Raw genomic sequence first — 226,437 nt, 5'->3', positions numbered from 1 at the left:
AAGACATTTGGCATCGCTGATTTTTATGCCTCATACGAAGAGCTAGCCGCCCGCCCAGATATTGATGTAATTTATATTGGCACTCTTCCCTCTAACCGACTTGAAGTTGCGCTCATTGCAATTAATGCAGGTAAACACGTATTAATTGAAAAACCAATTACGATGGACGTTAGTGAAGCAGCGCAGATTTATGCTGCTGCTAAAGCGAAGAAGGTCTTGGCAGTGGAGGCGATGTGGACTCGCTTCCTGCCGCATATGGATATCGCACGACAGCTGGTGGCAGATGGCGCCATTGGCGATGTTGAATTAGTTGTTTCTAGTTTCTGCCAAGCAAACTTGGGAGTTGCCCGGCTTTACACACTCGGTGGCGGTAACCCAATCATTGATATGGGCATCTACCCCATTGCTCTATCGCAAGAATTTCTAGGTGAGCCCAGTGAGATTCATGGTTTTGGAAAGCTGCACCACAATGAAATAGATGAAGAGACTCATGCCTTTATGAGATTTGAAAGTGGGGCCCGCTCTAACTTTGTGCTCTCAGCTCGAACCTCGATGCCCATTACCGCCGCTATCTCTGGCCCCAAGGGCAGCATCTCTTTTGGGCCGCCATGGTTTTCATCAACATCGGTAACGCTGCATGGCAATGGGCTCAATGAGCCGCTTGCGACCTGGAGTGATGAATCGGGCTTGGTCGAACACCTTGGGCTGATCCATCAGGTCAATGCATTTGCTCAATATGTGGAAGCAGGACTTCTAGAGGCCCCGCTCTATACGCACCGAGAGTCACTTGCCAATATCAAGACTGCCCTCACCATTGGCTCGCAGATAGGTACCCGATTTAAATAAGGGGCTCCCGAGGTCTTCAATTTTGGGCGCCCACGCGGTAACTTAGAGCCAGCAGGTTCTAGTGAAAAACCATTACTGAGAGGCCCCACATGAGCACACCTATTCCAATTATTGATACTCATATTCACCTTTGGGATTTTAAACATCCAGAGCTCAAGTGGGTTTGGCTTAGTCCGGACTTTATTCATCCGATTATTGGAAATATCGATGCCATTAAGTCCGAAGCATTCGTACTTAATGATCTTTGGTCAGAGGCTCGCTTTGCAGGTATCGAAGCATTCGTTCACGTACAAGCAGCAATTGGTTCGCCAAACCCAGTCACTGAAACTCGATGGTTGACGGAAATGGCAAAAACTGGTCCAGTGCCGATGCGAATCGTCGCCGACTGCCCACTTGGAGCACCAGAGGCGGCCCAGCAACTAGATGAACATGCCGAATCTCCGCTCTATGCCGGTATCCGAGATTTCAATGCAGAGCCCATGTTGGCAAGTGGTGAAATCAATCCCGCATATGAGGCATCACTGAAGAAACTCACCAAGCAAAATGTTGTCTTTGATCTTGACTGCGGCTGGCCGAATATGGGCGCAGCCGTAGAGCTGGCCAAGCGTCACCCAGATTTGAAGATTGTTCTGGAGCACATTGGATTCCCACGTGCGCGTGATGATGAGTACTTTGCCAACTGGTCAAAGGCAGTACGCGAATTAGCAAAAGCTCCCAATGTGACCATGAAGATTTCTGGTATGCCAATGACGGACCCACGTTTTAGCAAGGAATCACTGCGTAAATGGGCTGAAGTGTGCTTGGAAGCATTTGGTCCAAATCGTTGTGTGCTTGGCTCTAACTGGCCAGTGGATCGTCTCTACAGCTCATACGACATCATTATGGGCTTTACGCGCGATTACATCTCAACATTTAGCGCTTCAGAGCAAGAAGCAATCTGCCGTACTAATGCAAAGCGCCTATATAACTTCTAATTCAATTCACTTGCGCGTTAGTCACCCATAGTTGAAGTGGTTTACGGACAGCAAGTAGTTCCGGAAATGTTGGTTGTGGGTCAAGGATTGAAAGCTTAGGCATCCGCTCCAGCAATTGACGCATGGCGATTCGGGCTTCAAGACGGGAAAGGGGGGCCCCAATACAGAAATGGATACCATGGCCGAAACTGATGTTACCGGCATCTGCTCGAGTGATATCAAATACTTCAGGGTTGGAAAAGCGTGCCGGATCATAGTTTGCAGCGCCAATCATAAAATGAACATAATCACCAGCTTTAATAGTTTCGCCAAGAATTTCGATATCTTCACTCGCAACTCGAGATTGTTTTAAAATCGAGGATTCATAGCGCAAAGTCTCTTCCACCGCTGCATCCATTAATTCAGGATTACTGCGCAATAAAGCCAATTGCTCAGGGTGATTGACTAGCGTCATCACCATATTGCCAATTAATCCTTCAGTTGTTTCAAAACCAGCAAAGAATAGGTTGATTGTTAGACCAACTATTTCTTTATCCGTTAATCCATCTTCGGCACCTTGTGAATTAATGATTCTGCTTAAGAGTCCATCATTGGGTGTTTTACGAACCTGCTCGAAGAAGCCCATGAGATATTCCTCGGCTTCTCGTGCTACCTCTTCGGCATATGCTGCTTGTTCATGAGTAATTCGAGCAGAGGCGGTAAATCCAGCCACACCATCTGACCAGCGTTTGAGATCCCATTGTTTCTCAAGTGGGATTCCAAGTAGCTCGCAAATAACCATGGCTGGTAGTTGGAATGAGAATTCATCAACTAAATTAAAGGTCTCTTTCTTCATCGCCTCATCAAGTAAATTGGAGACGATAGCTTCAATTTTAGGCTCAAGTGCGTTGATGCTACGAGGTGTAAAGGATTTACTAATTAAGCGGCGTAAACGAGTGTGTTCTGGTGGATCTTGAAACACCACCTAATTGCTCAAGTTAGTAAGTATGTGTGGCATTTTTGCTAATTCATCTGCGGTGAAATGAGAACTCGCTTTGAGCATGCGCTGTTTCTGAGTGAAAACATCTAAATGAAGCCCATCTTCTACTTCTTGAAAAGGACTCACAATCCAGGCGCGTGCTTTTTCACTCCAAAAAATTGGGCTGGACTCTAGGATTTCTCGATATATGGGATATGGATTTTGAAAATACTCAGTCGATAAAAACTTCTCATCTGCACGGCTGTGAATTGTCTGCACCAGCAACCTCCCCATCATGCCAACTTAAAGCAGCAATTTATATGCGAATGGAGATACCTTATCTCTATATTCGTAAGATAGGAAGGGTATAGTCAATGTGTGAGCTTGCTTCTCGCCATTGCAGCAGCACTCGCCTTTGCAGTTGGAATCTTTCTAACTAGGGGCGTTGCGCTCAACATCTCGATTTATAAAGCAATAGGCCCACTATTTGTTCTCAACGCTCTCTTTGTATTTCCATTAATCCCATTTGGGCCACGTTGGATTCTTTGGTCTGGATCAGTTCCTTATCTACATATTGTGGGAGCTATAGGCAGTGGCGTGGTGGCTGGAATTATCTTCAGAATGGTCTCTCGGAGTTCGGCATCTGTGATGTCTGTCGGGCAAGCTCTCACGCCGGCGGTGGTACTGCTTGCTGGACCAATTGCACTGGGAGCCAGCATTATTCCGATACAGGTTCTGCTGGTAGTTGTATTGGTATTTGCGACAATATTTCCACTACGCAAGAGTCTGGCTGGAGTTAGTTCATTTACAGCAATTTTTCTCATGATTGTCATTGGCGTATTAAGTGGCCTTGTGACTGTGGCTGTTGTCCTTCTAGATAGGGCCGGAGTGGGCACAACTGAAACTTTTATTGTTCGCCAATTGCTCGCTGGTTTTATTTTCATGGCCATCTTCCCGCCTATAGGGCTGCATTGGCGAGATTTCCTGCAACTAGTAAGGCGATCATTTTTTATGAGCATGGGATGGCTTGCCTCTATTTATGCGATCCGCGAAGGCTCGCCCGTAGTTGCTCAGTCGGTGATGGCGACTATTCCACTGTGGGTAATTCTGATTGAGGTAATCGTTTATCGAACTCGTCCTTCACGCCCAGTGGTCTTTAGCGCCATTGCGATTGCCATCGGTATCTATGCCTTAGCCCTGACCTCCTAATGTCAACTTTCACTCTAGGAAATCTATTGCCGCCAGCCCACACCTTCCAATACTGTTTTGATTCTGCAGTTCTACCGAAGTTCGACTTTCAATTAAGGGGAAAAGATGTCTCATAAAGGAAAACTCGCGGTAGTTACCGGCGCAGCTTCTGGAATTGGTCAAGCAACTGCCATCAGGTTGCGTGATGAAGGCATGCGAGTCATTGCCGTGGATATGAATAAGGATGCGTTGGAGAAGGTCACGGGCGTTGAGCACCTTGTTGCCGATCTCTCCAAGAGCGAGGACCGCGATAAGTTAGTAGCAGCCGCACAAGGTGCACATGCCCTAGTTAATGCCGCTGGGCTCATTCGCTTGAAACCAATTCTTGAATTCACCGTTCAAGATATTCGCGATATCTATGCAGTTAACGTAGAGGCTGTCTGGGACCTGACAAGCCGGATCGGGCGCACGATGACAACAGGTGCGAGCATTGTTAACTTAAGTTCAGTCTCTGCCAAGCTGGCGACAACTCCAGAAACTGCTGTTTATGCCTCCTCTAAGACGGCGGTGCTTTCGATTACGCGCTCATTCGCTTATGCATTTGGATCAAAAGGTGTGCGCGTCAATGCGATTTGCCCAGGCATTGTTGATACTCCGATGCAAGACAAAGTTTTAGAAAGACTTGCCGAAATTCGTGGAATCCCCGTTGAAGACATCACGTCAAAGCGCTTAACTTCAGTGCCTCTAGGTCGGGCATCAGAGCCATATGAAACAGCTGGCTTTATTTTCTTTCTCATCTCGGATGAGGGCTCCTACTTCACAGGACAAGCTCTCAGCCAAGATGGTGGAATCGTTATGTAGTTTTCCCGCAACAAACAACCAACCGAAAGGAATGAGAGATGGGCGAAATATTGGGATTTTTTCACGGCGGAATTACTGTTAAGGATTTGCAAAAATCCCTGAAGTTTTATCACGACGGACTTGGGCTTAAGGTGAAGTTTGAAAAGCTCCTCAATGGTCCTTACTTAAGAACGGTCCTGAATCTAAAATTTGATGCGATAAACGTTGCCTTTCTTGAAGTTCCTGGTGGCGGATTTATCGAGCTACTGGATTATCAAGGTATTGAAAAACTGTCAGCGGCATCGCGTCCCTGCGATTTTGGTGGCGGGCACATTAGCTTCTACGTTTCAAAAATTGATGAAATTGCAGAAAAGATGTTCAAAATGGGATACATCGCACGTAGCGAAAGTTGCGTTGACATCACTGAAGGACCAAATGCTGGCGGGCGTTCTTTGTATCTGCTAGATCCAGATGGTTACCCAATCGAATTGTTTATGCGTCCCGCCGACGCATAAGCTCAATTTGTAATAACACCGAATCCCAGGCTTTTTTAGTCTAGGTGCCAGACTTCTTTAAACTCAAGCAGGTTTCCCTGGTTATCGGTCAAATTAACGATGACATCTTTAAACCATTCTGCCCAGCGAGCATTTGCCTCACTCTTGCCAAGCTTTTCGAAAGCTGTCTTCACATCAGGCTCAACTTCAAAATACCCAATAACGTGAACTCCGCGACGAAAAAGACTGTAATTTTTAAAGCCGGCATCCTTAATCGCTGTTACCAACTCAGGCCAGATTTCATCATGACGCTTCTTGTACTCGGCCTCTTGACCTTCGAATATTTCGAACATAAAACACATTCTTGCCATTATTCGACTCCTAAACGAGATAGTAATGAAAACCTAGGTGGGAATTATTCAAATGTCAACAATTATTTGTGCTTTATTCCTCAGTTCATGTGAACTAGATGAATGAAAAGGGCAATAATCAAGAGTATTGAAAATAGCAAGAGCCCTCATCGCGAGCGTGAAATTAAGACGTTACCCACCATCGAAACTGTGTGATGAAGGGGCTTGAGGATGAAATATGACTGTGAAAAAGCAAAAAGGACTTGGAATTAACCAAGTCCTAATTACTACCAAACCCGAAGTGCATAATCATTATTGCACACAACTTGAGAGCTGCAATCGAAAGCAAAAGGGACCTGGTGATTAACCAAGTCCCGATTACTACCAAACATGCGTGGCTAAAGTATTACATAGATGTACGGTTACCCGCAGTAACTAGATCTAAAGAAGAGTAGCCCTAAAAGCTGAAGGAGAAACTCACCTAAAGAGTTGGTGTTGTGTAAAGAACTTTTCCGCCCACCTTTATCTCGGTGTCAACCAAGTACTTTTTAACGGCCACTAAATTGATTTCAAGACCGATTCCCGGGCGATCAGGAATAGTAATCATTCCATCGCTTTCGACTTCAATTTTATCTACAGTCAATTCAACGCAAAGTGACTTAGGTTCCATCGGATACTCGGTAATCCAAGAATCTTTAAGCCCTGCGAAGGGCTGTAATGAGGCTGAAAGTGCTGAGTGTGAGGTGAAGGTGTGATTTACAAATTGAACCCCTCGTGCCTTTGCATATTGAGCAACACGGTAGGCATCGCCAATTCCACCAATATATCCAGTGTCGATTTGAACGAACCCAACTCCACCGTGGTCGATCAAATGCTCTGCTTGGAATGGATTATGCGCACCTTCTCCACCAGCTAACTTAACCTTGGGTGTGCGCTTTGCTAATTCGCCATATGAAGCTAACGCAGCAGCGTCAAAAGGTTCTTCATACCAAAGAACACGTGCATCAGAAAGCGCCTGCAATCTTGCGGCAGCGGCTTCCACATCCTCGTGGAAGATAGTTCCAGCATCGATCATCAGGTGTGCATCAGCCCCAATGCCCTCTCGCGCAGCATGAATATGGTCTGCATCATCTTGCACACTTCCACGTCCAAAAGGGCCCCACCCAAATTTAATTGCACTAAATCCAGCTTTTCTAATCTCACTTGCCTTCTTCAACGTTTCTTCTGCGGTATCTCCGAATAGAACAGAAGCGTATGGAAGTTTACGAGTGGCTTCTTTATAGCCAAGCAATCTATAGATGGGCTCTTGCCTTACCTGACCAAGCAAATCCCACAGTGCAATCTCAATTCCAGAAAGCGTTAAATCACTTTGAATGATGGCATAGAAGGAATTAGCTCGTACTTTACGAGAAATTGCATAAATATCTTCCGGTGAATTCAGTGGTTCGCCCAAAACTGAGTCAATTACTGGATGGCAGGCGCTATGTGACATAGGAGCAATCCAGCTTGCAATCGAAGTAAGTGGTGACGCCTCAGCCTCTCCCCATCCAACATAGCCATCTGCAGTAACGCGCACTAAAAGCGCATCTTGGCTACCATCACCGATATCTAGCACCTCTGGCATGCGCAAATAAAAGAGATCTACGGAATCGATTTTCATCAGTCGTCCTATACGCCCGACCAGTGGTCGACCTGAGGTGGGCTTACCAAGTTTCCGCCGATAGCTGCTCGCCATTGGATAAATGCATCGCTCTGACGAAATCCCACGGTGTGGTCTTCCAGGGTCTGCCAGTGAATAAGCAATGTGTAAGTATTTGCTCGCTCAATTCCCTTGTGCATTTCGAAATCGATGAAGCCTTTCGACTTGGACAAGATTTCCGAAACTGCCCCCTTTACTGCAGTTTCAAATTTCAAATGGCTATCAGGTAAAACTTCCATAAAGGCGATTTCAAGAATCATGGCTGAATTATATAGGGGCCAAGGAATTGGAAAAGGCCCCGATCTCTCGAGGCCCTCCCATGCAAAGCTGATACAACTCTTTTGACCATTACCAATAGGTCGAGTTGAAACATCTAAGACTGTGGTGGAGACGACGGGGTTTGAACCCGCTCCAATAGTTTGGTAAACGATTAGGCTGCCAATTACAACACGCCCCCATCACTGGAGCGAAGTTACGCAAGTGAGCAGTACTCCAAATTAGAACCGAAACTACCTGTTGATAAATCAATTCTGTGGAAAGCAAAAGGGACCTGGCTATTAACCAGGTCCCGATTACTACCAAACTATTGTGTGCCAAGTATCTCACATAACTTGAGAGTTGAAGTGGAAAGCAAAAGGGACTTGGTGATTAACCAAGTCCCGATTACTACCAAACCGTCGTGGAGAAAGTATTGCATAGATGCACGGTTACTCGCAGTAACTAGATCTAAAGAAGAGTCACCTCATCATCTGGATTAAGCAATCACTTTGAAACTTTTTCCGGAATTGGTGGATGTATAGATATCTGACCCCACAGTTACCAGCATTAACTGATCGCTAGCGCTGAGAATCCCAGGAGCGCCTTTAAATGTGCTGAGCTTTATCCAAGTTTTACCAGAATTTGTTGACTTGTAGAGCGAGTTTCCGCCCAGAGCGTATAGACCCGAATCTCGCCATTCGATCTGGGTGAATTTGAGGCTATTCTTAATTTTAGTTGTTGATTTAAATGCATTCTTGGTAATTAGCAATTCAGAATTCTTAAGTGCTATAGCTACTCCTGGCAGCTCGGGTGAAACTGCAATATCTGCAAAGGTACTCGTCCCTAAAGATTTCCATGTCTTTCCAGAATCTGATGAATACAGTAAATTCCCACTCTGTGAATCTGTGCCATAGAGCTCACTGCCGGCACCTTCTAAAGAGTGGAAATCAACTTTCCCAACCAAAGAGATGGCTTTCCAACTTAATCCTCCATCCATAGATTTAACGAGGCCAATTGGGTTTGGTGCTTTAGATCCTTGAGCAGGGTGTCCGCTTGCAAATAGTACCTTTCCTAAGGGTGTCAGCCCCATCACATCAATTTTATCTTTTCCTACTAACTTCATCTCATTGTTGCCAACTAGCTCATAAAGCCCCTCATGAGTTAAAACAAGTATCTTGCTTTCTACAACTTTCACATGATGTATATGTGAGACGGAATCAAGAGTTGCAGCGCTTGCTCCGTCACTCAAACCCAAGAACGCAACGATGGCAAGGGTTAGAAATCTGACTCTTATGCTCTTTATGGCTAACGTCCTCATTTTTTCCTCATCTCTATTGCTTCTATTTCCGACTAAACCCTGCCCGCAAATGGCATCATTCCGGGCATACTGTAAATATCTGAATACCTAAGTCCTTTTTTGGTTGATCTGGCCTCCCACATCATTCCGCCACCTGCATAAATACTCATATGGTGAATGGTGCTTTGTGTTCCTTTGTAGGAATAAAATATTAAGTCACCCGGTTCCATTTCTGCTATTGGAATCTGCTTGGTGTAGGTATAAAACAACCCTGAGTTAAGGCGATCCCAGATTGGCCAACCCAGCCCAGCAGATTTATAGGCAGCGTAAACCAGCCCTGAGCAATCAAATGCGTTTGGTCCTTCATCGCCCCAAACATATGGTTTCTTTGCCAACACTTGTCGTTTAGCAAATTCAACAGCCTTCAGCCTCTGATCGACGGTGGTTCTTGAATTTGCTACCCCTGTGGGACCGCCACCACGCCAGACTTTTGCCTGATTAGGAACCTTGCCAGCTTCGATCGATCTGGCCTCTTCCAAGAGCGCCAACTGACGCCTCTGCTCAAGGGTCAGTCGTACCTTTCTAGCGGAAGCAAGCTCCTTTTGTAATTTATCTTGGACCGCTTGCAGTTTATCAACTTCTGCTTGCTGAGCATCTCGAATGGCATCAGCTTCCTTCTTCGCTACCGCAACTTTTTCAGTAACCTTTACTTGACGTTCCTTTGCAATGACCGCGATTGCTTTAGCTTGCTTGGCGATTTCTTCAGCCGCCTTGAATCGTTCAAGTGCGACCTTATTTTTTGATCCTAAATTATCAAGTAAGGAGATAGTGTCAATTGCATCTTGCGGACCATTGGCGCTTAAAAGATTTTCAATTCCGCCCATATTGCTTCCCGAGATATAAGCCGCTACCGCCAATTTACCAATATCACGATGAGTTTGAAAAACCTCTGCTTCAGCTGCCTCCATCACCTTGGTCGCAACGTTAAGTTCTCTGACGGCAATCGCCAGCTCATTTATCGCCGATACATATTTTTTGTTGGCCTCAGCTGCAAGGATTGCAAGTTTCTTGAGGTTGCCTAATGCTGATGAGAGTTTTTTTGCAGAAATTGCAGCACTCTTCTTCTTTTCCTCTTCAATTTTCTTAGCCGCTTCAATCTGAGCAATCGTAGGCTTATGTTTGGTGGCAAAAGCTGGTGGCAATATCGAAACCGAAAAGAAGACAATGACGAGAGTAGTTAGCCCTCTAATTAGCTTAAACTTAGTCATAGTCGCCTAGCCCCTACAAATGGTTTTCTGCCAAACATTTTCGTTAATTTGACTACTTCGACTTTTTTTCCTGGTCGGGGTGCTTGCACCATTTTTCCGCCACCCATATATATGGAGACATGGCTAATTGGTTTGCCAAAGAAAAGTAAATCACCGGGCTTCAACGAACCGTAAGAAATCGACTTTCCATACCTCACTTGCACTCGAGAAGAGTGAGGTAGTGACACCCCGGCTGCTTGATAAGCGCGCATCGTGAGCCCGGAACAGTCCCAGCGAGTTGGCCCGGCAGCTGCCCACACATAGATGTCACCGATCTGTTTGAGTGCAAATTTCAGCGCAGTGGAACCTCTTGAATTGTCACCGACGTAACTAGTCGCATATTTCTGTGAATCTTTAAATATCTTATTTTCTCTTGCAGCTTCTTGACTAAGCAGCCGCTCTCGATCTTCCTTTTTTAATGAGTTAAGGATTCGAGTTGCCTTCGCAAGGGCGGCTTTGGCTGCAGAAACCTCTCTACTTAGTTTGATATTTTCGGACTTGAGCAGATTCACTCGGTCGGCTATTACAAGCTGTGAGGATTGAACTTTCTGCTTCGTTAGCATGTACTTGCGAATTTCATTGGCATATCGGGTACCAACCACATTTAACATGGAAGCATCGGAGAGATATTGCGAAGGATCGGTGCTGAGTAGCAACTCGAGTCCCGTTCCAAATCCTGAGCCTTGATAATTTTGAAGAGCGATACGGCCAAGAACTTTTTTCGCCTCTTCCAGGTCAGATTTGATGAGAGATTCCTGCTCTTTTAAACTTGTCGTTTCTCTTTCGAGTGAAGCAATTTTTATGGTTGCTTCATTTGCTGCTTCGTATTTATCCGCAGCCAGAGTGCGCAATCTATCTACCTCCCGTTGCGCACCTGAAACCGAGGGAGCTGCCCACGCAAAGGAAGGTTCAAATAGAAAGAAAACTACTAAAAAAGCAGCGATGAAGCGCTTCATGCTCAGCCTCCAAAACTTCGCTTACTTCGAGACTTCCATCAGTAGCTTTTGCATTAATGAGATCTCCCCCGATTGCGCGGCTCGGATCTCCTTCGACAGTGCTCTCGCTTCTGAATTCTTTGAACCACTCAGCATTGACAACATAGTGAGCGCACCTTGGTGGTGCTCAATCATGGCTTTAAGGAAGGCGGTATCGAACTTTGGACCCCGCAACTTTTTCAATTCAGCAACTTGACTCTCAGAAAGCATTCCGTCCATGCCCATGCCATGTCCCATGTCATGCCCCATCTTTAGGGGCGCTTTCTTTGCCGCAAGCCAATACTTCATCTGGTTAATCTCTTTTTTCTGATCAGAGATAATTCCTGAGGCAAGAGCTTTTACTTTGGTATTCGAAGAGCGCGCAAGGGCCGATGTGGACATGTCAATCGCTTGCTGATGATGAGGAATCATGCCTTGAGCAAACATGATCTCATTCGCGCCCAGACTTTTCAGACTACTGGCATGTGAACCAGCTGTTGCAGGCTGGGTAAAGAAGGGAAGGGAAATAACGGCAATCAGTAATACGGTTTTCTTAAACATTTGGAATCCTTTGCTCGATTTGATAAGACACTGTCTATTTAATCGAGAAAGGATTAGATGCGGATGACTCCCAATTGAGGACGAGAAAGAGCTAGCTGGAAGACCTGCGGTCGATAAATAGCAGATGATTCTCGAACTGAGTTCACAAAACGAGTCAATCTAGACCTCGGGGCTCTAACATCTAAAAACTTTCTACCAAGTAAAAGCACTACGATGAAAAGTGCCACACATCCAGAATCAACTAATCGCTCACTACTATTTGATGAGACATTGAGTGGATTGCTTGCAACAGTTGATCCGGACACAGCATCAGAGTGATGGTGTTGCGTAGAAACTGGATTACTGGACATGGCATTGCACTGATGGGCAATCACTAACCCAGTTGAAAATATAGCTAGAAAAATTGCAAAGAGCAGGGCTAAGTGCTGATTGCTTTTAGTTGCCGAGTGCATGGCAAAACTTTACCAGTTTCGACTATTTTGTCGGCCTTCTGAGAAGGACTCGCTAATAAATTGTGACTAAAAATACACAACTACCTTCAGTCATTGCCAGAATCATCCTCTAAGCCAGAGTAAAAAAGAAAGAGCCCCGATTTCTCGAGGCTCTCCCATGCACAGCTATTGCAATTCTCTTGACCATTACCAATAGACCGAACTGCAGTAACTAAGACTGTGGTGGAGACGACGGGGTTCGAACCCTCTCCGATTGTTTGGTAAACGAACAGGCTGCCAATTACAACACGCCCCCATCACGAGCGTGAAGTTAGGACGTTACCCACTATCGAAACTGTGTGATGAAGAGGCCTGTGGATGAAAGATGAATGTGCTAAAGCAAAGGGGACTTGGATATAAACCAAGTCCCGATTACTACCAAACATGCGTAGTGGAAGTATTGCACATAACTTAAGAGTTGGAATAGAAAGCAAAAAGGACTTGGAATTGACCAAGTCCTAATTACTACCAAACAACCGTACTCGAATTATGTCACAAAAGTGAAGTTACTCGCAGTAACTATTATGTGAAGAAGAGTCGCCCTATAAGCCGGACCCGAGATTGCCCAGTTGAACATTGCTACCGAACATTTTGACAGAGAGCCCCTTACTGCTGAGTGAAACTGATTTAACTTTAAGCCCCTTAGGTGGCGTCAGGCTTCTTTGGTTCTTGCTTTTAATTTGAGTTTGAAGATCGGCCGGTAATGATGAAGCAGGGATTTGATTGCCAAGGATTGAAACGCTCTGAAGTTCAAAATAAAGCTGGCTATTTGAGTACTTTGGAATTAGGAGCGCTGTGCTCATTCTACCTGCTCCTGCAGACACTTGTAAAGTATTCCCCACAATTTGTGCATCATTGAATTCGGATGATTTTGTAATTGTCGATGCAGGAATAGTAGCCGTTACTTCCAAAGAGCCAACTAGGGTTGGTTTTGCTTTACTGATATTTGATGCGGAGATGTCTAGCGAAGTCTTTGTGCCGCTCCCTTTAAGAGCAAAACTCTTGATGTTTATGTCTGCAGATTTAATTGAATCAGAAGTCAGATTGCTTGGTACATCTGCCAATGGAACAGAGGCGCTAATACCTGAAGCATTGGGCATCTCTCGCTCAACCTTTGAAGTAATCTGCGATGAAATGTATTGTTGAACTCCCAATACTCCACCCAAAAGAATAAATGCTGTTGCAGAAATTGCAATAGTTTTAATTTTCATTCGCGGAACCTATCGGCTCAAATTCTTTAAATCGGTAACCACTGGTGTGAATACCCTGTGAATTTAGAAAAGAAGAGTCGCCCTATAAGCCGGAGAAATAGAAAGGGCCTCGATTTCTCGAGGCCTTCCCACACATATCTGGCAAGCAACTTCTTTACTACCCGATTGTTGCTACACCCTTTGAGATCTTCATAGGAAGGCGGGTAAGCCCTGTCGTTGCTGGTCCTAACACCAAATCACCGTCAGGTTCGAATTCAGAGCCGTGGGCATTACAAACCCATCCACTCTCATTTCGCGTGACAGTTACTCCTTGATGTGGGCATAAAAGATTAAGGGCAATGTATTGAGAGGTGCCAGTACGAGCGATCGCTACTGGCACCCCCTTTACGGAACCAATTCTTGTTGCCCCACCAACTTTTGCTAATGCCGGCACTGCATTGAGGTTTACCGATATGCGACCACCAGGAAGCTTCTTCACCGCCGCATTTGCTGCAGCGGGGATCTCACTTCCACCTAAAGCGACAACAGCGCAAACACCTGCAATCAAAGAACGACGCGAGATTGGTTCCATCTTTAGTCCTCACTTCAACTTGCTGTACAGAGTGACATCAGCTGTTCCAAAGGCCAATCCATCTGGCAATGAACCAGCTGGTAGACCTAAGACTGATGCGATGGTTGCAGCTACTCCTGGCGCAAGAACCAATGTGGTACCTGTGTAGGCAGTTGTACGCTGCTTTGCCTTCTTATCGTTTGTGATCTTTGGCTTAGCAGTTGACGCATTAGTGATTGTTAAAATATCTACGATCGCATCTCCTGCCTGTGGAACTGTGGCTGAAACGACTCCCGTGGCTAGATCAATAACTGGATTTTTGAGTGTGAGGTACTGGTTGTTTTCTGTGTTGAAGAAAATAATGTTGCTTCCAACATGTTGAACACCAGCCTTATTTGCAGTTATTGGAATATGAAAAACAACCTGGCTGGTTGCCGCACTCAGATTGTCACCAACAACAGCAGATGTTGCTCCACCTTGAACATAAAGAATTACACCTGCTGCTTCAAGAGTTGATGCAACTCCTGCAGCGGTCTTCATGTGTGTCATGCTTGCACCTGGTTTTACCGTATCAGCAAAGGCAACATTCGAGCTTAAAACTAGACCAATCACGGTCGCAATACTTACAAGTACTTTACGCATTCAATTTCTCCTTATTTCAATTTCTTAAGAAGTAGTTTCATGGATGTTATTTCTTTACTTTGTGCAGAATTGATGGCTTTAGCAAGCGCCTTAGCCTCCGCATTTTTGGAATCAGAAATGAGATCAACCATTTCAAGTGCCCCCTGATGATGCTTGATCATCAGTTGCAGGAATGTCCGATCGAACTGGGTTCCAGTTAGACGTTTCAGTGAAGCAAGTTCCTTCGTAGTTAACATTCCAGACATCTGCATATCGTGATCCATCGTCATTGAAGAATCTGTCGCTTTCAGCCAATACGCCAATTGTGACTTTTCAGTGCCTTGAAGGCTCTTTATCTGGTTAGAGAGTTTCAAAATTGCCTGGTTGCGACTCTTCTTAAGAGCGGTTTCCGACATAGAAATCGCTTGCTCATGATGCGGAATCATCATCTGGGCAAACATGATTTCATTCATGCCTAGATTTTGTAATGACTTTGCATGCGTCGAAGCATTAGCGCCATTTGGAATCAGAATGACCCCAACAGCCAACAATAAAATACTGATTTTTTTCAGCATAAAAACTCCTTTTCTCGTAATTAATTTCTGGACGAGAGAAGAATTAGATGCGAATTATCCCCAACTGAAGATGATTTAAATTGAGATAACCCAGATTTTTGGACAGAAATAGGGGTGCCTGATATCTCGGTAGAGAAAATTGCTTCGCCGTGAGCGTTGATCTAATCGCACGTGAGAAGCGAAGCAAAAGCAAAACGATGAATCCAACCACAACACATATTTCACTGCTGAGCGTGCTTCCCACAGAAAGAAGTGTTTCTTGAGAATTCGAAACAGCACTGGTGATTACTTGAGGTGAATGACTATGTGTGTGCCCTGCGTGACTACTCACTGCCTCAGATTGGCTCGTCGGTTGCACCGTCGATGCAACATGGCAGTCAGGTGCTGCAGCAGCTCCTGAACTAAAAAGAAGAAAAAGGGCAGTAAGTGGCACGGCTAGCCATCGCACCTTCACAGCCCTAATAAACACCCCCAAATATTAGAGGTCACCCAAGGGAAATTCCATTTGAAATATTACGTGTTTCGAGCTGAGACTAAATTTACTCAGCGAACTCTAAATATGGTGAAGATTCGCCGCATAAGTGAGTTTAGGGAACTAGTCTGAATTTCCTGCCAGCATCCAACGACGTATAGATATCTGAGACCACAGTTACCAGCATCATCTGATCACTGGCACTCAGAATGCCAGGAGCGCCCCTAAATGTGTTCAGTTTCTTCCAAGTTTTACCTGTATTTGTTGATTTAAAGAGCGAACTGCCACTCAATACATAAAGTCCTGATTTACGCCATTCGACTTGAGTAATTTTGAGATTACTTTTGATCTTTGTCGATGATTTGAAAGAATTAGCGGTGAGCAGTAAGTCTGAATCCTTAATCGCAATAGCCATTCCTGACATTTCAGGTGAAACAGCAATATCTGTATAGATGTTTGTTCCTAAAGTTCGCCATGTCAGACCAGAATCTGCTGAGTACATTAATTTTCCAGTTTGTGAATCTGCACCGTAAAGATCGGTTTTGGCGCCTTATAGCAAGTGGAAATCAACTTTTCCGACCAAAGAGACTGCTTTCCAGGTTAAGCCACCATCAATGGATCTAACAAGGCCAATTGGATTAGGCATATTGGAACCTTGCGCAGGGTGTCCGCTAGCAATCAAAGCTTTATCCAAAGTTGTAAATCCCATTACATCAAACTTATCTTTTCCAACTAACTTCATTTCATTCTTACCAACTAATTCAAAGAGGCCCTCGTGAGTTAAGACAAGCACGTTTTTTTCAATGACTTTGACATGGTGGATGTGTGAGACTGAGTCAAGAGTTTGGGCGTATGCGATATTGCTGAACCCAAATACACCCACAAGTGTGAGAACTAGAAATCCAATAGTAATTCTTCTAAAACTAAGCATACTTAAGTCTTTCTTATCCAATTCGATTGAGCATTTTTTTCATTTGCTCAATCTCGGCAGTTTGAACAGAGACAATTTCTTTTCCAAAGTTTTGAATTTCTGAGCGATTCGAATCCTTAATCATCGTAACCATGTGGAGAGCACCTTCATGATGGGTGATCATGCCCCTCAGCCAGTAGTTATCAAATTTTGAGCCACTAAGAGAGTTAAGGGTATCCAGTTCAGATTCGGTGAGCATTCCACCCATTCCATCACCCATGGAGTGGTTCATTCCGTGATTCATACCGTGGCCCATCATTGAACTATCGCCCGCATCTGCAAGCCAATTTTTCATTTGAATAATCTCAGCGGCTTGTCCATTTCTAATTTTCTTAGCCAATTCAATAAGTTCGGTGTCTTTGGAACGAGAGATGGCCAGATCAGAAATATCAACGGCTTGTTGGTGATGAGGAATCATCATTTCAAAGAACATTGCATCTGAACCAAGCAAACTGGAGTTCGTTGAGTTGTTTTCTCCATCCATGGCTGAGTGGTTCATCCCAAACAAACCTGAAGAGCTATTTTGAGTGCCCATTAAGAAAATAGTGACGCCAATGAGTACTGCTATGACCCCTGATAAAATTCCAGTTTTCTTGTCGATATTGATTTGCATGACCACCATCTATCTCTACTCAAACATACTCGTAAATTCTGAGGGTTTCCTGTCACAAGCGAAGTTGTTTGTAGTCAGAAATCTGCCCACAAAACTGCCCATATTTGCCCATCGTTTCCCCATAAAAACATACAAATCTGCGACAGGTTATGTAACAACTTGTACAAACAAAATGCAGAAAGGTGAGCGCAGTTTTAACCTGCGCCCCCCTAATTGGAAGAAGAGTCGCCCTATAAGCCGGATCCTGTAGTTCTTTCGAACCGATCACCATCCATCTAGATCTGCAATTGCTTGCAGATTCAAGCAACCTACCCGATAGCTTGCGCGAGCAACGCACTATCTTCTTGGTCTTGCTTCAGGTGGGGTTTACATAGCTACATGTATCACTACATGCACTGGTGGTCTCTTACACCGCCGTTTCACCCTTACCAATATTGCTATTGGCGGTTTACTTTCTGTTGCACTTTCCCGCGGATTGCTCCGGGTGGGCGTTACCCACCACCTTGCTCTGTGAAGTCCGGACTTTCCTCGGTCCAGTCTAGAAATTAATCTAGAGCTGCAACGCGGTGATCCGGGCGACTCTTCGTTGGCTAATGGTACGGGAGTTTAATTACCGCTTGCTACGTAATCTTTCAGGGCCTGGCGCTCGGATTCGAGTTCATTCACATGATTTTTAACCACATCGCCAATAGAAACTATAGAAATCAAGGCTCCTTCGCCATCAACAACTGGAACGTGACGTATCCGCAGCTCGGTCATCATCTGCATTAGTTCTGCAACGGTGGAATCTGCGGTGCAGGTGTGGACATCGACGGTCATGATGTCGCGAACATGCATCCCAATTAGTTGGTCGAGTTTGCCCGGCATCGCTCGGACAACGTCTCGCTCGGACACAATTCCATCAATTTTCTTGCCATCACTAGAGACAACTAGGGCCCCGACATGGTGTGAGTTTAATGAGCTCACCAAATCATGGATGCTGGCACTAGCTGAAATAGTTTCAACGCGCTTTCCTGAGATTATGCTGCCAATCTTCATAGGCCACTCCTTAACTCTTGAGTGGCTCCATACTGCTCTCTTGCCAGCAAGAAGCAATAGGGCGGGTTGGTTAAATCTTCTCTTTTCCTGAACCACCACGGGTGGCATAGAGGCTAGTAATCGCGGTAACCGTAAGCGTAGTAATGATGACCGCCAAACTTAGCTCGAGTGAAATCTCAGGCACGTGAACCCCGATGCTGTGTAGGGCGTGGAGGACCATCTTGACTCCGATAAATGCCAAGATAAATGAGAGCCCGCGAGATAAGTGAATCAGTCGATCCATGAGGCCTTGGAGTAAGAAGTAGAGCTGGCGCAAACCCATCAGCGCAAAGATATTTGCGGTTATGACTACGTAGCTGCTGGTCGTCAGACCAAGAATGGCCGGAATGGAATCGAGTGCAAAGATTAAATCTGTGATGCCAAGGGCCACAAGTGCGATGGCAAAGTTACTGAAACCTCGTTTGCGCATAAATACGACAAGCTTTGACTCTTCTTCTTCCACATTCTCTTTCTCATTTACCAACTTATAGGCGGTGAAGATCAGGAATGCGCCAAAGAAGAAGAAGACCCAGGTGAACCTGGAGACAAGTGCTACGCCAAGGAAGATAAGGATGACGCGCAGGACAATCGCAATCAGAATTCCGTAAAGCAGGACGAGTTGTTGCGACTCTTTCTTGATCTTAAGTGTGGCGAGCAGGATGATAAAGACGAAGAGATTATCAACTGATAGCGAATACTCGGTGAGCCAACCAGCGATGAACTCTTTGCGATATTCAGCCGGAGCCCACTGCGGCAAGAAGTAACCAAATGCAATGGCGGCAACAACGTAAAAGAGGGTCCAACTTAAGGCTTCGCGCGGAGTTGTCTCTTTATTTCTGCGCACGATTGCCAGGATTAAATCGGCAACTATGACTGCGCCAAGTACCGCAACAGTTACTAGCCATTCTGTAGATGAAATCAACGTAGGTGCCCTCTTTCATTGACGGATCGCACAGCGCGCAGGCCATCAGATGGCCAGATAGAGATAGAGGATATCGAACATGGCGCCGCATCGACGTGGAAGACGGCTTCGGCTGGTGCTCCTATGGCCAATCTCACCGCAGTCTTGATGACTCCGTTATGTGTCACAACAATTATCTTCTTCCCTGGATACTCGGCCACCAACTTCTCGAGCGCTTCTTCAATGCGCACTGTTGCTTGGTCCCATGACTCTCCCCCACCGGGTGCATAGGCAGTTGAGTTAAGCCATGCCTGATAGGCATCGGGCTCTTGCTCTTTTACCTCTTCAATTGATTTCCCATCCCATGATCCAAATGAGAGTTCAAACCAGGCTTCATCAAAGATGATTTCAAGTCCGGTGGTGCGCGCGATTGCTTCAGCTGTCTGTCGCGTGCGATTAAGTGGTGAAGCTATAAGAACTTCGGCACCCAACTTCACAGCCTCTTCTGCAACAAGCTCTGCTTGATCAAGCCCATCTTGCATTAGTTCTGGATCAAGTGCTCCAGTTCCGGAGAATTTACGGGTGGGTGTGAGAACTGTTTCCCCGTGGCGCACAAAATAGATAAAGGTAGGAATCTCGGCGCTGCGCAAGCGATCTGTCAGGTAATTCTGTTGAATGACGGCAGCTGGTTTATGGGCACTGCCACCATCGAGTGCCTTATTGGCAAGGCGATCGGCATGTGAATTATCATCACGGGGAATCCAAGAATAGGTGACAAGTGATGGCGTGTGAGCATCGCGGCATTGCTTAGCTAAATCGCGCATATCAGCATGCTTAATCTGCCAACGGCCAGACATCTGCTCAACAACTAACTTAGAGTCCATCGCAACTTCCACCGTTGCCTCTTTATCCAATTGATGGATATGAGCAAGCCCAGCGAGCAGGCCGTTGTATTCGGCAACGTTATTAGTTGCCACCCCTATAACATCAAAGAGTTCGGCGACGATCTTGCCGTTTTCAGTAACCACTGCGCCATAGCCAGCAGGACCTGGGTTTCCCCGAGAGCCGCCATCGGCGGTTAACTTAAAGTGACGTGCCATTAGTGATCACGCACCAATATGCACCGACATTCTTCACATCTAATAACTTCATCATCTGCCAACCCGGTGATTCTTTGCAGCTCATGTGCATTAAGGGTTAAGTGGCAACCCTTGCATTGATTTCCAGCAAGTGCTGCCGCACCTATGCCACCATCTGCTCCACGAATTTTTTCATAGAGCGCCAGGAATTCAGCGCTGACTGATTGTGTGGTTGCCGCACGATCTGTGGCAATTCCTTCAAGTTCGGTGTTAATTGCAGCCATAGCGTTTTCTTTGCGGATATTTAAATCAGCAATGATTGCCGCAAGCTCTGCTTCCTCTGCCGTTAAAGCCGCAATGCGCTCTTTGAGTCCATCTACTCGCAACATGATTTCAAGCTCAACTTCTTCTAACTCAGATCTGCGAGCGCCTAAGGTGACAAGCTCATGTTGGGTCTGCTCAAGTTCTTTTGGGGTTCCGGTTCCGGATGCCAGTCGGGTCTCATCACGAGTAATGCGAGTAACGATCTGCTCAACATCACCTTCAGCACGTAGTAGCTCGCGCTTGACATCACTGAGTTCGGTTTCGGCGGCAATACGTAAGTCGCGCACATTATTCGCCTTGATGGTGCTCGAAGTTATCTCAGCTAGTTCGGGCAGGGTCGCTGCCTTGTTCTTTAAGGTGGCGCTGTGAAGGTCAAAATTTTGAATATCGAGGATGGAACGCTGGTCGCTAGCGCTAGCTTTCACGGCGTTCTCCTCTAGAAAAGTGGCGGTGCAATATGTAATTCTTAGCCGAACCTTACTTTACCCAGTGCGCCAGCGGCTACTTAACGCTGAAGGAGTAGCTGCCTTTGACTGGATGACCATCTACTGAGACCACACGGTAGGTAACCAAGTACGTGCCCTTCTTCAGGGTGCCCACGATCTTCGTCGTTGCTCGCACACCACTGACAATCGTTGGTGACTTATCAACGCGCTTTCCCCGTGAATCAGTAACTTTTAAAACATTGATTTTCTCTTTATCTAGCGTTAATAAAGTTTCGCCAAATTCAATCCACACAGATTTAGGTGACTGCGTCAGAATGGCGCTTTTCACGGGGTTTGTCCGTGCTATCTCGGCATGGGCGATTGCACTTGGCGCTGCGATATGAGAGATAACAAGGATCAAGGCCAGAAGTAAGAATGTGCTGGCAGACATCAAAGTGTCTAGAAATTTACTAGCTTTTATCCGATGTCCACGCATAATGTCATAGTACCTGCGAATCTAGACCTACCCACATCAGCAGGCATCTGGGAGAATTTCCATATGGCACGGCGTATCCCTGTAGATGTGAAGAATTACTACGACAATGCACCTTCACCTCATCGCCAGACGATGTTAGAGATGCGCGAGCGAATTCTGCAGATTATTCCTGAGGCCCAAGAGGTTGTCAGTTATGCCATGCCAGCCTTTAGAGTTGATGGCGAGGTTGTTGCAGGCCTACTGGCCAATAAGAAGCATGTCGGGTACTACCCATTTAGTGGATCTATCTTGAAGTTATTTCCAGAGGAGCTAGCAAAATTCACCACAACAAAGAGCGCGATTCACGTCCCAGTAGATAAACCTCTGACAAAGACCTTGCTTGCTAAGTTGATTAAGGCAAGGATTGCGCTATGAAAAAGTTATTGGCTACGACGATTTCAGCCGCCTTCCTTTTATCAGCATTTGCCCTACCTGCCACAGCCGCTGTGAAGGCCGGTGCAACGTGCTCGAAAGCAGGAACTACGAATACAAGTGCTGGTAAGAAGTTCACTTGTGTTAAATCAGGTAAGAAGCTGGTGTGGAATAAAGGGGTAGTCATAATTTCCTCAACGCCGACACAGGCACCCACCCCTAATCAATCTGGCGCGCCTGAGGAGCTTCCTGTGGTTTCGCTAGCTTCTGATTTCATTTCTGCATCTGAATGTAAATTAAATAAGGCAGGAAATAACCCAGATCTTTACACTGGATTTCCTAGAGAGCGAAAATATATTCCAGCAACCGGTGATCGAAAGTCCATCGTATTATTTGTTGATTTCCCAGATCTACCTGCAGATCAACGTGCAATTTCCGTATGGAAGCAGACTCAAGTGCCGTGGGCGGAAAAGGCTCTTGCTGCAATGAGTTACGGGAGATATAAACTCAAATACGAGTTGCAAGAAAAGTTTTATCGTATTTCAACTCCTTATGGCGCATACATAAAAAGTGAAGCCGGAAATGCGCCAGGTTCAATTCCTGCTCAAGCCCTAGAGACAAATAAACTACTCACTGATGCAATAGTCGCGGCTGACCCTGATATAGATTTCTCGAAATACGATTTTGTTAATGTAGTAACTCCCACATTTAAACCGAAAACTGAGGGTGGAGCATCTGGTGGGCAAGGTTTTAGTGCTGATGGAAGAACTTCGTTTCTGGCCACACTCGGTCCAATTGATGAATATTTAGATGACTCAACTAAGAAAAATTGGTTGCTTCATGAAACGGGCCATCTGCTTGGACTCAACCATATTTATGCCGGTGCAAGAGGGCCTGCGGGTTGGGATGTCATGGGCAATGTTTTCGGAATGGATGATTTCCTTGGATTCAACAAATACTTCCTAGGTTGGATCGAGGAAAACCAGGTTAATTGCATAAGCGCCAGCTCTAGCAAGGAGTCAATTCATCTCTTAACACCCGTGGGCACCACTTCCACAGGAACAAAGATTGCGATGATTAAAATTAGTCAATCTAACGGTGTGGTCGTAGAGCTACGAAGAAAAACTGAGCTCGATAATCTGTCAGAGGCGAATTCCGGTGTAATTGTCTACACGTTAGATACCAGTATTCCCGATAACCAGGGTGCTATAAACATTGTCTCCAACCCGACGAAATTTGGAAGCGATACAAGAAAAAATAGAGTGCTTCTTGGATCTATGGGCGTCGGAGAATCGACAATCACAAACGGATTCAAAATCAAGGTGATAAAGAGTGTTACAGCTGGCGCTTACGTATCAATTAGCAAGGCAAATTGAAGTAATGAAGAAAATTGGAATCTGGGCTCTAGCATTATTATGCCTTACTGCATTTCTTAATGCTCCAGCCAGTGCTGCTGTGAAGGCAGGTGCTGCTTGCTCAAAGGCAGGTTTAGTCAATACAAGTGCTGGTAAGAAGTTCACTTGTATTAAGTCAGGTAAGAAGTTGGTGTGGAATAAAGGGGTTGCTGTAGCAAAGCCGGCTGTTATTGCATCGCCTACTCCTTCTGTAACACCAGAGCCAGTTGTTGAGAAGCTGCCGGCTCTTCCTACCTCTTTCAGTGATTTGGAGGAGAACTTGGCAGGTATTCCATATGCCACTTGGCAGCAAATACAGAAGAATTTAACACTCTATAAATCAACGGATCTGAAGATTTCTTTCCTCTTTGGTCCGAATACTCCTGAGAGATATCCAAATCAATGGACAATCGATGCGGTCACTTTAGGTTCGCGAGTTATGGGCGGCCAAAAACAACCTGCAGAGGTGAAATTTGTTGAGTTTAATAAGCAAGATGTTTCCTGGGCCAGAACTGAAGCTAGTAAGTATGTAAGCCCATTTAATTTGGGAATTAACTACGCAGATCAGGCATCTGACAAATGTTCCGGTATAGATTGCGACGGTTCAGTGACAAACTTAACCACCGAAATTGCAATCGTGCTTGCAAGTGTCGCAACTCCTGTTACAAGATTCAATGTCCAAAAATTTAATGGCCAAAATGATTTGCACGAGTACACCCACGCCGTTCAACAAATGATTTTTAAGGGAAAGACAAGGACTCATCCAAATATGCAAATGCCTTGTTGGTACTCGGAAGGGCAACCGCAGGCAGTCTCAATCCCAACGCTTGCCAAGAGCGATGAGGACTACGTAAAAATTCGAAGGGGCTGGATTACTGACAATAAGTGGGTTCTCAAAGACTATGAACCCGAGACGATTCAAACATTTTTGAAAGAGAATATGCAGGCGCCTTGCCCCTCTAAAACATATTCAATGCTCTTTAGTCTTGGATACATCGTCATGGATGCCTTGGTTGCAGTTGGTGGTGTAGATAAAACTTTCGAAGTGCAAATTGAGCGGGCTGACGGTCTGACATTTGAAGAATCGTTCAAAAAGGCTTACGGAATCAGTTGGGATGAAGCATCCGTAGTGCTATCAAGGGTCGCATCGAAGGTGTACAAGGAAAATAAAAAATAATAAAACGTGGGCGGCGAGGGTTTCGAACCCCCGACATCCTCGGTGTAAACGAGGCGCTCTACCACTGAGCTAGCCACCCGGCTAATACTGCTTGCGAATACTACTTTAAATATACGAAAGTAGGAAAATCGTGCGTAAGAAGTGCGAGATTAGAGAGCTGCAATAGCAGTTTTGTAATCGCCATTGTTGCGAGCATCGCCTAGGCCTTGAACTACTGACCAGCGCACAATGCCTACTTTATCAATGATGAATGTTCCACGCAGTGCGCATCCAATATCTTCATTGAAGATCCCATAGGCCTTAGCTGCTGCGCCATGTGGCCAAAAGTCAGCCAAAACTGGGAATGTGTAACCCTCTTGTGCCGCAAAGATCTTCTGAGTGTGCATGGAATCGCACGAGACGGCAAGGACTTGCACGTTATCGTTTTCAAACGCTGAAATGTCATCGCGGATGGCGCAGAGTTCACCGGTGCAGGTGCCGGTAAATGAGAATGGAATAAAGACAAGAACTACATTCTTCTTACCCTTAAATGATGAGAGGGAAACCTTGCTGCCGCTCTGATCTTTTAGCTCAAAATCTGGGGCTACATCACCGATTGCAATTGTCATTGCGCGAATCTATCGCTTGCCCGCTTTTCGTGCCACTAGACGAGTTGCGGTCCAATCAGCTGCCACCGCTAAGGATGAAGTTTGGCTGAGTCCACATGTGGGCGCTGCATCTTGAATATCACTTGGCTCCACATGGCCAGTGCGACCAACCTTTGGAGTGAGCACCCAGATGGAACCGGTTTCAGAAAGATACGCCATGGCATCCATTAATTCATCTACGAGATCGCCATCATCTTCACGAAACCATAAGAGAACGGCATCAATGACTTCATTGGTGGAACCTTCAAGAAATTTGGTTCCAGTAATTTTCATGATCTCGCTGCGGAGAGCGGCATCACAATCTGCCCCATATCCCACCTCGAGGACGAGCTCTCCTTGAGCAAACCCCATGCGCATTGCCACGGGATAAGTCCACCGAATGTGACGAATATTTACAAGGGTTTCACCTGTACTTACCCTTCTTTTTTTGTGCTTGCACCCATTTTGGGCGAGAATACGGCCATGACTGAATTCGATGGATTCCCAGATCAGATAATCGATCAACTTGTAGATACGGATCCAGGTGAAACGGCAGAGTGGCAGGCCTCCTTCGACGCCGCCCTCACAGCAGCAGGTCCAGTCCGCGCCCGTTATTTGATGCTCTCCCTGCTTCGCCGGGCGCAAGAGAAGAACATCGGAATTTCCCAACTTCGCACCACTGATTACATCAACACAATCTCCCCAGAACACGAGCCAGAATTTCCTGGCGATGAAGTAATGGAACGTCGTATTCGCAGATTTAATCGCTGGAATGCAGCGATGGTGGTGCACCGCGCGCAGCGTCCAGGTGTGGGCGTCGGCGGACACATCTCTACCTACGCTTCATCTGCTTCCCTCTATGAAGTTGGTTTTAACCACTTCTTCCGCGGACAAGATCATCCTGGTGGCGGAGATCAAATCTTCTTCCAAGGTCACGCCAGTCCTGGAATGTATGCACGAGCATTTCTCGAAGGACGTTTTACTGAAAATCAACTCGATGGATTTCGCCAAGAACTCTCACACCAAGGCGGCGGATTATCTTCCTACCCACACCCACGTTTAATGCCAGAGTTTTGGCAATTCCCAACGGTGTCTATGGGTATTGGTCCGATTAATGCAATTTATCAAGCACGCTATAACCGCTACTTACATAACCGTGGCTTTAAAGATACAAGTGATCAAAATGTTTGGGCATTTTTAGGCGACGGTGAAATGGATGAGGTCGACACCATTGGCGCAATCGGTCTGGCCTCTCGCGAGAAGCTCGATAACCTCACCTTTGTTGTGAACTGTAACTTGCAGCGCCTCGATGGTCCGGTGCGCGGTAATGGCAAGATTATTCAAGAGCTGGAATCAATGTTCGGTGGCGCCGGTTGGAATGTGGTCAAAGTTGTCTGGGGCCGCGAATGGGATCCACTACTGGCACAAGATCGTGAAGGCGCTCTCGTTAATTTGATGAACACCACCCTCGATGGAGATTTCCAAACATTTAAGGCCGAAAGTGGCGCATTTGTTCGCGAACACTTCTTTGGTCGCGATCCACGCACTGCCGCAATGATCGCAGGTTGGTCTGATGATCAAGTCTGGGGACTCAAGCGCGGTGGCCACGACTATCGCAAACTCTTTGCCGCATACACCGCTGCGGTGCAGAAAAATGGAAAGCCAACCGTCATCCTGGCCAAGACCATTAAGGGCTGGACTCTTGGTTCGCACTTCGAAGGACGTAACTCCACTCACCAAATGAAGAAGATGACGCTGGAAGACATTATCGAATTCCGCGATCGCCTTAATATTCCGCTGACTGATGACAAGTTAGATAAATACACACCTTCTTACTACCGCCCACCAGCTGATTCACCTGAGATGAAATATCTGGAAGAGCGTCGCCGAGAATTAGGTGGATCAATTCCACGTCGTCGCAAAGTTTCAAAGCCTTTGCCACAGCCGGCAGATGAAGTCTATGAATCTGTGCGCCGTGGTTCAGGTCAGCAAGAGATTGCCACAACGATGGCATTTGTTCGTATGCTCAAAGACTTGGTCAAAGATCCAGGACTTGGCAGCCGCATCGTCCCGATCATCCCTGATGAGGCTCGCACATTTGGTCTTGATTCATTGTTCCCAACGCTAAAGATCTACTCCCCTCATGGTCAGCAATACATGGCGGTGGACCGCGAACTCATGCTCTCTTATAAGGAATCAACTACTGGCGTGATTTTGCACGAAGGAATTAACGAAGCGGGATCAGTTGCATCCTTTACCGCAGTTGGCTCTTCCTACTCCACACATGATGAACCAATGATTCCGATCTACATCTTCTACTCCATGTTTGGATTCCAGCGCACTGGAGATGCCTTCTGGGCCGCCTCTGACCAGTTAGTACGTGGATTCGTCATGGGCGCAACAGCCGGGCGCACCACCTTGAACGGTGAAGGCCTGCAACATGAAGATGGACATTCGCATCTGCTGGCTGCAACTAACCCAGCAGTGGTTGCATACGATCCTGCCTTTGCTTACGAAGTAGGCCATATCTTTAAAGATGGCCTGCGCCGGATGTATGGCGAGAACAGTGAAAATATTTATTACTACATGACTGTCTATAACGAGCCATACCTGCAACCAGAAGAGCCGGCAAACCTTGATCTTGAAGGTTTGCTCAAGGGAATTTATCTCTATGCACCTGCCTCAAAGCAGCGCAAGAAGAATGCTCAAATTCTGGCATCTGGTGTGGGAGTCAACTGGGCCATTAAGGCACAGAAGTTACTCGCCGAAGATTGGGGCGTTGCAGCCTCGGTCTGGTCTGTGACTTCCTGGAATGAACTTCGTCGTGATGGGCTAGAAGTAGATCGCCATAACATGCTCAATCCAAGTGATAAGAAGAGTGCCTACGTCCATGACAAGCTTGCTGGAACACCAGGGCCGGTTATTGCCGTCTCTGACTTCATGCGCGCGGTGCAGGACCAGATTTCACCATGGGTACCAAATCAATTCCACTCACTTGGTACCGATGGCTTTGGTCTTTCCGATACACGCGGTGCACTTCGTCGCCACTTTAAGGTCGATGCCGAATCAATTACGGTGGCAACACTTGCCGAGCTTGCTAAGGCAGGGGAAGTAAAAGAATCTGTTGTGCAAGAAGCTATCGATAAATACCGAATCTTTGATGTGCACGCTGCAGATGCCGGCAACACCGAAGGTTCTGGCTGAGCTAGCTCTCTCTGGCGCTCTCTTGTTTGAGAGCGCTTGTAAAGAAGATAGTTGCCAGCATCATTGCTGTTGGAATCATCATGGCAAGTGCGATTGATCCTGTGAACTGAATGGTCCAGGCAACAATCCATTTCACGGCAAAGGTAAGAACAGTATTTGTCACACCAAACTGACCCACCACCACAGCACTCGGTAACTTAGAACGACGATTTGCTGCAGCAAAAAAAGACGGTGCCACAAATGATGAGCCAAGGCCTGCCATTGCATAGCCAAGGATGAACAATGAGTAGGACCACCACGTCAGATTTGCCGGCAAATGCGTTGCCACAATAATGCAGCCACCAAAACCGATTCCGGCAAAGATAACTCCACGTTTGGCCCAAATCTGAATCGGTGCAAAATTAAGCAACCGAGCAATGAGGAGTCTGCCCACAATCATGGCGGCTGTGAAAACAATAAATGGCGCCGTACTCAGGCCCGCCGAGATATCTAGCCGCTCCTTGGGAAAGATTGTCCCCCAGTCACCGAGTGCAAATTCTAAATAGATCACACACGCCATACCAAGGCTGACTGGCCAATCAATTTCAAAAGAGGTAAAAATGTCTTTAATTGTGTAGTCATGATCAGTGCTTGTATTAGGTTCAAGCAGCACCGCTTTAAGTCGAATCACTATTGAAAGCATGATCACAGTAAGAAGAACAGAAAGGATGGTGATGTGGGTCGTAAGCGCCACCCGGCCTACTAATAGCCCGGAGAGGATTGATGTGGCAAGTGATCCCGCACTCCAGTAACCGGCTCCACTGGTGATTACATTGAGTTTTCCCCGTTCAAGGAGGTGAAAGCCATGTGAATTCAGGCAGACATGAACCGCAGTAATTCCGAAACCAAATGAAACATTAAAGAATAGAAAAGGCAGAGATGAGTTCACCTGTACCAATAAAGCTAGAGATGAAAACAGTAAAAGAATTGAAGTAATCGTGACCCGAAAGGCTCCGAATTTGTGGATGATATGCCCAACGGTGAGAAGTCCAAGAAATGCACCAATTCCACCTGTGCTCACAATCGAACCGAAAGCCCCATTATCTAATTGCAGATTGGCCTTTACCTCTGGAAAACGCGGGAGCCAGGCCATAATGCCAAAACCAAAACAAGCAAAGAGAGCATGAAGGAGTTTCTTCTCTTTGCTGTGGTCAATCACTGATGACATCAGAAAAGCGCGTTTGCTAATTGTGCTCGAGCTTTAATCACTCGTGGATCAGCAGGATCAACTAAAGCAAATAGTTCAAGGAGGCGATCTTTGACCATCTTCTGCTCATCCCCATCGAGGATCTGCACTAACCGCAACAACCTTTCAAAGCCTGGCTCAAGATATCCACTCATCACTTCCACATCGGCACACTGCATCTGAATAGAAATATCATCTGGGTTCTTCACCGCCGACTCCATGACTTGATGAGCATCAATGCCTTCGGTGCGAAGCAGAAGTTGCACTTGCGCAAGCCCAAGCTTTGCAAAATTATCGTTCGGTTTACGAGCAAGTAGTTTCTTGTATGCCGCTTCGGCGCTTTCATAATCTCCCTTATCAAGGGCGGCTAGCGCTTCATCTTCTTCTGGCTCCGAACTTTCTGCTGGCTCTTCACCGATTCCTTGCTTTGCGGCAATGGTGAGAATTTTGTTCATCACTTCCCGAAGTTGGGTTTCAGTCAGTGCTTGCTCAAGGAAAGGGATTGCTTGGCCTGCGATAAAGACAACGCCATAGGGAATCGTGCGCGCTTGCAGGGCTTGGGCAACAGGTGCCTGGGTGTCGATATCAACTGTTGCTAGCGCCCACTTTCCATTATCTGCCGCTTCCAGATTTGCCAGTGATCGAAGCACGGTGACAGATTCGGCAGAACGATTCGACCAACAGATGATTACTACTGGTTTCGTATTTGATAGTGGAAGTATCTCTGACTGCAGATTCTCAGTAGTGACAACTATTCCCGGCATCGCAATAGAAGTATCTGGCGCTGGTTTACCCAGTGAACTTAAATCTACTGCCTGAGAAAAATTAGGTGGCAAGCTCATTACTGAATCATGCCATCAACTCGTACATTGACGCCAGAATCGCGCCGGAAGGGCAAAACATCTGCAATATAAGCCTTTGCCGCAAATTCCAGTCCCACATCATGTCCTGCTTTTTCACTTAAGTACCAACGGTGCTCCAGCGTCTCATGAAAAAATTGAGCAAGTTCAATTCTTCCCTCGTGCTCTGGTGGAATCAAGTTAACTGTCGGTCTAAAAACTTCATCAAGCCATCTCTTGGCTGAATCTGCAACTGGCGGCTTAGGAGATTTTTCACGGCCTCGAAAGCGATCAAATGAGGCAAGTAGTCTTTTTGCTTGCAGCTCTTCTGTTTCTAGCCCAATTAGCTCGCGTAATCGATTCTTGTGATAACCGGCGGCGACAAGTTTGGGTTGAAAGACTAAGCGTCCTGCATCTTCGCCTTCTTCCATAGAAACTGAGACTTCTTCTACTGCAAAACCGAGGTCATGTAGCTGACGCATGGCACGTTCAACTGCGTGGCGATCAGTGGGATCAAGTACCTGGCGATCTTTTAGTGCAGACCACAGCCGGTGATACCGGTTGATAAGTGCGGTACTTGCGCGGATTGGGTCCATGCCCGGATAGAGAACACCCGATAGTTGTAGATCTTCTAACTCTGCCGCAACGTTAAAGTGGGCAATCTCTAAATCATGTTCGCGCTGTCCAGCCGTTAAAGTTTTTTGAAACTCACCCGTTTCCGCATCGACTAGATAGGCGGCATAGGCTTCAGCATCTCTGCGAAATAAAGTATTGGAAAGTGAACAATCGCCCCACCAGAAACCAAGCAGGTGCAGGCGCACCAGCAACAGCGCCAGTGCATTGGCCATCAGCGTTACTTCTTCACCAGTAACGTTCTTATCACTGAGTACAACGCGGTAGGGCAATGAGTACGGCAAGAACCTAGTGACGAGGGCGCAGGGAAGTTCTTCACCGTTGTTATCGGTGCGACCCTCAATGACGGCAATCGATTGAACGCTAGGAGAATTCAGATGTGTAAGCTCTCGCAAAATCTTGTATTCGCGGTTTGCAAACTCTGCCACCGTCTCTTTGACGGCATAGACCTCGGATTCGGGGTCATCGGTAGAGCGCACCAAGCGCACTACGTGGCGGGAGATGCCTCGTTTTTCGGCCAGCATCGGATCTTCTGGCCACTGCTCCAGTGGCAGGTTCCACGAAAGTCCAGTGACGGCAGCAATCTCTTCACCCAGTCCCGTTATTCGAAGCGCCATGGGAGTTATTCTCTCTTACGCTTTACAATAAAGCATGGCAATTTCAGAGCGAATGAAGCGAAAAGTCAAAGATTCACCAACTTCACAAGATTTTGGTGCAGCTGGAGCGCCGGTGGACCGCGCTCATCCATTTTATTTCGGATTTGTCGCAACAGTAGGTGCCTTAAGTGCATTTGTTTTAATGCGGGCACTTGCAAGTGCAAGTCAGGTATTTGTACTTATCATCGTTGCCCTCTTCTTAGCCATGGGTCTAAACCCAGCAGTTGAGGCTATTCGCAAGCGCGGCCTCTCACGTATTTCAGCCGTTGCCATAATCTTTGTATCGGTGCTAATCGCAGTCGTTCTTTTTGGCGCACTTATTGTTCCTCCGCTTATTTCGCAAGGCACGAACCTGATTGAGATAGCGCCATCACTGCTTAGCCAATTAAAAGATAACCCAGCAATCGCAAATATCAATGAAAACTACGGGATCATCGATACCCTAGAAAAAAGATTGAGCTCGGTCACTTCCGATGGCACGCTCTTGTTCTCTGCCTTCGGTGGAGTCGTTGGCGTTGGAAAGACTGTTCTTTCTGGCACCTTTACTGCACTGACAATTTTGGTGCTTACGCTTTACTTCATCACATCACTTAATCAGATGACTGGGCTCGGCCTTAAACTAGTTCCGGCCAGTCGTCGCCCGCGGGTGGCACTGCTCACCGATGCAATTATCGCTCGCGTGGGAGCATTTGTTGGAAGTCAGGTTTTAATCTCTTCCTTGGCTGCGATCTTTTTAACGATATTCGGAGTAATCCTGGGTCTTCCTTCGCCTGTGGCAATCGGAATCATTATCTTTGTCTGCGGGCTGGTGCCACTTATTGGACACTTCATCGGAGCTGCAATCTTCACCGTACTTGCCCTCACACAATCAGTGACAATAGGTATTGCAGCCTTCCTCGGATACATCATTTACGTGCAGATTGAGAATTACATTCTCACTCCTAAAATCATGAAGCGGACCCTGAACCTGCCAGGTGCGGTAACAATCATCGCCGCCCTCATTGGTACATCACTTCTTGGACTTGTTGGCGGGCTACTTGCAGTACCAATTGCCGCTTCCATAATCTTAATTCTGGAAGAAGTAGTTATCCCTCGCGCAGAAAAGTCTTAAATCTCAGTAGGTAGGGGTAATCGCTGCGGGGCAATGACCGCAACGATTTCACTTAAGACTCTATGCACAAATGGTTCACCTACCCATAGGTGTTTAGCGCCATCAACAGCGATCAGCTTGGTTTGCGGGATCACGCTAAAGCGCCTTCGTGCTTGCCCTGGCTTTAAGTAATCATCATGCTCGGGAATCAGTGCAACTACTGGTCTGCCATCAGCAGCCCAAAATTCAAGATCGCTATCCACAATCTCGAGCAAGGTGGGGCTCAGCAGTATCAAGCCCTTCACGCGCACATCACGGGCATGGCTAATTGCAATACTGGTTCCAAATGACCACCCAATAACCCATAACTCTTTGATGCCAAGAGTGTCAAAGCAGTATGCAATCATCGCTTCCACATCGTATTTTTCTGCGCGTCCATTGTCATAACTACCCGTGCTTGTCCCAGCTTCACTACTTGTTCCACGAGTGTTAAAGCGCACGACTGTAACTCCAGCCATTGTAGGTAATCGGTTAGCAGCCTTTTTATAGATGTGGCTATCCATCATTCCGCCACCCGTTGGGTTGGGGTGGCAACATAAAATTGCAGTTGTTGGATTAGAAATCGGAGTAGCAACTTCTCCTACAAGTGTTTGGCCATCAGCGGTAAGCACAGTAAATGGCGTGCGCGTTGCGGCAAGCACGGTGCTGGGGCGGATTGGCTCGGACATTGGTGTGAGTCTACTTCGACTTAGTAACGGGGCGCATTGCGCGTGCGTTCAGTGCGCGGGCCACGATTATTTCGCTTACTCCAGCAGGCATTATGCCAATGCCTGCGATTATCTTCTTCGCCATCTAGCCAGGCAACGGTATGTGGCGTTGCCATCGGGATCAGTTGATCACAACCAGGGCAGCGATATGGTTTATTTGCAGATGAACCGGTTAATTTACGAACAGTCCATAAACCATTTTCATCTTCTTCGAAACTTTGATTGGAAGGATTAATCTCACGGTCTTCATCGTTATTCTTCGGCCGACGATTCTTCGGGTAGTTCTTACGTGGGCTCATGGCTTCATTTTCTCGCACTTTGCCCCACAAAGTGAGAAGATGACACTATGAGCAAGGTCATCAGCGTTTCCCAGCTCCATAAGAAATATGGCCAGACGCAGGCAGTCGATGGGCTTGACCTTGAAATCGAACAGGGCGAAATCTTCGCACTTCTTGGGCCTAATGGCGCTGGCAAGACCACGACGGTGGAGATACTCGAGGGATTTCGTGATCGCGATTCCGGTGATGTGAAAGTTCTCGGTTTTGACCCAGCAACTAAAGGCAGCGCCGGACAAGGATGGCGTGATCGCATCGGCATTGTTCTTCAATCAACTCAAGATGCCGGCGACTTAACTGTCTATGAGTCCGTCTCGCACTTTGCCACTTATTACAAGAATCCGAAAGATGCCCGCGAGGTAATTGAATTAGTGGGACTCACAGAGAAATCTGATGCTTTAGGTCGCACACTTTCTGGTGGGCAGCGACGTCGCCTAGATGTCGCACTGGGAATTATTGGTAGTCCGGAACTAATCTTTTTAGATGAGCCCACTACAGGTTTTGATCCGGAAGCGCGTAGAGCATTCTGGAATTTGATTCGCACCTTGCGCGATGAAGGCGCCACCATCGTTCTTACCACTCACTACCTTGATGAAGCAGAAGCACTGGCAGATCGGGTGGCAGTCATTATCAAGGGACGGATTGTTGAAATCGCACCACCTGCAGAACTTGGCGGGCGCGCAACATCACTTGCCACTATTTCCTGGCGAGATGGTGCACAAGTGCGCAGTGAGAAGAGTGCCAACCCCACTGAACGCGTCACGGAGCTAGCGGCCCAATTTGGTGGAGAAATTCCAGAGCTGAGCATTAAGCGAGCATCACTAGAAGATATCTACCTGGAAATGATTGGTGGTCACGATGAATAAGCCCACCGCGCTCTCCATTGGTATGCAGCGAGGCAAGTTAGAGATTAAACAATTTATGCGACAGCGTGAATCAGTTGTCTTCACCATGTTATTCCCACTCATCTTGCTTGCCATCTTTGGATCAGTATTTTCTAACACGATCGCCGACGGTGTTACCTTTAGTCAATATTTTGTGGCGGGAATGATTGCATCAGGACTTGTTAATACGGGTTTTCAGCAACTAGCAATCATGATTCCGATGGAGCGCGACTTTGGAACGCTCAAGCGACTACGTGGAACTCCGATGCCAGCAAGTAGTTACTTCCTTGGAAAAGCCATCCTTGTCACTGTCAGCATGCTGGTGCAAGTAGCGCTCTTATTGGCTGCTGGCGTTGCCTTCTTTGGCGTTAACCTGCCGCAGAGCGCTGATAAATGGTTGCTCTTAGCTGCTCTACTAATTCTTGGCAGTGCATGTTCAACGGTGCTGGGAATTGCATTCTCCAATGTTCCTAAATCTGGCCGTGGTGCATCTGCCGTCGTCTCCCCCGTTGTAATAGTTCTGCAATTCTTCAGTGGCGTCTTCTTTGTCTTTACCGATCTGCCGCAGTGGATGCAGCAAGTTGCCGCAATCTTTCCACTCAAATGGATGACCCAAGGCGCCCGTTCAGTCTTCTTACCTGACTCATTTGCTACGCGTGAAGTTGCCGGCAATTGGGAAACTGGGCGCACCTTTGCCATTATTACCGCATGGCTCGTACTGGGATTAATCTGGGCAATTCGCAGTTTCAAGTGGGAGCGCGACTGAAAAAGTCAGCACTTGTACTTGCGCTCTGCCTTGCCTTTGCCGCAACCAGTGCCGACGCTGCAACTAAGAAGCCAACACCAACGCCGACAGCCAAGGCGAGTGTGAAGGCTTCACCAAAGGCCACTGCTAAGCCAACTACAAAGCCAAAGCCCACAGCTAAAGCAACAGCAACACCCAAAGCGACGGTAACGACATCTACGACAACTGCTAAACCCACCGTCTCGGCTAAACCAAAGCCAAAACCAAAACCCAAGCCAAAGCCTCGAAAGAAGATAAGGCTTACTCCGTCACCGAAACCAAAGTGGCCACCGGTGGACTTTGAGTTTGAATCAGGAATCTATGCCAAGGTGCCGACAAGCAAAGAGTTGGTGAGCGTTATCTCGGCAAAGACCAATCTGGCTTCCCAAGTGAAGGCATGCAGCGAATTTGTTTGTGGCGCAGTCCAGGTTGCCGCCGAAACTGGATGCGTGTGGTGGGAAGTTAATTCTCAGGTCCTATCTAAAGAGGGCGTCATACTTGGTGACTTGCGCACAATATCAACGCCTAGCGCAGTTAAAGAGATTAAGACCATTCTCTTAATCTCACCAGAACCCATTGAAACTCTTGAATACATCAGCAATATTGAAGTGATTTGCCATCAAGATCCACGACCTGAAGGAGCATCGGCTGCTACATATACAAAGGTGGTCGAGTAAATGCTCGGTGGCGTCAACAATCAGCTCTTTTTAATGAGTCTTGCCGGATTTCCGGTTGTCTTATTCCTCATTTTCATTTTAAAGTGGACCTCGGCTAAAGGTAAGTCGCTAGTCGAACGCAGCCCATCGATTGGTTCAGAAGATGAATACGGAACTCTCGTTGCGGTCGCAGAGCCAAATAATCACATTGAAGGCGAAATACTGCGTCAGAAATTAATCGCAGTTGGAATTAAGGCGACACTTGCGCAGACAAAGCAAGGTCCTCGGTTGTTTGTATTTCCGAAGGAAGAGAGCGCTGCCAGGGCGCACTTGAAAAGCTTTAACTAGCGATTTGCTCCAGGAACCCAGAGCTGATCGCCAATCTCTTTATTTGCATGGCGAGCAAGAACGAAGAGTAAATCCGAACAACGGTTGAGGTACTTGGCGGTGAGTGGATTTACTCCCCCACCGAATGCGTGGATAGCAGCCCAGGTGCAACGCTCTGCGCGACGCACCACTGTGCGGGCGACATGAAGGTGAGCCGCAGCAGATGTTCCAGAAGGCAATACAAATGAGCGCAACGCTTCCAGATCTGCGTTGTATTTATCAATCTGTTCTTCTAGGTAGACAATTTGAGATTCAAGCACGCGAAGTGGTTCAAATGCAGGTGCGTCAACGACAGGTGTGCAGAGGTCTGCTCCCACATCGAACATATCATTTTGGATTCGCACCAATAGCGCGCGAACATCATCGGCTAATTCATCAGTTGCGAGCACAACACCGATTGTGGAGTTTGCTTCATCAACAGTTGCATATGCTTCTAGGCGAGGGTCATTTTTTGATGTGCGGCTCATATCTCCAAGGGATGTAGTTCCGTCATCGCCGGTCTTTGTGTAAATACGCGTTAAATTAACCATGTGCCTAGCCTATAAGTAGACTTCGGATATGGCATCTTCGTCCCACGACCGCTTCCGGATCACCGGTGGCAGCCGCCTGGTCGGTGAAGTATCGGTCACAGGAGCCAAGAATTCCGTCCTTAAACTGATGGCTGCTTCGCTTTTAGCCGTTGGAAAATCGACCATCCGCAATGTTCCAGATATTGCCGATGTGGAGATCATGTCTGATTTGCTCACACGTCTTGGTTGCACCGTTGTTCACACCGCCGACACTGTCACGATTGATGTTCCAGCTACTCCATTGCATCGCGCAGATTATGACCTCGTGCGCAAGATGCGAGCATCAATTAACGTGCTCGGCCCACTTGTTGCGCGAGTTGGAAGAGCAGAAGTTGCACTTCCTGGCGGGGATGCAATTGGCTCACGCGGCCTTGATTTTCATATTAAAGGTCTTGAATCACTTGGCGCCAAAGCACATGTCCAACATGGCTACATAGTTGCCGAGGCTCCGAATGGACTTTCAGGCACCTCTATAGATTTAGATTTCCCATCAGTGGGTGCAACCGAGAACCTCATGACCGCAGCCGTTCTAGCAAATGGTGTGACAACTATTGATAACGCCGCCCGCGAACCTGACCTTGTCGATCTCGGTGAATTCCTGATTGGCATGGGGGCAAAAATTGATGGGCTTGGTTCGCCAACAATTACTATCACTGGCGTTAAAGAACTCAAGCCAACTGACCACACCACGATTACCGATCGCATCATCGCTGGAACGTGGGCCTTTGCCGCCGCAATGACGCAAGGTGATATCACTATTCATGGTGGTCGCGCCGATCATATGGAAGTTATGCTTGAAAAGCTCACAACAGCCGGGGCAATCATCACCTCAACTAAAGATGGATTTCGCGTGCAGATGAATCAACGACCACAAGCAATTGACGTGGCAACCCTGCCCTACCCAGGATTTGCAACAGATCTCCTGCCATTTATTATCGGAATGAACGCAATTGCAGATGGCCATTCAATTGTCACTGAAAATGTCTTTGAATCCCGCTTTATGTTCGTCAACGAACTAGTGCGATTAGGTGCTCAAATCACCGTAGATGGCCACCACGCCTCTATCGATGGTATCCCACAGCTATCTGGCGCCCCAGTTGAAGCAACCGATATCCGCGCAGGTGCAGGCCTTGTATTGGCAGCGTTGGTTTCAGAAGGTGAAACAACAGTCGATGGCGCTTTCCACATTGATCGTGGATATCCTAACTTTGCTGAGCAGTTGGTGAGCTTGGGTGCGAAAGTTACTCGCGAATAGTTCTTTAGTTAACGCTCTCAGTAAGAATCGAAACTCGATCATTTGAAACAGATAAGAAGCCGCCACTCACAGTGAATTCCTGTGTTGTTCCATCGGTGCCCTTAATGCTGACAGCTCCATCGACTAGTACGCCAAACAAAGGTGAGTGACCTGGAAGAACTCCAAGGTCTCCTTCTGTGGTGCGAGCAGAGACAAATGTTGCCTCACCTGACCACACCTTCTGTGTTGGCGATACTAGTGCGACGTTAAGAGCCATTATTTTTCCCTTACTTAGTTCTTCGCAAGTTCAGCAGCTTTGCGCTCAACATCATCGAGGCCACCGCACATGAAGAATGCTTGTTCTGGAACATGGTCGTACTTTCCATCAGCAAGTGCTTCGAATGCAGAGATTGTCTCTGTGAGTGGAACGAATGAACCGTCAAGACCGGTAAAGACCTTTGCCACGAATGTGTTCTGTGACAAGAAGCGCTGGATGCGACGGGCGCGTCCTACGAGAACTCGGTCATCTTCGGAGAGTTCATCGATACCCAAGATAGCGATGATGTCCTGAAGATCCTTATAGCGCTGCAAGATCTGCTTAATGCGGTTAGCAACACGGAAGTGATGCTCACCGATATAGCGCGGATCAAGGATACGAGATGATGAATCGAGTGGATCCACAGCTGGGTAGATACCAAGCTCTGAAATCGGACGAGACAACACTGTTGTTGCATCTAAGTGCGCGAATGTTGTGTGTGGAGCTGGGTCAGTAATGTCATCTGCAGGAACATAAATTGCCTGCATCGATGTAATTGAGTGACCACGTGTTGAAGTGATTCGCTCCTGGAGCTGACCCATTTCATCGGCCAAAGTTGGCTGATAGCCCACTGCAGATGGCATACGTCCGAGAAGTGTTGATACTTCAGAACCTGCCTGCGTAAAGCGGAAGATGTTATCGATGAAGAGCAGAACATCCTGCTTCTGAACATCGCGGAAGTACTCAGCCATTGTAAGAGCAGAGAGTGCAACACGTAGACGCGTGCCAGGTGGCTCATCCATCTGACCGAAGACCAAGGCTGTCTTATTGATAACGCCCGTCTCAGTCATTTCTAGGAACAAGTCGTTACCTTCACGAGTACGCTCACCAACACCGGCGAATACTGATACACCACCGAAGTTTTCTGCTACGCGATAAATCATTTCCTGGATAAGAACTGTCTTACCCACACCGGCGCCACCGAAGAGACCGATCTTTCCACCCTTTACATACGGTGTGAGAAGGTCAATAACTTTGATACCAGTTTCAAACATCTCAGTCTTTGACTCGAGCTGATCAAATGCTGGTGCGTTACGGTGGATTGACCAACGCTCCTTGATATCAAGTGATGACGTTGGAACGTCAAGTGATTCACCGAGAGTGTTGAAAACGTGGCCCTTTGTGACATCGCCAACTGGGACAGAGATTGCAGAACCAGTGTCTGTTACTTCAGCACCGCGCACCATTCCATCCGTTGGTTGCATTGAGATAGCGCGCACGAGGTTATCTCCAATGTGCTGCGCTACTTCGAGGGTCAAGGTACGAGTAGTGCCACTCATGGTGGTCTCTACGTGAAGCGCGTTGAAGATCGAAGGCATCGAATCTGCGGGGAATTCAATATCCACCACCGGTCCAATAACTCGGGCTACGCGGCCTTTACCTGTTGCTGACATTATTCGCTCCCTGCACTAGCTGAGGCCAACGCATCTGCGCCGCCGACGATTTCACTGATTTCTTGGGTAATTTCTGCTTGACGGGCAGCGTTCGCAAGTCGGGTAAGTGACTTGATGAGATCCTCAGCATTGTCAGTTGCTGATTTCATAGCGCGACGACGTGCAGCATGTTCAGAGGCTGCCGATTGCAACATCGCGTTAAAGATACGGGCTTGGATATAGCGCGGAAGAAGTGCGTTAAGAACTTCTCCGGCATTGGGTTCAAATTCATACATTGGAAGCAACCCTGTTGGAACCGCCTCTGATGACTCAACAACTTCCAACGGAATCATGCGCTTGGCAGTTGCTTCCTGGGTCAACATAGATCTGAACTGGGTGAAGATGATGTGAATTTCATCGACCCCAAGATTTGTCTCAGTCGAGTCTGCAAGAAAAGCATCAAGCAGCGCGTCCGCTACTTCACGTGCATTTTCATAGGTTGGGTTATCAGAAAATCCGGTCCACGTTCCAGCCATCTCGCGGTTACGGAACTTGTAGTAGTTCACAGCCTTGCGACCGACCAGGAAGTTAGAGACTTGCAGACCACGCTCACGAAGCAGGGCTGCCAGTTTTTCGCCTTCCTTAATTGCATTCGTTGAATATGCACCAGCCATTCCACGGTCGGCCGAGATGATCAAAATCGCTGCTCGTCGTGGATTTTCGTGTGCTGTCGTCAATGGGTGATTTGTGGAAGAAAATGAAGCAACTGCAGATACCGCACGTGTGAGTTCGTTTGCATACGGAGTCGATGCTGTTACACGTTGCTGCGCCTTAACGATACGAGAAGCAGAGATTAACTCCATTGCTTTCGTAATCTTTTTGGTCGCTTTAACGGAACGCATCCGTCTGCGATATATGCGAAGTTGAGCACCCATGAGTTACTTCTTCACCGCCGGTGGGACGTGCTTTGTGATTGCTTCTGCAGCTTCGCCCTCAAGCGCCTTTGCCGCAGCTTCATTCAGTGCTGGAGCTACTGATGACTTAAATTGCTTCTTGAAATCAGCAACTGCAGAGACCATCTTGGCGACAGTGTCATCTTCGAGCTGCTTAGTCTCAGAGATCACGGTAAAGATATCTTTACGTTCGCGGCCAATGAAGTCGAGTAGTTCGCCTTCAAAGCGACGGATATCAGCAACAGCAACATCATCTAGCGCACCGGAAGTTCCGGCCCAGATTGAAACAATCTGACGCTCGAGTGAATATGGTGAGTACTGACCCTGCTTAAGTAGTTCCACCATACGTGCACCGCGCTCAAGCTGAGCCTTTGATGCCGCATCAAGATCTGAACCGAAAGCAGCGAATGCTTCTAACTCACGGAACTGAGCGAGGTCAAGACGTAGACGACCAGCGATCTTCTTCATCGCCTTAGTCTGAGCTGAACCACCCACGCGAGAAACTGAGATACCTACGTTAATCGCTGGGCGTACACCTGCGTTAAAGAGATCTGTTTCAAGGAAGCACTGTCCGTCAGTAATCGAAATTACGTTTGTCGGAATAAACGCGGAAACGTCATTTCCCTTAGTTTCAATGATTGGCAGACCAGTCATTGAGCCGCCACCGAGTTCATCGGAAAGCTTTGCGCAACGTTCTAGCAAACGTGAGTGTAAGTAGAAAACATCGCCTGGGTAAGCTTCGCGGCCTGGTGGGCGACGAAGTAGAAGTGAGACTGAACGATAAGCCTCAGCTTGCTTTGAAAGATCATCAAAAACAATCAGAACGTGCTCACCTTTATACATCCAGTGCTGACCAATTGCAGAACCGGTATATGGCGCGAGGTACTTAAAGCCTGCTGGGTCTGATGCGGGAGATGCCACGATTGTTGTGTATTCCATCGCGCCAGCTTCTTCGAGTGCGCCCTTAACGGATGCAATCGTTGAACCCTTCTGACCGATAGCGACGTAGATGCATTTAACCTGCTTCTTCTTATCGCCAGTCAGCCAGTTTTCGCGCTGGTTAATAATTGTGTCGATGGCAACTGCAGTCTTTCCAGTCTGACGGTCACCAATGATGAGCTGACGCTGTCCACGACCGATTGCTGTCATCGCATCGATTGCCTTAATACCTGTGGCCATTGGCTCCTTAACAGGTTGGCGCTGTACAACAGATGGTGCCTGAAGTTCTAGCGCACGACGGGCATCAGGAGTGATCTCACCTTTGCCATCGATTGGTCGACCGAGTGGGTCAACAACGCGACCGAGGAATCCATCACCGACAGGAACAGAGAGAACTTCACCTGTACGACGTACCGAGGTTCCTTCTTCAATGCCTGCGTAATCGCCCAAGATAACAACACCGATTTCGCGCACATCGAGGTTAAGTGCGAGTCCTAGTGTTCCGTTCTCGAACTGAAGTAGTTCGTTTGCCATTGTTGAAGGAAGACCTTCAACACGGGCGATTCCATCGCCTGCCTGGCTTACTGTTCCGACTTCGTCACGAGCCGCGGTGCCTGGATCGTATGACTTAACGAAGTTCGCTAAGGCATCCCGAATTTCATTCGGTTGGATCTTGAGCTCTGCCATGAGTTTCCCCTTTATTCCTATTTATTTCCAGCAAGTGCACGTCCTGCACTTGCAAGTCGATGTGAAACGCTTCCATCTACAAGTTCATCTGCAAACTTCACTGAGACTCCACCAAGAATTGATGGCTCCACCTCAATGTTGACGCGGATTGGTTGCCCAACCTGCTTTTCAATCGCCGTTGCCAGGCGTGATTTCTGTGCTTCTGTTATCTGTGTTGCTACCCGAATCACTGCAATCAAACGATTGCGACGATTTGCCAGGCCAAAGAGATAGTCAGCAAATGCTGCTTCAATACTGCGACCGCGAAGACTTGATACCAGCGCAACTGCTAACTTCACAGTTGATGCTGATGCTTTCTTGCCAAGTATTTCAGTGACAAGAGCTGACTTTGCTTGCACTGTTCCGGCACCTACTAGCGCCTTGCGCAGTTCGAAGTTATCGACCACGAGTTCAGATGTCTCAAAGAGCTCATCTTCTACGCGATCGAGTTCATTGCTTACATTTGCAGCTGATGCTTCTGCTTCAATCGCCAGCTGCTCAAGTACATGCACTAGGTCTCCTGCAGCTGACCAACGAAGTGTTGATACATCTGTGAGTATTTCTAGCGCTGGCGCTGAGAGTGATTTTGCAAAGAGATCTTTCACGAGTGCACCCTTTGAGGCGGCATCGCGAGCAGGGTCTGCAAAGGCACGGCGAATTGAAGTGTTTTTAGCCAGAACGTCGGCGGCAAAGAAAAGTTGAGAAGAGAGCTCAGATGAAGTGGCAGCACTTGCGCCTTTAACGGCAGCATCAAGTGCGGCGCGTGCAACCACGAGTGATTGACGGCTACTTCCTCCGAGGTGAATTCTCATTTTTCCTTACTTACTCTTCTCGAGGTCTTCGATAAAGCGATCCACGATCCGTGATTGACGGGCCTGGTCATCTAGCGCTTCCCCGACAATCTTTGATGCGAGCTCGACTGCAAGTGCGCCCACTTCATTACGAAGTGATGTCACTGCTTGCTGACGTTCTGCCTCAATAGATGCATGTGCTGCTGCTGTGATGCGAGCCGCTTCCTCTTGCGCCTTTGTGCGAAGCTCTTCGATAATCGCTGCGCCTTGAACGCGCGCCTCTTCCCGAAGTCGTGATGCTTCACCTTGCGCAGATGAAAGTTGTTCGTTGTATTGAACGAGAGCGCGCTGTGCTTCTTCCTGCGCTTTTTCGGCTCGCTCTAAACCGCCTTGAATTGCTTCGGTGCGGTCAGTAAATGCCTTTTCAAACTTTGGCACTACCGCCTTGCGAAGCACTAGGAATAGCAGGGTGAAGGCAATTGCACCAACGATTAATTCAGCGGTGTGCGGAATTAATGGGTTGAGTGGTTCTCCCCCGGCAAGCAAATTAATTGAGCGCATTAGTCTTCCTAATCCTTCTTAGTTATTAGAGAACGAATGCGAGTACGAGACCGAAGAGTGCGAGTGCTTCAGCAAGTGCGAATCCGAGGAACGCGATTGGCTGGAGAACGCTACGTGCTTCTGGCTGACGAGCTACGCCGTTGATATAAGCAGCGAAGATCATTCCTGTTGCAATTGCTGGACCAATTGCTGATAGGCCAAAACCGACCAGGTTGAGTGTGCCTGTCATTTTTTCTTACCTTTCGTTTGGTTATTCATTAGGTGGTGCGTTTAGTGCTCGTCGGCAAGGGCGCCGGCGATGTAGAGAGCTGTAAGCAGGGTGAAGATATATGCCTGAAGGCATTGCACCATAAATTCGAAGAATGTAAGGGCAATACCGAATGCAAATGAGAATGGGCTAAACAACTTCATGATCAGATGTGAATCATGCAACATGTAGTCACCACCCATAATGAATACGAGCAAGAGCAAGTGGCCCGCGAACATATTTGCAAAGAGACGAAGTGAGAGCGTCAATGGACGCACGAGGAAGAATGTGGCAATTTCAATTGGTGTCAGCAAGATGTAAACCGGCTTAGGAACACCTGGCATAAAGGCAATCTCTTTCAGGTATGCGCCCAGACCCTTTTTGCGAATTCCAACGTAGTGAAAGACTCCGAATGAGAAGATTGCAAGCACGTATGGGAAGGCAACGTGAGACATTGCTGGGAATTGCAAGAATGGAACGATTCCAAAGATGTTGTTGGTGAGTACAAAGGTAAAGAGGGTGAATAGGTATGGCACAAAGCGCATGAATTCATGGCCGATAACATCGCGAGCAAGATCATTACGGACAAAGGCGTAGATGCTTTCACCAGCAAATTGCAGCTTCGAAGGAACTACTGCCGCTTTGCGGGCAGAGAGAATGAAGAAAACTGAAACGAGAATTACGGAGAGAAAAACAAGTAGAACGGGCTTAGTCAGCCAAGGAATTGATTCAGTAAGTGGAGGAAGGTTGAAGTCGTTAGTGCTTGGTGGGACGAATCCATCACCAGCTGCGTATAAGTTAACAAACGCGCGCACACACACTCCTTGAAACTCTAAAAGGGTTGTAACCATTCGCTGGGGAAGCGGTAAAGCAGGCTTACCTTATGGGCAAAACCGGCTCCCTGTGAAATCCAAAGCCTGGGGATTTATATGCTTCGGCTCACTTACTCGCGGCCGAATCGCAGCCAGATGAGGTAAAGCGCCCCTCCGGCTCCCACCAAAAGACCCACAAGGGTCAGGTAAGTGGTCTCAAGAAAATGGTCTGCCGCCCAGCCAGCTCCCCCCCAGAAAAGAAGCCCTGATATGAGATAGCCGAAGATTGACCAGAGAGCGTTCTCGTCTCGGCGGTTAGCTGGTTCGTTGGTCATGGGGTAATGGTAGATGAGTTTTCAACTTCAAATAACTGGCGATTTCTCCGCCTAGCCAGGCGAAGGTCAGGGCGATAGCAGTGACGCCAAAGCTGGTTCGGTCGATACTGGAACGATCAGTGTAGGTAGTCAGCGCCCATAAAAAAGCTCCGAGAAGTAAGAACTTGGCAAAGTAGGAGAACATCGCCAGTGCCATGGTGCTCATGGGATCAAGATTGCGTGAAATTTTGGAAACGAAGATATGCACTAAGAAATAAATCAGCACGACTGCTTGCGCAAGGAGTGCTCCGTAAAATCCGGAAAGTCCTTGAATAATAGTGAAGACCACAATTGCAATCAGACCAACAAGCAACGTTGGAACGAGGGCGCCTCGCAGTAGCTGCGCTTCATTACTTTTTTGCTTGCTCATATTTACGCCCTCCGCTTCTTGTGAAGTAAATCGCAAATGCCAGCATGAGGCCAGCAACGAGTGCTGAGACCCAGAGCGGTTCAAATGCTGAAACCACAACAGGAAGTGCAATAGTCGCGGTCCACACATACATAATCAGCGCAGTGCGCAAATGTGAATTTCCAGCACGCAATAATCGGTGATGAATATGCTCTTTATCTGAACTAAATGGAGATTGACCTGCACGTAATCTGCGGATGATGGCCGAAAATAGGTCAATAAGTGGAATAGCAAGGACTGCAAAGGGAAGAGCGAGTGGAAGCAGTGTGGGCCCTAACTTCTCGGCAGAGATTGCATTGGGATCAATCTGTCCGGTTAATGTGATTGCAGAAGCGGCAAGTAATAAGCCAAGGAACATCGAGCCGGAATCGCCCATAAAAATCTTGGCTGGATGAGCATTATGTGGCAGAAATCCAATACAGACACCAATAATCACTGCGGTAATCAGAGATGGTGCACCTGCGCGATTAAAGCCATAGACAACGGCGAGCAGGTAGGCGAAGGCAAAGAAAGCGGCCCCTGAAATTGCCACGATGCCAGCTGCCAAACCATCTAGCCCATCAATAAAGTTGACTGCATTAATTGTTACCAGGACTATCAAGACAGTCACTAATTGACCAATGCTGGGTGGCAAAGTGATAACGCCATTAATTGGTAACCACAAAACTTGAATACCGAAGAGGAGCAATATTCCTGCAGCAAGTGCTTGGCCTGCTAATTTGGTGAGGGCATCGAGTTCAAAGCGATCATCAACTAATCCAATTGCAACCAATAGCGTGGCGGCCAGGAATATTCCAACTGTTTCACGACCGAAAGATTTTCCAACAAGTGATAAATGATTGACTATGGCAAAGGTGAGCGCCATGGCTATCCACATCGCAAGGCCGCCCCAACGTGGAGTTGGAGTTGTGTGAATATCGCGAGTACGAATATGAGCAACGGCGCCGACCTTAATTGCCAAGGTGCGCACAAATGGAGTGATTACATAGCACAGCGCTGCCGCTAAGAGCAGGGTTACTAAGTACTCACGCATTGCAGTGGGTTACTTACGCCTCGTAGATAGGAAAGCGTGCGGTAAGAGCGTGGACTTCAGATTTAATCGCAGCATGTGCCGATGCATCATCTGTCTTAATGGCGCGAGCAATCAGAGATGCGATTGTCTTCATCTCCCCTGTTCCCATTCCCTGCGTTGTAGTTGCTGGTGTTCCCACGCGAATACCTGATGTGACTGATGGTGCTTCTGGATCATAAGGAATTGAGTTCTTATTAAGAACTATGCCGGCTGCGCCACAACGCTCGTCAGCTACTTTTCCATTAACCCCGGTTGAGCGAATGTCAATGAGCGCCAAGTGGGTCTGGGTTCCACCAGAAACTGCGCGCATGCCTTCTGCTTCAAGGGCTTTGGCCAATGACTGGGCGTTGACGATGACATCTTTTGCATACTTTTGATAGGCCGGAGTTGCACACTCTGCAAGTGCGATCGCTTTGCCTGCAACTGCCGACATGATTGGTCCACCCTGCATGCCAGGAAAGACTGCCTTATCAATTGCTGCTGCGTGCTCTGCCTTGGATAAAATCATTCCACCACGTGGGCCGCGCAGTACTTTGTGAGTAGTAAATGAAACTACATCTGCATATGGCACAGGTGAAGGAATCGCTTTACCGGCAACGAGTCCAATGAAGTGAGCAGCATCTACCCACATGATCGCACCGACTTCATCGCAGATTGCGCGTACTTTCTCAAAGTCAATCAACGATGGGTAAGCCGTTGCACCTGAACAAATCATCTTCGGCTTATTGGCAATAGCTAAGTCGCGCAGCTCGTCGTAATCAATAAGTTCATTGTCTTGGCGCACACCGTAAGAAACGATGTTGAACCATTTACCGGAAAAGTTAACTTTGGATCCGTGGGTCAGGTGACCACCATGTGGAAGTGACATCGCAAGGACGGTATCTCCTGGCTTAGTAAATGCTTGATAGACCGCGATATTTGCACTCGCACCTGAATGGGGTTGCACATTTGCATGCTCTGCACCAAAGAGAGACTGTGCGCGCTCGATCGCAATATTCTCGGCCTTATCAACTTCTTCACACCCACCGTAGTAACGCTTGCCCGGATAACCTTCCGCATATTTATTCGATAGCGTTGAACCGAGGGCTGCGAGTACCGCGCGTGATGTGAAGTTCTCGGAGGCAATCAGTTGCAGATTGGTCTGTTGACGCTTGAGTTCCGAGAGCAACACCGCAGCAATATCAGGGTCTTGCTTGGAAAGAAGTGTGAAATCTGGGCCATAGAAGGTTTCGGACATGGGTGTCAGCCTAATAGTTCTTGGTAGGTAGTGACTATTCAGAAACGCTCGGGGCGATTTTTCTCACTTGGGCAGCCGAAATAGCGCCTTCGCGCAGGATGTGAAGTCCGCCATTTCTCTGTTCAATCACAGTTGTGGGCTGGCCTGATTTCAGCACCCCGTTATCAAATACGGTTGCAACATCCCAGCTCTTGATTGCACTGCGATCAACTGCGAGCATCGGTGCATCTCCTGCCGGTGAAGCACTAGCTGCGGCAAGTGGACCTGACTCTTTAAGCAGAGCGCGCAGGAAACGTGATTTTGGAACTCTGATGCTAATTAAATCAAGTGAGTTGTCATCACCAAGATCCCAATTAAGTCCTCGGTTAGGTGCCAGATTAAGTGAGAGTAAGCCCGGCCAGAATTCATCCATCAATTTCTGTGCATCGCCCGGCACATCTCGCGTAATGCCTTGCACCGTCTGGGCTGAATGACAGAGAACTTGGGCGGATATTCCTAGCTCATCACCACGCAAGACATGCATCGCACGCACTGCAAAATGAGAGAAGGCATCCGCTAGAAAAATGTAGCCATGCTCGGCTGGCACCACGATGACGTAACCATCGCGAATAGATTTAAGAGCCTTTGCCACATGGTTCTTTGCTTCACCTTTTTTAAGGTCGACCCGAGGAGCCATCGTTATCTCCTCACCGCGGTGGTAAAACGCGGACGTCCAGTTAAATCCTGATGCAGAAGAATATCTTGGAAATCAATATTTAGTACAGCAGCAATTTCATCACCCTGTGATTCATGATGTTCAATTGCAAGGAATCCTCCAGGCTTAAGCAACCGCGCGCTAGCTGCGATAAAAAGCCTTGGCGCTTTCATTCCATCTGCCCCACCAAAGAGGGCTATTGCAGGTTCGTGCTCGCGCACATCAGCTGGCAACTCTTGTCCGTCAGCAATATATGGCGGATTTGCGATGACCACATCGCATTTCACGCCATCGAGTGCAGTCGATACATCTGATTCAACTATGCGCACTTTTTCATCAATAAAAGAGATGTTCTCTTTCAGCCAGTAAATTGCTTCTGCACTCTTCTCTACTGCAATCACATGAGTATTGGGCGCTTCGGTAGCAATTGCTAGCGCAAGGGCGCCAGAACCCGCACCGAGATCAACAACGCTAACAGCGCCACTTAGCTTTTCAATATGGGTAAGAACTGATTCAACGAGTAACTCACTCTCAGGCCGTGGCACTAGAACGCCAGGACCGACTTTGATCTCTAGATGTCTAAAGTAAGCAACACCAGTGAGATATTGCAGAGGTTCGTTGGCACATCTGCGATCAAGTAGCTTCCAGAAAGTCTCTTCCACAATTGAAATATCTCCAATTGCAGTCAGTGCATTTTCAACTGTGAGTGGGTTATGTAGATCCATGCGAGTTAAGCCAAGTGTGTGTGCAAGGAGATGTTCTGCTTCGACCTCAGCAAAGCCTGCAGCTGATAACTGCTCCTTACCGCTTCGTAAGAATTCTTTGAAGGTAAGTTCCATTGTTTTCGCCAGGCTTTATCGTTAGTTAGTAGCGGAGAGCTTTGCTGCTCTGTCAGCATCGAGGAGTGCTTGCACAACCTCATCTAGCTCACCGTTAAGGACAGCATCTAAGTTATTTGCTTTGTAATTCACGCGGTGATCACTCAGGCGGTTCTCTGGGTAGTTATATGTGCGAATTCGCTCAGAACGATCAACTGTGCGCACCTGGCTTTTGCGCTCGGCCATTGCAGCAGCTTCAGCCTTCTCTTGCGCATCGGCCAAAAGGCGAGCACGCAAGATGCGAAGGGCTGATTCTTTATTCTGTAGTTGAGATTTCTCGTTCTGACACGAAACGACAATGCCAGTGGGAACGTGAGTAAGTCGCACCGCAGAGTCAGTGGTGTTTACCGACTGTCCTCCGGGACCGGATGAGCGATAGACATCTACGCGCACATCATTCATATTCAGCTCAACATCAACTTCTTCTGCTTCCGGCAAGACAAGTACGCCGGCAGCTGAGGTGTGGATACGTCCTTGGCTCTCAGTCTCTGGCACCCGTTGCACGCGATGTACTCCGCCTTCAAATTTAAGTCGTGCATACGGTGTTGTTCCAGGCTCTGGCGTTCCTTTTGATTTCACCGCCATCGAAATATCTTTATAGCCACCGAGTTCTGATTCATTCATATCTAGAATTTCAATTTTCCAACCACGCTTTTCGGCATAGCGCTGATACATACGTACTAAATCGCCAGCAAAGAGCGCCGATTCATCTCCGCCAGCGCCAGCTTTGACTTCAATAATGACATCGCGGTCATCGTTAGGATCGCGCGGCAATAACAACTCTTCTAACTTCTGCGCCGCCGCCTCAACAGTTTCCTGCATCGCCGGAATTTCAGAGGCGAAAGATGCATCATCTTCGGCCATCTCTTTTGCTGCCTCTAAATCATCTGCGGCAGATTTCCACGCATTAAATCCAGCAACGACTGGACCAAGTTGGGCATAGCGACGACCTAATTTACGGGCGTTACCTTGATCTTCATGGATGGATGGGTCGGCCATCTTTGTTTCAAGTTCTTGATATTCACGCACCATCTCATGTGCTGATGCAAAACGATCGTTAGCCATATGACCTCATCCTTTCTCGCTCGTAATTCTGAATAACTCTTTTTGTTTCTTTGGAGAAATAAAAAGACCGCGCCGCAACCTTTCGGCTGCGATGCGGTCTCTTTGGAAAGCTAGTTAGCTGCTTTTTTACCGAAACGCTCTTCGAACTTAGCGACGCGTCCACCGGTGTCAAGGATGCGCTGCTTACCTGTGTAGAACGGGTGGCAGACTGAGCAAACTTCAACGTAGATAGATCCACTTGCAACTGTTGAGCGGGTGACAAACTTTTCACCGCAACCACAGGTTACTTGGGTCTCTTTATATTCTGGGTGAATATCTTTCTTCATCTTCTTTTCCTTTTCTATGGCTGGGTCCGTGATTAACGGTGAACCAGTTCATCGCCATGGGGTGGCAATAGGGGTCAATCTTCTCTTAAAAGCAGTAATCCACAAAATCCACGCGGGAAAGTGAGCTTACTTACTGTCGTCCGGTCCTGATGTTGTCTTCTGAATCTGCATCAAGAATTCAACGTTGGACTTTGTGCCCTTCATCTTCTCGAGCAAGAGTTCAAGTGCTGCCTGTGGTTCAAGTGCGTGCAGAACACGACGTAGTTTCCAGACAATGTTGAGCTCTTCAGTTCCCATAAGGATTTCTTCCTTACGTGTACCTGATGCAACAACGTTAACTGCTGGGAAGATTCGCTTATCGGCCATTCTGCGATCAAGGATGAGTTCCATGTTTCCGGTTCCCTTGAACTCTTCGAAGATCACTTCATCCATACGAGATCCGGTATCAACTAGAGCTGTTGCAAGAATGGTCAGCGATCCACCATCTTCAATATTACGAGCTGCACCGAAGAACTTCTTTGGTGGATAGAGCGCTGCTGAATCAACACCACCGGAAAGAATTCGGCCAGATGCTGGAGCTGCGATGTTATAGGCGCGACCAAGACGTGTGATTGAGTCAAGAAGTACTACGACATCGTGACCCATTTCAACCAGACGCTTCGCACGCTCGATTGCAAGCTCGGCAATTGTTGTGTGGTCATCAGCTGGGCGGTCGAAAGTCGAAGCAATAACTTCACCCTTCACGCTGCGCTGCATATCGGTGACTTCTTCTGGGCGTTCATCAACGAGCACAACCATGAGGTGACACTCAGGGTTGTTTGTTGTAATCGCGTTAGCAATTGCCTGCAAGACCATGGTCTTACCCGCTTTAGGAGGCGAAACAATAAGTCCGCGCTGACCTTTTCCAATCGGAGCGATCAAGTCAATCACGCGAGTGGTAAGAATATTTGGCTCTGTCTCAAGGCGAAGACGCTCTTGTGGGTAGAGCGGAACAAGCTTGCCGAATTCAACTCGGTTGCGAGCTTCTTCATATGGTGCGCCATTGATTGTTTCAAGAGTGATGAGTGGGTTGTACTTTTGACGAGTTTCACCTTCGCGTGCTTGGCGAACCTGTCCGGTGACAACATCACCTTTACGAAGACCGTACTTACGTACTTGTCCCTGTGAAACATAAACATCATTTGGCCCTGGCAGGTATCCACCGGTACGAATAAATGAGTAGTTATCCATAATGTCGACGAGTCCGCCTACTGGAACCAAAACATCATCTTCACCAACTACTGGCTCACGCTCTTCCCGGTTTCCACGGTCGCGATTGCGGTCGCGTCCACGGTTACGGTCGCGTCCACGGTTACGGCCACCACGGTCTTCGCGCTCACCTGAATTACGGTCCTGAGGTGCGCTGTTATCTGATGAATCTTCATCGTCATCATCATCTGAGTTATTTGAATTATCGGAATTCTTATTCTCGCGGTTGCCCTTCTTTGCATTGCGAGCTTCCCGGCGTGCTTCGCGCTCAGCCTTAGCTGCCTCGCGGTTTGACGCCTGGAGATCTGCGATTGCTGTTACGAGTGCATCCTTTTTTAGCTTGGCAGCGTTATCAATACCGAGTTGAGACGCAACTTCCTTTAATTTAGGAAGGGTCATCGCTGAGAGCTCTGGGCTGCTGGAACGAATTGGTTCTGTTGTTGTCATGTATTTCTTTTCAGTTTGGGGCTTACCTACATAAGTGAAACCCAGGGTTAATTTCTTTAGCTTCTTGGATTTATCAATTCTTACTCTGCCCTTACTTACCGGGTCGAACTGATGGTAAAACTATAGCAGGCTGGCTCCACGAGGAGCAATTTCCAGAGATTTACCTTCAAATGCAGCGCCTCCAGCACGGCGCAGCTGTTCACTCTCTTCCTGGTCGCCAGCATGTAAAGCCATCACTGTCGGACCCGCACCAGAGATAAAGGCTGCAACTCCGGCAGCTCGTAACTTTGACATCAGTGCAAATGAGGCTGGCATGGCATCACTTCGATATGACTGATGCAAGAAATCCTCTGTTGCCGAGAACAATAGATCTGGACGAATAGTCAGCGCGTGCATGAGTAGCGCCGTGTTGGTGCTGTTGCGTTGGGCATCTGCAAATGGAATTGATGAAGGCAAGAGTGTGCGGGCTTTCTTAGTTGCAAGAGTTGTACTAGGGATGAATGCCATGGCACGAATACGAAGATCTACCGGAATCTGAATTGCGTGCGCTACTTCTTTTCCATTCACAACGTCTTTCCAGGCAACAGTTGCGCCACCATAGAGAGCGGCTGCCACATTATCCGGATGGCCTTCCATCTCGCTTGCAAGGTTAAGAAGTGCCTCATCGCTCATTTTATCTGTGCCAGTGAGCACGAGCGCTCTTGCTAAAACAAGCCCGCCGATAATTGCAGATGCTGAGGAACCAAGTCCGCGACCATGAGGAATGACATTGAGTGCACGAACTGCAACGCCTTTTGGTCTTCCACCTAAGAAATCAAAACCTTTATAGATTGCTTTCACAAGTAAGTTCTTATCTGTGCGCGGAACGTCGTCAGCGCCTTCGCCAGTGACATCAATATCAAGGCCTGGTTCATCAAGAACCTGCGCGACATAACGATCGTGCATAGCAAAGGCTAAGGCGATGGAATCAAATCCCGGACCCACGTTGGCAGAAGTTGCCGGAACCTGTACCTGAATCGGATTCGCTTTAAAAGTTGGTTTAGCCATGAGTTACTTCTTTACCAAGCCGAGCGCTTTTGCGGCAGCATCAGCGTTTACCGGAACTACTACAGGATCTGATGCGCCCTCAAGGGCCCACGGAATATCTTTAAGACCGTTACCTGTGCAGGTAATAACAATTGTTTTATCTTTCGGCAGCTTTCCTGCGTTCTTATACTTGATAAGTCCAGCAAGGCCAGCTGCCGAAGATGGCTCGCAGAAGATTCCTTCGCGCGCTGCTAGCAAGTGATAGGCAGCGAGAATTTCTTCATCTGTGACCGAATCAATAAGCCCACCTGATTCATCGCGGGCAGCGATTGCTTGATCCCATGACGCAGGGTTACCAATTCTGATTGCAGTGGCAATTGTCTCTGGCTTTGCTACCGGAGTTCCGGTCACAAGAGGCGCCGCCCCTGCTGCTTGAAATCCCCACATCTGTGGCAATCTCGATGAAATCTTGTCGTTGCGATATTCGTTATAGCCCTTCCAATATGCAGTGATATTTCCGGCATTACCGACTGGCATTGTGTGAATATCTGGCGCATCACCCAACATATCGACTACTTCAAAAGCGGCTGTCTTTTGTCCTTCGATGCGATAGGGATTAACGGAGTTCACTAGCGATACTGGATAGTGCTCGGAAAGATCGCGCGCTAAAACCAAGCAATCATCAAAGTTTCCATCGACTTGTAACAACTTTGCACCATGCACAACAGCTTGTGCCAGTTTTCCGAGTGCAATCTTGCCTTCGGGAATTAGAACTGCCGGAACCATGCCAGCTTTGACGGCGTAGGCAGCGGCTGCGGCAGATGTATTTCCAGTTGATGCACAAATAACAGCTTTAGCTCCCTCTTCGGCAGCCTTCGATATCGCCATTGTCATTCCGCGATCTTTAAATGAACCGGTTGGATTAATGCCTTCAAACTTTACCCAGACGTTATTGCCGAGCATTTCCGAGAGCACGCAGGCATAGATAAGTGGTGTTCCACCCTCGCGCAAAGTAAAAATTGGAGTCTTAGCAGTGACTGGCAGGCGATGGCGATATTCCTCAATCACTCCGCGCCACTGGTGGGCGCCAGATTTCTTAGCGAAGATTCCCATTAGGAGATCGCTCCCTCTACCCGAATCACACTTGAAATCTTTGTCACCATTGGCATCTTCTTTAAGGCTTCAACAGTTGCTTTGAGTTCACCTTCTGTTGCTCTATGAGTAACGACAATGAGTTCAGCATCATCGTTGCGGCCATTTTGATCGACAGTTTGAATCGATACCCCTTGGTCGGCAAAGACCTTTGCGATTGCAGCTAGAACACCTGGTTTATCGGCAACTTCTAGGCGAATGAGGAACTTTGTCTTAGTTGTTTCAATCGGAGCTATATTGCGATCTGCATAATCAGTTTCGCGTTGCCCAATTGAATTCAGGGCAATATGGCGCGACACAGCAACGATATCTCCCAAGATTGCTGATGCTGTTGGTTGTCCACCTGCACCGCGGCCATAGAACATGAGAGGTCCAGCAGATTCTGCCTCGATAAAGACTGCGTTAAAGGCATCGCGCACTGATGCAAGCGGGTGACTCTTATCAATCATGACAGGGTGAACACGCACGGAGATTTCATCTGCCGGTGTGAGCTCTGCAATGGCAAGTAACTTAATAACGTGATTCATTGATTTTGCAATCGAGACATCTTCCAGAGTGATATGTGAGATGCCCTCGCGATAAACATCATCGACAGTGACGCGAGTGTGGAAGGCAAGTCCAGATAAAATTGCCGCCTTTGCAGCCGCATCGAATCCCTCAATATCTGCTGTGGGATCTGCTTCGGCATAACCAAGTGCCTGTGCCTCTTTTAGGGCATCAGCAAATTCGCGATTATCTTCATGCATCTTTGTAAGAATGTAATTTGTTGTGCCGTTAACAATTCCCATCAGGCGGGTAACAAAGTCACCGGCTAAAGAATCGCGGAGTGGTCGAATAATTGGAATCGCACCAGCCACCGATGCCTCGTAGTAGATGTCTTCACCTTTCGCATAAGCGGCAGTAAAGAGGTCTGCGCCATGGCTGGCAAGAAGTGCTTTATTGGCTGTCACAATTGATTTGCGATTATTGATTGCCAACATGGCAAGTTCACGGGCAGGCTCAATGCCACCCATGACTTCAACTATGAGATCAATTTCAGGATCGTTAACAATAGAAAATGGATCGGTTGTAAAGAGCGCTGGATCTAAACCTGGATAAGGCTTAAGTGTGCGCACCGCGATACGAGTAAGTTCAATCTTTACCCCAGCACGAGTTGAGAGTTCGGCAGTATCTTCCAGGAGAAGACGCGCTACTTGGCTGCCCACAACACCGCAGCCGAGCATGCCGACGCGAACGGGTTTATCTGCTGGGCTCATCTGCCTATTCTTTCACATCGAGAGCAAGCAGATCTGCCTCATTTTCTCGACGAACAATTACGCGTGCTTTTCCATCTTTTACAGCAACAACTGGTGGTCTAGGCACATGATTGTAATTACTCGCCATGCTGCGCCCATATGCACCTGTTGCCGGGGTAGCAATGAGATCTCCTGGGGCAATATCTGAAGGAAGTTGGATATTGGCAATAATGATGTCGCCAGTTTCGCAATGCTTTCCAACAAGCCTTGATAAGACATGTGGCGCAGCTGATGCACGTTGGGCAATAACAGCGGTGTATTCGGCATCGTAAAGTGCGGTACGTGCATTTTCACTCATGCCACCATCGACTGAAACATATTTACGCACTGTGCCACCCTCTAGTTCAACATCTTTGACAGTGCCAACTTCATAGAGTGTAAACATTGTTGGGCCCACAATATTTCGACCCGGTTCCAGCGAGATCACGGGAATATCAAGTGAATACTTGGCACATGCCGCTCGCACCGCAGCACCAATCGCGGGCAATACATCTGATGGTTCAACCGTTACTTCACCATCTATATAAGCGATTCCGAATCCGCCGCCTAAATCAAGTTCGGGAAGTTGTGCGCCATATGAGTCGCGATACTTACCCATGAAGGCAAGAAGTCGGTCGGTTGCTATCTCGTGCGCCTCTACTCCAAATATCTGTGAACCGATATGGCAATGCACACCACGCAGCTCTAGCTCTGGATGTTCTGCGACAGCTTGCACTGCCTGCCATGCCGCCCCTGATGCAATCGAGAAACCAAACTTCACATCTTCATGAGCGGTAGAAATCTTTTCGTGAGTGTGGGCTTCGATGCCAGGTGTGAGCCGAAGCATGACCCCTTGGCGCACGCCGTGCTTGCGAGCAGCCGCTGCCACGCGCTCAATTTCAAAGAGTGAATCCATCACAATTGTCTTAACTCCAATAGAAACTGCGCGGTCGATTTCCGCAACAGATTTATTGTTGCCATGTACTTCAATCTTTGCTGGATTGATTCCGCCAGCGAGGGCAACTGCGAGTTCCCCGCCAGTGCAGACATCGATACCAATTCCGATTTCACTGATCCATTGCGCAACAGCAGTACAGATAAATGACTTTGCTGCGTAGTAGATAGTTCCGGCCTGTGGCCCAAATTCACTTTGCAGGCCGTTATGCCAGGCAAGTGCGCGGGCACGATACGCACCTTCATCGAGGAAGAATGTTGGTGTGCCGAATTCTTTTGCTAATTGCGCCGCTGAAATTCCAGCAAGAGACAGTGTTCCACCAGATAAGGATGCGTTCTGCGACCACATGTGTGTACTCATTACTTACATCCTTTCCGGTGCTGATACACCTAGGAGATCAAGACCATTTGCAAGTACCTGCATTGTCGCAGCACAGAGCGCTGCTCGCGCAGAATGAATAGGTGCGATTGCTTCATCGCCCAGCGGAAGCACGCGGCAATCGGCATAGAAGCCGTGATAAACGCCGGCTAACTCTTCGAGATAACGCGCAACCCGATGTGGCTCACGGAATTCTGCAGCGCTAGCAACGATGCGTGGGAAATCTGAGAGGGCGCCAAGAAGCTCATTTTCGCGATCGTGTGTGAGTTGCGATGGATCAAAGGAAGCAAGGTCAGATTTAATGCCAAGTTCGGCAGTATTACGCAATACCGCAGCAATTCTTGCATGTGCGTACTGCACGTAATAAACAGGATTCTCATTAGTGTTTCGGCGCAGCACATCGATATCCATCACCATCGGCGTATCTACCGGATAACGAATGAGTGTGTATCTCGCCGCATCAACGCCCACTTTCTCCACAAGTTCTTCGAGCGTGATGATGGTGCCGGCGCGCTTAGAAAGCTTTACCTCTTGCCCACCTTCCATAATTTTTACCAGCTGACCAATAAGAACATCAATGTTGTATTCGGGGTTATCCCCTGCGCATGCAGCGGTGGCTTTCAAGCGTTGGATATATCCGTGATGGTCTGCGCCCAGCATATAAATACAGATATCAAATCCGCGTTCTCGCTTGTTGATGTAATAAGCAGTATCAGATGCAAAGTATGTGAGCTCACCATCTGCCTTAATAATGACGCGGTCTTTATCATCGCCGAAATCTGTCGTGCGAAGCCACACTGCGCCATCTACTTCAAAGACATGTCCTTGCGAGCGCAATTTATCAACGCCATGTTCAACGGCGCCAGATTCGTGTAATGAACGTTCTGAGAACCAGACATCAAATGAAGTGTGAAAAGTTTCTAAAACTTGCTGTTGTTGGGCTAACTGCACCTGATAAGCAGCTTCCCGAAACTCTTCTGATGAAGTTATGCCAGGATTGGCAGCAACGACTTCCTTCGCCAGATCTCCAATGTATTGCCCCTGATATCCATCGTCTGGAATCGGATTTCCTTGGGCTGCGGCTTGCACAGATTGGCCAAATAAATCCATCTGGCGTCCGCGGTCATTGATATAAAACTCGCGCGTGACATCTGCCCCGGCCGCACTTAATACTCGACCTAGTGCATCACCGACTGCTGCCCATCTGGTGTGACCGAGGTGCAGTGGCCCGGTTGGGTTAGCGCTAATAAACTCAAGGTTAATTCTCACTCCCTGCAGGACAGAGCCGCGGCCGTACTTGCTGCCAGCGCTAAGAATTGTGCGAACAAGTTCAGCCTGGCTTGCGCGGTCAAGAGTGATATTGATGAAGCCAGGTCCAGCGATATCAACTTTGACTACACCTGCAATCGATGTGATCGCTGCCTGCAAAATTGTGGCAATCTCACGCGGGTTCTTGCCGGCTGCCTTTGCTAACTGCAGCGCGATTGATGTGGCGTAATCGCCGTGATCACGATTCTTTGGGCGCTCCAGTGTGATGACAGCCGGAACCTCGCCGGAGATTTCTCCTCGGGCAAATGATGCGGCTATGACCGCCTGGATATCGAGGGCAAGTTGGTCGGCAAGTGAGGCTGCTGAAGTATTTTCATTGCGCGACATTGTGCAAGGTTACCGGTTGCACGCTTAGGCTCGTCGTTATTTGGTGACAAGGGCCAGTTGCCCGTAACCTTCTCCCATATCGCGATGAGAAATCTTTGCGATACGCGGGAGTGGTGAAATGGCAGACACGCAAGTCTTAGGAACTTGTGCTTCGGCGTGCGGGTTCAAGTCCCGCCTCCCGCACCAGATCTATCAGGAGTATCAGGATTAGCCATGGCTAAACAATCACCGGCAAAAATCAAAAAGTTACGCGGTGAAGCCATGCGCGCGGCCGCTGCAAGAAAAGCGGCTCGAGCTGTAAGCCAGAACGAGAATGTGCGCGGTGAAGCAGATCTCGATGCCTATGCCGAAGTCGATGGGCCATGGCGAGAAATCGGGTTAGCAGCTCCAGCACGACGAGCACTCATTGATGAAGGTCTCTATAAATTAAGTGACCTAAGAAAAGTCTCGCTCGATCTGGTCAAGGACTTACATGGCATGGGACCCAATGCAATTCGGATACTCATCTCAGAGATGAAGAAGAAAGACCTCTCCTTTAGAAAATAAGTCCCCTGCAAAGGAGTTGCAAGGGGTTTGCAAAGAGCAGATACTCGCAACTTTGCATTTGATTTCTTCCGAGTTAATATTCTGGCAGTTCACGAGTTCTACGTATTAGCCCCGGCTTAGTAGACGGCAACCCTCCACCGCGGTGGGGTGCTCCGGGTGACGAACTGGTCAGAATAATCATCTGACATCTACTGCGATGGAGATAACTATGTCTAACAATTGGTCATTTGAAACTCTGCAGATTCATGCAGGGCAAACAGCAGATCCAACAACAGGTGCGCGCGCACTTCCGCTTTATCAAACTACGGCCTATCAGTTCCGCGACACCACACATGCGGCAAACCTTTTTGGACTCGCTGAACTAGGAAATATTTACACCCGCATCATGAATCCAACTCAAGATGCAGTGGAGCAAAGACTTGCCGCACTTGAAGGTGGTGTAGCAGCACTGCTACTCGCATCAGGTTCTGCTGCAACTACATTTGCAGTTCTTAACGTTGCCGAAGCCGGAGACCACATCGTCTCTAGCCCAAGCTTGTATGGCGGAACGTATAACCTCTTCCACTACACGCTTCCAAAGTTTGGTATCGAAGTAACTTTCGTTGATGATCCAAATAATCCAGAGTCATGGAAGAAGGCGGTAAAGCCAAATACCAAGGCATTCTTTGGTGAGACGATTGCCAACCCTAAGAATGAAATTCTCGATATTAAAACGATTGCCGATATCGCTCACTCAGTTGGGGTTCCACTGATTGTTGATAATACGGTTGCAACTCCATACCTCATTAAGCCAATTGAATTTGGTGCAGATGTAGTGGTGCACTCAGCGACTAAGTTCCTATCTGGTCACGGAAATGCAGTTGTTGGCGCAATCATTGATGCTGGAAAGTTTGACTACGCACAACATCAAGATCGCTTCCCTGGCTTTAATAAGCCAGATCCAAGTTATCACGGCTTGGTGTTCTCTCAAGCACTCGGTGTAGGTTCAGCATTTGGTGCAAACCTTTCATACATCTTCAAGATACGTCTTCAGTTGCTACGCGATGTAGGAGCTGCAGTATCACCATTTAATGCATGGTTACTCGCGCAAGGACTTGAAACTCTTTCACTGCGCATGGAACGCCATCTTGAAAATGCTCAGGCTGTTGCAACATGGCTTGAAGCACACCCAGATGTTGAGAAAGTTCACTATGCAAGCCTGGCATCCTCACCATGGCATGCACTTGCTAAGAAGTACACACCAAAGGGATCAGGTGCGGTGCTTTCATTCGAACTCAAAGCCGGAATTGAAGCTGGCAAGAAGTTCGTTGAGTCACTAGAACTCTTTAGCCATGTTGCCAATATTGGTGATGTGCGTTCACTTGTTATCCATCCTGCAACAACCACACACTCTCAGCTCTCACCGCAAGAGCAGTTGGAAGCAGGAGTAACTCCAGGACTTGTACGTCTAAGCCTTGGACTTGAAAACATTGTTGATATCAAGGCTGACCTTGAAGCTGGGTTTAAAGCGACAAAGGGTTAGGAACTAGATTAAAAAACTGTAAGCAAGAAGCAGGCCGCCGCATACGATTCCGATCGCTGCGGCGGTCTTGCTTTGTAGCCACATTTTGCCGGGCTGCGTGAATGAAATGAGAAGTAGTGCAAGTCCTGGTCCGAATAAAACGAAGCTCTTAAGAAGATTGCCATCAGCCCCAGTTTGATATCGCAGATTGATGAGGCCAATAGCGAGGGCGGCATAAGCGCCCATTCGGAAATTATTTACTCGTGCAATGTTCATGCCTTGATAGTAATGCAGGTTGTGCTGGGAAAGCAGAAGGGCGCCGGTTTCCCGACGCCCTTCCCTAATTAGTATGAGTAATTAGTGATCTGCTGGCATGCCTTCAGCATGTGACTTCATGCGAGCGATCTTCAAGATTGTTAGACCGAATACGCACTTCGCAAGAACGTCTGCGATTGTGTATCCAACCTGAACAGTTACGAATGATGATGCTGAAGCATCACCAACGATGTTGAAGATGTACGCGATTGGGTAAACACCCCATGTTGCGATGAGAAGCAGACGTAGACGTCCAACTGTCTCAGCAACGCCAGCTGGCTGGCGATCGAGTGACTTACCAAGCTCTACGAATAGTACGTAGAGGATGTAGATGAATGGGATTGTTGAAAGAACACCGTAAAGAACCTGTGTGTTCTGGTCTGATGAAATTTCACCTGGGTAACCAAGTGCGATCATCGCAGCTGAAGCTGGTACAAGGCGAGTGATAAGTGACTTTGAAAGTTCCTTAGCAAGTGCCAATACAGCAATAACTTCAACTAGAAGTAGTGGAACAGTTAGAAGCCAGTCAACGTAGCGGTATGCCTCGTTGAATGCGCCCTGCTCACCTGAAACGTTAACCATCATGCCTTCTGATGACTCGCCAAATGAGTTGAAGATACGCCAGTAGTGGTAGCCAGCAATGAATGTAACCATTGATGACATTACAAGAGCGTTACGGTACTTAGGAAGTACGCGTGACTGTGATACGAGGGTATAGATTGTGCATGCGATCATTGAGATCAAACCGAATGAAAATACGTTATAAACGAGGTTCCATTGGTTGCTGTCGAGTGTTACTGACATGTATTAAGCCTCCGTGAGTGCTTATCTATGCAGACCGGGCGGTCCGCACGTTCGGGATATGGCAATTGGAATCCTCGAGGAACCCCAGCGACCACCGACAGACAATATTGTGCGCCAAACCGGGCGAATACGCACCCCTTATGTGCAAGTGTTTTGCATTTTTTTAAGGCTTCTGAGCGTGATTTAGTAAAATAAATCCATAATTTACCGCTCACCCTCCCAGCTAGCCCTGCATTACTGGTGGGTAAGTAGATTGCCGATAAAAGCCCTAGGCTTCCTACTATGAGTGCCGATCCCGAAGTCCGGCCTCCCAAACTGCGCGGTTGGTTTCACCTCGGTGCCACCCCGGTAGTCATCATCGCTTCACTCGTTCTCTTTATTCTCAGCCGTGAATCCTTGCGGTTTGCTGTCGCGCTCTACTCCATTACGGCAATCATGCTCTTTAGCGTTTCGGCTGTGTATCACCGCGTGCCCTGGGTGCCTAGGAAGAAGAAGATATGGCGCCGCTGGGATCATGCCAATATCAATTTACTGATTGCTGGTTCTTACACGCCCTTTGCCGTTGCTCTTCTTGGCGCCCGCGATAGAAATATTTTGCTGGCAGTGATTTGGATTGGCGCAATATTTGGCGTGGCCATCCGCGTTTTTTGGGTGGGCGCACCGCGTTGGCTCTATGTTGCCAACTACTTAGTACTCGGATGGGTTGCCATCATCTATACCCCCCAGCTTTATCGCGAGGGTGGTTTATGGGTGTTAATTCCTATTCTTATCGGGGGACTTCTCTACTCCATCGGGGCGATTTTTTACGCCTTGAAATTGCCGGGGCGCAACGCCAAGTACTTTGGTTTCCACGAGCTTTTTCACATCTTTGTGCTTGCGGCATGGATTTCGCAGTACCTAGCGGTCTCTTTCGCCATTTACCGAAAGTAGCGCAATGCCCTAATCTAGGTCTCTCACGGGGCGTAGAGCCTGGTGATAAATATCCGATTCGATACCGCGAATGAGAGTTCTCACAATGGCAGAGAAGAATTTCCGCAACTGGGTGGGTTTCCGTGAAGAAACCGATCGTGAACCTATTGCCAACCCGGTTGATCGCATTCGTGATCTTGAGTCTCAATTAGCTGATCTACGTTCACGTCGCGACATCACTGGTCTTACTAGGGAAGAGTTTGAAATCCTTGCCACCGAAACAGCAATGGCGATGATCAAATCAGCGCAAGCTCGCGAGGCAAAGGCACTTTCCACTGCCGACCGTGTCATTTCTGAATCATCACGTACCGCTAAAGATGTTCTTGAGGGTGCTGAGAACAAGGCACGAAGCGTCCTGGCTGGAGCTGAAACTCGAGGGCGTAAATATATTTCCGTAGCTGAACTTGAGGCAGCCGAACTGATTCGTGAGGCAAGTCGTGAGGCAGATCTAGTTATGGAGAGTAAACGCCGCGAAGCTGCTGCACTTGCCACAGCTGCGCGTCGTGAAGCCGAGAGAGTAATCGGTGAAGCATCTGAGAACGTCAATGAGTATCGAGCATGGCTTGCCGAGATCATCACAGATACTGAACGTCTCTATCGCTCGCAAACTCAAGCGTTATCTGCTGCCGAGAGTGCAATCGCACAATCTCGTGACCGATTAGATTCTGCCTTTGCTCGCTTAAGTAAGATGAGCGATGTAGTTGCTAGTGCAATAAATGAAGATGGAACTATTAAAAGTTCTGCTCCTATTGCCGTGGAGAGTAAGCGCACACGCGCGGCTATTAGCGCACCTAAACGTACTAAAAAATCTGCTGCAAAGCGCCCTGTTAAGAAATCTGCTACTAAGCGCAAGTAATTGATATGGCTGCCAATCGCGGTATCCAATACATCCCTGCAATCGATGGGCTTCGTGCACTGGCAGTAATTGCGGTGATGCTTTATCACCTGGGCTTTAATTGGATTCCGGGTGGATTTCTCGGTGTTGATCTCTTCTTTGTCATCTCTGGATATGTAATAACGCGCTTGCTCCTTGATTCTATTGAGCAGAGCGGTGGTCTTGATCTACGCGGCTTTTACCTTGCGCGAGCTCGGCGATTGCTGCCAGCCCTTATCTTTACCGTCACCACGACAACGATTGCAATTGGTATTTGGGCGCCCGATACCATCAAGCGACTTCTCACAGATATGCCATTTTCACTCACAGGCACTATGAATTGGTGGCTGGTAGCGCGTCACCAAGATTATTTCGAAAGTATCGGCAGGCCGCCTCTTCTTCAGCACACATGGTCACTTGCAGTTGAGGCACAGTTTTATCTTCTTTGGCCGCTCATCCTCTACTTTATTCTTAAGCGATTAGGTAAAAGTCGGATACCAATTGCCGCACTTGTTATTGCCGCAGCCTCCGGTATCACGCTGCTTCTTGTTTCATTCTCACTCGATGCCTCAAATGCCTCGAAAGTCAGCCATGTGTACTTCGGAACGGATACGCACAGCATTGGATTGTTCTTAGGTGCAGCACTTGCCGTGAGTTGGATTCCACAGAATTTCACGATCAATGTCAGTAAGAAGGCTCAGGACTTCATCGACGGAATTGGTGTCTTTGGTTTTATTGGAATCATCGCAACTTTTTTACTCATTGATGAATCCAAACCGACTTTATATAAAATTGCCTTCCCGCTTGCTGGACTCTTCGGAGCCTCAATAATTATGTCTGTCGTTCATCCGGCATCTCGCTTCGCACCGATTCTGCAAAATCCTATTCTGGTGTGGATTGGTCAACGTTCATATGCGATGTATTTATGGCATTGGATAATTTTCCAAGTTACTCGCCCAAGCGTTGATCTAGCTGGTCAGATGTGGGCGCTTTATGCACTTCGTATTCTTATTGTCTTTGCGCTAGCTGATATTTCTTTGCGATATGTGGAACAGCCAATTCGTCGAGGAGCTCTCAAACTTTGGCTTAAAGGACTTAAATACAGAACTAGAAAAGAACGCTCGCGACAAACACGTACCTTTGCAGCTGTTTTCGTTGTTGTACTTGCACTTGCTACTGTTGTCAGCGTTCGCGCAGTCTCTATAGGCAATGAACAACGCGCTGCGATTGAGAAAGCTCTCACCGCTCCAGAAATTTCAATCAGTGCCCCGGCATCAGATGGGCTCTGGGTGACAGGTGATTCGGTCATCTTGGGAATTCGCTCCTCACTTGGTGCGCAAAAGCCAATATCGGTGATGAATGCCCGAATTGGACGACAGGCGCCTGAACTATTAGAGGTCATGCAAAGTGATAAGGCTCAAGTGGGCAATTCACCGGTGATTTTTAACCTAGGCAACAACGGAGTATTAAATCGTGATGATGTGCAGGCAATATTCGAGCTTGTGAAAGACCAGCCGCAAGTGATTGTGGTCAATACTGCAGTATCAAGACCTTGGCGAGATGGGAACAATGCATTAGTTGCCGAGGTTGCCCAACAATATTCCACAGTCACGCTAATTGATTGGAATTCAATTTCTATGGGCCATCCCGAATACTTTGCACCCGATGGAATTCACTTAGTGCCGACAGGTGTTGCAGTCTATGTTGGAGAAATTCTCAAGTATTTGAAATGAAAAAACCCCGACCAATTATGGTCGGGGTTTTTCCAATAACTTTTATTCGAACTGACCGGCAAAGCCGAATGGAACTGCAACTCCGAGTGAACCATCTGGGTAGACAGCTGATACGCGGAATGAAGTTGAACCTTCAGTTGCAGTCTTAGCAAACTCTGCAGCAAATGTTGTTGCAGAAACTTCTGATACGACTTTCCACTCACCGAGGTTTGCACGAGTCTCTACTGAGTAACCCTTTACTTCTCCAGCTGGTGCCTTCCAAGTAATGACCATGACAGACTTTGAACTGTCCTTCCAGTTTCCAATGAAGCGTGATGGTGCCTCACCTGTTGTGTTAGCAGGATCTGTTACAACTGGAGTTTCCTCAGGTGCTGCAGATTCTGTTACAGCCGGAGTTTCCTCAGGTGCTGCAGATTCTGTTGCTGCAGGTGTTTCAGTTGCCATCTCATCGCCATCTTTATCTGAATTAGAAATAACGAATGCACCAACTAGGAGAATTCCAAGTAGAACTGCAAAGAGGGCCTTTGATGACGACTTGCTACTCGAACTCGTTGCTGGCTTTGAAGCAGCCGCTGGCTTAGCACTTGCTGCTGAAGTACGCGGCGCAGCAGGTGATGGGGTTGTTGAAACATTTACACGGGATCCACCAATTGATGGAACTGGCGGGATGACAACCTGTGATGCAATCTTCTTACGCGCTGCAGACTTCTTTACCGTCTTCTTCGCGGTTGACTTCTTGGCGGTTGACTTCTTGGCAACCTTCTTCGCAGTCTTCTTCTTTACAACAGCCTTCTTGACCGCTCTCTTAGGCGCACTCTTCTTCGCTGCGCTCTTTTTAGCAGGAGACTTCTTTGCTGTCTTCTTAGCCGTTGACTTCTTCGGAGCAGCTTTCTTCGCTGCTGACTTCTTCTTTACTGCCACTGTAATCTCCTAGATGGTTGTCGTTCAAAGACGATGGGTATGGGCCAAGTTTAACCCAGGCTTTCAAGCAATGTGATCACATGTGGTGCAATGGCTCGAAGCGATTTTCCCCGATGACTGATTGCATCCTTGGCTTCTGCGCTCATTTGTGCACTCGACTCTGTGAAACCATGCGGTGAGAAAATGGGGTCATATCCGAATCCAAATTCACCCACTGGTGCACGCAAAATTGAGCCGTGGAACTCTGCCTCTTCAGAGTGGCTTCTGCCATCAGGCAGATAGAGGGCTGCAACACAGGTGAAGTGCGCTCCTCTTTCCTCATCCGGAACATCTCGCATTTGTTCTAGAACTTTTCTCGTATTCGCCGCATCATCACCATGAGAACCTGCCCACCGCGCAGAGTAAATTCCTGGCTCACCATTTAAGTGATCAACACAGAGTCCACTGTCATCGGCAATTGCAGGTAGCCCCGTTGCCATCGACATTTCTCGCGCCTTCTTCAGCGCATTTTCCTCGAAAGTTACGCCGTCTTCAATGACATCGGCAAGATCAGGAAATTGATCAAGGCCGACGAGGTTGATTGCCCCAGGTGCAACAGCTTCAAGAATTCTGCGAAACTCTTCAATCTTTCCTTTGTTACGAGTGGCAAGTAATAACGTGTGTGGCATTTAGCGAGCGAGTGCTTGTTTCTGCAATTTGGTTAGTTCGGCGCACCCAGCTACAGCAAGATTGAGTAACGAATCAAGCAGTGCACGATCAAATGGTGCCCCTTCTGCAGTGCCCTGGACTTCGATAAATCTTCCATCACCGGCGCACACAACATTCATATCTGTTTCTGCCCGCACATCTTCTTCATAGCAGATATCAAGCATCGGAACGCCATCGACAATTCCAACGCTGACTGCAGCTACTGAGTCCGCAAGTGGTTTTGCACTTGCCTTTACGTGACCTTCTTTTTGAGCCCAGGCAATTGCATCTGCCAGTGCAACATATGCACCAGTGATTGCAGCTGTGCGAGTTCCGCCATCGGCTTGCAGCACATCACAATCGATAACGATTGTGTTTTCGCCAAGCTCTTTCATATCAACAATTCCACGCAATGAGCGGCCGACCAAGCGCGAAATCTCTTGTGTGCGACCCCCTAGCTTTCCTTTCACGCTCTCACGATCAGAGCGCGTATGCGTAGCTCTAGGCAGCATTGAATACTCAGAGGTGACCCATCCGTTACCTGAATCTTTTAACCAGCGAGGAACACCCGGAGTGAAAGATGCAACGCAGAGCACGCGAGTCTTTCCGAATTCAACAAGTACTGAACCTTCGGCGTGATCCAACCAGCCACGAGTTATCTTGATATCGCGGAGTTGATCTACTGTGCGTCCATCGTTGCGTGCCATTACATTCCTCGTTCTCTATTAGTTCTGCGGATAAAGCTAGAATTAAAGTTTATTGCTCACAAATCTTGGTGCTGCACCGAACCAACTTCTGGCCCTAGGAAGCGTCGTGCAAGTAATTCAAATGCTTGAGCATCTCCTGTGGCTAGGAACTTATGAGTGGATGGGCTCTCAGAACCGCCCCGAAGCAAATTATTCTCAACCAATACTCGGTATAGATCCTTTGCAGTTTCTTCGGCACTTGAAACGAGGGAGACATCGTTACCCATAACATATGAAATGACGCCGGTAAGAAGTGGGTAGTGGGTGCAACCTAAGACTAATGTGTCGATATCGGCATCAATCATTGGCTTGAGATACTCACGAGCAATTTTTGTGATTGCTTCTCCAGAGGTTTCACCGCGCTCTACAAACTCCACAAAGAGCGGGCAAGCAATGGATTCAATTCTTAATTGCGGAGCAGCGGCAAAGGCATCGAGATATGCCCTTGATTCAATTGTTGCTCGAGTTCCAATAACTCCAACTCGACCTGATCGTGTTGCAGCAACAGCTCGACGAACAGCCGGTTGAATTACCTCAATAACCGGTATCGAATATCGCTCTCTTGCATCGCGCAACATGGCAGCACTTGCGGTATTGCATGCAATAACTAGGGCTTTGACTCCTTGTTCGACGAGAAAATCTAGAGTTTCGAGAGCGAAGTCGCGAACTTCTGCCAGGGGCCTTGGACCATATGGTCCGCGCGCTGTGTCACCTATATATAGAGTGGATTCATTGGGTAATTGATCAAGAATTGCTCTAGCAACCGTTAAACCGCCAACACCAGAATCGAAGATACCGATTGGCGCAGAACTCATGGGATGAGTCTAACGGCGAGAACGGATTAAGCCCAAAGAGTGCCGTCGAGTCCCTCGGTTGCGGCTTCGACCTGTGAGCCGTAAATGCCGGTCGATAAGTATTTCCAGCCAGCATCGCAGACGATAAATGCAATATCGGCATCACGCTTTGCAGCGATTGCTTCTTGGCCCATGGCAATAGCTGCATGCAATATCGCACCCGTTGAAATACCAGCAAAAATTCCTTCGACTTCCAAGAGTTCGCGAACGCGCCTCACGGAATCTTCGGCGCCTACCGAGAATCGTCGAGTGAGAATTGATGCATCATAAAGCTCAGGGACAAAGCCTTCATCAATATTGCGAAGTCCATAAACCAATTCACCATATCGAGGTTCGGCCGCAATAATTTGCACGTCAGGGTTCTTCTCGCGCAAGTAACGCCCTGCTCCCATAAGTGTTCCCGTTGTTCCAAGGCCGGCAACAAAGTGTGTAATAGTTGGTAAATCTCTAAACAGTTCAGGTCCGGTGCCGTTGTAGTGCGCCGCGGTATTTGCAGGGTTTCCATACTGATAGAGAAAAACGTAATCGGGATTCTTTGCCGCAATTTCTTTCGCAACGCGCACAGCTTCATTAGAACCACCAGCTGCTGGTGAAGAAATGATTTCAGAGCCCCACATCTCCAGTAACTGCCTGCGTTCTGGGCTGGTGTTCTCTGGCATCACGCAAATCAATTTATATCCACGAACTTTGGCAGCCATTGCAAGTGAGATTCCCGTGTTGCCACTTGTTGGTTCCAGGATTGTTGCGCCGGGTTTTAAGAGACCATCACGTTCTGCAGCTTCAATCATTGATATAGCTGTGCGATCTTTAATTGAACCAGTCGGGTTTCGGTCTTCCATCTTTGCCCACAAACGAACATTTGGGGCCGGTGAAAGGCGAGGTAAACCGATAAGAGGTGTGTTTCCTACCGATGATTCGAGTGAGTCATATCGTGCCAAATTTAGCCACCAGCGACAGCAGGCAAAATTGTGATGGAGTCTCCATCCTTAACCGGAGCCTCGAGCCCACCTAAGAAACGTACATCTTCATCATTGATATAAATATTGATGAAGCGACGTAGTGCGCCATCTTCTAGTAGTCGCTCACCCATTCCTGCAAAGTTTGCATCAAGGTCGCTAATGATGAGAGCAAGGGTTACACCTTGAGCCTCTACTGTTTTCTGATCTTTTGTATAGGGGCGCAATATCGTTGGGATGCGAACTTCAATAGCCATGGCGTAATTATGTCGAAAAATCGGCGCTATCTCTAATCGAGATTTCCTACTCGAGAATGGTGACTGGCTCTTCGGTCACTACCCCATCAATGATGCGATATGAACGGAATTCTGGAGTTGTTGCAATCTCTTTGCGGGTAGAAACCAAGACGTAGTGTGCACCCGGTTCTCCGGCGTAGGCGATATCGGTTCGAGAGGGATAAGCCTCTGTCTCTGTATGCGAATGATAGATAACAACAATCTCTTCATCATTATCATCGACCTCGCGGTAAAGTGCTAAAAGATCTTTTGGATCAAACTCATAAAAAGTAGGCGAATGTGCTGCATTGATCATTGGCTTATGCCGAAGAGCTTTATCTGACCCAATTGGCCCCAAGATCACGCCACAGCATTCATCTGGATATTCAACGCGTGATTGTTCAAGAATCGCATCGACTAATGTGCGAGAGATTTCTAGAGTCATGTGTGTATCTTACAAGAAGTCATCTTAAGAATTCTCAGGTTGCGATTTCGAATCTGCATCATCAATCAGGGCTGAGAGAAGGCTTTCTTGTAACCAACCTAGCCAGGTGTAGACAGCATAGACACCTCGAAGCGGATCATCGGGTGCGAGAATTTCAAGATGTTCATTGGAATTACTCTCCACCTTAAGGCGCACACCCAGTGCCAATCGAATATCGTTTATCGCGCCAAGCCAGGCATTGGCATTGTCGTGATCTAAATCAATAGTGCCATCCTCTGATGATTTTAAATGTATGCGCATCACAACTGCATGTGCCTGCTTCTTGGCGCGAAGAGTTGATTCGGTATATCTGCGAAATTCAGATGAATCGACAGAATCGGCATATGCATTAGGCAAGAGACGGTGCAGCACGTCATCTTCGGGTGGAGAATCATGGGATGTAATTCCAACCATTGCAGCCAGTGGATCATCATTTCCATGGTCTGTACGCTCTGCTAAAAGTTCAATTATTTGTTCACACAAATTCAGGAGCACTTCTTTCTCACTGTCAGCAAATTGTGCAACGTATGAATGATCCCCGTGGCGCTTAAAACCTTCCGTAGCGGTCACAGCTGATCACCGCGTTGCAATGTGGCCCACAATCCGTATTCATGTAGGCGCGCGACATCATGTTCCATCTCTTCTCGACTTCCTGTGGAAACAATAGCTTTGCCCTCATTATGAACTTGTAGCATCAACTCAGTGGCGCGAGCTTTGGAATAGTTGAAAAGTTCCATAAACACATAGGTGACATAGGTCTGCAAGTTAACTGGGTCATCCCAAACAATGGTGACCCATGGCGTATCACTAGAAAAGATTGCACGAATCTCTTCCTCGACCTTATCCGCTGTTTTCACCATCATCGGATTATGATATTGAATGTTTGACTTGTTAAGGCAGCCCAGTTTGCGTCTTCACTCACAGTGGTTCGTAAGGTATACACGCCACGATTTTGTGGTGCGACCGTGATGACAAAGTTACCTTGAGCATCAGTGAGTACAGTTTCAGTAATAGATTGCCACTCTTTCCCGATTAGTTTCTCTAGGGTCACCATGGCATCAGCGCTGCGAGGAAGCACATTGCCACTAATCTGGAATTGTGTTCCAGACTTAGCAGTCGTTGGGGCCCTGAGATTTAACTGTCTACTGATGGTGATTGGGATCTCAACTGAAAGACCTTCACTCCTATCCCACGTTGCATCTGAATAAACACGGATTGACGTTGATTTGCCGAGAATCAATGACTTTTCAAAGTTGCCTTCTGCGTTTGTGATTGCATTTGCCAAGGTGCGCCAAGTGCTTTCACCCACAGACTTTCCTTCGACTCGGACAGCAAGATTGGCAATAGGCGACTTATCTTTAATGCTCAATTGTCCAGTAATTGTGAATGGCGTTCCATAGCTCATCTCACTCTTATCAACTGATGTCACAACGTTGACTTGATCTGGAGCGATTGATTTTGCAACTGTTCGAATAGCTTCCATGGCGAGTGGCTCTTCCATGCCAAATGTCCACGCTGTTATTCCACCTATGCGGTATTTGGTAACAAGTGCAGCTCGAAGCGCCCAACTGCGATTGTCTTGATACCACGCTGTGCGCGATGCTGTGCAAGTTGTCGCGAGCCCGCCGGCCGTGGTTCCGTTATAAACTTTTTGATAAGTAAAAGTGACCTCACCAAACTGCTCGTTATAGGTTGGTATTGCCCCATAAGTAGCTGCAAGTGATTGCGCATCACGCATCACGAATGTTGCAGCTTTCGCTCCCACCTTTACTGAATTAGCAACGTTTGCTGGGCATACTCCCGAAACAGCCGTTACCCAGTCTCGCCCATAGCCAGGGACACCCACAAACACCTTCGATGCAGGCATGATTGAGATGGCATATTGCAATGTCCGTTCAACCCACGTAATTGGTCCCTGTGGACCAACTCTTGCTGGCGAATAGTCGTACGTCATGATGCGCAATTTGTCGATTGAATCCGCGATTGCAGCCCAGGCGTATACGTAATAACCCTTCTGCTTATCTGCAGGATTTAACACATAAGGCGTAGTTACCGAGAGAAGTTTCTCTTCCGCATGCAGTGCAACGCTTAACTCTTTGACAAATGCGGTCCATAGCGGAGCAGTGGCCTTCCAGGTTGTGTTTTTATCAACAAATGCGAATCCTTCAAAATCAAGATCAATTCCATCGTAGTTATTGACACGCACTAGACTCATAATTGCATTGACTACTTGCGTGCGTGATGTCGGACTCTTAAGTAATCCTGCGAGGACTCCTTCACTGGTTCCGTCGGTAATCGTAGGAATAATCTGGAGATTGGCATTGCGAAGTGCGGTCAGGGGCACCGAAATCGGCACGCTTGGATTTGCCGGTGCGTAAAGGTCGGTAATTTGGGGAGTCTTAGTCTTCCCGTTGTATTTAAGTGTGTACCAGAATGGCATTACCTCTTTAATCAGATCTACATTGTTGAGCACATCTGGAAGCGCTGTTTTCATTGAGTAATAAGGGATCCATCCGGTAAGAATCTTGCGTGGCACATTCTCTTCGGCGTGTGTAGAAGGCAGAAAAGGGGTGCTGGCAAGAAGTGAGAATAAAAGAGTAAATGTGAGACTAACGCGCGAAAACTTCATCATGCCGATTTTCCAAATATAGATTTAAAGCGAGTCATCAATCGCCCACCGTATTCACGGTCGACCGACCAGATGTTCAAAAGCAGAGCTGCCAGTGAAATTATCTTCAGCAACATAGGAATTGGGCTGATTATAAAGAAGAAGGAAAAAAAAGAACCCACAGCGCTGACAAAGGCCATCAAAGCGCGACGCAGAATCTTTGCCACCAGATTGCTAGTCAGCGATTGCGCTATTCGGCTGGAGAGGAGAATTGAAATAGGTGCACTGAATAAAACTACGGAAACTAAGACAGAGACAAGTAGGACAAGTGATTCCATATCTACCTCCCCCATGTTGAATCAGTTGCTGCAAAGAGTGCCATATCTATCTGCCCGCGATCCTCGCGGGTGACTTTCTTGCGCATGATTCCTTCTTTTTCATAGCCTGCGCTAATTAACAACTTCTGAGATGCGTGGTTATCAACATCAACCAGTGCTTCAATCCGCTTGAATCCAATTTCATGTAATCCAAGTTCGGTAATCATTTGTGTGGCGGTAGTGCCAATTCCCTTACTACGCTGAGTGGAATCAATCCAGTAACCAATCTCAGCTGTGTGGTTTCGAATATTGACCGAATGAAGTGAGATCTCTCCAGCAAATTTCTTATCAGCACCATTTCCGTAATCAATAATAAATAACATTTCGCGGCGCTCTGCAAAAGCGAATGGGACATTGCGCACAAATTCGATTGCGTGATCAATCGTGTAGTTCGAAGGCACTGTCGTAAATGCTGGAATGAGCGGGTCCTGGCAGGCCTTAAAAATCGCATCAACATCTTCCTCAGTGCTTGGACGAAGGGTAATCAGTCCATGCGAAAGAGTTGGTATCTGCGCCGGCCACCAAATCATTACTCAATCTTATGGCAGAGGTAAGTTAATCAGGGGACGAACGCTTGAAGTGTTAGCCAATCAATTCAGAATCGCGGTGACGACTCTGGTCGTGGGTGCAACTTAAATTAGATGGCAGTGCTGCACAGCTATCGCAGAGCAAAATCAACTGATGACAAGATGCTGTGTTGCAGTTTCGAAAATCCTTGGTTGGAGCTTTGCACTTATCGCATTCTCCGATGACTTTTGCCTTATCTGAAAAATCCATAGAGATGCGATCATCAAAAATATAGAGCGAACCTTCCCAAGAAGCCTCATCGCCGAAGCGATCGCCATACTTCACAATGCCACCATCTATTTGATAGACCTCGTTAAATCCTCGGTTTTTCATGACAACAGAGAGAATTTCGCATCGGATGCCACCAGTACAGTAAGTAACAACCGGCTTATCTTTTAAATGATCGTATTTTCCGCTTTCAATTTCCTTGACGAAGTCGCGGGAAGACTCAACATCTGGAACAACTGCATTTTTGAACTTGCCAATTTTTGCTTCATACGCATTTCTTCCATCAAAGAAGACAACTTCATCGCCGCGCTCTTTGACAAGTTCTTCTACTTGTTCTGGGCGAAGATGAACTCCGCCGCCAATGACACCATTTTCGTCAACTTTTATTTCATCGGGGTTCCCAAAAGCCACGAGTTCATCCTTGACGACCACCCGAAGCCGAGGGAACTCATTTCCAGTTCCATCTGACCACTTAAAAGTGATGTTTTTGAAACCTTGATAGCGACGGGTTTCGCGCACATACTTCTTCACATCGGCCATCTCACCGCCAACAGTTCCATTAATTCCATGTGGAGAAATCAAGATGCGACCTTTGAGATTTAAGGATTCGCAGAGTTGTTTCTGCCATAGACGCATCGCCTCGGGATCTGCAACAGGGGTGAAGCCGTAATACAGAACCACTTTGTTGAGCTTCGGTGCGTGCTTATTCACGACCATATTCTAGACCGCTTGCGGGGCTCATCGATTTTCGCTCTGACGTAAGCATCCACGCCACAAAAAGAATGGCTAAGTTGCAGGTAGTTGAAAGTTCAACTACATTTGGCTCATCACAAAGGAGCACCAATGCCAGCAGTAACCGTTAGCGATATAACAATTCTTCCTCGCATCACCGATGCTTCACATCTGCGTGCGCGAGGCATCAAGAGCATTACAACTGCGCCGCAAGGATTTGAGGGCGAAGGTTTTCCTGTTCGACGTGCATTTGCCGGTGTTGATCTTGCGGAGTTAGATCCCTTCATTCATTTAGATCAAATGGGAGAAGTTGAATACGCGCCAGGTGAACCAAAAGGTACTCCGTGGCATCCACACCGTGGTTTTGAAACTGTCACATACATTATTGACGGCATCTTCGATCATAAAGATTCCAATGGTGGTGGTGGCTCGATTACAGATGGCGACACACAATGGATGACAGCTGGTGGTGGAATTCTTCACATCGAAACTCCACCAGAACATTTAGTGGTCTCTGGCGGTTTATTTCATGGCTTCCAACTCTGGGTAAATCTTCCTGCTGTGAAGAAGTGGTCGCCTCCTGCATACCAAGATGTGCGAGCAAAAGATGTCGCACTTCTAACATCAACTGATGGGGCATCACTTATTCGAATTATTGCTGGTGAACTCGATGGTCACGTTGGGCCAGGATCAACCCAGACTCCGATTACTCTCATTCACGCAACCGTTGCACCTGGTGCCGAACTTAGACTTCCTTGGCGCAAGGATTACAACGCACTTGTTTACTCAATGTCAGGTCAGGGTTTTGTCGGAGATGAACAGCGTCCAATTTCAATGGGTCAACTCACCGTCTTCGGTGAAGGTGATTGCATTGTTGTCCGCGCTGCAAACCAGCAAGAGTCGCGTTCTCCAAACTTGGAGCTCTTCATTCTTGGCGGGCAACCGATTAAAGAACCTGTTGCCTGGATGGGTCCCTTTGTGATGAATACAAAGAGTGAAGTTCTGCAAGCGTTTGAAGATTTCCAGAAGGGCCTACTTGGCTCAATTCCAGCGATCTACAAGGACGATGCCAAGCGTCCTGTTAACCGCACCAAGATTTTGGATGTGCACAACGCACCAACTGACCTACAAGAAAGCTAGTTCTTATAGCGCTTTCAGTGCTGAGACAACTTTAGTCAGCGATGCTTTGGCATCACCGAAAAGAAGCATTGTCTTTGGGTCATAGAGAAGTTCATTTTCGATGCCAGCAAATCCTGGGCGCATAGAGCGCTTCAGGAAGATGATGTTGGCAGCGTGATTCACTTCCAAGATAGGCATTCCGTAGATTGGGCAACCTGGAGTTGTTTGTGCTGCAGGATTCACAACGTCATTTGCTCCAATAACAATGGCGACATCTGTCTGACCAAATGTTGGATTGACTTCATCCATTTCAGCTAACTGATCATAAGGAACATTTGCTTCAGCAAGAAGTACGTTCATATGTCCTGGCATACGACCAGCTACCGGGTGAATTCCATATGCAACATCAATGCCTTTTGAAAGCATAAGGTCGGCAAGCTCGCGCACCGTGTGTTGCGCCTGCGCAACGGCAAGTCCGAAGCCAGGAACAATAACTACGCGACGCGCATAATTAAGAAGAATTGCCACGTCATCAGGAGATCCTGAGCGCACTGGACGCTCTTCTGCTGTGCCAGTTGCTGCCTGTGGTTTTGCAGTAAATGCACCGAAGAGAGTTCCAAAGAGTGAGCGTCCCATCGCCTCTGCCATCAAGCGAGTCAGAATTGTTCCTGAAGCACCGACAAGAGTTCCAGCAATAATCAAAAGTGTTGATGAGAGCACATAACCACTTGCTGCAACAGTCAAACCTGTGAATGCGTTGAGCAGTGAGATCACGATAGGAACATCTGCACCACCCACTGGGAGTACAAAGAGCACACCAAAGAGCAATGAGATCACTGCAAGAACCAGTAGTGGAGTTGTGCCAAGGGCAATTACAACCCAGACGCTGACCCCAAGTACTGCAGCGAGTGTGGCAGCGATAACAAATCTCCCACCGGGAAATACCACTGGGCGCGTAGTCATAAGTTCTTGTAGCTTCATAAATGTAATGATCGAACCGCTGAAAGATACGCAGCCAACCACAACGGTAAAGACAGTGAAGATTACTTCAGCTGTCGTTGCGCTATCGCCAAGATTTAAGTACTCCACGATTGCAACAAGTGCTGCAGCGCCACCGCCCACACCATTAAAGAGTGCGACAAGCTGTGGCATCTGTGTCATCTCAACTTTGCGAGCTGCAGGTACTCCAATAATCAGGCCCACTGCGATTGCACCCAAGATCCAACCCAAGTTATGAATTGGCAGTGAATGTGTCTCTGCACCGTCTCCGCTCGGAGTGACATAGAGAAAGACTGAAAGAGTTGCGACTGTTGCACCAAAGGCACCAATTAAGTTACCGCGGCGTGCAGTCTTTGGATGCGAGAGTCCTTTAAGTGCCAAGATAAATGCCACACCGGCAGCGAGACCTACCAAGCTATAGAGAGTGCTACTCACTTCTGGTCTCCCTTCTTGGGCTTGAACATCTCAAGCATGCGATCGGTAACTACAAAGCCACCAACCATATTGATTGTTGCTAAAACAATTGCGGCCAGTGAGAGTCCCAGCTCTAGGTTATTCTCACTGTGATCTGCAACGATGATTGCACCAACAAGGATGACGCCGTGAATTGCGTTAGCACCAGACATCAGGGGCGTGTGTAGCGTTGATGAAACCTTTGAAACAACTTCAAACCCCACGAATACTGCAAGGGTGAAGATTGAGATAACGGCAATTGCATCCATTAGTTGCTGCCTCCTTTTTCACTAGCTCCAGGTGTGTGCTTGGCACCTGCATGTGTAAGTGCGGCCTTATCAATAATTTCATCTGTGAAGTCAATATTTAGCGCCACCTTCTCGCCATCCTTTGCAGCAGTTGTCATCAAGGTAAGTAGGTTGACCACGTTACGTGAATACAGACTTGAAGCATGGAACGGCAACTGGCTCGGCACATCTTTACCGCCCCAAATCTGAACACCCTTGGCGGTAGTGACAATCTCTCCCGGCTTTGAACCTTCAGCATTTCCACCAGTTTCGGCAGCGAGATCAACGATGATTGTTCCTGCCTCCATCGCATCAATCATGGCTGCAGTCATCAAACGCGGTGCTGCTCGTCCTGGAACTGCAGCAGTTGTAATAACAAGATGCGATTTGGCAATGTATGGAGTCAAGAGTTCGCGTTGCTTTGCTGCACGCTCTTCCGTCATTTCACGTGCATAACCACCAGCACCTTCAAGTGCCTCAAGTTCCAAATCAATAAATGTTGCGCCCATTGATTTCACTTCATCAGCAGAAGATGGGCGAACATCGTAGGCAGATACAACGGCGCCAAGTCGGCGAGCGGTTGCAATTGCCTGTAGTCCTGCCACGCCAGCACCCAGAACAAGTACTTGCGCGGGAGTAACAGTTCCCGCGGCGGTCATGAGCATTGGGAAAAAGCGCGGAGAAAGTTCTGCGCCAACGAGTGCAGCTCGATAACCAGCACAGAGTGCTTGAGATGTCAGCGCATCCATTGACTGTGCACGTGAAATACGTGGGACTAGTTCAAGTGAGAAAGCTGTGACACCCGCTGTGACCGCTGCATCGATTGAATCTATGGCCGATACTGGAGATAAGAAAGAGATTGTGACTGCGCCCTTTTTTAAGGACGATATCTGTGCTGGAGTAAGTGAAGTAACGCAGAGAACAACGTCGGCATCACCTATGACATTGCCGCTTTTGATTGTTGCCCCTGCTGCTATGAACAGCTCATCTGTAGCTTGAGCATGAACACCCGCTCCAGATTCAATGACAACTTCATAACCTAATTTGGTCAATTTGTTGATGATGTCTGGGACTAGCGCTACGCGCTTCTCGCCATCTCTAATTTCTCTCGGGACTGCAACTCTCATGGGGAAAAGATACATGCATGCCCCAGCATCGGCTATGCCAAATGGTTAGAATTCTAAGCTAATTGCCGTTGATTTCATCACGAGTTAAGTGATAAAGCAATGCCTGGATGGTTGTGCGACGATGAAATGCTTCACGCCAGATTACCGACTTTGGCCCATCAATAACTGATGCCTGAACTTCTTCTCCTCGATGAGCTGGGAGACAATGCATAAAAATTGAGTCTTTTTCTGTCAACAACATTAACTTTTCTGTAATTGCAAATGGTGTAAGTGCTTTTGTTTTTTCAGCACGTTCAGCTTCTGGATCGCCCATTGACATCCACACATCTGTATAGAGAACAGACGCACCACTCGCTGCTGATTCAGGATCGTTTGTTACCTCAATCGTGGCCCCGCTCTTTGCCGCAATCTCTTTAGCTTTTGTGACGACCGCTGCATCCGGTGCCCACTTGCCACCCGGTGTCGCCGCCACAACGTGCGCACCCATAATGGCACCCATGATTAACCATGCGTGGGTCATATTGTTTCCATCGCCAAGATAGACAAATTTTCTACCTTTGATGTCAGTCCCAAAGTTTTCACGAATTGTCACCCAATCAGCGAGCAATTGTGTTGGGTGATCATCATCGCTCAAGCCGTTAATGACAGGAATGCTGGCATGTGCACCAAGTTCATCGATATCTGCTTGTGCAAAGGTTCGAACTATCAGCGCATCGCAATATCCACTAATAATCTTGGCGGTATCCGCAATTGTTTCCCCGCGGCCAAGTTGTAGTTCATCACCGCGAATAAAGATTGGTGTCCCGCCCAAATGAGCCACGGCCGTTTCAGATGCCAGACGAGTACGTGTGGAGGGCTTAGTCATATAGATGGCAACGCTCTTGTTGCTCAGTGCTGTCTGGGAACGAAGTGGGTTCTGCGCGAAATCTGCAGCGGTGTCGAGGAGTAAATCGACATCAGCGCGCGATAAATGCTCGGTACGCAGTAAGTCTTTCATCGGCAAAATTCTACCGGAAGCCGAGATGGCTATGTGGCTAGTTTTTGTTAGATACTACGCGCATGCCACTTTTCGGTCGCGGTACTCCTTCGCTTGAGAGCGATACAGACACCCTCACGCGCCCAGTTGAACAAGAAGATGATGGTGGCCATGATCGATTTGCACATTACATAAAGAAAGAAAAAATTGTTGAATCAGCAATGACCGGCAAATCTGTGAGAGCGCTATGCGGGAAGAAATGGGTTCCTTCTCGCGATCCGCAGAAATATCCTGTCTGTCCAATCTGCAAAGAAATTTTTGAAGGTCTAAAACCTGGCTCCGAAGATGGAGACAAGTAACTTGGTCTTAATGTGAAGACTTGGGATACTAAGAACATGAGAAAAGTTCCAAAGGGGTATATATGCCTCCTAATTGGGATATCGATTGTGATTGTTTCAGTAAGCACTGCCCAAGCTCAAAATAAGTCAGATCTAAAAGTTATGAAGGATTGTGAAGCCATCAATGAAACTTACGATAATGCTTCTTTTTTTCTCTATTTGAAGGCGCCATTAAGTAAAAACAGAGATTTAGCCAGGGTAGAGATTGACAAAGAACAGTTGACGCCAGGGCAAGTATTAATTGACTGCGACAAAATTGATATGAAAACTTGGAAAGCCATGAAAAAAGATTATATCTCTGCAATTAAAAGCGCTAATACTGAATTAAAAAGTATTGTAACTAAGTACAAATTTCTACCCACAGTAACTTTGACTTGTGAAATGAAAGGAAAAATCACAAAAGTAGAATCCACAAGTCCGAAATGCCCAAAGGGATACAAGGAACTTTACAAACAATAATCAATTACTAATTGAAGTATTCTTCCTGGATACATTCGTGCCAAACTTGCCGAGCTGGTGGAGGTGCCGGGAATCGAACCCGGGTCCTTCAGAATTAAAACAGGGCTTCTACGGGCGTAGTGCGTTTATCGTTTTCTCAGTTCTGAATCTCTTACACACAAGTATTCAACGAACTCATTTGCGAAACTGTTCTCTCGAGATATTCGCAACGCTATCTCGATGAAGAGCTCTCTAGCGACGCCAGGTTCCGGGACGAGAGCGCGCCCGGGCTGACGGATTCGGAACTAGCTTATGCAGCTAGGGCGAAATCACTGCGACTGTTGTCTGCAGTTATTTTTGCACAGGTTTCATGGTTTACGAGATCATCCCGGCTTCCTCGGCCCGCTTCCCCTGCCTCAACAACTAAAGTCGAGACCGTTCACCCCCAAGTTGAAATGGGGAATTACGTGGAAAACGTAATTCACACTATGTAGTTGTATTTCCTATTTTTTCGACAATTCACCCGTTGATTTCCGTGAGGAAAGATTTTGTGTGAATGAGTTATTTGGCGAGGTATGGAGCGGCATTCTTGTCTGCCAAACTCGATCGAGCCAAACGGTATGAGATAAGTATAGAGAAGGTTACGACTTCCTCAAAATGCCCGCTTGGGGGCATTGATTAACTGTCTTTGCCAGATTGGCGGCGGGAAAGTTCGCGATTTACCTCGCGCGTAGCTTGCTGTTCCATCAGAGTTGATCGCTTGTCATGAGCCTTCTTGCCCTTTGCAATAGCAACTTCAACCTTGGCTTTTCCATCCTTAAAGTAGAGCTGCAATGGCACCAGTGTGATTCCTGAGTCTTTGGTGCGGGCGGCAATCTTGCGAATTTCAATCTTATTAACGAGCAGCTTTCGCTTGCGACGCGGGGTGTGATTAGTCCACGTACCTTCTGTGTATTCAGGAATGTGAACACCATGTAGCCAGAGTTCGCCATTTTCAATCATGGCAAAACCATCAATGAGTGAGGCACGCCCAGCACGAAGTGATTTCACTTCAGTACCTGTAAGCACAATCCCGCACTCATAGACATCTTCTATTGCAAAGTCGTGACGAGCCTTTTTGTTCTGTGCAATCAGCTTTCGTCCGAGCTCTTTGACCATAAAATTACACCTTGAGGTATCGGCGCAGTGTTACTACAGATGCAATAGTTGAGACCACGAGGCCTGTGAGAAGTAGCCAACCAGAAGCTAGCGCCACTTCTCCCCATCCAAAGAACTTAGTAAAGGTAAGTAACGGAGCGACTTTAGTTTCGACGACATACTTAAGTGCGGCGAGCAATCCACTGGCAAGCATCCATCCAATAAATGCCGCGAAAACACCTTCCAGTAAGAATGGAAGTTGAATTGACCACGAGGAAGCACCTACAAGTCGCATCACACCAGTTTCACGACGACGATTAAATGCCGCAATTCGAAGAGTGTTGCTAATCAGCAACGCTGCAGTGAGCACTGAAAGAAGGCCGACAATCAGCGCACCATTGCGCAGTACGGCAAGGAGTTGGAAGAACTTCTCGAGAATGCTGCGCTGATCTTGCACTACATCAACACCAGGTCGACCGCTAAATGCACTGACGACGACATCGAATTGCGTTGGGTCTTTTAACTTAACGCGGAAGGATTCTGGTAATTGATCGGCAGTAACGTTCTGCGCAATTGCCGAACTCTTAAAACGCTCTTTAAAGCGAGCAAAGGCTTCAGTTTGTGATTCATAGAAGACGCTCTGTACAACTGGCAGAGCCTCTAAATCTGATTTGATTGATGTGCGCTGTTCGGGAGTAACAACTCCACCGCTACATGACGGTGACTCCGAGAGTGATCCGCAGAGAAATACAGATACTTCAATCTTGTCATACCAATAATCTTTCATCGCATTTACTTGTGAATTTGAGAGTAAGCCAATGCCGAGAAGAGAAAGTGAAATTGCGACGGTGACGATAACGGCAAATGTCATTGTGAGGTTACGTCGAAGTCCTATTCGAACTTCACTGAAGAGAAATCCTGCGCGCATTGTTTTCCCCTTATCCTGTGTATCCGTAGACGCCGCGAATTTGATCGCGAATAACATGGCCACCATCAAGTTCAATGACTCGCTTGCGCATCTGATCAACAATTCCAGAATCGTGGGTAGCCATCAATACAGTGGTGCCTTCACGATTAATGCGGTCGAGTAACTTCATAATTCCCACAGAGAGTGCCGGGTCTAGGTTTCCAGTTGGCTCATCCGCGATGATGATTGCAGGGCGTGTGACATAAGCACGAGCAATCGCAACTCGCTGTTGCTCTCCACCTGAGATTTCAGAAGGTAAGCGATCACCCTTATCTTCCAGGCCAACAAGTTCAAGCATCTCCGGAACTTCGCGATTAATCTCCTTCTGCGAATAGCCGAGCACGTGTAATGAGAATGCAATGTTCTCTGAAATCGTTTTATTGGGAAGCAGTCTAAAATCCTGAAAAACAGTGCCTAGTTGGCGACGAAGCTCAGGCACTTTATGGTTTGCAAGAGTTCCTAAATCTTTGCCCGCAACGTGTATGACGCCAGATGTTGGGCGCTCTTCGCGCAGAATCAAACGCAAGAATGTTGATTTACCAGAACCTGACATACCTACCAAGAAAACAAATTCACCTTTGGTAATTTCGAGCGTGACATTCTCGAGGGCAGGACGTTCCTGACCCGAGTAAATCTTGGTGACATTCTCAAACTTAATCACTATCTGCTCCTTATATAGGCGCATGGTGATGCGCTCGTGAGACCTAGGCCTAGTTTAGTTAGGCAAGCTGGGAATTTAGGGTTGATTCGTGGTTTTTATGGGAATTCACAGAGGAAATAAGAATCACATTACGCGTGAATCAGCTGGTTATTGCCGAGAATTATTGTGACGCGCTACGGCGCCAGCGAATTCCCGCTTCGATGAAATCATCAATTTCTCCATTTAACACCGCTGAAGTATTTCCCGTTTCATGGTTATTACGGAGATCTTTCACCATTTGATACGGCGCTAATACATAGGAACGCATCTGGTTTCCCCATGAGCCCGAATTATCGCCCTTGAGCGCATTTATCTTCGCCTGCTCTTCCTGGCGACGACGTTCCAATAACTTTGATTGTAAAACAGCCATCGCCGTTGCTTTATTTTGGATCTGTGAGCGTTCGTTCTGACATGACACAACAATCCCGGTCGGAACGTGGGTCAAGCGCACAGCAGAGTCTGTTGTATTGACTCCCTGTCCGCCCGGACCAGATGAGCGATAGACATCTACGCGCACTTCTTTCTCATCAATTTCAATGTGATCACTCTGTTCAACGACAGGAACAATTTCCACGCCAGCAAATGATGTATGTCTACGTGATTGAGAGTCGAAAGGAGAAATTCTCACTAAGCGATGTGTTCCCTGCTCTACTGAAAGCGTGCCATATGCATACGGGGCGCTGACTCTAAATGTTGTCGATTTAATCCCCGCTTCTTCAGCAAAGGAAGTTTCTAACACGTCAACTTTAAATTCGTGACGTTCGCAATAACGTAAATACATACGCATCAACATCTCAGCCCAGTCGGCAGCTTCTACGCCACCTGCTTCAGAACGAATAGTTATCAGCGCATCACGTGCGTCGTACTCGCCGTTAAGTAACGTCGTTACTTCTAATTCACTAATTGCTTTCTTTGCTGAATCCAATTCACCTTCGGCATCCGTAAGGGCTGATCCATCCGGTTCACCCGCTGCTAATTCAAAGAGAAGCGGAAGCTCATCAACCCGACGGCGCAACCCAGTAAGTCTTGAAATTGTTGATTGCACGCGAGATAGCTTGCTCGTAACTGCTTGAGCTTTATCAGGGTCATCCCATAAATTCGGAACGCCTGCAGCTGCTTCAAGTTCGACCACTTCGGCTTCAAGCTTCGGCAGGTCCAAGACTTTTTCAATAGAAGTCAGGGTCGCACTCGTCTCATTTATTTCGAGGATGTAGTCGCGAGCCATGGGTTAAGGATAGCGAGAACTTCCTCAAAGTATTCTTCTAGCCCACCTCACCTTGAAGAATAGGGCTGGAATAATTGAAAATTTCCTAACCAAGGTTTAAGCCATAGTAATTTGTCGTTATTTTTCGCTCCGCAAAAATCCCAACTCGAGAAAAGATATCAACTGTTTCAACTCCAATAAACGGAAGTACAAATGGAAGGGTGACCCTGGCTGAGGAATGAATTCCAATTTCATAACCATCACACTGAAAGTCTAGGACTTGGATTTTGCTTAAGTTTTTTCGTGAGGTTGCACCTCCCAGAGTGCTCCAGTCACGTAATGCGCCAAGTGAATCTGATCTGCCTTTCTCGCAATCAATTGGGATTCCTGGATCCTTTTCTCCATTTAGAAAGAGATTGGCTGCAAATCGATTAACGTTGTACTCACGTGCGTAGTATTTTTCTAAATCCAAATTTCTTACGCCCCGCTGTGTCGCAGCCTCCGTGGCTTGGGTAAGTGCACGTTTAGCTATATAAACCGACGAGATATCAGTGAGCACAATCAGAGTGATTAGGACCAACATAAAGAGTGCCAAAATTAAGAGTGAGATTGACCCTCGTTCATCTTGTAACTTTTTTCTGAGCTTGGCAGAGAAACTACATTGCAAAAGACTGAAAGATGAAGTCATGCCCATGGAGACACATATTCAATGGCTGCGACTTGGGTCTGACTCTTGCCTGAAGAATTCATAGTGAGTTGGACTAAAACTCGATTATTGGGTGTTATGCAGGGCCGTGAATCGCAGGCGATTCTCAGCTCGATTGATGTCTTAGGAGAATTTGGATCATAGCCAAGTAACCATGCGCCCTGTGCCACCACTTGATCTGCCACATAGAAGGCGGTTTCATCATCTTTACTGCTTACAAATGCACGCGCCGATTCTCGCGCTAGGGTTCTTAGGGAATCTTGTGCATCACTTGAATGTGAAAACTGAGCCATGAAGATAAAGAGTGGAATGAATAACGGTATGGCAAGGAGACTAAATTCCACCGAGGCACTTCCTCGATCGGAGGAGAATAATCGTCTCCTCAAAGGAGCTACTGCTCTTTGAAATTTTTTCGAAATCTTTTGTTGAACCACCATATTTATCTCTGATTTTCTACAATAGCTACTCCAGTTACATCTATCTCCTTCTTAGATCCCATGATTTTTTCTAGTCCCGGCATTATGTGTGGCAGAAAACCTTTTTTGTGACTGATGAGTAAATCGAGATTTTGATGTGGATCCGGGGAGTCAATATGTAAAAAAGTATCAGTCTCATCAAAATTACCCGAAATCGCTCTTGTTGAAGCGCCGTCCTGGGCACTGATTTTCGTCATATTTCTCCCATGAATTGTAATCGTGATTTGTGAAGCCACTAGAAAAAGCGTGAGTAAAGGAATCAAGACCAGTGCGCTCTCGATATTTCCCTTCTCGCTTAAAATAAGAGTTGTGAAGCGTGAGATTTTCATTTAGCGAATGCCGTTCATCGCATCAAGAGAATTCTTTAGAATTGCAGATAGGCGAGGTGCTGCAATAGTCCATATCGCTGTTACTAATCCGGTTGTCATTAGCACGACAAGTACCCACCCCGGAACATCTCCGCGATCATCGTTAAGGACTCGGTAAAATCGTGTTCTCTTGAATTCAGCTACTTTCAAGGATAAATAGCTGCTTACGTGGAGGGTATGGTTTTGAATTACTTCTTCTATTCTGTTCATGGGCTTTCCTTTTCTTTGGTTGTGAGGTGATATTTGGCACCAGGAGAAATTTTGCAGTTCATCATTAACCTTGTGCAAACAGATTCAGATTAGATAGAGATGGCCATAGTGCGAATAAAATCGAAATCGGTAGAATGAGAAAAACAACGGGAATCATCATTGAAATTTCAGACTTGCCTGCTGCGCTAAGAATGCGATTACGTTGAAAATTTTGAGCCTCTCGTGCATGACTATGTAGCACTTCTATCAGTGGTGCACCGCGACTAATTGCAATCACTACGGCGTCGATAAATCTGCGCACAGCAACTGATTGCACCCGGCGACCCATGTGATCTAGGGCGTGCTGAAAAGGTAAGCCACTCTTCACTTCAACTACGACAATCCTCAGTTCGCTCACAAGTGGACCGCTCCCTCGCTTGGTAATTCTTTCCAATGAGCTGAGTGGGGTCTCTCCGGCAGATAGAGCCAAGGTCATCATTTCGATAACACTTGGAAAATCTGAATCAATGCTTATTCGGTGTTCTGTGATTTGATTGATTAAAGACTTCTCGAAATAGAGCAAAACTAAAGCTACGACACCAATAAGGCATGCCGCAATAAAGGCTAACGAATGATCTTGAAAGAGCAGAATAAGTACTAATGGAAATAGAATTAGAGAAGTTACTAGCAATTGCTTTAAGCGAAAGTTTTCGTAATGAGTTTGATCTGGGTGGCCTAATTCAATTAGTTTATTCTTGACACTTGTCCTATCACCAACTTTATGCACAGTTGTGAGAGCAAACTTTTCCCAAGAGAAATCCTCATTAATCAGAATTAGAGCAGGAATCAAAAAGAGAATTGCAACTACGGTCGTTGTGCTCATAATTTGCCCGAAAAGACTCTCGACGGCTTCGGTAATTGCCCGAGCTTATTCATCCATAGATAAGCCACGCAGGTCATGATCAAGCCAGAGATTAGTACGGCAATTCCAGAGGTTGTAGAAAAAGAGGCAGCGGTCGCAGGTTGTGTCGATAGGAGTAATAAGAGAATCCAGGGAGCACCTGCAGATAAGTGTGCCGAATTCTTTATCCAATTCTGCTTCACCAAGATTTCTCTTCTAAGCGTCAAGTCTTCTCGAATAAAGTTGCTCAGCAATCTCAAAATGTTGATGAGTTCGGCGCCACCCAGGGTCTTGGAAATCAAGAGCGCTTCGATTACTTGATCGGTACTTGGCTCTCCGAGATGGGATTTGACCCGTTCCAGGGATCCCATGAAATCTCCAGTTCTATAAACATCTTCCCGAAAGTCCTCAAAATAGGGACGAGTTGCTACCGGGCCTCGAAGTGAGAGTCCTACCAGCGATTCATTGAGTGATAAGCCCGACTGCAGTCCAGAAATCAAGTGATCAATTATTTCTGGGCATGCGGATTGAATTTCGCTTGAACGTTTGCTCTCACTCTTGCGTTGGGCTAGTACTACAAAGATTCCTACGAAGAGTGAGAATGCGGCTGCAATGACTAAAGAGCGTGAAAAGAGAAAGACCAGAGAAAGAGATAAGAGCATGAATATCGTCGTTTTCATTACTTGGGAATTCTTGCTCACGGTTATTGGCACCTAATGACTCCCAACCCTTTTTCGTAACTTGTCCCATTCCATCGCCAGACATTTTCTATCTCTGCTCTATCGTTTTCATACCGCCCAGTTACATGTGCTATTTCCACGATCCGCCGGGTGCCATCTCCTGCAATTGAGACCTGAATGACTAAATCGATTGCGGATGCAACTGTGGGTGCAATAAATTTGTGGGAGATATTTTCACCTGCAAGTAGCGGGAGTGTTTGAAGCTTGGTGATCGCGTCTCGCGCTGAATTTGCGTGAAGAGTCCCCATTCCTGGCAACCCAGAATTAAGTGCTATCAAAAGGTCTAAGGCTTCAGCCTCACGAACTTCACCAACAATAATTCTTGATGGACGCATTCTTAAAGCTTCTTTAATCAGTGTGCGCAAAGGAATTGAGCCTTCTCCTTGTAAGTTTGCTCCCCGAGCCTGCATTTGCACTAAATCTGGGACGTTCGGTTTGAGCTCAAATACTTCTTCAATTGTGATTACGCGTTGAGACAACGGAATTGCACTTGCGAGAGCATTTAGGAGAGTTGTCTTGCCTGCCTGCGTGCCACCGCTCACCAAAATGTTTAAGCCAAACTTCACAGCACTCGATAATTGAGCAGCAATCTCTTCTGACATCAAACCGATACGTGCTAAATCTTCCAAGTTCAAGTGTCGTAGTAAATGTTTGCGGATGTTCACTGCCCAGTGTTCAGCTGTTATTTCCGGAATAACCACATGCAGCCGACTCCCGTCTGGCAACTGCGCATCTACAAACGGTTGAGATAGGTCCAGCCTCCGCCCGCTCCAAAGGAGGGTCCTATCAACTAGTTCGCGAACGGAGTCTGATGTCAGAACTAAATTAGTGAGATGGCTTTTGCCTGCCCTGGCGATAAAAATTCTCTCAGGGGAATTAATCCAGATTTCTTCTACTGTTGGGTCTCTGATGAACTCGGCGATTGGACCGAATACAACATCTGGATCCATGTTTTCCATGTGGGCAAATTAGGTGAGCGGCGACAAGTTCTGCGGAGGCCAAATCGCTAGTGTGGATAAATAAGACTCTTAATAACCCTTCGTTACCAATCGTAACTCTTGGTTATCAAGCCGATTGAGTATCTCAAGAGAACTCTCTCCGCGATTTACTGTGAGAACAGAGTAGTGAGAACCGAATCCCTCAAACATCCAAGAGCGAAGGACTCGCTCGGCAAGTGAGGTTGCTATTTCAGAAGATCCTTTAAGAATAAGGGTAAATTCAAGCTGGCCAAGGCGTGCACACAAATCTTCTGATCGAATTGACGCTTTCAGAATTTCAGCAAATGAAAGAATTGCAACCTCATACTGTGAATTTTCAGACTCAACCCCACTTTCCGTGATTTGAATTCCAGCTACATTCTTGGAAATCAAAAATCTAATAAGACTGAGCTCAGACTTGTTGCGTTCAGCAGTTCCTAACTCTCTTCTCAAATTCTCGTAAAAATATGGAGGGGCAGCTAGGTGAGTGAGCGAATCTCGTATTCCATCGTGTGAAAAAGTCATCGAGTGATTGCTACAGACCGGTGCTGCGCTGATAAAGTGAGGGCTATGGCAACGAAACCTGAGCGGAATAAATCATCACAAAAGAGTTTCACGTTAGGAAATACTGCCAACCTCTCCCCTAAGCGTTCAACAGTGGCAGCACTCCTCTATATCGAGGCAAGTCTCGTACTCGCCCTAGGTGTGTGGCTAGTTGTGCTTGGTTTTACTCACGAGAAGAAAGAGCTACCGCCACTGATTGGAGTGGTTGTCTTTGCAGTTCTTGGGGCTATTGGACTCTTCGCATCAGCTCGCGGATATGTAAACGGAAAGAGTTTCGGAAGATCTCCCACTATCTTGGCCAACTTAATTGCAGTGGGAGTGGCCTACTATCAAATACAAGGACAGTTCTATATCGGTGCGGTAGTTATTCTGGCACTTGCACTTCCAACGCTTTACTTCGCTTTTATGATTGCCAAAGAAGAAGGTTAAGAGCTAATTACCAAGGAACTATCTGGTTGTCTTCCCAAAGCACTCCGGTAATTTTTTGAGCATCTGTTGAACCGGCTGAATCAAATGCTCTTGTCGCTAACCAAACTGCAGTAGCAGCACCTTCTTCTGCAGAACGTGGCGCATCCGCACCACCCATATCCGTTCGTGAATGATTAGGACAGATTGCATCAACAAGAAATCCGCGAGCGCCAAGTCCGGTCTCATGTGCAAGGTTTCGCACCAATGCGTTCACACCAGCTTTACTGATTCGATACGGCGCAAGCCCTCCGGCATTTCCAGGACCAGACATGCGACCTAAACAAGCAGAGAAGATAATGACGCGGCCGTTTCGGGCATCTGCCATGGCCGGAGCTATTCCATTTACAAGTTGAAAGACAGAGTCAAGATTAATTGCCATCACTCTGCGCCACTCAGCATCATTTGTCTTAAGAGTCTTCGACATTTTCTCACTCATCACTCCGTGAGCAAGAATAAGAAGTTGCGGAGTAGGCAGAGATTGATTGATTGAATCAATGACTTTGCGTACAAGATGAGGTTGTTCGAGATCGCAGGTAAATGTGGAGATGTTGATCTGGCTGCCATCTGAAGCTGCGCGGATTGATTGCGCCGCCGATGTTAATCGCTCTGAATCTTTGGCAATTAGCGCCAGATCAAAACCTCGAAGCGCCAGAGCTTTGGCGCTCTCAAAACCCAAGCCACGGCTGCCACCAGTGATGATGGCTAGGGGGCGCGTATCTGCTGCGTGCATGGGGCAACTGTCTCAAAAAATGGATACTGCCGCCTCTCGGGAGCGTGAGGAAACTGTGCTCAATCTCGCGCTGGTTGTGCGGGAAATGCCATTTATTTGCGGTGCGTGGAGCCGATAGTCTTAGCCACGTTCAGTTACAGGATTTATATCTAGTTTGTAAGTAATAGATATGTACGCAAGGACGCAAGGGAGCGCTCAGTGTCGCAATCAGGACAAGACTTTGGAGCAAATGATTGGCTCGTTGAAGAAATGTTTGAGCGATACCAAGCTGATCCATCGTCTGTACCAAGTGAGTGGATTGCACACTTCCAAAATAATCCGCAGATAGCTGACAAACCAAAGGCCGGAACACCACCAACACCAAAGCCAGTTACTCCCCCAAATATTTCTGTTCAAGGTTCAGCGCAACCAACTCCGGCTGCACCAGTAGCGCCGGTTGCAGCTCCAGTTGTCGCACAGCCAACTCCCGTGGCTTCGGCTCCTGCAACGCAACCAATCGTTCGCACTCTTTCGACGACTCCCGCAACACCAGCAGATCCGATTGCTAAACCAATTCCAACTTTAGTAACACCAAGTGCTTCGACGCTCGAACCAATTCGCGGAGTATCTGCTCGCGTTGTCCAGAGCATGGAAGCATCGCTAACCGTTCCAACAGCTACATCTGTTCGCGCAATTCCGGCAAAACTCATGATTGATAATCGAATTGTCATTAACAATCACTTAAAGCGTGGCCGTGGTGGAAAAGTTTCGTTTACTCACATCATTGCCTACGCGATGATTAAAGCGCTGCGCGCGATGCCAGAGATGAATGCTTTCTACGGTGAACTCGAAGGAAAGCCAGCACTTGGTAAACCAGAACATATCAATTTGGGAATCGCGATTGATTTAGCAAAGCCCGATGGAACACGTCAATTACTAGTTCCATCAATTAAAGGTTGCGAGGAACTTGAATTCGGGCAGTTCTGGTCGGCCTATGAAGCGATTGTGAAGAAGGCTCGCGCCGGAACTCTCACCGTTGAAGATTACGCCGGAACAACCGTTTCGCTGACTAACCCAGGAACCATTGGAACAGTTCATTCTGTTCCACGTTTAGTGCAGGGACAAGGACTGATCCTGGGTGTAGGAGCGATGGATTACCCAGCAGAGTTCCAAGGAGCAAGTGCGGAAACCCTTGCTCGTCTTGCAATAAGCAAGGTGATAACACTGACAAGTACATATGATCACCGCGTTATTCAAGGTGCACAATCTGGTGATTTCTTGCGCCGTATCAACGAATATCTTCTTGGCGCAGATGATTTCTATGACGAAATCTTTACCGCACTTCGTATTCCTTATGAGCCAATCCGCTGGGCATCTGATTTTGCCGTAACCAAAGATGAAGAGATTGATAAGACTGCGCGCGTTCAGCAGCTGATTCACGCTTATCGCACCTGGGGACATCTCATGGCCGATATTGATCCGCTTGTTTATATCCAGCGAAATCATCCGGACCTCGATGTGCGCACGCATGGACTCACACTCTGGGATCTTGATCGTGAATTTGCAACCGGTGGATTTGGCGGAAAGAAGTTCCTGCCGCTACGTAAGATTCTTGGAATTCTCCGCGATGCATACTGTCGCTCAATCGGACTTGAGTACATGCACATTTCAAACCCGGCAGAGCGTCAGTGGTTCCAGCAACATGTCGAAGGTGTTTCTGAAGTTCCAGATCGCGTAGAGCAACTTCGAATATTACGTAAACTCAATAGCGCTGAAGCATTTGAATCTTTCTTACAGACAAAGTTCGTAGGGCAAAAGCGATTCTCACTTGAGGGTGGAGAATCTGTTATTCCACTGACAGATGCGATTGTTTCTGCAGCGGCAGAGCGTGGACTAGATGAAGTATGTATCGGCATGCCACACCGTGGACGCCTGAATATGCTGGCAAATATTGCGGGTAAGTCTGTCGGTCAAATTTTCCAGGAATTCCAAGGGCACTATGCCGAGAACCAAGTACATGGTTCAGGAGATGTGAAGTACCACTTAGGTACGGAAGGAATCTTCACAACAGAATCTGGTGCAAAGACCAAGATTTATTTAGCTGCAAACCCATCACACCTGGAAGCGGTTAACCCAGTACTCGAGGGAATTGTTCGCGCTAAGCAAGATCGCTTAAATACAAAGGGTGCTTACACAGTCTTGCCAATACTGCTCCATGGTGATGCATCATTTGCTGGTCAAGGTATCAACGCTGAAACACTTCAGCTATCGCAACTTCCGGGCTATCGCACGGGTGGAACTATTCATATCGTTGTTAACAACCAAGTTGGATTTACTACCTCGCCTCATGCTTCACGTACATCTCGTTATTCAACAGATGTTGCTAAGTTAATCGAAGCACCGGTTCTTCACGTTAATGGTGATGATCCCGAGGCTTGTGTGCGTGTTGCACGTATGGCATTTGAATATCGCCAAGCATTTAATAAAGATATTGTCATTGACATGGTCTGTTACCGCAGACGTGGTCACAACGAAGGTGATGAGCCAAGCTTTACACAGCCGTTGATGTACAAGCTCATAGATGCCAAGCGCACCACACGTACTTTATATACCGAAGCTCTCGTTGGTCGTGGAGATATCACTCCAGAAGAGGCAGATGAAATTGCTCGCGATTACCAGGTCCAACTCGAAGAGGTCTTTGCATCCGTTGCTAACTATGAAGAACATAGCGATCCAAACTTCGTAGTCCCTATTGTTCCCAATGCAGAAGATGTACCAACCTTTATCTCTGAGCAGCTAGTTCGCGAAATTGCAGCAACCCAAACTGCGGTACCAGAAGGATTCCATATCCATCCAAAACTGCTGCCACAGCTTCAAAAGCGGGCAGAGTCCATCAACGATGGAACTATCGACTGGTCTACGGGTGAAATGCTCGCCTTCGGTTCACTTCTTAAAGAAGGTCACCCAGTTCGGTTAGCGGGACAAGATTCACGTCGCGGAACATTCTCAAATCGTCACGCTGTCATTATTGATAAAGAAAATGGCAGTGAGTGGACCCCACTACGTTCACTAATTTCAGATGCTAATCAGTTCTTTGTTGTTGATTCATTGCTCAGTGAATATGCAGCAATGGGATTTGAATACGGATACTCCGTTGTTCGCGAAGATGCTCTTGTCCTGTGGGAAGGCCAGTTCGGAGACTTCGCAAATGGTGCGCAGACAATCATCGATGAGTTCATCTCATCAGCACTTCAAAAGTGGGGTGAGCGTTCATCTGTAGTGCTCTTACTTCCACACGGATATGAAGGCCAAGGCCCGGATCACTCATCTGCTCGTATCGAGCGATTCCTGGCACTTTGTGCCGAGAAGAATATGACTGTGGCCCAACCATCAACTCCTGCCTCTTACTTCCACCTTCTGCGTTTTCACGCAGCGAATCCAAAGCGTCGGCCAATGGTTGTCTTCACACCAAAGTCGATGTTACGTCTGAAGGCAGCTGCCTCATCTATCAGTGACTTCACATCGGGAACTTTCTTGCCAGTCATCGGCGATCCAACCGTTAATAATGCTTCTCGTATAATTTTCTGTTCCGGAAAGATTTATCACGACCTCGTTGCAGAGCGCAATCGCTTAAATGACAGCAGCACTGCAATAGTTCGAGTTGAGCGTTTATATCCATTCCCCGTTGCCCAGATGGAAGTTGAAGCGAAGAAGCATCCAAATGCTAACTTGCTCTGGGTGCAAGATGAGCCTGCAAATCAAGGTGCCTGGCCACATGTTGCCTTAAGCACGACTGAATCAATTGGCGGAACTGGTGTTGATTCACGAGTATTGCGTCGCATCTCTCGTCGCGCAGCGGCATCTCCTGCAACCGGAAGTCATCACCTGCACGAAGATGAAGCAAAGGCTTTACTAGATGAGGCATTTACACGATGACTTACTCAGTTGATTTAACCGGTCAAGAGTTTGTGATGTTTAGTACTGATTGGTGTGGATATTGCAAGAGACTGAAGAGCCAACTTGGTGAAGTAGGAATTACTTTTCGAGAAATTAATGTCGAGCAAGAGCCAGACTCAGCCGATTTTGTGGAGCAAGTTAACAGTGGCAATCGAGTTGTTCCTACCTTGCTCTTCTCTGATGGAAGTTCGTTAACAAATCCATCAGTGATTGCGGTTAAGGAGAAGTTGGCTTCACTTTCTTAACCCTGAATTCAACTCGTGCCTTTACGTAATGTATTGGTAGCCAGCCCCACGTGCGTGAATCTGTTCCTTCTGGGTTATCACTAAGAACATAGATCATCGGAAGTTCGCACTCCGGCTCTCGCACATCTGCAATACGTTTCACATAATAAATTCCGGGTTGTTCTTCTCTTTCAATGACTACGACATCTGCCACAGCGATTGTGCTCAGCAGGCGAAGGCGATGCAGTAGCTTTCTAAGATGATTGTGGGCCAGTGAATAATCTGCCCATCGCGCCATCAGCCAGTCACCGTCGTTATAAGTCGGGACCATCGAGTTTCCCTCAACCCGAACGCTCGCATACTTAGCCATAGTGGTCATCTTAGGATGCACCGACTTAAGCAATGGAGTACCCTGCCGCTTATGAGAAACTTTCTTACACCTAAAGTCACTGTTCACGCACACTGCGATCTTCCATGTGGCGTTTACGATCCAGCACAAGCAAAGATTGAGGCTCTCTCAGTAAAAGCTTGCATGGAGAAGTACGCAGCAAATACAGATGCAGATTTCCGTTCACGTTCTGTTGCAATTAAAGAAGAGCGTTCACACCAAGTTAAAGAGCACCTCTGGGTTCTCTGGACTGATTACTTCAAGGCTCCACATTTCGAGGCCTACCCACAGTTGCACTCACTCTTTAATGATGCAACAAAGCTTGCAGGTGCTGCAGGAACTAAGGGAACTCAGGATGTAAAGGTTGCAGATCAACTCATTGCAAAAATTGATGAGATTGCTGAAATCTTCTGGGCAACTAAGAAGGCCTAAACGCTGACTTAAATTTCACTCATTAATGAGTGATTGAGCGGCAGTTCGAGCGAGGAAAGATAATCGCTCAACTGTCGCTCTTTTTATTTGCGCTTGCGCTAAATGTCGCTCGCCATCATAAACATCGCAGGTAAAGGTGAGTTGGCGGCCATCAATTTCAATGAGACGTGAATTAGCACGGATCTCAGCACCAGCAGTTGCAGAGCCAACAATTTCAAGAGCTGAATGTGTCAGAAATGTTGTTTCACCGGAGTCAAGATATTCCGAGAGTGATGCCACACACGCATTCTCCATCAGAGTTAAGTAATGAGATGGCGCAACAACTGGAAGATCAGAGACACCCATAGTTACGCAGGTATCTCCGGGGCGAACTGTCATCACAGAGAAGCCAACCGCTCCCAGGACTTCATCCGCCGATTTCATGCTTCGAAGGCTAGTCCTCGTCGTCGATGAAGTGTTGGATGTGCGTCTGTTCGATTTGAATCTCGCGGTGTTCGATATTTCCGAACTCATCGACCTCAATAGAAATTTCAGTCATGCTGAACTGGGTGACCACTTCGGTCGCACCTGCGTAGTTACCCATCTGCTCGCGAATTTGGCGATGAATATTCTGGCGAAGTTCCTCCGGGGCTTGCTCATTACACGAACGCTTTAAAACATCGGCAAGCATCTGGTGCATGAGACGCTCATGTTCAATTTCAGCCGTGCAGGGAGCGCAGTGAGTTAAGTGGGAGTTAATTTGCGCCGCTTGCGGCACGGTCTCTAATTCATCTTCGATGATGAAAATCACGGAAGAGAGAACTTCACTACATTGAATCTCGATGAAACTCATTTGCTGCCCCCCTTCTTACTAGAAGGCTTATCTGAAGACTCTGTTGAATAGCCAAGTTCCTTTGCATAGTCGGTGAGTTTCTCACGTAGCTGTTTGCGACCTCTGTGCAAACGTGACATGACTGTGCCTGCAGGTGCTCCCACAATCTCTGCTATCTCTTTATAGGAAAAACCTTCAACGTCGGCTAAATAGACAACCATGCGAAACTCTTCCGGAATCTCTTGTAGTGCACGTTTGATATCGCTATCAGGTAAGGATTCAAGAGCAACAGTTTCAGCAGATTTCCCTTGATCACTTGTATGACTTTGGGCTTTAGCCACTTGCCAGTCTTCAAGTTCATTATCAGCAATCAGTGGTTGGCGTTGTCCTTTGCGATAGGAGTTGATAAATGTAGTTGTCAGTACTCGGTAGAGCCAGGCACGTAGATTGGTACCTTCTTCAAATTGATGAAAAGAGGTGAAAGCCTTGAGGTATGTGTCTTGCACTAAATCGCGCGCATCTTCTGGATTTTTTGTATAACGAAGTGCTGCTGCATAGAGCTGATTTGTGAACACCAAAGCATCGCGCTCAAACCGAGTAGTGCGATCGGCGGCGCTTTCTAGAACTAAATCCTTCGATGTCATTGATGCAAGGTTATATTAGAAAAGGGTTTCGGGCTCGCCAAGCTCGATGGGAACAATCAATTCCGCTCCGTTGTTAGCAACCAGGTTTACGCGAGGCGAAATAGGTTGTGCAATCAGCCCCGCATCCGGCTCGTCTACCTCCATCAACTTAAGCAGCCGGTTGATATCTCGTGCCTCTGTATCAAGCCAACCTTGCCAGCGCTTACGCGGCATAAATACCGGCATCCGGCTATGAATCGTTGCCAACTCTCCCACTGCTTCCCGGGTAATAATCGCTGCGCTCTGAATCACCACACCTTTCTCGCTCTGCCAAGAACTCCAAATTCCTGCGATAGAAAGTTGTTCACCGCTTGTGTGTGAAATATAGAAAGGCTGTTTCGGCGAATATTTGCCAAGTGAAGTTGCCCATTCGTAGTAGCCACTTGCAGGAATAAGACACCGTGAAGTTCTAAATGCATGTCTAAATGTTGGCTTCTCGTGGATCGATTCACTCCGTGCATTAATTGCATGTGATTGAGAAGCACGTGCATCAGCTAAATTCTTCTGCCACGGGGCGATGATTCCCCAAGATGCAGAATCGAGGATTCGTGAATCGGATTCACTTCGCACAATATAAATCTCATTGGTCGGCGCAATATTCCAATTCAACGGCAATGATTGATCGAGTGTGGAGCCTGCTAAATCAAAGCTCTCGACTAACTCTTCTGCGCCCAGTGATTGCGCATATCTTCCACACATACTGATAATTCTAACTTTGTTACAGGTTTTCTCCGTCTCCTCGCGCCCTACGCACGCGTTAGACTCTGCATATGCACGAACTCTGGCCCGCACCTTTTCGCGGACGAAAGCCGATTTCATCTCAGGTAACCATCCCTGGATCAAAATCGGTGACTAATCGCGCGCTGATTCTTGCTGCCCAGGCAACCTCGCCCTCAATTATTCGCAAGCCACTGATCTCACGTGATTCAGAGTTAATGTCTGCCGGTCTTGTTTCACTCGGTGTCGGTATTCATGATCAAGGTGACAATCAGAGCTGGCGAATTACACCAGCACCTCTTAAGGGCCCGGCACTAATTGATGTGGGAAACGCCGGAACAGTGATGCGGTTCTTACCTCCGCTTGCCGCACTTGCACAAGGTGAAATCAGTTTTGATGGAGATTCACGTTCGTATGAAAGACCTATTGGACCAGTCATTAAGGCTTTAGAAGAACTTGGAATTGAGATAGACCATCAAGGTCGATACTCCCTACCGATGGTGATTAAGGGAACTGGTGTCATCCCTGGCGGAAAATTAACAATCGATGCAAGTAAGTCGAGCCAATTTTTGTCAGCGCTCTTACTTGTAGGACCAAGTATGAAAAAAGGAATTACTGTTACTCACAATGGAAGTTCACTTCCCTCAATGCCACATATTGATATGACGGTTCAGATGCTCCGCGATTTTGGTGCCGAAGTTGAAGTTGATAAAGCAAGCCAAAGCTGGAGTGTGAAGGCTGGATATCTCACAGGGCAAGATTTAGTCATTGAGCCAGATCTTTCTAACGCAGCACCATTCTTATCTATTGCGATGGTCTGCGGTGGCAGTATCACGATTGCAGATTGGCCAAAGGAAACTACACAACCTGGAGATCATTTGCGCGAGATATTTACAAAGATGGGTGCACGGGTTGAATTAGACGCTAGTGGGTTAACTCTGACTGGCGGTGATTCAATTCATGGAATCGATATAGATCTCCATGATGTTGGTGAACTCACTCCATCTATCGCAGCCCTGGCCGCCCTTGCAGATTCACCTTCTCATCTGCGCGGTATCGGTCACCTTCGTCTGCACGAAACTGATCGTTTGGCAGCACTGACGCGAGAAATCAACGCACTCGGTGGAAGCGTTGTAGAAGAAGAGACTGCACTACACATCACCCCAGCCCCACTTCATGGTGGAACATTTCACACATATGACGATCATCGATTAGCAACGGCTGGCGCTGTCATTGGCCTTGTTACACCCGATGTCATGATTGAAAATGTCGCCACAACACGTAAGACGCTGCCCGATTTCCCAGGGCTCTGGAAGAGTTTGGTTCTATGAGTCCTCGCGAATACGACGAATCCGACGCTCGCATTCGGCCATCTCGCACTACTCGCAGGCGTACAAAAGATCGACCTTCTCATTCAGATTCAATCACAGCATTTGTCACCACAGTTGATCGTGGTCGCACCACCTGCGTAACTGATGAAGGTGTAATCATCACAGCCATGAAAGCTCGCGAGCTTGGACCTAAATCAGTTGTAGTGGGCGATCTCGTTGAAATCGTTGGAGATGTCACTGGTAGTGAAGGCTCACTTGCACGAATAGTTGTTGTTAATGAACGTACAAATTCTCTTAGCAGAACGGTAGATGATGTCGCACGTGTTGAGCGCACGATTGTTGCAAATATCGATCAGCTACTGATTGTGGTTGCATCAGCAAATCCTGAACCACGTCGCGGGCTCATTGATAGATTCCTTGTCAGCGCTTTCCACGAATCTATTAAGCCCATTATTATTGTGACGAAAGTTGATGTCTCGCCAGTTCCTGAATTCATTCAAGAGTACAAGGCGCTGGGCGTTGACATTATTACAACATCTTCAAAGACCGAGTCTCGCACACAAGATATTGCAGCTATTTTGGATATTCTCGATGACAAGATTTCGGTTCTTGTTGGACATTCTGGCGTTGGAAAATCCACACTTATCAATGACTTGGTTCCCAATTCAGATCGAATGACTGGCGATGTTAATGATGTCACTGGGCGCGGCCGCCACACCTCATCAAGTGCGATTGCACTACCTCTTGAAAATGGTGGCTGGATTATTGATACTCCTGGTATTCGCGCCTTTGGACTATCTCATCTAAATAAAGATCGCATTATTGAATCCTTCCCAGATATTTATCAAGTGACGCAAACCTGCATGCCTAACTGCTCACACCATGAAATTTCCTGTTCGCTTAATCCTTGGATTGAATCCGACCCTTCGTTACAGGTCGAGCGTTTAAGGAGAGTCAGCAGTCTTCGCTCGTTGCTTGAAGTCAAGCTCGCCGAGGACGAGGGTTAGACTGGGCATATGAGCACTCATTACGGTGAAGATTTAGCACTTGCACACCGTTTAGCAGATGCTGCAGATGCCATCACACTGGCTCGATATCAAGCACTTGATTTAACAATTACAACTAAACCGGATAACACTCCGGTCACCGATGCCGATAAATCTGCAGAATCTGCAATTCGCGCGATGCTTGATAGAGATCGGCCGGATGATGGAATTGTCGGTGAAGAGTTTGGAACCCAAGGGTTAGAAAGAGATCGTTACTGGGTTATTGATCCCATCGATGGCACAAAGAATTTCATGCGTGGTGTGCCCACATGGGCAACACTCATCGCATTGATGGAAAAACAGGAAGATGGAAGTGAAGTCGTCGTAGCAGGAGTAGTCAGTGCACCTGCACTCTTTCGCCGTTGGTATGCAACTGTCGGCGGTGGAGCCTTCGTCATTGTTAATGGCCAAACGCCAAAAAAAATCTCGGTTTCAAAAGTTGCAAAGATTGAAGATGCCTCAATTTCCTACTCAGACTTAATCGGGTGGGGAAATCGGTTAGAGAATTTCCAACACTTACTACAAAGTGCTTGGCGCACCAGAGCCCATGGTGATTTCTGGTCGCATATGTTGGTGGCAGAAGGTGCAGTAGATATTGCTGCTGAGCCATCACTAGCGCTATGGGATATGGCAGCACTCGACATTATTGTTCGTGAAGCTGGTGGGCAATTTAGCAATCTCGATGGAAAAAATGGTTCTCACGGTGGTAATGGGCTTTCCACAAATTCAGCCCTACACGACTATGCAGTTCAATCTCTTCGCCTGAAGAACGCATAAGGTAGTAGCAAGATGAGCCAGAAAATGTCAGATTCAGATAGCTCGCTCCAGAAGAACGCTCTGGTAGCGCAAACTTTCGCTATCAGTGGGATGACGTGTTCTTCATGTGTCAACACCATTGAGAGCAAACTCAATGAGCTGCCTGGAGTATCTGCCTCCGTTAATTTCGCTTCAGAGACAGTGCACGTTCTTGGACCATCTGATTTATCACCGGATGAAATCATCAGACAAGTGAAATCTGCTGGTTATTCGGCAACTCTGCTCACAGATAACTCTGACCCTGCTCTACATCGCAAAGGCGCCGCCCGAGCTCTCTTCTTCGCAACACTATTGGCTATTCCTGCGGTAGCAATTTCGATGGTGATGAGCTGGCACCAACCGATCAATGATTGGCTTATTTCACTTTTTGAAGATTACGGGATTGCGCAACCTCCACACGCCGATCATCTCTTCGTATCTTGGCTAGTTCTTGCTATTACTACCCCGCTCATTGTCTTTGTTGCCTGGCCTATTCATAGAGCAGCTATTCGCAACATCATTCATCCCACGATGGATACTTTGATTTCACTTGGATCAATGAGTGCATATGCGTGGTCAATCTATGCAACGTATACGAATGAGGGCGATGTCTATACCGAAGTTGCTGCCGGCGTTCTCTTCTTTGTCATTCTCGGGCGTTATCTTGAATCACGCGCTAAGCGCAACGCCAGCAGCGCCCTCTCTTCCCTCTTGGCACTCAGTGCGAAAGAAGTTTCTGTTGTACGCGCTGGAGTTGAAGTTCTCATTCCGATATCTCATCTGGTCATAGGCGATGAATTTGTGGTCAAGCCAGGTGGGCGTATCGCAACAGATGGAATAATCATTTCAGGACAAAGTTCGGTTGATAATTCACTCATTACTGGCGAATCTGCCCCAGTTGAAGTTTCACCAGGATCTCGCGTCATTGGTTCTGCGATGAATAACAACGGACGAATTATCGTTCGCGCTACCCGCATTGGTAGCGATACCGAATTAGCACGCATCACTGCAATGGTTGTCACTGCGCAAGGAAGTAAAGCGCCAATTCAAAAACTCGCAGATAAGATTGCATCAATCTTCGTTCCGGTCGTTACCGCCCTTTCACTAGCAACATTTGGATATTGGTATTTCATCGCAGACAAATCCCTCTCGTTCTCAATATCCACGGCAATCACGGTCCTGGTGATTGCTTGCCCATGCGCACTCGGATTAGCCACTCCTGTTGCCCTCTTAGTGGCATCGGGCCGCGGAGCGCTGCGAGGCATCGTTATTCGCAACCCACAAGCACTTGAGATATCTCAAAGCATTGATGTGGCAGTGCTAGATAAGACTGGAACTCTCACCGATGGTTCCATGCATATTCGCGAGGTAGTTATTCCAGTATCAGCACAGAAAGTTCTGGGAAGTGAGTTTGCCGGCTTATTAACTGAAGGCAAAATTCTCTCAACTGCCTTAACCCTGGAAAGCCAGAGCGATCATCCCACTGCGCAAGCAATCACCGCTTACGCACTTGCACATCATGCAACACAGTTACCCGTTACCGAATTTACCCAAACACCTGGAGCCGGTGTTGCTGCTCGCGTTAATGTTGGTCCGAAGTCACCAGTTGTACTGATTGGTTCGCCAGCTTCAATTGCACATAGCTGTGTTGAATTTGATAGCCAGATTTCTGAGGCAATATCGCGTGCTGAGAGTAATTCGCAGGCAGTCTCAGTACTTGCATGGGATGGCGTTGCACTTGCTGTCTTTGCATCAGGAGATCAGATTAAGCGCGATTCGGCCACAACTATTGCAGCACTTGAATCGCGTGGAATTACAACGTGGTTACTCACAGGAGATAACGCTGAAAGTGCAGCATCGGTTGCCCAGCAAGTGGGAATTAGTACTGATCGAGTGCTCGCCCAGGTGCTGCCGGAAGATAAGTTGGCAAAGGTTTCATCACTACAAAGCGCTGGTCACCGAGTGTTGATGATTGGTGATGGCGTTAACGATGCCGCAGCTTTGGCTGCTGCTGATCTCAGTATTGCCATGGGTACCGGAACCGACGTTGCAATTTCCACCGCTGACATTACGGTGATGCGACCAGCACTGATGGGTGTCATTGATGCCCTTGATTTATCAAAGCGCACACTTTCAACCATCAAAGGAAACCTCACTTGGGCATTTGCCTATAACGTGATTGGGATTCCAATTGCCGCAGTTGGTTTTGCTTCACCTATGTATGCAGCAGCAGCTATGGCTATCAGCAGCCTATTTGTCGTTACGCACTCACTGAGAATTAGATAACAAGCACAAAACTCAGATACTTCGTCTATCAGTTACTTCATTGGTAGCGGGGGCAGGATTTGAACCTACGACCTCTGGGTTATGAGCCCAGCGAGCTACCGAGCTGCTCCACCCCGCGTCGGAAGCGCAATCATAAGCGCAACTACAACACATCACCAAATCGGTGATGTGCGTAGGTGTAATTGACTACTTGCGCGATTGTGCAGCGAGAGCAGCAGCGATAGCTGATTTAAGTCGATCTTGTGCGCGACCATAAGCCGAGAAGTCGCCCTTCGCAAGTGCGGCTTGTCCATCTGCAATTGCTTGCTTAGCACTTTGTAGCGCACTTGCAAGATCAGCAGAACTGTTGCTCGTTGTTGGATTTGCTGTTGATGAAGAAGTTCCAGAGTTTCCACCGAATACTTGATCCAGTGCACCCTTGAGCGAACTATCAAAACCAATCACATCTCCAAATGAGACCAACACTTTCTGAAGTAGTGGGTATGCAGCCGAGTTAGCAGTCGCTAACACATAGACCGGTTGCACGTAGAGCAGGCCATTTCCAACTGGAAGTGTGAGCAAATTACCAAGCACAACATCAGATCCACCTTGTCGCAGAAGTGAGAGTGCATTTGCAACTTCTGGCTTGGCTTCGAAGTTCGATGCAACTTGAGATGGTCCTGCGATCGCTGTACTGCGCGGTAATTGCAGGACAGTAATTTTTCCATAATCCGGACCCGCTGTTGAATTCACGGCAGCAAATGCAGAAAGGTTTTCACGTCCACCTCGTGGCACAAATGGAGTTGTTAGCGAGTATGCCGGTGTCTTTGAACCTGGCATCTGCACAGTCATGTAGTACGGCGGCTGCGCACCAGCATTTGCTCCAAAAGTAGAGGGATCGCGCGGCACACGCCAGAAATCTTGTCCACCGTAGAAGGCAGCTGCGTTATTCACATGATACGAACTTAGGATGTCGCGTTGAACACGGAACATATCTTCTGGGTAGCGAACATGCTCCAGTAGCCCCTTAGACATGGTGCTCTTTGCCTTTACTGTATTTGGAAATGCCTTCATCCAGGTCTTAAGGACAGGGTCTTTCTCATCCCACTCATAGAGCGTGACGCTTCCGTTGTAGGCATCGACAGTTGCTTTGACAGAGTTTCGAATGTAGTTCACCTTCGTATTTGTCTGAGCAGTAATTGAAGTTGAATTTGCTGTCAGCGCATCAGCAGTTGCTGTGGAAAGTGATGTGGTTTGAGCATATGGATAGCCAGCACTTGTTGTGTAACCATCGATAATCCACATAACTTTGCCATCGACAATGGATGGATATGGATCTCCGTCGAGAGTAAGCCATGGAGCAACCTTCGCTACGCGCTCACGAGGTGAACGGTTGTAGAGAATCTTGGAATCAGCATTAATGAGGTTAGAAAGCAAGATGCGTTGCTCTTGATACTTGATTGCAAAGAGCAACTTATTAATGGTGCTACCAACGGCAACACCACCGGTTCCTGTGTATGTGTAATTCTTCTGACCATTTGCAGAACTATCATCTGGATAGTCGAATTCAACTGGAGATTCAGTCTTCTTTCCACCAATAATTGAGTAGTCAGGAACATTCTCACCAAAGTAGATACGGGGCTGGAACTCGCCTAAGCCTTTAGTTGGAGGCAGATCGCCGACTGCAAAACTTGGCTTTCCATCTGCATCCACGGTATTTGCATAGGCTGCGACATAACCGAAGCCGTGTGTGTAGACCAAGTGATCATTAATCCAATTTCGACTTGGGTTACCTTCGATATTAAGTTCGCGAACAGCTACAACAGCATCACGAGAAACTCCATCGATTGTGTATCGATCAATATCTAGTGACTGTGGGAATGTGTAATAAGGCTTAATCTGCTGAAGCTGGCGGAAGGTTGCAGAAATTACATTGGGATCCATCAATCGGATGTTGGCAATTGTCGCCGCATCCTTGGCAAGTTGCCCGGCGCTGGTAGAAAGCGTTGCGTTGTAATCTTGAATCTCAACTCCGTCGAGATCATAAGCTGCGCGGGTAGCTTCAATATTGCGCTCAATAAAGGGAGCTTCCTTAGATGATTCAGATGGCTTTACTTGAAATTGCTGAATCGCCGCTGGATACAGACCAGCGATGAGAACTGAAGAGATAACAAGCAGCGCCGTACCTGCTGCTGGCAATAGCCATGAGCGACGAACGATATTTGCAAAGAAGAGGAGTGAGCAGACCACAGCGATAGCGGACAGGATTGCTTTCGCGGGTAGCAAAGCATTTACATCTGCGAACTTAAGTCCGGTGATGAGGGTGCTCTCTTTAAGTGCGAGGGCAAAGCGATCAAACCAGTAAGCAACAGCTTTGAGTAGAACAATGAGTCCGAGCAGGATAGAAATCTGAACTCTAGCTGCAACAGTTGTTCGATCAGTTTGCACAGCGGTGCGAATTCCGCCATACATGTAATGAACGAATGCACTCGCAAGTGCTGCCAAGATAAGGGTTGAAATTCCCCAACCAATCAAGGCCTGGAAAATTGGGAGTTTAAAAGCAAAGAAGGAGATATCAAGATTGAACTGAGGATCCTTAACGCCAAATTCAGTTGAGTTTCTAAAGAGTAACCACTGGCGCCAGAACGCCATTCCGGAAGATCCGGCAAAATAAATAAGGACCAGACAGATTCCGGCAAAGACTAAGAGCCGAATCGGTTCAATCTGTGCGCGTAAACGCTCGAGGCCGTTGACTTCAATACTTGCTGGGACATAGAGCGGACGAGTTCTATATGCAATAAAGATATTGAGTGAGATTACGAAGGAGGTAATTAACCCGATCAGAAAAAAGAGCTGAATCTTTGTGACAAGAACTGTTGTCCATACGGATGTGAAATCTACAGATTTAAACCAGAGCCAGTCGATATAGAAGCTGCTGAAGTAAAGAGTCGCAGCTGCTAGTGCAACCAATATTCCAGCAGTAATGACGAGCGGGCTACGATTTCTATTCATGCCGATAGATTAGTGCACCCCTGGACCCCTCGAAAATCGGAATTTCCCCCACCTTTAAGCGCCAGATAGGCCTCTTCTAGCGTTGAGACGGCAATCACTTTCAATCCATCTACCTCACCCGAGATCTCATCGCAGTTATCCCGGGAGATGAAAAGTAGCTCTACGCCAGCTGCGCGGGCCGCCACAATCTTCTCTTGAACGCCACCAATTGCCCCCACCGCACCTGACTTTGAGATTGTTCCGGTGGCTGCAATCTTTCTTCCTTGCAAAAGATTCTCAGGTGCTAGTAGTTCTACTAGACCAAGTGAAAAAATCAGTCCTCCACTTGGCCCACCAGTATTTTTCAAGGAAACTTTCAGGGATGCATCGGTAAGCCCGGCAAGGTTGAGCTCTGGATACTTTTTTGCAAAGAGTTTCTTCGTTGCCACTATGGCCGAATTTTGCGATTGCTTCATCTCTTTCGCACCTTCGGCTAATTCAGCCTTGTCATCAGTTGCTTTGGGATAGATAACCGAACGCGGGGTGACAACACATGTCGGCTTAATCCAACAGAGAAGAACTTGAAATCCCAGCACCAGCGTTTGGGGGTTAGTGACCCAGATAGATAGAAGAAACATCTGACCATCGACGGGATAAGTTTTTACTGAATTAACTTTGAGCATCTTTGGAAAGAGTGGATTTCCTTCGCCAGGATTAATCAAAACAAAATTTACCGGGAGAACGAGGGGGGCGATAAGAAATAGCGAGATTAAGATTCTGGTGATCCTAGAAGTTCGCCTATAACCTGTTCTAGCAAGCGCACGCGGCACTCGAAGAAGTGGAATTCGAGGAATGTGCATAAATTACGTGCTAGTTATCTCGATGTTCTGGGACTTGTTCCTCTGGCACCTGGACTTGAGGCACCTGGGTTACCGGTGCCTGAGTTTCGGTGCGAAAAGAGTCTTGAAAACGCTGGAAGTTTCCTACTGATCGCGTTGTTTCGGATTCGAATTTTCCTTTAAATTTTGAGATCCACAGGACGTAGCCAATTCCGCCGATGAGAGCGCTTATCGGTACTACCCACCAAATCAAGGCGGCAAAAGTGCTACTGCCCGCGACTATTGCAGAGCTATTGCCGAAGAGATCCATAGAAAAGAGCCTACCCTTTCTGGGAAGAAAGTGCTGACCCTCATGGTTGCAGCAGATGTAGATGTATTAGATTTTCATACTGCTCAAACCGATGCATCTGAATAGACTCGAACCAGAAGACAGCGCGGCGCGGAAAGAGAAAAGAGGGTTACACATGTCACCTTTTGGATTTACTCCAGATGATGGAGATGAAGAAGGTAAGAAGCCGGAAGATTTTTCCGCGATGATGCGCCAAATGCAGGAACAAATTCAGAAACAATTTGAACAGATGGGAATAAATCCAGCAGGTTTTATCAATCCTTTTGCCGCCTTTGCTGGTGGTAGCACAGATGCACTTCCCAAGAACGTCGTGCGAGATACGGCAAAGAAATTTGTGCAAGTGCAAGGGTCAGAACCAATCGGCACTAAAGATGTCAGTGTGGTTGCTAGCGCCTTTGAAATTTCTGATCTCTGGCTTAATGAAGCAACGCATTTTCCAGCTACCCAATCCTCTTCTTCCCCACGCGCCGTGAGCCGACTCGATTGGGTGGATCTCACACTCGATGGCTGGCACCAGACAATGGAGCCACTTGCTACTGGACTCTCCACTGCAATCTCAGGGCTACTAGATGATGCATCGGGAAGTTCAGAGGAGATGGCCAACTCCATGGGCGCCATCACTGGTCTCTTGCGCACATTTATTGGTTCCATGATCGCCACCCAGTTGGGCCAAGCCATTGGCTCAATCTCGGCATCGGCCACAGGTGTGCACGATGTGGGGCTGCCCTTACTTACCCCGGCGCACCCAGTACTAATCCCAGAAAATATTGAAAAGTGGAGCACCGATCTTGAGATCCCAAAGAGTGAGGTCTATATCTTTCACGCACTTCGGGAAGCTTCGGTAGCAAGATTATTTGAACATAATCCTTGGATCGTTTCCTACATTCGCAGCGCCATTGTTGATTATGGTCGCGGAATTCATATCGATATGGATGCAATTCAACGTCAAGCCGAAGATGCAATGCAGAACTTTGATCCTTCCCAGATGAATCCGGAATCTGGCGAGAATTCATTCTCGATTGCGCTCAATAAAGGGATCTTTACACCGGAGGAAACACCAGCACAACGTGCCGCTCTTTCTAAACTAGAAACAGTACTTGCACTTGTCGATGGTTGGGCAGATGAAGTCACCACACAAGCAGCCGGTGATCGTTTGCCAGCACTTGCCCAACTTCGCGAAATCTATCGGCGCCAACGTGCAACGAGTGCACCATCACAACAACTCTTCTCGTCACTTCTTGGATTGCAGGTAACTCCTCGACTTGCACGGGAAGCGAGCGCCTTCTGGCAGAAGATTCGCGAAGTCAAAGATATTGCAGCTCGCGATCAGATCTGGAGTGGCATTTTGCCAAGTGCCCAGGAGTTACTTGATCCTGAAAAATTCATGAAATCTGCCCAGATTCCAGATGACCTCAGCGGCCTGCTCTAAATAGCCCTAAAAGAAAAGCGAAGTCCCCGGGCGCACATTTTAATATCTGCCTTCCCCTTGCAGATATCAAACGGTTATCCGAGGACTTCGTATGCGCAAAGTACGAGAGTTTTTTGCTGGAATCAAATGTAAATCGCGAAGACACAAGAAAAATTTCTTGTCAAATATTCTGAATTCCTCTTGATTGAAATCTTTTTCTATTACATTTCCTCAATGACAACTTCAGGCTTTCCGGGTGAATTTGAAGAAGAGACTCTGCCGGGGCTCGGCGAAGGCGAAATCATCGTCATTCGCTCTGCTCGGCGGAAGAAAAGTATCTCTGCCTATCGACAGGGTGGGAGAATTGTCATCTCTATTCCAGCGCGTCTAAGCAAAGCTGACGAACGAGTGATCGTGCCGGAGATGATTGCCAAGATTCGCAGCCAAGAGCAGTCCCAGACCCCTGGTGAGGCAGATCTGGCTCGGCGTATCGATGAATTACTGACCGAGTTGGCTCCAGAAATTACTATCCGCCCCATTTGCGTTACATGGAGGCCGATGCGCGAGCGTTGGGGCTCATGCACCAGCGTTGATCGCACCATCAGAATCTCAGACCGTTTGAAGCTCGCTCCAGAATACGCCCGGGATTATGTGCTCTTCCATGAAGCCATCCACCTTCAATTCTTCGACCACGGCGAAGGATTTACCGAGGTTTTATCCCGTTTTGAGGACTCTGAGCTGGCAACTGCCTATCTAGATGGCTATGAGGCGGCCGAACGCGCCCTGCTGGCCCCGGCAGAACTCTCGAAACTGACCTAATTCCTTTGATAATCCTGGAAATAAAGATGTAAGGGAATCTACGCGTGATTTCCCCGATTTTGAGCGTGGCGCAGAGTACTGTTTTGACCAGTACGCATGGCGCCTAGCTCATGGGTCGAACGGAGGCAAAAATGGCAGAGGTAGAGACATACAAGGGTGACGCTTACTGCGTTAAGTGCAAAGCAAAGCGTGATTTCGAAGGAACAGTAAAGATCTCCGAGTCTGGTCGTCGCATGGCACAGGGTATTTGCCCTGTGTGTGGCACCAAGGTAAATCGCATTCTCGGCAAGAAGCCAGAATAAGTCACCACATATTCGTAGAAATAACCCTCGCTCACTGAGCGGGGGTTATTTTTTTACGCGCAGTACTCCCCTGCACTCATAGGGTGAGAAAACACTCGCCTTGCACACAGCGGCGCTGGCGCTGGCAAGTTCAGTCCAAGGTAAGTGCGCATCCTTTGCCACATGAGAGAACTCAAACGCGGAGTTGCGCTAAGTCAGAGCACTACACCCGGCCAATACTTCCTAGGAACGCTTAAACGAGTCATTCGGATCTCCACCCCGGAAGAGAAAGTGATTGCCCTCGCGCTGGCACTCGGAAAGTCTGAGAAAGAAATCCTACAAACACCTAACGTACTAGATGCAACGGTGAGCACGCTCTTAGCTCAACTCGAAGAAGAAGAATTAATCAACCACGAGCAAGGTGTGCTCAGAGTTTCCCAACGTTTTGTCTCCAAATTAGATAACCGAGTGAAGAAAAATAGTAGACCCGCATTTGATGCTGGAGTCCAACAACTACAACGCAGGTGCGCACCTGAGTTAAACCAAACAAATTGGATTACCGGTGTCATCGATGGTGGCGTTGAAATGTTAAGTTCCCGGCAAAATTATCTCTGCGAAATTTCGGGAAACAATCGAGTTGCCACACTTCTCTACTCGCTTCTACTTGCAAGCGGACTTTCGCAAGTGCGCTTCACACCAGCATCGCGTGGGGCATATCCACTCATCAGTGATATCGATATGGCACTTTCAACGTTCCGGCAATCAGATACTGGAACGGCCTTTAAGAGCCATTGCGAGATGATGAGAAGAGAACTTGCACTATTTCCCCTTGATCGCCATGAGAATTATCTAGATGAGGTATCAACTCCTGATTTACGTATTCATTGCGGTGATATCAACCCCGAAACTCTTTCACTCTGGATGAGCTCTGGCGAAAAATTTCTCATCATTCCTTCTCCACGCGCAGACAGTGCGCTGATTGGTCCCTTGGTAATTCCGGGTGTGAGTCCCTGCCTGCGTTGCTATGAGCTTTCATCCAGGGAACAACGTGGTGTGATAGATCTCCTTGATTTCACACCAAATGTTGCAAAGGAATACCCACAAATTGCTGCTCACTTTATTGCGGCGATGGCGGCTTCATTGATTGTGCAATTTTGTGATGCCATCACTGTTGCTAATCAGAGAGATACGGCGGCAGACTTCTCAGCGCTGCTCGGAATAGCTATTTCAATTGACTATCAATTACTTGCCTACCCACAGGTGGTGGCGATCCCTCGCCACCCACTCTGTGGGTGTGCCTTTTAAGTTAAGCCAATTACCCGACTTACGCTAGCGCTTGCTCGTTCTGAACAATGCGAGCAGCTGCAATCACCTGACGTGGCGGTCTACCGGCACGACGCTTACGTTCAATGATCACGCCATCTTCGATGAGCTGTCCGCCCCACACTCCACATGGTTCTTGGCGTGAGAGCGCACCATCGAGACACTTGTTACGCACTGGACATGTGCCACAGAGCGCCTTCGCCTCTGCAATTCCCTGATCTGTCTCTGAGTAGAAGAGTTCAGGGTCAGCTTGATGGCATGGCAGGGTGAAAGCCTTGGCGTTGTCGTATGTGAATGTCACATCGTTAAGGCCAATCTTTTCGCCGGTCTCTGCCCAGCCTGGTACCTGTAGTTCGCTGAAGAGAACGCTCATCGTCCTCACCCCCTGTTATCTCTCTCTAGTTAGTCTTGCTCTTGTTATCTCTTTTTGATTTCTTCTTTGATTTGGGTAATAAAAAAGGACCTCCAAATCCATCGAGTGGATTTGAGGCCCTTGTGGGACTGTTCGGTTTTATCCGATTAGTACTCCAGTAGCCTCATCCACTGCATAAAAGTTGGCGTAAAACGCTGACTTTGTAGCTGTGGGCCAAACTGTTCGCTTATGTGAACGCTTGGTTGCAGAAGCTGTTGAATGTGTGAAGGCAGCAGAAGGTGCAGCAGCGCATGCGCCTGCTGTGATGATTGAAGTCATGACATTTGCCATTTTCAATCCCCTTCCCTGTTTTCGAACTCTAAGGGTACAAGATGGTCATTGATTCGTGCAAGGCAATTAAATAAGGCCTGATTCACGCAGGAATTGGCTTGGATTGCCTCGATAGGAGATATGCAGATCTGCCTTGGCGCGGGTGATTCCCACATAAAAGAGCCTACGTTCCTCTTCGATAACGGCCTCACCTGAACTATTAGTCAGCGGTAATTGGCCATCTGATGCGCCAATTAAAAATACCCGCTCCCATTCCAGACCTTTAGCTGCATGCAGCGTTGCCAGTGTGACAACCGGCATGGTCGGTGGATTGTTCTGTTGCACCCGGTCTTCTACTTCGCGCAGATATGTGCGCAAAGTTTTCGGAGTGAAATTATCATCGTCATCTAGTTCACGCGCTAAATGCAGCAGCGCTGCAATCCCATCAATTGCTTCCCCTGTTAAATAAGGCTGGGCAAGGGAGCGTAGTTCATCAATCCATCCTTGGCCTTCAGCCGGAATAACCGATGCTTGCCGCACTTGCTTGAGAAAATCACGCACTTCGCGGCGTTCAAAGAATCTTTCTGTGTTTCGCACTTGATATGGAATCTTCTGCGCCAGCATTGCTTTCTCTGCACCTTTAAGTTGTGCATTAGTTCTAGCCAAGATCGCAACCTCTTGTGGCTGAGTGCCATTTACCAAGAGAGCATTGATTTCAGCCATGACTCCGCCAATCTCTGCCGGTTCATCGCCATAGCCGGTGACAATTGGTTTAGAGCCATGGCTATTAACAGCAACAAGTTCCTGGCCCATAGTTCCGTGACGCAAGAGTGCATTGGCAGCAAAGGTGATTTCCGGGGTGGAGCGGTATCCAGTTGTTAAACGGATAACTTCGGCTTCCGGAAAGCGTTGGGTAAATGTATTAAGGAATACCGGGGTGGCACCAGCAAATGAATAAATAGTTTGGGCGGGATCACCAACGACACAGATATCGGTGCGCGTTCCAAGCCAAGCATTAATCAGTCGCTGTTGAATGGGAGAAATATCTTGGTACTCATCGATAGTGAAATACCGATATTGGTCTTGCACTCGCTCGCGCACATCGCGCTCTTCTTCTAACATCGCAGAACATAAGAGAAGTACATCTTCGAAATCAATGGCGAGCTCTTGCTTTTTAATTGATTCATAGGCGGTATAGACCTGAACCATCTGCTCTGGCGTAACACGAGGCTTCTGCATTCGCTTACTTACTTCATTGATGTAATCAGTGGGTCCGACTTGAGAGACCTTCGCCCATTCAATCTCAGCGGCAATATCTCGCATCAATTCGCGGTTGGTAGCACGCAGCGAGCCACTTAGCCCCGCGCGATTAATTGCTTCGGTAAGAAAGCCAGTCTTGGTTGTCATCAGATCTGGTGTGCGACCACCGAATACTGAGGGCCAAAAGTAGAGCAGCTGCTTAAGGGCAGCAGAGTGAATCGTGCGAGCGGCAACGGCCGGCACGCCAAGTGTGCGAAGTCGGGCTCGCATTTCACCAGCAGCTTTTGCCGTAAATGTCAGCGCCAATACTTTCTGCGGATCCATCGTGCCAATCGCTGCTGCATAGGCAATGCGATGTGTGATTGCGCGAGTTTTTCCGGTGCCAGCACCTGCAATGACGCAGAGGGGACCACGTGTAGCAAGTGCTACCGCCCTTTGATCAGGATCAAGGGCTGCAAGTATTGAGTCTTCTATCGCCATGTCTGGCCGCCGGGTGCGCTCTCACCCAACCAGCGTTCAATCATCTTGCGGGCAACTGAAATTGATGGTGGGAGCAAGAGCGAACCATCTTTAGCCGCAGCCAATAATTGCGCGCGGGTAAACCATTTCACTTCTGTGATTTCTTGCCCATCACCTTGTGCGCGCTCTGGATTATCTGTCACTGCTTCAAATGCAATCATGATGCTGGCCGGAAATGGCCACGGTTGTGATCCTAAGTAGTTCAACTCTGTTACAACAACTGCTGACTCTTCTAAAACTTCGCGCGCAACGCACTGTTCAAATGTTTCTCCGGGTTCAAGAAAACCAGCAAAGGTAGAGAATCGACCTTCTGGCCAGATTGGTTGATGTCCAAGCAAAATGCGATCATCACGATCTTTGACAAGCACAATCACTGCAGAATCGGTGCGTGGGTGATGTTGGCTGCCATCTGCATCGCACGTGCGCGCTGCTCCACCAAGATCCACTCGAGTTGCGCCACCACATCTCGGACAACGTGGATGTGCACGATGCCAATTACTTAACCCCATGGCATGTAATGAAATTTCTAACTCTTGCTCACTCAGCAGTGAGCCAATCTCACGAACAGTGGAGAATCCGACTTCTTTGACTTCATCATCGATTGTGCCGACCCACTCGGTATCCCATGCAAAGAAAGGCGCCTTGGTGTGCAGATCTAAACCTAAGAAGTAGCGACTTCCTTCAGTAAAAGTGTGTGTGGAAATATGCGCCGCCACTTGTTCGGCGTTGATGAGGCTCAATTTTGAATCAACTGCTGCAATGCGACCTTCTGCAATCTGCAAGATTTGTGCGCGTTGCCACAATTGATCAAGGGTTTCTTGGTTCACCCGAAGTTCACCTGCACGATCAATGCGGGAGGTGTGTTGGTTTATCGCGCTCACTGGTGCAGGTTACTAGTGTGTGGGGGTGAGAATCACCTCGTGGAATATCCTGCATGGGATCTCAATCCCACCTAGGAATTCACCCGATTCGGCCGCCGATCTCGCAGCTGCGGTGCAGTCTCTGAACTCAGATGTGATGGGCTTTCAGGAAGTCGATCACTTCTTGCCACGGTCGCAGTCTCGTCCGCAGATTCGCGATATCGCAGAGAGCGTTGGTGCGCGCGATTGGGCGATGGGTCCCAGTGTGATTGGAACACCCGGTGAGTCATGGCGAAAATTACACGAGCACGAACCTGCGTTGATTACAGATAAGAGTTCGCATTCAGAAATCATGCACGAGTGCTACGGAATTGGAATTGTTTCAAAGATTGCCGTGAAGTCATGGCACAGATTAGATCTAGGTCGTTCCTTACTTGGGCTACCTCTCATTGTTCCTGGTGATGAAACTGGAAAAGGAAGACCACGTTTTATCTACGTCAAAGATGAACCACGTCTTGCTATTGCTGCGGTCCTAGAAAATGGTTGGACAATTGTGAATACTCATCTCTCTTTTGTGCCAGGGTTGAATTTGCGACAACTTCGGAGAATCAAAAAATGGGCGCTACAGATTGCAGAAGAAAGTGGCACCCGCGCGATAGTCATGGGTGATCTGAACTTGCCTATGAATCTGCCTACCGTCTTCTCCCCCTGGAATTCATTGGCCCCAGGCAACACCTACCCCAGCTGGGGCGCCTCGATTAAGTTCGACTATCTGCTCGCCAAAGATTTACATCCAGGTGAATTCTCCGTGATGGACATCTCACGCACCGGGTTAAGTGACCATTTGCCTATCGGTATCCAGCTTTCGAATTAACAATTTTTCGCACTTCGGCTAGCCTGTGCTCGTATCTAGTCAGTCTATTTGTAGCTTTTCTTAACTGGAGGAACAACCATGACCACAACTGCATCTCCTACCTCAACTGTTACCGCGCAGTGCCCATACTCCGGTAGCCAACTCAATACCGCTGGCACATATAACACTGACTGGTGGCCAAATAGATTAGATCTCTCGGTCTTGCGCGCAAACTCTCCGGTCTCTGATCCTATGGGTGAAGATTTTGATTACGCCAAAGAATTCTCAAAGCTCAATATCAAAGCGGTAAAGAAAGATATTGAAGCGCTGATGACAACATCACAAGAGTGGTGGCCAGCAGATTACGGACATTACGGCCCATTCTTTATTCGTTTAGCTTGGCATAGCGCAGGCACATATCGCACACACGATGGTCGCGGTGGCGCTGGTGCTGGCATGCAACGCTTTGCTCCTATTAATAGCTGGCCCGATAACGGAAATCTTGATAAGGCTCGTCGTCTGCTCTGGCCAATTAAGCAGAAGTATGGCAAGAAGTTGTCATGGGCAGATCTCATGATTCTTGTTGGTAACTGCGCAATTGAATCAATGGGGCTAAAGACTTTTGGTTTTGGTGGCGGACGCGAAGATGTCTGGGAACCAGATGAGACTTATTGGGGTAAAGAAAAAGTTTGGCTTACCAATGAACGTTACTCAGGTAATCGTGTTCTAGAGAAGCCGCTCGCTGCAGTGCAGATGGGCCTTATCTATGTAAACCCACAAGGTCCAGATGGAAATCCAGATCCACTTTTATCAGCTATCGATATTCGCGAAACATTTGCGCGCATGGCGATGAATGATGAAGAAACAGTTGCCCTCATTGCTGGCGGTCACACATTTGGTAAGGCACACGGTGCTGCTGATCCCGATAAGTATGTTGGGGCAGAGCCAGAAGGTGCGCCAATCGATGAGATGGGCCTTGGCTGGAAGAACTCATTTGGAACTGGAAAAGGTTCAGACACAATCACCAGCGGCCTAGAAGGTGCTTGGACATCAACTCCAACTAAGTGGGATAACAACTACTTTAAAACTCTCTTTAAGTATGAGTGGAAGCAGACCAAGTCACCTGGTGGCGCAGTTCAATGGATTCCAACCGATGAATCTGCAGCAAAGGCTGTGCCTGATGCACATATTTCTGGCAAGACACATGCACCTGTCATGCAAACGACAGATCTAGCACTTCGCATGGATCCTGCCTATGAAAAGATTTCACGTCGCTTTGCCGAAGATCTCGATGCGCTGGCAGATGCATTTACTCGCGCCTGGTACAAACTCACACACCGCGATATGGGACCTGCAGTTCGCTACCTCGGTTCCCTTGTTCCATCCGAAGAACTCATCTGGCAAGATCCACTTCCAGCTCGCCCAAAGCGAGTAATTGGTAAGACTGAGATTGAAATCCTTAAGAAGAGAATTCTTAGCAGTGGTCTCACATCTGCGCAGTTGGTAACAACAGCGTGGGCATCAGCATCATCTTTCCGTGGAACAGATAAGCGTGGCGGTGCCAATGGTGCTCGTATTCGCTTAGAGCCACAGATCAGCTGGGAAGCCAATAACCCGAAGGAACTCAAGAAAGTTCTTGCTGTTCTGGAGAAGATTCAAACTAACTTCAATAAGAAATCAGCGAAGAAGGTTTCGCTTGCAGATCTGATTGTCTTAGGTGGCACCGTTGCCGTGGAAATCGCGGCAAAGAAGGCTGGCGTGAAGACCAAGGTGCGTTTCACACCAGGTCGCACAGATGCCACTCAGGCGCAGACAGATGTCTTCTCATTCGGATACCTTGAGCCAACAGCTGATGGTTTCCGTAACTACAAGAGTGCATCTGATTCACACCCTACTGAAATCGCACTCGTTGATAAGGCTGCATTCCTTGAATTAACCCCACCAGAAATGACTGTGCTTGTTGGTGGTCTTCGCGCACTCGGTGCTAATTACGACGGCTCAAAGACTGGTGTACTCACATCAAAGAAGGAGACGCTCACAAACGACTTCTTCGTCAACATCCTTGATACCAAGTATGAGTGGGCGCCAACTTCAGTTAAGAACGAGCTTTTTGAAGCAAAAGATCGCAAGACCGGAAAAGTTAAGTGGACCGCTTCTCGCGCAGACTTAGTCTTCGGTTCTCACTCAGAACTTCGCGCACTTTCAGAGGTCTACGCGAGTGCTGATTCAGCAACGAAGTTTGTCGAAGACTTCGTAGCTGCCTGGAGCAAGGTTATGGAGCTTGACCGCTTCGATATCTAAATTACTTAAGTAATAACAGGTCGGTGAGCTCATCTTCACTCAGAAGATTTGCTCGCCGATCTGTTTTATTTATCGGCACATAATAAAAAGCGGCCGAGACCTGCTCAACTGCAATTGACTGCAACTTAGCCCAGGCAAGTCGATAGACAGCTAGCTGCACCGCAGATGATTCACCTAAAGTCTTCGAGCCAGTCTTCCAGTCGACTACTTCAAAACCGTTACTGGTCTGATAAACAGCGTCGATGCGACCGCGCACAAGCACGCCAGCAATAACGGTTTCAAAAGGAACTTCTACTGCATGCGGTTGCAACTTCGCCCACTCAGATTCCAGCCACTTCGTTTTCAGGTCTTCCAGTTTCTGGTCTTGCTCAAAAGGTGTGATCAAATCAAAGTCTTCATCATCAAAGAGCGTTTTTGCATTGAAATGGTTCTCAATCCATAAGTGAAATGCCGTTCCACGATGTGAGTATTCATCCATAGCTCGCGGCATTGGCCGGCGAATGTTGCGAGCAAGTTCTACTGGATCTTCATGCAGTGCAATGAGTGTGGAGGTAGAAAGACGCGGTGGCAATGCAACATCGCGCGCACCTAACTTAAACTCTTCAAATTCAGCAATTATTGCCCGGGCATCCTCAACTAGCTCTGCCAGTTCTGCCGGTGCAGGTGCGTCTAGGTTTAACGGCGCAGCTGATTCAACAAGTGCCACGGTGCGATCAAAAGCTGCCCGCTTGTCTCCGAGTGGATCTTGTGGCCACTGCGCTGTGATCTCAATATCTTTGGCTGGGTTTCGATCCGTGCTCTCTGGTGCAGTGGGGGCGCTGAGCACTGTGCCGCACTGACTTGCGATCTGTTGCACCTTCTCATAAAGCACAGATGGTTGAACAGGTTTTGCGCCATCGCGCCAGAACGAAGTCGAACAGAATAAGTGTGTGCGAGCACGTGTAATGGCAACATAGCCAAGGCGAATCTCTTCCCGCATCTTAAAGTCAACGCACTCTTGCGCAAATGCATCGATTGCTTTTTTAGCTTGCGCATTAGTTTCAGATGCGTTCCACGAAAACGTTGGCAAGATGTCAGCATCCCCGCGCAGTGAAAATGGAATATGGCGTTCATTGGTAATCCAGTTATCAGGATCACTTGCATTGGCTCCAGGAAATGTGCCCTGCGCTAACCCTGGAACTGCAACGACATCCCATTCGGCGCCTTTTGCCATGTGCACGGTGAGAATCTGAACAACGCTGGCATCGGCTTCCGGCGCCCCAGCTTTGAGTCCACCTTCTTCTTCACTTGCAACATCGAGCCATTGCAAGAAGGCAGAAAGTGAGCCACCGCTGCGCGCAAACTTTGCCGCCTCATCCATAAAGCGATCAAGGTGGCGACGGCCATGCGTGCCACCATCTCGTAACATCACTTCACTTTCTAAGTTCAAATAGCGCTCGATTTCAACGATGAGATCAGTAATGGGTGCAGATGCACGTGAACTCAAGCGACGTAGGTCGGATGCAAAAGATGCAAGTCGTTGGTAGCCAGCGCTACTGAACTTGGATTTGTCGCACTTCTCAATTTCATCAAGTGCGTCAATCACACTTCCAATAAATTGATCATCGGCTTCAGCCGATGCTGGGTTTCCGGCAACAATGTTTTTCACAATGCTGCGGCTATCAGATGAGAGTGCCTCTGATCGCCAGCGCGCAAAACGACCAAGGGCGGCAATATCGCGTGGACCTAAGTTAATGCGCGCTCCGGTTAAGTGACGCATCAGTGATGCACCAGCGCTGGGGTTGTTGATAATTTTCAGCATTGCCACTAAATCTGCAATTTCCGGAACATGCACAAGTCCCCCTAAACCAAGGACTTCCGAAGGTATCCCCGCCTTTGCTAGCGCCTCTTGAATGAGAGCTATCTGAGCACGCTTTCGCACCAAGACCGCGAAGGTGCGTGGAACTTTTAGGTGCGGTTGTAAGCGACTTGGGTTATTCCAAAGCGGTGTGAAATATTCAGCAATTGCCGTTGCCTCTGCCTCAAGATTTTCAAAGATGCCACAGGTGAGATCACCAGCACCTGCATCTTCGTGTGGCTTTAGCGCAGCAACGTTAATTCCTTCAAGTTCGCGCACGCCAGCCGAGATTTCATTTGCAAGTGCGAGAATGGATTTATCGTTTCGGTAGGTGGTCAGTAATTCATATACCTTCTTACCGGTAGCACCGTCGGCCTTTGGAAAGTTTGCATTAAATGCGCTAATGGTTCCAGAAGATGCACCGCGCCAGGTATAGATAGATTGACAAGGGTCACCGACGGCGGTAACCGGATGGCTGCCACCGAAGAGGGCCGAAAGCAAACGCACCTGTGATTGGGAAGTATCTTGATATTCATCCAGAAGTACAACTGGATACTTAGCGCGCTCCAATACCCCGACATCTGCAAAGTTAACGGCAATATCTGCAGCCAGTGCTATCTGATCATCAAATGAGAGTTCACCTGACTTTCTGCGTTCCTCCAAAAATGCTTGCATCATTGGAAGCATTGCGATGCGCTGGTTAAGTACTTTTGCCACCTTACGTGTCTCTTCGTTAGTTGCACCCGTCATCTGTGCAATTTCTTCAAGTACTTTTTCATCCGCACTTCTTATCTGATCAACGCTCACACGATGCTCTAAGACCATCGAGGTAAGTCCTAGCAAATCTTTTACAACGGTGCTTGCTGCATCATTTGTATTAAAGACGCCGTCATCCCACTCGCGTACTAATTTATTGGCAGACATCCAGAGCGCTGCCTCACCCAGTGGCTGCACATCGGCATCGATGCCATAACGAATTGCATGTTCGCTCAGTAATCGCCCGGCATAAGAGTGATAAGTAGTAACTGCAGTCTCAAGACTGCTAAAAGTCCGCTCTATTCCTTGCTTATCTGCGGCCTGCTGAAATTGGCGCAGGCGCTTTCGAATTCGGGTATTGAGTTCGCCAGCGGCCTTGCGGGTGAAGGTAAGTCCAAGAATTTGATCAGGGCGGGCAAAACCATTGGCAACTAAATACACAACGCGCGCCGCCATAGTCTCAGTCTTCCCGGAACCTGCGCCAGCAATGACAACAGCTGGCTCCAGTGGATTATCAAAGATAGAGATGATGGGGCGCTGCTCATCAGATGGAAGATGAAATGTGGGATCAATCGAGATAATCATCTTCGCTACTTCATCAGGTGTGTATTTTTCAATCATTGATGCACCGCTTTGCCTTCAAGATAGAGCGGACATGAAGGTTTGACCTTGCAACCCTTACACATTTCGTTCTTGCGCGCAGTAAATGTGGCACCACCCATACCCACGGCAATCTCTTCCAGAATAGTTTGGGTGGCCTCAACATCCACGAGCGCATCTTGTTCGCGGGTGCTGTAGCTCTTATTTTTACTTGCCAGATAGACAAGCTGGGCGCCAGAGACGGCAGTTGATGTTAACTTCTCGGCAAAGCCATTAAGAACAACTCCAAGCTGGTAACAAGCAAGTTGCAAGTTTGTTTTGGCATCATCGCCAGAAATCTCTTTCTTACCAGTCTTAAAATCAATGATGTAATGCTTGCCATCGCTATCGACTTCAATCCGATCCACATTTCCTCGAATGACCGCCCGACCTACAGTGATTTCAAAACTCCGCTCAACTCCAGCAACGCTTCGGTTGTTATCAGCCAATGACTTACTGTGAAATACCGAGAATCGCTCCAGCATCTTTTGTGCGCGCGCAAGGGCGGCATGGCTTATCCAGCCCTGGCTATCATCAATCAGCGGCCATGATTCAAGGAGTTTGTGCTGCAATTGCTCATCAGTGATTGCCGGTTCATCGACCTTAAGGCGAGCAAATTCGTGAATGACAGAACCTAATAGCTGCGCTGTGGAATCGCCATCAGTGCCACCGCTCTTTTCTAGAAACCATTTCAGTCCGCACTCAGTGAAGTTCTCTGCCCCCGATGGTGAAACTGGCACAGGTGCACCAGCATCGATGACTGGCGCATCGGTAGTGATGGGCACTGCTCCCAGCCATTGCGAAGGCGCAGCTAGATGTATTCCATTAGCGCTCAAAGTCTTAAGAAGCGCAGCTGCATCGGTGTTCCCGGTAAGAGTTACCTCCCGGCGCAAGGTGGCAACAAGTGCCGGCGCCGTCAGTGGCCTTGGAATTTCAATAGTTGCATCAGATGCCCCACATGAGTGCGCAAAATCTTCAAAAAAGATAGATGGTGTGAGATCTTCGCGCGCAACTGCTGTGACAAGAAGTGACTCTGAAGCACGTGTTGCTGCCACATGAAATAAACGTGCTTCATCTTGGGCAAGTGAATCTGCAGCAATCATATCCAGCGTAGTTTGGGCAAGCTCATCACCATGTCGCACCCGCTCTACCAATCGTTCAGCGCCCAATAAAGAACTTCGTTGCTTCAAATTCGGCCAAGTGCCTTCTTGCACACCTGCTACCGCAACATGGCTCCACTGACGTCCCTTTGCCGAATGCACAGTAAGTATTTCAACAACATCAGGGCGCACTCCGCGCGAAGTAATGAGGTCAGAAACAATGGTTTCATTCTCAATCTCTTGTAAAAATAGTTCTGGTTTAGCACCTGGAAAACGTTCAATATGGCGGGCTGCAGAATCAAAGAGTTGAATCATGGCATCGAGATCTCGATCAGCTGCAGCTCCTCGGGAGCCACCTTTAAGTGCTGCTGTGCGCCATGATTCGGAAATCTTCACATTCTCGCTGGTAACAGCGTTATTCCAGATTGCCCACAATAGGTCGTGAATCGTGGCGCTCTTCTTGGCAATTGATTTCTTTGCTGCCACTAAGAGTTCGTGAATACGTAATAGTTCGGCAGAATCTTCGATGGCAACATCGCCAGTAGTGATGGCATCCAGAATAAGTTGGGTGCCAGAGCGTTTATCGCTCGCTTCATCGCGCGCAGCCAGTAGCGCCGCACGTGTGCGCCGCAGTGAAACCGAAGTTGCCCCACCGAATTCGCTGGTGAGTAACTTCTCTGCCGTATCAAGGTTGAGTGGTTGCGCACCCGTTGCCACTCGTGCAATGAGGAGAAATGGCGCAATGGCAGCGTTATTTGCGATCGCTTCCACATCACCTGCAGTAGGAATACCAACTTGGGCAAAAGCTCTGCGAATAGCTGCGGCGCTCTGTCCATGTGAGCGCACAATCACTGCCATCTGCGAATAGGCGACCCCGCCCATGAGATGAGCCCGTTTAAATTGGTAAGCAATGTATTGCGCTTCCTCAGATTCAGAAAAGAGTCGGACAGCTTGTGTGCCAGGTGTGCCACGAAAATTTGTGGTGAGTTCAATTTTCTTCGCACCCTTTGCCACATAAGAATCAATTACAGCGCCAACACCTTCCGGGTCTGCGCCGCGAAATCTTCCCACCGCACTGGCTGCATCAGCGATGATCACGAGGTCTTGCCCAGCTAATAGTTGTAACAAGTTTCGCTGAGCGGGATCACTTTCTTGGAATTCATCAACAATGATGGTGCTAAATCGTGCGCGCAGCTCAGTCAAAAGTTCTGAGTTACTGCGGAGATAATTAATTGCAGTGTTAATGATTTCAGATGGATCAATGCGCACCTTGGCATCACCGGCCAGCACTTCTTGCAGTGTCATAGCACCTAGATAGCGCTTCCAGAATTGGGCAGCCCCTGGCCAATACTTCTCACCAAGTTGTTTGCCGCGAAGCTCTAACTCATCCGGAGTAATTCCACGTTCATTGGCGCGCATAATGAGATCGCGTAGCTCGCGCACAAATCCTTGCGTCTGCAGTGGCTCACCCAGTGATTGCTCGGTGCGCTGTAAGTCGGCATGCCATTGTTGATAGCCATCTTCGATATCACCTGCTAGTAGCTGTGCGATAAAGGTCTCTTGCTCGGCACCTGATAACAGAATAATCTCGCGCACATTCTCTGCCGTGCGCATCTTAAGAATTGAATATGCCAGTGAGTGAAATGTGCGCGCTAGTGGTTCATGTGCAGTCTTTGCTGATCGAGTAACAATGGCATCGCGAATTTCAGAGGCACGTTCGCGCCCGTAAGCAATAATCAAAATTGAATCGGGGCTTTGTCCTGCTGCAATTCGGGAAAGCGCTGCTTCGATAACAACTGTGGTCTTACCGGTGCCAGTTGCGCCAGTGATTATCAGTGGGGAGCCGCGGTGAGCAACTGCTGTTTGCTGCTCTGCGCTGAGTTGATGAACTTGTGAGAAAGGCAGAAACCCCTCATCACTACTGCGCACCAGGCGAAGCGGTGATGAAGGGTTCTGCTTACTCATAGTTGCTATTTAACCCTACGGCGGTGACAAGTCACGTGAGCCAAAGGTGAATTAACGCTGATGAATTAGCTCTGGTTATTCTTCTTTGCTCGAGATGTGGCTCGAGCGCGCTCTGCCCCGTCGAGCACCACTTTACGAATACGAACAACTGCTGGAGTTACCTCCACGCATTCATCTTCGCGGCAGTATTCAAGGGCGCCTTCCATATTGAGCTTCTTCGGTGGAATCAACTTTTCAGAATCATCAGTACCGGAAGCACGCATATTGGTAAGTTTCTTTTCACGCACACAGTTAACATCCATATCATCAGAACGTGAGTTCTCACCGATGACCATGCCCTCATAAACCTCATCACCGGGTTCAACGAAGATAGATCCTCGTTCTTGAATACCAGCAAGTGCATATGAAGTCACAGCGCCGATGCGATCTGAGACAAGCGAACCTGTGCCACGGGTGCGAAGTTCACCAAACCATGGCTCATATGAATCAAAGACGTGGTGCAGTAAACCTGTGCCGCGAGTTTCAGTAAGGAACTCAGTACGGAAACCAATCAGGCCACGTGATGGAACTTTGTAATCAAGTCGAATCCAACCGGTTCCGTGATTGACCATCTGTTCCATACGACCCTTACGTAGCGCCATCAACTGGGTGAGCACACCCAAGTAATCTTCAGGTGCATCAATTGATAAGCGCTCCATTGGTTCGTGAAGTTTTCCATCAATCATCTTGGTAACTACCTGTGGCTTACCCACGGTGAGTTCAAAACTTTCGCGCTTCATGATTTCAACAAGCACAGCGAGCTGTAGTTCGCCGCGGCCTTGAACTTCCCACGTATCAGGACGTTCAGTATTAAGAACACGCAGTGAAACGTTACCGACGAGCTCTTTATCAAGACGATCCTTTACCTGGCGCGCAGTAAGCATCTTGCCGCTCTTGCCCGCTAGTGGTGATGTGTTGATACCGATAGTCATAGAAATTGATGGCTCATCGACGGTAATAAGAGGTAATTGATGTGGGTTTTCTAAGTCTGCCAGTGTTTCACCCAAGGTAATTGTCTCAATACCGGCAACGGCAATGATGTCTCCAGGGTGGGCTTCCAGTGCTGGAACGCGCTCGAGTGCTTCGGTCATCAGCAACTCAGAAATCTTTACCCGTTCAATGCTGCCATCGGTCTTAATCCAAGAAACAGTTTGGCCTTTTTTAATCACACCTTCGTGCACGCGGCATAGCGCCAAACGTCCAAGGAACGGTGATGAGTCAAGGTTTGTCACGTGTGCCTGAAGTGGTGCACCTTCGTGATAAACCGGTGCTGGAATTGTTGCGAAGATGGTGTCAAATAAAACATCAAGGTTTTCTTCTACCGGCATTCCACCATCTGCGGGACGTGTCAGGGAAGCACGTCCTGCCTTAGCTGATGCATAGACAACTGGGAACTCAATTTGTTCTTCATTGGCATCAAGATCTAAAAAGAGTGCGTATGCCTCATCGACAACTTCAGCAATTCGTGAATCCGGGCGGTCCACCTTATTAATAAGGAGAATAACGGGAAGATTCTTCTGCAGTGCTTTGCGCAACACGAAACGTGTTTGTGGCAGCGGACCTTCAGAGGCATCGACGAGCAAGATAACGCCATCGACCATCTCTAGACCACGTTCAACCTCGCCACCGAAATCTGCGTGGCCTGGTGTGTCAATGATGTTGATGATGGTGTCACCACGTCTTACCGAAGTGTTCTTGGCAAGAATCGTGATGCCCTTTTCGCGTTCTAGATCCATTGAATCCATCATGCGGTCTTGGCCTTCTTCTTGCTTCTTATAAGCAGCGAAAGCTCCGGATTGCCACAACATCGCATCAACGAGTGTGGTCTTTCCATGGTCAACGTGAGCAATGATCGCAACGTTGCGAAGGTTGTCACGGGTCTTCTTTGGAAGATCTTTGAGGTGAGCCTGATTAAGGCGTGCTCTGGCGGTATTAAGTGCTGGGCTATTAGACATTGAATCTGAACTCCACTACGTCTCCGTCTTGCATGATGTATTCCTTACCTTCCATCCGCACTTTGCCTTTAGCTTTCGCTTCCGTCATTGTGCCCGCTTCTACCAAGTCGGTAAAAGAGACGATTTCAGCTTTAATGAAACCTTTTTGGAAATCTGTGTGGATGACGCCGGCCGCCATCGGTGCGGTGTCACCTTTATGTATGGTCCAGGCGCGCGTCTCTTTTGGACCAGCAGTTAAATAAGTTTGTAGTCCTAAGGTTGCAAAACCAACTCGGGCAAGAGTGGCTAGCCCTGGTTCAGAAAGTCCGATGGCTTGCAAGAGTTCGAGTGCATCTTCATCGGAGAGTTCAGCAAGTTCAGCCTCGGTCTTAGCATCGAGAAAAATTGCTTCAGCTGGTGCCACAAGTGCCGATAACTTCGCCCGCAGTTCAAGGTCAGCAAGTTCGGCGGCATCGACGTTAAAGACATAAAGAAATGGTTTTGCAGTGAGCAGGTGAAGTTCATGCAAAAGTTCGCGATCAATCTTTGACTGGGAAAGTGGCTTTCCTGATTGCAGCCACTCATTGGCTTCCTTGACCGCCGCTAGAACGGGGGCCTTCTCTTTCGCAACGCGCGCTTCCTTCTCAAGTCGCGGAATTGCCTTTTCAATTGTCTGTAGATCTGCGAGCGCAAGTTCCATGTTGATTGTTTCCATGTCACTAGCAGGATCGATGCGACCATCGACGTGAACCACATCGCCATCGGTAAAGACGCGGATGACCTGACAGATGGCATCGGTCTCACGAATATTGGCAAGAAACTTGTTTCCAAGGCCAGCACCCTCAGATGCGCCCTTCACAATGCCGGCGATATCAACGAAGGACAAGGCAGCTGGAAGTAGCTTTTCAGAACCAAAGATTGTGGCCAGCTTCGCTAACCGCTCATCCGGAACGCCTACAACACCGACATTGGGCTCGATCGTGGCAAAGGGATAGTTGGCGGCTAAGACATTGTTCTTGGTCAGAGCATTAAAGAGGGTCGACTTTCCGACATTCGGCAGGCCGACGATTCCAATTGAGAGGCTCATAAGTAGGACAGCCTACGGGGGATTGTCAGTCCCTCCTGCCACGATTGCCCCATGTCCAGCACAGTGGTGACCTTAATAACTCTCATTCTCGGCCTCTTTCTTGGTCTCGCACTTGGTCTGTGGATTTCTAGAATTAAATCTGGCGCAAACGGTGGCAATACATCAACGATTAGCCAAGAACTCAACGATGTGAAGGTGCTGCTTAAGGCATCTGATGATCGCCTGAAGGCAGCAGAAGCCAAAAGTGAGAACGAAACAAAGATTGCAACGCAGATGGAAGAGATGAAAACAACTGTCGAACGCATGCGTTTGCAAGCACAAGAAGCATCGGAGAAGAGAATTGCATCCGAAGTGCAATTGGTCGGCACTATCGATGAGATGCGCAAAGCATCGACTACCTTCTTTGATGAAACAAAGAAAATTGCTGGCGCACTAGCTAGTTCACAGACTCGTGGAAAATTTGGGGAAGCACAATTAGAACTTCTGCTTGAACAAGCTGGGTTACGTGAAGGCCATGAGTATGTGGCACAACGTTCCACCACCGATTCAGATTCATCTGGTATTCCAGACATCACGGTAGCGATGCCTGGGGGCTCCAAGCTCTTTATCGACTCTAAGTTTCCCTTTGATCGCTTCCTGGAAGCCTTTGGCACAGAAGAGCAAGAACAGCGCGATGAACTGCTCTTGCTACACACCAAGGATTTACTCAAGCATGTCGATGCGCTAGCAAAGCGTGGCTATCACAAGTCACAGAACTCCCCTGACTTTGTTGTGCTCTTTCTTCCCTTTGAGACGCTGTTGGCAGAATCACTTCGCCTTGATCCGCTTCTACTTGAGAAAGCATTTAAAGTCGGGGTCACACTTGCTACTCCCACATCAATGATGGCGCTGCTGCGCACCGTGGGCCATATCTTCACCCGTAATAAATTGGCAGAAAACGCTGATGACATTACAAAGGTGGCGGCAACTTTTCTAAAAAATGTCACACTCTTACATACCAAGATTGTTGCGGTGGGCAAGGCAATTAATCAAACCTCTAAAGCATATGAAGATCTCATTCCCACAGCGGAAAAGACTGTCCTTGCACCCGCTCGTCGAATCAATAAACTAGGTGTAGCTGGCGATAAAGATAAACTGGCAATTGAATATCCGGAATCTCCGGCAGATGTAAGGGCGCTAAATAACCCAGACTTAGATAGCATAGATTTAGATGCGCCCGATGATTTCATCGATGTTGAAGTAGTAGAGGAGTAAGTGATGAAAGGCCCCGGACTGAAAAAACAAGGTGTGGTATTTCTGCAAGCACTTTTTATCTTTATCTTCACATCACTTGAAATCTGGATTCGCTCTGGTCCTGGAATCATCTCTGGTCTGATCATCGCCCTAGTTACCTATGGCGGCGTCAACTATGGCCGCACCGGAACTCGTTATGTTGCAGCTGTCACGCCACCACTTGCCTATGGGGCAACAGTTCTCTTGCTGACTATTCTCAGTGACGGCCTTTCGATTTCTAGAGTCGGCATCGATTTCATCGGTTCACTCGCCAGCGTCGCACCGTATCTGCTTCTCAGCGCGCTCTATGCCTGGTTTATGTTCTTAAATGAGAAGGCAAAGAACCGCCCCTCTAAGCGCGCAGCTGCTGCCCAGGGTTAATTACTGAACGAATAAAGGTCAAATACGGGCAAATGCCCTCTTGTAATAACTTAATTCCCGCATAGGCTTTTCATATGGCTAAGAAGCTCATTGCATTCTTATCAATACTTTCTCTTTTTCTATCAATTCCCCTTATGCCAGCAAGCGCTGCGGCTAAAGCAGGCGCTAAATGTAGTAAAGCAGGAATTACTGAGGTGGTTAAGGGTAAAACCTATACATGTGTAAAAACTGGAAAGAAGCTGGCTTGGAATAAGGGTGTCCTTCTAAAAGTGGATGCAAAACCAACTCCCTTAACCCGCCGGGAAAAAGCTCTTGCAGAGGTAAAGCGTGTTTACGATTTGAACTCAAGCTATCAACCTACAGTCAAATATATTTTTTCAAGTGATGCGCCACAAAACTTTGCTGAGTTGATCAAGGAAGTTATCCCTTTTTCCTCAAGGTTTTGGTCCAGTGAATTCAAGCCAACAACAGAGTTCCCAATCATTCTGGGCTCCCTAGCCTCGGTTGAATGGGTCAATGATGAAATGAAACGTTACGGTCATGAAATACCAGCATGGAATAGAGAATTCATTAAAAAACTCGGTGAAAATGCTAGTCGTGGTGATGTAGTCAATAATTCTCGCGGAGCTATTACCTACTATGTAATTGGTAAAGAAAAGGATAGATCCATCAAGGCTGGCAATGAACTTACAATGCGTGGTTTTGTGGCTCACGAGTATGTCCACGCGGCTGCAGTCTCGATCATCGGTGATCGCCAGAACGGAATTCCTGGCTGGTCTGTCGAAGGTTCTGCTAATTTTTATGGATTCGCAATAGCAGCACTCATGGCAGAGCAATCAAATGCCGCGATGAATAGAGTAAATATTGAAAACCTACGCCGCTCTTACTCTAACCAAGATGCGCTAATCCCTCATTCACTAAACAAAGATGATCTATACAAGGCTGTTTTAACCTCCGAAAAAGGCGGCGGGGGAGATGGCACCACTTGCGCCGAGCCAAAATTACTTTGCTATACCGCTGGCGCTCTATTCACCGAAGTTCTCGTTGCCGATCATGGTCACAGCAAGTTTGTTGATTGGTGGAAATTGAGCAGAAAGAAAAATTGGGAGGTGGCCTTCGAGGAAGTTTATGGAATTCAGATAGATAAATGGTATGAAGAGGTAGCGATTCCATATGTAATCCAAGAGTCAAAAGCTGCAATTCCCGAGGTGTCAGCACCCAAGTCAGCTTCCACCTTTACCCAGCACCCTGCCCGCCTACCTCGTCCATTTGTGGATCCAAGCATTCAGAACCAATGGAATCAGCTGGAATGAAGCCTCACCAATACTGGCTAAGACCGTTTCTCAAATATTCTTAGCGCGTAGTTAGATATTAAGAATAAATCTCTTTGCAAAACCTTAGTATTTTCGTTCTTTTTATTATTCTTATCTTCTCCACTAAGCCATTCTGCAATTAAATCTGGTGACGCCTGCAAATAATTAGGTGGGGACTTCTACTTAGCAGCCTTTAAATCAGCGCGCAGCTCTTTCGGTAGTGCAAAGAGCAGCGTTTCTTCCGATGATCGCACTTCTTCCACATCGCCATAGCCATGCTCATCCAAATATTTAAGTAAGTCATTGACCAGGATTTCCGGAACAGATGCACCACTTGTCACACCGATTACTTCCACACCTTCAAACCATTCATCTTTTACCTCAGTTGCATAATCAACGAGATAGGCAGCTTTTGCGCCATATTCCAGCGCCACTTCAACTAAGCGCACGGAGTTCGATGAGTTTGTCGAACCCACGACAATAACCAGATCTGCTTGTGGGGCAATTGCCTTAATTGCTTCTTGGCGATTCTGGGTGGCATAACAAATGTCATCTGATGGTGGGTTGGCAATTTCGGGAAAACGATCTTTAAGGATTGCAACAGATTGCATAGTTTCATCAACTGAGAGCGTGGTCTGGGTGAGCCAGACTAGTTTTTTGCCTGGTGTGGGAATGATGGTGCGAGCTTCATCTAGGCCATCGACAACGCGCACTTTGCCTGGTGCTTCACCAGCAGTTCCTTCAACTTCTTCATGTCCAATATGACCAATGAGAAGAATTTCAGTTTCATCATCGGCGAAACGCTTTACTTCATTATGCACCTTAGTTACCAAGGGGCAGGTGGCATCGATAGTTTTAAGGTTTCGGGCAGCTGCTTGCTCGTGCACGGCAGGTGATACGCCGTGGGCAGAAAAGACAACTGTCGCACCTTCTGGCACTTCATCAGTTTCATTAACAAAAATCACTCCGCGCTTTTCCAGAGTTGAGACCACATGCTTGTTGTGGACAATTTCTTTGCGGACATAGACCGGAGCGCCATAGAGTTCCAGCGATTTTTCAACGGCAATCACTGCGCGATCAACGCCGGCGCAATAGCCACGAGGCGCGGCTAAGAGAACTCTTCTACTCATAAGGGTCAGTCTAATAGGCTCACCCCATGTTCGAAACTTCACGAGAAGCCCCGGCGCCAGTGCGCGTGGTCTCAGAAGCTATAAAAGAGTATGTCGATCGTCTTGGCCCAATCTGGATTGAGGGCGAGATTTCAGAACTCAATGAACGCAGCGGTGGCATGGCATTTATGCGACTGCGCGATACCAGTGCAGATATGAGCCTTTCTGTGATGTGTCACAAATCAGTATTAGCCAGCGTGCAACCACTACCGGCAAATGCTCGCGTTGTCATCTATGCCAAGCCTTCGTGGTTTACTAAAAACGGCTCACTGACAATGTCTGCCAAAGAGATTAGCCAAGTGGGTGTTGGAGAGCTTCTTGCACGTCTGGAAGCACTGAAAGAGAAGTTAGCAGCTGAAGGTTTATTTAGTGAGAGCAGAAAGATTGCACTGCCACGACTTCCACGAAAAGTTGGACTGATTTGTGGTCGCAATACCGATGCTGAAAAAGATGTGGTGGAAAATGCTCGCCGGCGCTGGCCAGCAGTTGAATTTGAAATTCGAGAAGTAGCAGTGCAGGGCGCCGCCGCTGTTGTTGAAGTGTCAGCAGCGCTAAAGGAGCTTGAGGATGACCCGGATGTAGATGTCATCATCATTACTCGTGGAGGTGGCTCCTTTGAAGACCTACTTCCTTTCAGTGATGAGTCACTCGTTCGACTAGCCTCGCAGTGCACCACACCGATTGTCAGCGCCATCGGCCACGAGAAAGATGCACCGCTTCTTGATTATGTTGCCGACTATCGGGCATCTACTCCCACCGATGCGGCCAAGCGAGTGGTTCCAGATATTGCGCAAGAAATTAGCGATATCGAAAAGATACGAGATCGCATGTATCGAACGCTGGTCTCCACCATTGGCTATGAGATCAATTTGATTGCTCAATTACGAAATCGCCCGGTGATGAAAGACCCGCAGCTGATGGTTACCTCCCGCCGCGATGAGATAAAGGCGCTGCGAGATAGATCTATTCGCAGCTTTGCCTCGATTATCGAAATTGAGAAGAAAGAGCTAGCGGGTGTTAAAGCCCACCTGCGTTCGCTCTCACCACAATCAACGATGGACCGCGGGTATTCGGTGGTGCAGTTGGCAGATGGCGCAATCCTGCGCGATGCCACAAAGGTGAAGGTGGGCACTCGTTTGCGCATTCGCGTGGCAAAAGGTGAGACCGCAGCCACCGTTAGTTCTCCCGAATAACTACAAGAGAGTAGATTGTGCTCATGGCCGCTAAAGATTCACAGCCCTCCTATGAAGCCGCTCGTGATGAGCTGGCCGAGATAGTTGAATCACTAGAAGATGGCAGCGCAACCCTGGAAGAGTCGCTGAAGTTATGGGAGCGTGGAGAAGAGCTGGCAAAGATCTGTCAGCAATGGCTTGATGGCGCAAAGAAGAAGTTAGACGCAGCAAAGAATTCTGCGAAATCTGAGGAACAGTAGATGTCACCCAATTTTTCCTACTCAGACCTACTGCCAATTGGCGAAGATACAACCAAATATCGACTTCTGACCAAAGAGGGCGTGCGCGTTGAGAAAATAGGCGATAAGCAATTTCTTCACGTGACAGCCGAAGCAATCACCCTGCTCACCGAAACTGCGATGCACGATATTTCGCATTACTTACGTAGCGAGCATTTAGGGCAATTGGCCAAAATTCTTACAGATCCAGAAGCATCAGCTAACGATCGATTTGTAGCCCTTGATCTACTGAAAAATGCCAATATTGCCGCCGGTGGAATCTTGCCGATGTGCCAAGACACAGGAACAGCTCTGATCATGGGCAAGAAGGGGCAATACGTATTAACCAGTTCAAAAGATGAAGTCGCACTGGCCCAAGGTGTATATGACGCATTTACCAAGTTAAACTTGCGATATTCGCAGATGGCTCCGGTGACAACCTGGGAAGAGAAGAACACCGGAAATAACTTGCCAGCCCAAATTGAAATATTTGCAGATAGCGATCACCCAAATGAGTACAACTTTATGTTTATTGCTAAGGGTGGCGGCAGTGCTAACAAATCATTTTTGTATCAAGAGACAAAAGCGGTCTTAAACCCTGCTTCATTTATGAATTGGCTTGATGAAAAATTGCGCTCCATTGGTACAGCTGCATGCCCGCCGTATCACTTAGCTATAGCTATTGGTGGCACCAGTGCCGAATACACAGTTAAGACCTCAAAGCTCGCCAGCACCCATTACCTCGATAACTTACCTACTTCCGGAGATGGTGTGTCAGGCCATGGCTTTCGCGATCTGGCCCTGGAAGAAGAAGTATTTAAGCTCACGCAGAAGTTAGGTATTGGCGCCCAGTTTGGCGGCAAGTACTTCTGTCACGATGTGCGAGTTGTGCGCCTTCCTCGCCATGGAGCATCACTGCCGATTGCTATTGCAGTCTCCTGTTCGGCAGATCGCCAAGCAAAGGCGAAGATCACCAAAGATGGCATATTCATTGAGCAGTTAGAGACTGAGCCAGCTCACTTCTTGCCGGAAACTACCGATGAACATCTCAATGACGATGTAGTAAATATTGACCTCAATCAGCCGATGGCTGCAATTCGCGCTGAACTTTCCAAGCACCCAGTAAAGACTCGTCTGTCATTAAGTGGCACCATTGTGGTGGCGCGCGATTTGGCACACTCTCGAATCAAAGAGATGCTCGATGCCGGTAAAGAGATGCCAGAATACTTAAAGCAGCACGCCGTTTATTACGCAGGACCGGCAAAGACACCAACTGGGATGGCCTCTGGTTCATTTGGCCCCACCACTGCTGGCCGAATGGATTCTTATGTGGATCAATTCCAAGCAGCTGGTGGGTCACTTGTCATGTTGGCAAAGGGAAATCGATCTAAGGCAGTTACCGATGCCTGTAATAAACATAAGGGTTTCTATCTCGGTTCCATTGGCGGACCGGCAGCACGCCTGGCCCAAGATTGCATCAAGAAGGTGGAAGTCTTAGATTTTGCAGATCTTGGCATGGAAGCAGTCTGGAAGATTGATGTCGTTGATTTCCCAGCGTTTATCGTTGTTGACGATAAGGGAAATGATTTCTTTGCCGAAACGATGCGGCCGTTAACTATCGGGGTTAAGCCTTAAGTTCTAGTAGTAACGACTGCGCTTGAACTTAGACCAAGCACCACATGGTGTGTCATAACGGCCTTCGATATAGCGAAGTCCCCAACGAATCTGGGTCACCGGATTGGTGCGCCAATCATCGGCGATCAGATCCATCTTGGAGGCAGGTAGGGCTTGTGGAATTCCATGGGCGCCAGAGCGGTAGTTATGTGCTTTGTAATTCCAATGGCTTTCTTTGGTCCATAAGTTATTCAGGCACCGATACTGCTCGCCCTCCCAACCATATTCATCGGCCATGATCGCCTTAGTTACATTTTTGGCGCCAACGATGGTGCGGGCCATTTCGACCTGGCGGCTTAAGGTGGCAACGATCGCCATCTCAGATAACTGGCTAGAAAGTGATGCCATCGGTAGTCCGCTGGTGACCCTCAAATTCTTTGCCATCGGATTCTGACTTGTCAGATTTACTGAATCAGGCAGAGCCAGCCGGCTAGTCATCGGAAAATCCAGACCATAGGCACTTGGCTGGGCCACAGTGAGCAGGAGCATCGAAGCAACGGTCGCCCAGAGCGCCGGCTTGGTAACGCGGGAGACGGTAAAGGAGGCAAGGGCGGCGAAGAATGCACGCAGGTCTGCCTTCATCTTCGTTACTCCTTTCATCTTCATTCATCTCCTGTTCATAATCGGCCCACTTTGGACCTTCCTTGCCCATGCCGCCATGACCTCATAAATGAGGTTATGACTTAAGGGAAGGGCTTAATCGTGTCTAGTCAGGGGGAGGGTCGCAAATTTAATCCTGCGTGGGTCGCAAATTCACAGAGATTGGGGTGGCTGTGGATAGGTAAAAGCCCAGGTCAGCTAGGGCAAAGTCCTATATGTCCGATTTGTTACTGTGAGATTAAAATAGGGGTCAAAACGCCCGGCTTAGCTTTGCGGACCTTCCAGTAATTCAGTGACCAGGGCGGCTATCGGTGAGCGCTCTGATCGAGTCAGCGTCACGTGGGCAAAGAGTGGGTGGCCCTTGAGCGTTTCCACCACTGCGACTACGCCATCATGGCGGCCCACGCGCAAGTTATCGCGTTGGGCAACGTCATGGGTGAGAACTACCCGTGATGCCTGGCCAATTCTGGATAGGACGGTGAGCAAAACTCCGCGTTCTAGTGATTGGGCTTCATCAACAATGACAAAGGAGTCATGCAGCGAGCGCCCGCGGATGTGGGTCAGCGGCAGAACTTCAATCAGACCTCTAGCAATGATTTCATCAATGACTGCTTGGCTCACTAGGGCGCCTAAAGTGTCGAAGACGGCCTGGGCCCAAGGCGACATCTTCTCGCCTTCACTGCCCGGTAAGTAGCCAAGCTCTTGTCCGCCGACCGGATAGAGCGGGCGGAAGATGACAACTTTCTTATGAAGGCGTTTTTCCATCACCGCTTCAAGTCCGGCGCAGAGAGCGAGTGCAGATTTACCAGTTCCGGCTCGTCCCCCGAGTGAGACGATGCCAATTGATTCATCAAGGAGCAGATCTAGTGCAATGCGTTGTTCGGCGCTGCGACCATGAAGACCAAAAGCTTGGCGGTCACCGCGCACTAATTGCAGTTGCTTGCTCTCAGTCACCCGGGCAAGTGCGCTTCCTTTTTCCGAGTGCAGCACGATTCCGGTGTGAACCGGAAACTTATGAGCACATTCGTGGTCTGCTCGATCAGATGAGTAGAGCTCATCGATAGTGCTGTGGCCAACAGATACTTCTTCAATGCCAGTCCAGCCGCTATTAGAGACAAGTTCTGCTAAATATTCTTGCGCTTCCACACCCACCGATGATGCCTTCACTCGCAATGGAAGATCTTTGGTCACCAGAACCACATTTCTACCATCAGACATTAGGTTCTTGGCAATGGCAAGGATGCGCGAATCATTGGTGCCATCGCGCAAAAAACCGTGGGGCAAGGTGCTTAAATCTGTGTGATTAAGTTCGACCGAGAGCGTTCCACCTTCAGGTGTAATTGTCAGAGCTGAATCAAGGCGACCATGCTCAATGCGAAGATCATCAAGTGCGCGAAGTGCGGCGCGGGCAAAGTAACCGAGTTCCGGATGGTCACGTTTGGTTTCAAGTTCGCCAATCACAGCGATGGGAATAATGACTTCATGTTCTTCAAATCGGGACATTGCCCCGGGGTCTGCCAGGAGTACTGAGGTATCTATTACATAGGTTTTACGGGCAGAATCACTCTTCTTTGAAGTAGCCAAGGCCTAACCATTCTCTGTAGTTGTAGTCGTGGGGAAGAGACTGGGTGGTGCTTCTGACTTGCAAAAGATAGAACGAAAGAAATGGACTATTGGTGCGACACGCCATTAATGGTTGAGATGTAATGCAACGTTTACCTAGCTGGGCCGTACTTCTTCGTGATTCTGCGCTCTGCAATAAATGATGCAACCGGCAGAGTTCCAGCGGCAATCAGGGCAATAATGGTCAGGAATTTCATCCGCTTCTGAACGCCAATTTGAAGGACGGTCAGGATATAGACGATGTAGAGATAGCCATGGGCGATCGGAATGAAGATGATCCAGCCATTGTCTTCTAGGGCATCAAAGATGTACTTAGCTGGCATGTAGCCAAAGACGAGCAGCAAGAGATTAACTCCGCAGAGCACAGCTAGCAGGCGAAAGCGGGTCAGTGCCCCGGTCGATGTCGTCTCTGTCATAGGTAGAACTCTATAACTTTTCTTCGCGGCGCTGATAGAAGGGGGCATATAACACCAGGCCGGCCATGAACCACCACACCACCACATAAGAAATGTGTTGCCAGTAGTAGCCGGGCACACCCGAGGTCAGTTTGGGTTCCAGAATTCTGGTCCGTGAAATCTCACCGTTTCGGCTCTGCTCACTCTTTTCTAGAATGAAACCGTCATAAAGCTGATAATCAGTAGTAGCAACCAGAATGCTGCTATCTAGTCGAGAAATCTGAGACGGGGTGTTTGTGGCGCGATCATCGAATTGGCGCGGCATCAGGGTGCCAGTGATTTCAACTCTGGTCGACATCACAATTTCTGGTGATTTCAAACGCTCTTTCCATAGTCCGCGCACCACAAGAATTGCAGTATCAGTCTCGTTTTGCAGCAGCGCCACTTCCCAGTCGCCAACTTTGCCATTGCCATCAATTTGGTTGGGTGCTTTGTAGTTGGCGATGTAGCTGCCGGCGGTGCGCACTTGTTTGCCAACGCTAGTGGGTGGAATTGTGCCCGTGGGAGTTGTTAGCTCTGTCAGTGGATAAATTGTGCGATCAATAGGCACAACAGCCGGATTGCGCATCTCATTGGCCCGGTCAAGCTGCCAGAGCCCAAGTCCAATCAAGATAGTCACCAGAAAAAGAACGAGAAGGCCTGCGCCTAATCGCTGGATGGGTGACTTCTTAATTCTCGCCCTCATTCTCCTGGCGTAATTGCTCACGTTCTTGCATCCGGTTATAGCGCTTATAGAAATTACGAAGCAAAAACGCAATGGTCGAGAAAAGGGCAATCATTGTCAGCGAACCAGCGACACCTACTTCAACGTCTTTTGCCATGAGAAGATTCTCCCATGCCGGCAGAAAACGACCAATTCGATTTTAACGATCGATATGGAATCACTCCTGCGCGCGGGTGGGTGAAGTATGCAGCTGGCTTCGCAATTGTTGGCGGAGCGTGGTTACTCTGGGCCGGCCTACATCAAGCCAACCCGGCGCTTCGTTATGAGCTTATCTCTTTTTCAAATGAAGATCCACGCAACCCAGAGATTCGATTCTTGGTGCAAAGAGCCGATGGCACACAAGAAGTTCAATGCACACTCGTTGCGCGCGATTATGAGAAGAATGTGGTGGGACAAATCGACATCACCATCGCAGCTGGCAAGAGCTATCTCGAGCCAAGATATATCGTTCCTACCCGCGCAGATGCGGTCAATGTGGGCATTTCACGTTGTCGCACTCTGCCCTAAGATTGCCCTCTATGACTTCCCAACAGACCTGGCTTACCCAAGAAGCAGCTGATCGTTTAGCTGGCGAACTGGCGAACCTAGAAGGTCCGGGACGGAAAGAAATTACGGCAAAGATTGAGGCAGCGCGCGCCGAAGGAGATCTGAAAGAGAACGGCGGCTATCACGCAGCGCGCGATGAACAAGGCAAGATGGAAGCGCGTATTCGCCAGATAAAGCAGATGCTAGAAAATGCCCACATCGGAACGCCACCAGCCAGCGCCGATGGAAAAGTGGGAGCAGGCATGGTTGTCACCGCATCCATCGCCGGCGATGAGATGAAGTTCTTACTTGGCTCCCGCGAAATCGCATCCGGTGATCTCGATGTGTATTCCGAGAAATCACCACTGGGAGCAGCTGTATTAGGTGCAGAAATTGGAGCGACCGTTTCATACACCGCACCAAATGGGCGTGATATCAAGGTCGAGATTAAGAGCGCCGAGTTTTATAGTTAATCTGCGTAATTGCGATATTTACGAAGGCTTAACGGAATAAAGATCGCCATAATGATGAGCATATAAATCAGCGAAGTTATCAGTGGGTTCTCACTGGGAAAAGAACCAGCAGTTGCACCAAATTGATTCTCTAGGCCAAAGAGTTCGCGGCAGGCAGCAACCATCGTTGAGACTGGATTCCATTCTGCAAAGTACTGCAAGATGCGTGGCATTCCGGTTGTGGGAGCAAAGGCATTCGATAAGAAAGTCAGTGGGAAGGTCACGATAAAGCTGACGTTTTGCACCACCCGCGCATCAGATGCCGAAAGCCCAACCAGGACTCCTACCCACGAGAGCGCGTAACCAAAGCAGAGTAAGAAGATAAATCCGAGGGCAATGCTGCCAATTCCGCTAGAGGGGCGCCATCCCACCACATAACCGGCAATACCCATCACGGCGAGCACGACGATATTCAAAAGTGAATCACCCAATGTGCGCCCAATAACGAGTGCTGATTGCGAGATAGGCAGAGATCTAAATCGATCAATTAGCCCCTTCTTCATATCTTCGGCTAAGCCGGAAGCAGTGCCAGCTAAGGTAAAGGCGACTGTTTGCACAAAGATTCCGGGCATCAATAGCTGCACATATCCACCAGGTTGGCCAGTATCAATCGAGCCACCAAATACATAGCGGAAGAGCAGTACGAACATCACCGGTTGAATTGTTGAGAAGATGAGAACTTCAGGTACACGGCTAAGAAGCAGTAACTGTCTGCGGGTAATAATTGCTACATCGTTAATCGCACTCATTTTCTGCCCCTCTTCTTTTCTGCCACTTCTTCCTTCTTCTCCTCCGCCACATGGCCAGTCAATGAAAGAAATACATCGTCAAGTGATGGGCGCTTCAGACCAACGTCGAGTGCATGGATCCCGGCGGCATCGAGTGATTTCAAAACTTCAAAGAGGGCAGCTGAGCCAGTTGAGACTGGGGCCGAGATTAAGCGCAGACCTTCATCGAGGCTCGCCTTATGATCACTTACCGCACCAACTATTTCCAGTGTCTTTGCAACGTGGGCTTGTTCCACAACTACTTCCAGCCGTTCTCCGCCCACCTGTTTTTTCAAGGCATCTGATGTTCCACGAGCAATTACTTTTCCAGTATCAATTACAACGATGTCATCTGCTAATTGATCTGCTTCTTCCAAATATTGCGTGGTCAGCAGCAGCGTTACCCCGCCTTTAACTAACTCTTGGATAACTCCCCACATCTCCTGGCGACCGCGTGGATCAAGGCCAGTAGTGGGTTCATCGAGGAAGAGAACTTTTGGTTTAACAATCAGAGATGCTGCTAAATCTAAACGACGGCGCATTCCACCTGAATAAGTCTTAATTGGGCGCCTGGCTGCCTCTGTCAGTGAAAATCGCTCGAGTAGCTCATTTGCGCGAAGAACAGCGTTCTTCTTACCTAGGTGATACAACTCACCGAACATCACTAAGTTGTCATATCCGGTAAGAATTTCATCGACTGCGGCATATTGACCCGATAAACCAATGACTTCGCGTACCTTCTCGGGATTTTTCATTACATCAATGCCAGCAACTGAGGCACTTCCAGAATCAGCGCGAAGTAAAGTTGTCAGAATTCTTACAACTGTAGTTTTTCCTGCGCCATTGGGTCCAAGCACGCTGAGAACTGTTCCTTCTTCAACATCCAGGCTCAAGCCATCGAGTGCTCGAACTTTTCCTTTGTCATAGGTTTTAACGAGGCCTTGCGCAATTACTGATTTCACCAGGCCAACCTACCAAATTTTTGAATGGGCAATCTCCCTCAGTAACATCTTGCCAAATGCAGCCCATTAGACTGCGCAGGTGCGATTTAAATTTACCAATCCCTTTGCGGAGTTTCCGCGTGAGGTTGGCGTCATTGTCTTTGCCTCATTCTTTGTGGCAGTGGGCTTCGGAATCATCGCACCCACGATTCCACTCTTTGCTAGATCATTCGGAGTCAATCACGCTCAAGTTGGTGCAATCGTCTCGACATTTGCTTTTGCACGTTTTGCATCGGGGCTCATCTCCGGAAAATTAGTTGATAAATTCGGTGAAAGATGGGTTTATTCAGTTGGTATCGGTTTCGTAGCTCTGACTTCATTTGCTGCAGGCCTTGCTCAGAATTACGAGCAGCTACTGATTTTTCGCGCTGTCGGCGGAATCGGATCTTCTATGTTCTCTGTTGCAGCTGGTTCAATTCTTGTTCGAGCAGTCGGTGACGACCACCGCGCACGCGTGCAGTCACTCTATAACGGGACCTTTCTGCTGGGAATGATTGCTGGACCTGCAGTAGGTGGAGCACTCTCCGCATTTTCACTACGTGCTCCCCTGCTGATCTATGGAGTATTCCTTCTCGGTGCCAGCTCATCCGGTGCAATTTTATTGCGTCACTCAGCACTTGCAGCCAAGCCGAGCGGCGACCAACAAAATGATGTGGTCACTCTCAAATCTGCATTAGCGCTAAAGCCATATCGAATCGCACTCTTTGTTTCGTTCTGTGCAGCTTGGACATTCTTCGGAATGAGTCGCTCAATCTTGCCGCTATTTATTGTCGAAGATCTTAAAATATCTCCCGCAGTGATGGGCTTCGGTTTCACGCTGACTACCTTGATTCAAGGCGCCTTCCTCCTTAAAGCTGGAAGAATGTCAGATATCAATGGCCGCCGATTCTCTCTCATTGTGGGCACTTCCCTCACTGCACTCTTTGCACTCACCCTTGTCTTCACGATGAACTCCTGGATGTTCTTTCTTGCTAGCGCCATCGTCGGTATAGGTGGAGCTTTCCTTTCCACTACTCCCGCGGCCGTCGTGGGCGATGTGATTGAGGGTAAGGGCGGTCAGGTTATTGGCTTATTTCAAATGTCTGCTGATGCCGGAGCGATGGTTGCACCTGTGCTCCTTGGTGCAATCGCAGATTCTTATGGGTATCAACCAGCTTTCGCGCTTACCGCTGTGATGATGGCAGCAGCCGTTATGGCATCAATAAAATTGCCCGAGACGCGGTCTTCGCATCTCGGGCAATCTCAGTAATATTAAATTACTGACTATTGATTAATCGTTACTGCGAAGAATTGAAATTAGTCGCAGTACTTCAAGATAGAGCCAGACCAAGGTAACCATGAGGCCAAATGCACAGCGCCATGATTCCTCTTGTGGAACGCCAGCTGCAACTGCCTTCTCAATCTGATCTAGATCCATCACGATAAACATTGATGCGAGCGCTACTCCACCTACAGAGATAAGTAGACCGAGGGCTCCACCTGGGAAACCAATAAAGATTGTTGCTACGCCAAAGATGACATACCCAATGAGTGAGCCCATCATGATGCGACTGAACTTTGGTGTCACGCGAATCTTGCCACTGCGATAGGCAAGGAGAACTCCACCGAAGGCACACGCTGTTGCAATAACAGCTTGGCCAACGATTCCATTGTATGAATCGTTATAGATGCGGCTGATAGTTCCGAGTGCCAAACCTTGGGCTGCGGCATATGCAATAACTAGCGGTGGGCGAACTTTCTTCGAAAATGAATTGACCATCGCGAGAATAAAACCGCCGATGAATCCGATGAGGGCAAGTGTTGGGCTATTTGCGCGCCAAGCAAAGGCTCCGACTACAACGAGTACAGCAAAGAGTCCTGCGGTCTTAATGACGACATCGTCAATAGACATTGGTGCAGATGATGGACGACTCTCGATTGTGTTGAGGTCGCGAGTGCCGACTGCATCACCCTTGATACGAGCGAAACCGCGGCCGCTAAGGACTGGGTTAGAACTGCGCATGAATTTCTCCTTATATATGTGCGAGAACGAGCTCCCGTACGGCATATAACGTACGGCAAACCAGGAAAATTTCCAGTTTTAGGGGGTAAATACGCTCAGCGAACCGGAAGATAGGGGGCGAGCACGCCACCTTTACGGAACACGTATTGGTTCAGATGCAGATGTCGAGCTTTAAAACCTGCCGCTGAAGCTAGCAGGTAGTAGTTCCACATTCGTCTAAAGCGCAGATCGTATTGAGGAATCTCATCCCACTTGGAATTAATATTTTTGTGCCAATGCAGCAGCGTTGTCTCGTAATCGAGTCCAAAATTGTGAGTGTCCTCCAGGACAAAGAGCCCTTCGGCCGCGTTACTAATCTGCCCAGGAGATGGAATTACTCCCCCAGGGAAGATATATCGATTAAAGAATGGGTCTGTGTTGCTCTGGGGAACTGTGCTTGATATGAGATGGTGCAACATAATTCCGTCATCGACCAGCAGTTCATCGCACTTGGTAAAGAACTCTTTAAAGTTTTTGGGCCCTACATGCTCCATCATTCCTACCGAAACAATACGGTCAAATCGGCCGGTTAGATCTCGATAATCCATCTGCACAAAATTTATATCTAGTCCGGCTGACTTCTCTCGTGCCAAGATGATCTGTTGATCTGCCGGAGAAATTCCGGTTGCAATAACGCCATAGTTTCTTACCGCATGGCGCAGGAGCCCTCCCCAACCGCTTCCGATATCAAGCAGGGTCATACCTTTTTCAAGTTTTAGTTTGCGACAGATTAAATCAAACTTAGCTATCTGCGCCTCATCTAACGTTTTTGCATTTTGCCAATATCCGCAGCTATAGGCCATTTCACTATCTAGCATTCGCGTATATAGGTCATTACCGATGTTGTAATGATGTTTAGCATTCTTTGCAGCTTTTGATTTAGTCTGCATATTCAAAATCTTAGATTTCAACGCACTTGCAACTAAAGGAATTGAAGGCTTGAGAAAGGATGTTGCATCAACAGTTAACAACCTGGTGAGCATCTCATCAATATCTTGGCACTCCCACCAGCCATCCATGTAAGCCTCACCCAGGCCAAGCTGATGCTGGGATGCAACGCGATCCCATAGTTTTTCATTCTTTACCTGCAAGCTCCATGGCTCACTGGAGTTAATTGGCACATTACTTTTTTCCAGAATGGAAAGACAGAGATCTTTGCTACTCATTTAATCACCCACAGAATATTTCTTAAGTTAGATTGAGCAGCTCATATCAGAACCGCAGCACATTGGAGATTTAATCTTTCCTTCGCACTGTGGGCAACGAGAAATTTGAACATTGCTGCCATCAGGGAGGGCAAGAGAGTCATTGACCAAAGGCAGGTTGCAGTTTGCACAGCTTGCATTAACAGACATTTCACACTTGGCACATGAATAAGTAGCGAGCATTTTTTGATCTCCTGGTCTCGGTTGAATTGGGAAATATTACTTTCCCGCTAGCGATTATTCAAGAGAATTCGTGCGCGAAGATAACCAAACAACCTGCACAACGTGCCCCCAATCGGACTCGAACCGATACTGGAAGGATTTTAAGTCCTCTGTCTCTGCCATTGGACTATGGGGGCCAATAGAGATGCGAAGTCTACTATGCGAAAAGTTACTTAATACCCGCGAACTTAGCTGCTTTCTTCAACACTGAATCGAGCATTGGCTTGGTGAGTTTGCCTGTGAAAGTGTTCTGTTGACTTGGGTGGTAACTACCAATGATTAAGTAGTCAATCTTGTTATGTGAATACTTAATCGTGGATCCATGTCCAAACTTTGTTGGTGGGATTTTATGTCCTTGCGCCTTTAACGACTTGATTAATACCTGCCAGCCAAAGTTTCCCAGTGCGACAAAAGATCTCACTGCGGGCGCAATAAGCTGGAGTTCATTTTCAAAATAGGGAGCACATGTGTCGCGCTCTTCAGTGGTGGGTTTATTCCCTGGTGGAGCACAACGCACAGCCATTGAGATTCGAGTTTCTTTGAGCACTTGTCCATCATCACGCGAAGTAGATGTTGCAATCTTTGCAATACCGATTCGGTGTAATGATCCGTAGAGCCAATCACCGGAAGAGTCACCGGTGAAGATTCGCCCCGTGCGGTTGGCACCGTGGGCACCGGGTGCCAACCCAACGATGAGCATCTTGGGCTTAGTTGAACCAAATCCAGTTACTGGCTTTCCCCAGTATGTCTCGTTTTCATATGACTTACGCTTTACCACTGCAACTTCTTCGCGCCACTCAACTAACCGAGGACATTGATGGCATTTGATAATTGCCTTATCAAGTAATTCAATCGACTTATACAAGTGACCAAGCCATTCCATCGAGAATATCTGATTCAGATGCAACAAATTCGAAAGCGCCGGTTGCGAGCATGATGCGTGAGAGGACAAGTGAACCAGCACCGATTACATCAACGCGACCCGGGTGCATATATCCAAGTGCCTCGCGATCTTCTCGCTTGCTCGAAAGAAACATCTTTGAAGTTGCATGGACCTTCTCGGCAGAGATTCGGGAGAGATGGATTGCATATCTGTCATAGGTGCGCAGTTCTAGAGCAGCAGCTGCAACAGTAGTTGCCGTGCCAGCTACTGCAATCAAAGTCTTCGATTCAGTTATAGGAACAATCTTGGCAGCTTGGGCGATTGCCTCATCAATATCTTCGATTGCTGCAGCAATTTGGCCAGGATCGGCATCGCCGCCAGTGAAGTGGCGCTCTGTCATTCGGACACAACCAATATTCATACTCTTTGCAAATTCCACATCGGTGGTGCCAAAGACAAATTCAGTTGATCCCCCACCAATATCAATGACAAGAAAGGGTCCGTCTGTGGCTGGGAAATCTCGCGTGGCACCTTGGAAGGAAAGTGCTGCTTCTACTTCTCCAGGAATTACTTCAGGTGCAATACCAAGTCGCTCTTTCACACCATCAATAAATAAGTCTCTATTTGTTGCATCGCGCGTTGCACTTGTGGCACAGAAGCGAATCTTTTCAACGCCGCGCTTCGCTATTTCGGTTGCGAATTTATTTACGGCAGCTAGTGTGCGCAGGATTGCATCGGGGTGGAATTGGCCGGTCTTATCAACGCCTTGGCCTAGGCGAACAATCTCCATCTCGCGATGTATTTCGCGAAAGTTGGCACCTTCAATATCGGCAATCAGCAAGCGAATTGAATTGGTACCGCAATCAATAGCGGCTACTCGCATGACAAGTGCTTCCACCACTCGGGCAGCGCTGCAAGTGCTTCATCGCCCAATGGGTTTACACCCGGTCCTGCAGAAAGTGAATGAGCAATAAGTGAGTGCAGGCATTTGACGCGATTGGGCATACCACCTGCTGAAACATTTTCTACCTCTGGAACATCTATCTGCAGCGCAGAACGAGCTGCAATGTAATCATCGTGCGCCGCTGCATATTCACCTGCTAATACAGCGTCAGTTTCAAGTCGGGCCTGCATTTCACCCATCATGCCAGTTGTTTCCAGAGTTGAAATCGCTGCGGTAAGACGTGGGCAGGTTGCATAGTAGAAAGTGGGAAATGGTTCACCGTTACTAAGCCGTGGTGGTGTTTCGACAACAGCAGGCTTTCCGCAGGGGCAGCGATAGGCAATTGCGTGGACATCACGAGGTGTGCGCCCTAATTGATTTTCAATAACAGCCAGATCTGCATCCGTTGGTCTGCGATTGTCAGCGCTCACCCTTTACCTGCTTCGGTAATTGAGGCAATCATGCGGGTATACCAAGGTTGTCCTTCGGGAAGATTGCTCACAACATCGGTCTGGGCAGGCTGGTCAGAGTTCTCGCCATCTGTTCCGGTAACAATGTATTGCCGCTCACCTGGCAGCACGAAGTGCAGTCGTTCGCGGGCTTGAGACTTTATATATTCAGGATCTTGCCAGAGCAGTAACTCTTTGCGGGCTGCATCAAGTGCTGAGTTATCACTCTTCAGCTGTGATTCAAGAGCATTAATTTGTGCGCGCTGCACAAAGTAATTCTTAATTGGCGGAGCCAGGAAAAGGGCTAACATAAAAAAGATTGCTGTCACAGCAAGCAAGCGTCCAGATCCCTGGCGGCGATTAAAATTAAGATTCCGCGAACGGTAACTTTTCTTTCGCTTTCCAGAACTAGATTTGAGCGCCATCTTTTGTGATTAGCCTTTAAAGCGTGGGAATGCTTGGCGGCCGGCATAGACCGCGCCATCAGATAGTTCCTCTTCGATGCGAAGAAGTTGGTTGTATTTAGCAACGCGCTCTGTGCGAGAAGGTGCACCAGTCTTGATTTGTCCGCAGTTTGTGGCAACAGCTAAGTCTGCAATTGTGGTGTCTTCAGTTTCACCTGAGCGGTGAGACATCATGCTGCGATAGTTAGCGCGATGTGCCAGATCTACCGCATCCAAAGTTTCAGTAAGAGTTCCAATCTGATTTACCTTCACAAGCAAGGCGTTAGCGGTATCGGTATCAATTCCCTTTGCCAGACGCACAGGGTTGGTAACAAATAGGTCATCTCCCACAATCTGAATCTTTGCGCCAAGGGAAGAGGTCATTGACTTCCAACCTGCCCAATCTTCTTCATCTAGTGGATCTTCAATGGAAACGATTGGGTAGGCGCTCACAAGCTCTGCGTAGTAAGCAATCATTTCATCAGAGGTGCGAAGTGAGCCTTCGAACTTGTACTTACCGTTCTCGTGGAACTCAGTTGCAGCCACATCCATAGCGAGAGCTATCTCTTTGCCTGGCTTAAAGCCTGCTGCGGTAATTGCTTCAAGGATGAGATCAAGTGCGGCGCGATTGCTATCAAGGTTAGGCGCAAATCCACCTTCATCGCCAACAGATGTGGCAAGTCCACGCTTTTTAAGTACTGCTTTTAGTGCGTGATAAATCTCAGCACCCCAGCGAAGTGATTCGCGGAATGTCTCGGCGCCAATGGGAGCAATCATAAATTCTTGAATATCAACGTTGGTATCTGCGTGTGCTCCGCCATTGAGGATATTCATCATTGGTACTGGCAGCACATGGGCATTTGGTCCGCCCACGTAGCGAAAGAGTGAGAGGTGTGAAGATTCAGCTGAAGCCTTTGCAACAGCAAGTGAAACTCCAAGAATTGCATTCGCACCCAAGCGTGACTTATTGGGAGTGCCATCGAGTGCGATCATCTCTGAATCAATCAGGCGCTGATCTTGTGAGTCATAGCCTTCGATTTCTGGTGCGATTTCATTGTTAACAAAGTCAATCGCCTTCAGAACACCTTTACCCAGATAGCGCTTCTTATCGCCATCTCGTAGCTCTGCTGCTTCAAATGCTCCGGTAGATGCACCACTTGGTACTGCAGCTCGTGCTTGAGTTCCATCTTCGAGTTGAATCTCAACCTCAACTGTTGGATTTCCGCGAGAATCTAGAATTTCGCGAGCGCCGATTGCTTCGATAATTGCCATGTGGTCTCTCCTGTTATAGAAAATCTGTCGATTGAGCGCTCGACGTTGAGGGCAGGAGGTAATCCTATCGCGAGCCTGATTGCTCCTTCGCAAGAATTTCGGCAATCATCTTTCGAGCCTGCGCACGTAAGGCATTCTCAGGATCGATGCCATTGGCATGTGCCCAGCCAATGACTGAAGCAAGTGCCGCGCCAACGGCGCTTTCATTGGCCTCTTCTTCAGTGGTGTAGCCGGCAAGCTCCAATTCAACTCCGTATTTTTCAGCGCGATAGAAAATCTTAGAAACTAGTGGCAGTGCGGGCTGAGACATCGCAATGCCATCAATGGCAGAGGTGCGCCCCTTCTCTCTGGCTTTAATTGCTTCCCAGTTTTCAATAATCTCTTGCGTGCCGCTGACTTTAAGGTTTTCAAAGACATGCGGGTGGCGACTGATTAATTTATCTGCAATAGCTCTTGCTACATCTTCGATTGAGAAGGGATCGGTTGGATGGTCCTGGGCGATGCGAGAATGGAAATAGACCTGAAGTAATACATCGCCAAGTTCTTCCCGCATCCCGGCGCGATCATCGGTCTCAATGGCATCGATGAATTCATAAGACTCTTCCAGCAGATATTTGATAAGTGATGCATGGGTTTGTTCCGCATCCCAAGCACAGCCACCTGGTGAACGAAGGCGGTCCATCACCTCAACTAGGCGTTGAAGTTCTGACTGTGACATGAGCTTTACTTATTTGATGGAACTACAGCTGATCCGGCAGAATCTCCAGGAATCAAATCACCTGAGGCGTCATCCCATACGCCATAACGAGGATTAACTGTGACGTTAAGTTGCTCAGCTTTTTTCTGAAGTAGCTCACTGATCCTTGCCTGAACCTCTGCTTCGGCAACTCCACCCATTGCAAGAGCACCAGATAATTTATTTGAGATGATGGTGGCGCGTAGATAGCGGTCGAAATTCGATGGCGCAATCTGCGCGGCAACTAAACTCTTGGAAAGTTCTGTCTCTCCACCAATTTGGCTATAAATGCCTTGGCGAGAGTTCTCAAGTTCTGTCGCTGAAACAGTGATTTTTAGCTCTTTCGCAATTTCATCAAACACCGTTGTAATAATTGTGAAGCGAAGTTGGCTTCGGTTAAGAGCGTTGCCAGTTTCAAATTGGGTATCTGCCGTATCAATCTTTGCGCGCTCTGCTAAGAGTTCATCAATCTTTGATTGCGCCTGTGCCTGCGTGATGGTGATATCGCCAATTGATGCAGCGGTATCTGCTTTTGCGCATCCGGTCAGAGCAAGTGCTGACAGAACAGCAATCACAGTAAGGAACTTCTTCACGAGGTGCTCTCTTTCGTTACATCATCGAGGGATTTTGCAGCCCACTCCAGGAGAGAAGTATCCCCTATGACTGCCGAGCCTTGCGCCGTCGGTGTCCATGCGGCAGCGCGCGGAATGGCAATCATCACGGTATTGGATGCCGATTTGTAGAGCGAGCCCGGAAAAAGTCGGTTCAGTCTGAGTTGTTTTGATTCCGGCAGATTCAGTGGCGAAATGCGCAAGTACTTACCGGCTGCCACAACCTCTCGCACGCCGAGAGATTTTGCAAATGCTCGTAATTGCGCAACTCGAAGCAAGGAGAGCGCCTCGTGAGGTGGTTCTCCGAATCGATCAACTAGTTCCTCTTGAATCGATTTAACTTCGGCATCGTTTCGCACATCAGCTAATCGCCGGTAGAGATCAAGTCTTAGCCTTTCACCTGGAACATAGCTTTCAGATAGGTGGGCATTGACTGGCAGTTCAACTTTGCATTCGTGGTTCTTCTCTTCGGTTTCAATAAAACCAGTCTTATATCCGTTGACCGCTTCACCCACCATGCGCATGTATAAATCAAAACCGACATCTGCAATATGTCCTGACTGCTCTCCGCCGAGCAGATTGCCAGCACCACGTATCTCTAGGTCTTTCAGTGCCACTCGCATTCCAGAACCTAAATCCGTGTTCGTTGCAATTGTTTTCAATCGGTCTAGTGCAATTTCTGAAAGTGGCTGATCTGGTGGATAGAGGAAGTAGGCATATGCGCGCTCTCGCCCGCGACCCACTCGACCACGTAGTTGGTGCAACTGGGAGAGTCCGAAGTTTTCAGAGCGTTCCACAATCAAAGTATTTGCATTGGCTATATCGAGTCCGCTCTCAACAATGGTGGTGCAGACCAAGATATCGAAATCACGATTCCAGAAGGCGAGAATGACATCTTCAAGTTGGCCTTCACTCATCTGACCATGGGCAATTCTTATTCGGGCCTCTGGTACTAACTCTTGTAACTTTGATGCTGCTCGGTCTATAGATTCAACTCTGTTATGGATGTAAAAGACTTGTCCATCGCGTAAGAGCTCGCGGTGAATCGCGGCCTTTATCTGCGCATCTTCGGCTGGTCCCACATAAGTAAGGATGGGATGGCGCTCTTCCGGCGGAGTAGTGATGGTGGACATCTCACGGATTCCGGTAACAGCCATCTCTAGCGTGCGCGGAATAGGGGTGGCAGACATGGCCAGCACATCAACAGTGGTGCGCATCTTCTTCAAGGACTCTTTCTGCTCAACTCCAAAACGTTGTTCTTCATCGACAATCACAAGGCCAAGATCTTTAAATTGCACATCGTTTGAAAGGATGCGGTGTGTGCCCACTACAACATCTACTGACCCTTGCGCCAAGTCAGCCAAAATTTCTTTGCTCTCTTTTGCTGTGTTAAAGCGCGAGAGCCCAGCGACTTTTATGGGGAAACCTGCATATCGTTCAGCAAAGGTTTTTGTGTGTTGTTGCACAAGGAGCGTTGTGGGAACCAACACTGCAACTTGCTTGCCATCTTGAACAGCCTTGAAGGCTGCTCGGATTGCAATCTCAGTCTTTCCATAACCCACATCACCACAAATGATTCGATCCATTGGATATGGGCGTTCCATATCTCGTTTGACATCTTCGATTGTGGAAAGTTGATCCGGTGTTTCAATATAAGAAAAAGCATCTTCTAACTCTCGCTGCCATGGAGTGTCAGGTGAGAAGGCATAGCCAGGAGCGCTGGTGCGCGCTGCATATAAGCGAATTAACTCCCCTGCAATCTGGCGTACCGCCTTGCGGGCACGGCCCTTAGCCTTAAGCCATTCACCGCTTCCGATGCGATGCACTGTGGGAGTTTCCCCACCTACATACTTACTGATTTGCTCCAACGTATCTGTGGGAACAAATATTCGATCACCTGGTTGACCACGCTTTGCTGAGGCATACTCAATAACCAAATATTCGCGCGTCACATCTGCCACGGTGCGTTGCACTAGCTCGATATATCTACCAATTCCGTGTTGTTCGTGCACAACAAAATCACCGGTTCGTAGTTCAAGCGGATCAATTGCCTGCTTGCGTTTAGAAGGCATACGCGCGCCATCTTTGGTATTTGTCTTACTGCCCGATAAGTCACGTTCTGTCACGAATAAAACTCCGGCATGGCTACTTGCGAATCCATAAGCCATGACAGATTGCGTGATGTGAATTGCGCCTTTCGTTGGCTGCGCTGAAAGCTCGGCAGTCATCTGCACCGGTAGGTCAGCATCGCGAAAGATTCCGGCATACCGCTCTGCCATACCGTGGCCGGGAGTTGAGAAAATCACGCTCTCGTGAGCTTCTAGAGCAGTGCGCAGCAATTCACAGAGAGATTCCACATTTCCGCGCATGGGATCAATCGGAGAGAAATCTAAGAACACGGCGCTGGAATCAAGATCGCTACCAAAAGAATTTAGTGAGCGGACCGGGATCGATAGCCGGCTCATTTCTTGCTCAAGTCCCGACCAATCTAAGAAAGTTACTTTCTCAACAGGTAATGGCGCGTTGCCACCTATGGCAGCACTTGACCACGAGGCAGCTAAGAATTCAGCATTTGTTTCAATCAGATCAGCTGTTCGAGTCTTTATTCGTTCTTGATCTAAGAAAAAGACTTCCGTGCTTGCAGGTAATCGATCCAAAATTGTTTCGAAGTCATCGGTCAGTAGTGGAATCAGAGATTCCATTCCATCAACAATCATTCCTTCGGTAATTTTCTCGAGAATTTCAATTGCTGATGGGTATTGCTCTTTCAAAGCTTCCGCACGTTCTCGAATCGCATCAGTGAGTAAGAGTTCACGACACGGCAAGATTGAAAGTTTGCCCACTACTGGCGATGTGGTTCTCTGATCTGAAACATCGAAATATGACAACTCTTCAATTTCATCACCGAAGAAGTCAATGCGCACAGGATGTGCGGCAAGTGGCAAAAAGATATCGACGATCCCGCCTCGCACCGCAAACTCGCCTCGTTTTTCCACAAGATCGGTACGGGTAAATGACAGTGCAGTCAGGTGCGTTGCTAACTCAGTCAGTGCTATCTCTTGCCCGATTTCAAGAGTCCACATCGGAGTGTGAGCAAGGTCTGCAATGAATCTGTGAATGACTGCTCGAATAGGTGCGACCACAATGGGATTACCTGTCGGAGTCTTTAGCGCATAGAGCGTTGCTAGTCGTTTGGCGACAGTGTCACTACGAGGGCTCAGCCGTTCGTGCGGCAAAGTCTCCCAAGCTGGAAACTCAAATACATCTGGGTGTAAAGATTTCAATTCATCAGCAAGATCTTCGGCGGCCTTGCTAGAGCTGGTGATGACCAGTAGCGGCTTGCTTGCTGCTCTGATTGCCAAGAGAAATGGGTAGGTTGGAGAAGGAGCAATAATTTTTTCGCTATCTGCAAGAGCCGAGGTCACTTCATCATCGCGCTGCAGAAGTTGTATTAACCCGCGCATCAAAGCCTCCTCGGTAGATACTGACTTGCCGGCAAAACGCCGCAAGGCCCCTCTTCAAAAAGAAGGGGGGCTAGTAATTACAGTCTAGCGATGACTAGATGTATGTGAGAATTCTCCAATGACCACCAAATCAACGGACACAGCCAAGAGCTTGGTTGCATCAGATGATGCCACTCTTCGCGCCGATGTCCGCCATTTGGGAGATCTCTTAGGTCAGTCCTTAGTTCGCCAGGAAGGCCCCGAGCTGCTTGAACTTGTTGAAAGCGTTCGAAAGAGTGTTCGCGAAGGTGGCGGCGTTGAAATTCTGGAAAAACTCTCCGTCGAAGATTCCGTTCAGTTAGTACGTGCATTTAGCACTTACTTCAACTTGGCAAATGTGGCAGAGCAAGTTCACCGCTCGCGAGTTCTAGCCGAAGTTCGCGCCGAAGGCGGTTCTTGGATTACACGCGCAATCGACAAGATTGAAGATGCAATTGCAAATCCTGTTGCAGGTCACGAAATTTCTCACGAAGATCTCGTTAAGTGGATTAGTGAATTAGATGTGCGACCAGTTTTTACCGCACACCCCACTGAAGCTGCTCGCCGTTCTGTCTTAAGTAAATTGGGTGAAATCGCTTCACTTCTTGATACCCCCGCAAGTGTTACGCAAGATGAGCGTTTAGCTGAAACTGTTGATCTACTTTGGCAGACAGATGAGTTGCGACTAGATCGCCCAGAGCCACTCGATGAAGCGATGAACGCCTTGTATTACCTCGATGATCTTGCCACCACCACGGTTCCTGAAGTTCTCAACGACTTCGCCCGCGAGTTAAAGCGAATTGGAATTGAATTACCTGTGACATCCAGACCTTTAACATTTGGAACCTGGATTGGCGGTGACCGTGATGGAAACCCAAATATCACACCTGCAATTACCGAAGACGCTGTGGTGCTTCAGGTCGGCCATGCAATTAGAACCACGATTGCGGCAATGAACAAGCTGCGCCAGATGCTCTCAGTTTCTACCCGCATTGCAGGTGCTACACCTGAACTAAGCGCATCTGTTGAAAAAGACTTAAAGAATATTCCAGAATTTGAAGAGCGATTTTTGCGCCTAAACGTGCAAGAGCCATACCGACTCAAGGCCACCGCAATTGTTCATCGCCTTGCCTTTACTCGCCAGCGCCATGCTGCGCGTGGTCCACATGTTCCAGGTCGCGACTACAAGAACACTGCAGAACTTCTGGCAGATCTCACACTCATGCGCGATTCACTCTTTGCCCATCGCGGTGAACTTCTTGCAACTGGCTTACTTGAACGCACCATTCGCGCAGTAGCTGCCTTTGGTCTGACCCATGCAACCCTAGATATTCGTGAGCATTCTGATGCTCACCACAAGGTGCTGCAGCAAATGCTTGGCCCAGACTATGCCGGACTTTCACATGAAGCGAAGTTTCCAATTCTGATAGCTCAGCTTGCATCTTCGGCGCCCCTTGATGCCTCAAAGCTAGATGCCGCGGGTGCGAAGACACTCAATACCTTTGTGGCAATTGCAGATCTCATCGAACGATTTGGCTCCGAAGTAATTGAAACCTACATCGTCTCGATGACAAAGGGTGCTGATGATCTCATCGCAGCAACTGTTCTCGGTAAGCAAGCTGGGCTTGTTGATATTGATAAGAAGATTGCCAAGATTGGATTTGCGCCACTTCTTGAAACAGTGGCAGAGCTGCGCGCAGCAGGTGAAATTCTCGAGAAGTTGTTAGCTAACCCTACCTACCGCACCCTGGTCGCACTACGCGGTGATGTGCAAGAGGTAATGCTGGGATACTCAGATTCAAATAAAGATGCCGGAATCGCAACATCGCAGTGGGAGATTCACCGTGCACAGCGCATGCTGCGCGACGTTGCAGTCAAGCACGGCGTGAAGCTTCGTCTATTCCATGGTCGTGGTGGTTCGGTCGGTCGCGGTGGAGGGCCGACATATGACGCACTAATTGCCCTTCCTTGGGGTTCAGTTGATGGCCAAATCAAGATGACCGAACAAGGTGAAGTTATTTCAGATAAGTACTCACTGCCAGCTCTTGCGCGCGAGAATGTCGAACTCACTTTGGCCGCATCACTTGAGGCAACAATTCTTAATCGTGGGCCGCGACAGAGCGCTGAAGATTTGCAAAAATGGAATGACTGCATGAACTTAGTAAGTGACAACTCCTTTACTCGCTACCGTGCACTAGTTGATCATCCAGATCTTCCCGCCTACTTCTATGCCTCAACTCCGGTTGAACAACTTGGAAATCTCTTCCTTGGATCTCGTCCGTCGCGTCGCCCTGATGCAGCCGGTGGTCTTGATTCACTGCGTGCTATTCCATGGGTATTTGGTTGGACCCAATCTCGTCAGATTGTTCCTGGCTGGTTTGGTGTGGGCTCGGGGTTAAAAGCTGCTCGTGAAGCTGGAAAGTCCGATGTGCTTAAACAGATGCTTTCAGAGTGGCACTTCTTCGCAACATTTATTAGCAATGTTGAGATGACTCTTGCTAAGACTGATCTTGTTACGGCAAAGCATTACGTTCAAACCCTTGTTCCATCTGAGCTACATCACTTCCTAGATGTAATCACTGCAGAGTTTGAACTCACTGTTGCCGAGATTCTCACTCTGACCGGCAAGACATCATTGCTGGGAGACCAACCAGTCTTAGCTCGCACGCTGCAAGTCCGCGATACCTATCTTGCTCCACTGCAACTTCTGCAAGTGACCCTGCTCAGTCGTGTGCGCGAGCAAGGAGAAAAGGCCGACCCAGCTTTGATCCGTGCGCTGCTGCTCACAATCAACGGTGTTGCAGCGGGACTTCGCAATACCGGCTGATCAGCTGTTGAATTTACTCTGAGTTAAATCAAGTCCTTTTTCAATCAAGAACTCAACACAGTCCGCGCCTCGATCAATAAATTCCTCGAGTGATTTCTTCTCTTCTTTACTAAATTGCTTGAGCACAAAGTCTGCCGGATCTTGTTCGCCCATGGGGCGGCCGATTCCAAGTCGAATACGGAAATACTCTGCCGTGCCGAAAGAAGATGTCAGTGATTTCAAACCGTTGTGGCCGTTGTCACCGCCCGCAAGCTTTGCGCGAATTGCTGCGTATCCAATATCTAGCTCATCGTGGAGCACAATGATTTTCTCTGGTTCTACTGAATAGAAGGATGCGAGGGCTTTAACGGGGCCGCCAGTTTCATTCATATAGCTTTTGGACTTAGCCAGAATGATTGAGTGAGCATCAATACCAACGCCTAACTTGAAGGCGGCAATATCGCAACGAGATTTATGGGATGAGAGTTTTAGATTGTGACGTTTAAGAAGATGGTCAATAACCATCTGACCCACATTGTGACGGGTGGCAGCGTATTCATCGCCCGGGTTTCCGAGCCCCACTACCAACCACGTCATATGCGAAAGTCTAAGTGTTAAGCGTCCTTCTTCTCTGCATCTGCAGCAGGTGCCGCCGCAGCAGCATCATCATCGGCGGCAGGTGCCACAACTGCAACTTCTTCAACGATTGTTGAGCGCTCTGACAAGTGAACAATAATTGTGTTCGCTGGGCTCACTAGCGTGGTTCCCGCAGGCAGTACTACATCGGATGCGTACTTTGAAGTTCCGGCTGTCATTCCTTCAATATCAAGAACCAGGAATTTAGGAATCGATGTTGCTTCTGCTTCAATTTCAATTGAGTTGTGCTGGTGCTCAAGGATGCCATCTGGATCATGCTTGCCTTCTGTGTGAACAGGAACGGCAACAGTAACCTTCTCACCGCGGCGCACTAGTACGAGATCGATGTGCTCAAGGATCTGCTTGAGTGGATGGCGAACAATCGACTTTGGCAGGGTGAGCTCTATCTTTCCATCGATATCAATATTAAGAAGAACGTTTGACTCTTTAAGTGCAACACCGAGTTCGCGTGCTGGAAGAGTGATGTGAACTGGCTTCTCACCATGGCCGTAGATGACAGCTGGGACTAGACCTGAAACGCGTGCGCGACGTGATGCGCCCTTGCCGAATTCAGTGCGTGTAGTTCCCTTGATTGATACTTCTGCCATGTTAAAGCTCCTCTAATAGATACTTCTTTATGTTGCGAAGTTCCAGCAGGAGTTGATGCCTACGCCGTCGATCACGGATAAATTTCACCCTCGCCGGAACAAGGTGAAGGCTAGCGTGAGTTAGCTATGTCCGTCAAAAAGGCTGGTTACTGAGCCATCTTCGAAGACTTCGCGTATTGCCCGAGCCAAGAGGGGGGCGATTGTGAGCACTGTGAGCTTGTCGAATTTCTGGTCCTCAGTGAGCGGAAGTGAGTCGGTAACGACTATCTCCACTGCTCGTGATTCTTTAAGGCGATCAACTGCTGGGCCGGAAAAGACTGCATGTGTTGCTGCCACGATGACATCTTTTGCGCCGCCTTCAAAGAGTGCGTCAACTGCCTTAGTAATTGTGCCGGCGGTATCAATCATGTCATCGATAACAACGCAGGTGCGCCCCGTGACATCTCCAACAACTTTTCCAACAACTGCCTCATTAGGAATGAGTGGATCGCGGGTCTTATGAATAAACGCGATAGGACAGCCGCCAAGAAGTTCTGACCAACGTTCTGCAACGCGAACACGGCCTGAGTCTGGTGAAACGATGGTGAGCATGGAACGGTCAACTTTGCTGCCGACATAATTTGCCAGCATTGGAAGTGCGAAGAGGTGATCAACTGGTCCGTCGAAGAATCCTTGAATTTGTGAAGTGTGAAGATCGACAACCATAAGGCGGTCGGCGCCAGCTGTCTTAAATAGATCGGCCATGAGGCGCGCGGTTATCGGTTCGCGACCTCTGCTCTTCTTATCCTGACGAGCATATGCATAAAAAGGTGCGACTACCGTGATGCGCTTTGCTGAGGCACGCTTGAGGGCATCAATCATGATGAGTTGTTCCATGATTTGTTTATTGATTGGGGTCGAGTGTGACTGAATTACAAATGCATCACAGCCGCGGACTGATTCTTCAAAGCGAACAAAAATTTCACCATTGGCAAAGTCATAAGCCGAAGTCGGTGTGAGTGGAATACCTAGCTCTTGGGCAACTTGCTCTGATAATTCTGGGAATCCGCGGCCTGAAAAGAGACGAAGTTTTTTCTCTGAGGACAATCGGATTTCGCTCAAGGAAGTTAGCCTTTCTGCTCGTCGCTACTGTGGCGCGATGCCGCCTCAGCAGATTTTGTACCGGGGCGCTTACGCAGTACCCAACCTATTACATTTCTCTGCTTTGCTCTGCCAACGCCAATCGCGCCGGGAGGAACATCTTCGGTAATGACAGAGCCGGCGGCGGTATATGCGCCATCTCCGATTGTCACGGGCGCAACTAACATCGAATCGCTTCCGATCCGAACGTGGTCGCCCACCACGGTGTAATGCTTTTCCACGCCGTCATAGTTCACAAAAATCGTGGCCGCACCGATATTGCTGCCCTCGCCAATCACGGCATCTCCGACATAAGAAAGGTGAGGGACTTTTGAGCCCTCACCCAGAGTTGCATTCTTCATCTCAACAAATGCGCCAGCTTTAGAGCCGGTTAGTAATTTGGTTCCAGCGCGCAAGAATGTAAATGGCCCGACATTTACTGATGCACCGATAATCGCTTCCGTGCAATGAGATTCAAGTACGCGGGCGCTTTCACCCACTGTGCAATTGTGAAGAGTTGAACGTGGGCCAACCACGGCCCCGCTTGCCACCGTTGTTGTGCCAGTAATTGCAGTGCCAGGCATGAGGATGACATCTCTTTCAATCTTGGCTGTGGAATCCACCCACGTGCTTAATGGATCCACGATGGTGACACCTTCACGCATGAGATCTTCGTTGATGCGATCGCGCAAAAGCGCAGCAGATTCAGCTAGCTGCACGCGGTCGTTAACACCGAGAATCTCAAAAAAGTCATCAATCAGAACTGGTGCAATGGTGCCACCTTCATTGCGCAGAATTTCAATGACGTCGGTCAGATAGAGCTCGCCCTGAGAATTCTCTGTTTTAAGTTTTCCGATTGCACCCGCTAGCTTTGCCGCATCAAATGCATACACTCCTGAGTTAACTTCAATAATTTCTTTTTCACTCTCATCGGCATCACGTTCTTCCACGATGCGAGCCAAGGAGTCATCATCGGCCCGAATAATTCGGCCATAACCGGTTGGATCTGGATGTAGCGCAGTCATAACAGAGGCGGTAAATCCACCTGCATGATGGTGCTCGAGTAATTGTGTGAGCGATGTTCCTGTGAGCATCGGGGTATCACCAGCGAGAATTAAAATCGTGCCAGTTGGCTTTAAGCCAACGAGTGCTAATTGTGTTGCATGGCCGGTGCCGCCACGTTTTTCTTGAAAGACAGTTACTGCATGTGGAGCAATCTCTGCGATGTGTGCTTCTACTTTTTCCCGGCCCGCGCCAACAACGACACGAACTTGCTTAGCCGACAGGCCACTGACTGCGTGCAATACGTGACCAACGAGTGTGCGACCAGAAATTGAATGAAGAACTTTAGGCGTAGCAGACTTCATACGCGTTCCTTCTCCCGCAGCGAGAATCACTACGGTTTCTAGGTTCATGCGGTAAGTCTACTTGCTCCGCCACCAGGTATCGATCCTGGACCCTGGGCTTCAAAGGCCCATGTGCTAGCCACTACACAATGGCGGAACCTATATTCTCCCTTATATTCGGTAGTGCTCGCGACCACTAAACTCACTTCTTATGGAGCAACGCGATGAAGTCGACCGCCTCATTGCGGCGTGGAAGCACGAACGCCCCGACTTGGACCTCACTCCCCTTTCGGTGTTAAGCCGCATCACCCGAATTTCGCGACACCTGGATATCGCCCGCAGAGATGCATTTGGCGAACTTGAGAATTGGGGCTTCGATGTATTGGCGGCACTTCGTCGCGCTGGCACGCCATACCAACTTTCACCAGGACAGCTCATGCAAGAAACGATGGTTACTAGTGGCACCATGACAAATCGTTTAGATCACTTAGAAGATTTACAACTGATTACCCGCCAACCAGATCCCAGCGATGGTCGAGGATCACTAGTGACGCTGACAAAATCTGGAATCCGCGCAGTAGATGCGGCGATGGAAGAGCTACTGAGTAACGAACGTAAATTACTCAAGGAACTCACCGGGAAAGATCGTGAGCAGCTCGCTGATTTACTTAGTTCATTGGTCTCTAAATTAGATAGAGCGGTTGAATAAAAACTTACTAAATTATTTTGGCACCGTGTACCGGACCATGTGCTCGAGTCACACTTCCAACAACACCACTTGCAGTAAGAGCCACAGCTAAATCTAACCCGGCATCTTCATCAGCTACCAAGAATGCAACAGTTGGCCCTGAACCAGAAACTATTGCTCCCAGTGCCCCGTAATCGCGACCTACTTCAAGCACCAGACTGAGTGCTGGGCGTAATGAGCATGCTGCGTTCTGTAAATCATTTGTGAGCGCTTTGCCCACACCTTCGGCATCTGCTGCCAATAAAGATTGCATCAATACATCTGATACTTGTGGCGCTGCAATATCTAACTCCGAACGCATGCGATCGCACTCGGTATAGACAGCTGGCGTAGATAAACCAACGCTAGAAAGTGCTAATACCCAGTGATAGGTACCGCGAGAAAGTGCGGCGGTAAGCTGATCTCCGCGGCCTTGCCCAATTGCAGTTCCACCAGAGATCATAAATGGCACATCACTTCCAAGTTCAGAACCCATTGCGTGTAGCTCTTCCCGCGACATCTCTAACTGAAAGAGTGAATCCATCGCAATCAGAGTTGCTGCCGCATCGGCGCTGCCACCTGCCATTCCGCCAGCGACAGGAATGGATTTCTTAACTTCTATATGCACATCAACAGCAAAATCAAACTTACTTCCAACCAATAAGGCAGCTTTCACGGCCAAATTTGAATGGTCTTCTGGAACCCCGTGGGTGTGCTCGCCTGTGACAGAGATTGTGACGCCACTTCCAGCATGACTTTTTGAGACAGTGACATCATCAAAGATTGATATCGCTTGAAAGACAGAGACAAGATTGTGGAAACCATCAGATTCGCGCGGTCCAACAGATAACTGCAGATTCACTTTGGCCGGAACCCGAACGGTTACTGAATTATTTCCCACGTTAAAACTCTACCCTTGTTTCGCAATTGCGCAGAAGGCACTGATATCAAGTGCTTCACCGCGCAGTGTTGGATCTATTCCGGCAGCGGTGAGGTGAGATTCGGCAGCTGCAGAGCCGCCATAGAGTGAGGAAAGAGCTGAGCGCAACATTTTGCGTCGTTGCGCAAATGCTAAATCGATGATGGTAAATACCTTCTTGCGAAGTTCTTCATCTCCTGGTGTTGGGCGGCGAACAAAGGCAACTAACTTTGAATCAACATTAGGTTGTGGCCAAAAGATGGAACGCGATACCGAACCAGCGCCAGTGACATCAGCCCACCATGCCGCCTTCACGCTAGGAATTCCATACTCCTTTGAATTTGGTTTTGCGGCAAGTCGATCTGCAACCTCTGCCTGCACCATCACCACACCGCTTCGCAGTGAAGGAAATATCTCAAGTAAGTGCAAGAAAACTGGCACTGAAACGTTATATGGCAAGTTCGCAATCAAAACTGTGGGTGCAACTGGCAGGCTCTTTAGCGTAAGCGCATCTTGATTAATAACAGTCAGCAGTTCTGCACGCTCAGAATGTTTGGCAGCCGTTGCCGGAAGTTGACCTGCTAGCCGAGCATCAATTTCCACCGCAATTACTGATTGCGCTTCTTCCAACATCGCCAGCGTGAGTGAACCAAGACCTGGTCCGATTTCAAGTGCGATATCACTTGATGTAAGCCCAGCAGTTCGCACAATCTTTCGACACACATTGCCATCATGAACAAAGTTCTGCCCCAGCGACTTTGAAGGTTTGATATTTAAGGCAGCTGCTAACTCACGAATCTCAGAAGCACCAAGCAGGCTCATACAAAGCTTCCAAATATGCGCTCTGCATTAACCGAGAGCGCGGTGGCAAGCTCAGCTACATCATCATTACGTTCTGCCGCCATCGCCCGGACAATATTTGCAATTTGTGCCGGGGTATTAAGTGCTCCTCGGTGTGGAGTTGGCGCCAAGAAAGGAGAATCTGTTTCCACAAGGAGTTGATCATGTGGAACTAACTTCACCGCTTCTCGTAGCTCCGGTGCGTTCTTAAATGTCATCGTGCCGGCAAAGGAGAGGATATAGCCGCGCTCAATACAGATCTTCGCCATTGCCACATCGCCTGAGAAACAATGAAAGACAGTCTTTTCAGGTGCGCCCACTTCTAGTAACACCGATAAAACATCCTCGTGAGAGTCGCGGTCGTGGATTACTAGCGCCTTCTTAGTCTTCTTTGCTAATTCGATATGCCATTTAAAAGATTCTTGTTGCCGCTTTTGCAGCTCTGGTGGAGTACGGAAATAATCTAATCCAGTCTCACCGATAGCGCGCACGCGTGGTTCTTGGGCAAGTTTTTCAATGATGGCCCAATCGCGTTCTAAATCTTTAACTACAGGAGCTTCATTCGGATGTAGCGCAACAGCTGCTAAAACTCTTCCCGGATAGAGATTGGCCAGATCAACACACCACTGAGATTGTTCTGCTGAATATCCCACCTGAACAACGCGATCAACATTTACTGATTTAGCCTCATCTAAAATCGTGCGCACGGCAGCAGAGTCAGCTGCATCATTAGTAACTATTTCAAGGTGTGCATGTGCATCGACGGTGGGAACTGGGAGTGGCTCTGGAAGTGGAGCTTGCTGGCGCTCAATATCTCGGTTGTGGCGATCTGCCATAAAAAATTACTCTTTAACTTCTAACCGTGGAAAGAGAACCGGGGTCTTAGTCACTATTGCACCTTGTGGAAGTTGTCCCCATGTTGCAACCTGTGAAATCTCTTGCTTACCAATTTCACCTAGGGCTGCTTGAGCACCGAGTGATTCCCACAAAATTTGCGTGGTTGCCGGCATTACTGGGTGTAACAAGATGGCAAGTGCGCGTAAAGATTCAGCGGTGTTATAAAGAATTGCCTCGAGTTCGCCCTGATTAGCAGGATCTTTCGCAAGAATCCACGGCTCTTTCTCGGTAACAAAACCATTGACTCGCTTGCAGTAATCCATGATGGCGTTAATTCCACCCTGGAAATCAAGTGCCACCATCGCTGCATCAGCCTTCTCCACCGTTTCTTTCAGAGCTTGCTCAAGCCCGGCATCGTGGGCAACTGCTGGCACGGTGCCACCACAATACTTTTCAATCATGGCAGCAAGTCTTGATGCTAGGTTTCCAAAGTCATTTGCAAGTTCAGATGTGTAACGGGCGCTCATATCTTCCCAAGAGAATGACCCATCGCTGCCAAATGGAATAGCGCGTAGGAAGTAATAGCGAAATGCATCGACCCCAAAATGGTCAGTAATATCTGAAGGAGCAATACCGGTGAGCTTTGACTTACTCATCTTCTCGCCGCCAACAAGTAACCAACCGTGCGCAAAGACCTTCTTAGGTATATCAATTCCAGCAGCCATCAGCATTGCCGGCCAAATCACAGCATGGAAGCGCAAAATATCTTTTCCAACTAAGTGCACATCTGCGGGCCAGGTAGCGGTAAATTTCTTGCCACCTTCTGAATCAGGTGCGTCGGTGAGTCCTACCGCTGTGGCGTAGTTAAGGAGTGCGTCAAACCAGACATAAACAACTTGATCTGTATCCCACGGAACTGGAATTCCCCAGTCGAATGTGGAGCGCGAAATTGAAAGATCAGAAACGCCACCTTCAAGAAATGAAACCACTTCATTGCGAGCACTTTCTGGCTGGCATGCTTCTGGGTTTTTCTTGTAGTGATCTAGAAGCGGTTGGGTAAAATCAGAGAGTTTGAAGAACCAGTTATTTTCATTGACTAGCTCAATTGGCTTGCTATGAATCGGGCAGAGTTTTTCACCGTCGCTATCGATGAGATCACCTGGTAGTTTAAATTCTTCACAGCCAACGCAGTATGGGCCTTCATATTTTCCAGCATAGATATGTCCGGAATCTTTTAAGGATTGCAGGAACTTCTGCACGCGTTCTGTGTGCCGGGGCTCAGTTGTGCGAATAAAGTCATCGTTTGCGATATTAAGCGCTTGCCAATTGGGCTTCCACGCATCGGCGACTAATTTATCTACCCAGGCTTGCGGGGCAACGTTATTTTGTTCGGCAGTGCGCATGACTTTCTGGCCGTGCTCATCTGTTCCGGTTAAGAACCAGACTGACTCACCACGTTGACGATGCCAACGAGTAAGGACATCGCCGGCAACCGTTGTATATGCATGGCCAATATGTGGCGCATCATTTACATAGTAAATAGGCGTTGTCAGGTAGAAAGACTTCATCTGCTCATCTTATTCGCATCGACTACCGCTGCATAAACGATCTTCTTCGGAATCGAGAATTCTTCGGCAACGGTGGCAATTGCTCCCTTGCGGTCCATCCCGGCCACTTCATATTCACGAACTCGGGCAACGGCATCATCTGCTGTGCGCACTTCTGAACCTGCGGCAACTCCAGCAATCACAAGTGTAATTTCGCCCAGAACTTCGCGGCCTGCGGCCCACGCAATAAGTTCTGAAAGCGGTCCTCTAATTGTTTCTTCGTATGTCTTTGTCATTTCCCGACATATTGCGGCAGCTCTATCAGCACCCAATATCGCGGAAGCATCTACTAGTGATTCATGTAAGCGATGCGGTGCTTCAAAGATGACCATTGTCCGTTCTTCAAAACGAAGGGATTCATAGAATGAAGTACGTGCACCGTGCGCGCGAGGTGCAAAGCCCTCAAAGGTGAAGCGATCTGTTGGTAGCCCAGAGAGTGCAATAGCCATGGTGGGAGCACTTGGTCCCGGAATAACAATGGTCGGTAACTTTTCGGCAATGGCATCTCGCATCAGACGAAATCCTGGGTCGCTAATTGTTGGCATTCCAGCATCGGTAACTACCAATACTTCTTTACCTTCACGTAATAGCGTGAGAATTTCTTGAGTGCGATCACTTTCATTTCCTTCAAAGAAGGAGATAATCCGCGCCGTAAAGGTGACTCCGAGATCTGATGCCAATCGATGAAAGCGACGTGAGTCTTCGGCGGCGATAATCTCGGCCGATTCAATTGCCATTTTCAGGCGTGCGCTTGCATCAAGGGGGTTTCCCAGTGGAGTTGCAGCAAGAACTAGTGCCATATGCGAATACTCCCATATTCTCTGCTTATGATTGCAGCGATTGCTCCCATAGTAATTGCGCTTATCTCACTCGTACTTCGAGTGATGAACCTTGGTTCGATAAAGAGCTTCATCTTCGATGAGGTCTACTACGTTGATGGTGCTCGTGATCTACTGAAATACGGGGTAGAAGTTTCTGGCGCTAAGCCAGAATTTATCGTGCATCCCCCACTAGGCAAATGGATGATTGCCAGCGGAATTAAAGTCTTTGGTGACAATCCTTTTGGTTGGAGAATTGCCACCGCGGTAGTTGGCTCGCTACTTATTCTCGTTCTTGCACTCGTTGCACATAAGTTATTTAGAAATCCACTCCTTACCGGCCTTGCTAGTGCGTTGATGGCACTTGATGGATTGGCACTAGTTCATTCCCGCACATCACTGCTCGATAATTTCCTCACCTTCTTTATTCTCCTTGCCACATATTTCTTTGTCACAAAACAATATTGGTGGACAGCTCTGGTACTTGGTTTAGCCCTGGCTACAAAATGGAGTGCGCTCTATTTCATTATCGCCTTTGGGCTTATCGCTTTCTATCGAGCCTTCTCGCATCACACCGGAAAAAACTTGGTCAAGCCAACTGTGCAACGTATTGTCCAATTCGGGGTAATACCTATTGGTGTTTATCTCACTTCATGGTCAGGTTGGTTTGTCAGTAACCGTGGATGGGCGAGAGATCACTCAACAAATATTCTTAATTCATTTATTTACTACCACCAACAGATGTTGGGCTTTCATACCGGGCTCACAGAAAAACATGTCTACGAAGCCAATCCATGGAGTTGGTTATTCATGGGCAGACCCACGTCGTTTTTCTATGAGTCACCCAAAGGATGTGGTGCGAAATCATGTTCGCAAGAAGTAATCGCACTCGGCACACCACTCTTATGGTGGCTTGGTATTGCCGCCATCTCACTCATCATCGGTCTCTGGGTGCGTTCATTTCTCACGCGCCACTTTGACCCAGCAATAACAGTAATTATCACCGGATTAGCAGCCGGTTACTTGCCTTGGTTCTTCTTTCAAGAACGAACAGTCTTCACTTTTTACGCAATTATCTTCGAGCCTTTTGTGATTTTGGCACTGGTATTTGCCGTTCGCTCAATCCTGGCCACCTTTAAGGTAAGAGGTGAAGTGATGGTGGCAGCGTTATTTATTCTGATTTTCCTTAACTTCGTCTACTTTTTGCCAATTTATCTAGGTGAAGTAATTACCTACGATGCTTGGCAGGCCAGAATGTGGTTCCCTAGCTGGATTTAAATCAGTTATTCGTTTGCAGCGCGGATCTCGCGAAGTCGCTGCACCGCTTCATCTGCAAGCTGCTGATCAAATATCTCATCTCGTGAAGGAGCAGCTGCTGCTAAAGCTTCGCGTTCTAGACGTTCTTGCTCATCTGTCCACTTGCCGGGTTCTGTGAGATCAATAATGCGCTTGGGTGTGATGGCTTTTGGCGCATTCACATATGTTGGAACAGGAACCTCATTTGGTTGCCACTCAGAACGTGATTGCGCCGTTCCTTTAGGTAGCACGGTAACGCCCGTTAACTCACGTTCAGCAAATGGAATCCAGTGTTCTTTTGATACATGAACTTCTGTTGTCCTATTAGTTAGTACTTCAGCAAGATTTGTGTGTGAGACACCTTCGGTTCGCTTATGTAGTTGATCAACGCGGCGGCGTTGAATCTGTTCTCTACCTGTTTGACGTCGCACATGTGCGATGTATAGAACTAGGGCTGTTGCTGGAACAGCGATTGCTACATATGTGAATGTTTGCATGATTGCACCTACCGTCGTGAGTATGAGTGTTGTCGAAATAATGAGGAAAACAATTCTGCGACGCATGAGTTGCTGGGCAACTCGTCCTGCACGATCAACATCTGTGTAAATGGCCCCGGTTCCAATTTGGGCACCTGGTGTAGTGCTAGCTACGACTCGTAGCGCGCTCTTATAACGTTCGACGCTTTTTCCAGAAAATTCATTTTTATTGTGGACCCACCGGGGCAGAAAATAGGCAACCCACATCCCGATGATTGCCAAATAGATGATTCCTGAAGCCATGGTGGATAAAGGTTAGAGGTGCACCCCCTTAACTCTGTGGATTTCGAGGGGGGTTTAACGGATTAATTCGTTAGTTTTAACAAAGCATTTGTGATCGCGCCAAGCTCCATCAATATGCAGAAAAGCCTTCTTAAATCCTTCGAATTCAAAGCCTGCTTTCTCTGCAACTCTGCATGAGGCATCATTTTCAGGTCGCACATTGATTTCGATGCGATGTAAACCAAGTTGGGTGAAACCAAATTCAGAGATGAGTTCTACCGCTTGGGTGGTAAATCCTCGGTTGGCAAAGTTCTTATCAATCCAATAACCGATATGAGCCCCACGCATGGCGCCGTAGGTGACGCCCCCCATTGTTATCTGACCCACCAGATTCTCGTTATGCCAGATAAGAAATGAGTACGAACGACCAGCGCGTGCTTCGCGTCTAAACAGACTCACCATTTGAAAAAAGGTAGGGCGCACGCTGGAATCTTCATAAGCCGGGCTGCCAGCAGGAATATTTGGCAAGGTTGCTTCCCAAGGATCTAGCCACTCACGATTTTCTGCTCGGACTTGGGTCCACTGCGATTTATCCCGATATCGCATGGGGCGCAACGTCACTTCGCTTCCGGAGAGCTTAGTTGGATGCATTATCTGCTCTTAAATATATCGGCGTTCAAGCACAACTACGGTGACAGAATCTCCAGCAGAAAGTTTGGTATCACTCTCACTGATTGCAATGAGTGAGTTGGCATCTGACAAGGTTGCTTGTTCATCTTGCGAACTCAGTGGTGTGACAGATTTTCCGTCTTCACTGAGTACGGCTCGAACGTAGGAGCGAACTCCACTTTTGGAAGTAATTGCCTTATCAAGTTTTGCCTTCAGCGATGGTCTGTGAATTGTTGCCGTCCCGAGCATGGTGCGAATCATTGGGCGCACCAAAAGTTCAAATGAGATGTAGGCAGCAATCGGATCTCCTGGCAGTGTCACTACCGGAGTCTTATCTGGACCAATGGTGCCAAAGTTGTGTCGGCCACTTGATTCGATGGAGAGCTCCACAGTCTTAATCTCACCAATTTTTTCCAGAGTTCTTGTAATGAGATCAAAGGAATCATCGTGGCGTTCACCGCTGATAATTATGAGGTCAGCGCGAACTAGTTGGTCTTCAATCACATCTTGTAGTTGGGATTCATCATCTGGGATTGAATGAACGCGGTAGGCAACTGCGCCAACTTCGCGTACCGCAGTAGTGAGCAACCAAGAATTTGTTTCATACTCTTCATCTGCCTTAAGTGGAACTCCTGGTTCAACTAGATCGGGGCCGGCTGAGATAACAACAACTCGTGGATGTGGTCGTGTGGGCAGGTGATCAAGGCCGATCGATGCGGCTAATCCGATTTGGGTAGAACGGATACGACTACCGGCTTTCATCACTAAGCGCTCACCGGCAAAGATATCTTCAGCAAGCGTGGCATCGTGGGCATCAAGTAAAGGCATATCAAATGGCTCGAGGGGGCGACAAAGTTCTAAGAGTGAAGCGAGAACTTCATCTACGCGCGCAGCTTCTGACATAATCACTAACCTTACTTGCACTGCACTAATTTCTAGGGGATTTCCATGGGTATCAGCGAAGAAAAAGACAGCCTTCGTACTCGTTACCGTCGTGAGCGAAGTGAACGTTATCTAGAACACTCTTTTGAACATCTTGCTGATTCACAGGAGTTTCACAAAGCAAAAGTTGTTGCAAGCTACATCTCATATTCAGATGAACCTGACACAACAGCCCTGAATCTGGCGCTAATTAAAAAAGGAAAGATTCTGCTTCTGCCTCGAATAGCAGGTAAGGATCTTGAGTGGGTGAGCTGGAATGGCGAGCAAAGTCAGATTTCACAGAGTAAGAAGATTGCGGAACCGAAAGGTCCGGCCGTTACCGACCTTGGCGATGTTGAAGTAATTGTTGTGCCCGCTCTCAGAATTGATCGCAGTGGATATCGCCTAGGACAAGGTGGTGGGTATTACGACAGAGCACTTCCACAATTTTCTGCATTTTCAATTGGCCTTATTCATCCTGATGAAATCTCTAGTGAAGATCTACCGCGCGAGCAATGGGATATCCCACTTCATGCAGCAGCAACTCCAGATTTAGTTATCCGCTTTCAGCGATAGTTAAGGAAGATTTCGAGCAATTACTATTCTTTGAATCTGGTTGGTGCCTTCATAAATCTGAGTGAGTTTGGCATCACGCATCATGCGCTCAACTGGGTAATCAGAGACATAGCCGTAACCGCCAAGAACTTGCACTGCATCTGTCGTTACCTTCATTGCAACATCGGTTGCATAGGTCTTACTTGAGGCAGAGAAGAAACGTAAATCTTTATCACCACGTTCACTTTTAGCAGCGGCGGCGTAGGTAAGTTGTCTGGCAGATTCGATGCCGATAGCCATATCTGCCAACATGAATTGCACGCCTTGGAAGTCAAAAATCTCTTTTCCAAATTGTTTTCTTTCATGGGAATACTTCTTTGCCACATCAAAAGCGCCCTGAGCTAAACCGAGAGCTTGGGCGGCAATGGTAATTCGAGTGTGATCTAAAGTGTCCATGGCCAGTGCAAAACCTTTGCCCACCTCACCAATGCGACGATCATCGCCAACTTCCACATTATCGAAATACACCTCGCGCGTTGGTGAACCACGAAAGCCCATCTTCTTCTCAGGTGCGCCAAATGAGACTCCGGGATCAGATTTCTCAATGACAAATGCGGTGATTCCTTTTGAGCCAAGTGATGAATCACTTTGTGCGATAACTGTGTAGAACTCAGATTCACCTGCGTTAGAAATCCACTTCTTGCTTCCGTTAATGACCCAGCCATCACCTTTGCGCACCGCCGTTGTCTTTAGTGCTGATGCATCAGAGCCTGCTTCAGATTCGGAAAGACAGTAGGAGAAACCTTTTCCTTGAGTCAGCAGGCGAAGCCAACGCTCTTTCTGTTCTTTATTTCCACCAAGAATAAGAGGAAGTGATCCCAATTTATTTACTGCCGGAATAAGAGATGCCGAACCACATGCTCGCGCTACCTCTTCAATGATGATGCAGGTGGCAAGAGCGTCTGCGCCATCGCCACCATTCTCAGTTGGAACATGGGCTGCGAAGAGTGAAGATTTCACGAGTGCGTTATGTGCTTCTTGCGGATATCTATGTTCTTCATCTACAGCGCGCGCAAAAGGTGCAATCTCTTTTTCAGCCAGCGCTCTCACGCTATCGCGAAGGTCGTTGTATTCAGCAGGAAGTATGAAGACGTTTTCTAGACTCATTGCTGACCTTCTCTCTCGCTGCGGCGCTGTAATTTACTTAGATAATTATTGTATTGCGCCAAGTCATCTGGTTCACCCATGGCCGCCATGCGGGCTTCATTGCGATCTATCCGCTTAGTTTCGCGAGAATCATCGCGCATCCACTGAATAAAAGTTGCGGTAATTGCAAGAAGTACTGGTATTTCACCCATTGCCCATGCCACTGAGCCAGCTGCATGTTGGTCAGCTAACAAGTCTGTCACCCACGGAGTTGCAATTGACTTGTAGTAGCCACCATCAATCAAGGTAGATGTTGCTAGTAATGAGATGGCAAAGAATGCGTGAATGCTCATTGCGGCAAACAAGATAACGATGCGAACCACATGCGGAACTTTGCGTGGATTTGGGTCAATTCCAATAATCACATGGAAGAAGAGATAGCCAGCGAGCAAGAAGTGCACATTCATAAAGAAGTGACCAGCGTGGTTCTGCATGAGATCACCAAAGAGATTGGTGAAGTAGAGAACGAACAGGGAACCGTCAAACAAGGCAAGTGCGACGACTGGATTCGTGATGATCACCGAATACCTTGAATGCAGCGCTGCCAGCAGTGATCCGCGCACACCGCGTTCCTCTGGCGTGCGACCCTGTGGAAGTGTGCGCAGTGCAAGCGTAAGTGGTGCACCCAGTACTAAACCGATGGGGGCGAGCATTCCTAGAATCATGTGCGCAATCATGTGATACTGAAAAGAGAAGAGTGCATAGACGCCTAAACCGCCACTTGTTGCAAAATCTATTGCCGCAATACCGAGGGCGAATGAAATTGTTCTACCAACTGGCCAAGCATCTCCACGCTTTTTCAAGATTGATACACCCTTTATGTACAGCGCAACCAAAGTAATAAGGATGCCGATTATCAGCGCATCTGGATCATAAACAGTGAGTATGCGCATGAAGTTTGGTTCAGCCGGTGCCGGGAAACCTACGATTGCAATTGCCGGGCTATATGCAGCTTGCGCACCCACTGGCGGCTCTGTCTTAGAGAGCCAACTGCCGAGAATGACTATCGCGCCCATAAGTAGAACTTCATAAACAATCACTCGAGTCAGTAGCGACCAACCAGTATGAACTCCTTGTGCGAGCTTGCGCCGATTGCGATAACCAATGAAGACTAAAACTAAGGTGAGCACTGCTTTTGCAATCACAATGCGGGCATAGGAAGTTGACCACGCCTGTGCAAAATCTAAACGTGACCATGCATTTGTCACTCCGCTAATAACGACTGCAATTGCTGCCCATAGCGCGAGTTGGCTAAAGCGAGGCAGCGCAATTCTTCGATCAGCATCTGCAATCAGTGCAATTGCACAGAGGCCACCCACCCAGAGTGAAAGTGCAACCACATGCACCACAAGGGAACCAATTGCCAGGGCGTGAGAACCAGCCGCTGCTGAATGACTTTGGAATACAGGTGCAACTAGACCCATCAGAGTAATAGCGAGAAAGACAATTGATTGCAGTGCGGTGGTGATAAAACGAAGCCCAACGAGAACTACTGCAGCGGCAATAGTTTGGGCAAAGAGGAATCTTCCCAGATCTACCTGGGTGATAAATGAGCGAAAGGTTGTGGGTTCAAGTGCTGCGCCGAGGGAAGAGTCGAGAATATTTGCAAGGGTGATTGTTATTTCTAAAAAACTTGTCACAAGCCAGATACCGGCAGCGATTTCACCGAACTTTCGTAATTTGCCTGCCGAGCTCTGTAATTTACCGCCATGTTCAATCAGCAAAAAACCAAAGGAAAGAAGCACGCCGACCAAAACACAAGCCGAAAGTATGAGTAAAGACTTATTGACTGTCCCAACAGCGCTAATGAAAGAACTTGCCTGAGTCAGATCTCCTGACAGAGAATTCATCGCTCCCTATAAATCTTTCGAGCATATCGTGCAAGAGCCAAGGTTACGACGAGTGCTGCAAGTAAGAGGCCGAGGACAAATGTCGTTGTACCCACATTATTTCCCGACGGCGTTGTTGCCTGAGTTGGTGTTGGTTGTGGTGCAACTGGTTCAATCACAGTTGGTTCTGCAAAATTAAAGGTGAATTTTCCAACTAGTGGAACATCATTTTCTGCCAACAGCGAATAGTTGACTGTGTAGATTCCAGTCTTTACAAGTTGCTTGAGGCCAACAACTGCGTTGACTCCATCGATTGTGAGTGCGCCATCATCAACTCGAGCACCTGATGGATCAGTGACTGTCACTTCATTGCCAGCATCCATGAGAGCGATTTCGGTTGTGACTGTTACGGCGCTCGGCGCGCTATCTAGTGAGGCACCTGCAACCGGAGTTGTTGCAACCAGCGTATTAGCGAATACCGTTTGCGGGTTCAGTAAAAGTACCCCTGCAATAAGTGCAATTGCTGTCATTCGCTTCACTGCTTGAATCTCCTTCGCGCTCGTGAATCCCGTGGATTCGCGCCTATCGTCTCACTTCTTTAGACTTAGGCATAGATATCCCTCTTGAGAAAGGTCTCACATTGCCTACCTATCAATACCTGTGCAACGCCTGCGACCATGCCTTCGAGGCGTTTCAGAGTTTTTCGGAAGAGCCCCTAACCGAGTGCCCTGAATGCAAGGGTGAAGTTCGCAAGGTGTATTCATCTGTTGGCGTAGTTTTTAAAGGATCTGGTTTCTATAAGACAGACTCTGTTGCAAAACCTGCGGCGGCGGCAGAACCAAAACCTGCAGCTGCAAGCGAATAACTACTCGTCGTGATGTGGGGGTTTATCCCCTCTAATTTCTTCCTCACGCTTGCTATCTTCCTTCTGGTCTTCACGTGGGTCGCGTTCGTCCTCAGTTGTTACGGGAAACACATCGCTCATGAGCGAGAACACCTGTGACCAAATTCGAATTTCATAATCGAATCCTACATACTTATGTCTATGTTTGAGAGGCTCGGGCACCTGCTTGTACGCAGGAAAAAAGAGGGATTAGCACTCTTTCTCATCGGAATAATTCTTTCTGGTGTCTTTGGCTCACTCATCTTTAGTCGCCTTGATGCCGGTGGATATTCAGATCCAAAGAGTGATTCTTACAAAGTCTATGAGTATCTCCGAGATGACTTAAAAATTAACGATCCCTCTGTAGTCGTTGTAGTGGATGCCGGCACCAGAGAAGTAACTAGTCCAGATGTTGTGCAAGAAGCAAAATCGCTAGAGGCCAAGATAGCTAGCGAAGTAGGTGTTACTAAGACTCTCTCCTACTGGAGCTCAGGCGGGGAAGCAACGCTGATATCTAAAGACGGCCGTGCTGCCTACATTTTAATTTATGGTGAAGCAGATGCATTTTCACCCGAAAGCCAGGAACTCGGCGCAGTTTTTCAGGATAAGTACGAAGGCAAATATGGAAGCTTCACTTTATATCCAGGTGGAGTTTCTGTTGTAGGAAATGCCATCTCTGAAAAAATTGCTTCAGATTTGAAGATTGCCGAGATCGTATCTATCCCGCTGACATTTATTCTCCTCGCCTTCGTCTTTGGCGCACTGGCCGCATCTGCCATGCCACTTATTGTTGGTGTAGCTGCAATTATTGGGGCCTTTTTTATTCTTTACCTGATCTCACTCTTCACAAATGTCAGCGTCTACGCTCTTAATCTCACCACCGGTATGGGCCTTGGCCTTGGTATTGATTACGCGCTCTTGATGGTCAACCGCTTCCGCGAAGAAATTCACCATGGTAAGAACGTGCAAGATTCGATTGTCACCACCATGGCAACCGCTGGTAAAACTGTTTTTTACTCAGGACTCACTGTTCTGGTCACTATGGTTTCACTTACCTTCTTCCCGCTTCCTTTCTTGAAATCTTTTGGTTACGCCGGAGTTTCAGTCGTTGCACTTGCAGTCGTTGGTGCACTCTTTGGACTTCCGCCAATTTTGGCTCTCTTAGGTACAAGAATTGATAAAGGAGTAATCCGTAAGTCTTCAATTACTCCCAAGGAAGACGGTCGTTGGGCTCAGACCGCCAGACTTGTGATGAAACGCCCAACGGCGGTAGTCATTCTTTCGCTGGTAATTCTAGGAATTCTCACCGCACCTGTTCAAAACATTAAATTTGCACAAGGTGATTCAAGAATGTTGCCGGCATCAAATCCGGCAGCAATCGCAACTGCGCTACAAGCAGATCGATTTGCGGGGCAGACAAATAATCCAGTAGAAATTATTGTCTTTGCTGGCGCGGATAAAACTCTGGAAGTTGACCAATATGTGAGAGAAATTACCAACGTCTCTGGAATTGTGGCGGTTCAACCACCGCAGGTAATTGGCCAAGATGTTCGCCTTGTGGCATTCCATTCAATGTTGCCACGCACTCCTGATGCACAGAAGTTGATTCACGATATTCGTGATCTCGATTCACCAGCAGGAACGCTCGTCGGTGGAGTTGCAGCTGACTACACAGATTCACAGGACGGTATTTCCAAAACATTGCCGTGGGCATTGGGTTGGATTGCACTCAGTGTTTTCGTATTAATCTTTGTTTTTACCGGCTCCATCATTCTTCCCATTAAGGCCGTGCTACTTAATGTGCTTTCACTAGCCGCAACCATGGGCGTTCTCACCTGGGTCTTCATCGATGGTCACCTGCAATGGTTAGTCGGCTCCTTTACTCTCACCGGAACACTTGATACCTCTATTGTCATTTTAATTGCCGTCGTAGTCTTTGGTCTTTCGATGGATTATGAGCTCTTCTTGCTCTCTCGCATCCGAGAAGAACATCTGGCTGGTAAATCAAATATCGAAGCTGTTGCAACTGGACTTCAAAGATCTGCTCGCATTATTACCGCCGCCGCTGTACTACTTGCCGTGGTCTTCGCCGCCTTCATCACAAGTGGCGTCACATCGATTAAATCAATGGGATTTGGTGTGGCACTGGCAGTAATTCTTGATGCCACCATCGTTCGCGCCCTTTTGGTACCTGCTCTCATGCGCCTATTTGGCGAACGCAACTGGTGGGCGCCAAAGTGGATGCAGCGATTTACGATTACGCACTAGTTACCTTTACCCTTGGGCTATGGATCTCATAGCTTCCCTGCAATGTGCAGACCAGCCAGGAATAGTGCATGCGATGACTTCTGCTGTGCTTAGCTGCGGTGGAAATATCATCGAGAACCAACAGTTCACAGATACCGCTACAAATACTTTTGTTATGCGCACTCGCTTTGAAACCTCACAAGACCTAAATGCGGCAAAGAAGAGCTTGAGCGATGGGCTAGGAAAGTTCTCTCCTTCACTTCACATCCGGCCTACCGATGAAAAGCCACGCGCTCTCATTCTTGTTACTAAAGAGAGCCACTGCCTCAGAGATTTGATGTATCTGCTTGAATTAGGTGAACTTCCTATTCAAATCCCACTGGTGATCTCTAATCGGGAAGATTTGCAGTCCCTGGTTGAATCACACGGAATTCCATTCTTATACCTGCCAGTCACCGCAGCCTCAAAGGCAGAACAAGAAAAAGTGATGCTGGCAAAGATTGCCGAACTCAAAATAGATTTTGTAGTCCTAGCCAGATATATGCAGATACTCTCCAAGGAATTCTGTGCAGCAATGCCCGGAAAGATTATTAATATCCACCACTCATTCTTACCTGGCTTTAAAGGTGCCAAGCCTTATCACCAGGCTCATGATCGCGGTGTGAAAATCATTGGCGCCACAGCGCACTTTGTGACCTCTGATTTAGATGAGGGTCCCATCATTGAACAAGATGTTGCGCACGTAAACCATGCGGCAACTCCGGAAGAGATGATTGCCCGTGGCCGCGATATTGAACGCCGTGTACTAGCAAGAGCAGTGAAGTTATTTGCCGAAGATCGAATCTTTATCGTCGGTCAGCGCACAGTGATATTTTCCTAATATCTAATTTGTGTCCCCGGCGGGAGTTGAACCTGCGACCTACCGCTTAGGAGGCGGTTGCTCTATCCACTGAGCTACGGGGACGTGGGCATCATCACGTATGGAAGATGCTTGGCAAAGGTTATCGGTAGAGATAACCTTCCCCGAACACACTTATAGGAAGTGTGTTTTAAGAAATATGAGAGGCCACCCATGAAAGCGCTCGTTATCGGCGCAGGCGGAGTTGGCAGTGCAATCGCAAATATCGCAGCACGTAGACCCTTTATTACATCAATGGTTATTGCAGATTACACACTCGCGCGGGCTCAGGCAGCTGTAGCAAAAGCAAATGATTCCAGGTTTTCGGCGCAAGAAGTCGATGCCTCTGATGTGAATAACATCCGTGCCCTCATTCGCAAAGTGTCTCCCGATATTGTGATCAACGCGGTAGACCCACGATTTGTTATGCCAATCTTTCTTGCATGTGAAGAAGAAGGTGTGCACTACATGGATATGGCGATGTCACTATCAATTGCTCATCCCACTGACCCAACTAATAAACCTGGAATCAAATTAGGTGATGAGCAATTTGCTCGCCAAAAGATATGGAGCGATAAAGGAATCTACGCCGTTGTTGGTATGGGAATCGAACCAGGTATGAGCGATGTCTTTGCCCGCTATGCCCAAGACGAACTCTTCTCCCGTATTGATTACCTAGCGGTGATGGATGGTTCGAACCTGACAGTCGATGGATATGACTTCGCGCCATCCTTTTCTATCTGGACCACAATTGAGGAGTGCCTTAATCCACCACTGATTTATGAAGAAGGTCGTGGTTGGTATACAACTGAGCCTTTTAGTGAAATCGAAACATTTGATTTTCCAGATGGCATTGGACCTGTTGAATGTGTAAACGTGGAGCATGAGGAAGTTGTGCTCATCCCCCAGAAAGTAAAAGCCAAGCAAGTGCGCTTTAAATATGGCCTTGGTGCACAATTCATCGAGACGCTCAAAACCATTCATACCCTTGGCCTTGATAAGAAAGAAAAGGTGAAGGTGGGAAGTGTGGAAGTCTCACCACGCGACCTACTGGCTGCGCTCTTGCCTGATCCGGCAACTATCGGTGATCTCATGCATGGAAAGACATGTGCCGGAACGCTAGTAAAAGGTTTAGGTAAGGATGGAAAACCAAAGGCTGTCTATATCTATAACGTTGTAGATAACGAGTGGTCGATGAAGAACTATGGCAACCAGGCTGTTGTCTGGCAGACCGCAATTAACCCCATGATTGCACTCGAACTTATTTCAACTGGGCAGTGGAAGCCAGAAGGAATTTCTGGCCCAGAATGGTTTGTCGCACAACCCTTCCTTGATTTGATTAAGGAGTACGGATCTTCCTGGCATATTCGCGATGAAGATACGCAAGGAATAGTTATTTAAATGACGCAGTGGGCTCTAGTAACTGGTGCAACTGCCGGAATAGGCGAAAGTTTCACGCGCTTACTGGCATCCAAGGGTTACAACATCGCACTTGTTGCTCGCGATGAAGCCCGACTACATGAACGTGCTGCTGGGCTACGTGAGAAGTATGGGATTCAAACATTTGTACTGCCGGCAGATTTAGCTACCAAAAGTGGTGTGAAATCTGTTGAGAAATACATTCAGAGCTATGAAATAGAAGTGCTAATTAACAACGCAGGCTTTGGTATCAACAAGGCCTTTACGGCAAGTGACTTGGGCGATGAACAAGATTTACTCAATGTGTTGGTGCGGGCGCCCATGCGTTTAATGCATGTGATCTTGCCCGGGATGAAAGAGCGTAAATCTGGCACGATTATCAATGTGTCATCCGTTGCCGGCTTTATTGCTGGTGGAACATATAGCGCGGCTAAGTCATATCTGACCGTGCTCTCTGAATCACTGAACACAGAGCTCAAAGGAACTGGCGTTATTGTCTCTGCGCTCTGCCCCGGCTTTACTCGCACCGAATTTCATCAGCGTGGACGAATGAAGATGAAAGGGTTGCCAAGTTTCATGTGGCTTAACGCCGATAAGTTAGTGGCGCAATCTTGGAAAGATGCACGGGCAGCTAAGCCGGTGAGTATTCCAGGATGGCAATACAAGTTACTTGTCGCAATTATTTCAATTGCGCCAAGAAGTTTTGTACGCCAAATCGGGATGAATGTGCGAAAGAAACAGCGCTAAGCGACTGTGATTTAATTTGATATGAAAAAAATTGTTTTCACCGCATTCCTCGCTCTGTCACTTGTCTCTGGATTGACGTCACCATCGATTGCGGCACAAACATCATCGGGGTCAGTCTGCAGTAAGAACGGTGCAATTAAAGTCTCAAACTCTATAAAACTCGTGTGTAAGAAGGTCGGGAAGTCGCTCATTTGGACTCAGACTGGGGCAAACAAAGAAGAGAAGGCGCCAATAACTGTCAAAGAGATACCAAGAGAAAAACCTTCAAGCAAATTGACACTGTTAAGTTCAATCGAATCGGAATCAATTTTACGTCTTGAGCTTGCAGAGGATCTATACCTCGGGCACTGTGCGAGCTTTCTTGTTTATAACTGGGGAGTTGCAGATTCTTACGAAGGAGTTTTTTATCGTCAGAAAAAAGAATATCTGATACCAGTTGATCTCTCTTCCAAGAATAATCTTCCACTTGCCTTCACATTCAAGTGCCCCGAATACTCTATTCAAAGCTACACAATAGAGTGGGCGCTAAACTCAAATAGCCTTCTTCCAACTCTGACCTTGCTACAAAAACCAATAATTAAGTCTGAGGTAAAGAATGTATTGCCATCAAATATAAGTGTGGAACCACTGGGGGAAATCAGAGTTGGTTTCCCAGATGCAAAGAGGGTAGCAAATAGTTTGAAACCACTTGAAGATGGCTATTTTGCGACCGAATCAAATATCACTTTTTCTACTACCAAGCGACTGGATAGCTGCGTTGCCAAGTTGCTAGATCAGTCTGGATTAGATGTAAAGACTCTCGCATATGGGCCTGGCATCCCTTCGACATATTCTGACGTTAGTTTGCCTCTAAGTGGGTTCGATAGATTGCATGGGTTTGGTTACATCTCATATACAGGTAGCAAGGAAATTGAACTGCGATTAGAAATATCCTGCCTAGCATCTGGAACTTTTTCGGCTACTTATCTACATCCAGCTCCCGTGCAACTCCTGCAGGTGATTCCAGAAGGTGCATGTCCCTCAACCTATAAGGATCAGATTCTTCCTGCATTAAAGCCTTCTGGTACTAACTTAGTTTGTAGAGCTAATAGCTCTGGAGTCTTTACTTGGTCCCAAATTGGAAAGGTGGAAGCCGCTCCTAGAACCGCGCCTGTTCCAGTTGTAGCGCTATCACCACAACAACTGGCCCAACTTAAAGCGAAGATTATATCTGTCCAAAAACTTGGGTTAAAGGCGAGAAAGATTCAGCAAATGCTAGACACCTCATTAAAGGAATCCTCAAGTAGAAAATTCTCAAAAGAGAAGATTGCTCAGATAAACTCGTTAAAATCCCAGGCTCAGGAGATTGACTCGCGCGCGCAGAGACTTAACGTTGATACTGATTCTCGACTAACAAATTTAGAAATCTCGTGGATTGTAAGTAACTTTACAACCTTGGAAACTTCCTACTTCGAGATTATGGCGGCTAGTTAGCGACCACGACGGCTATTGCCACCGCGATATCCACCACTGCTACCACCACGACGATTGCCGCCACCTGAACGTGATCCACTTTGTGGGCTCTTACGTTCAACGATAGGTGGAATATAAGGAACACCTGTTGGCTCTTGCGCACCCGTAAGGACCATCAGCTTTTCATCAAGTGGGCGAACATCATGGAACTTCGGTGTCACACCTGCGCGTGTAAGAAGTCCTGATACTGCTCGTGAATTCTTTGATGAGGAGAGAGTGACAACAGTTCCTGATTCGCCAGCGCGAGCTGTACGACCGGAACGGTGTAAGTAATCCTTGTGATCTTGTGGAAGATCTACGTGAACTACTAGTGAGATTCCATCAACGTGAATACCGCGTGCTGCGACATCTGTTGCAACGAGAGCTGAATTCTCTTGCTCCTTAAAGAGGGCAAGGGTGCGAGTACGCACTGCCTGTGACTTTCCACCGTGCAATGCGCCAACTGGAACACCGGCATTAGCAAGCTTGTCCGCTAAACGATCTGCGCCGCGTTGTGTCTTTACGAAGAGAATTGTCTTTCCATTACGTGCTGCAATCTGGGATGTGATGTCATCTTTATCGCCAGGGTGCATCTGTAGAACATGGTGTTCCATAGTTGAAACCGAAGCACGGTCATTTTGTAATGAGTGTGTCTTTGGATTCTTCAGGTACTGCTTCACAAGTGAATCCACGCCGCGATCAAGTGTTGCTGAGAAGAGCAGACGCTGTCCACCAAGATGTGCTTGATCAAGAATTTCTTTCACAACCGGAAGAAATCCCATATCTGCCATCTGATCTGCTTCATCAAGAACTGTGATCTGAAGTTGATCGAGCTGAACTTCATTCTTATTGAGCAAGTCAATCAGGCGACCTGGTGTTGCCACCAAGATTGCGGTTGCTTTACGCATGGCAGTGATCTGCTTTGCATATGGCATTCCGCCAGCGATAACTACTGATTCGTGGCCAACTGCGCGTGCTAGTGGACGAAGTACTTCATCAATTTGCTGCGCGAGTTCGCGAGTAGGGGTCAAGATCAGTGCCAGTGGCTTATGTGGACGAGCAACCTTGTCGCTGATATTTGTCAGCAGTGCAAGGCTAAAAGCTAGAGTTTTTCCAGAACCAGTTTGTCCGCGACCCAAGATGTCATGGCCAGCTAGTGCATCTGGAAGTGTTGCAATCTGGATAGGGAAAGGATGCATGATTCCTTGGGCGCTAAGGGCGTTTGAGAGCGCTGGTGCGATTCCTAGGTCACGGAAAGTAGTTGTTACTTCAGAAAGAGGTGTTGCCTCAACTAAGTTGGCATCAGCTAAATTTACTGAAATGTAATTATCATCTGCGCCGAAATCGGTTGCCACATTTGAATGAGTCTTTGATGCGCGACGATCATCGCGGGCATAGGCCGGTGAGTCATTGCGACGATCACGAGCTGGACGCTGTGAAGTTTCGGTATCGCGAGTTGGTGCTGCACTTCGTGCTGAAGCACTGCGGGTTGATGCACCACGTGGCGCACTTGGATTAAATTTTTCGCGCTTTTGCGGGATAAAGTTTGGACGACCATCATCAGAACGTGCAATCTTTGCCTTCACTGCCTCGCGACGATTTGTTGGACGGGTATCTGATTGCGCTGGACGCTCTGGACGATCTGGACGGAACGGACGTGATTCGCGCTCTGCGCGATCTTCCACAAACTTTGCCGCACGTGAGACTGGCTTTGCAGAACGCGATGTAGATTCAGCGCGCTTTGGAGCAGATCCCTTAAATGCTTTTGCTGGCTTTGAGAATGTGCGCTCTTCGCGGCTCTGCTTTGGATTACCTTTTGGTGCGCCTTCAATATTTTTTGACTTAGATGCGGTGCGCTCCTGAAAACGTTGTGCGCGTAGCTTTGAACGATCAGCTAAACGAACGTCCTTCTTACTAACAACTTCGCGATCTGAATAACGCTCAGTAGTTGCCTTCTTGGCAATAGTTGACTTGGCAACTATTGGCTTTGATTCCGCGCTGCGTTTTGCAGTTCCGCGAGCAGCAGGCTTAGCAGCTACGGTCTTACGCGCAGCCTTCTGGGCAGTTGTGTGACGGGGCTTGCCTTTTGCGGCGCGACGAGCTTTGCCGGGGGCAGGGGTACGTGTTTGTAGAGACATGAAAATAGATACCAATCGAGACGACAAGCGCGTCTCGGTTAGATCGGCCAGCTAGCTGAACTAGGGCCATCAGGGTCTTGATAAGACTCGCAAGTAAGTGGCCATCTGGCGCACTTTGGGGGAAGTACATCGATGCAGGGTGCGTCGATGGGTTAATCATACACGCAATTTGAGATTCAAAATTCACACGATTTTCTATGCTTGAAAGAGCGCCTTTACACGGGAATTTAACTCAGTCTCGCTACCATTGCCGCATACCCGACGGAGGAACACGATGTCCCGCAAATTAGCAGCCACATTACTTTCAACTGTAGTTATCGCTGGTGGACTTTTCGCAGCGCCCGCATCTGCTGCCAAGATCAGCAACGGCACTGCTTGCTCAAAGCTCAATGCGACAACTTCTGTCTCAGGTTATAAGTACAAGTGTGCCAAGAATTCAATGGTCAAGAATTCAAAGCTCACCTGGTTATCAGTTGAGTGCGTAACTGCAATTACTCAATTCCAGGCCGCTGTGAAGGCTCAAAAAAGCGTAGGTGATATTTCTGCACAAACTGCTGAACTTGATGCTGAACTTGAGAAAGCGGTCGCAGCTCTGGCAAATGTGACTACCGCATATGAAAGTGCACGTGCCCAGGTGACAAAGTCACAGGCATCTATGAACGCCTCCACTAATGCATCTGAAAAACTGGCACTTTCTGGCGCGCTATCAAAACTTGCAAATGCTGTGCTTATTCTCAGCAGCTCCAAGTCAAAGCTTTCGGCACAGGTGAAAGATCTTGAGTCAAAGAAAGCGCTCTTACTCAGCGCTCCAGCTGCATTTAAAGATAGCGTCTCTGATGCACAATCATCAGCCGGCTTACTCTGCAAAAAGGGTTACTAAGCCAATAGCTCACCTGCTGTAACGATTCCCCTATTCATAAGGGGGTAGCACCCCTGTTTAATTCTTAGGTGTATCGCGCTATCAGGTTTCTTCCGGTGGCACTCCTACTGCTTCATCTCTTGCTTAAACTCTTTATTCACAGCAACTCACTAGCCCTCGATCTCATTGCCTATAACGCAATCTGGATCTTTGCGATTGCGGCAATTACCCAAGCACCCTTAAGCAATGACCCGGTGGCAGTTGCCACGACATCACTTGCCATTGGTTTCTGGGGAGTTGGCTCACTCCTTAATAGCTACGCCGATTTCTACCCACTTTCCAACACTTCACAGTTTCTTGCCCAGCTCAGTTACCTCTTTTTCTACCCACTCTTACTCGTTGCCATCCCTCGTACTCTCTCGCGCGGGCGCCGATTAAATCCCATTGAAGTGCTCGATTCAGTGATCTTTGGGCTCGGTATCTCAGCAATTGCCACTGCGCTCTTTCTCTCGAAAGTATTTCCAGAATCTATCTCTGACGTGCAAGATCAATTCTTCTCACTGTTATTTCCGGTATCGGATTTATTACTCCTTACACTGGCCGCAATAGCGGTGATCACGCATCGACTACAGAAGCGTGCGCTCTTGCTCTTTCTTGGAATTCTTATCTTTAGCGCATCAGATCTGTTCTACCTGTGGCTCTCCGTCAATAACAATTACACCTTCGGTCAGATTTCCGATGATGGCTGGCTGATAGGAATTGTCATCATTGCTAGCTCCTTTTGGCATGCACAGAGCGCAACTACATCTGAGGTGACAATTCATCCAGTCTTTATTGCACTCTCAATCTTCATTAGCCCCACTCTGCTCGCGTTGATGGCGCTACGTCCCGGAATCTTCTCTATCTATATTCTCATTCCCACTATCGCCACCCTCTTTCTTGCCTTTATCCGAATGACAATAGTGATTAGACAAGCACGAAATCTTGGGGAAGAGAAGGTGCTAGCACGCACCGATGAGCTAACCGGACTTCCTAACCGTCGTCGCTTAGTGGCAGAACTTGCCACATATTCAGAGACCGAAGGTGCGCTCTTACTCCTTGACCTCAATGCATTTAAACCAGTCAATGATCAATACGGCCACGAGGTGGGTGATCTGATTTTGCAACAAGTGGCGCAGCGATTTAGTCGATCGCTGCCAACAGGCGCTGTCCTTGCCAGACTCGGTGGTGATGAGTTTGGTGTCTTGATTAATGGCAGCTACGAAAGAACTTTAGAGGCAGCATTTGCTCTGCAAGCAACTTTAAGTTATCCATTTATTATTCGTGGCCACAGCATCACTATTGGCGTCAGTATTGGCCACGCTCACAATGATGGCGAAAACAGCCTTCTTGAACGTGCTGATGCTGCAATGTATGAAGCAAAGCGAACAGGTGCTGGAGTTATCGAAGCTCGGTAATTAGAGCGTGTGAAGTTTGGCTTTGATTCCGACCCAACTGCCAAGAAATACAAAGGCGAAGAAGACCCAACCAGAGAGGGCAAATGCTTGTGTGCCAGAAAGGAGAACACCAATGGTGCACCCGAGTGAAATCATGGAGCCCCAACCTAAGAGAACTCCACCGAGTAACGCTGTTGCGCCATTTCGCACGGTAGGAAGTGCTGGCTTAAAGCGATTGCCAGCCAAAGCCGCTGCAAAAGATGATGCCACGATGCCGAGGATGAGCCAACCATTATTAGTGATGGTTTCAGAAACGACAGCAATACATCCAGCCATCCGATCAAGGCCAACCAGAGTGTCATCGCCAATTTTATTCTCAGTCATGAATGTTCTTGCCTGCGTGCTTATTTGACGTGTGACACCTAGCGGTTCAACACGTAAGTAGGCGATAGTTCCAACAACTCCCACGAGCAGCCCAGTGGTGATTGGGCTCCAGCGATCAGTAATGGCACGTTTTAGTGATGCCGCGATAGAAATCTGTCCTGCATAGACAACGCGCAGTGGATCTGAATTCTTGCCTTTTCTGATGACAAAGTGAGCGAGTGCAATCAGGGCTATGAAGGTAATGATGAGCGAACCTGAATATCCAAAGTAATGCGGAAGCCAAATGGTTGGTGCATCTGCGATTGCATTTAGATAAAGCCAATTCCAAGAAAGAAATGCAAGAACAAAACCGATGAGCGTTCCGATCAGCGCCGGAATAGCGCGAATATAACCTTGCCCGAGACGATAAAGATGGCCACTAATGCAGGCACCAGAAAGTGCCATACCAATGCCGAATGCGAAGGCAGAAAGTACGAGCACCCAACTCACAGGTCCAATATGGGCAACCGGTGGCAGGCGTTCGGTTGTTGTATCTGGCAGAAATTGTCCGAAAATGATTGCGTAACCGATAGATCCGGTAGCAATTGCAATAAGAATCGATAGAAATGGCGTGGTGTTCTTATCTTCAATTCCGTCACGGAAAATACAGAAGAAGCAGAATCGACCACGTTCAAGCAATAGACCAAGGCTGGCGCCAATCAGAAGTGATATGGGCGCAGTGGATGAGTTCTCCGATGAAGAGAGAATGAAGGCAGTTCCCAATAGCGCAGCAATTACTCCAAGTGAGATTGCTGTTCGAATCTTTTCAGTGCGAGTCCACACAGGAAGAAGAGCCCCGAGGCTATCGGGGCTCTTCTCTGACTGCTGTGAGGTGCTAATTACGCAGCTCCCCAAATTGTTCCGGAAGGATTATTAATTGGAACACCTACTGAGTTTCCGTACTCAGTCCATGATCCATCGTAATTCTTGACCTTTTGGAATCCAAGAATTTCGCTGAGTACGAACCAGGTCAGTGATGAGCGCTCACCGATACGGCAGTACGTAATGATCTGATCTGTGCCAGTTACGCCTTTATCAGCATAGAGCTTCTTAAGTTCTGCAACTGTCTTAAAAGTTCCATCAGTATTTACATTTGAACCCCATGGGACGTTGATTGCACCTGGGATATGGCCCGCGCGTACTGCTAGTTCCTGGAAGCCAGGAGCAGCAAAGAGCTTGCCGCTGAACTCATCTGCGCCGCGGATATCAATCAGCGCTGCAATCTTTGTCTTTTTCGCTACCGGAAGAACATCTTTGGCCAAGCTTGCACGCAAGTTCTTATCAGCGTTATTTGCTACAAAGTTACCTGCCTTAAATGTTGGAACAGCGGTTGTGAGAGCACGACCGTCTTTTTCCCACTTAACGCGTCCACCATCTAGCACGCGAACATCTTTTTGACCGTAGATATTAAATATCCACGCTCCCCATGCCGCAAACCAGTTGTTCTTATCACCATATAGGACAACGGTTGTGTCATCACTGATGCCAGCTTTTTGTGCAAGTGCGGTGAAGTTAGCTTGGCTGATGATGTCGCGATTTACTGTGTCAACGAGATCGGTGTGCCAGACAAACTTAATCGAGTTCTTGATGTGACCACGCTCGTAGATGCCAGGCTCAGTACTTACCTCGATGATACGAACATTTGGATTATCGATGTTCTGTTCTAGCCAATCAGGTTGCGCTACTGCGCGAGCTTGATTCTTCGGACGTGCATCAGCTGGAATAACACCAGTTGATGTAAAGAGCACTGCAACCGCTGCGGCAGCTAATACTTTTCTTGAAATTGACATATTTTTCCTCTGTTTGTTGTTGGGTATGAAAATAGATTTGATAAAGCTAGATAATGCAAAAGGAAGCTAAATCAGCAACTTGTTGTTGAAATGCGGCAGTAGTCAATAATGCGACGTTTAGTAAATAACATCGTGACTCCTTTGCCGAGTTGTGAATACTGGGAAAAGATAGTGAAAGAGGCTTGTGAAGTAAAATTGCGAATCACTTGCAGATGCGACAAAACTACAACGGTTTTTCGGGCTTATCTGCCTTAATCTCTTTTAATCGCTCGAGTGATTCAATGCGTTCAACTGCATGATCGACAATGCGCTCTGGATAGTTATGTGAATAGCCATCGAGGAATAACCAAGGTTCATGAATTTCAGCCGCACTTAGGTGAGCAAGTTCTGGCACATATCTACGGATGTAATCACCGTTTTCATCAAAGCGTCGGCCTTGCTCTATTGGATTAAAGACGCGGTAATACGGAGAGGCATCGGTGCCGGTGCCGGCCGTCCATTGCCAACCGTGGGCATTAGATGCAACGTCGTAATCAACTAAGTGCTGGGCAAAGAAGCGCTCTCCTAACTGCCACTCCAAGTGCAGATCTTTGACAAGAAAAGATGCCACCACCATGCGGGTGCGATTATGCATCCATCCTTCTCGCACTAATTGACGCATAGCTGCATCAACAAATGGGTAACCAGTCTTTCCTTCACACCATGCTTTAAATTGCTTTCCTGGCTTGTCATAACGCATCTCTTTAAATTTCGGTGCGTAGTACTCGGTATCAGTATCTGGGTTATTACAGAGCACATCGGCATAGAACTCGCGCCAGGCAATCTCTTTGCGGAATGTGTCATGTGATTTGCTCTCACCTAAATCTGCCAGCAAGGTGCGTGGGTGGATCTCACCAAATTTTAGATAGGTGCTCATCTTTGAGGTGCCATCAATGCCGGCAAAGTTGCGGTTCTCATCGTAGGAATCAAGACCTTTTTTAGAAAACTCTTTAAATCTTTTCAGCGCAGCAGCCTCCCCCGCTTCAATCACGTGAACATCAGCTGGCATAACAAAATCCGGAAATGCTCGATATTCAGCAGGCGGAATCGGTGCCTTAATGTTTTTTGGTGTTGCAGCAGGTGAGCGATAGCCATGTGTGCGCCATGCGCGGTAGAAAGGTGTGTAGACCTTGTACGGGGTGTCATCACTTGGTTTACGAACCCGACCTGGCGCAACTGCGTAAGGAGAGCCAGTACGAACTAGTGGAATTCCAGCAGCTTCAACTCGTGCATCACGCGCTGCGCCGTAGCGTTCATACTCAGCCGAGATATGAACTTCTTTCACGTCATAACGTGCAATAAGTTCCTTCAAGACTTCAACTTGATCGCCTTCAATAATATGCAAGGTGTTGCCCAGTGATTGATCAAGTGCGCGCAGAGATTGCCCCATATAGGCAAGCAGTTTTTCCCCAGCTTCAGCAATCTGTGCCTTATCTAAAATAAAGAGCGGCACAATTTCATCACTGTTTTCCATCGCCGCTAGCAGCGCCGGATGATCACCAATGCGAAGGTCGCGGCGAAACCAGATGATGTTTCGCATAGTGCCTGAAACTACTTGTGAAGCTGCTCGACAGTTGCATCCCAGCCCTTAACATCTTCCGGCTTACGAGGAGCCTTACCGACATAACGAGCTGATGGACGAATCAAACGACCAGTGCGCTTTTGCTCAAGAATATGCGCAGACCATCCTGCGGTGCGGGCTGCGGTAAACATTGAGGTAAAGAGCGGAGCTGGTACTTCTGCAAAATCAAGAATGATTGCGGCCCAGAACTCAACGTTTGTTTCTAGCACGCGATCTGGTTGACGCTCATGGAGTTCTTTCAGCGCTGCCTTTTCAAGTGCTTCGGCAACGGCATAACGTGGTGCGTTGAGTTCTTTTGCAGTGCGACGAAGTGTGCGAGCGCGTGGGTCTTCAGCGCGATAGACGCGGTGACCAAATCCCATCAGGCGCTCTTTGCGATCAAGTAATCCCTTTACATATGCTTCGGCGTTTCCAGTCTTCTCAACTTCTTCAATCATGTGAAGAACGCGAGATGGGGCGCCGCCGTGAAGTGGACCTGACATCGCACCAATTGCACCAGAAAGTGCGGCGCAGACATCGGCGCCAGTTGATGCAATAACGCGACCGGTAAATGTAGAAGCGTTCATTCCGTGTTCGGCAGCTGATACAAAGTAAGCATCAATTGCGCGCACGTGTGCTGGATCGGGTTCTCCGCGCCAGCGAATCATCATGCGCTCTACGACAGTATGCGCCTTATCAACTGCTGCCTCTGATACCGGATTTGCAAAGATTCCGCGGGCAGATTGTGCAAGATAAGAAAGTACCATCACAGATGTACGCGCAAGGTTGCTGCGTGCTTCTTCATCTGAAATATCAAGTAGTGGCTTAAAACCCCATGATGGAGCAAGCATTGCAATCGCAGATTGAATATCTACGCGCACATCACCTGAGTGAACTGGTAGTGGGAATGCTTCTGCATTTGGTAGGCCTGGATTAAATTCATCATCAACGAGGAGTCCCCACACATTTCCAAATGAAACGCGTCCTACAAGGTCTTCGATATCAACGCCGCGATAGCGAAGGGCGCTACCTTCTTTATCTGGCTCTGCAATTTCAGATTCGAATGCAATTACGCCTTCAAGGCCTGGCTTGAAATCATCTGACACGGTGAGCTCCTTCAATATCGGCTTTTTACTCTTTGATTCGGAGCCAATTCTGCACCTAACGCGGGGGTGCTGACCACCACATCGGGCGGGGGTGCACACATGCCAAAAGTGAGGTTCGATACATCCATGAGCCAGATGGAACGCGATGCAATCAGAGCCATGCGCCGCTCTTATGGCGAGGTCGGACTCGAGTCCTTGCCGGCTGATCCCTTTGCCGCATTTGGTAGCTGGCTCACTGAAGCTGCGGCAAATGACTTTATCGTCGAAGCCAATGCGATGGTCTTATCCACTTTAGGTAGTGATGCGCAAGGCCAAGACGCCATCACCACGCGCACAGTGTTACTTAAAGATGTATCAGATGGTGGCTTTACCTTCTTTACTAACTACTCATCTCGCAAAGCACAAGCGATTGAATTACACGAGCAAGTCACTCTTCTCTTTCCTTGGTATGCCATGGAGCGGCAGGTTTCAATCAGCGGATTTGCCGCAAAGATTTCGCGCGAAGAATCAGAAGATTACTTTGCAACTCGTCCGTGGGGTTCTCAGATTGGCGCCTGGGCATCGGCACAATCTGCACCCTTAGCTTCCCGCGAAGAGTTGGAACAACGCTATGCCGGTGCTGCGCAGAAATGGCCGGAAGGAACAACCGTTCCCTGCCCGCCGCAATGGGGTGGCTATCGCGTTACGCCAATTAGCATCGAATTCTGGCAAGGACGCTACTCCCGCTTACATGATCGCCTGCGCTATGAGCGGGCTAACACCAGTTCAGATTGGGAAGTAGGTCGTTACTACCCTTAGTCTTTGCCCATGAGCGCAGAGATAATTATTCCCGAAAACCTCAAACCACGTGATGGACGTTTTGGTTGTGGTCCATCAAAGATTCGACCAGAAGCACTTGCTGCGTTAACTGCACCTGGCAGTAACTACATTCTCGGAACATCTCACCGCCAAAAGCCGGTAAAGAACGTTGTGAAAAGTGTGCGCGAAGGTCTCTCATCACTGTTCTCACTACCAGATGGCTATGAAGTCATTCTTGGTAACGGTGGATCCACTGCATTTTGGGATATCGCAACCCTTGGACTTATCGAAGATCGTTCCCAGCACTTAGTTTTCGGTGAATTCTCATCAAAGTTTGCCAGCGCTTCAAAAGAAGCACCATTTCTTGGTGAACCGACCGTTATCAAATCTGAGCCCGGCTCACATCCAGAAGCTGTTGCCGAAGCCGGTATCGATGTCTATGCCCTAACACATAATGAAACTTCAACTGGTGTTTCGATGCCAATCAAACGCCCGGCTGGAACAGACGGTGCACTCGTGCTCGTCGATGCCACCTCTGCTGCCGGCGGCCTTGATGTGAACGCTAAAGAATTTGATACCTATTACTTTGCACCACAGAAATCTTTCGCATCAGATGGCGGTCTCTGGCTGGCACTCATGAGCCCGGCTGCAATCGCGCGTGCCGAAAAGATTAAGGCCAGCGGTCGTTGGATTCCGGCATTCTTTGATCTCACTATTGCTATTGAAAACTCACGACTTGATCAGACATATAACACGCCAGCACTTGTCACTTTGATGCTCCTTGATGAGCAAGTGAAGTGGATGAATGCCAATGGTGGCCTGAAGTTTGCAGCTGGTCGTAGCGCTGATTCTGCATCACGTCTCTATGGATGGGCGGAAAAGACCAGCTACACAACTCCTTTTGTTACTAACCCAGCCCAGCGTTCTAATGTTGTTGGCACCATTAACTTCGATGATGCCATTGATGCCACAGCAGTTGCGGCAGCCCTGCGCGCTAATGGAATTGTGGATACCGAGCCATATCGCAAGCTTGGTAAGAATCAGCTCCGCATCGGAATGTTCCCCGCTGTCGACCCAGCCGATATTGATGCACTCACAGCATCAATCGACTTTGTCGTCTCCAAGCTTTAGTTCATGGCCCATAAGGTAAAGCGCGACTCCTTTTTCTGGACAATCGCGCTACAAGGTGCGGCTGTCAATATCTTCCTAGGAGCATTCGGTCCATCACAACCGTTGCTCCGCGCAGATCAAGGCACATCGCTCACTATCGCTGGTCTTCATGGAACTGCAATGGGTGTTGCCTCAATCATGGCCGGTCTTTCTAATTCGCATCTTGTGCATAGATTTGGTCGCTCTAGTACTGGGTGGATTGGTCTCATCATTTTCTCCATCGGCTTGATCGGATTTGTTGCAGCTCCTCCGGTTGAACTCACAATTCTGGCGGCACTTGTTGCCGGTTTTGGAGTCTCAGTTGTCATTAATAACTTTGTCACTTCACTGACGGGGCACTATGGCAAGCAATCAGCGGTGGCGCTCACGCAAGCAAATGCGATTGGTTCTATCGGTTATGTCATCGGCACGCTGACTGTGGGACTGGTCGCAGATAGTTTCCGAGATCAATGGCGCATCGGAATCCTGGCTGTCTTGCCATTTGTGCTCTATCTATTTTTCTTTCGCAGAATTAGAGATGAGCAGGCGCATGTGCCGCACGAAGATGGACCACAAGGTGGCAAGCTTTCCGGCCACTTCTGGATCTCCTGGTTTGGTTTCTTTGCTTGCATTGCTAGTGAGTTCGCAATCTCTTTCTGGGCGGCAGCACTTATCCGTGACCGTACTGATGCCACACCTGCTATTGCAACTCTTGCTGTCGTGGCATTTGGTTCTGGCATGGCGATTGGGCGTTGGTATGGACCGATTCTGCTTAAACAATGGGAGATTGATACTCAACTTAAAATCTGTATCGCTACCCAATTCATTGGCTTTGCCGGCTTATGGTTTTCACACAACTTAACAATTAGCTTCTTCTCATTGCTAGTTACTGGTCTTGGGGTATCAAGTCAGTTCACACTCTCATCCTTGCGACTGATTGGCCTGAGTGATGGCCGTCCTGATTTAGCAATGGGAAAGAACTCACTGGCGGCCGGAAGTGCAATTGGTTTATCCCCATTCGTACTTGGAATTCTGGGTGATCACCTTGGTATCTCTCGCGCATATTTGATGGTGCCAGTGCTGATGATCATCGCCTATGCTGTTATTCAATTCATACCATCGCATGCGGAGCCAGCACATGAACTATAAAAGTCGCAGACTTATTACAGTCCTCACACTTATTGCACTAGTCGCTCTTATTTTTCTTGGTAACTAAGGTTAGGCTTTAACTATGGCAAGTAACATCAAGAATGCGGTCACTCTTATTGCAGTGGGAACCATTGCCTGGATTGGCGCCGGCGCTGTCGCAGTAGTTATTGATGCAGAATCCAAAATCATTTGGACATGTGTGGTGGGCGCCGTCTTAGGCGTTATGGGTATTCGTTACACAATACGTCGTAGTAGACGTAGCGGTATTTAGGCTTCTAGTTGCGAAGCAATTCCGCGAAGAACACGACCAAGACGCTCTGCTTCAGCACCTGATGGATGGCGTCCTTGACGAAGACCATTTCCAACACGATCAAGAATCTTGATGGTGTCTTCAATCATTGCAGCGAGATCATCGCTATTAACGCGTGAATTTTCAGCCAAAGAAACCGGTACATCAATGATGTGCACAGACATTGCTTGTGGCCCCTTGCGAGAATCAATCACGCTGAACTCAAGCTTTGTTCCAGGCTTAACAGTTGCAACGCCTTCTGGGAGTGCTGATCCGGCTAGATAAACATCTTCGCCTTCATCGGATGCAATAAATCCAAAGCCTTTTTCAAGGGAAAACCATTTAACTTTTCCGGTAGGCATTGCACTTACTCCTTAAATTCTTACGGTACTCGTTTAGTAGCCGGGGGATTCGGACAGGGCGCTAATTTATCGCATTTGCGATGGGGCGTGCTACCGGGTTTTAGGCGTAAAAGTTTTACAGAGTTGCCTCTGAATGAGCCCCGCACCCGTGATCCACAGAAACCACGCGGGCATCATCAGGTGCGATTGCATTGGCACAGACGCCAAATGCTGAACGAAGTGATCCAGCGATCGGTAAGAAAAATCCGCAGGAGGCGCATGGCTTAGGAGCACCTTGTGCCAGTGGCGTATTAGGTCCGCGATCACCTGAATACCAACGCTTGCTTGCTTGATCGCGACCTTCGATGGAAAGAACACGAGGACGCGCTAAGCCTAAATCAAATACTTGGGTTGCATCAAGGTCTTCATCTTGCACAAGTGCGTTCACACCAGGAACAAGTCGAGTATCTTCCAAAATACTTGGCACAATAACGCCCGGTTCAATATCTTCGGGCAAGATGCGATCCATATAAGGAATGTGATCAGGTGCAATCAGAGAATCTGGGCCAGGCAAAATAACGACATCACAAATAGTTGGTTCAGCATCTTTATCTACTTTGGCAAGTGTGATGCACCAACGCCAACCGACATAGCCGGCAATGACGGCGTCGAAAAGATATGTCGCTACGCGATTATCGTCATCGTATTCAACAGAGACGAAGTCGCCAACCTGAGTCGCAAATTCGGCATCTGCCAAAGCGGCATCGCGTGCTACGGATTCTGCGTTAAATGACTTCATCTGCTAATCGTAAAGCAGAAGGCCCTCGAGAGGTTAATCTCGAGGGCCTTCCTAACTTTTTACGCTAAGGATTTAGAAGTCCATATCCCCGCCGCCCTGTGGCGCAGGGTTTGCACCCTTTGGCTCAGGCTTATCGGTGATTACTGCCTCAGTTGTAATAAAGAGTGCGGCAATAGATGCAGCATTTTGAAGAGCAGAACGTGTGACCTTAGCTGGATCGATGATGCCAGCCTTAATCATGTCTACATATTCTCCAGTTGCTGCGTTAAGTCCGAAGCCAGCGTCTAAGTTGCGAACCTTCTCAACTACAACTCCGCCTTCAAGACCAGCATTGATTGCAATTTGCTTCAGTGGAGCTTCGATTGAAACTTCAACAATCTTGGCACCTGTTGCTTCATCGCCTTCTAGCTTGAGCTTCTTAAATGCTGCTGTTGCTGCCTGAAGAAGTGCCACGCCACCACCGGCGACGATTCCTTCTTCAACTGCAGCCTTTGCGTTGCGCACAGCATCTTCAATGCGGTGCTTACGCTCTTTAAGTTCTACTTCAGTTGCAGCTCCTGCCTTGATGACAGCAACGCCGCCAGCAAGCTTGGCAAGACGCTCTTGCAGCTTCTCTTTGTCATAATCTGAATCTGACTTTTCGATCTCGGTGCGAATCTGGGCAACGCGTCCCTTGATCTGTGCGTCATCTCCGCCGCCTTCAACGATTGTGGTCTCTTCCTTAGAGATAACAACCTTGCGCGCGCGACCAAGAAGTTCTAGGCCAGCAGTTTCTAACTTCAGGCCAACTTCTTCTGAAATAACGGTAGCTCCGGTGAGGATGGCAATATCTTGCAGCATCGCCTTGCGACGATCTCCAAAGCCTGGCGCCTTAACCGCAGCTGAACGAAATGTTCCCTTAATCTTGTTCACAACGAGGGTCGCAAGTGCTTCGCCTTCAATATCTTCAGCGATGATCGCAAGTGGCTTACCTGATTGCATTACCTTTTCAAGTACTGGAACTAGGTCCTTAATATTTGAAATCTTTGAGTTCACGATTAATACATAGGCATCTTCTAGAACTGCTTCCATGCGATCTGTATCTGTGACGAAGTATGGTGAAACATAACCCTTGTCAAAGCGCATACCTTCAGTAAGTTCTAGTTCAAGACCAAATGTGTTTGATTCTTCAACCGTGATAACGCCTTCTTTGCCGACCTTATCCATTGCTTCGGCAATCATTTCACCGATAGTGGCATCGGCGGCAGAAATAGATGCAGTTGCTGCAATCTGTTCCTTGGAATCAACGCTCTTGGCCATTGAACCAAGTTCGCTCACAATGGCATCTACTGCCTTTTCAATTCCGCGCTTAAGTGCCATTGGGTTTGATCCAGCTGCCACGTTGCGAAGTCCTTCGCGCACAAGTGCTTGAGCTAGAACTGTTGCAGTTGTTGTTCCATCGCCAGCGACATCATCTGTCTTCTTAGCAACTTCCTTAACTAGCTCTGCACCAATCTTCTCCCATGGATCATCGAGATCGATCTCTTTTGCGATTGAGACGCCATCGTTGGTAATTGTTGGTGCGCCCCACTTCTTTTCAAGTACGACGTTGCGACCGCGGGGTCCAAGGGTTACCTTGACTGCGTCAGCAAGTACATTCATTCCGCGCTCTAATCCGCGGCGGGCTTCTTCATTAAAGGCAATCTGCTTTGCCATAGTTTTTAGCTCCTATAGGTCGAGTGAATCCGGCCGAATTATCACTCTCGGCCTGTGAGTGCTAACGCCAAATCTAGAGGTTCTTATTCCAGGCTGCAAAACGAGAGGTGGTTAGCGGGCGGTGCGAGCGCTCATGCGGGCTTCGCGCAGGCGGCGAAGGCGCTTGACCAGCATCGGAGCTGCCTCAAGGGCATCGGCTCGATCAATGAGGTCATTGAGCAGTTGGTAGTAACGAGGGGCAGATAGGTCAAAGAGCTCTTTAATCGCGCTCTCTTTCGCCCCAGCAAAGCGCCACCAATCACGTTCGAATTCAAGAATGCGTCGTTCGAGGTCGGTCAATGTGGAACCAGCAGTCTCGGAGTTTTCTAACGCAGACATGTACCTAATCTTACGACGGAGTTAGCGTGAAGTGTGGGATTTACGAGCAGCTTTAACAATATTGCGACACATCGTTGGGAAGATAAAGAAATGAAAGGGTGAAACGAGATACCAATAAATCTGGCCACCTAATCCACGTGGTGCAAAGAGGGCATCTTGGGTCAGGACAGTCTTGCCATCAATTTCTTCTAAATGAAATTCCAGCCATGCCTTTCCAGGCAGAATCATTTCGGCATAGAGTCGCAAGTGTTTTTCTGGCGTAAGTCCTTCTACTCTCCAAAAATCTAAACTATCGCCAACACGAAGATGATTTGGATCGCGGCGTCCACGACGTAGTCCAACACCTCCCACCATGCGATCGATTAATCCACGCAAATACCAGAGCCAACCGGAACCAAACCAACCGTGTTCCCCGCCGATTCCTTCGATCTGCTCCCAAATATATTTAGCGGGAACATCGGTAGTAATTTCGCGATGATCTTTCAGTGTGAGTTCGCCTGCCCAATCAGGATCACTCTGTGCTTTCTGCCAGGGCGCTGTGGGAAAAGCGGCATCTGACCAGCGAGTGGAGACTGAGTTCTCTTCCGTGCGAGTAAGAGCTAACTGAATTGCTTGCGAAACAGTGAGCAGACCTTCGGCCGGGGGTGCAATCAAATCGTTAATGCTTTTGCGCGGATCTGCCACGACTTCACTAATCAGTGATTCCACTAGTGGGCGCGCAAGTGATGTTGGCACGGGTGTCACAAAACCGATCCACAAACTGGAAAGCTTGGGAGTAAGTACTGGCACTTGAATGATGATGCGCTTTCGAAGTCCAGATAGCTTGGAAAATTCCTGCATCATCGCCGCATATGACATGACTTCTGGGCCGCCAATATCGCAGATGCGATTAACTGGGTGCTTTAAATTTGCCACGCTACGTAAGTAGTAAAGAACGTCGCGGATAGCAATCGGTTGAGTGCGATTAGAAACCCACTTGGGGGTGGTCATAATTGGCAAGCGGTGTGTGAGATGGCGCAGCATCTCAAAGGAGGCTGAACCGGAACCGATAATAATTCCAGCACGAAGTTCGAGCACTGGCACAGATGTAGATGCCAACTCAATGCCGGTATTCATACGTGATAACAAGTGGCGGCTGCGGTTTTCATCGTTGGCGATTCCACCCAAATACACAATCTGCTTGACCCCGGCTGCCTCTGCCCGATCGGCAAAGGTGTGTGCCATCTGCGCTTCCACTGCTTCAAAATCTGTCGCCACGTTGATGGAGTGCAATAGGTAGTAGGCGGTGTGCACACCTTCCAGTGCGCGCGCTAGATCTTCACCATTTGTTGCAGTGCCTTCGCAAATTTCAACACCATCAGCCCAGGCATGTCCTTTAATCTTTTGGGCATCGCGAACAAATACCCGCACTCGCTTCTTTTCTTCAAGAAGTACTCGCACCAAACGACCACCTACATATCCAGATGCACCAGTAACGAGGTAGAGCCGGTCTTGATTCTGCGATTCCATAGGTCGGAGCGTAGACTGCGCACATGAAGACTTCTACCCGACCGCGCGTAGTCATACTTGGCGCTGGTTTCGGCGGCCTCGGAGCAGCTCGCGCCTTGGCCGAAAAGGCAGATGTCACACTCGTTGATCGCCATAACTTTCAAACTTTTTTACCACTTCTCTATCAGGTATCAACTGCCGGCCTTGCCGCAGATCACGTAGTCCATCCAATTCGTGGCGCCCTTCGCGATACTGGGGTGAAGTTTCGAATGGGTTCACCTATCTCAGTTGATCATAAGAACAAGTCAGTAAAACTTGATTCCTCTGAGTCTCTTGATTTCGATCACCTGATCGTGGCCCTCGGTTCAGTCACCGCCGACTTCGGAGTTGCTGGGGTGACAGATCACGCACTTGGAATGAAGAGCGTGCATGAAGCGCTCCTGATTCGCGCCGAAGTACTTCGCCGCTTTGAAGATCTTGCCCGTTTTGAAGATAACACCCGACTATCGATTGCAGTAGTTGGCGGCGGACCTACGGGTGTTGAAATGGCTGGCGCACTTGCCGAACTCAAGCGCGGACCACTAAAAAATGATTTAGCAGCAGCTGCCGAGCATATTGATGTCTATTTGATTGAAGCTGGCCCGCGTATCCTGCCGATGTTTAGCGAGAAACTTTCGGCACGCGCCGAATCTGATCTGCACAAACTCGGCGTCATCGTGCGAACCAATACCGCTGTGCGGGAAGTGAAATCACGACAGATTATTATTACTGAAGGCGCTCCTATTCCAGCTGAAGTAACTATCTGGGCCGCCGGTGTGAAAGGTGAACCCACCGCCAGCATTCTTAATCTTCCACTTGCTGGCACGCGTATTGATACCGATGAAAATCTAGAAGTGAAGAACTATCCAAATATTTGGGCAATCGGTGATATCAACGGCACCAAAGGCGCCGATGGTCGTTTCTTGCCGATGGTCGCACCCGTTGCACTGCAGCAAGCAAAATGGGTGGCCAAACAAATCTTGCGCAAAGAGTCAGGCAAAGCACTGTCACCATTTAAGTATTTTGATAAAGGTGCCATGGCAACTATCGGCCGCCATAAGGCTGTTGTTGAATTCCGCGGAGTTAAGTTAACGGGCCCACTTGCCTGGTTTGCCTGGTTATTCCTGCACCTTTTCTATCTTGTTGGCGGGCGCAACAAAGTGGGCACCATCGTCGACTGGAGCTGGAACTACCTCACATTTGATCGCGGCAATCGCCACATCATGGATACGCTCTAACTCTCTTTATTATGTTAGAAAAATATCTCGAGATAGCAGGACACCAGCTCTATTGCTATGAATGGGATAACAAGGGCGAAGCCGTTGTATTACTTCATGGGGGCTTAAGCCAGACTTCCCATTGGGATGCCCAGGTACTTCCTGCCATTGAAGAACAATTTCATCCCTTTGCCTATGATCGCACCGCACATGGCTTCACCGGAGATCGCACCGGAAGTTTGCACTTTGATTATCAAGTAACAGAGTTGATTGCCTATCTAGAAAGTGTTGTGAAAGAGCCAGCGCACTTAATTGGTTATAGCGATGGTGGAAATATTGCACTTCTTGCAGCAGTTAAGCGCCCGGAACTCGTGCGCTCAGTTATTACCTTGGGTGCAAACTTTCACTTTAGTGGAACGCTGCCACTGCCTGAATTCGATGGCGTCATTTCACCTGAAGACCAAGAGGAGTACAACCGCACCTCACCCGATGCACCCGATACCTTGGCTGAAAAAATCGTGCGAATGATAAAGATATGGAAGTCCGAGCCAACACTGACCACCAAAGATTTGGCCACAATCCAATGCCCAGTACTTGTGATGGCCGGTGATGACGATGTCATCGCACATTCTCACACCATCGAACTCTTTGAAAGTATTCCACTAGGCCAACTAGCAATTATTCCAGGGACTTCGCATCAATTTATTAAAGAAAAGCCCGCACTTGCCCAGCTTCTGATTCAGGATTTCCTAGAAGATTTGAGCTATCCAGTGACCAAGATGCCGATCCGCCGTGCTAACCCTCGTATGGAGTAATTTTTCCAGTCTTCACATCATAAATTGCGCCAGCAACAACAACGCCATCACGCAGCAGAGGATATGAACGCACCCGGTTGATATCTGATGCCAGTGCACCTAATTGATCTGAAGTAGTTTTAAATTCCAGACTTGAAGTATTAACACCATACTTATCATCAATGAGTTTATGAATTGCTGCTTCATCACCGCGCGCCATGGCGCAGTCAGTATGTGGCATCACCAAAATACGATTTACGTTCAAGAGGTAGGTGGCAAGAACTAGGGTACGTAGAACGTCTTCGGTCACGCGAGCTCCTGCATTACGAAGAATCTTGGCGTCCCCTGAATTCATTCCCACTACCGAAAGTGGATTAATGCGTGAGTCCATACAGGTAACGATTGCCAGGCCTTTAACGGCAGAGCCGGAGAGCTCGGAATACTTAAAGGTTTTCTGATATTCGGTATTTGCAGCGATGAGATCATCAAATGATTCATGGGCAAATGAGCTATCTGACATGTGGACTCCTTCCGTGATGCGTTGGAGTAATTGATTTGGAGCCCCCCATCCGGATTGAACGGATGACCTGCTCATTACAAGTGAGCTGCTCTACCACTGAGCTAGGGAGGCGAAGTGCGAGCGTAATTATGGCACCCAGCGCCCAATTCTAAAAATCGTGGCCTTTACCTCGGCCAGGAGAGCGGTAATGGGTATTTGGCACTTCTTCCATCACCTGATGACTTACCCCGTAAACGACGATAAATCCAGGGCAGCGCAAAAACAATAAACCAGGCAACGGTGATGCCCCTTTGCACAATCCATGGAATTTTTTTGGCCGGTGGCAACGGTGTTCTCCATCCAGGATTAAATGGCAAGCCAATTTTTTCTAATACCGCTTGCGCACAGCGATAGTGACCGTCTTGATTTAAATGAAGGCGATCAAATGCTAAAAATCTTCGATCACTTAAGAAATTTTCTTCATTGGCATCGACCACGATGGCGCCTACTTCTGCACCCACTGCTCGCACACCTTTATTAAATGCAGAAAAGCGGCGCTCCCAAATCTCAGCACTGCGCCCCTGGTTGCCAGTTTTTTCAAGGACGGTAAAGAGCATTACTTGTGCGCCACTTCGCGCAAGTGATCGCACGGCATCTTGATAGAGCGCGATGGCAACATCTGCCTGATATCCCGGGCGCAGCGCATCATTAGCACCGGCGTGAAATGAAACCAGAGTGTCAGCGCCGGTTACAAAAGAGAGCGCAATCGGAACTTGATCTTGCACAACTTGTCCCAGCAATTTTCCGCGCACAGCTAAATTCACATAGGTGAAAGCAGGGTGGGCTTTGGCCATCTCATCTGCAGTGCGATCTGCCCATCCGCGATACTGGCCATCGATGATTTCATCGGTCATGCCTTCAGAGTAAGAATCTCCACAGACGATGAAACGTTGGTATATCACTGCAAATGCCTTAAGAAACTAACCTTTGCGCCGTGCTTCATCGACGGCATAGAGCGCGATAGATGTAGCAACGGATGCGTTTAAGGATTCAGTACTTGCACTAATTGGAATAGAGACAACCAGGTCGCACTTCTCGCGCGTTAAACGTGCCAGCCCCTTACCTTCAGAGCCCACAATCACCATCAGGTTCTCAGTTGCTACCTTCATCTCAGCGATAGATACATCAGATTCGCCATCAAGGCCGACCACAAAACAGCCTAGTTTCTTTGCTTCATCAATGGTGCGGGCAAGGTTTGTTACTTGTGCAATGGGTAAGCGTGCAGCAGCTCCTGCTGAAGATTTCCAAGCCGATGCGGTCATGCCGGCAGCGCGACGTTCTGTCATCAAAACACCGGATGCGCCAAAGGCTGCCGCACTTCTCACAATTGCGCCAAGATTACGTGGATCTGTCACACCATCTAGGGCAACAAGTAACATCGGGTTCTTTGCCCGCTGGGTAATTTCTTCAAAAGAAGAATATTGAAAAGGCTTGATAGAGAGAATAACTCCTTGGCTATTTGGTGAAATACCTTCCACCTCGGCGCGATGTGCCTCGCGAATAGATAGTCCATGGTTAAGAGCAATCTGCAGTGATTCAGCAACACGATCATCGACATCGATACTGCGTGCCACAAGTAACTCTGTTGCTGGCACAGATTCACGCAGCGCTTCTAATACCGCGTTACGTCCGGCAACTATTTCACCACGAGGTGCATCGCCTTTAGAGAATTTACGTCCCGCAGCTGCTGGCTTCTTTGCCGCAGTTTTTTCAGCCGCCTTCTTTCGCTTAGCCGCTGCGTGATAGGGACGATCTTCAGCTTTCGGTGTTGGTCCCTTACCTTCAAGGCGGCGCTTGTTATTTCCACCAGTTCCAGCCGATGGTCCTTTTTTACTCTTACGCACTGCTCCACGTGGTTTTGCATTACCGGCCATTGTTAGTTACTTCCATTTCCAGTAATCGACCAACGTGGCCCTTGAGCTGTATCTTCAATAGTAATTCCCAGTACTGCTAAGCCATCACGAATCTGATCGGATGCCGCAAAATCTTTTCGCTCACGAGCCGCGGTGCGCTGGGCCAGTGCTAATTGAATAACACCATCGAGTGCTGCTCCAATATCTTCAACGGCGGTGCTAGATGCAAAGGCGGGATCAAAGGGATCACAGCCAAGTATTTCTAACGCTCCGCGAATCTCATTGGCGCTATTTTCAATGGTGGCAGTATCACCTGCAGTAATTGCGCTATTTCCAGCGCGCAGCGCCTCTGAAATTGAGGCAAGAGCTGTTGGCACCGCTAAATCATCATTCATGGCATCAGTAAAGACTTGGCTGATAGTAGGTACCGGCTCTGCTCCAAGGATTTCAACAGAGCGATTAAGGAAGCCTTCAATGCGGCGGAAAGCTGTGGCAGATTCAGCCAAAGCTTCATGTGAAAACTCAAGCATGGAGCGGTAGTGAGCAGAACCTAAATACCAACGCAGTTCAATTCCGCGCACGCTCTTTAACAATTCATGCACCTGCAGTGAATTACCAAGTGATTTAGACATCTTCTCACCGGAGGCAGTCACCCAGGCGTTATGTAACCAGCGCTTAGCAAAGGCATATCCAGCAGCTTCTGATTGTGCGATTTCATTTTCGTGATGAGGAAAAATCAGATCTAGTCCGCCGCCGTGAATATCAAATGCTTCACCTAAATATGCATGCGCCATCGCCGAACATTCCAAGTGCCATCCTGGTCGCCCAGCTCCCCACGGAGTTGGCCATGATGGATCTCCGGGCTTTGCCGCTTTCCATAACGCAAAATCACGCGGGTCTTTTTTAAATGTTTCATCAGCATCGGCTGCCGGCAATAGATCATCGAGTTTCTGACGTGAAAGGGTGAGATAGGAAGAGAGTTTGCGCACCTCTAAATACACATCACCATTACCTGGGGCATATGCAGCGCCTTTTTCAATCAATAGCTGCATCAGTTCAATCATTTGTGTGACATGTCCGGTCGCGCGCGGTTCATATGTGGGTGGCAAGACATTCAGTGCTGCGTAAGCATCAGTAAATGCGCGTTCATATTTCATCGCAACTGCCCACCATGGAGCCTGCTCGTGCACAGCCTTATGCAAAATCTTGTCATCAATATCTGTGACGTTACGAATAAAGGTGACGTTGTATCCACTTCGTGTAAGCCAGCGACGCAAGATGTCAAAGTTCACACCCGAGCGCACATGGCCAATATGAGGCGGTGCCTGCACCGTGGCGCCACATAGATAGATGCCTACTTCACCAGCCTTAAGCGGAGTGAACTCGGAGGTGGTTCGCGTTAAGGTGTCATATAAAGATAGCGAACTCATTAGGCAATTCTACTTTAACTGTGCTGACTTAATAACAAGGGCTGATGCAATTGCTGCAATACCTTTGCCTTCACCAGTAAGGCCCATGCCATCGGTGGTTGTTGCAAGGATTGCTACCTCGGCGCCCCCAAGGGCGGTCGATATCGTTGCAATCGCTTCTGCGCGACGGGCTCCGATTCTTGGACGATTTCCAATAATTTGCACTGAGATATGCGAGATTGAATATCCCGCATTGCTAAGCAAAAGGTAGGTCTCTTTCAATAACTTGATTCCAGATGCTCCCGCGTATTCCGGGCGCGATGTTCCAAAATTACTTCCTAAATCACCGAGTCCAGTTGCGGCAAAGAGTGCATCGCATATGGCATGTGCTGCAACATCGCCATCAGAGTGCCCCTCAACTCCAACTTCATCTGGCCAATGCAAACCTGCCAGCCAAAGTTCGCGCCCCTGTCCAAATGCATGGGCATCAACTCCCACACCTGAAGAAAATGATTGCGCGCTACCCATAAATTGCAGCGCAGTTGCCAGATCATGCGGTGTTGTAATTTTCAAGGCTCGTTCTTGCCCGTCAATGACGCGCACTTTATGGCCAGCAGCTGCAACAAGTGTTGCATCATCTGTGGCATCACTGGCTGTTGCATGGGCGCTCTTAAGAACTGAAAATGTAAAACCTTGTGGGGTCTGCACGCGGCGCAGTGTTGTGCGATCTGGAGTTGATGTTACATAACCGTTAGCATCAATTACTTTCACTGTATCAACTTCTGGCAGCGCCGGAATCACTGCAACATCACCAGCTTTAAGAGCTGCCACAACGCGAGCTGCAAGTTCCCGGCTGGCAAGTGCGCGCGCAGCATCGTGGACTAAGACAAAATCTGCTTTTTCAATTGTTGCTAGCGCTAGGCGAACACTTTCGGAACGTGTGGCGCCACCTGTGACAACAGTGATGTCATTACCAACAAGTGCTCGGATCTGATCTTCATAGCCAGCAGGAGCGCTCACAACTATGTAATCAGCAACTGATGACAACGCTGAGATGGAGTGCTCTAGAAGTGTGCGATCACCGAGTTGAATGAGCGCTTTGGGAGTAGATGCACCGAAACGTTCACCGCTACCTGCAGCTGCGATAATTGCGGCGATCATAGAGATGGATGAACGAAAATTAAGAAGCGAGAACCTCGTCAAGGAGAGTTGCAGCCTTCTCTTCATCTGTGCGCTCGGCAAGTGCGAGCTCAGAGACGAGAATCTGCTTCGCCTTGGCGAGCATGCGCTTTTCACCAGCAGAGAGACCACGATCAAGATCGCGGCGGTAGAGATCGCGCACAACTTCTGCGACCTTAATGACATCTCCTGATGCAAGCTTTTCTAGGTTTGCCTTATAGCGACGTGACCAGTTTGTTGGCTCTTCGGTATATGGCTGACGAAGGACGTTAAATACTCGATCAAGGCCTGCTGAATCAACGACATCGCGCACGCCAACCAGGTCTACATTCTCTGCTGGAACGCGAACGGTGAGGTCACCCTGAGCAACTTTCAAAACTAGGTAGGTCTTCTCTTCGCCCTTGATTACTCGAGTTTCAATTGCCTCGATAAGAGCTGCTCCGTGATGTGGATAAACAACGGTTTCGCCGACCTTGAATGTCATGTATTGCCCTTCGGTAGAGGGTCAATTCTACCAGCCATCACCGACATAGAAAACCCCGGGTTATCGGCGTAAAGCGGCGTGAAATAAGGCTTATTTCACATGAGATAATTTCGCCATGAGCCGAACACATTTCAAGAATATTTCTCTTGCATTCACAGCTGTTGCATTGGCTCTCTCCCTCACCGCATGTTCAGGTTCCGGGCCCAACGCTGCAACACGCCTGGTTAAGAAAGTGACAGACGGCGCTGAGATTATGATCAAAAACGAAGGAAATAACATCTCTGTTACCAACTTACTTCTTGTGGCAACTGAAGATGGCTCAGCCGTTGTTGTCGGAACGATTATTAACTACTCAGAAGAGCGCGATGCACTGCTGGGAATCTCAGTTAATAACGTGGCGGCTGCAATCACAGGTGAACAAAACCTTGATCAGAATAAGCCAGTACGCTTTGAAGGAGACGTTGCAACAACAAAGGCAGTCTTTAACGGCGTTGGAGCAAAAGCTGGCAATAATGTGAAGCTTTCACTGGCATTTGCGCGCGCAGGTGTTGTCACTACCAACGTCATCATTCGCGATAAGCGTGATGATTACGCAAGCGTTACGCCCTAACCTACTTCTTACCCTGATTCGCAACAGCTGTAATAGCAGCCGCGGCTGCCGCTGGATCTAAGTACTCTCCGCCTTTTTTCACTGGGCGCATCTGCTCATCTAGTTCATAGAGCAGTGGGATTCCGGTGGGAATATTAAGTCCGGCAATATCTTCATCGCTAATACCCTCAAGGTGCTTAACCAATGCACGTAATGAATTACCGTGGGCGGTAACTAGAACTACCTTGCCCTCCTTTAGATCGGGGACAATTGATTGTTCCCAATAAGGAACCATGCGCACCACAACATCTTTCAGGCATTCAGTCATTGGCAAATCAGAGCCGAGGCCGGCATAGCGCGCATCTGAATCTTGGGAATACTTCGCACCTTTTTCAATCAGTGGTGGTGGTGTGTCAAAAGAACGGCGCCAGAGTGTGAATTGTTCTTCCCCATATTCAGCCAGTGTCTGCGCCTTATCTTTACCTTGCAGCGCGCCATAGTGGCGTTCATTGAGGCGCCAGGAACGTTTAACAGGAATCCAATGACGATCACAAGCATCGAGTGCCAACTGTGATGTGTGAATAGCACGACGTAAGAGTGAAGTGTGAACCACATCGGGTAAGAGTCCGCGCTCTGCCAACAACTTTCCACCACGCGCAGCTTCTGCTTCACCCTTTGCTGAGAGTCTGACATCGACCCAACCGGTGAAGAGATTCAAGGCATTCCATTCGGATTCGCCATGGCGCAAGAGGATAAGTGTGGAGTGTGGCATGTGGCTATCTTCTCATGTTGAGAAGAAATAATTAAATGAGATGGGTAAATGCCTCAAGATTTGCCAGTGATTCACCGCGGCTAACCCGCCAAGCCCACTCGCGCCGGATTGCATCTGCAAAGCCAAGTTCAAGCAGTGGGTTAAATGATGAATCTGAATACTGCAGCACTGAACCAATGATGCGATCAATCTCTAACGCGCTCACAGCCGCTAGCGGCAAACGCCCCACCAGATAGATATCCCCCAGTTCGTTAATCGCAAATGCGATGCCATACATCTGGGCATTTTTTGCCAGGCACCACTTATGCACCGCATCTTCGTGGGTATCGGGTTTGCGAATAACGAAAGCGTTAATGCTTAAAGAGTGATCACCAATGATCAGTGCGCAATGAGTCTGTAGCTTCTTCTCTCCAGGCAAGGTGACCATAAAGGTCTTTTCATTGCTGCGCTCAAAATCAAGATCATGTGATTCCAGGAAATCTTCAATGACAACTGCTGGGTTCAGGGCCATTTAGCCAATGTGCTTCTGTGCATCACGGCGAGTAGATAAGACTCGGTCGTAGATATCAAGTGTTCCGCGAGATGTGGCATCCCAGCCGAAGTGGGAAGCATGTTCGATTGCCCCCATCGATAAGAGCACGCGTCGTTGTGGTTCTTGCAATAGTCGAGCAAAGACAGATGACCAGGCACGTGGATTATGACCATCGACTAACACGCCAGAGATACCGTCGGCAACTGCTGTGCGAAGGCCGCCAACAGCTGTTGCAACAACAGGTGTGCCACACGCTTGTGCTTCAAGTGCAACTAGACCAAAACTTTCTGAGTAACTTGGAACGCAGACTAAATCTGCGGCGCGATACCACTGCGGTAAATCTTTGCGTGGCACAGGCGGTGCAAAGCGCACCACATCAGATATTCCAAGCCAGGAAACAAGTTCAGTAAGGCGTTCAACCTCTGATTGATTAGCCCCTGATGCACCGCCAATAATGTTGGTAATCAATTTAGGGCGCAGATGTTTAGAGTGTGAAACCATCTCTGCAATTGCGCGAATAAGAACTTCCGGCCCCTTATGTGGCTGAATGCGACCCACAAAGGTAATGATGTGAGCATCAGGATCAAGGCCTAGCTCTTTGCGTGCACTGGCGCGACCAGCACCTGGTGTAAAGACTTTTAGGTTTACCCCTGGGCTTACCACCGAGACATTGTCAGGACAGGCTTCATAGAGTGATACAAGTGATGCCGCTTCCGCATCGGTATTTGCAACCAGGGCGTCAGCTGCTGCCACCACTTGGGTCTCACCCTGCACGCGAATCATTGGCTCTGGGCTTTCTCCTTCAGCCAAATTCAGATTCTTCACTCGCGCCATGGTGTGCATGGTGTGAATCAAAGGAATATCAAGTTCTTTTGCAACCGGCATCGCCACCTTGCCGCTAATCCAATAGTGGGAATGAATCACATCATAAGTCTCTGCTTGTAAGGCCTGCTTAAAGGCAGCCGAGAGTTCTGGAATGTAATTAGGTAATTGTTCTTTAGTAACACCAGTGATAGGGCCAACGTTAAGTTGAATGACTCGCACACCAGGTGCTACCTCGACGATATCTGCAACTTCACTATTGTTTCTGCGAGTAAAGATATCTACCGCAACTCCCATAGCGGCCATGTTCTGCGCCGCTTCAACCACATAGATATTCATTCCACCGGCATCGCCGGTACCCGCTTGGTCAAGCGGGGATGTGTGCACCATCAAGGTGGCAACACGGCGATTGGTTCGGTTCATCCCTTAAGGGTACGCGCCATTAAAAGGTTGCGCGAATGGTGCCGATAACAGTGTTTCCACCCAGCACGTTTTCGACTTCATAGGGGCTATCAATACCTAACTTGGCAAGGCCCGCATGAACTAAGACTCTAAAAGGGCGCAGTGAACCATCTGAGACTTTAAAGACAAGTGTGCGGCCATCAGTCATCGTTGCAACTTCAACAGCTTCTGCCCCATCTTTCAGATAAAGACCTGGCACGCCTTCAATCATCTGTGTTGTCAGCCGCCCCACACCTGCCACCATCTGCGGATGTGCACGTGATGCTTCCATCACAGATTGATGAGCACTATCTGTTGAGATAGTAATTGCTCTCATTGCCCGGGCTAAACCAGCAACCGTGAGTAAGAACAGTGGCGCCCCGCAACCATCAGTTGATGTCAGTGTGATCTTCTCGCCAGCGAGCGTTTCTAGCTCGCTCTTAATGGCGACCTGCAACGAGTGCGCAGCATCCAAGTAATTATCAGTTGGCCAATTATTGGTAACACAGGTTAATAACATGGCGGCATGCTTGCCGCTGCAGTTCATGGCAATGCGTGTGGCAGGTGCCTCACCCCAAGTGCGGCGTTCTGCTTCACCGAGTGGCTTATCTAGTGCGCATTGCAGCGCACTTTCATCAAGCTTTGCTAGCGTCAATATCTCTTTCACAGCTGCAATATGTGCGCCCGAACCAGAGTGACTTGATGCACCCAGTGCTAACAACCGTGGCTCAAGCTTCAGACCTGCACGCACCATCGCCGCACCTTGAATACATTTAACGGTTGAGCGTGGGAAAATCAGATGGCTGGGATCGCCTAAAGAGAAATTAACGGAGCCATCGGCATTCAGTGCGAGTAGATGCCCACGGTGCTCTGATTCAACAACACCGTCTCGCACATACTGCGCTAGTACTGCATCAGACATTAATCGACCTGGCGCTCGAGCGTGGACCAGATATGTGCTTGTAACTCTTGTCCTTCTGCTGCCATGTCATAGGCATAGAAAAGTTCTCCAGCAACAAGACCATAAAGGCGCACACCCGCTGTCACAATCTTTGCCGAAGGCGCTGAATATCCTTGATCCATCACTAACTGAATCTTGGGACCATCAAATTGTCCAACCCAACCTTCAGAAATTCCAGTGTTATGTGAAATAACAACTTCCAAAACGTTTTTTTCTTTCACACGCCAGAAACCAACTTCGGACGCGGCAGGGCGAATGATTTCCCCTTCAGCATCGATGATCCAGGAACGCGAGAAGTAATTTAGAAATGGACGCCCATCGTGATTAAAAGTGACTTCTTGGGCAAATTCAAAGGTGGGAATCGTTGGATATTCACCGCGACCTTTACCGCGCCAAGTGCCGACCATCCAAGCAAGTGGATTGAGATCAGGATGTAAACCTTCTGGAATTGTGAAGGCCATTAGAGCCTGCCTCTCTTATATGTGCGTCCATCACGTGCTTGAGATTGCCTGCGTCCTTTGACGCCATAAACAACGAGTCCTACACCAACAACAAGTGCGACTAGTGCCAGCACCACAGTTGTGAAGGACTCCATGGGCTAAGAGTAACTCTTAAAGCTTGCGCACCGCCCACATGATTGCAAGACAAGCCAGCAGAACAACAAATAATTGACCAAGAAATTTCATCTATGCCTCAACGATGATCTGCTGCGAAGCGGCCACGCCTTCTACCGTTAATTCTGCATCAACCGGGGTATTTCGCTTCACGATGGCAAGTGCAATAGGCCCGAGTTCAAAGTGCCGGGCAACAGTGCCCAAAAAGCCCACCTGCACTTCTCCATTCATGACCGGTGTTCCGGTAGGCGGCATCACAACTGCGTGACCATCTAAATGCAACATCACTAAACGACGTGGTGGTTTTCCTAAGTTATATACCTTGGCCACAGTTTCTTGTCCGCGATAACAACCCTTATTCATATGCACCGCGCCATGTATGAAGCCAAGTTCATTAGGTATTGCCTTTGCATCAGTATCAATTCCGTGGCGAGGGCGCCCGGCTGCAACGCGTTCTGCATCAAGTGCCCAGGTGCCCACCTGTGTTGCATGTGCGCCAAATGCTTTTTTCATTTCATCAAGTTCTGCTCGTGGCACAAGTGCAAATGGACCACCCACTTCATTTGCAGCACCCGGTGCTCGTAATACTGCAAACTCACCTGATGTATCGCGAACTTCGACTTTTAGCATAAAGCGCATCTTGTTCAGATATGCAATCAAACCTTGGGCAAAGTGTGGATCAAGGACGATAAATGTTGTTGCTCCATCATCGACAAGTGCGAACTGATATTCCACATGTCCTTGCGGATCTAAAATCAGCGCTGATGTCCAGATTCCAACACCAAACTCAAGTAAGTGCTGCGTTGTTAGATCATGGAGCCACTTCAGGCGATCTTCACCTGTCACTGCGACAACAGCTAAGTGCGAGAGGTCTGCCCATGCGGTGCCCGCTAGAAGTGCGCATTGTTCCTTATTGGGTTCACCGAAATGCCAGATAGCACCCTTATCAGGGCCATCTTCGACAAATACGGCAGTCATTGCTCTTACTTAACGCAGGTGGCACATGTGCCATAGATGGCAAAGTGTGTGACATCAGTTTTAAAACCAAAGTCATCAGAAAGATTCTGCACAAAGTTAGCTGCCACATCGATTGGTGCGTCCCCCACAGATCCGCAGGTGCCGCAGACAAGGTGTAAATGGGTGAGCTCTTCAGCTGCGTGATAGGTAGCACCACCGTGGCCAAGGTGGGTGTGCTGTACCAAGCCAACGTTTTCTAGTGTTTCTAGGTTGCGATAAACAGTAGATAAATTAATTCCAGGATGTGTCTGGCGTACTTTCTCCGCCACCTCTTCCGGTGTTGCATGGCCAAGTGCGCGCACAGCAGCGAGAACAAGTTCACGCTGTGGTGTCAGTCGTAAACCTTTTTCATGGAGCTCATGCTTATCAGCCATGGCTGAAGTCTACTTTCTTTTTCCTATTACTTGGAAGTGAAGCGGACTATCAGCAGGTACATCTCGCAGCCAAGGCAGTAATTAAAGGCGGCATTAAGAATGGCAGCAGCAAGGGCTGCGCCCACTGCGATAGTAAAGACCAGATCAGCGCCAGCAAATGCTGCGATACCGGCAATAAGTGCGAATACAAAACCAACAGCTTGGGCAAACTTAGGTGGGCGCACATCTTCAGTTGGTGCCACACCACTTAAACGTGGCTTGATTACGTTCTTAAAGATCAGACCATAAGGAGTGAACTGTGGGCCTTTGGTTGCGCCAGTCAGAAAGACGAGACCTTGCGCAACTATGACCCACTTGTTCTGGGTCACCAGTGCAATGGCAAGAACAATTGTTGTAATCGTTGCGCCAAAACGGGGACCACGTGCATCGATATAAATCTTTGCAACTTCTTTGTTATCTAATACTTCAGACATGGATGAAGGTTAGGCAATCACCTAACAAAAGACCACTTGCGAATAATTCGCAAGTGCAAGCTAAGATTGACGCCACTTAAACAGAAAGTCGTGGTGCGTCAGCTGCCCTATTTCTTCGTAATTCTTAGGCTCAAGAAATAGCCTTACCTGATTTATGGATCGCGTCTCTATAACTATGTATCTGAAATTGGTCCCTCCAAAGTCGACCCCAGCAAGGACTTCAAGTTCAGCGCCCTCTACATCGAGCGAAAGTAAATCAATTATTTTTGGGCTCTCACATTCATCAAGAATGCTCTGCAAAGTTCTAGCTTGAGCTTGAAATGTAAATGTCTCTTCGTGCTCAAGGTGAAATTCGCCAGATTTCGCATGTTGGACTCGATCTAAGATGTCATTTCTTCCCTCAAGTGCAACAGACATCAAATTTGAATACATCATGTCTATTGTATTTTTGGGAAAGCCAAATGCAACACAAGCGCAATTGAAGAAATGGTTCTTTCTCTTGCGAAACTTTTTTAGCTTTTTAAATTGCTTCGGACTAGGTTCGATTAAGACCCCACGCCAACCTTTGTAGAGTTCAAAATGTTTCGTATTTGATTGTGTAATTCCGTCATTTGCTCCAAGTTCTACAAAGAATCCATTTCTAAAAGTAATGTGATCTAGAATTTTACTGTCTAATTGATTAAGGCCAAAAAAAAATTTCCCGAAAATACTTGACAAAAATCTGTTATTAAATATTAATTGCTTTACAAGTACTTTCAGATTAGAAATCAATTATTCTCCTTCAACTAGGAATGGGAAATAGATGTATACGAGTATTATCTCAACCAATTGCAGCCAGGGCCACCAACACCTGCTCCCGCTTGGGCGTGCCAGCTGCCCGTCCCACTTCTATGCCTTGGCTATTGATGAAAAGGGTTGTGGGAGTGGAACGAATATCTAATTCGCGCACCAGCTCTAGGTGGGATTCGGCGTCAACCTGAATGTGTTTCACATCGCTCATGCTCTCCACCATTTGCGCGAGAAGTGAGTGTGTGGCCCGGCACGGTGTGCAGAAAGCTGATGAGAACTGAACCATGGTGGCGCGAGCGCCCAGTGCCTCACCCAAGATCTGCGCATTTAAGCGATGGCCAGGAACCGCCTTCTTGGTGCGTATCGCTCCCTGGTTGGCCTTCCACCAGAAGCCATAGGCCGTTGAGAGGGCTATGACAATCGCGAGTGGAAGATAGGTTTTCACAAGAGTATTCTCACACAATGGCCAAGGTGTTGCTACTGACAAATTCGCATGCAGCAAGTGCTGACGTGCTGCCAGCACTTGCCCTCTTGCAACACACCTGCAAAGTAGCCCCGCTTGAAGCATCTGTTCTCATTGATACACCGGTAATGGATATTGTCTTTATCGATGCCCGTCGTGATTTTCCAGGCGCAAAATCACTCACACGATTACTTGCCACAACAGGTGTGGGCGCTCCCATCATTGCAATTACTACTGAAGGTGGACTCTCTGCATTTGCCGCAGATTGGGGCTTCACCGATGTCATTCTCGACACTGCCGGCCCTGCCGAAGTTGATGCTCGTATCCGTATCGCAGTCGGTGCACACGCTGCCCACACCCAGGCAAGTGATCCCACCTCATCTGAAATTCGCCAAGGCGATGTTGTCATTGATGAACATTCTTACACTGCAAAAATTAAAGGAACTGCACTCGATCTAACCTTTAAAGAGTTTGAACTCCTTAAATACCTGGCTCAACATCCCGGTCGGGTTTTTTCGCGCGCCCAACTTCTGCAAGAAATCTGGGGCTATGACTACTTCGGTGGCACGCGCACGGTAGATGTTCACATCCGTCGCCTTCGCTCAAAGCTTGGTCCAGAGTTTGAATCTGTCATTGGCACCGTGCGCAACGTTGGATACCGCTTCACTGTTCAAAGTGGTGGCAAGGAATCATCTCTATCTGAGCTTGTGTAGCAATGCGCCGTATTCTTAAACTCCATCGCTCACTAGCAGAACCAATTAACCCGGTTGCACATAACTTTCACATCATCACCTTTGATACCCAATTACATCCACAGCCCTGGTTAGAGCTGAACAACAGAATCTTTAGCACCCACCCAGACCAAGGTAATTGGGCGATGGCAGATTTAGAGAACCGCATGCATGAGCCGTGGTTTGACCCACATGGTTTCTTCTTATGTGTAAGTGAGGAGAAAATCATTGGCTTCTGTTGGACCAAGATCCATCAAGATCTCGTCAATAAAGAGCCTATTGGTGAACTCTACGTAATCGGTGTTGACCCTGCGCATTCAGGAAAAGGCATTGGTAAAGCCCTGTGTACACAAGGCTTGATCTACTTAAAGAATAAAGGAATCACACAAGGGATGCTCTATGTTGATGAAGATAATGAAGCAGGTAAAGGTCTTTATAAGACCTTAGGGTTTAACTAACCTTTAACAAGTTCTGCGCACATCGCCCTAAAGGCTTCCGTGTGGCCATCGACATCAGCCTCGGTAGTATCAGGACACATCAGCGCCATATTGTGAAAAGGCGTAATCAGATAGCCATCGTTAAGTAAGCGCAGGTGGATGTACTGCTCAAGTTCAAAGTCACCTGATTCAGCAGCCTGCTTACCTGTTAGTGGGGCTTTACCTTTAAAGATGTATTCACCGCGTGCGCCGAGTCGATTGCAATGCCAATCAAGATCAAATTCGGCAATTGCCGCATCTACTCCATCACACCACTGATTTCCCAGTGCGATCATCTTTTCAAAGTTTGCCGGCGTTAACACATCAGTGAGCGTTGCCTTCATCGCAGCCAACGAAAGCGCGTTACCAGCTAACGTTCCACCAATTCCACCTAAATCAATAATCTCTAACTCGACCATCTTGGTAATGGCATCGGCAATCTCTTGCGTCATGCCAAATGTTCCAGTTGGGATACCAGCGGCAAGTGCCTTACCGATGGTGAGGAAGTCTGGTTTTAAGCCAAGGTCTTTTGTCATTCCACCAGGGCCGACCGAGATGGTGTGAGTCTCATCAATAATTAAATAGGCGCCGTATTTCCTAGCCAAAGCCTGCACGCCCTGCAAGTAACCAGCTACTGGCAAAACAATTCCAATATTTGTCATCGCCGGTTCCATCAAAATCGCAGCAACATCACCGTGAGCAAGTGCTGCCTCCATCGCCGCTAAATCATTAAATTCAACGACCCGAGTTGTGACATCGAGATCAACCGGTGCTCCGATGTTTCCCTCGCGCTTAATGGTAAGGCCGGCGCCATCGAGTGTGGCAAATGTTTCATCGACTGAGCCGTGATAACAACGATCAATCACAACTATCTTGCTGCGCCCAGTAATCATCCGCGAATAGCGAATCACGTGGCGGTTAGCATCGGTAGCAGAGACGGTAAATTGCCAGAGCGGCAGACCAAAGCGATCTTTGAGTAGCTGCGAGACGATTGCCGCATCTTGTGTTGGCAACATCGCAGTAATGCCTCTACCCACTTGCTCACGAATTGCAGCAACTGTGGCATCAGGAGAGTGTCCGGTCATGGAGCCGGTATCACCCAGACAGAAATCAACGTAAGAATGCCCATCAAGGTCGGTAAAGCGCGCACCTTTTGCCTCTTTCACAAAAAGAGGATGCGCACCTGGCCACTTAGCCATCCACGACATGGGAACACCTTCGTGCATCACCTTCTTTGAATCTGCAAAGGCGGCAGCTGATTTCTGATGGAGATCAAGAAAGCGCTGCTCTTCAACTGCGCGCAGCTTCTTTAAGTGGGCTCTATCTATCTGGGTGCTCATAGTTCACACAGTCTATTTAGCCTTGGGAGAAAACAAAGAGTGCTTCAATGTAGTTCTCACCACTTATTCCAAGATTGGCAGCATCAGGGGGCGCAGTCTGTGGCTCAATACAAACTCCATCAGGATCTTCGGTATAGACAACCCACCACGGTGCATCAGATTCAATATCAATACGTGCAACACCTTCCCAAGCAACTGCTGGAGTTCCACGAATTTCAGTAAAGGCATCATCCCAAGGCTCAGGTGCCATCGCCACCATTTCATTCTTGGGCAGACCATCAGAGCCACGCTTAAGCATCTTCTCTGCCTTGAATTCAACTTCTGCTTGCCCACCACGGTCTAGATCACGCGCAAACCATGGATGCATACCTAACCAGAATGGAAGCTCGCAGCCATTGTCATCGTATTCAAGTGACCAACGAATTGCATCATCGAGAACTTCTATTGTCTGCTCCACCGTTGCACCTTGATATGGCTTTGGCAGATGTAATAAAGAACGACCAGGGCCTATTTCCTGCCAAGAGGAAGTAATTCCAAAACCATGAATCGCATGTGGGGGATCGATATTTGTTGGCAGCTGATGTTCCACACCAGAAGCTGAAGTAATCAATCCATCTCGAACACGCCCCGCCCACGGCGCCATCGGATACCACCCAGAGGTGAGCACGTTTCCGCGAAAAGGAATAGTAAATTCCAGCTCGCGCCATTTAATGGAAGTGATTTTTCCACCACCATCAAGGTCGATAGCTACTTGAAACTCGGCATCATCAATAAATTGCATTACACACCCTTTAACTCATGCTTATACGGTGGCTGCGCACCTTTGCGAGAACAGGTAATGCCAGCAGCAACTGCTGCTCGGTGCAGTGTTGCACGAAGCACATCACCTGTCAGTGCCAGAATTCCTTTTTCAATCATCGCTTCCACAATGATGGCACCTACGGTATCTCCTGCGCCAACAGTATCTGCCACGGTAACTTTCGCACCTTCTACTTCCACAGAACCTTCTGATGTGAAACCAATAATTCCTTGTGCGCCTCGGGTAACAACTACGAGTGCCGCGCCATCATTAATCCAGCGCGCAGCCACATCTACATAGTTCTGCCCCGGATAAAGCCAAGCTAGATCGTCCTCACTGACTTTAATGACAGATGAGATAGCGGTCCATTTTTCAACAGCTGCTTCATAGAGGTCGCGATCTGATAAGACTGCTGGGCGAATATTTGGATCAAAGACAATGGGTGCAAACTCGGCTACGCGCAGTGCCCAGTCATAGAGCACATCCGCACCCGGGGCAATAACTGTGGCCAGCGTGCCGATGTGAAGCACATTTGGCTTATAACGAGCAGGATCTGGTAACCAATCAAGTGAGAAATCAAAGGTGGCCGTTCCGGCAATCTTAAATTCATAGGACGCACTGCCATTACTAGTTAGTGAAACAATTGCTAGACATGTTGGCTTATCACTTGTAAGTGCTAAATCTAATTTCACTTCATCTTCTAATAGCTCTTTGCGCGCAGCGACTCCATCAACATCAGTTGAAATCCCAGCAATGAACTGCACATCCTGACCAAGTCGCGCCAGAGCTTTGGCGGTATTTGCCGGCCCACCACCTACATGGCCTATGCGCACACCATCTACGCCCGGAATGAGATCAATAAGTACTTCGCCACAGACCCAGATAGTCATCGCTGCCCACCCGTTCTCTTGGCCATGGGGCTATCTTGCCGTAAAGCTGAGCTAGCCCTTAACAATAAAGAATAAGAATGAAAGATAGACTCACACCTATGCGTGCATTCATCACCGGTGGCGCCGGTTTCATCGGCTCTCACTTAGCCGATGCCCTGATCGCCCGTGGGGATGAAGTCACAATCTTGGACAATATGAGCACCGGCTCACAAGCCAATATTGCTCACCTGAAAGAGAAAATCACGGTTCACACCGGTGATATAAGAGATGTCACCCTAGTGAACCAACTCGTTGAGCAATCCGACATCGTCTTTCACTTAGCTGCTGCCCTTGGCGTTAAGAACATCATGGATCACACCATTGAATCTATTGATCGCAACTTTGCTGGCTCTGAGGTAGTGCTGAATGCCGCCACCACACATAACAAGCGCATCATCATCGCCTCCACCTCTGAAATCTATGGCAAGAACCCCAACCAGCCACTGCATGAAGAATCAGATCGAGTTGTTGGCCCCCCACAAAAGATTCGCTGGACTTATTCAGATGCCAAAGCGCTGGAAGAAGCTGTTGCTCACACACTGCACAAGACCCATGGACTTAAAGTCACCACCATCCGTTTCTTTAACACCGTCGGCCCACGCCAAACTGGCCAATACGGAATGGTTGTCCCTCGTTTTATTCAAGCAGCCCTTAAAAACGAAGAGATAGTCATCTATGACGACGGCAGCCAATCACGAGTCTTTTGCCATATAGAAGATGCCATCAGGGCTGTGCTCACACTGGCAGGCACTGATGCCACCATCGGTGATTACTTCAACGTTGGCGGCGTTGGTGAGACCACCATTAAAGAACTTGCCACCAAGATCATCCAGCGCACAGGCTCAACATCACAGATCACATACATTCCATATAGTGATGCATACCCAGCAGGCTTTGAAGATATGCAACGCCGCGTGCCCGATATCAACAAGATCAAAAAGAGTATCGGCTGGGAGCCAACTCACTCACTTGATTCAATTATCGATAGCGTTGCCGCAAGCTTTAAGAAGTAATTAGAGCCCCTTAGCTCCAGCAATCTTTCCTGTCGTATCAAATACATAGGGCGCACTAGCCATAATCGCTCTCGCATCCACCACATCATGCTTAGTAATCACCACCGTGATATCTGCCCCCGACAGCGGCGAAGAACTTTCCCCATGCCAACTACCCACAACGTCATCATGCCAAGCCACCACAGCCCCACGGGCACGTAGATGCTCAATGACTAGCTCCGCAGCTGTCTCTCTCACATCTGCCACATTCGGCTTATAGGCAACTCCCACTACCAACACACTCTTACCTTGCAGGCTCCCACCGTTATCGCCCTGCACGCGATCAACAATGTATTTCGACATCTCTAGATTCACTTCATTTGCCCGGCGAATAAATGTTGCCGGCACGCCACGTTCTTCGGCAACAGCCGCTAAATAGGTGGGATCCACCGGAATACAGTGCCCGCCCACACCGGCACTCGGTGTGAACTTCATAAACCCATATGGCTTTGTATTGGCAGCATCTAAGGTCTCATAGACGCTAATGCCTAAAGCATTTGTAATCTGAGCAAATTCATTGACAAGTGCAATGTTTACTTGCCTAAAAGTATTTTCGAATAGCTTCGCAGCTTCCGCAACTTCAGGCGATGAGACCTCAACCAACTGATCACAGAACTTTGCGTAAAACGCACGGGTTGCACTCGATGCTTCTGGCGTTAATCCCGCATACAGCCTCGGAGTGTTCTTCTGGTTGTAATCACTTCGACCCGGATCTACTCGCTCAGGTGAGATTGCATAAAGATGGTCAAACTTCCCACCTGAATACTTTTCAATAGCTGGCTTGATGTAATCGCGCAGCGTGCCTGGAAAAGATGTTGATTCATTAATAATCAGCGCTGTGCGATTGAGGTTCTCACCCACCGTCTTGCATGCCGCATCAATAAAAGTTAAATCTGGTTTTCTGTCCTGGGTCAGCGGTGTTGGAACCGCAATCACTACAATTTCAGAATCTGCAATGTCAGCACCTTTGGTAGTGGCGCGATAGCGCCCCTGCTTAATCCATTGTTTGAGGAGAGCACTCTCCACGCCTTCAATATGCGAGATCCCTTGATTGAGTTGATCCACAATCTTCTGATTGTTATCAAAGCCCACGACCTCAAAGTGCTCGCCAGCAAAGGCTGAGATGGTAAGGCCCACATAACCTTGCCCGATTATCGAAACTTTCATTTATGGCGCAAGAACATCCGGATTGCGTGGGTCAAGGCGCTTCATATTCTCTTGTGCCTGCACCTTTTCAGCTTCTGTAGAGTTAGACAAGTAGTAAAGCACTCGCCATGCATCAAAGTAATCAGGGTTAAATTCAATTGCCTTAAGAGCAATATCGTGCGCTTGCTCCATCAAGTTATTGGAGGCAAAGAGTTGTACGGCTTGTGCATATCTCGCTGAATCACTCGGTGAAAGATAACCCGAATCAAGTGCTGCAAGAACTTTTGTTGCATCCCCTGAACTAGTAGCTGATCTCCATTTAGTATCAGCGCTCATAGGCGGAACCGCAATAAGAATGCCAATGAGGGCTCCGACTCCAGCAACTAGCTGTGGAGAGATGACGCCAGTAGAAACGCTCTGTTTAGACCTCACTGGGCCTGCCGTCGGGGCTTTCACTTGACTTGTGCTAGATCTGGTGGTGTATTCATAGGCAATGAGGGCACCTGTTAATAACCAGCCCCAAATCGCAAGTCCAATTTGATTGATACTGATAAGTGATTGCACTTCATAACATGTCCAAGCAGAAACCATGGCTACAAATGTTGGGTTGTAGCTCTTTGTGCGAAGTAATACTTTCACAATGGCAATTGCCGCTAACGTCAACATGGCTAAGTATGCAAGGAGCAAAGGCCAGCCGCCATAAGCGAAGAAATCGATGACTACATTGTGCGAAGCGTTTGTCACTGTCTTCGGTCCCGGCAATACGGTAGCCGCACTTTCTGAACGAGCACGCCGATACCAATCACCATAGGAATCCATGCCCACGCCAGTAAGAGGATGGTCCATGCCCATGGTCAACCCCGCACGCCAGTATTCACCTCGCAAAGAGACTGAAGTTTTATACACGAAGGAAAGTGGGCCCTTCTGCAAAGTCCCTAAAATTGCAAATACACCGACAATTCCTACGGCGAGAAGGTACCCATACGTAAACAACAGATTCTTTAAGTAGGCACGGATGGCAAAGAATCCGACAATCGCGATTCCGCCTGCAGTCACAACAATTCCTTGTATTGAGTGTGAGTCCACCACTTCATAAAATGCAATAGCTCCAACCAGAACTGCAACTACTCGATATTTCCAACTCGCGGTCTTTGCCACAGAAAACGCCATGAGCGTGGTTATAAACATTCCAAGAAATGCAGAAATAAAGTTCGGGTTTCCAAATAAACCTAAAATATTGCCATAAGGGTTATTCCATGAGAGAAAATCTCCAAATAAAATCACCCAAGCGCAATAAATCACATTGACTAGACCAGCAAATTGAAGGCCCCAAATAATTCTTGAAAAACTTGACTCTGATCGCAGTAACAAGGCTCCTATTGCAACCATTGAGAGGACCGAATATGCAACTAAGCCGGTGTTGCGTCCGTATGCTCCATAAATATTTTGAGCCATAGGCGAGCTGCTATTTAGGGCTGCATTAATTGACGCTAACAAGAATAGACAAGCTGCAATTAGGAAATACTTAAACTGTAAGAAATTGCCTTTGCCTGCAAAGGCGATAAAAATAGAAAATAGTGCGAACCCTAAAGCACCTGCCGCAGTTAACTTGGTCGCATTAACCGGGTCCGTTACAGATTCCAGGGTAATGAAGAGGCAGACAAATGGCGCCCCAACCAGGATTAATAGTGATGCTGTCTTCTCTGATGCCTTAGTGAACATGGGCTAATCCTAACGATAGAAAGGCCGAAACCCGGCTCTCCCAAAGGAGAACCGGGTTTCGGTTCTAGAGCTTTTCTAGAAGTTTTCGCGTATTAGGCGATTACTTCTTGAGGAGCTTGTTAACAAGAGCAGTCAACGCTGTGATCTGCTTCTTGAGGTTGCCTAGTGCTGTGTTAACAGACTTAGCAAGTGTTGCAACTGCAGCTGATGCATCTTCTGCTGCTGCTGTTGCTGCATCTGCTGCATCTGCTGCGGCTAGTGCTGCATCAGTTGCTGCGTTAGCTGCATCTGTAGCCTCATTAGCTGCATCGAGTGCTGCCGCTGAACCTGTTGATGAAACATCAACAGTGATTATGCCTGCTTTAGCCTGGTTAGCAAGTGCGAGACCTGCTAGAGCTCCTGCAGTTGTTGAACCAGTTGTCCACTTAAAGTCGACTGATCCTTCTGTGTTTGGCATGTAAAGGGTGTATGTCTTTACGCCATCAACTGCTGCTAGAAGACCTGTAGCTGTCGTTGTATCTCCAGTAAGGAGATAAGAAGGTGCAATTCCGCCAGTCGCGAAGATGCCTGTGTAGTCTCCTGAAGGAACTACGTTGCCATCGGCATCCTTAAGTGTGACTGTAAGTGTTGCCTTCTCGCCTGGAGCATATGCTGATTTATCAAGTGCTACAGATACTGAAGCAGGTGTCGTTGTTCCAACACGTACTGCTACATCAGCTGACTTGATAACTGTTGTAACAGTTGTGTCAGTCGCTGATGGCTTGTTGGTTACGTAGACGTTTGTTGTTCCCTTTGCAACGCCAGCGACGTCACATGTGTATCCGTCAGTTGCGTTCCAAGCATTACATGCTGTGTATGTATTGCTAATTGTTGCTGCTGCTGCTGAAACAAGGTAGTAGCTACCTGTGTTTACAGTTGTTCCAGCTGCGTCAGCTACTGTGAATGAGATCAACTTCGCGTTTGACCCAATCTTTGCAACTGTTCCAGTTGTAAGCGCTGTTGTCTTAGCTGTGATAGTTGATGCATCACCGTAGAAGGTAATTGACTTTGTTCCAATCACAACGCCAGAGGCTGTTGAGATTGTGACGGTAGCAACACCTGATGAACCATCAGCAAATACCTGAACAACATGGTCAAACTTAACTGAGATTGCTCGACCCAGTGAGTTATTGCTTGATGAGATGTTCGATAGAGCAACTCCACCAAGAGTTCCTGGTCCTGTGATTGATGCTGTGTAGGATTCAGTGGGTGTTCCGGCAGCTGAGTTCTTAAGAGCTACCACAAGTGTTGCAGCAGCATCTGGTGTTGTTGCAGCTTCCTTTGAAGCTGTTACAACGGCATCTGTTGTTGCAGTATTAGTCTCACCGCGGTTAAGAATTACTGTTCCGCCAGTTGCAATGTCTGCAGTGGACTTAGAAACTGTAATTGTGATTGTTTGAGCTGACCCGTTAAGTGATCCTGTTGAAACGTTCGCAGGAGTCAACTTAACAACATATGTACCAGCAACTGATGGAGCGGCTGTTCCATTTGTAGATAGGTATACTTTCCACTTTGCTGAAGTCTGAGCAACTGCACCTGATGCATTAGTTACAACAGAAGCTGTGTTTGGACCAGTTCCAAAACCTACAGCAGAGTTAGTCCACTGAACAGCAGTCTTAGTATCAATTGTTGCTGAAGCTGTTTCAGCTAATTGAAGATAAGGAAGTGCTGTTGATGTAGCTGGACCTGAGACCAAAGATGCTGTCACTGACATTGAGTCAAGTGCAGCACCTAGGAATTGAAGTGTTGCTGTAGCTGAAGTAGCAGTTGCCGTTTCAGCTGTTGTTTGTGTTGCTGTAGCTGAAGATACAACGAGTGAGTCTGCGTTTACTGTCGCGCTTGATGGCACAACAGAAAGAACACCGAGACCCAAAGTCGCAACTGCTACAAGCGCTACGCGCTTGAAAGTTGTCTTTGTAGACATTTGTTTCCTTTCGATAGTCGATCCACGGAATTTCCGCAGGTCGGCTTGGAATTGGTTTCCCAACTCCGCTCGATTCATCGCACGTGCTGATGAATCAAATTCTCCACCGTGTATCCGGACGCGGTGAAGAAACTTATTTGTTAGCTGATGTAACACGTGATCAGCCCTTTGCCTTTTGTGCAGGCTCAGGAATTAAAATTGCCTGGGCCAAAATTTGGGTCTTGCTCGCGTTGAGCAAGAGACGAGTTGTAATCGTCTTAGGTGCGCCAACCACGTCATAGCCGCGGTTGCCCACGGGTATAGACAACTCTGAAGTTGGGGTTGAGAGTAGGGAAATTGTAACGGTCGTAAGGTACTGGCCATTGGACATACGCTCAAAATCGACGCTCGTGGCGCGAGCTTCCGCTACCGCCCAGACCCCGTTGATTCCGAATGAGACGTATTGAACCTCATACTTCGTGCCGTTGCCATCGACTGTGATGCTCTGATCGATGGAGACGTTTGGTCCACCCTGGTAGGTAATTGCTTGGGTAGCCAAAATTGTGCCTTGCTCGGTTGCCTCGGGGATATTGCGGTTAATGCGGATCTTGCCGAGGGTTCCGTTCTCACCTGTGACAGTGAAAGCTGTTGGGAGGCCTTCTGAATCAAGGCCAGGCCAGGTGGCCTTAGCGCCCTTGATGAAGACTCCAGAGACCATAGTTGAAGACTTCTTAGCTGGCATTGAGATAGATGGTGTAGGAGATGCTGCTTCCGTTGCTTCACTAGGGGCAGCAACTTTGGCTGTTGGCTCCTGGGTTGTGGCTGTTGGCAGAACGCCTTCGCGCCCCGTAAGTGAGTTAAAACCAAGGAAAGCGGTGACTACCAAGAGCAGAGAAAGTGCGACCTTTGAAGACTTAGCTGCAAGATCTGCTGCCTTTTTATAGGTGGTTGAGAGCATGTCGAGGGCGGTAAGGCCACGCTCGTGGTCGATAACAAGTTCTGAAAGAACGCGACGAAGTGATGTGCGGGCGCGAGAAACAGTGTGGCGCACGGCAGATTCCTTGATACCAAGCTCTGCTGCGATCTCTGAAGTTGAGCGACCTTCCATCTCCCACATAACGAGGGCTGCGCGCTCGGCAGGGGAAAGCAGGGCTAGAGCCTGGCGAATGATTGCGGCATCTTCTGCTTGTGAAAGAACTGCTGAGTGATCTCCCGATACCTGCCATGTAGCTTCCACTTCAGCCTGGGCATCATCTAAAACCACAAGGTTTGGGCGGCGCCCTTCCATGCGGAAGTAGTCGATGCAGAGGTTTTCGATGGTGCGGTGTAGGTATGACAGAGCATGCTCTGAAGATTCAAGCTCAGGGGCAGCCAACATGAACTTGATTAGTGAGTCTTGAGTGATTTCTTCAGCTTTAGCTGAGTCTTTCAATACTCGATTGGCATGCGAGAGAAGCTCTGAACGGTGCTCAGTGTAAAAAGCCCCCAGTTCAGCAACTGTCCATACGCTAAGTGCCACTTGAGTGATCCTTACTTTAACCGGTTTTGTCTTGAAGAGCTCAGCCGTCGCTGCCTCTATCTGCTACTACGAATCCCATCCTAGTTTGTCGCGGGAAGGGTACAAAACGGACATTTCACACAAACCCAAAACCCGTTATTCCCAGTCGGGTGTTCTTTGACGCTATTTAGACTGAATCTGTGAGGCGAGTCCCGGCACCTGACTACTAACCTCTTCGAAACTTCCAGAGCATCGGAGTCGCCCATTTTCAAGGTAAACCACAAGGTCCGCTTTCTTCACCGTATTCAATCGATGTGCAATGGTGATGATTGTGGTTCTACCGCGCAATTTCACTAATGTCTCAGAAACAAGTTTTTCGGTTTCTCCATCTAAAGCGCTCGTGGCTTCGTCCAAAAATAGAAGTTGGGGGCCTGAAAAAAGTGCGCGCGCCAAACCGAGTCGCTGGGCTTGACCCCCGCTCAATTTTTCTCCTCGCTCTCCGATCTCGGAGTCGAATCCATTTGGGAGTGCAATCGCAATTTCATTTAAGTGGACGAGCTCCAACATTTTTAAGGCGCGCCGGCGGTTGGATTCTGTTTCAGCGTAACCTGAGATCACATTTTGAATCATCGACTCATTTGTGAGAACTATCGACTGCGGAACGTAAGCCACTGCACCCGGCCATTTACTGATTGCGACCTTTGGCTCTTCGCCGCTAATCGATATCAAGCCTTTATCTAGATCAACTAAACCCAGCATCGCGTCGACTAACGTAGATTTACCTCCACCTGATGGCCCAATAATTGCAACAAAAGATCCAGCAGGTATTTGGAGCGAAATGTCATCTAGCACAAAACTTGATGTCTTCGGGTACTTAAAACTCGCACTAGAAATCTCAACAGTTCCCTTAAAGCCGTTATGTTCCAAAATAAGATTTGCTTCGGAACCAACGAGCGGGGCTAAATGCGTTAGCTCTGAAATCAACTCTAAGGTCAACTCCGTTGACTTGGAACTCGCACGAAATGTCACAAGACTTTGTTGGATGCGCAAAACCGCAGGGGCAATTCGCGACCCGGCTCCTAGAAATATGGAGAGGGCGCCTATTGCCTGCCCTGCACTTCCTACAAGGAACTGAAAAGCAGCAAC

The 226,437-nt window shown here is 48.0% G+C and carries 236 protein-coding genes, 7 tRNA genes, 2 other RNA genes, 1 pseudogene and 1 riboswitch (2 of these 247 running past the window's edge); of the genes and pseudogenes, 69 read left to right on the top strand and 177 right to left on the bottom strand.

Annotation, left to right across the window (positions count from 1 at the left end; genetic code table 11):
* Both A1sIIB76_RS01470 and A1sIIB76_RS01465 read left to right on the top strand, forming a co-directional pair.
* Positions 1-846: the 3' portion of a Gfo/Idh/MocA family protein gene (locus A1sIIB76_RS01470; RefSeq protein ID WP_095696799.1), read on the top strand. The gene continues 177 nt to the left of window position 1, outside the view; the window shows 846 of its 1,023 coding nt (coding positions 178-1,023); its start codon lies off the left edge, out of view; its stop codon occupies positions 844-846.
* 89 nt (positions 847-935) lie between these two features.
* Positions 936-1,820, top strand: coding sequence for an amidohydrolase family protein (locus A1sIIB76_RS01465; RefSeq protein ID WP_095696798.1), 885 nt, complete (start codon positions 936-938; stop codon positions 1,818-1,820).
* Position 1,821: 1 nt separating this feature from the next.
* Here the strand turns inward: A1sIIB76_RS01465 and A1sIIB76_RS01460 are convergent, their stop codons facing one another.
* The gene (locus A1sIIB76_RS01460; protein WP_095696797.1) at positions 1,822-2,784 is read right to left on the bottom strand and encodes a cytochrome P450; all 963 of its coding nucleotides are present in this window, start codon (positions 2,782-2,784) and stop codon (positions 1,822-1,824) included.
* Positions 2,785-3,057 carry a hypothetical protein gene (locus A1sIIB76_RS01455; RefSeq protein ID WP_095696796.1) on the bottom strand — a complete coding sequence of 91 codons (273 nt, stop codon included), beginning with the start codon at positions 3,055-3,057 and terminating at the stop codon, positions 2,785-2,787.
* Between the two features lie 99 nt (positions 3,058-3,156).
* On the opposite strand from A1sIIB76_RS01455, the gene A1sIIB76_RS01450 reads away from it, so the two are divergent.
* The 3 genes from A1sIIB76_RS01450 (at position 3,157) to A1sIIB76_RS01440 (ending at position 5,321) form a co-directional block, all read left to right on the top strand.
* Positions 3,157-3,987: an EamA family transporter gene (locus A1sIIB76_RS01450; RefSeq protein ID WP_095684412.1), complete on the top strand. Its 831-nt coding sequence runs from the start codon at positions 3,157-3,159 to the stop codon at positions 3,985-3,987.
* Between the two features lie 105 nt (positions 3,988-4,092).
* The gene (locus tag A1sIIB76_RS01445; protein ID WP_095696795.1) at positions 4,093-4,827 is read left to right on the top strand and encodes an SDR family NAD(P)-dependent oxidoreductase; all 735 of its coding nucleotides are present in this window, start codon (positions 4,093-4,095) and stop codon (positions 4,825-4,827) included.
* A gap of 38 nt (positions 4,828-4,865) precedes the next feature.
* On the top strand, positions 4,866-5,321 hold the full coding sequence (locus A1sIIB76_RS01440; RefSeq protein ID WP_095696794.1) for a VOC family protein: 456 nt from the start codon (positions 4,866-4,868) through the stop codon (positions 5,319-5,321).
* A 35-nt stretch (positions 5,322-5,356) separates the two neighbouring features.
* Here A1sIIB76_RS01440 and A1sIIB76_RS01435 read toward each other — a convergent pair whose 3' ends face one another.
* From A1sIIB76_RS01435 to A1sIIB76_RS01335, 21 genes are all read right to left on the bottom strand, one after another.
* Entirely contained in the window at positions 5,357-5,653 is a 297-nt protein-coding gene (locus A1sIIB76_RS01435; protein ID WP_223298362.1) for an L-rhamnose mutarotase, read from the bottom strand.
* Between the two features lie 478 nt (positions 5,654-6,131).
* Positions 6,132-7,310, bottom strand: coding sequence for a mandelate racemase/muconate lactonizing enzyme family protein (locus A1sIIB76_RS01430; RefSeq protein ID WP_095696793.1), 1,179 nt, complete (start codon positions 7,308-7,310; stop codon positions 6,132-6,134).
* A gap of 8 nt (positions 7,311-7,318) precedes the next feature.
* Positions 7,319-7,609: an antibiotic biosynthesis monooxygenase family protein gene (locus tag A1sIIB76_RS01425; RefSeq protein ID WP_095696792.1), complete on the bottom strand. Its 291-nt coding sequence runs from the start codon at positions 7,607-7,609 to the stop codon at positions 7,319-7,321.
* Between the two features lie 494 nt (positions 7,610-8,103).
* Positions 8,104-8,856 (bottom strand): WD40/YVTN/BNR-like repeat-containing protein, encoded by a 753-nt coding sequence (locus tag A1sIIB76_RS01415; RefSeq protein ID WP_125918780.1) that lies wholly within the window; start codon positions 8,854-8,856, stop codon positions 8,104-8,106.
* A gap of 101 nt (positions 8,857-8,957) precedes the next feature.
* Positions 8,958-10,172, bottom strand: a complete 1,215-nt coding sequence (locus A1sIIB76_RS01410) for a C40 family peptidase (RefSeq protein ID WP_095696790.1) — start codon at positions 10,170-10,172, stop codon at positions 8,958-8,960.
* Positions 10,169-11,167, bottom strand: a complete 999-nt coding sequence (locus A1sIIB76_RS01405; RefSeq protein WP_095696789.1) for a C40 family peptidase — start codon at positions 11,165-11,167, stop codon at positions 10,169-10,171. The genes A1sIIB76_RS01410 and A1sIIB76_RS01405 overlap by 4 nt, the downstream gene beginning before the upstream one ends.
* Before the next feature lie 21 nt (positions 11,168-11,188).
* A complete protein-coding gene (locus tag A1sIIB76_RS01400; RefSeq protein ID WP_095696788.1) occupies positions 11,189-11,746 on the bottom strand; it encodes a DUF305 domain-containing protein in 558 nt (185 codons plus the stop codon).
* Between the two features lie 53 nt (positions 11,747-11,799).
* A complete protein-coding gene (locus A1sIIB76_RS06865; RefSeq protein ID WP_125918779.1) occupies positions 11,800-12,198 on the bottom strand; it encodes a hypothetical protein in 399 nt (132 codons plus the stop codon).
* A gap of 581 nt (positions 12,199-12,779) precedes the next feature.
* Positions 12,780-13,448, bottom strand: coding sequence for a hypothetical protein (locus tag A1sIIB76_RS01395; RefSeq protein WP_095696787.1), 669 nt, complete (start codon positions 13,446-13,448; stop codon positions 12,780-12,782).
* A gap of 157 nt (positions 13,449-13,605) precedes the next feature.
* Positions 13,606-14,019, bottom strand: coding sequence for a QcrA and Rieske domain-containing protein (locus A1sIIB76_RS01390; protein ID WP_095696786.1), 414 nt, complete (start codon positions 14,017-14,019; stop codon positions 13,606-13,608).
* A gap of 9 nt (positions 14,020-14,028) precedes the next feature.
* The gene (locus tag A1sIIB76_RS01385; protein ID WP_095696785.1) at positions 14,029-14,640 is read right to left on the bottom strand and encodes a hypothetical protein; all 612 of its coding nucleotides are present in this window, start codon (positions 14,638-14,640) and stop codon (positions 14,029-14,031) included.
* Positions 14,641-14,651: 11 nt separating this feature from the next.
* Positions 14,652-15,194 (bottom strand): DUF305 domain-containing protein, encoded by a 543-nt coding sequence (locus A1sIIB76_RS01380; protein WP_095696784.1) that lies wholly within the window; start codon positions 15,192-15,194, stop codon positions 14,652-14,654.
* A 587-nt stretch (positions 15,195-15,781) separates the two neighbouring features.
* A complete protein-coding gene (locus tag A1sIIB76_RS01375) occupies positions 15,782-16,168 on the bottom strand; it encodes a beta propeller repeat protein (protein ID WP_095696783.1) in 387 nt (128 codons plus the stop codon).
* A gap of 48 nt (positions 16,169-16,216) precedes the next feature.
* Positions 16,217-16,597 (bottom strand): hypothetical protein, encoded by a 381-nt coding sequence (locus A1sIIB76_RS01370; protein WP_095696782.1) that lies wholly within the window; start codon positions 16,595-16,597, stop codon positions 16,217-16,219.
* Between the two features lie 13 nt (positions 16,598-16,610).
* On the bottom strand, positions 16,611-17,249 hold the full coding sequence (locus tag A1sIIB76_RS01365) for a DUF305 domain-containing protein (protein ID WP_190286248.1): 639 nt from the start codon (positions 17,247-17,249) through the stop codon (positions 16,611-16,613).
* A 217-nt stretch (positions 17,250-17,466) separates the two neighbouring features.
* An RNA gene (rnpB, locus tag A1sIIB76_RS01360) (RNase P RNA component class A) lies at positions 17,467-17,832 on the bottom strand.
* A 23-nt stretch (positions 17,833-17,855) separates the two neighbouring features.
* Positions 17,856-18,287, bottom strand: a complete 432-nt coding sequence (locus A1sIIB76_RS01355; RefSeq protein WP_095696780.1) for a CBS domain-containing protein — start codon at positions 18,285-18,287, stop codon at positions 17,856-17,858.
* A gap of 70 nt (positions 18,288-18,357) precedes the next feature.
* Positions 18,358-19,248, bottom strand: a complete 891-nt coding sequence (locus A1sIIB76_RS01350; protein WP_223298781.1) for a TerC family protein — start codon at positions 19,246-19,248, stop codon at positions 18,358-18,360.
* Positions 19,245-20,327, bottom strand: coding sequence for a bifunctional RNase H/acid phosphatase (locus tag A1sIIB76_RS01345; RefSeq protein ID WP_095696779.1), 1,083 nt, complete (start codon positions 20,325-20,327; stop codon positions 19,245-19,247). The genes A1sIIB76_RS01350 and A1sIIB76_RS01345 overlap by 4 nt, the downstream gene beginning before the upstream one ends.
* Positions 20,327-21,055: a zinc ribbon domain-containing protein gene (locus A1sIIB76_RS01340; protein ID WP_095684399.1), complete on the bottom strand. Its 729-nt coding sequence runs from the start codon at positions 21,053-21,055 to the stop codon at positions 20,327-20,329. The genes A1sIIB76_RS01345 and A1sIIB76_RS01340 overlap by 1 nt, the downstream gene beginning before the upstream one ends.
* A gap of 76 nt (positions 21,056-21,131) precedes the next feature.
* Positions 21,132-21,506: a copper resistance CopC family protein gene (locus tag A1sIIB76_RS01335; protein WP_223298780.1), complete on the bottom strand. Its 375-nt coding sequence runs from the start codon at positions 21,504-21,506 to the stop codon at positions 21,132-21,134.
* Positions 21,507-21,614: 108 nt separating this feature from the next.
* On the opposite strand from A1sIIB76_RS01335, the gene A1sIIB76_RS01330 reads away from it, so the two are divergent.
* Genes A1sIIB76_RS01330 through A1sIIB76_RS01315 form a run of 3 tightly spaced genes read left to right on the top strand, consistent with a single transcriptional unit; the run spans position 21,615 to position 24,533 of the window.
* Complete coding sequence (locus A1sIIB76_RS01330) at positions 21,615-21,965, top strand: iron chaperone (protein ID WP_190286247.1); 351 nt, start codon at positions 21,615-21,617, stop codon at positions 21,963-21,965.
* Entirely contained in the window at positions 21,962-23,338 is a 1,377-nt protein-coding gene (locus A1sIIB76_RS01325; protein WP_095696776.1) for a metallopeptidase domain-containing protein, read from the top strand. Before A1sIIB76_RS01330 ends, A1sIIB76_RS01325 begins: the two co-directional genes overlap by 4 nt.
* A 4-nt stretch (positions 23,339-23,342) precedes the next feature.
* Positions 23,343-24,533 (top strand): hypothetical protein, encoded by a 1,191-nt coding sequence (locus A1sIIB76_RS01315; protein ID WP_190286246.1) that lies wholly within the window; start codon positions 23,343-23,345, stop codon positions 24,531-24,533.
* A gap of 7 nt (positions 24,534-24,540) precedes the next feature.
* Here the strand turns inward: A1sIIB76_RS01315 and A1sIIB76_RS01310 are convergent.
* The 3 genes from A1sIIB76_RS01310 to A1sIIB76_RS01300 all read right to left on the bottom strand — a co-directional run bounded on the left by A1sIIB76_RS01310 (position 24,541) and on the right by A1sIIB76_RS01300 (position 25,531).
* A tRNA-Val gene (locus A1sIIB76_RS01310) sits at positions 24,541-24,612 on the bottom strand.
* 70 nt (positions 24,613-24,682) lie between these two features.
* Complete coding sequence (locus A1sIIB76_RS01305; RefSeq protein ID WP_095696774.1) at positions 24,683-25,141, bottom strand: peroxiredoxin; 459 nt, start codon at positions 25,139-25,141, stop codon at positions 24,683-24,685.
* 9 nt (positions 25,142-25,150) lie between these two features.
* Positions 25,151-25,531, bottom strand: a complete 381-nt coding sequence (locus A1sIIB76_RS01300) for a DUF3052 domain-containing protein (protein ID WP_095675455.1) — start codon at positions 25,529-25,531, stop codon at positions 25,151-25,153.
* A gap of 111 nt (positions 25,532-25,642) precedes the next feature.
* Here A1sIIB76_RS01300 and aceE point away from each other — a divergent pair, with 111 nt between their 5' ends.
* Positions 25,643-28,363 (top strand): pyruvate dehydrogenase (acetyl-transferring), homodimeric type, encoded by a 2,721-nt coding sequence (gene aceE, locus A1sIIB76_RS01295; RefSeq protein ID WP_095696773.1) that lies wholly within the window; start codon positions 25,643-25,645, stop codon positions 28,361-28,363.
* Between the two features lies 1 nt (position 28,364).
* Here the strand turns inward: aceE and A1sIIB76_RS01290 are convergent, their stop codons facing one another.
* Genes A1sIIB76_RS01290 through A1sIIB76_RS01280 form a run of 3 tightly spaced genes read right to left on the bottom strand, consistent with a single transcriptional unit; the run spans position 28,365 to position 31,677 of the window.
* Positions 28,365-29,570 (bottom strand): MFS transporter, encoded by a 1,206-nt coding sequence (locus tag A1sIIB76_RS01290; protein WP_095696772.1) that lies wholly within the window; start codon positions 29,568-29,570, stop codon positions 28,365-28,367.
* Complete coding sequence (locus A1sIIB76_RS01285) at positions 29,570-30,430, bottom strand: co-chaperone YbbN (protein WP_095696771.1); 861 nt, start codon at positions 30,428-30,430, stop codon at positions 29,570-29,572. The genes A1sIIB76_RS01290 and A1sIIB76_RS01285 overlap by 1 nt, the downstream gene beginning before the upstream one ends.
* Positions 30,430-31,677 (bottom strand): DUF4032 domain-containing protein, encoded by a 1,248-nt coding sequence (locus A1sIIB76_RS01280; protein WP_095696770.1) that lies wholly within the window; start codon positions 31,675-31,677, stop codon positions 30,430-30,432. The genes A1sIIB76_RS01285 and A1sIIB76_RS01280 overlap by 1 nt, the downstream gene beginning before the upstream one ends.
* Before the next feature lie 34 nt (positions 31,678-31,711).
* Between A1sIIB76_RS01280 and A1sIIB76_RS01275 the strand changes: the two genes are divergently transcribed.
* Positions 31,712-32,827 (top strand): AI-2E family transporter, encoded by a 1,116-nt coding sequence (locus A1sIIB76_RS01275; RefSeq protein ID WP_095696769.1) that lies wholly within the window; start codon positions 31,712-31,714, stop codon positions 32,825-32,827.
* On the opposite strand, the gene A1sIIB76_RS01270 is transcribed toward A1sIIB76_RS01275, so the two are convergent.
* Positions 32,824-33,534, bottom strand: a complete 711-nt coding sequence (locus tag A1sIIB76_RS01270) for an alpha/beta hydrolase (RefSeq protein ID WP_095696768.1) — start codon at positions 33,532-33,534, stop codon at positions 32,824-32,826. The genes A1sIIB76_RS01275 and A1sIIB76_RS01270 overlap by 4 nt on opposite strands.
* Positions 33,535-33,554: 20 nt before the next feature.
* Complete coding sequence (locus A1sIIB76_RS01265; RefSeq protein ID WP_095674443.1) at positions 33,555-33,872, bottom strand: hypothetical protein; 318 nt, start codon at positions 33,870-33,872, stop codon at positions 33,555-33,557.
* A 47-nt stretch (positions 33,873-33,919) separates the two neighbouring features.
* Here A1sIIB76_RS01265 and A1sIIB76_RS01260 point away from each other — a divergent pair, with 47 nt between their 5' ends.
* From A1sIIB76_RS01260 to A1sIIB76_RS01245, 4 genes are read left to right on the top strand one after another with little or no spacing between them, the layout of a single operon-like run.
* Positions 33,920-34,774 carry an ABC transporter ATP-binding protein gene (locus A1sIIB76_RS01260; protein WP_095674442.1) on the top strand — a complete coding sequence of 285 codons (855 nt, stop codon included), beginning with the start codon at positions 33,920-33,922 and terminating at the stop codon, positions 34,772-34,774.
* Positions 34,767-35,558: an ABC transporter permease gene (locus tag A1sIIB76_RS01255; RefSeq protein ID WP_095696767.1), complete on the top strand. Its 792-nt coding sequence runs from the start codon at positions 34,767-34,769 to the stop codon at positions 35,556-35,558. The genes A1sIIB76_RS01260 and A1sIIB76_RS01255 overlap by 8 nt, the downstream gene beginning before the upstream one ends.
* Positions 35,501-36,253 (top strand): hypothetical protein, encoded by a 753-nt coding sequence (locus tag A1sIIB76_RS01250; protein WP_223298779.1) that lies wholly within the window; start codon positions 35,501-35,503, stop codon positions 36,251-36,253. Before A1sIIB76_RS01255 ends, A1sIIB76_RS01250 begins: the two co-directional genes overlap by 58 nt.
* Positions 36,254-36,580 (top strand): hypothetical protein, encoded by a 327-nt coding sequence (locus tag A1sIIB76_RS01245; RefSeq protein WP_095696766.1) that lies wholly within the window; start codon positions 36,254-36,256, stop codon positions 36,578-36,580. It begins immediately after the preceding gene.
* Here A1sIIB76_RS01245 and A1sIIB76_RS01240 read toward each other — a convergent pair.
* Positions 36,577-37,149: a cob(I)yrinic acid a,c-diamide adenosyltransferase gene (locus A1sIIB76_RS01240; RefSeq protein WP_095674439.1), complete on the bottom strand. Its 573-nt coding sequence runs from the start codon at positions 37,147-37,149 to the stop codon at positions 36,577-36,579. The genes A1sIIB76_RS01245 and A1sIIB76_RS01240 overlap by 4 nt on opposite strands.
* Before the next feature lie 28 nt (positions 37,150-37,177).
* Here A1sIIB76_RS01240 and murA point away from each other — a divergent pair, with 28 nt between their 5' ends.
* Positions 37,178-38,443 (top strand): UDP-N-acetylglucosamine 1-carboxyvinyltransferase, encoded by a 1,266-nt coding sequence (gene murA / locus A1sIIB76_RS01235; protein WP_095696765.1) that lies wholly within the window; start codon positions 37,178-37,180, stop codon positions 38,441-38,443.
* A 4-nt stretch (positions 38,444-38,447) separates the two neighbouring features.
* Here murA and A1sIIB76_RS01230 read toward each other — a convergent pair whose 3' ends face one another.
* From A1sIIB76_RS01230 to argS, 22 genes are all read right to left on the bottom strand, one after another.
* Positions 38,448-38,699: a F0F1 ATP synthase subunit epsilon gene (locus A1sIIB76_RS01230; RefSeq protein WP_095674437.1), complete on the bottom strand. Its 252-nt coding sequence runs from the start codon at positions 38,697-38,699 to the stop codon at positions 38,448-38,450.
* A gap of 14 nt (positions 38,700-38,713) precedes the next feature.
* Positions 38,714-40,132: a F0F1 ATP synthase subunit beta gene (gene atpD, locus A1sIIB76_RS01225; protein WP_095674436.1), complete on the bottom strand. Its 1,419-nt coding sequence runs from the start codon at positions 40,130-40,132 to the stop codon at positions 38,714-38,716.
* Positions 40,132-41,046, bottom strand: coding sequence for a F0F1 ATP synthase subunit gamma (locus A1sIIB76_RS01220; RefSeq protein WP_095696764.1), 915 nt, complete (start codon positions 41,044-41,046; stop codon positions 40,132-40,134). Before A1sIIB76_RS01220 ends, atpD begins: the two co-directional genes overlap by 1 nt.
* A gap of 3 nt (positions 41,047-41,049) precedes the next feature.
* On the bottom strand, positions 41,050-42,690 hold the full coding sequence (atpA, locus tag A1sIIB76_RS01215; RefSeq protein ID WP_095696763.1) for a F0F1 ATP synthase subunit alpha: 1,641 nt from the start codon (positions 42,688-42,690) through the stop codon (positions 41,050-41,052).
* A gap of 17 nt (positions 42,691-42,707) precedes the next feature.
* Positions 42,708-43,541: a F0F1 ATP synthase subunit delta gene (locus A1sIIB76_RS01210; protein WP_095684380.1), complete on the bottom strand. Its 834-nt coding sequence runs from the start codon at positions 43,539-43,541 to the stop codon at positions 42,708-42,710.
* Between the two features lie 6 nt (positions 43,542-43,547).
* Positions 43,548-44,081 carry a F0F1 ATP synthase subunit B gene (locus A1sIIB76_RS01205; RefSeq protein WP_095674432.1) on the bottom strand — a complete coding sequence of 178 codons (534 nt, stop codon included), beginning with the start codon at positions 44,079-44,081 and terminating at the stop codon, positions 43,548-43,550.
* Positions 44,082-44,106: 25 nt separating this feature from the next.
* The gene (gene atpE / locus A1sIIB76_RS01200; RefSeq protein WP_017954667.1) at positions 44,107-44,310 is read right to left on the bottom strand and encodes an ATP synthase F0 subunit C; all 204 of its coding nucleotides are present in this window, start codon (positions 44,308-44,310) and stop codon (positions 44,107-44,109) included.
* A 41-nt stretch (positions 44,311-44,351) separates the two neighbouring features.
* Positions 44,352-45,179: a F0F1 ATP synthase subunit A gene (gene atpB / locus A1sIIB76_RS01195; RefSeq protein ID WP_095684379.1), complete on the bottom strand. Its 828-nt coding sequence runs from the start codon at positions 45,177-45,179 to the stop codon at positions 44,352-44,354.
* Positions 45,180-45,271: 92 nt separating this feature from the next.
* On the bottom strand, positions 45,272-45,475 hold the full coding sequence (locus tag A1sIIB76_RS01190) for a hypothetical protein (RefSeq protein WP_095684378.1): 204 nt from the start codon (positions 45,473-45,475) through the stop codon (positions 45,272-45,274).
* The gene (locus A1sIIB76_RS01185) at positions 45,456-45,884 is read right to left on the bottom strand and encodes a Cg1360 family ATP-synthase-associated protein (protein ID WP_095696762.1); all 429 of its coding nucleotides are present in this window, start codon (positions 45,882-45,884) and stop codon (positions 45,456-45,458) included. The genes A1sIIB76_RS01190 and A1sIIB76_RS01185 overlap by 20 nt, the downstream gene beginning before the upstream one ends.
* Positions 45,865-46,956 (bottom strand): MraY family glycosyltransferase, encoded by a 1,092-nt coding sequence (locus A1sIIB76_RS01180; RefSeq protein ID WP_095674428.1) that lies wholly within the window; start codon positions 46,954-46,956, stop codon positions 45,865-45,867. The genes A1sIIB76_RS01185 and A1sIIB76_RS01180 overlap by 20 nt, the downstream gene beginning before the upstream one ends.
* A gap of 13 nt (positions 46,957-46,969) precedes the next feature.
* A complete protein-coding gene (locus A1sIIB76_RS01175) occupies positions 46,970-48,232 on the bottom strand; it encodes a serine hydroxymethyltransferase (protein WP_095696761.1) in 1,263 nt (420 codons plus the stop codon).
* Between the two features lie 34 nt (positions 48,233-48,266).
* Complete coding sequence (locus A1sIIB76_RS01170) at positions 48,267-48,908, bottom strand: L-threonylcarbamoyladenylate synthase (RefSeq protein WP_095696760.1); 642 nt, start codon at positions 48,906-48,908, stop codon at positions 48,267-48,269.
* Positions 48,909-48,910: 2 nt separating this feature from the next.
* Positions 48,911-49,765 (bottom strand): peptide chain release factor N(5)-glutamine methyltransferase, encoded by an 855-nt coding sequence (gene prmC / locus A1sIIB76_RS01165; RefSeq protein WP_095696759.1) that lies wholly within the window; start codon positions 49,763-49,765, stop codon positions 48,911-48,913.
* 21 nt (positions 49,766-49,786) lie between these two features.
* Positions 49,787-50,869 (bottom strand): peptide chain release factor 1, encoded by a 1,083-nt coding sequence (gene prfA, locus A1sIIB76_RS01160; RefSeq protein ID WP_095696758.1) that lies wholly within the window; start codon positions 50,867-50,869, stop codon positions 49,787-49,789.
* Between the two features lie 110 nt (positions 50,870-50,979).
* Positions 50,980-51,195, bottom strand: coding sequence for a 50S ribosomal protein L31 (rpmE, locus tag A1sIIB76_RS01155; RefSeq protein ID WP_095674423.1), 216 nt, complete (start codon positions 51,193-51,195; stop codon positions 50,980-50,982).
* A gap of 126 nt (positions 51,196-51,321) precedes the next feature.
* Positions 51,322-52,890 (bottom strand): transcription termination factor Rho, encoded by a 1,569-nt coding sequence (rho, locus tag A1sIIB76_RS01150; RefSeq protein ID WP_095674422.1) that lies wholly within the window; start codon positions 52,888-52,890, stop codon positions 51,322-51,324.
* Positions 52,891-53,010: 120 nt separating this feature from the next.
* Positions 53,011-53,937: a homoserine kinase gene (thrB, locus tag A1sIIB76_RS01145; RefSeq protein ID WP_095696757.1), complete on the bottom strand. Its 927-nt coding sequence runs from the start codon at positions 53,935-53,937 to the stop codon at positions 53,011-53,013.
* Between the two features lie 3 nt (positions 53,938-53,940).
* On the bottom strand, positions 53,941-55,029 hold the full coding sequence (thrC, locus tag A1sIIB76_RS01140; RefSeq protein WP_095674420.1) for a threonine synthase: 1,089 nt from the start codon (positions 55,027-55,029) through the stop codon (positions 53,941-53,943).
* Positions 55,029-56,324 (bottom strand): homoserine dehydrogenase, encoded by a 1,296-nt coding sequence (locus A1sIIB76_RS01135; protein ID WP_095674419.1) that lies wholly within the window; start codon positions 56,322-56,324, stop codon positions 55,029-55,031. The genes thrC and A1sIIB76_RS01135 overlap by 1 nt, the downstream gene beginning before the upstream one ends.
* 4 nt (positions 56,325-56,328) lie before the next feature.
* The gene (lysA, locus tag A1sIIB76_RS01130) at positions 56,329-57,657 is read right to left on the bottom strand and encodes a diaminopimelate decarboxylase (RefSeq protein ID WP_223298358.1); all 1,329 of its coding nucleotides are present in this window, start codon (positions 57,655-57,657) and stop codon (positions 56,329-56,331) included.
* A 3-nt stretch (positions 57,658-57,660) separates the two neighbouring features.
* The gene (gene argS, locus A1sIIB76_RS01125; RefSeq protein ID WP_095696756.1) at positions 57,661-59,331 is read right to left on the bottom strand and encodes an arginine--tRNA ligase; all 1,671 of its coding nucleotides are present in this window, start codon (positions 59,329-59,331) and stop codon (positions 57,661-57,663) included.
* 104 nt (positions 59,332-59,435) lie between these two features.
* Between argS and A1sIIB76_RS01120 the strand changes: the two genes are divergently transcribed.
* The 3 genes and pseudogenes from A1sIIB76_RS01120 to A1sIIB76_RS01110 all read left to right on the top strand — a co-directional run.
* Positions 59,436-59,517, top strand: a tRNA-Leu gene (locus A1sIIB76_RS01120).
* 27 nt (positions 59,518-59,544) lie between these two features.
* Positions 59,545-59,877, top strand: a complete 333-nt coding sequence (locus tag A1sIIB76_RS01115) for a helix-hairpin-helix domain-containing protein (protein ID WP_095693328.1) — start codon at positions 59,545-59,547, stop codon at positions 59,875-59,877.
* Positions 59,878-59,964: 87 nt separating this feature from the next.
* Positions 59,965-60,074, top strand: a riboswitch (SAM riboswitch).
* Positions 60,038-61,399, top strand: a pseudogene (locus A1sIIB76_RS01110) (bifunctional o-acetylhomoserine/o-acetylserine sulfhydrylase); the annotation flags it as partial. Its footprint overlaps the riboswitch before it by 37 nt.
* Positions 61,400-61,402: 3 nt before the next feature.
* Here the strand turns inward: A1sIIB76_RS01110 and A1sIIB76_RS01105 are convergent.
* Positions 61,403-61,654, bottom strand: a complete 252-nt coding sequence (locus tag A1sIIB76_RS01105; protein WP_223298168.1) for a hypothetical protein — start codon at positions 61,652-61,654, stop codon at positions 61,403-61,405.
* Positions 61,655-61,735: 81 nt separating this feature from the next.
* Complete coding sequence (locus A1sIIB76_RS01100; protein WP_095674415.1) at positions 61,736-62,497, bottom strand: bacteriorhodopsin-like; 762 nt, start codon at positions 62,495-62,497, stop codon at positions 61,736-61,738.
* Between the two features lie 282 nt (positions 62,498-62,779).
* Here A1sIIB76_RS01100 and trhA point away from each other — a divergent pair, with 282 nt between their 5' ends.
* The 3 genes from trhA to A1sIIB76_RS01085 all read left to right on the top strand — a co-directional run bounded on the left by trhA (position 62,780) and on the right by A1sIIB76_RS01085 (position 66,073).
* Entirely contained in the window at positions 62,780-63,427 is a 648-nt protein-coding gene (gene trhA / locus A1sIIB76_RS01095) for a PAQR family membrane homeostasis protein TrhA (protein WP_095696755.1), read from the top strand.
* A gap of 85 nt (positions 63,428-63,512) precedes the next feature.
* On the top strand, positions 63,513-64,322 hold the full coding sequence (locus A1sIIB76_RS01090; protein ID WP_095693326.1) for a hypothetical protein: 810 nt from the start codon (positions 63,513-63,515) through the stop codon (positions 64,320-64,322).
* A gap of 5 nt (positions 64,323-64,327) precedes the next feature.
* A complete protein-coding gene (locus A1sIIB76_RS01085) occupies positions 64,328-66,073 on the top strand; it encodes an acyltransferase family protein (protein ID WP_095693325.1) in 1,746 nt (581 codons plus the stop codon).
* Positions 66,074-66,115: 42 nt separating this feature from the next.
* Here A1sIIB76_RS01085 and A1sIIB76_RS01080 read toward each other — a convergent pair whose 3' ends face one another.
* The 13 genes from A1sIIB76_RS01080 to trhO are packed head-to-tail and all read right to left on the bottom strand — an operon-like array spanning position 66,116 to position 75,493.
* The gene (locus A1sIIB76_RS01080) at positions 66,116-66,994 is read right to left on the bottom strand and encodes a hypothetical protein (protein WP_095696754.1); all 879 of its coding nucleotides are present in this window, start codon (positions 66,992-66,994) and stop codon (positions 66,116-66,118) included.
* Between the two features lie 50 nt (positions 66,995-67,044).
* Positions 67,045-67,662 carry an RdgB/HAM1 family non-canonical purine NTP pyrophosphatase gene (gene rdgB, locus A1sIIB76_RS01075; RefSeq protein ID WP_095696753.1) on the bottom strand — a complete coding sequence of 206 codons (618 nt, stop codon included), beginning with the start codon at positions 67,660-67,662 and terminating at the stop codon, positions 67,045-67,047.
* Positions 67,663-68,388: a ribonuclease PH gene (rph, locus tag A1sIIB76_RS01070; protein WP_095693322.1), complete on the bottom strand. Its 726-nt coding sequence runs from the start codon at positions 68,386-68,388 to the stop codon at positions 67,663-67,665.
* Between the two features lie 56 nt (positions 68,389-68,444).
* Positions 68,445-69,242: a glutamate racemase gene (gene murI / locus A1sIIB76_RS01065; RefSeq protein ID WP_095696752.1), complete on the bottom strand. Its 798-nt coding sequence runs from the start codon at positions 69,240-69,242 to the stop codon at positions 68,445-68,447.
* A 26-nt stretch (positions 69,243-69,268) separates the two neighbouring features.
* Complete coding sequence (locus A1sIIB76_RS01060) at positions 69,269-70,219, bottom strand: PLP-dependent cysteine synthase family protein (RefSeq protein WP_095674407.1); 951 nt, start codon at positions 70,217-70,219, stop codon at positions 69,269-69,271.
* Between the two features lie 2 nt (positions 70,220-70,221).
* Complete coding sequence (locus A1sIIB76_RS01055) at positions 70,222-70,494, bottom strand: MoaD/ThiS family protein (RefSeq protein WP_095674406.1); 273 nt, start codon at positions 70,492-70,494, stop codon at positions 70,222-70,224.
* 46 nt (positions 70,495-70,540) lie between these two features.
* A complete protein-coding gene (locus A1sIIB76_RS01050) occupies positions 70,541-70,957 on the bottom strand; it encodes a M67 family metallopeptidase (protein ID WP_095696751.1) in 417 nt (138 codons plus the stop codon).
* Positions 70,958-70,981: 24 nt separating this feature from the next.
* Entirely contained in the window at positions 70,982-71,566 is a 585-nt protein-coding gene (locus A1sIIB76_RS01045; protein WP_095674404.1) for a DUF2017 domain-containing protein, read from the bottom strand.
* Complete coding sequence (clpS, locus tag A1sIIB76_RS01040; RefSeq protein ID WP_095674403.1) at positions 71,563-71,856, bottom strand: ATP-dependent Clp protease adapter ClpS; 294 nt, start codon at positions 71,854-71,856, stop codon at positions 71,563-71,565. Before clpS ends, A1sIIB76_RS01045 begins: the two co-directional genes overlap by 4 nt.
* The gene (locus A1sIIB76_RS01035) at positions 71,856-73,628 is read right to left on the bottom strand and encodes a glycosyl hydrolase family 18 protein (protein WP_095696749.1); all 1,773 of its coding nucleotides are present in this window, start codon (positions 73,626-73,628) and stop codon (positions 71,856-71,858) included. The genes clpS and A1sIIB76_RS01035 overlap by 1 nt, the downstream gene beginning before the upstream one ends.
* Entirely contained in the window at positions 73,625-73,942 is a 318-nt protein-coding gene (locus tag A1sIIB76_RS01030; protein ID WP_095696748.1) for a hypothetical protein, read from the bottom strand. Before A1sIIB76_RS01030 ends, A1sIIB76_RS01035 begins: the two co-directional genes overlap by 4 nt.
* A gap of 2 nt (positions 73,943-73,944) precedes the next feature.
* Complete coding sequence (locus A1sIIB76_RS01025) at positions 73,945-74,511, bottom strand: GNAT family N-acetyltransferase (RefSeq protein WP_095696747.1); 567 nt, start codon at positions 74,509-74,511, stop codon at positions 73,945-73,947.
* A gap of 52 nt (positions 74,512-74,563) precedes the next feature.
* The gene (trhO, locus tag A1sIIB76_RS01020; protein WP_095696746.1) at positions 74,564-75,493 is read right to left on the bottom strand and encodes an oxygen-dependent tRNA uridine(34) hydroxylase TrhO; all 930 of its coding nucleotides are present in this window, start codon (positions 75,491-75,493) and stop codon (positions 74,564-74,566) included.
* A gap of 126 nt (positions 75,494-75,619) precedes the next feature.
* Between trhO and A1sIIB76_RS01015 the strand changes: the two genes are divergently transcribed.
* Positions 75,620-76,648: a pirin family protein gene (locus A1sIIB76_RS01015; protein WP_095696745.1), complete on the top strand. Its 1,029-nt coding sequence runs from the start codon at positions 75,620-75,622 to the stop codon at positions 76,646-76,648.
* 3 nt (positions 76,649-76,651) lie between these two features.
* Here the strand turns inward: A1sIIB76_RS01015 and A1sIIB76_RS01010 are convergent, their stop codons facing one another.
* The 4 genes from A1sIIB76_RS01010 to argF are packed head-to-tail and all read right to left on the bottom strand — an operon-like array spanning position 76,652 to position 80,490.
* Positions 76,652-78,061 carry an NAD(P)(+) transhydrogenase (Re/Si-specific) subunit beta gene (locus A1sIIB76_RS01010; RefSeq protein WP_095674397.1) on the bottom strand — a complete coding sequence of 470 codons (1,410 nt, stop codon included), beginning with the start codon at positions 78,059-78,061 and terminating at the stop codon, positions 76,652-76,654.
* Positions 78,058-78,348 carry an NAD(P) transhydrogenase subunit alpha part 2 gene (locus A1sIIB76_RS01005; RefSeq protein ID WP_095693313.1) on the bottom strand — a complete coding sequence of 97 codons (291 nt, stop codon included), beginning with the start codon at positions 78,346-78,348 and terminating at the stop codon, positions 78,058-78,060. Before A1sIIB76_RS01005 ends, A1sIIB76_RS01010 begins: the two co-directional genes overlap by 4 nt.
* Positions 78,348-79,493, bottom strand: a complete 1,146-nt coding sequence (locus A1sIIB76_RS01000; protein WP_095696744.1) for a Re/Si-specific NAD(P)(+) transhydrogenase subunit alpha — start codon at positions 79,491-79,493, stop codon at positions 78,348-78,350. Before A1sIIB76_RS01000 ends, A1sIIB76_RS01005 begins: the two co-directional genes overlap by 1 nt.
* 58 nt (positions 79,494-79,551) lie before the next feature.
* Entirely contained in the window at positions 79,552-80,490 is a 939-nt protein-coding gene (gene argF / locus A1sIIB76_RS00995) for an ornithine carbamoyltransferase (RefSeq protein ID WP_095696743.1), read from the bottom strand.
* Between the two features lie 62 nt (positions 80,491-80,552).
* Between argF and A1sIIB76_RS00990 the strand changes: the two genes are divergently transcribed.
* Together A1sIIB76_RS00990 and A1sIIB76_RS00985 are read left to right on the top strand one after the other, a co-directional pair.
* Entirely contained in the window at positions 80,553-80,828 is a 276-nt protein-coding gene (locus A1sIIB76_RS00990; protein ID WP_095674393.1) for a DUF3039 domain-containing protein, read from the top strand.
* Positions 80,829-80,915: 87 nt separating this feature from the next.
* A complete protein-coding gene (locus tag A1sIIB76_RS00985) occupies positions 80,916-81,326 on the top strand; it encodes a hypothetical protein (protein WP_125918777.1) in 411 nt (136 codons plus the stop codon).
* Positions 81,327-81,381: 55 nt separating this feature from the next.
* On the opposite strand, the gene ssrA is transcribed toward A1sIIB76_RS00985, so the two are convergent.
* From ssrA to A1sIIB76_RS00920, 13 genes are all read right to left on the bottom strand, one after another.
* Positions 81,382-81,752, bottom strand: a transfer-messenger RNA (tmRNA) gene (ssrA, locus tag A1sIIB76_RS00980).
* Positions 81,753-81,983: 231 nt separating this feature from the next.
* Positions 81,984-82,463 carry an SsrA-binding protein SmpB gene (gene smpB / locus A1sIIB76_RS00975; RefSeq protein WP_095696741.1) on the bottom strand — a complete coding sequence of 160 codons (480 nt, stop codon included), beginning with the start codon at positions 82,461-82,463 and terminating at the stop codon, positions 81,984-81,986.
* A gap of 4 nt (positions 82,464-82,467) precedes the next feature.
* Positions 82,468-83,370, bottom strand: a complete 903-nt coding sequence (ftsX, locus tag A1sIIB76_RS00970) for a permease-like cell division protein FtsX (RefSeq protein WP_095674390.1) — start codon at positions 83,368-83,370, stop codon at positions 82,468-82,470.
* A gap of 10 nt (positions 83,371-83,380) precedes the next feature.
* A complete protein-coding gene (gene ftsE / locus A1sIIB76_RS00965; protein ID WP_095693309.1) occupies positions 83,381-84,070 on the bottom strand; it encodes a cell division ATP-binding protein FtsE in 690 nt (229 codons plus the stop codon).
* Between the two features lie 160 nt (positions 84,071-84,230).
* Positions 84,231-85,334 (bottom strand): peptide chain release factor 2, encoded by a 1,104-nt coding sequence (gene prfB / locus A1sIIB76_RS00960; protein ID WP_095674388.1) that lies wholly within the window; start codon positions 85,332-85,334, stop codon positions 84,231-84,233.
* An 85-nt stretch (positions 85,335-85,419) separates the two neighbouring features.
* Positions 85,420-86,001 carry a pilus assembly protein TadG-related protein gene (locus A1sIIB76_RS00955; RefSeq protein ID WP_125918776.1) on the bottom strand — a complete coding sequence of 194 codons (582 nt, stop codon included), beginning with the start codon at positions 85,999-86,001 and terminating at the stop codon, positions 85,420-85,422.
* Positions 85,998-86,363: a TadE family protein gene (locus tag A1sIIB76_RS00950; RefSeq protein ID WP_190286245.1), complete on the bottom strand. Its 366-nt coding sequence runs from the start codon at positions 86,361-86,363 to the stop codon at positions 85,998-86,000. The genes A1sIIB76_RS00955 and A1sIIB76_RS00950 overlap by 4 nt, the downstream gene beginning before the upstream one ends.
* Before the next feature lie 95 nt (positions 86,364-86,458).
* The gene (locus A1sIIB76_RS00945; protein ID WP_095684362.1) at positions 86,459-86,824 is read right to left on the bottom strand and encodes a TadE/TadG family type IV pilus assembly protein; all 366 of its coding nucleotides are present in this window, start codon (positions 86,822-86,824) and stop codon (positions 86,459-86,461) included.
* Complete coding sequence (locus tag A1sIIB76_RS00940; protein WP_223298777.1) at positions 86,825-87,073, bottom strand: hypothetical protein; 249 nt, start codon at positions 87,071-87,073, stop codon at positions 86,825-86,827.
* Positions 87,074-87,137: 64 nt separating this feature from the next.
* The gene (locus tag A1sIIB76_RS00935; protein ID WP_095684361.1) at positions 87,138-87,935 is read right to left on the bottom strand and encodes a type II secretion system F family protein; all 798 of its coding nucleotides are present in this window, start codon (positions 87,933-87,935) and stop codon (positions 87,138-87,140) included.
* Entirely contained in the window at positions 87,932-88,633 is a 702-nt protein-coding gene (locus A1sIIB76_RS00930) for a type II secretion system F family protein (protein WP_125918775.1), read from the bottom strand. The genes A1sIIB76_RS00935 and A1sIIB76_RS00930 overlap by 4 nt, the downstream gene beginning before the upstream one ends.
* A gap of 23 nt (positions 88,634-88,656) precedes the next feature.
* Entirely contained in the window at positions 88,657-89,652 is a 996-nt protein-coding gene (locus A1sIIB76_RS00925) for a TadA family conjugal transfer-associated ATPase (RefSeq protein WP_095696738.1), read from the bottom strand.
* Between the two features lie 69 nt (positions 89,653-89,721).
* A complete protein-coding gene (locus A1sIIB76_RS00920) occupies positions 89,722-90,195 on the bottom strand; it encodes a GGDEF domain-containing protein (protein WP_095684358.1) in 474 nt (157 codons plus the stop codon).
* 45 nt (positions 90,196-90,240) lie between these two features.
* On the opposite strand from A1sIIB76_RS00920, the gene A1sIIB76_RS00915 reads away from it, so the two are divergent.
* Positions 90,241-90,663: a hypothetical protein gene (locus A1sIIB76_RS00915; protein WP_223298164.1), complete on the top strand. Its 423-nt coding sequence runs from the start codon at positions 90,241-90,243 to the stop codon at positions 90,661-90,663.
* 7 nt (positions 90,664-90,670) lie between these two features.
* On the opposite strand, the gene A1sIIB76_RS00910 is transcribed toward A1sIIB76_RS00915, so the two are convergent.
* Positions 90,671-91,432 (bottom strand): SDR family NAD(P)-dependent oxidoreductase, encoded by a 762-nt coding sequence (locus A1sIIB76_RS00910; RefSeq protein ID WP_095674385.1) that lies wholly within the window; start codon positions 91,430-91,432, stop codon positions 90,671-90,673.
* A gap of 198 nt (positions 91,433-91,630) precedes the next feature.
* Between A1sIIB76_RS00910 and A1sIIB76_RS00905 the strand changes: the two genes are divergently transcribed.
* Together A1sIIB76_RS00905 and A1sIIB76_RS00900 are read left to right on the top strand one after the other, a co-directional pair.
* Positions 91,631-95,347, top strand: a complete 3,717-nt coding sequence (locus A1sIIB76_RS00905; protein ID WP_095674384.1) for a multifunctional oxoglutarate decarboxylase/oxoglutarate dehydrogenase thiamine pyrophosphate-binding subunit/dihydrolipoyllysine-residue succinyltransferase subunit — start codon at positions 91,631-91,633, stop codon at positions 95,345-95,347.
* A complete protein-coding gene (locus A1sIIB76_RS00900) occupies positions 95,344-95,613 on the top strand; it encodes a mycoredoxin (RefSeq protein ID WP_095674383.1) in 270 nt (89 codons plus the stop codon). Before A1sIIB76_RS00905 ends, A1sIIB76_RS00900 begins: the two co-directional genes overlap by 4 nt.
* On the opposite strand, the gene A1sIIB76_RS00895 is transcribed toward A1sIIB76_RS00900, so the two are convergent.
* Positions 95,585-95,962, bottom strand: coding sequence for a S26 family signal peptidase (locus tag A1sIIB76_RS00895; protein WP_190277068.1), 378 nt, complete (start codon positions 95,960-95,962; stop codon positions 95,585-95,587). The two genes, A1sIIB76_RS00900 and A1sIIB76_RS00895, sit on opposite strands and share 29 nt — an antisense overlap.
* A 51-nt stretch (positions 95,963-96,013) precedes the next feature.
* On the opposite strand from A1sIIB76_RS00895, the gene sodN reads away from it, so the two are divergent.
* Positions 96,014-96,412, top strand: coding sequence for a superoxide dismutase, Ni (sodN, locus tag A1sIIB76_RS00890; protein WP_095674381.1), 399 nt, complete (start codon positions 96,014-96,016; stop codon positions 96,410-96,412).
* 15 nt (positions 96,413-96,427) lie between these two features.
* Here sodN and A1sIIB76_RS00885 read toward each other — a convergent pair whose 3' ends face one another.
* From A1sIIB76_RS00885 to A1sIIB76_RS00870, 4 genes are read right to left on the bottom strand one after another with little or no spacing between them, the layout of a single operon-like run.
* Positions 96,428-96,835: a thioesterase family protein gene (locus A1sIIB76_RS00885; RefSeq protein WP_095674380.1), complete on the bottom strand. Its 408-nt coding sequence runs from the start codon at positions 96,833-96,835 to the stop codon at positions 96,428-96,430.
* 10 nt (positions 96,836-96,845) lie between these two features.
* Positions 96,846-97,244 (bottom strand): hypothetical protein, encoded by a 399-nt coding sequence (locus tag A1sIIB76_RS00880; protein WP_095674379.1) that lies wholly within the window; start codon positions 97,242-97,244, stop codon positions 96,846-96,848.
* Positions 97,241-97,867: a sigma-70 family RNA polymerase sigma factor gene (locus A1sIIB76_RS00875; protein ID WP_095674378.1), complete on the bottom strand. Its 627-nt coding sequence runs from the start codon at positions 97,865-97,867 to the stop codon at positions 97,241-97,243. Before A1sIIB76_RS00875 ends, A1sIIB76_RS00880 begins: the two co-directional genes overlap by 4 nt.
* 15 nt (positions 97,868-97,882) lie before the next feature.
* A complete protein-coding gene (locus tag A1sIIB76_RS00870) occupies positions 97,883-98,605 on the bottom strand; it encodes an SOS response-associated peptidase (RefSeq protein ID WP_095674377.1) in 723 nt (240 codons plus the stop codon).
* A gap of 71 nt (positions 98,606-98,676) precedes the next feature.
* Here A1sIIB76_RS00870 and aroA point away from each other — a divergent pair, with 71 nt between their 5' ends.
* Genes aroA through A1sIIB76_RS00850 form a run of 4 tightly spaced genes read left to right on the top strand, consistent with a single transcriptional unit; the run spans position 98,677 to position 104,081 of the window.
* A complete protein-coding gene (gene aroA / locus A1sIIB76_RS00865) occupies positions 98,677-99,954 on the top strand; it encodes a 3-phosphoshikimate 1-carboxyvinyltransferase (RefSeq protein ID WP_095674376.1) in 1,278 nt (425 codons plus the stop codon).
* Entirely contained in the window at positions 99,951-100,961 is a 1,011-nt protein-coding gene (rsgA, locus tag A1sIIB76_RS00860; protein WP_095674375.1) for a ribosome small subunit-dependent GTPase A, read from the top strand. The genes aroA and rsgA overlap by 4 nt, the downstream gene beginning before the upstream one ends.
* Before the next feature lie 9 nt (positions 100,962-100,970).
* A complete protein-coding gene (locus A1sIIB76_RS00855) occupies positions 100,971-101,777 on the top strand; it encodes an inositol monophosphatase family protein (RefSeq protein ID WP_095674374.1) in 807 nt (268 codons plus the stop codon).
* A gap of 12 nt (positions 101,778-101,789) precedes the next feature.
* The gene (locus A1sIIB76_RS00850) at positions 101,790-104,081 is read left to right on the top strand and encodes a heavy metal translocating P-type ATPase (RefSeq protein ID WP_095674373.1); all 2,292 of its coding nucleotides are present in this window, start codon (positions 101,790-101,792) and stop codon (positions 104,079-104,081) included.
* Between the two features lie 41 nt (positions 104,082-104,122).
* Here A1sIIB76_RS00850 and A1sIIB76_RS00845 read toward each other — a convergent pair.
* The 4 genes from A1sIIB76_RS00845 to A1sIIB76_RS06935 all read right to left on the bottom strand — a co-directional run bounded on the left by A1sIIB76_RS00845 (position 104,123) and on the right by A1sIIB76_RS06935 (position 108,200).
* Positions 104,123-104,199, bottom strand: a tRNA-Met gene (locus tag A1sIIB76_RS00845).
* Between the two features lie 68 nt (positions 104,200-104,267).
* A complete protein-coding gene (locus tag A1sIIB76_RS00840) occupies positions 104,268-107,072 on the bottom strand; it encodes a UPF0182 family membrane protein (protein ID WP_095696737.1) in 2,805 nt (934 codons plus the stop codon).
* The gene (locus A1sIIB76_RS00835; RefSeq protein WP_223298776.1) at positions 107,069-107,773 is read right to left on the bottom strand and encodes a S16 family serine protease; all 705 of its coding nucleotides are present in this window, start codon (positions 107,771-107,773) and stop codon (positions 107,069-107,071) included. Before A1sIIB76_RS00835 ends, A1sIIB76_RS00840 begins: the two co-directional genes overlap by 4 nt.
* A gap of 148 nt (positions 107,774-107,921) precedes the next feature.
* Positions 107,922-108,200 carry a hypothetical protein gene (locus A1sIIB76_RS06935; RefSeq protein ID WP_223298775.1) on the bottom strand — a complete coding sequence of 93 codons (279 nt, stop codon included), beginning with the start codon at positions 108,198-108,200 and terminating at the stop codon, positions 107,922-107,924.
* A 154-nt stretch (positions 108,201-108,354) separates the two neighbouring features.
* Between A1sIIB76_RS06935 and A1sIIB76_RS00825 the strand changes: the two genes are divergently transcribed.
* The 4 genes from A1sIIB76_RS00825 to A1sIIB76_RS00810 all read left to right on the top strand — a co-directional run bounded on the left by A1sIIB76_RS00825 (position 108,355) and on the right by A1sIIB76_RS00810 (position 112,052).
* The gene (locus A1sIIB76_RS00825) at positions 108,355-109,668 is read left to right on the top strand and encodes a zinc-dependent metalloprotease (RefSeq protein ID WP_095696735.1); all 1,314 of its coding nucleotides are present in this window, start codon (positions 108,355-108,357) and stop codon (positions 109,666-109,668) included.
* Positions 109,669-109,881: 213 nt separating this feature from the next.
* Positions 109,882-110,466 (top strand): M48 metallopeptidase family protein, encoded by a 585-nt coding sequence (locus tag A1sIIB76_RS00820; protein WP_095697341.1) that lies wholly within the window; start codon positions 109,882-109,884, stop codon positions 110,464-110,466.
* 131 nt (positions 110,467-110,597) lie between these two features.
* Positions 110,598-110,768 (top strand): DUF5679 domain-containing protein, encoded by a 171-nt coding sequence (locus tag A1sIIB76_RS06885; protein WP_095684343.1) that lies wholly within the window; start codon positions 110,598-110,600, stop codon positions 110,766-110,768.
* 162 nt (positions 110,769-110,930) lie between these two features.
* Positions 110,931-112,052 (top strand): hypothetical protein, encoded by a 1,122-nt coding sequence (locus tag A1sIIB76_RS00810; protein ID WP_095696734.1) that lies wholly within the window; start codon positions 110,931-110,933, stop codon positions 112,050-112,052.
* A gap of 19 nt (positions 112,053-112,071) precedes the next feature.
* Here A1sIIB76_RS00810 and A1sIIB76_RS00805 read toward each other — a convergent pair whose 3' ends face one another.
* The 4 genes from A1sIIB76_RS00805 to nudC form a co-directional block, all read right to left on the bottom strand.
* Positions 112,072-112,443 carry a WhiB family transcriptional regulator gene (locus A1sIIB76_RS00805; protein WP_095674367.1) on the bottom strand — a complete coding sequence of 124 codons (372 nt, stop codon included), beginning with the start codon at positions 112,441-112,443 and terminating at the stop codon, positions 112,072-112,074.
* A gap of 138 nt (positions 112,444-112,581) precedes the next feature.
* Positions 112,582-112,773, bottom strand: a complete 192-nt coding sequence (locus A1sIIB76_RS00800) for a hypothetical protein (RefSeq protein WP_095674366.1) — start codon at positions 112,771-112,773, stop codon at positions 112,582-112,584.
* A gap of 66 nt (positions 112,774-112,839) precedes the next feature.
* Positions 112,840-114,492, bottom strand: a complete 1,653-nt coding sequence (locus A1sIIB76_RS00795) for an ATP-dependent helicase (RefSeq protein ID WP_095696733.1) — start codon at positions 114,490-114,492, stop codon at positions 112,840-112,842.
* Complete coding sequence (gene nudC, locus A1sIIB76_RS00790; RefSeq protein ID WP_095696732.1) at positions 114,483-115,412, bottom strand: NAD(+) diphosphatase; 930 nt, start codon at positions 115,410-115,412, stop codon at positions 114,483-114,485. Before nudC ends, A1sIIB76_RS00795 begins: the two co-directional genes overlap by 10 nt.
* Positions 115,413-115,437: 25 nt before the next feature.
* Here nudC and A1sIIB76_RS00785 point away from each other — a divergent pair, with 25 nt between their 5' ends.
* On the top strand, positions 115,438-116,265 hold the full coding sequence (locus A1sIIB76_RS00785) for an endonuclease/exonuclease/phosphatase family protein (protein ID WP_190286243.1): 828 nt from the start codon (positions 115,438-115,440) through the stop codon (positions 116,263-116,265).
* A gap of 78 nt (positions 116,266-116,343) precedes the next feature.
* The gene (gene katG, locus A1sIIB76_RS00780) at positions 116,344-118,545 is read left to right on the top strand and encodes a catalase/peroxidase HPI (protein ID WP_095674362.1); all 2,202 of its coding nucleotides are present in this window, start codon (positions 116,344-116,346) and stop codon (positions 118,543-118,545) included.
* 1 nt (position 118,546) lies between these two features.
* On the opposite strand, the gene A1sIIB76_RS00775 is transcribed toward katG, so the two are convergent.
* From A1sIIB76_RS00775 to ychF, 4 genes are all read right to left on the bottom strand, one after another.
* Complete coding sequence (locus A1sIIB76_RS00775) at positions 118,547-121,759, bottom strand: ATP-dependent DNA helicase (RefSeq protein WP_095696730.1); 3,213 nt, start codon at positions 121,757-121,759, stop codon at positions 118,547-118,549.
* The gene (locus A1sIIB76_RS00770) at positions 121,756-124,842 is read right to left on the bottom strand and encodes an ATP-dependent helicase (protein ID WP_095696729.1); all 3,087 of its coding nucleotides are present in this window, start codon (positions 124,840-124,842) and stop codon (positions 121,756-121,758) included. The genes A1sIIB76_RS00775 and A1sIIB76_RS00770 overlap by 4 nt, the downstream gene beginning before the upstream one ends.
* A gap of 65 nt (positions 124,843-124,907) precedes the next feature.
* Positions 124,908-126,836, bottom strand: coding sequence for a translational GTPase TypA (typA, locus tag A1sIIB76_RS00765; protein WP_095684335.1), 1,929 nt, complete (start codon positions 126,834-126,836; stop codon positions 124,908-124,910).
* Positions 126,829-127,902: a redox-regulated ATPase YchF gene (gene ychF, locus A1sIIB76_RS00760; RefSeq protein ID WP_095693277.1), complete on the bottom strand. Its 1,074-nt coding sequence runs from the start codon at positions 127,900-127,902 to the stop codon at positions 126,829-126,831. Before ychF ends, typA begins: the two co-directional genes overlap by 8 nt.
* Positions 127,903-127,953: 51 nt before the next feature.
* Here ychF and A1sIIB76_RS00755 point away from each other — a divergent pair, with 51 nt between their 5' ends.
* From A1sIIB76_RS00755 to A1sIIB76_RS00745, 3 genes are all read left to right on the top strand, one after another.
* Positions 127,954-129,156 carry a DNA recombination protein RmuC gene (locus A1sIIB76_RS00755; protein WP_095696728.1) on the top strand — a complete coding sequence of 401 codons (1,203 nt, stop codon included), beginning with the start codon at positions 127,954-127,956 and terminating at the stop codon, positions 129,154-129,156.
* Between the two features lie 3 nt (positions 129,157-129,159).
* Positions 129,160-129,555 (top strand): hypothetical protein, encoded by a 396-nt coding sequence (locus tag A1sIIB76_RS00750; RefSeq protein WP_095693275.1) that lies wholly within the window; start codon positions 129,160-129,162, stop codon positions 129,553-129,555.
* 74 nt (positions 129,556-129,629) lie between these two features.
* Positions 129,630-130,868 carry a hypothetical protein gene (locus A1sIIB76_RS00745; RefSeq protein ID WP_095696727.1) on the top strand — a complete coding sequence of 413 codons (1,239 nt, stop codon included), beginning with the start codon at positions 129,630-129,632 and terminating at the stop codon, positions 130,866-130,868.
* Positions 130,869-131,047: 179 nt separating this feature from the next.
* On the opposite strand, the gene A1sIIB76_RS00740 is transcribed toward A1sIIB76_RS00745, so the two are convergent.
* Positions 131,048-131,998, bottom strand: coding sequence for a 4-hydroxy-3-methylbut-2-enyl diphosphate reductase (locus A1sIIB76_RS00740; RefSeq protein ID WP_095696726.1), 951 nt, complete (start codon positions 131,996-131,998; stop codon positions 131,048-131,050).
* A 26-nt stretch (positions 131,999-132,024) separates the two neighbouring features.
* Here A1sIIB76_RS00740 and xseA point away from each other — a divergent pair, with 26 nt between their 5' ends.
* Genes xseA through A1sIIB76_RS00725 form a run of 3 tightly spaced genes read left to right on the top strand, consistent with a single transcriptional unit; the run spans position 132,025 to position 135,122 of the window.
* Positions 132,025-133,230 carry an exodeoxyribonuclease VII large subunit gene (gene xseA, locus A1sIIB76_RS00735; RefSeq protein WP_095696725.1) on the top strand — a complete coding sequence of 402 codons (1,206 nt, stop codon included), beginning with the start codon at positions 132,025-132,027 and terminating at the stop codon, positions 133,228-133,230.
* Between the two features lie 23 nt (positions 133,231-133,253).
* Complete coding sequence (locus A1sIIB76_RS00730) at positions 133,254-133,469, top strand: exodeoxyribonuclease VII small subunit (RefSeq protein ID WP_095697340.1); 216 nt, start codon at positions 133,254-133,256, stop codon at positions 133,467-133,469.
* Positions 133,470-135,122, top strand: a complete 1,653-nt coding sequence (locus tag A1sIIB76_RS00725) for a fumarate hydratase (RefSeq protein ID WP_095696724.1) — start codon at positions 133,470-133,472, stop codon at positions 135,120-135,122.
* 3 nt (positions 135,123-135,125) lie between these two features.
* On the opposite strand, the gene A1sIIB76_RS00720 is transcribed toward A1sIIB76_RS00725, so the two are convergent.
* The 5 genes from A1sIIB76_RS00720 to A1sIIB76_RS06880 all read right to left on the bottom strand — a co-directional run bounded on the left by A1sIIB76_RS00720 (position 135,126) and on the right by A1sIIB76_RS06880 (position 138,660).
* Positions 135,126-135,767 carry an aggregation-promoting factor C-terminal-like domain-containing protein gene (locus A1sIIB76_RS00720; protein ID WP_223298774.1) on the bottom strand — a complete coding sequence of 214 codons (642 nt, stop codon included), beginning with the start codon at positions 135,765-135,767 and terminating at the stop codon, positions 135,126-135,128.
* A 258-nt stretch (positions 135,768-136,025) separates the two neighbouring features.
* A complete protein-coding gene (locus tag A1sIIB76_RS00715; RefSeq protein ID WP_095696723.1) occupies positions 136,026-137,345 on the bottom strand; it encodes a PhoH family protein in 1,320 nt (439 codons plus the stop codon).
* A 131-nt stretch (positions 137,346-137,476) separates the two neighbouring features.
* Positions 137,477-137,800 (bottom strand): DUF3817 domain-containing protein, encoded by a 324-nt coding sequence (locus tag A1sIIB76_RS00710; RefSeq protein WP_095696722.1) that lies wholly within the window; start codon positions 137,798-137,800, stop codon positions 137,477-137,479.
* A gap of 10 nt (positions 137,801-137,810) precedes the next feature.
* Entirely contained in the window at positions 137,811-138,524 is a 714-nt protein-coding gene (locus A1sIIB76_RS00705; protein WP_095696721.1) for an SURF1 family cytochrome oxidase biogenesis protein, read from the bottom strand.
* Positions 138,508-138,660: a hypothetical protein gene (locus A1sIIB76_RS06880; protein WP_190277065.1), complete on the bottom strand. Its 153-nt coding sequence runs from the start codon at positions 138,658-138,660 to the stop codon at positions 138,508-138,510. Before A1sIIB76_RS06880 ends, A1sIIB76_RS00705 begins: the two co-directional genes overlap by 17 nt.
* Before the next feature lie 14 nt (positions 138,661-138,674).
* On the opposite strand from A1sIIB76_RS06880, the gene A1sIIB76_RS00700 reads away from it, so the two are divergent.
* The gene (locus tag A1sIIB76_RS00700) at positions 138,675-139,070 is read left to right on the top strand and encodes a DUF4307 domain-containing protein (protein WP_095684324.1); all 396 of its coding nucleotides are present in this window, start codon (positions 138,675-138,677) and stop codon (positions 139,068-139,070) included.
* 11 nt (positions 139,071-139,081) lie between these two features.
* Positions 139,082-139,561: a transcription elongation factor GreA gene (gene greA / locus A1sIIB76_RS00695; protein WP_095684323.1), complete on the top strand. Its 480-nt coding sequence runs from the start codon at positions 139,082-139,084 to the stop codon at positions 139,559-139,561.
* Here the strand turns inward: greA and A1sIIB76_RS00690 are convergent.
* Entirely contained in the window at positions 139,558-140,349 is a 792-nt protein-coding gene (locus A1sIIB76_RS00690) for an ABC transporter permease (RefSeq protein WP_095684322.1), read from the bottom strand. The genes greA and A1sIIB76_RS00690 overlap by 4 nt on opposite strands.
* Positions 140,346-141,329 (bottom strand): ATP-binding cassette domain-containing protein, encoded by a 984-nt coding sequence (locus A1sIIB76_RS00685; protein ID WP_095684321.1) that lies wholly within the window; start codon positions 141,327-141,329, stop codon positions 140,346-140,348. The genes A1sIIB76_RS00690 and A1sIIB76_RS00685 overlap by 4 nt, the downstream gene beginning before the upstream one ends.
* 79 nt (positions 141,330-141,408) lie before the next feature.
* On the opposite strand from A1sIIB76_RS00685, the gene A1sIIB76_RS00680 reads away from it, so the two are divergent.
* Positions 141,409-142,617 carry an MFS transporter gene (locus A1sIIB76_RS00680; protein ID WP_095684320.1) on the top strand — a complete coding sequence of 403 codons (1,209 nt, stop codon included), beginning with the start codon at positions 141,409-141,411 and terminating at the stop codon, positions 142,615-142,617.
* A 21-nt stretch (positions 142,618-142,638) separates the two neighbouring features.
* Here A1sIIB76_RS00680 and A1sIIB76_RS00675 read toward each other — a convergent pair whose 3' ends face one another.
* The 12 genes from A1sIIB76_RS00675 to mfd all read right to left on the bottom strand — a co-directional run bounded on the left by A1sIIB76_RS00675 (position 142,639) and on the right by mfd (position 153,637).
* Positions 142,639-143,370, bottom strand: a complete 732-nt coding sequence (locus A1sIIB76_RS00675) for a Bax inhibitor-1/YccA family protein (RefSeq protein WP_095684319.1) — start codon at positions 143,368-143,370, stop codon at positions 142,639-142,641.
* Between the two features lie 95 nt (positions 143,371-143,465).
* A complete protein-coding gene (gene cfa / locus A1sIIB76_RS00670) occupies positions 143,466-144,575 on the bottom strand; it encodes a cyclopropane fatty acyl phospholipid synthase (RefSeq protein ID WP_095674341.1) in 1,110 nt (369 codons plus the stop codon).
* 27 nt (positions 144,576-144,602) lie between these two features.
* Positions 144,603-144,797 (bottom strand): hypothetical protein, encoded by a 195-nt coding sequence (locus A1sIIB76_RS06980; RefSeq protein ID WP_095674340.1) that lies wholly within the window; start codon positions 144,795-144,797, stop codon positions 144,603-144,605.
* Positions 144,798-144,900: 103 nt separating this feature from the next.
* A tRNA-Leu gene (locus A1sIIB76_RS00660) sits at positions 144,901-144,973 on the bottom strand.
* A 32-nt stretch (positions 144,974-145,005) separates the two neighbouring features.
* Positions 145,006-145,719, bottom strand: a complete 714-nt coding sequence (locus tag A1sIIB76_RS00655; protein WP_095684318.1) for a uracil-DNA glycosylase — start codon at positions 145,717-145,719, stop codon at positions 145,006-145,008.
* Complete coding sequence (locus A1sIIB76_RS00650) at positions 145,694-146,602, bottom strand: Ppx/GppA phosphatase family protein (protein WP_095684317.1); 909 nt, start codon at positions 146,600-146,602, stop codon at positions 145,694-145,696. Before A1sIIB76_RS00650 ends, A1sIIB76_RS00655 begins: the two co-directional genes overlap by 26 nt.
* Complete coding sequence (locus A1sIIB76_RS00645) at positions 146,593-147,093, bottom strand: DUF501 domain-containing protein (protein ID WP_095693259.1); 501 nt, start codon at positions 147,091-147,093, stop codon at positions 146,593-146,595. Before A1sIIB76_RS00645 ends, A1sIIB76_RS00650 begins: the two co-directional genes overlap by 10 nt.
* On the bottom strand, positions 147,090-147,440 hold the full coding sequence (locus tag A1sIIB76_RS00640) for an FtsB family cell division protein (RefSeq protein WP_223298773.1): 351 nt from the start codon (positions 147,438-147,440) through the stop codon (positions 147,090-147,092). Before A1sIIB76_RS00640 ends, A1sIIB76_RS00645 begins: the two co-directional genes overlap by 4 nt.
* A gap of 105 nt (positions 147,441-147,545) precedes the next feature.
* Positions 147,546-148,826: a phosphopyruvate hydratase gene (gene eno / locus A1sIIB76_RS00635; RefSeq protein WP_095674323.1), complete on the bottom strand. Its 1,281-nt coding sequence runs from the start codon at positions 148,824-148,826 to the stop codon at positions 147,546-147,548.
* A gap of 64 nt (positions 148,827-148,890) precedes the next feature.
* Positions 148,891-149,544 carry a nucleoside triphosphate pyrophosphohydrolase gene (locus tag A1sIIB76_RS00630; protein ID WP_095684314.1) on the bottom strand — a complete coding sequence of 218 codons (654 nt, stop codon included), beginning with the start codon at positions 149,542-149,544 and terminating at the stop codon, positions 148,891-148,893.
* Positions 149,545-149,549: 5 nt separating this feature from the next.
* Positions 149,550-150,155: a SurA N-terminal domain-containing protein gene (locus A1sIIB76_RS00625; protein WP_095684313.1), complete on the bottom strand. Its 606-nt coding sequence runs from the start codon at positions 150,153-150,155 to the stop codon at positions 149,550-149,552.
* Positions 150,152-153,637: a transcription-repair coupling factor gene (gene mfd / locus A1sIIB76_RS00620; RefSeq protein ID WP_095696720.1), complete on the bottom strand. Its 3,486-nt coding sequence runs from the start codon at positions 153,635-153,637 to the stop codon at positions 150,152-150,154. The genes A1sIIB76_RS00625 and mfd overlap by 4 nt, the downstream gene beginning before the upstream one ends.
* A 118-nt stretch (positions 153,638-153,755) precedes the next feature.
* Between mfd and ppc the strand changes: the two genes are divergently transcribed.
* Positions 153,756-156,482, top strand: a complete 2,727-nt coding sequence (ppc, locus tag A1sIIB76_RS00615) for a phosphoenolpyruvate carboxylase (protein WP_095696719.1) — start codon at positions 153,756-153,758, stop codon at positions 156,480-156,482.
* Here ppc and pth read toward each other — a convergent pair whose 3' ends face one another.
* From pth to A1sIIB76_RS00590, 5 genes are all read right to left on the bottom strand, one after another.
* A complete protein-coding gene (gene pth, locus A1sIIB76_RS00610; protein WP_095684310.1) occupies positions 156,483-157,058 on the bottom strand; it encodes an aminoacyl-tRNA hydrolase in 576 nt (191 codons plus the stop codon).
* A 17-nt stretch (positions 157,059-157,075) separates the two neighbouring features.
* Positions 157,076-157,705: a 50S ribosomal protein L25/general stress protein Ctc gene (locus A1sIIB76_RS00605; RefSeq protein ID WP_095684309.1), complete on the bottom strand. Its 630-nt coding sequence runs from the start codon at positions 157,703-157,705 to the stop codon at positions 157,076-157,078.
* Between the two features lie 120 nt (positions 157,706-157,825).
* Positions 157,826-158,806: a ribose-phosphate diphosphokinase gene (locus A1sIIB76_RS00600; RefSeq protein WP_095684308.1), complete on the bottom strand. Its 981-nt coding sequence runs from the start codon at positions 158,804-158,806 to the stop codon at positions 157,826-157,828.
* A 5-nt stretch (positions 158,807-158,811) separates the two neighbouring features.
* The gene (gene glmU / locus A1sIIB76_RS00595; protein ID WP_095684307.1) at positions 158,812-160,239 is read right to left on the bottom strand and encodes a bifunctional UDP-N-acetylglucosamine diphosphorylase/glucosamine-1-phosphate N-acetyltransferase GlmU; all 1,428 of its coding nucleotides are present in this window, start codon (positions 160,237-160,239) and stop codon (positions 158,812-158,814) included.
* A 16-nt stretch (positions 160,240-160,255) separates the two neighbouring features.
* Positions 160,256-160,327 (bottom strand) — tRNA-Gln (locus A1sIIB76_RS00590).
* Between the two features lie 54 nt (positions 160,328-160,381).
* On the opposite strand from A1sIIB76_RS00590, the gene A1sIIB76_RS00585 reads away from it, so the two are divergent.
* Entirely contained in the window at positions 160,382-160,879 is a 498-nt protein-coding gene (locus A1sIIB76_RS00585) for a MarR family winged helix-turn-helix transcriptional regulator (protein WP_095684306.1), read from the top strand.
* A gap of 7 nt (positions 160,880-160,886) precedes the next feature.
* Here A1sIIB76_RS00585 and A1sIIB76_RS00580 read toward each other — a convergent pair whose 3' ends face one another.
* Genes A1sIIB76_RS00580 through rsmI form a run of 5 tightly spaced genes read right to left on the bottom strand, consistent with a single transcriptional unit; the run spans position 160,887 to position 165,900 of the window.
* Positions 160,887-161,798: a 4-(cytidine 5'-diphospho)-2-C-methyl-D-erythritol kinase gene (locus A1sIIB76_RS00580; RefSeq protein WP_095684305.1), complete on the bottom strand. Its 912-nt coding sequence runs from the start codon at positions 161,796-161,798 to the stop codon at positions 160,887-160,889.
* A gap of 9 nt (positions 161,799-161,807) precedes the next feature.
* Positions 161,808-162,638, bottom strand: a complete 831-nt coding sequence (gene rsmA, locus A1sIIB76_RS00575; RefSeq protein WP_095674312.1) for a 16S rRNA (adenine(1518)-N(6)/adenine(1519)-N(6))-dimethyltransferase RsmA — start codon at positions 162,636-162,638, stop codon at positions 161,808-161,810.
* Positions 162,635-163,492 (bottom strand): TatD family hydrolase, encoded by an 858-nt coding sequence (locus tag A1sIIB76_RS00570; RefSeq protein ID WP_095674311.1) that lies wholly within the window; start codon positions 163,490-163,492, stop codon positions 162,635-162,637. The genes rsmA and A1sIIB76_RS00570 overlap by 4 nt, the downstream gene beginning before the upstream one ends.
* Positions 163,493-163,498: 6 nt before the next feature.
* Positions 163,499-165,061, bottom strand: a complete 1,563-nt coding sequence (gene metG / locus A1sIIB76_RS00565; RefSeq protein ID WP_095684304.1) for a methionine--tRNA ligase — start codon at positions 165,059-165,061, stop codon at positions 163,499-163,501.
* The gene (gene rsmI / locus A1sIIB76_RS00560; protein ID WP_095684303.1) at positions 165,058-165,900 is read right to left on the bottom strand and encodes a 16S rRNA (cytidine(1402)-2'-O)-methyltransferase; all 843 of its coding nucleotides are present in this window, start codon (positions 165,898-165,900) and stop codon (positions 165,058-165,060) included. Before rsmI ends, metG begins: the two co-directional genes overlap by 4 nt.
* Positions 165,901-165,927: 27 nt before the next feature.
* On the opposite strand from rsmI, the gene A1sIIB76_RS00555 reads away from it, so the two are divergent.
* Complete coding sequence (locus A1sIIB76_RS00555; protein WP_095697338.1) at positions 165,928-167,196, top strand: dolichyl-phosphate-mannose--protein mannosyltransferase; 1,269 nt, start codon at positions 165,928-165,930, stop codon at positions 167,194-167,196.
* Between the two features lie 5 nt (positions 167,197-167,201).
* Here the strand turns inward: A1sIIB76_RS00555 and A1sIIB76_RS00550 are convergent, their stop codons facing one another.
* From A1sIIB76_RS00550 to A1sIIB76_RS00540, 3 genes are read right to left on the bottom strand one after another with little or no spacing between them, the layout of a single operon-like run.
* Positions 167,202-167,993, bottom strand: coding sequence for a 6TM ABC transporter family protein (locus A1sIIB76_RS00550; protein ID WP_095684302.1), 792 nt, complete (start codon positions 167,991-167,993; stop codon positions 167,202-167,204).
* Between the two features lie 54 nt (positions 167,994-168,047).
* On the bottom strand, positions 168,048-168,623 hold the full coding sequence (locus A1sIIB76_RS00545) for a GNAT family N-acetyltransferase (RefSeq protein WP_095674307.1): 576 nt from the start codon (positions 168,621-168,623) through the stop codon (positions 168,048-168,050).
* A 9-nt stretch (positions 168,624-168,632) separates the two neighbouring features.
* Positions 168,633-169,544, bottom strand: a complete 912-nt coding sequence (locus A1sIIB76_RS00540) for a molybdopterin-binding protein (protein ID WP_095674306.1) — start codon at positions 169,542-169,544, stop codon at positions 168,633-168,635.
* Positions 169,545-169,589: 45 nt separating this feature from the next.
* Between A1sIIB76_RS00540 and A1sIIB76_RS00535 the strand changes: the two genes are divergently transcribed.
* On the top strand, positions 169,590-170,138 hold the full coding sequence (locus A1sIIB76_RS00535; RefSeq protein ID WP_095684300.1) for a 5-formyltetrahydrofolate cyclo-ligase: 549 nt from the start codon (positions 169,590-169,592) through the stop codon (positions 170,136-170,138).
* Here the strand turns inward: A1sIIB76_RS00535 and A1sIIB76_RS00530 are convergent, their stop codons facing one another.
* The 3 genes from A1sIIB76_RS00530 to A1sIIB76_RS00520 are packed head-to-tail and all read right to left on the bottom strand — an operon-like array spanning position 170,139 to position 173,682.
* Positions 170,139-171,284, bottom strand: a complete 1,146-nt coding sequence (locus A1sIIB76_RS00530) for an acyl-CoA dehydrogenase family protein (protein WP_095684299.1) — start codon at positions 171,282-171,284, stop codon at positions 170,139-170,141.
* A complete protein-coding gene (locus tag A1sIIB76_RS00525; protein ID WP_095684298.1) occupies positions 171,281-173,173 on the bottom strand; it encodes a bifunctional copper resistance protein CopD/cytochrome c oxidase assembly protein in 1,893 nt (630 codons plus the stop codon). Before A1sIIB76_RS00525 ends, A1sIIB76_RS00530 begins: the two co-directional genes overlap by 4 nt.
* A complete protein-coding gene (locus A1sIIB76_RS00520) occupies positions 173,170-173,682 on the bottom strand; it encodes a copper resistance CopC family protein (RefSeq protein WP_223298218.1) in 513 nt (170 codons plus the stop codon). The genes A1sIIB76_RS00525 and A1sIIB76_RS00520 overlap by 4 nt, the downstream gene beginning before the upstream one ends.
* Positions 173,683-173,792: 110 nt before the next feature.
* On the opposite strand from A1sIIB76_RS00520, the gene A1sIIB76_RS06965 reads away from it, so the two are divergent.
* The 3 genes from A1sIIB76_RS06965 to purU all read left to right on the top strand — a co-directional run bounded on the left by A1sIIB76_RS06965 (position 173,793) and on the right by purU (position 177,162).
* Positions 173,793-174,017: an FmdB family zinc ribbon protein gene (locus A1sIIB76_RS06965; RefSeq protein ID WP_095684297.1), complete on the top strand. Its 225-nt coding sequence runs from the start codon at positions 173,793-173,795 to the stop codon at positions 174,015-174,017.
* Positions 174,018-174,197: 180 nt separating this feature from the next.
* Complete coding sequence (locus A1sIIB76_RS00510; protein ID WP_095684296.1) at positions 174,198-176,303, top strand: MMPL family transporter; 2,106 nt, start codon at positions 174,198-174,200, stop codon at positions 176,301-176,303.
* 19 nt (positions 176,304-176,322) lie between these two features.
* The gene (gene purU, locus A1sIIB76_RS00505; protein ID WP_095696718.1) at positions 176,323-177,162 is read left to right on the top strand and encodes a formyltetrahydrofolate deformylase; all 840 of its coding nucleotides are present in this window, start codon (positions 176,323-176,325) and stop codon (positions 177,160-177,162) included.
* A gap of 11 nt (positions 177,163-177,173) precedes the next feature.
* Here the strand turns inward: purU and A1sIIB76_RS00500 are convergent.
* Positions 177,174-177,246: transfer RNA gene (locus A1sIIB76_RS00500), tRNA-Arg, on the bottom strand.
* Positions 177,247-177,354: 108 nt separating this feature from the next.
* On the opposite strand from A1sIIB76_RS00500, the gene A1sIIB76_RS00495 reads away from it, so the two are divergent.
* The 3 genes from A1sIIB76_RS00495 to A1sIIB76_RS00485 are packed head-to-tail and all read left to right on the top strand — an operon-like array spanning position 177,355 to position 180,819.
* Positions 177,355-178,581, top strand: coding sequence for a saccharopine dehydrogenase family protein (locus A1sIIB76_RS00495; RefSeq protein ID WP_095696717.1), 1,227 nt, complete (start codon positions 177,355-177,357; stop codon positions 178,579-178,581).
* Positions 178,582-179,346: an SDR family NAD(P)-dependent oxidoreductase gene (locus A1sIIB76_RS00490; RefSeq protein WP_095696716.1), complete on the top strand. Its 765-nt coding sequence runs from the start codon at positions 178,582-178,584 to the stop codon at positions 179,344-179,346.
* 21 nt (positions 179,347-179,367) lie between these two features.
* Positions 179,368-180,819, top strand: coding sequence for a hypothetical protein (locus A1sIIB76_RS00485; RefSeq protein WP_095696715.1), 1,452 nt, complete (start codon positions 179,368-179,370; stop codon positions 180,817-180,819).
* Here the strand turns inward: A1sIIB76_RS00485 and A1sIIB76_RS00480 are convergent.
* Complete coding sequence (locus A1sIIB76_RS00480; RefSeq protein WP_095696714.1) at positions 180,816-182,975, bottom strand: DEAD/DEAH box helicase; 2,160 nt, start codon at positions 182,973-182,975, stop codon at positions 180,816-180,818. The genes A1sIIB76_RS00485 and A1sIIB76_RS00480 overlap by 4 nt on opposite strands.
* Positions 182,976-183,249: 274 nt before the next feature.
* Between A1sIIB76_RS00480 and A1sIIB76_RS00475 the strand changes: the two genes are divergently transcribed.
* Positions 183,250-183,855: a hypothetical protein gene (locus A1sIIB76_RS00475; protein WP_095696713.1), complete on the top strand. Its 606-nt coding sequence runs from the start codon at positions 183,250-183,252 to the stop codon at positions 183,853-183,855.
* Between the two features lie 95 nt (positions 183,856-183,950).
* Positions 183,951-185,291, top strand: a complete 1,341-nt coding sequence (locus tag A1sIIB76_RS00470; protein ID WP_125918774.1) for a GGDEF domain-containing protein — start codon at positions 183,951-183,953, stop codon at positions 185,289-185,291.
* Here A1sIIB76_RS00470 and A1sIIB76_RS00465 read toward each other — a convergent pair whose 3' ends face one another.
* From A1sIIB76_RS00465 to A1sIIB76_RS00450, 4 genes are all read right to left on the bottom strand, one after another.
* Positions 185,292-186,476: a YeeE/YedE family protein gene (locus tag A1sIIB76_RS00465; protein WP_223298772.1), complete on the bottom strand. Its 1,185-nt coding sequence runs from the start codon at positions 186,474-186,476 to the stop codon at positions 185,292-185,294.
* Positions 186,477-186,532: 56 nt separating this feature from the next.
* Entirely contained in the window at positions 186,533-187,483 is a 951-nt protein-coding gene (locus A1sIIB76_RS00460) for a sulfurtransferase (RefSeq protein ID WP_095696710.1), read from the bottom strand.
* A gap of 223 nt (positions 187,484-187,706) precedes the next feature.
* Positions 187,707-189,062, bottom strand: coding sequence for a cryptochrome/photolyase family protein (locus A1sIIB76_RS00455; protein ID WP_095696709.1), 1,356 nt, complete (start codon positions 189,060-189,062; stop codon positions 187,707-187,709).
* A gap of 11 nt (positions 189,063-189,073) precedes the next feature.
* Positions 189,074-190,189, bottom strand: coding sequence for a citrate synthase 2 (locus tag A1sIIB76_RS00450; protein ID WP_095696708.1), 1,116 nt, complete (start codon positions 190,187-190,189; stop codon positions 189,074-189,076).
* A 126-nt stretch (positions 190,190-190,315) separates the two neighbouring features.
* Between A1sIIB76_RS00450 and pdxH the strand changes: the two genes are divergently transcribed.
* From pdxH to A1sIIB76_RS00430, 4 genes are all read left to right on the top strand, one after another.
* On the top strand, positions 190,316-190,987 hold the full coding sequence (gene pdxH, locus A1sIIB76_RS00445; RefSeq protein WP_190286242.1) for a pyridoxamine 5'-phosphate oxidase: 672 nt from the start codon (positions 190,316-190,318) through the stop codon (positions 190,985-190,987).
* Positions 190,988-190,996: 9 nt separating this feature from the next.
* Positions 190,997-192,118, top strand: coding sequence for a phosphoserine transaminase (serC, locus tag A1sIIB76_RS00440; protein WP_095696706.1), 1,122 nt, complete (start codon positions 190,997-190,999; stop codon positions 192,116-192,118).
* Positions 192,119-192,121: 3 nt separating this feature from the next.
* Positions 192,122-193,285 carry an MFS transporter gene (locus A1sIIB76_RS00435; RefSeq protein WP_095696705.1) on the top strand — a complete coding sequence of 388 codons (1,164 nt, stop codon included), beginning with the start codon at positions 192,122-192,124 and terminating at the stop codon, positions 193,283-193,285.
* Positions 193,286-193,367: 82 nt separating this feature from the next.
* Positions 193,368-193,556 carry a DUF2530 domain-containing protein gene (locus A1sIIB76_RS00430; protein WP_095696704.1) on the top strand — a complete coding sequence of 63 codons (189 nt, stop codon included), beginning with the start codon at positions 193,368-193,370 and terminating at the stop codon, positions 193,554-193,556.
* On the opposite strand, the gene A1sIIB76_RS00425 is transcribed toward A1sIIB76_RS00430, so the two are convergent.
* From A1sIIB76_RS00425 to A1sIIB76_RS00405, 5 genes are all read right to left on the bottom strand, one after another.
* On the bottom strand, positions 193,553-193,936 hold the full coding sequence (locus tag A1sIIB76_RS00425; protein ID WP_095684284.1) for a cold-shock protein: 384 nt from the start codon (positions 193,934-193,936) through the stop codon (positions 193,553-193,555). The two genes, A1sIIB76_RS00430 and A1sIIB76_RS00425, sit on opposite strands and share 4 nt — an antisense overlap.
* A 115-nt stretch (positions 193,937-194,051) precedes the next feature.
* Positions 194,052-194,714 (bottom strand): DUF3027 domain-containing protein, encoded by a 663-nt coding sequence (locus tag A1sIIB76_RS00420; RefSeq protein ID WP_095696703.1) that lies wholly within the window; start codon positions 194,712-194,714, stop codon positions 194,052-194,054.
* Positions 194,715-194,786: 72 nt separating this feature from the next.
* On the bottom strand, positions 194,787-196,409 hold the full coding sequence (groL, locus tag A1sIIB76_RS00415; RefSeq protein WP_095674286.1) for a chaperonin GroEL: 1,623 nt from the start codon (positions 196,407-196,409) through the stop codon (positions 194,787-194,789).
* 111 nt (positions 196,410-196,520) lie between these two features.
* Complete coding sequence (locus tag A1sIIB76_RS00410) at positions 196,521-196,787, bottom strand: DUF3263 domain-containing protein (protein WP_095674285.1); 267 nt, start codon at positions 196,785-196,787, stop codon at positions 196,521-196,523.
* 21 nt (positions 196,788-196,808) lie between these two features.
* Positions 196,809-198,296: an SDR family oxidoreductase gene (locus A1sIIB76_RS00405; protein ID WP_095696702.1), complete on the bottom strand. Its 1,488-nt coding sequence runs from the start codon at positions 198,294-198,296 to the stop codon at positions 196,809-196,811.
* 23 nt (positions 198,297-198,319) lie between these two features.
* On the opposite strand from A1sIIB76_RS00405, the gene A1sIIB76_RS00400 reads away from it, so the two are divergent.
* Entirely contained in the window at positions 198,320-199,552 is a 1,233-nt protein-coding gene (locus A1sIIB76_RS00400; protein WP_095696701.1) for an NAD(P)/FAD-dependent oxidoreductase, read from the top strand.
* 11 nt (positions 199,553-199,563) lie between these two features.
* Positions 199,564-200,346: an alpha/beta fold hydrolase gene (locus A1sIIB76_RS00395; RefSeq protein ID WP_095696700.1), complete on the top strand. Its 783-nt coding sequence runs from the start codon at positions 199,564-199,566 to the stop codon at positions 200,344-200,346.
* On the opposite strand, the gene A1sIIB76_RS00390 is transcribed toward A1sIIB76_RS00395, so the two are convergent.
* The 7 genes from A1sIIB76_RS00390 to A1sIIB76_RS00360 all read right to left on the bottom strand — a co-directional run bounded on the left by A1sIIB76_RS00390 (position 200,327) and on the right by A1sIIB76_RS00360 (position 205,809).
* The gene (locus A1sIIB76_RS00390; protein ID WP_095696699.1) at positions 200,327-200,845 is read right to left on the bottom strand and encodes a beta-class carbonic anhydrase; all 519 of its coding nucleotides are present in this window, start codon (positions 200,843-200,845) and stop codon (positions 200,327-200,329) included. The genes A1sIIB76_RS00395 and A1sIIB76_RS00390 overlap by 20 nt on opposite strands.
* A gap of 36 nt (positions 200,846-200,881) precedes the next feature.
* A tRNA-Thr gene (locus A1sIIB76_RS00385) sits at positions 200,882-200,956 on the bottom strand.
* Positions 200,957-201,009: 53 nt separating this feature from the next.
* Positions 201,010-201,786 (bottom strand): SGNH/GDSL hydrolase family protein, encoded by a 777-nt coding sequence (locus tag A1sIIB76_RS00380; RefSeq protein WP_095696698.1) that lies wholly within the window; start codon positions 201,784-201,786, stop codon positions 201,010-201,012.
* An 18-nt stretch (positions 201,787-201,804) separates the two neighbouring features.
* Positions 201,805-202,758, bottom strand: a complete 954-nt coding sequence (gene rlmB, locus A1sIIB76_RS00375) for a 23S rRNA (guanosine(2251)-2'-O)-methyltransferase RlmB (RefSeq protein ID WP_095696697.1) — start codon at positions 202,756-202,758, stop codon at positions 201,805-201,807.
* A gap of 2 nt (positions 202,759-202,760) precedes the next feature.
* Complete coding sequence (gene cysS / locus A1sIIB76_RS00370) at positions 202,761-204,167, bottom strand: cysteine--tRNA ligase (protein WP_095696696.1); 1,407 nt, start codon at positions 204,165-204,167, stop codon at positions 202,761-202,763.
* Between the two features lie 9 nt (positions 204,168-204,176).
* The gene (gene ispD / locus A1sIIB76_RS00365; protein ID WP_095696695.1) at positions 204,177-205,307 is read right to left on the bottom strand and encodes a 2-C-methyl-D-erythritol 4-phosphate cytidylyltransferase; all 1,131 of its coding nucleotides are present in this window, start codon (positions 205,305-205,307) and stop codon (positions 204,177-204,179) included.
* A gap of 19 nt (positions 205,308-205,326) precedes the next feature.
* Positions 205,327-205,809 carry a CarD family transcriptional regulator gene (locus A1sIIB76_RS00360; protein WP_020046318.1) on the bottom strand — a complete coding sequence of 161 codons (483 nt, stop codon included), beginning with the start codon at positions 205,807-205,809 and terminating at the stop codon, positions 205,327-205,329.
* 115 nt (positions 205,810-205,924) lie between these two features.
* Here A1sIIB76_RS00360 and A1sIIB76_RS00355 point away from each other — a divergent pair, with 115 nt between their 5' ends.
* Positions 205,925-206,419, top strand: a complete 495-nt coding sequence (locus A1sIIB76_RS00355; protein WP_095693218.1) for a hypothetical protein — start codon at positions 205,925-205,927, stop codon at positions 206,417-206,419.
* A gap of 1 nt (position 206,420) precedes the next feature.
* Here A1sIIB76_RS00355 and A1sIIB76_RS00350 read toward each other — a convergent pair whose 3' ends face one another.
* From A1sIIB76_RS00350 to A1sIIB76_RS00305, 11 genes are all read right to left on the bottom strand, one after another.
* Positions 206,421-207,170, bottom strand: a complete 750-nt coding sequence (locus A1sIIB76_RS00350) for a phosphoglyceromutase (protein WP_095696694.1) — start codon at positions 207,168-207,170, stop codon at positions 206,421-206,423.
* Between the two features lie 31 nt (positions 207,171-207,201).
* Complete coding sequence (locus A1sIIB76_RS00345; protein ID WP_095693216.1) at positions 207,202-207,681, bottom strand: type III secretion system chaperone family protein; 480 nt, start codon at positions 207,679-207,681, stop codon at positions 207,202-207,204.
* On the bottom strand, positions 207,682-208,947 hold the full coding sequence (gene mshA, locus A1sIIB76_RS00340) for a D-inositol-3-phosphate glycosyltransferase (RefSeq protein ID WP_095696693.1): 1,266 nt from the start codon (positions 208,945-208,947) through the stop codon (positions 207,682-207,684). It lies immediately after the preceding gene.
* Between the two features lie 19 nt (positions 208,948-208,966).
* On the bottom strand, positions 208,967-209,887 hold the full coding sequence (locus tag A1sIIB76_RS00335; protein ID WP_095696692.1) for an asparaginase: 921 nt from the start codon (positions 209,885-209,887) through the stop codon (positions 208,967-208,969).
* Positions 209,887-210,387, bottom strand: coding sequence for a heme-binding beta-barrel domain-containing protein (locus A1sIIB76_RS00330; protein WP_095693213.1), 501 nt, complete (start codon positions 210,385-210,387; stop codon positions 209,887-209,889). Before A1sIIB76_RS00330 ends, A1sIIB76_RS00335 begins: the two co-directional genes overlap by 1 nt.
* A complete protein-coding gene (locus tag A1sIIB76_RS06960) occupies positions 210,387-210,521 on the bottom strand; it encodes a hypothetical protein (protein WP_257789615.1) in 135 nt (44 codons plus the stop codon). The genes A1sIIB76_RS00330 and A1sIIB76_RS06960 overlap by 1 nt, the downstream gene beginning before the upstream one ends.
* 91 nt (positions 210,522-210,612) lie before the next feature.
* Positions 210,613-211,518, bottom strand: a complete 906-nt coding sequence (gene ygfZ / locus A1sIIB76_RS00325; RefSeq protein ID WP_095696691.1) for a CAF17-like 4Fe-4S cluster assembly/insertion protein YgfZ — start codon at positions 211,516-211,518, stop codon at positions 210,613-210,615.
* Positions 211,519-211,523: 5 nt separating this feature from the next.
* Positions 211,524-211,931, bottom strand: coding sequence for a Fur family transcriptional regulator (locus tag A1sIIB76_RS00320; protein ID WP_095684270.1), 408 nt, complete (start codon positions 211,929-211,931; stop codon positions 211,524-211,526).
* A gap of 26 nt (positions 211,932-211,957) precedes the next feature.
* The gene (locus A1sIIB76_RS00315; protein WP_223298771.1) at positions 211,958-212,404 is read right to left on the bottom strand and encodes a DUF4395 domain-containing protein; all 447 of its coding nucleotides are present in this window, start codon (positions 212,402-212,404) and stop codon (positions 211,958-211,960) included.
* Positions 212,405-212,464: 60 nt separating this feature from the next.
* The gene (locus A1sIIB76_RS00310) at positions 212,465-213,175 is read right to left on the bottom strand and encodes an FkbM family methyltransferase (protein WP_095696690.1); all 711 of its coding nucleotides are present in this window, start codon (positions 213,173-213,175) and stop codon (positions 212,465-212,467) included.
* A gap of 49 nt (positions 213,176-213,224) precedes the next feature.
* A complete protein-coding gene (locus A1sIIB76_RS00305; RefSeq protein ID WP_095696689.1) occupies positions 213,225-213,638 on the bottom strand; it encodes a TlpA family protein disulfide reductase in 414 nt (137 codons plus the stop codon).
* 17 nt (positions 213,639-213,655) lie between these two features.
* Between A1sIIB76_RS00305 and A1sIIB76_RS00300 the strand changes: the two genes are divergently transcribed.
* Both A1sIIB76_RS00300 and A1sIIB76_RS00295 read left to right on the top strand, forming a co-directional pair.
* Positions 213,656-214,369 carry a winged helix-turn-helix transcriptional regulator gene (locus tag A1sIIB76_RS00300; RefSeq protein WP_095696688.1) on the top strand — a complete coding sequence of 238 codons (714 nt, stop codon included), beginning with the start codon at positions 213,656-213,658 and terminating at the stop codon, positions 214,367-214,369.
* A gap of 2 nt (positions 214,370-214,371) precedes the next feature.
* Positions 214,372-214,845, top strand: coding sequence for a GNAT family N-acetyltransferase (locus A1sIIB76_RS00295; RefSeq protein WP_095696687.1), 474 nt, complete (start codon positions 214,372-214,374; stop codon positions 214,843-214,845).
* Here A1sIIB76_RS00295 and A1sIIB76_RS00290 read toward each other — a convergent pair.
* From A1sIIB76_RS00290 to A1sIIB76_RS00280, 3 genes are read right to left on the bottom strand one after another with little or no spacing between them, the layout of a single operon-like run.
* The gene (locus A1sIIB76_RS00290) at positions 214,842-216,203 is read right to left on the bottom strand and encodes a transaminase (RefSeq protein ID WP_095696686.1); all 1,362 of its coding nucleotides are present in this window, start codon (positions 216,201-216,203) and stop codon (positions 214,842-214,844) included. The genes A1sIIB76_RS00295 and A1sIIB76_RS00290 overlap by 4 nt on opposite strands.
* 16 nt (positions 216,204-216,219) lie before the next feature.
* Positions 216,220-216,984 (bottom strand): aldose epimerase family protein, encoded by a 765-nt coding sequence (locus A1sIIB76_RS00285; RefSeq protein ID WP_095696685.1) that lies wholly within the window; start codon positions 216,982-216,984, stop codon positions 216,220-216,222.
* The gene (locus tag A1sIIB76_RS00280; protein WP_095696684.1) at positions 216,984-217,892 is read right to left on the bottom strand and encodes a carbohydrate kinase family protein; all 909 of its coding nucleotides are present in this window, start codon (positions 217,890-217,892) and stop codon (positions 216,984-216,986) included. Before A1sIIB76_RS00280 ends, A1sIIB76_RS00285 begins: the two co-directional genes overlap by 1 nt.
* A gap of 98 nt (positions 217,893-217,990) precedes the next feature.
* On the opposite strand from A1sIIB76_RS00280, the gene A1sIIB76_RS00275 reads away from it, so the two are divergent.
* The gene (locus tag A1sIIB76_RS00275; RefSeq protein ID WP_095697336.1) at positions 217,991-218,944 is read left to right on the top strand and encodes an NAD-dependent epimerase/dehydratase family protein; all 954 of its coding nucleotides are present in this window, start codon (positions 217,991-217,993) and stop codon (positions 218,942-218,944) included.
* Here the strand turns inward: A1sIIB76_RS00275 and A1sIIB76_RS00270 are convergent, their stop codons facing one another.
* The 5 genes from A1sIIB76_RS00270 to A1sIIB76_RS00250 all read right to left on the bottom strand — a co-directional run.
* Positions 218,945-220,150 (bottom strand): nucleotide sugar dehydrogenase, encoded by a 1,206-nt coding sequence (locus tag A1sIIB76_RS00270; RefSeq protein ID WP_095696683.1) that lies wholly within the window; start codon positions 220,148-220,150, stop codon positions 218,945-218,947. It lies immediately after the preceding gene.
* Positions 220,151-221,851: an O-antigen ligase family protein gene (locus A1sIIB76_RS00265; RefSeq protein ID WP_095696682.1), complete on the bottom strand. Its 1,701-nt coding sequence runs from the start codon at positions 221,849-221,851 to the stop codon at positions 220,151-220,153. It abuts the gene before it with no gap.
* A gap of 100 nt (positions 221,852-221,951) precedes the next feature.
* Entirely contained in the window at positions 221,952-223,814 is a 1,863-nt protein-coding gene (locus A1sIIB76_RS00260) for a hypothetical protein (protein ID WP_095696681.1), read from the bottom strand.
* A 160-nt stretch (positions 223,815-223,974) separates the two neighbouring features.
* Complete coding sequence (locus tag A1sIIB76_RS00255; protein WP_095696680.1) at positions 223,975-225,312, bottom strand: RNA polymerase sigma factor; 1,338 nt, start codon at positions 225,310-225,312, stop codon at positions 223,975-223,977.
* Positions 225,313-225,474: 162 nt separating this feature from the next.
* Positions 225,475-226,437: the 3' portion of an ATP-binding cassette domain-containing protein gene (locus tag A1sIIB76_RS00250; protein WP_095696679.1), read on the bottom strand. The gene runs 852 nt beyond the window's last position; 963 of the gene's 1,815 nt are visible here — the last part of the coding sequence; its start codon lies off the right edge, out of view; it ends in the stop codon at positions 225,475-225,477.

The organism is Candidatus Planktophila versatilis, assembly GCF_002288265.1.
In the GTDB taxonomy this organism is placed as follows: domain Bacteria; phylum Actinomycetota; class Actinomycetes; order Nanopelagicales; family Nanopelagicaceae; genus Planktophila; species Planktophila versatilis.
The sequence above is the reverse complement of the archived record's forward strand: the minus strand, read 5'-3'. Positions and strand labels throughout refer to the sequence as shown.

Bases quoted from the DNA above. Each gene is read 5' to 3' on its own strand.
- A1sIIB76_RS01465 (WP_095696798.1), top strand. From the start codon at position 936: ATGAGCACACCTATTCCAATTATTGATACTCATATTCACCTTTGGGAT.
- A1sIIB76_RS01445 (WP_095696795.1), top strand. From the start codon at position 4,093: ATGTCTCATAAAGGAAAACTCGCGGTAGTTACCGGCGCAGCTTCTGGA.
- A1sIIB76_RS01440 (WP_095696794.1), top strand. From the start codon at position 4,866: ATGGGCGAAATATTGGGATTTTTTCACGGCGGAATTACTGTTAAGGAT.
- A1sIIB76_RS01435 (WP_223298362.1), bottom strand. From the start codon at position 5,653: ATGTTCGAAATATTCGAAGGTCAAGAGGCCGAGTACAAGAAGCGTCAT.
- A1sIIB76_RS01430 (WP_095696793.1), bottom strand. From the start codon at position 7,310: ATGAAAATCGATTCCGTAGATCTCTTTTATTTGCGCATGCCAGAGGTG.
- A1sIIB76_RS01425 (WP_095696792.1), bottom strand. From the start codon at position 7,609: ATGATTCTTGAAATCGCCTTTATGGAAGTTTTACCTGATAGCCATTTG.
- A1sIIB76_RS01410 (WP_095696790.1), bottom strand. From the start codon at position 10,172: ATGACTAAGTTTAAGCTAATTAGAGGGCTAACTACTCTCGTCATTGTC.
- A1sIIB76_RS01405 (WP_095696789.1), bottom strand. From the start codon at position 11,167: ATGAAGCGCTTCATCGCTGCTTTTTTAGTAGTTTTCTTTCTATTTGAA.
- A1sIIB76_RS01400 (WP_095696788.1), bottom strand. From the start codon at position 11,746: ATGTTTAAGAAAACCGTATTACTGATTGCCGTTATTTCCCTTCCCTTC.
- A1sIIB76_RS06865 (WP_125918779.1), bottom strand. From the start codon at position 12,198: ATGCACTCGGCAACTAAAAGCAATCAGCACTTAGCCCTGCTCTTTGCA.
- A1sIIB76_RS01395 (WP_095696787.1), bottom strand. From the start codon at position 13,448: ATGAAAATTAAAACTATTGCAATTTCTGCAACAGCATTTATTCTTTTG.
- A1sIIB76_RS01390 (WP_095696786.1), bottom strand. From the start codon at position 14,019: ATGGAACCAATCTCGCGTCGTTCTTTGATTGCAGGTGTTTGCGCTGTT.
- A1sIIB76_RS01385 (WP_095696785.1), bottom strand. From the start codon at position 14,640: ATGCGTAAAGTACTTGTAAGTATTGCGACCGTGATTGGTCTAGTTTTA.
- A1sIIB76_RS01380 (WP_095696784.1), bottom strand. From the start codon at position 15,194: ATGCTGAAAAAAATCAGTATTTTATTGTTGGCTGTTGGGGTCATTCTG.
- A1sIIB76_RS01375 (WP_095696783.1), bottom strand. From the start codon at position 16,168: ATGTACTCAGCAGATTCTGGTCTGACATGGCGAACTTTAGGAACAAAC.
- A1sIIB76_RS01370 (WP_095696782.1), bottom strand. From the start codon at position 16,597: ATGCTTAGTTTTAGAAGAATTACTATTGGATTTCTAGTTCTCACACTT.
- A1sIIB76_RS01365 (WP_190286248.1), bottom strand. From the start codon at position 17,249: ATGCAAATCAATATCGACAAGAAAACTGGAATTTTATCAGGGGTCATA.
- A1sIIB76_RS01355 (WP_095696780.1), bottom strand. From the start codon at position 18,287: ATGAAGATTGGCAGCATAATCTCAGGAAAGCGCGTTGAAACTATTTCA.
- A1sIIB76_RS01345 (WP_095696779.1), bottom strand. From the start codon at position 20,327: ATGGCACGTCACTTTAAGTTAACCGCCGATGGCGGCTCTCGGGGAAAC.
- A1sIIB76_RS01335 (WP_223298780.1), bottom strand. From the start codon at position 21,506: ATGTCTGCCAGCACATTCTTACTTCTGGCCTTGATCCTTGTTATCTCT.
- A1sIIB76_RS01330 (WP_190286247.1), top strand. From the start codon at position 21,615: ATGGCACGGCGTATCCCTGTAGATGTGAAGAATTACTACGACAATGCA.
- A1sIIB76_RS01325 (WP_095696776.1), top strand. From the start codon at position 21,962: ATGAAAAAGTTATTGGCTACGACGATTTCAGCCGCCTTCCTTTTATCA.
- A1sIIB76_RS01315 (WP_190286246.1), top strand. From the start codon at position 23,343: ATGAAGAAAATTGGAATCTGGGCTCTAGCATTATTATGCCTTACTGCA.
- A1sIIB76_RS01305 (WP_095696774.1), bottom strand. From the start codon at position 25,141: ATGACAATTGCAATCGGTGATGTAGCCCCAGATTTTGAGCTAAAAGAT.
- A1sIIB76_RS01300 (WP_095675455.1), bottom strand. From the start codon at position 25,531: ATGGGGTTTGCTCAAGGAGAGCTCGTCCTCGAGGTGGGATATGGGGCA.
- aceE (WP_095696773.1), top strand. From the start codon at position 25,643: ATGACTGAATTCGATGGATTCCCAGATCAGATAATCGATCAACTTGTA.
- A1sIIB76_RS01290 (WP_095696772.1), bottom strand. From the start codon at position 29,570: ATGTCATCAGTGATTGACCACAGCAAAGAGAAGAAACTCCTTCATGCT.
- A1sIIB76_RS01285 (WP_095696771.1), bottom strand. From the start codon at position 30,430: ATGAGCTTGCCACCTAATTTTTCTCAGGCAGTAGATTTAAGTTCACTG.
- A1sIIB76_RS01280 (WP_095696770.1), bottom strand. From the start codon at position 31,677: ATGGCGCTTCGAATAACGGGACTGGGTGAAGAGATTGCTGCCGTCACT.
- A1sIIB76_RS01275 (WP_095696769.1), top strand. From the start codon at position 31,712: ATGGCAATTTCAGAGCGAATGAAGCGAAAAGTCAAAGATTCACCAACT.
- A1sIIB76_RS01270 (WP_095696768.1), bottom strand. From the start codon at position 33,534: ATGTCCGAGCCAATCCGCCCCAGCACCGTGCTTGCCGCAACGCGCACG.
- A1sIIB76_RS01265 (WP_095674443.1), bottom strand. From the start codon at position 33,872: ATGAGCCCACGTAAGAACTACCCGAAGAATCGTCGGCCGAAGAATAAC.
- A1sIIB76_RS01260 (WP_095674442.1), top strand. From the start codon at position 33,920: ATGAGCAAGGTCATCAGCGTTTCCCAGCTCCATAAGAAATATGGCCAG.
- A1sIIB76_RS01255 (WP_095696767.1), top strand. From the start codon at position 34,767: ATGAATAAGCCCACCGCGCTCTCCATTGGTATGCAGCGAGGCAAGTTA.
- A1sIIB76_RS01250 (WP_223298779.1), top strand. From the start codon at position 35,501: ATGGCTCGTACTGGGATTAATCTGGGCAATTCGCAGTTTCAAGTGGGA.
- A1sIIB76_RS01245 (WP_095696766.1), top strand. From the start codon at position 36,254: ATGCTCGGTGGCGTCAACAATCAGCTCTTTTTAATGAGTCTTGCCGGA.
- A1sIIB76_RS01240 (WP_095674439.1), bottom strand. From the start codon at position 37,149: ATGGTTAATTTAACGCGTATTTACACAAAGACCGGCGATGACGGAACT.
- murA (WP_095696765.1), top strand. From the start codon at position 37,178: ATGGCATCTTCGTCCCACGACCGCTTCCGGATCACCGGTGGCAGCCGC.
- A1sIIB76_RS01230 (WP_095674437.1), bottom strand. From the start codon at position 38,699: ATGGCTCTTAACGTCGCACTAGTATCGCCAACACAGAAGGTGTGGTCA.
- atpD (WP_095674436.1), bottom strand. From the start codon at position 40,132: ATGTCAGCAACAGGTAAAGGCCGCGTAGCCCGAGTTATTGGACCGGTG.
- A1sIIB76_RS01220 (WP_095696764.1), bottom strand. From the start codon at position 41,046: ATGGGTGCTCAACTTCGCATATATCGCAGACGGATGCGTTCCGTTAAA.
- atpA (WP_095696763.1), bottom strand. From the start codon at position 42,690: ATGGCAGAGCTCAAGATCCAACCGAATGAAATTCGGGATGCCTTAGCG.
- A1sIIB76_RS01210 (WP_095684380.1), bottom strand. From the start codon at position 43,541: ATGAGAATTCACCTCGGAGGAAGTAGCCGTCAATCACTCGTGGTTGCA.
- A1sIIB76_RS01205 (WP_095674432.1), bottom strand. From the start codon at position 44,081: ATGCGCTCAATTAATTTGCTTGCCGGGGGAGAACCACTCAACCCATTA.
- atpE (WP_017954667.1), bottom strand. From the start codon at position 44,310: ATGACAGGCACACTCAACCTGGTCGGTTTTGGCCTATCAGCAATTGGT.
- atpB (WP_095684379.1), bottom strand. From the start codon at position 45,179: ATGGTTACAACCCTTTTAGAGTTTCAAGGAGTGTGTGTGCGCGCGTTT.
- A1sIIB76_RS01190 (WP_095684378.1), bottom strand. From the start codon at position 45,475: ATGACCAACGAACCAGCTAACCGCCGAGACGAGAACGCTCTCTGGTCA.
- A1sIIB76_RS01185 (WP_095696762.1), bottom strand. From the start codon at position 45,884: ATGAGCAAGCAAAAAAGTAATGAAGCGCAGCTACTGCGAGGCGCCCTC.
- A1sIIB76_RS01180 (WP_095674428.1), bottom strand. From the start codon at position 46,956: ATGCGTGAGTACTTAGTAACCCTGCTCTTAGCGGCAGCGCTGTGCTAT.
- A1sIIB76_RS01175 (WP_095696761.1), bottom strand. From the start codon at position 48,232: ATGTCCGAAACCTTCTATGGCCCAGATTTCACACTTCTTTCCAAGCAA.
- A1sIIB76_RS01170 (WP_095696760.1), bottom strand. From the start codon at position 48,908: ATGGCTCCTCGGGTCGACCTTAAAAAAGGTGAAGCAAAGAACCATGTG.
- prmC (WP_095696759.1), bottom strand. From the start codon at position 49,765: ATGGAACTTACCTTCAAAGAATTCTTACGAAGCGGTAAGGAGCAGTTA.
- prfA (WP_095696758.1), bottom strand. From the start codon at position 50,869: ATGGCTAACGATCGTTTTGCATCAGCACATGAGATGGTGCGTGAATAT.
- rpmE (WP_095674423.1), bottom strand. From the start codon at position 51,195: ATGAAGAAAGATATTCACCCAGAATATAAAGAGACCCAAGTAACCTGT.
- rho (WP_095674422.1), bottom strand. From the start codon at position 52,890: ATGACAACAACAGAACCAATTCGTTCCAGCAGCCCAGAGCTCTCAGCG.
- thrB (WP_095696757.1), bottom strand. From the start codon at position 53,937: ATGGCTAAACCAACTTTTAAAGCGAATCCGATTCAGGTACAGGTTCCG.
- thrC (WP_095674420.1), bottom strand. From the start codon at position 55,029: ATGGGAATCTTCGCTAAGAAATCTGGCGCCCACCAGTGGCGCGGAGTG.
- A1sIIB76_RS01135 (WP_095674419.1), bottom strand. From the start codon at position 56,324: ATGAGCCCAGCAGATAAACCCGTTCGCGTCGGCATGCTCGGCTGCGGT.
- lysA (WP_223298358.1), bottom strand. From the start codon at position 57,657: ATGAGTACACACATGTGGTCGCAGAACGCATCCTTATCTGGTGGAACA.
- argS (WP_095696756.1), bottom strand. From the start codon at position 59,331: ATGTCGCGCAATGAAAATACTTCAGCAGCCTCACTTGCCGACCAACTT.
- A1sIIB76_RS01115 (WP_095693328.1), top strand. From the start codon at position 59,545: ATGGCTAAACAATCACCGGCAAAAATCAAAAAGTTACGCGGTGAAGCC.
- A1sIIB76_RS01105 (WP_223298168.1), bottom strand. From the start codon at position 61,654: ATGAACATTGCACGAGTAAATAATTTCCGAATGGGCGCTTATGCCGCC.
- A1sIIB76_RS01100 (WP_095674415.1), bottom strand. From the start codon at position 62,497: ATGTCAGTAACACTCGACAGCAACCAATGGAACCTCGTTTATAACGTA.
- trhA (WP_095696755.1), top strand. From the start codon at position 62,780: ATGAGTGCCGATCCCGAAGTCCGGCCTCCCAAACTGCGCGGTTGGTTT.
- A1sIIB76_RS01090 (WP_095693326.1), top strand. From the start codon at position 63,513: ATGGCAGAGAAGAATTTCCGCAACTGGGTGGGTTTCCGTGAAGAAACC.
- A1sIIB76_RS01085 (WP_095693325.1), top strand. From the start codon at position 64,328: ATGGCTGCCAATCGCGGTATCCAATACATCCCTGCAATCGATGGGCTT.
- rdgB (WP_095696753.1), bottom strand. From the start codon at position 67,662: ATGCCACACACGTTATTACTTGCCACTCGTAACAAAGGAAAGATTGAA.
- rph (WP_095693322.1), bottom strand. From the start codon at position 68,388: ATGGCACGCAACGATGGACGCACAGTAGATCAACTCCGCGATATCAAG.
- murI (WP_095696752.1), bottom strand. From the start codon at position 69,242: ATGAGTTCTGCGCCAATCGGTATCTTCGATTCTGGTGTTGGCGGTTTA.
- A1sIIB76_RS01055 (WP_095674406.1), bottom strand. From the start codon at position 70,494: ATGGCTATTGAAGTTCGCATCCCAACGATATTGCGCCCCTATACAAAA.
- A1sIIB76_RS01050 (WP_095696751.1), bottom strand. From the start codon at position 70,957: ATGACTCTAGAAATCTCTCGCACATTAGTCGATGCGATTCTTGAACAA.
- clpS (WP_095674403.1), bottom strand. From the start codon at position 71,856: ATGGTGAAAACAGCGGATAAGGTCGAGGAAGAGATTCGTGCAATCTTT.
- A1sIIB76_RS01035 (WP_095696749.1), bottom strand. From the start codon at position 73,628: ATGATGAAGTTTTCGCGCGTTAGTCTCACATTTACTCTTTTATTCTCA.
- A1sIIB76_RS01030 (WP_095696748.1), bottom strand. From the start codon at position 73,942: ATGGAATCACTTGTCCTACTTGTCTCTGTCTTAGTTTCCGTAGTTTTA.
- A1sIIB76_RS01025 (WP_095696747.1), bottom strand. From the start codon at position 74,511: ATGATTTGGTGGCCGGCGCAGATACCAACTCTTTCGCATGGACTGATT.
- trhO (WP_095696746.1), bottom strand. From the start codon at position 75,493: ATGGTCGTGAATAAGCACGCACCGAAGCTCAACAAAGTGGTTCTGTAT.
- A1sIIB76_RS01015 (WP_095696745.1), top strand. From the start codon at position 75,620: ATGCCAGCAGTAACCGTTAGCGATATAACAATTCTTCCTCGCATCACC.
- A1sIIB76_RS01005 (WP_095693313.1), bottom strand. From the start codon at position 78,348: ATGGATGCAATTGCCGTTATCTCAATCTTCACCCTTGCAGTATTCGTG.
- A1sIIB76_RS01000 (WP_095696744.1), bottom strand. From the start codon at position 79,493: ATGAGAGTTGCAGTCCCGAGAGAAATTAGAGATGGCGAGAAGCGCGTA.
- argF (WP_095696743.1), bottom strand. From the start codon at position 80,490: ATGAAAGACTTACTGCGTACCGAGCATTTATCGCGCGCTGATGTCGAT.
- A1sIIB76_RS00990 (WP_095674393.1), top strand. From the start codon at position 80,553: ATGCCACTTTTCGGTCGCGGTACTCCTTCGCTTGAGAGCGATACAGAC.
- smpB (WP_095696741.1), bottom strand. From the start codon at position 82,463: ATGGTCAAAGAGCTCGGACGAAAGCTGATTGCACAGAACAAAAAGGCT.
- ftsX (WP_095674390.1), bottom strand. From the start codon at position 83,370: ATGCGCGCAGGATTTCTCTTCAGTGAAGTTCGAATAGGACTTCGACGT.
- prfB (WP_095674388.1), bottom strand. From the start codon at position 85,334: ATGGCTCGCGACTACATCCTCGAAATAAATGAGACGAGTGCGACCCTG.
- A1sIIB76_RS00955 (WP_125918776.1), bottom strand. From the start codon at position 86,001: ATGACTTCATCTTTCAGTCTTTTGCAATGTAGTTTCTCTGCCAAGCTC.
- A1sIIB76_RS00945 (WP_095684362.1), bottom strand. From the start codon at position 86,824: ATGAAAATCTCACGCTTCACAACTCTTATTTTAAGCGAGAAGGGAAAT.
- A1sIIB76_RS00940 (WP_223298777.1), bottom strand. From the start codon at position 87,073: ATGAACAGAATAGAAGAAGTAATTCAAAACCATACCCTCCACGTAAGC.
- A1sIIB76_RS00935 (WP_095684361.1), bottom strand. From the start codon at position 87,935: ATGAGCACAACGACCGTAGTTGCAATTCTCTTTTTGATTCCTGCTCTA.
- A1sIIB76_RS00930 (WP_125918775.1), bottom strand. From the start codon at position 88,633: ATGAAAACGACGATATTCATGCTCTTATCTCTTTCTCTGGTCTTTCTC.
- A1sIIB76_RS00925 (WP_095696738.1), bottom strand. From the start codon at position 89,652: ATGGAAAACATGGATCCAGATGTTGTATTCGGTCCAATCGCCGAGTTC.
- A1sIIB76_RS00920 (WP_095684358.1), bottom strand. From the start codon at position 90,195: ATGACTTTTTCACACGATGGAATACGAGATTCGCTCACTCACCTAGCT.
- A1sIIB76_RS00915 (WP_223298164.1), top strand. From the start codon at position 90,241: ATGGCAACGAAACCTGAGCGGAATAAATCATCACAAAAGAGTTTCACG.
- A1sIIB76_RS00910 (WP_095674385.1), bottom strand. From the start codon at position 91,432: ATGCACGCAGCAGATACGCGCCCCCTAGCCATCATCACTGGTGGCAGC.
- A1sIIB76_RS00900 (WP_095674383.1), top strand. From the start codon at position 95,344: ATGACTTACTCAGTTGATTTAACCGGTCAAGAGTTTGTGATGTTTAGT.
- A1sIIB76_RS00895 (WP_190277068.1), bottom strand. From the start codon at position 95,962: ATGGCTAAGTATGCGAGCGTTCGGGTTGAGGGAAACTCGATGGTCCCG.
- sodN (WP_095674381.1), top strand. From the start codon at position 96,014: ATGAGAAACTTTCTTACACCTAAAGTCACTGTTCACGCACACTGCGAT.
- A1sIIB76_RS00885 (WP_095674380.1), bottom strand. From the start codon at position 96,835: ATGAAATCGGCGGATGAAGTCCTGGGAGCGGTTGGCTTCTCTGTGATG.
- A1sIIB76_RS00880 (WP_095674379.1), bottom strand. From the start codon at position 97,244: ATGAGTTTCATCGAGATTCAATGTAGTGAAGTTCTCTCTTCCGTGATT.
- A1sIIB76_RS00875 (WP_095674378.1), bottom strand. From the start codon at position 97,867: ATGACATCGAAGGATTTAGTTCTAGAAAGCGCCGCCGATCGCACTACT.
- A1sIIB76_RS00870 (WP_095674377.1), bottom strand. From the start codon at position 98,605: ATGTGTGGAAGATATGCGCAATCACTGGGCGCAGAAGAGTTAGTCGAG.
- aroA (WP_095674376.1), top strand. From the start codon at position 98,677: ATGCACGAACTCTGGCCCGCACCTTTTCGCGGACGAAAGCCGATTTCA.
- rsgA (WP_095674375.1), top strand. From the start codon at position 99,951: ATGAGTCCTCGCGAATACGACGAATCCGACGCTCGCATTCGGCCATCT.
- A1sIIB76_RS00855 (WP_095674374.1), top strand. From the start codon at position 100,971: ATGAGCACTCATTACGGTGAAGATTTAGCACTTGCACACCGTTTAGCA.
- A1sIIB76_RS00850 (WP_095674373.1), top strand. From the start codon at position 101,790: ATGAGCCAGAAAATGTCAGATTCAGATAGCTCGCTCCAGAAGAACGCT.
- A1sIIB76_RS00840 (WP_095696737.1), bottom strand. From the start codon at position 107,072: ATGAATAGAAATCGTAGCCCGCTCGTCATTACTGCTGGAATATTGGTT.
- A1sIIB76_RS06935 (WP_223298775.1), bottom strand. From the start codon at position 108,200: ATGGATCTCTTCGGCAATAGCTCTGCAATAGTCGCGGGCAGTAGCACT.
- A1sIIB76_RS00825 (WP_095696735.1), top strand. From the start codon at position 108,355: ATGTCACCTTTTGGATTTACTCCAGATGATGGAGATGAAGAAGGTAAG.
- A1sIIB76_RS00820 (WP_095697341.1), top strand. From the start codon at position 109,882: ATGACAACTTCAGGCTTTCCGGGTGAATTTGAAGAAGAGACTCTGCCG.
- A1sIIB76_RS06885 (WP_095684343.1), top strand. From the start codon at position 110,598: ATGGCAGAGGTAGAGACATACAAGGGTGACGCTTACTGCGTTAAGTGC.
- A1sIIB76_RS00810 (WP_095696734.1), top strand. From the start codon at position 110,931: ATGAGAGAACTCAAACGCGGAGTTGCGCTAAGTCAGAGCACTACACCC.
- A1sIIB76_RS00805 (WP_095674367.1), bottom strand. From the start codon at position 112,443: ATGAGCGTTCTCTTCAGCGAACTACAGGTACCAGGCTGGGCAGAGACC.
- A1sIIB76_RS00800 (WP_095674366.1), bottom strand. From the start codon at position 112,773: ATGGCAAATGTCATGACTTCAATCATCACAGCAGGCGCATGCGCTGCT.
- A1sIIB76_RS00795 (WP_095696733.1), bottom strand. From the start codon at position 114,492: ATGGCGATAGAAGACTCAATACTTGCAGCCCTTGATCCTGATCAAAGG.
- katG (WP_095674362.1), top strand. From the start codon at position 116,344: ATGACCACAACTGCATCTCCTACCTCAACTGTTACCGCGCAGTGCCCA.
- A1sIIB76_RS00775 (WP_095696730.1), bottom strand. From the start codon at position 121,759: ATGATTGAAAAATACACACCTGATGAAGTAGCGAAGATGATTATCTCG.
- A1sIIB76_RS00770 (WP_095696729.1), bottom strand. From the start codon at position 124,842: ATGAGTAAGCAGAACCCTTCATCACCGCTTCGCCTGGTGCGCAGTAGT.
- typA (WP_095684335.1), bottom strand. From the start codon at position 126,836: ATGTCTAATAGCCCAGCACTTAATACCGCCAGAGCACGCCTTAATCAG.
- ychF (WP_095693277.1), bottom strand. From the start codon at position 127,902: ATGAGCCTCTCAATTGGAATCGTCGGCCTGCCGAATGTCGGAAAGTCG.
- A1sIIB76_RS00755 (WP_095696728.1), top strand. From the start codon at position 127,954: ATGTCCAGCACAGTGGTGACCTTAATAACTCTCATTCTCGGCCTCTTT.
- A1sIIB76_RS00750 (WP_095693275.1), top strand. From the start codon at position 129,160: ATGAAAGGCCCCGGACTGAAAAAACAAGGTGTGGTATTTCTGCAAGCA.
- A1sIIB76_RS00745 (WP_095696727.1), top strand. From the start codon at position 129,630: ATGGCTAAGAAGCTCATTGCATTCTTATCAATACTTTCTCTTTTTCTA.
- A1sIIB76_RS00740 (WP_095696726.1), bottom strand. From the start codon at position 131,998: ATGAGTAGAAGAGTTCTCTTAGCCGCGCCTCGTGGCTATTGCGCCGGC.
- xseA (WP_095696725.1), top strand. From the start codon at position 132,025: ATGTTCGAAACTTCACGAGAAGCCCCGGCGCCAGTGCGCGTGGTCTCA.
- A1sIIB76_RS00730 (WP_095697340.1), top strand. From the start codon at position 133,254: ATGGCCGCTAAAGATTCACAGCCCTCCTATGAAGCCGCTCGTGATGAG.
- A1sIIB76_RS00725 (WP_095696724.1), top strand. From the start codon at position 133,470: ATGTCACCCAATTTTTCCTACTCAGACCTACTGCCAATTGGCGAAGAT.
- A1sIIB76_RS00720 (WP_223298774.1), bottom strand. From the start codon at position 135,767: ATGAAGATGAAAGGAGTAACGAAGATGAAGGCAGACCTGCGTGCATTC.
- A1sIIB76_RS00710 (WP_095696722.1), bottom strand. From the start codon at position 137,800: ATGACAGAGACGACATCGACCGGGGCACTGACCCGCTTTCGCCTGCTA.
- A1sIIB76_RS00705 (WP_095696721.1), bottom strand. From the start codon at position 138,524: ATGAGGGCGAGAATTAAGAAGTCACCCATCCAGCGATTAGGCGCAGGC.
- A1sIIB76_RS06880 (WP_190277065.1), bottom strand. From the start codon at position 138,660: ATGGCAAAAGACGTTGAAGTAGGTGTCGCTGGTTCGCTGACAATGATT.
- A1sIIB76_RS00700 (WP_095684324.1), top strand. From the start codon at position 138,675: ATGCCGGCAGAAAACGACCAATTCGATTTTAACGATCGATATGGAATC.
- greA (WP_095684323.1), top strand. From the start codon at position 139,082: ATGACTTCCCAACAGACCTGGCTTACCCAAGAAGCAGCTGATCGTTTA.
- A1sIIB76_RS00690 (WP_095684322.1), bottom strand. From the start codon at position 140,349: ATGAGTGCGATTAACGATGTAGCAATTATTACCCGCAGACAGTTACTG.
- A1sIIB76_RS00675 (WP_095684319.1), bottom strand. From the start codon at position 143,370: ATGCGCAGTTCTAACCCAGTCCTTAGCGGCCGCGGTTTCGCTCGTATC.
- cfa (WP_095674341.1), bottom strand. From the start codon at position 144,575: ATGAGTAGCAAAGATCTCTGTCTTTCCATTCTGGAAAAAAGTAATGTG.
- A1sIIB76_RS06980 (WP_095674340.1), bottom strand. From the start codon at position 144,797: ATGCTCGCTACTTATTCATGTGCCAAGTGTGAAATGTCTGTTAATGCA.
- A1sIIB76_RS00655 (WP_095684318.1), bottom strand. From the start codon at position 145,719: ATGGAATGGCTTGGTCACTTGTATAAGTCGATTGAATTACTTGATAAG.
- A1sIIB76_RS00650 (WP_095684317.1), bottom strand. From the start codon at position 146,602: ATGCGAGTAGCCGCTATTGATTGCGGTACCAATTCAATTCGCTTGCTG.
- eno (WP_095674323.1), bottom strand. From the start codon at position 148,826: ATGGCAATTATCGAAGCAATCGGCGCTCGCGAAATTCTAGATTCTCGC.
- A1sIIB76_RS00630 (WP_095684314.1), bottom strand. From the start codon at position 149,544: ATGTCACAGTCAGAACTTCAACGCCTAGTTGAGGTGATGGACCGCCTT.
- mfd (WP_095696720.1), bottom strand. From the start codon at position 153,637: ATGCGCGGGTTAATACAACTTCTGCAGCGCGATGATGAAGTGACCTCG.
- ppc (WP_095696719.1), top strand. From the start codon at position 153,756: ATGACCACCAAATCAACGGACACAGCCAAGAGCTTGGTTGCATCAGAT.
- pth (WP_095684310.1), bottom strand. From the start codon at position 157,058: ATGACGTGGTTGGTAGTGGGGCTCGGAAACCCGGGCGATGAATACGCT.
- A1sIIB76_RS00605 (WP_095684309.1), bottom strand. From the start codon at position 157,705: ATGGCAGAAGTATCAATCAAGGGAACTACACGCACTGAATTCGGCAAG.
- glmU (WP_095684307.1), bottom strand. From the start codon at position 160,239: ATGAACCTAGAAACCGTAGTGATTCTCGCTGCGGGAGAAGGAACGCGT.
- A1sIIB76_RS00585 (WP_095684306.1), top strand. From the start codon at position 160,382: ATGGAGCAACGCGATGAAGTCGACCGCCTCATTGCGGCGTGGAAGCAC.
- rsmA (WP_095674312.1), bottom strand. From the start codon at position 162,638: ATGAGCCTGCTTGGTGCTTCTGAGATTCGTGAGTTAGCAGCTGCCTTA.
- A1sIIB76_RS00570 (WP_095674311.1), bottom strand. From the start codon at position 163,492: ATGGCAGATCGCCACAACCGAGATATTGAGCGCCAGCAAGCTCCACTT.
- metG (WP_095684304.1), bottom strand. From the start codon at position 165,061: ATGAAGTCTTTCTACCTGACAACGCCTATTTACTATGTAAATGATGCG.
- rsmI (WP_095684303.1), bottom strand. From the start codon at position 165,900: ATGGCACTAGTTCTTGCTGCAACTCCACTGGGAAACCCCCTTGATGCA.
- A1sIIB76_RS00555 (WP_095697338.1), top strand. From the start codon at position 165,928: ATGATTGCAGCGATTGCTCCCATAGTAATTGCGCTTATCTCACTCGTA.
- A1sIIB76_RS00550 (WP_095684302.1), bottom strand. From the start codon at position 167,993: ATGGCTTCAGGAATCATCTATTTGGCAATCATCGGGATGTGGGTTGCC.
- A1sIIB76_RS00545 (WP_095674307.1), bottom strand. From the start codon at position 168,623: ATGCATCCAACTAAGCTCTCCGGAAGCGAAGTGACGTTGCGCCCCATG.
- A1sIIB76_RS00540 (WP_095674306.1), bottom strand. From the start codon at position 169,544: ATGTCAGAAGCTGCGCGCGTAGATGAAGTTCTCGCTTCACTCTTAGAA.
- A1sIIB76_RS00535 (WP_095684300.1), top strand. From the start codon at position 169,590: ATGGGTATCAGCGAAGAAAAAGACAGCCTTCGTACTCGTTACCGTCGT.
- A1sIIB76_RS00530 (WP_095684299.1), bottom strand. From the start codon at position 171,284: ATGAGTCTAGAAAACGTCTTCATACTTCCTGCTGAATACAACGACCTT.
- A1sIIB76_RS00525 (WP_095684298.1), bottom strand. From the start codon at position 173,173: ATGAATTCTCTGTCAGGAGATCTGACTCAGGCAAGTTCTTTCATTAGC.
- A1sIIB76_RS00520 (WP_223298218.1), bottom strand. From the start codon at position 173,682: ATGACAGCAATTGCACTTATTGCAGGGGTACTTTTACTGAACCCGCAA.
- A1sIIB76_RS00510 (WP_095684296.1), top strand. From the start codon at position 174,198: ATGTTTGAGAGGCTCGGGCACCTGCTTGTACGCAGGAAAAAAGAGGGA.
- purU (WP_095696718.1), top strand. From the start codon at position 176,323: ATGGATCTCATAGCTTCCCTGCAATGTGCAGACCAGCCAGGAATAGTG.
- A1sIIB76_RS00495 (WP_095696717.1), top strand. From the start codon at position 177,355: ATGAAAGCGCTCGTTATCGGCGCAGGCGGAGTTGGCAGTGCAATCGCA.
- A1sIIB76_RS00490 (WP_095696716.1), top strand. From the start codon at position 178,582: ATGACGCAGTGGGCTCTAGTAACTGGTGCAACTGCCGGAATAGGCGAA.
- A1sIIB76_RS00485 (WP_095696715.1), top strand. From the start codon at position 179,368: ATGAAAAAAATTGTTTTCACCGCATTCCTCGCTCTGTCACTTGTCTCT.
- A1sIIB76_RS00480 (WP_095696714.1), bottom strand. From the start codon at position 182,975: ATGTCTCTACAAACACGTACCCCTGCCCCCGGCAAAGCTCGTCGCGCC.
- A1sIIB76_RS00475 (WP_095696713.1), top strand. From the start codon at position 183,250: ATGTCCCGCAAATTAGCAGCCACATTACTTTCAACTGTAGTTATCGCT.
- A1sIIB76_RS00460 (WP_095696710.1), bottom strand. From the start codon at position 187,483: ATGTCAATTTCAAGAAAAGTATTAGCTGCCGCAGCGGTTGCAGTGCTC.
- A1sIIB76_RS00455 (WP_095696709.1), bottom strand. From the start codon at position 189,062: ATGCGAAACATCATCTGGTTTCGCCGCGACCTTCGCATTGGTGATCAT.
- pdxH (WP_190286242.1), top strand. From the start codon at position 190,316: ATGAGCCAGATGGAACGCGATGCAATCAGAGCCATGCGCCGCTCTTAT.
- serC (WP_095696706.1), top strand. From the start codon at position 190,997: ATGAGCGCAGAGATAATTATTCCCGAAAACCTCAAACCACGTGATGGA.
- A1sIIB76_RS00435 (WP_095696705.1), top strand. From the start codon at position 192,122: ATGGCCCATAAGGTAAAGCGCGACTCCTTTTTCTGGACAATCGCGCTA.
- A1sIIB76_RS00430 (WP_095696704.1), top strand. From the start codon at position 193,368: ATGGCAAGTAACATCAAGAATGCGGTCACTCTTATTGCAGTGGGAACC.
- A1sIIB76_RS00425 (WP_095684284.1), bottom strand. From the start codon at position 193,936: ATGCCTACCGGAAAAGTTAAATGGTTTTCCCTTGAAAAAGGCTTTGGA.
- A1sIIB76_RS00420 (WP_095696703.1), bottom strand. From the start codon at position 194,714: ATGAAGTCATTTAACGCAGAATCCGTAGCACGCGATGCCGCTTTGGCA.
- groL (WP_095674286.1), bottom strand. From the start codon at position 196,409: ATGGCAAAGCAGATTGCCTTTAATGAAGAAGCCCGCCGCGGATTAGAG.
- A1sIIB76_RS00410 (WP_095674285.1), bottom strand. From the start codon at position 196,787: ATGTCTGCGTTAGAAAACTCCGAGACTGCTGGTTCCACATTGACCGAC.
- A1sIIB76_RS00405 (WP_095696702.1), bottom strand. From the start codon at position 198,296: ATGGAATCGCAGAATCAAGACCGGCTCTACCTCGTTACTGGTGCATCT.
- A1sIIB76_RS00400 (WP_095696701.1), top strand. From the start codon at position 198,320: ATGAAGACTTCTACCCGACCGCGCGTAGTCATACTTGGCGCTGGTTTC.
- A1sIIB76_RS00395 (WP_095696700.1), top strand. From the start codon at position 199,564: ATGTTAGAAAAATATCTCGAGATAGCAGGACACCAGCTCTATTGCTAT.
- A1sIIB76_RS00390 (WP_095696699.1), bottom strand. From the start codon at position 200,845: ATGTCAGATAGCTCATTTGCCCATGAATCATTTGATGATCTCATCGCT.
- rlmB (WP_095696697.1), bottom strand. From the start codon at position 202,758: ATGGCCGGTAATGCAAAACCACGTGGAGCAGTGCGTAAGAGTAAAAAA.
- cysS (WP_095696696.1), bottom strand. From the start codon at position 204,167: ATGAGTTCGCTATCTTTATATGACACCTTAACGCGAACCACCTCCGAG.
- ispD (WP_095696695.1), bottom strand. From the start codon at position 205,307: ATGATCGCCGCAATTATCGCAGCTGCAGGTAGCGGTGAACGTTTCGGT.
- A1sIIB76_RS00360 (WP_020046318.1), bottom strand. From the start codon at position 205,809: ATGACATTCAAGGTCGGCGAAACCGTTGTTTATCCACATCACGGAGCA.
- A1sIIB76_RS00355 (WP_095693218.1), top strand. From the start codon at position 205,925: ATGAGCCGAACACATTTCAAGAATATTTCTCTTGCATTCACAGCTGTT.
- A1sIIB76_RS00350 (WP_095696694.1), bottom strand. From the start codon at position 207,170: ATGCCACACTCCACACTTATCCTCTTGCGCCATGGCGAATCCGAATGG.
- A1sIIB76_RS00345 (WP_095693216.1), bottom strand. From the start codon at position 207,681: ATGGCCCTGAACCCAGCAGTTGTCATTGAAGATTTCCTGGAATCACAT.
- mshA (WP_095696693.1), bottom strand. From the start codon at position 208,947: ATGAACCGAACCAATCGCCGTGTTGCCACCTTGATGGTGCACACATCC.
- A1sIIB76_RS00335 (WP_095696692.1), bottom strand. From the start codon at position 209,887: ATGTCTGATGCAGTACTAGCGCAGTATGTGCGAGACGGTGTTGTTGAA.
- A1sIIB76_RS00330 (WP_095693213.1), bottom strand. From the start codon at position 210,387: ATGGCCTTCACAATTCCAGAAGGTTTACATCCTGATCTCAATCCACTT.
- A1sIIB76_RS06960 (WP_257789615.1), bottom strand. From the start codon at position 210,521: ATGGAGTCCTTCACAACTGTGGTGCTGGCACTAGTCGCACTTGTTGTT.
- ygfZ (WP_095696691.1), bottom strand. From the start codon at position 211,518: ATGACTGCCGTATTTGTCGAAGATGGCCCTGATAAGGGTGCTATCTGG.
- A1sIIB76_RS00320 (WP_095684270.1), bottom strand. From the start codon at position 211,931: ATGGCTGATAAGCATGAGCTCCATGAAAAAGGTTTACGACTGACACCA.
- A1sIIB76_RS00315 (WP_223298771.1), bottom strand. From the start codon at position 212,404: ATGTCTGAAGTATTAGATAACAAAGAAGTTGCAAAGATTTATATCGAT.
- A1sIIB76_RS00300 (WP_095696688.1), top strand. From the start codon at position 213,656: ATGGCCAAGGTGTTGCTACTGACAAATTCGCATGCAGCAAGTGCTGAC.
- A1sIIB76_RS00295 (WP_095696687.1), top strand. From the start codon at position 214,372: ATGCGCCGTATTCTTAAACTCCATCGCTCACTAGCAGAACCAATTAAC.
- A1sIIB76_RS00290 (WP_095696686.1), bottom strand. From the start codon at position 216,203: ATGAGCACCCAGATAGATAGAGCCCACTTAAAGAAGCTGCGCGCAGTT.
- A1sIIB76_RS00285 (WP_095696685.1), bottom strand. From the start codon at position 216,984: ATGCAATTTATTGATGATGCCGAGTTTCAAGTAGCTATCGACCTTGAT.
- A1sIIB76_RS00280 (WP_095696684.1), bottom strand. From the start codon at position 217,892: ATGACTATCTGGGTCTGTGGCGAAGTACTTATTGATCTCATTCCGGGC.
- A1sIIB76_RS00275 (WP_095697336.1), top strand. From the start codon at position 217,991: ATGCGTGCATTCATCACCGGTGGCGCCGGTTTCATCGGCTCTCACTTA.
- A1sIIB76_RS00270 (WP_095696683.1), bottom strand. From the start codon at position 220,150: ATGAAAGTTTCGATAATCGGGCAAGGTTATGTGGGCCTTACCATCTCA.
- A1sIIB76_RS00265 (WP_095696682.1), bottom strand. From the start codon at position 221,851: ATGTTCACTAAGGCATCAGAGAAGACAGCATCACTATTAATCCTGGTT.
- A1sIIB76_RS00260 (WP_095696681.1), bottom strand. From the start codon at position 223,814: ATGTCTACAAAGACAACTTTCAAGCGCGTAGCGCTTGTAGCAGTTGCG.